The 170,097-nt window shown below is 50.9% G+C and carries 156 protein-coding genes and 2 tRNA genes (1 of these 158 running past the window's edge); 69 read left to right on the forward strand and 89 right to left on the reverse strand.

The features are described from left to right. The 4 genes from BD749_RS06025 to BD749_RS06040 all read left to right on the forward strand — a co-directional run. Nucleotides 1–250, forward strand: partial view of a porin gene (locus BD749_RS06025; RefSeq protein WP_101443425.1) — the end only. Its footprint begins 959 nt before the window's first position; the window shows 250 of its 1,209 coding nt (coding positions 960–1,209); its start codon lies beyond the left edge, outside the window; it ends in the stop codon at nt 248–250. Nucleotides 251–330: 80 nt separating this feature from the next. Continuing rightward, the gene (locus BD749_RS06030; protein WP_101443426.1) at nt 331–552 is read left to right on the forward strand and encodes a VF530 family protein; all 222 of its coding nucleotides are present in this window, start codon (nt 331–333) and stop codon (nt 550–552) included. 21 nt (nt 553–573) lie between these two features. Further along, nucleotides 574–960 carry an SRPBCC domain-containing protein gene (locus BD749_RS06035; protein WP_101443427.1) on the forward strand — a complete coding sequence of 129 codons (387 nt, stop codon included), beginning with the start codon at nt 574–576 and terminating at the stop codon, nt 958–960. Between the two features lie 3 nt (nt 961–963). Further along, nucleotides 964–1,947, forward strand: coding sequence for an ABC transporter ATP-binding protein (locus tag BD749_RS06040; RefSeq protein WP_245868795.1), 984 nt, complete (start codon nt 964–966; stop codon nt 1,945–1,947). Between the two features lie 12 nt (nt 1,948–1,959). On the opposite strand, the gene BD749_RS06045 is transcribed toward BD749_RS06040, so the two are convergent. Next, nucleotides 1,960–2,502 carry a DinB family protein gene (locus tag BD749_RS06045; protein WP_101443428.1) on the reverse strand — a complete coding sequence of 181 codons (543 nt, stop codon included), beginning with the start codon at nt 2,500–2,502 and terminating at the stop codon, nt 1,960–1,962. A 172-nt stretch (nt 2,503–2,674) separates the two neighbouring features. On the opposite strand from BD749_RS06045, the gene BD749_RS06050 reads away from it, so the two are divergent. Continuing rightward, on the forward strand, nt 2,675–2,962 hold the full coding sequence (locus BD749_RS06050; protein ID WP_101443650.1) for a DUF1330 domain-containing protein: 288 nt from the start codon (nt 2,675–2,677) through the stop codon (nt 2,960–2,962). Nucleotides 2,963–3,089: 127 nt separating this feature from the next. Here the strand turns inward: BD749_RS06050 and BD749_RS06055 are convergent, their stop codons facing one another. After that, nucleotides 3,090–3,722 carry a hypothetical protein gene (locus BD749_RS06055; protein ID WP_101443429.1) on the reverse strand — a complete coding sequence of 211 codons (633 nt, stop codon included), beginning with the start codon at nt 3,720–3,722 and terminating at the stop codon, nt 3,090–3,092. Between the two features lie 64 nt (nt 3,723–3,786). Between BD749_RS06055 and BD749_RS06060 the strand changes: the two genes are divergently transcribed. The 4 genes from BD749_RS06060 to BD749_RS06075 all read left to right on the forward strand — a co-directional run bounded on the left by BD749_RS06060 (nt 3,787) and on the right by BD749_RS06075 (nt 5,930). Next, complete coding sequence (locus BD749_RS06060) at nt 3,787–4,209, forward strand: nuclear transport factor 2 family protein (RefSeq protein ID WP_101443430.1); 423 nt, start codon at nt 3,787–3,789, stop codon at nt 4,207–4,209. A 36-nt stretch (nt 4,210–4,245) separates the two neighbouring features. Beyond that, nucleotides 4,246–4,875 (forward strand): HAD family hydrolase, encoded by a 630-nt coding sequence (locus BD749_RS06065; RefSeq protein ID WP_101443431.1) that lies wholly within the window; start codon nt 4,246–4,248, stop codon nt 4,873–4,875. A 10-nt stretch (nt 4,876–4,885) separates the two neighbouring features. After that, nucleotides 4,886–5,377, forward strand: coding sequence for a GNAT family N-acetyltransferase (locus BD749_RS06070; RefSeq protein ID WP_101443432.1), 492 nt, complete (start codon nt 4,886–4,888; stop codon nt 5,375–5,377). Between the two features lie 91 nt (nt 5,378–5,468). Further along, nucleotides 5,469–5,930 carry a hypothetical protein gene (locus tag BD749_RS06075; RefSeq protein WP_101443433.1) on the forward strand — a complete coding sequence of 154 codons (462 nt, stop codon included), beginning with the start codon at nt 5,469–5,471 and terminating at the stop codon, nt 5,928–5,930. Between the two features lie 12 nt (nt 5,931–5,942). Here the strand turns inward: BD749_RS06075 and BD749_RS06080 are convergent, their stop codons facing one another. The 8 genes from BD749_RS06080 to BD749_RS06115 all read right to left on the reverse strand — a co-directional run bounded on the left by BD749_RS06080 (nt 5,943) and on the right by BD749_RS06115 (nt 15,476). Further along, nucleotides 5,943–6,992, reverse strand: coding sequence for a class I SAM-dependent methyltransferase (locus tag BD749_RS06080; RefSeq protein WP_101443434.1), 1,050 nt, complete (start codon nt 6,990–6,992; stop codon nt 5,943–5,945). Nucleotides 6,993–7,082: 90 nt separating this feature from the next. After that, a complete protein-coding gene (locus tag BD749_RS06085) occupies nt 7,083–7,835 on the reverse strand; it encodes a helix-turn-helix domain-containing protein (protein WP_245868797.1) in 753 nt (250 codons plus the stop codon). A 530-nt stretch (nt 7,836–8,365) separates the two neighbouring features. Beyond that, nucleotides 8,366–9,358: a 2-hydroxyacid dehydrogenase gene (locus BD749_RS06090; RefSeq protein ID WP_101443435.1), complete on the reverse strand. Its 993-nt coding sequence runs from the start codon at nt 9,356–9,358 to the stop codon at nt 8,366–8,368. Between the two features lie 54 nt (nt 9,359–9,412). Further along, on the reverse strand, nt 9,413–11,332 hold the full coding sequence (locus BD749_RS06095) for a RecQ family ATP-dependent DNA helicase (RefSeq protein WP_101443436.1): 1,920 nt from the start codon (nt 11,330–11,332) through the stop codon (nt 9,413–9,415). 290 nt (nt 11,333–11,622) lie between these two features. Next, the gene (locus BD749_RS06100) at nt 11,623–12,192 is read right to left on the reverse strand and encodes a hypothetical protein (RefSeq protein WP_101443437.1); all 570 of its coding nucleotides are present in this window, start codon (nt 12,190–12,192) and stop codon (nt 11,623–11,625) included. A 213-nt stretch (nt 12,193–12,405) separates the two neighbouring features. Further along, nucleotides 12,406–13,209, reverse strand: coding sequence for a hypothetical protein (locus BD749_RS06105; RefSeq protein WP_245868800.1), 804 nt, complete (start codon nt 13,207–13,209; stop codon nt 12,406–12,408). A 297-nt stretch (nt 13,210–13,506) separates the two neighbouring features. Continuing rightward, on the reverse strand, nt 13,507–14,172 hold the full coding sequence (locus tag BD749_RS06110) for an ABC transporter ATP-binding protein (protein ID WP_101443438.1): 666 nt from the start codon (nt 14,170–14,172) through the stop codon (nt 13,507–13,509). Nucleotides 14,173–14,390: 218 nt separating this feature from the next. Continuing rightward, a complete protein-coding gene (locus tag BD749_RS06115) occupies nt 14,391–15,476 on the reverse strand; it encodes an AI-2E family transporter (RefSeq protein ID WP_101443439.1) in 1,086 nt (361 codons plus the stop codon). Between the two features lie 226 nt (nt 15,477–15,702). Here BD749_RS06115 and sucC point away from each other — a divergent pair, with 226 nt between their 5' ends. Further along, nucleotides 15,703–16,905 carry an ADP-forming succinate--CoA ligase subunit beta gene (gene sucC, locus BD749_RS06120; RefSeq protein WP_101443440.1) on the forward strand — a complete coding sequence of 401 codons (1,203 nt, stop codon included), beginning with the start codon at nt 15,703–15,705 and terminating at the stop codon, nt 16,903–16,905. A gap of 136 nt (nt 16,906–17,041) precedes the next feature. Here sucC and BD749_RS06125 read toward each other — a convergent pair whose 3' ends face one another. Further along, nucleotides 17,042–17,458, reverse strand: a complete 417-nt coding sequence (locus BD749_RS06125; RefSeq protein ID WP_101443441.1) for an organic hydroperoxide resistance protein — start codon at nt 17,456–17,458, stop codon at nt 17,042–17,044. A gap of 191 nt (nt 17,459–17,649) precedes the next feature. On the opposite strand from BD749_RS06125, the gene BD749_RS06130 reads away from it, so the two are divergent. Continuing rightward, nucleotides 17,650–17,723, forward strand: a tRNA-Arg gene (locus tag BD749_RS06130). 684 nt (nt 17,724–18,407) lie between these two features. Next, nucleotides 18,408–18,481: transfer RNA gene (locus tag BD749_RS06135), tRNA-Pro, on the forward strand. A gap of 61 nt (nt 18,482–18,542) precedes the next feature. Here the strand turns inward: BD749_RS06135 and BD749_RS06140 are convergent. Next, nucleotides 18,543–19,094: a DUF4136 domain-containing protein gene (locus tag BD749_RS06140; RefSeq protein WP_101443653.1), complete on the reverse strand. Its 552-nt coding sequence runs from the start codon at nt 19,092–19,094 to the stop codon at nt 18,543–18,545. Nucleotides 19,095–19,275: 181 nt separating this feature from the next. Between BD749_RS06140 and BD749_RS06145 the strand changes: the two genes are divergently transcribed. The 5 genes from BD749_RS06145 to BD749_RS06165 are packed head-to-tail and all read left to right on the forward strand — an operon-like array spanning nt 19,276 to nt 23,355. Continuing rightward, nucleotides 19,276–20,148 (forward strand): STAS domain-containing protein, encoded by an 873-nt coding sequence (locus tag BD749_RS06145; protein WP_101443442.1) that lies wholly within the window; start codon nt 19,276–19,278, stop codon nt 20,146–20,148. Nucleotides 20,149–20,152: 4 nt separating this feature from the next. Further along, nucleotides 20,153–20,563 carry an STAS domain-containing protein gene (locus tag BD749_RS06150; protein WP_101443443.1) on the forward strand — a complete coding sequence of 137 codons (411 nt, stop codon included), beginning with the start codon at nt 20,153–20,155 and terminating at the stop codon, nt 20,561–20,563. After that, on the forward strand, nt 20,556–20,960 hold the full coding sequence (locus tag BD749_RS06155; RefSeq protein ID WP_101443654.1) for an anti-sigma regulatory factor: 405 nt from the start codon (nt 20,556–20,558) through the stop codon (nt 20,958–20,960). Before BD749_RS06150 ends, BD749_RS06155 begins: the two co-directional genes overlap by 8 nt. After that, entirely contained in the window at nt 20,950–21,978 is a 1,029-nt protein-coding gene (locus BD749_RS06160; protein WP_101443444.1) for a stage II sporulation protein E, read from the forward strand. The genes BD749_RS06155 and BD749_RS06160 overlap by 11 nt, the downstream gene beginning before the upstream one ends. A 6-nt stretch (nt 21,979–21,984) precedes the next feature. Beyond that, nucleotides 21,985–23,355, forward strand: coding sequence for an ATP-binding protein (locus BD749_RS06165; protein WP_101443445.1), 1,371 nt, complete (start codon nt 21,985–21,987; stop codon nt 23,353–23,355). Between the two features lie 57 nt (nt 23,356–23,412). Here BD749_RS06165 and BD749_RS06170 read toward each other — a convergent pair whose 3' ends face one another. From BD749_RS06170 to BD749_RS06180, 3 genes are all read right to left on the reverse strand, one after another. Next, nucleotides 23,413–23,853: a response regulator gene (locus BD749_RS06170; RefSeq protein WP_101443446.1), complete on the reverse strand. Its 441-nt coding sequence runs from the start codon at nt 23,851–23,853 to the stop codon at nt 23,413–23,415. 236 nt (nt 23,854–24,089) lie between these two features. Continuing rightward, nucleotides 24,090–25,223, reverse strand: a complete 1,134-nt coding sequence (locus tag BD749_RS06175; protein ID WP_101443447.1) for a PepSY-associated TM helix domain-containing protein — start codon at nt 25,221–25,223, stop codon at nt 24,090–24,092. Between the two features lie 79 nt (nt 25,224–25,302). Next, on the reverse strand, nt 25,303–27,633 hold the full coding sequence (locus tag BD749_RS06180; protein WP_101443448.1) for a TonB-dependent receptor: 2,331 nt from the start codon (nt 27,631–27,633) through the stop codon (nt 25,303–25,305). A gap of 222 nt (nt 27,634–27,855) precedes the next feature. Between BD749_RS06180 and BD749_RS06185 the strand changes: the two genes are divergently transcribed. Then, nucleotides 27,856–28,152: a sll1863 family stress response protein gene (locus BD749_RS06185; RefSeq protein WP_101443449.1), complete on the forward strand. Its 297-nt coding sequence runs from the start codon at nt 27,856–27,858 to the stop codon at nt 28,150–28,152. 57 nt (nt 28,153–28,209) lie between these two features. Here the strand turns inward: BD749_RS06185 and paaN are convergent, their stop codons facing one another. Continuing rightward, nucleotides 28,210–29,883, reverse strand: a complete 1,674-nt coding sequence (gene paaN / locus BD749_RS06190; RefSeq protein ID WP_101443450.1) for a phenylacetic acid degradation protein PaaN — start codon at nt 29,881–29,883, stop codon at nt 28,210–28,212. Nucleotides 29,884–30,231: 348 nt separating this feature from the next. Here paaN and BD749_RS06195 point away from each other — a divergent pair, with 348 nt between their 5' ends. Then, nucleotides 30,232–33,378 carry a S8 family serine peptidase gene (locus BD749_RS06195; protein ID WP_101443451.1) on the forward strand — a complete coding sequence of 1,049 codons (3,147 nt, stop codon included), beginning with the start codon at nt 30,232–30,234 and terminating at the stop codon, nt 33,376–33,378. 99 nt (nt 33,379–33,477) lie between these two features. Here the strand turns inward: BD749_RS06195 and BD749_RS06200 are convergent, their stop codons facing one another. Continuing rightward, a complete protein-coding gene (locus BD749_RS06200; RefSeq protein WP_101443452.1) occupies nt 33,478–35,757 on the reverse strand; it encodes an aconitate hydratase in 2,280 nt (759 codons plus the stop codon). Between the two features lie 196 nt (nt 35,758–35,953). Here BD749_RS06200 and BD749_RS06205 point away from each other — a divergent pair, with 196 nt between their 5' ends. Continuing rightward, on the forward strand, nt 35,954–37,192 hold the full coding sequence (locus tag BD749_RS06205; protein WP_101443453.1) for a peroxiredoxin family protein: 1,239 nt from the start codon (nt 35,954–35,956) through the stop codon (nt 37,190–37,192). A 78-nt stretch (nt 37,193–37,270) separates the two neighbouring features. Here BD749_RS06205 and BD749_RS06210 read toward each other — a convergent pair whose 3' ends face one another. Continuing rightward, complete coding sequence (locus BD749_RS06210; protein ID WP_101443454.1) at nt 37,271–37,894, reverse strand: class I SAM-dependent methyltransferase; 624 nt, start codon at nt 37,892–37,894, stop codon at nt 37,271–37,273. A gap of 397 nt (nt 37,895–38,291) precedes the next feature. Beyond that, on the reverse strand, nt 38,292–39,272 hold the full coding sequence (locus tag BD749_RS06215; protein WP_101443455.1) for a polyprenyl synthetase family protein: 981 nt from the start codon (nt 39,270–39,272) through the stop codon (nt 38,292–38,294). Nucleotides 39,273–39,451: 179 nt separating this feature from the next. Here BD749_RS06215 and BD749_RS06220 point away from each other — a divergent pair, with 179 nt between their 5' ends. Further along, the gene (locus BD749_RS06220; protein WP_101443456.1) at nt 39,452–40,309 is read left to right on the forward strand and encodes an alpha/beta hydrolase family protein; all 858 of its coding nucleotides are present in this window, start codon (nt 39,452–39,454) and stop codon (nt 40,307–40,309) included. After that, a complete protein-coding gene (gene folK, locus BD749_RS06225; protein WP_101443457.1) occupies nt 40,302–40,796 on the forward strand; it encodes a 2-amino-4-hydroxy-6-hydroxymethyldihydropteridine diphosphokinase in 495 nt (164 codons plus the stop codon). Before BD749_RS06220 ends, folK begins: the two co-directional genes overlap by 8 nt. Nucleotides 40,797–40,926: 130 nt before the next feature. Here the strand turns inward: folK and fabD are convergent, their stop codons facing one another. The 3 genes from fabD to BD749_RS06240 all read right to left on the reverse strand — a co-directional run bounded on the left by fabD (nt 40,927) and on the right by BD749_RS06240 (nt 45,310). Next, nucleotides 40,927–41,808: an ACP S-malonyltransferase gene (gene fabD, locus BD749_RS06230; RefSeq protein ID WP_101443458.1), complete on the reverse strand. Its 882-nt coding sequence runs from the start codon at nt 41,806–41,808 to the stop codon at nt 40,927–40,929. A 323-nt stretch (nt 41,809–42,131) separates the two neighbouring features. Beyond that, nucleotides 42,132–42,560 carry a thiol-disulfide oxidoreductase DCC family protein gene (locus tag BD749_RS06235; RefSeq protein ID WP_101443459.1) on the reverse strand — a complete coding sequence of 143 codons (429 nt, stop codon included), beginning with the start codon at nt 42,558–42,560 and terminating at the stop codon, nt 42,132–42,134. Further along, on the reverse strand, nt 42,560–45,310 hold the full coding sequence (locus BD749_RS06240) for a T9SS type B sorting domain-containing protein (protein ID WP_101443460.1): 2,751 nt from the start codon (nt 45,308–45,310) through the stop codon (nt 42,560–42,562). The genes BD749_RS06235 and BD749_RS06240 overlap by 1 nt, the downstream gene beginning before the upstream one ends. A gap of 258 nt (nt 45,311–45,568) precedes the next feature. Between BD749_RS06240 and BD749_RS06245 the strand changes: the two genes are divergently transcribed. From BD749_RS06245 to BD749_RS06260, 4 genes are all read left to right on the forward strand, one after another. Beyond that, complete coding sequence (locus BD749_RS06245) at nt 45,569–46,249, forward strand: succinate dehydrogenase cytochrome b subunit (protein WP_101443461.1); 681 nt, start codon at nt 45,569–45,571, stop codon at nt 46,247–46,249. 19 nt (nt 46,250–46,268) lie between these two features. Beyond that, nucleotides 46,269–48,203, forward strand: a complete 1,935-nt coding sequence (locus BD749_RS06250; protein ID WP_101443462.1) for a fumarate reductase/succinate dehydrogenase flavoprotein subunit — start codon at nt 46,269–46,271, stop codon at nt 48,201–48,203. A 121-nt stretch (nt 48,204–48,324) separates the two neighbouring features. Further along, nucleotides 48,325–49,077: a succinate dehydrogenase/fumarate reductase iron-sulfur subunit gene (locus BD749_RS06255; protein WP_101443463.1), complete on the forward strand. Its 753-nt coding sequence runs from the start codon at nt 48,325–48,327 to the stop codon at nt 49,075–49,077. A 147-nt stretch (nt 49,078–49,224) separates the two neighbouring features. After that, complete coding sequence (locus BD749_RS06260) at nt 49,225–49,749, forward strand: NADPH-dependent FMN reductase (protein ID WP_101443464.1); 525 nt, start codon at nt 49,225–49,227, stop codon at nt 49,747–49,749. A gap of 382 nt (nt 49,750–50,131) precedes the next feature. Here the strand turns inward: BD749_RS06260 and ftsZ are convergent, their stop codons facing one another. The 13 genes from ftsZ to mraZ all read right to left on the reverse strand — a co-directional run bounded on the left by ftsZ (nt 50,132) and on the right by mraZ (nt 65,589). Continuing rightward, nucleotides 50,132–51,754, reverse strand: a complete 1,623-nt coding sequence (gene ftsZ, locus BD749_RS06265; protein WP_101443465.1) for a cell division protein FtsZ — start codon at nt 51,752–51,754, stop codon at nt 50,132–50,134. A gap of 46 nt (nt 51,755–51,800) precedes the next feature. Beyond that, the gene (gene ftsA / locus BD749_RS06270; RefSeq protein ID WP_101443466.1) at nt 51,801–53,096 is read right to left on the reverse strand and encodes a cell division protein FtsA; all 1,296 of its coding nucleotides are present in this window, start codon (nt 53,094–53,096) and stop codon (nt 51,801–51,803) included. Between the two features lie 12 nt (nt 53,097–53,108). Continuing rightward, nucleotides 53,109–53,870 carry a cell division protein FtsQ/DivIB gene (locus BD749_RS06275; protein WP_101443467.1) on the reverse strand — a complete coding sequence of 254 codons (762 nt, stop codon included), beginning with the start codon at nt 53,868–53,870 and terminating at the stop codon, nt 53,109–53,111. Between the two features lies 1 nt (nt 53,871). Next, nucleotides 53,872–55,266, reverse strand: coding sequence for a UDP-N-acetylmuramate--L-alanine ligase (gene murC / locus BD749_RS06280; protein WP_101443468.1), 1,395 nt, complete (start codon nt 55,264–55,266; stop codon nt 53,872–53,874). Then, a complete protein-coding gene (murG, locus tag BD749_RS06285; protein ID WP_101443469.1) occupies nt 55,263–56,375 on the reverse strand; it encodes an undecaprenyldiphospho-muramoylpentapeptide beta-N-acetylglucosaminyltransferase in 1,113 nt (370 codons plus the stop codon). The genes murC and murG overlap by 4 nt, the downstream gene beginning before the upstream one ends. Further along, on the reverse strand, nt 56,368–57,516 hold the full coding sequence (locus BD749_RS06290; protein ID WP_101443470.1) for an FtsW/RodA/SpoVE family cell cycle protein: 1,149 nt from the start codon (nt 57,514–57,516) through the stop codon (nt 56,368–56,370). The genes murG and BD749_RS06290 overlap by 8 nt, the downstream gene beginning before the upstream one ends. Nucleotides 57,517–57,543: 27 nt before the next feature. Continuing rightward, a complete protein-coding gene (gene murD / locus BD749_RS06295) occupies nt 57,544–58,887 on the reverse strand; it encodes a UDP-N-acetylmuramoyl-L-alanine--D-glutamate ligase (protein WP_101443471.1) in 1,344 nt (447 codons plus the stop codon). Nucleotides 58,888–58,906: 19 nt separating this feature from the next. Continuing rightward, a complete protein-coding gene (gene mraY / locus BD749_RS06300; RefSeq protein WP_007652469.1) occupies nt 58,907–60,127 on the reverse strand; it encodes a phospho-N-acetylmuramoyl-pentapeptide-transferase in 1,221 nt (406 codons plus the stop codon). Nucleotides 60,128–60,168: 41 nt separating this feature from the next. Continuing rightward, complete coding sequence (locus BD749_RS06305) at nt 60,169–61,635, reverse strand: UDP-N-acetylmuramoyl-L-alanyl-D-glutamate--2,6-diaminopimelate ligase (RefSeq protein WP_101443472.1); 1,467 nt, start codon at nt 61,633–61,635, stop codon at nt 60,169–60,171. Continuing rightward, nucleotides 61,635–63,734, reverse strand: coding sequence for a penicillin-binding protein (locus BD749_RS06310; protein ID WP_101443473.1), 2,100 nt, complete (start codon nt 63,732–63,734; stop codon nt 61,635–61,637). The genes BD749_RS06305 and BD749_RS06310 overlap by 1 nt, the downstream gene beginning before the upstream one ends. Further along, nucleotides 63,724–64,146: an FtsL-like putative cell division protein gene (locus tag BD749_RS06315; protein ID WP_317046340.1), complete on the reverse strand. Its 423-nt coding sequence runs from the start codon at nt 64,144–64,146 to the stop codon at nt 63,724–63,726. The genes BD749_RS06310 and BD749_RS06315 overlap by 11 nt, the downstream gene beginning before the upstream one ends. Before the next feature lie 73 nt (nt 64,147–64,219). Beyond that, nucleotides 64,220–65,122, reverse strand: coding sequence for a 16S rRNA (cytosine(1402)-N(4))-methyltransferase RsmH (rsmH, locus tag BD749_RS06320; RefSeq protein ID WP_101443475.1), 903 nt, complete (start codon nt 65,120–65,122; stop codon nt 64,220–64,222). Next, on the reverse strand, nt 65,122–65,589 hold the full coding sequence (gene mraZ, locus BD749_RS06325; RefSeq protein WP_076422535.1) for a division/cell wall cluster transcriptional repressor MraZ: 468 nt from the start codon (nt 65,587–65,589) through the stop codon (nt 65,122–65,124). Before mraZ ends, rsmH begins: the two co-directional genes overlap by 1 nt. A 394-nt stretch (nt 65,590–65,983) precedes the next feature. On the opposite strand from mraZ, the gene BD749_RS06330 reads away from it, so the two are divergent. The 3 genes from BD749_RS06330 (at nt 65,984) to BD749_RS06340 (ending at nt 69,143) form a co-directional block, all read left to right on the forward strand. Further along, nucleotides 65,984–66,403, forward strand: a complete 420-nt coding sequence (locus BD749_RS06330; protein ID WP_245868803.1) for an HYC_CC_PP family protein — start codon at nt 65,984–65,986, stop codon at nt 66,401–66,403. A gap of 76 nt (nt 66,404–66,479) precedes the next feature. Next, a complete protein-coding gene (locus BD749_RS06335) occupies nt 66,480–68,702 on the forward strand; it encodes a TonB-dependent receptor (RefSeq protein ID WP_101443476.1) in 2,223 nt (740 codons plus the stop codon). Between the two features lie 87 nt (nt 68,703–68,789). Continuing rightward, nucleotides 68,790–69,143: a heavy-metal-associated domain-containing protein gene (locus BD749_RS06340; protein ID WP_245868806.1), complete on the forward strand. Its 354-nt coding sequence runs from the start codon at nt 68,790–68,792 to the stop codon at nt 69,141–69,143. Between the two features lie 47 nt (nt 69,144–69,190). On the opposite strand, the gene BD749_RS06345 is transcribed toward BD749_RS06340, so the two are convergent. The 10 genes from BD749_RS06345 to BD749_RS06390 form a co-directional block, all read right to left on the reverse strand. Next, entirely contained in the window at nt 69,191–69,880 is a 690-nt protein-coding gene (locus BD749_RS06345) for a fatty acid desaturase (RefSeq protein ID WP_101443477.1), read from the reverse strand. Nucleotides 69,881–70,061: 181 nt separating this feature from the next. After that, nucleotides 70,062–70,913, reverse strand: a complete 852-nt coding sequence (locus BD749_RS06350; protein ID WP_101443478.1) for a 4-hydroxy-3-methylbut-2-enyl diphosphate reductase — start codon at nt 70,911–70,913, stop codon at nt 70,062–70,064. A gap of 6 nt (nt 70,914–70,919) precedes the next feature. Continuing rightward, the gene (locus BD749_RS06355) at nt 70,920–71,618 is read right to left on the reverse strand and encodes a lycopene cyclase domain-containing protein (protein ID WP_101443479.1); all 699 of its coding nucleotides are present in this window, start codon (nt 71,616–71,618) and stop codon (nt 70,920–70,922) included. Between the two features lie 6 nt (nt 71,619–71,624). Then, nucleotides 71,625–72,056: a hypothetical protein gene (locus BD749_RS06360; protein ID WP_245868810.1), complete on the reverse strand. Its 432-nt coding sequence runs from the start codon at nt 72,054–72,056 to the stop codon at nt 71,625–71,627. A 109-nt stretch (nt 72,057–72,165) separates the two neighbouring features. Continuing rightward, the gene (locus BD749_RS06365; protein WP_101443480.1) at nt 72,166–72,999 is read right to left on the reverse strand and encodes a phytoene/squalene synthase family protein; all 834 of its coding nucleotides are present in this window, start codon (nt 72,997–72,999) and stop codon (nt 72,166–72,168) included. A gap of 18 nt (nt 73,000–73,017) precedes the next feature. After that, nucleotides 73,018–74,523, reverse strand: a complete 1,506-nt coding sequence (locus BD749_RS06370; RefSeq protein WP_180336343.1) for a phytoene desaturase family protein — start codon at nt 74,521–74,523, stop codon at nt 73,018–73,020. A 39-nt stretch (nt 74,524–74,562) separates the two neighbouring features. Beyond that, a complete protein-coding gene (locus tag BD749_RS06375; RefSeq protein ID WP_101443482.1) occupies nt 74,563–75,072 on the reverse strand; it encodes an RNA polymerase sigma factor in 510 nt (169 codons plus the stop codon). Nucleotides 75,073–75,282: 210 nt separating this feature from the next. Then, entirely contained in the window at nt 75,283–76,170 is an 888-nt protein-coding gene (locus BD749_RS06380) for a MerR family transcriptional regulator (protein WP_101443483.1), read from the reverse strand. Continuing rightward, the gene (locus BD749_RS06385; RefSeq protein ID WP_245868811.1) at nt 76,143–76,640 is read right to left on the reverse strand and encodes a sterol desaturase family protein; all 498 of its coding nucleotides are present in this window, start codon (nt 76,638–76,640) and stop codon (nt 76,143–76,145) included. The genes BD749_RS06380 and BD749_RS06385 overlap by 28 nt, the downstream gene beginning before the upstream one ends. A gap of 56 nt (nt 76,641–76,696) precedes the next feature. After that, complete coding sequence (locus tag BD749_RS06390) at nt 76,697–77,506, reverse strand: enoyl-CoA hydratase/isomerase family protein (protein WP_394341660.1); 810 nt, start codon at nt 77,504–77,506, stop codon at nt 76,697–76,699. 312 nt (nt 77,507–77,818) lie between these two features. On the opposite strand from BD749_RS06390, the gene BD749_RS06395 reads away from it, so the two are divergent. The 5 genes from BD749_RS06395 to paaD all read left to right on the forward strand — a co-directional run bounded on the left by BD749_RS06395 (nt 77,819) and on the right by paaD (nt 81,529). Beyond that, nucleotides 77,819–78,391 (forward strand): TetR/AcrR family transcriptional regulator, encoded by a 573-nt coding sequence (locus BD749_RS06395; protein WP_101443486.1) that lies wholly within the window; start codon nt 77,819–77,821, stop codon nt 78,389–78,391. Between the two features lie 81 nt (nt 78,392–78,472). Next, on the forward strand, nt 78,473–79,459 hold the full coding sequence (paaA, locus tag BD749_RS06400) for a 1,2-phenylacetyl-CoA epoxidase subunit PaaA (protein ID WP_101443487.1): 987 nt from the start codon (nt 78,473–78,475) through the stop codon (nt 79,457–79,459). Nucleotides 79,460–79,552: 93 nt separating this feature from the next. After that, entirely contained in the window at nt 79,553–80,185 is a 633-nt protein-coding gene (locus BD749_RS06405) for a phenylacetic acid degradation b (protein WP_101443488.1), read from the forward strand. Beyond that, a complete protein-coding gene (gene paaC / locus BD749_RS06410) occupies nt 80,185–80,940 on the forward strand; it encodes a 1,2-phenylacetyl-CoA epoxidase subunit PaaC (protein ID WP_101443489.1) in 756 nt (251 codons plus the stop codon). Before BD749_RS06405 ends, paaC begins: the two co-directional genes overlap by 1 nt. Nucleotides 80,941–81,043: 103 nt before the next feature. Next, a complete protein-coding gene (gene paaD / locus BD749_RS06415) occupies nt 81,044–81,529 on the forward strand; it encodes a 1,2-phenylacetyl-CoA epoxidase subunit PaaD (RefSeq protein ID WP_101443490.1) in 486 nt (161 codons plus the stop codon). 61 nt (nt 81,530–81,590) lie between these two features. On the opposite strand, the gene BD749_RS06420 is transcribed toward paaD, so the two are convergent. The 3 genes from BD749_RS06420 to BD749_RS06430 form a co-directional block, all read right to left on the reverse strand. Beyond that, nucleotides 81,591–82,613: a copper resistance protein NlpE N-terminal domain-containing protein gene (locus tag BD749_RS06420; RefSeq protein WP_180336331.1), complete on the reverse strand. Its 1,023-nt coding sequence runs from the start codon at nt 82,611–82,613 to the stop codon at nt 81,591–81,593. 231 nt (nt 82,614–82,844) lie between these two features. Beyond that, nucleotides 82,845–84,557, reverse strand: a complete 1,713-nt coding sequence (locus BD749_RS06425) for a M3 family oligoendopeptidase (RefSeq protein WP_245868814.1) — start codon at nt 84,555–84,557, stop codon at nt 82,845–82,847. A 132-nt stretch (nt 84,558–84,689) separates the two neighbouring features. Beyond that, the gene (locus BD749_RS06430) at nt 84,690–85,775 is read right to left on the reverse strand and encodes a ferredoxin--NADP reductase (protein WP_101443493.1); all 1,086 of its coding nucleotides are present in this window, start codon (nt 85,773–85,775) and stop codon (nt 84,690–84,692) included. 257 nt (nt 85,776–86,032) lie between these two features. On the opposite strand from BD749_RS06430, the gene BD749_RS06435 reads away from it, so the two are divergent. The 3 genes from BD749_RS06435 to BD749_RS06445 all read left to right on the forward strand — a co-directional run bounded on the left by BD749_RS06435 (nt 86,033) and on the right by BD749_RS06445 (nt 88,280). Beyond that, on the forward strand, nt 86,033–86,587 hold the full coding sequence (locus tag BD749_RS06435; protein WP_076667363.1) for an HNH endonuclease: 555 nt from the start codon (nt 86,033–86,035) through the stop codon (nt 86,585–86,587). A 46-nt stretch (nt 86,588–86,633) separates the two neighbouring features. Beyond that, entirely contained in the window at nt 86,634–87,335 is a 702-nt protein-coding gene (locus BD749_RS06440) for a peptidoglycan DD-metalloendopeptidase family protein (protein ID WP_101443494.1), read from the forward strand. A 90-nt stretch (nt 87,336–87,425) separates the two neighbouring features. Further along, entirely contained in the window at nt 87,426–88,280 is an 855-nt protein-coding gene (locus tag BD749_RS06445; RefSeq protein WP_101443495.1) for a mechanosensitive ion channel family protein, read from the forward strand. A 57-nt stretch (nt 88,281–88,337) separates the two neighbouring features. On the opposite strand, the gene BD749_RS06450 is transcribed toward BD749_RS06445, so the two are convergent. Continuing rightward, nucleotides 88,338–89,552: an ABC transporter permease gene (locus tag BD749_RS06450; protein WP_101443496.1), complete on the reverse strand. Its 1,215-nt coding sequence runs from the start codon at nt 89,550–89,552 to the stop codon at nt 88,338–88,340. Nucleotides 89,553–89,656: 104 nt separating this feature from the next. On the opposite strand from BD749_RS06450, the gene BD749_RS06455 reads away from it, so the two are divergent. The 3 genes from BD749_RS06455 to BD749_RS06465 all read left to right on the forward strand — a co-directional run bounded on the left by BD749_RS06455 (nt 89,657) and on the right by BD749_RS06465 (nt 92,439). Continuing rightward, on the forward strand, nt 89,657–90,889 hold the full coding sequence (locus BD749_RS06455; protein ID WP_101443497.1) for an exo-beta-N-acetylmuramidase NamZ family protein: 1,233 nt from the start codon (nt 89,657–89,659) through the stop codon (nt 90,887–90,889). A 4-nt stretch (nt 90,890–90,893) separates the two neighbouring features. Beyond that, entirely contained in the window at nt 90,894–91,820 is a 927-nt protein-coding gene (gene fmt / locus BD749_RS06460; protein ID WP_101443498.1) for a methionyl-tRNA formyltransferase, read from the forward strand. A gap of 127 nt (nt 91,821–91,947) precedes the next feature. Beyond that, nucleotides 91,948–92,439, forward strand: coding sequence for a dihydrofolate reductase (locus BD749_RS06465; RefSeq protein WP_101443499.1), 492 nt, complete (start codon nt 91,948–91,950; stop codon nt 92,437–92,439). On the opposite strand, the gene BD749_RS19340 is transcribed toward BD749_RS06465, so the two are convergent. From BD749_RS19340 to BD749_RS06475, 3 genes are all read right to left on the reverse strand, one after another. Further along, on the reverse strand, nt 92,422–92,562 hold the full coding sequence (locus tag BD749_RS19340) for a hypothetical protein (protein WP_180336332.1): 141 nt from the start codon (nt 92,560–92,562) through the stop codon (nt 92,422–92,424). The genes BD749_RS06465 and BD749_RS19340 overlap by 18 nt on opposite strands. Before the next feature lie 70 nt (nt 92,563–92,632). Further along, nucleotides 92,633–97,732 (reverse strand): putative type IX secretion system sortase PorU2, encoded by a 5,100-nt coding sequence (gene porU2 / locus BD749_RS06470; protein WP_245868816.1) that lies wholly within the window; start codon nt 97,730–97,732, stop codon nt 92,633–92,635. Nucleotides 97,733–97,736: 4 nt separating this feature from the next. Next, nucleotides 97,737–98,831: a putative type IX sorting system protein PorV2 gene (locus tag BD749_RS06475; RefSeq protein ID WP_245868818.1), complete on the reverse strand. Its 1,095-nt coding sequence runs from the start codon at nt 98,829–98,831 to the stop codon at nt 97,737–97,739. Nucleotides 98,832–99,114: 283 nt separating this feature from the next. Here BD749_RS06475 and BD749_RS06480 point away from each other — a divergent pair, with 283 nt between their 5' ends. Together BD749_RS06480 and BD749_RS06485 are read left to right on the forward strand one after the other, a co-directional pair. Then, the gene (locus tag BD749_RS06480) at nt 99,115–99,459 is read left to right on the forward strand and encodes a PadR family transcriptional regulator (protein ID WP_101443500.1); all 345 of its coding nucleotides are present in this window, start codon (nt 99,115–99,117) and stop codon (nt 99,457–99,459) included. Further along, a complete protein-coding gene (locus tag BD749_RS06485; protein WP_101443501.1) occupies nt 99,456–101,975 on the forward strand; it encodes a GIN domain-containing protein in 2,520 nt (839 codons plus the stop codon). The genes BD749_RS06480 and BD749_RS06485 overlap by 4 nt, the downstream gene beginning before the upstream one ends. Nucleotides 101,976–102,102: 127 nt before the next feature. On the opposite strand, the gene BD749_RS06490 is transcribed toward BD749_RS06485, so the two are convergent. The 3 genes from BD749_RS06490 to mce form a co-directional block, all read right to left on the reverse strand. Then, a complete protein-coding gene (locus BD749_RS06490; protein WP_101443502.1) occupies nt 102,103–103,530 on the reverse strand; it encodes a CCA tRNA nucleotidyltransferase in 1,428 nt (475 codons plus the stop codon). A gap of 134 nt (nt 103,531–103,664) precedes the next feature. Continuing rightward, the gene (locus tag BD749_RS06495; protein WP_101443503.1) at nt 103,665–104,237 is read right to left on the reverse strand and encodes an L-threonylcarbamoyladenylate synthase; all 573 of its coding nucleotides are present in this window, start codon (nt 104,235–104,237) and stop codon (nt 103,665–103,667) included. Between the two features lie 98 nt (nt 104,238–104,335). After that, on the reverse strand, nt 104,336–104,737 hold the full coding sequence (gene mce, locus BD749_RS06500; protein WP_101443504.1) for a methylmalonyl-CoA epimerase: 402 nt from the start codon (nt 104,735–104,737) through the stop codon (nt 104,336–104,338). A gap of 117 nt (nt 104,738–104,854) precedes the next feature. Here mce and BD749_RS06505 point away from each other — a divergent pair, with 117 nt between their 5' ends. The 4 genes from BD749_RS06505 to BD749_RS06520 all read left to right on the forward strand — a co-directional run bounded on the left by BD749_RS06505 (nt 104,855) and on the right by BD749_RS06520 (nt 107,346). Further along, nucleotides 104,855–106,069: an IscS subfamily cysteine desulfurase gene (locus BD749_RS06505; protein ID WP_101443505.1), complete on the forward strand. Its 1,215-nt coding sequence runs from the start codon at nt 104,855–104,857 to the stop codon at nt 106,067–106,069. Between the two features lie 101 nt (nt 106,070–106,170). Beyond that, nucleotides 106,171–106,584, forward strand: a complete 414-nt coding sequence (gene iscU, locus BD749_RS06510) for a Fe-S cluster assembly scaffold IscU (RefSeq protein WP_007656687.1) — start codon at nt 106,171–106,173, stop codon at nt 106,582–106,584. 15 nt (nt 106,585–106,599) lie between these two features. Beyond that, the gene (locus BD749_RS06515; RefSeq protein WP_101443506.1) at nt 106,600–107,007 is read left to right on the forward strand and encodes a hypothetical protein; all 408 of its coding nucleotides are present in this window, start codon (nt 106,600–106,602) and stop codon (nt 107,005–107,007) included. A 12-nt stretch (nt 107,008–107,019) separates the two neighbouring features. Beyond that, complete coding sequence (locus tag BD749_RS06520; protein ID WP_101443507.1) at nt 107,020–107,346, forward strand: HesB/IscA family protein; 327 nt, start codon at nt 107,020–107,022, stop codon at nt 107,344–107,346. A gap of 92 nt (nt 107,347–107,438) precedes the next feature. On the opposite strand, the gene BD749_RS06525 is transcribed toward BD749_RS06520, so the two are convergent. Together BD749_RS06525 and BD749_RS06530 are read right to left on the reverse strand one after the other, a co-directional pair. Next, nucleotides 107,439–108,380 (reverse strand): T9SS C-terminal target domain-containing protein, encoded by a 942-nt coding sequence (locus tag BD749_RS06525; protein ID WP_245868820.1) that lies wholly within the window; start codon nt 108,378–108,380, stop codon nt 107,439–107,441. Between the two features lie 153 nt (nt 108,381–108,533). Further along, on the reverse strand, nt 108,534–108,731 hold the full coding sequence (locus BD749_RS06530; protein ID WP_101443508.1) for a hypothetical protein: 198 nt from the start codon (nt 108,729–108,731) through the stop codon (nt 108,534–108,536). A 256-nt stretch (nt 108,732–108,987) separates the two neighbouring features. Here BD749_RS06530 and BD749_RS06535 point away from each other — a divergent pair, with 256 nt between their 5' ends. From BD749_RS06535 to BD749_RS06545, 3 genes are read left to right on the forward strand one after another with little or no spacing between them, the layout of a single operon-like run. Continuing rightward, entirely contained in the window at nt 108,988–109,686 is a 699-nt protein-coding gene (locus tag BD749_RS06535) for a glycosyltransferase (RefSeq protein ID WP_101443661.1), read from the forward strand. Nucleotides 109,687–109,731: 45 nt separating this feature from the next. Continuing rightward, nucleotides 109,732–110,751 (forward strand): STELLO glycosyltransferase family protein, encoded by a 1,020-nt coding sequence (locus BD749_RS06540; RefSeq protein ID WP_101443509.1) that lies wholly within the window; start codon nt 109,732–109,734, stop codon nt 110,749–110,751. Then, complete coding sequence (locus BD749_RS06545) at nt 110,748–112,040, forward strand: hypothetical protein (RefSeq protein WP_101443510.1); 1,293 nt, start codon at nt 110,748–110,750, stop codon at nt 112,038–112,040. Before BD749_RS06540 ends, BD749_RS06545 begins: the two co-directional genes overlap by 4 nt. A gap of 38 nt (nt 112,041–112,078) precedes the next feature. Here the strand turns inward: BD749_RS06545 and nuoK are convergent, their stop codons facing one another. The 6 genes from nuoK to BD749_RS06575 all read right to left on the reverse strand — a co-directional run bounded on the left by nuoK (nt 112,079) and on the right by BD749_RS06575 (nt 116,907). Continuing rightward, nucleotides 112,079–112,393, reverse strand: a complete 315-nt coding sequence (nuoK, locus tag BD749_RS06550; RefSeq protein ID WP_101443511.1) for an NADH-quinone oxidoreductase subunit NuoK — start codon at nt 112,391–112,393, stop codon at nt 112,079–112,081. 1 nt (nt 112,394) lies between these two features. Then, a complete protein-coding gene (locus tag BD749_RS06555) occupies nt 112,395–112,907 on the reverse strand; it encodes an NADH-quinone oxidoreductase subunit J family protein (RefSeq protein WP_101443512.1) in 513 nt (170 codons plus the stop codon). Between the two features lie 117 nt (nt 112,908–113,024). Next, a complete protein-coding gene (locus BD749_RS19740; RefSeq protein ID WP_394341663.1) occupies nt 113,025–113,384 on the reverse strand; it encodes a 4Fe-4S binding protein in 360 nt (119 codons plus the stop codon). Between the two features lie 366 nt (nt 113,385–113,750). Further along, nucleotides 113,751–114,854 carry a complex I subunit 1/NuoH family protein gene (locus BD749_RS06565; protein ID WP_101443513.1) on the reverse strand — a complete coding sequence of 368 codons (1,104 nt, stop codon included), beginning with the start codon at nt 114,852–114,854 and terminating at the stop codon, nt 113,751–113,753. Nucleotides 114,855–114,923: 69 nt separating this feature from the next. Next, complete coding sequence (map, locus tag BD749_RS06570; RefSeq protein ID WP_101443514.1) at nt 114,924–115,682, reverse strand: type I methionyl aminopeptidase; 759 nt, start codon at nt 115,680–115,682, stop codon at nt 114,924–114,926. A 37-nt stretch (nt 115,683–115,719) separates the two neighbouring features. Next, a complete protein-coding gene (locus BD749_RS06575; protein WP_101443515.1) occupies nt 115,720–116,907 on the reverse strand; it encodes a glutathionylspermidine synthase family protein in 1,188 nt (395 codons plus the stop codon). Nucleotides 116,908–116,935: 28 nt separating this feature from the next. On the opposite strand from BD749_RS06575, the gene BD749_RS19345 reads away from it, so the two are divergent. Continuing rightward, nucleotides 116,936–117,082, forward strand: coding sequence for a hypothetical protein (locus tag BD749_RS19345; protein ID WP_180336334.1), 147 nt, complete (start codon nt 116,936–116,938; stop codon nt 117,080–117,082). Here BD749_RS19345 and BD749_RS06580 read toward each other — a convergent pair. Beyond that, nucleotides 117,079–117,630, reverse strand: a complete 552-nt coding sequence (locus BD749_RS06580) for a hypothetical protein (protein WP_101443516.1) — start codon at nt 117,628–117,630, stop codon at nt 117,079–117,081. The two genes, BD749_RS19345 and BD749_RS06580, sit on opposite strands and share 4 nt — an antisense overlap. A gap of 237 nt (nt 117,631–117,867) precedes the next feature. Beyond that, nucleotides 117,868–118,683: a glutamate racemase gene (gene murI, locus BD749_RS06585; protein WP_101443517.1), complete on the reverse strand. Its 816-nt coding sequence runs from the start codon at nt 118,681–118,683 to the stop codon at nt 117,868–117,870. A 313-nt stretch (nt 118,684–118,996) separates the two neighbouring features. Between murI and BD749_RS06590 the strand changes: the two genes are divergently transcribed. From BD749_RS06590 to BD749_RS06600, 3 genes are all read left to right on the forward strand, one after another. Then, complete coding sequence (locus BD749_RS06590; protein WP_101443518.1) at nt 118,997–119,527, forward strand: RDD family protein; 531 nt, start codon at nt 118,997–118,999, stop codon at nt 119,525–119,527. Nucleotides 119,528–119,647: 120 nt separating this feature from the next. Further along, nucleotides 119,648–120,004, forward strand: coding sequence for an SPW repeat domain-containing protein (locus tag BD749_RS06595; RefSeq protein WP_245868821.1), 357 nt, complete (start codon nt 119,648–119,650; stop codon nt 120,002–120,004). A gap of 97 nt (nt 120,005–120,101) precedes the next feature. Further along, nucleotides 120,102–121,973: an ABC-F family ATP-binding cassette domain-containing protein gene (locus BD749_RS06600; protein WP_101443520.1), complete on the forward strand. Its 1,872-nt coding sequence runs from the start codon at nt 120,102–120,104 to the stop codon at nt 121,971–121,973. A gap of 53 nt (nt 121,974–122,026) precedes the next feature. Here the strand turns inward: BD749_RS06600 and BD749_RS06605 are convergent, their stop codons facing one another. Both BD749_RS06605 and BD749_RS06610 read right to left on the reverse strand, forming a co-directional pair. Then, on the reverse strand, nt 122,027–123,166 hold the full coding sequence (locus tag BD749_RS06605; protein WP_245868822.1) for a hypothetical protein: 1,140 nt from the start codon (nt 123,164–123,166) through the stop codon (nt 122,027–122,029). Nucleotides 123,167–123,247: 81 nt separating this feature from the next. Beyond that, nucleotides 123,248–124,267, reverse strand: a complete 1,020-nt coding sequence (locus tag BD749_RS06610) for an alkaline phosphatase family protein (RefSeq protein ID WP_245868825.1) — start codon at nt 124,265–124,267, stop codon at nt 123,248–123,250. 439 nt (nt 124,268–124,706) lie between these two features. On the opposite strand from BD749_RS06610, the gene BD749_RS06615 reads away from it, so the two are divergent. After that, on the forward strand, nt 124,707–125,468 hold the full coding sequence (locus tag BD749_RS06615; RefSeq protein ID WP_101443521.1) for a phenylalanine 4-monooxygenase: 762 nt from the start codon (nt 124,707–124,709) through the stop codon (nt 125,466–125,468). A 77-nt stretch (nt 125,469–125,545) separates the two neighbouring features. Here BD749_RS06615 and BD749_RS06620 read toward each other — a convergent pair whose 3' ends face one another. Both BD749_RS06620 and BD749_RS06625 read right to left on the reverse strand, forming a co-directional pair. Then, entirely contained in the window at nt 125,546–126,217 is a 672-nt protein-coding gene (locus tag BD749_RS06620; protein ID WP_101443522.1) for a hypothetical protein, read from the reverse strand. A 115-nt stretch (nt 126,218–126,332) separates the two neighbouring features. Next, entirely contained in the window at nt 126,333–127,460 is a 1,128-nt protein-coding gene (locus BD749_RS06625; RefSeq protein ID WP_245868827.1) for a CaiB/BaiF CoA transferase family protein, read from the reverse strand. Between the two features lie 733 nt (nt 127,461–128,193). Here BD749_RS06625 and BD749_RS06630 point away from each other — a divergent pair. The 3 genes from BD749_RS06630 (at nt 128,194) to pncA (ending at nt 133,207) form a co-directional block, all read left to right on the forward strand. Beyond that, nucleotides 128,194–129,639 carry a DEAD/DEAH box helicase gene (locus BD749_RS06630; RefSeq protein ID WP_101443523.1) on the forward strand — a complete coding sequence of 482 codons (1,446 nt, stop codon included), beginning with the start codon at nt 128,194–128,196 and terminating at the stop codon, nt 129,637–129,639. Between the two features lie 290 nt (nt 129,640–129,929). After that, the gene (locus BD749_RS06635; RefSeq protein WP_101443524.1) at nt 129,930–132,374 is read left to right on the forward strand and encodes a TonB-dependent receptor domain-containing protein; all 2,445 of its coding nucleotides are present in this window, start codon (nt 129,930–129,932) and stop codon (nt 132,372–132,374) included. A 224-nt stretch (nt 132,375–132,598) separates the two neighbouring features. Next, nucleotides 132,599–133,207: a bifunctional nicotinamidase/pyrazinamidase gene (pncA, locus tag BD749_RS06640; protein WP_101443525.1), complete on the forward strand. Its 609-nt coding sequence runs from the start codon at nt 132,599–132,601 to the stop codon at nt 133,205–133,207. A gap of 6 nt (nt 133,208–133,213) precedes the next feature. Here the strand turns inward: pncA and BD749_RS06645 are convergent, their stop codons facing one another. From BD749_RS06645 to rocF, 4 genes are all read right to left on the reverse strand, one after another. Continuing rightward, a complete protein-coding gene (locus tag BD749_RS06645) occupies nt 133,214–134,149 on the reverse strand; it encodes a 1,4-dihydroxy-2-naphthoate polyprenyltransferase (RefSeq protein WP_101443526.1) in 936 nt (311 codons plus the stop codon). A 49-nt stretch (nt 134,150–134,198) separates the two neighbouring features. Continuing rightward, complete coding sequence (locus tag BD749_RS06650) at nt 134,199–134,696, reverse strand: glutathione peroxidase (protein ID WP_245868829.1); 498 nt, start codon at nt 134,694–134,696, stop codon at nt 134,199–134,201. 163 nt (nt 134,697–134,859) lie between these two features. Beyond that, nucleotides 134,860–136,650 (reverse strand): arginine--tRNA ligase, encoded by a 1,791-nt coding sequence (gene argS, locus BD749_RS06655; RefSeq protein ID WP_101443528.1) that lies wholly within the window; start codon nt 136,648–136,650, stop codon nt 134,860–134,862. Between the two features lie 8 nt (nt 136,651–136,658). Then, a complete protein-coding gene (gene rocF, locus BD749_RS06660; RefSeq protein WP_101443529.1) occupies nt 136,659–137,630 on the reverse strand; it encodes an arginase in 972 nt (323 codons plus the stop codon). Between the two features lie 208 nt (nt 137,631–137,838). On the opposite strand from rocF, the gene BD749_RS06665 reads away from it, so the two are divergent. The 5 genes from BD749_RS06665 (at nt 137,839) to BD749_RS06680 (ending at nt 141,664) form a co-directional block, all read left to right on the forward strand. Further along, a complete protein-coding gene (locus tag BD749_RS06665) occupies nt 137,839–139,233 on the forward strand; it encodes a type III PLP-dependent enzyme domain-containing protein (RefSeq protein WP_101443530.1) in 1,395 nt (464 codons plus the stop codon). A 90-nt stretch (nt 139,234–139,323) separates the two neighbouring features. Continuing rightward, nucleotides 139,324–139,482 carry a hypothetical protein gene (locus BD749_RS19350; RefSeq protein ID WP_180336335.1) on the forward strand — a complete coding sequence of 53 codons (159 nt, stop codon included), beginning with the start codon at nt 139,324–139,326 and terminating at the stop codon, nt 139,480–139,482. A 252-nt stretch (nt 139,483–139,734) separates the two neighbouring features. After that, complete coding sequence (locus BD749_RS06670) at nt 139,735–140,580, forward strand: alpha/beta hydrolase (protein ID WP_101443531.1); 846 nt, start codon at nt 139,735–139,737, stop codon at nt 140,578–140,580. A 3-nt stretch (nt 140,581–140,583) separates the two neighbouring features. Next, complete coding sequence (locus BD749_RS06675) at nt 140,584–141,075, forward strand: RNA polymerase sigma factor (protein ID WP_101443532.1); 492 nt, start codon at nt 140,584–140,586, stop codon at nt 141,073–141,075. Then, a complete protein-coding gene (locus BD749_RS06680; RefSeq protein ID WP_101443533.1) occupies nt 141,062–141,664 on the forward strand; it encodes a hypothetical protein in 603 nt (200 codons plus the stop codon). Before BD749_RS06675 ends, BD749_RS06680 begins: the two co-directional genes overlap by 14 nt. A gap of 178 nt (nt 141,665–141,842) precedes the next feature. Here the strand turns inward: BD749_RS06680 and BD749_RS06685 are convergent, their stop codons facing one another. The 4 genes from BD749_RS06685 to BD749_RS06700 all read right to left on the reverse strand — a co-directional run bounded on the left by BD749_RS06685 (nt 141,843) and on the right by BD749_RS06700 (nt 144,205). Beyond that, the gene (locus BD749_RS06685; RefSeq protein ID WP_101443534.1) at nt 141,843–142,388 is read right to left on the reverse strand and encodes a GNAT family N-acetyltransferase; all 546 of its coding nucleotides are present in this window, start codon (nt 142,386–142,388) and stop codon (nt 141,843–141,845) included. Nucleotides 142,389–142,423: 35 nt separating this feature from the next. Beyond that, entirely contained in the window at nt 142,424–142,783 is a 360-nt protein-coding gene (locus BD749_RS06690; protein ID WP_101443535.1) for a DUF4180 domain-containing protein, read from the reverse strand. A 38-nt stretch (nt 142,784–142,821) separates the two neighbouring features. Continuing rightward, the gene (locus BD749_RS06695; RefSeq protein WP_101443536.1) at nt 142,822–143,559 is read right to left on the reverse strand and encodes a hypothetical protein; all 738 of its coding nucleotides are present in this window, start codon (nt 143,557–143,559) and stop codon (nt 142,822–142,824) included. A gap of 124 nt (nt 143,560–143,683) precedes the next feature. Further along, nucleotides 143,684–144,205, reverse strand: coding sequence for a D-glycero-alpha-D-manno-heptose-1,7-bisphosphate 7-phosphatase (locus BD749_RS06700; protein ID WP_101443537.1), 522 nt, complete (start codon nt 144,203–144,205; stop codon nt 143,684–143,686). Between the two features lie 116 nt (nt 144,206–144,321). Here BD749_RS06700 and hemG point away from each other — a divergent pair, with 116 nt between their 5' ends. The 6 genes from hemG to BD749_RS06730 all read left to right on the forward strand — a co-directional run bounded on the left by hemG (nt 144,322) and on the right by BD749_RS06730 (nt 150,564). Next, a complete protein-coding gene (gene hemG / locus BD749_RS06705) occupies nt 144,322–145,671 on the forward strand; it encodes a protoporphyrinogen oxidase (protein ID WP_101443538.1) in 1,350 nt (449 codons plus the stop codon). 13 nt (nt 145,672–145,684) lie between these two features. Continuing rightward, entirely contained in the window at nt 145,685–146,419 is a 735-nt protein-coding gene (locus BD749_RS06710; protein ID WP_101443539.1) for a polyprenol monophosphomannose synthase, read from the forward strand. A 150-nt stretch (nt 146,420–146,569) separates the two neighbouring features. Then, nucleotides 146,570–147,520, forward strand: coding sequence for a TerC family protein (locus BD749_RS06715; protein WP_101443540.1), 951 nt, complete (start codon nt 146,570–146,572; stop codon nt 147,518–147,520). A gap of 263 nt (nt 147,521–147,783) precedes the next feature. Continuing rightward, nucleotides 147,784–148,896 (forward strand): chorismate mutase, encoded by a 1,113-nt coding sequence (locus BD749_RS06720; protein WP_245868831.1) that lies wholly within the window; start codon nt 147,784–147,786, stop codon nt 148,894–148,896. A gap of 324 nt (nt 148,897–149,220) precedes the next feature. Beyond that, complete coding sequence (locus BD749_RS06725) at nt 149,221–150,066, forward strand: hypothetical protein (protein ID WP_101443541.1); 846 nt, start codon at nt 149,221–149,223, stop codon at nt 150,064–150,066. Nucleotides 150,067–150,240: 174 nt separating this feature from the next. After that, a complete protein-coding gene (locus tag BD749_RS06730) occupies nt 150,241–150,564 on the forward strand; it encodes a DUF3817 domain-containing protein (RefSeq protein WP_101443542.1) in 324 nt (107 codons plus the stop codon). A 70-nt stretch (nt 150,565–150,634) separates the two neighbouring features. Here BD749_RS06730 and BD749_RS06735 read toward each other — a convergent pair whose 3' ends face one another. Continuing rightward, a complete protein-coding gene (locus BD749_RS06735; protein ID WP_101443667.1) occupies nt 150,635–151,642 on the reverse strand; it encodes a bile acid:sodium symporter family protein in 1,008 nt (335 codons plus the stop codon). A 176-nt stretch (nt 151,643–151,818) separates the two neighbouring features. Next, complete coding sequence (locus BD749_RS06740; protein WP_101443543.1) at nt 151,819–153,792, reverse strand: biosynthetic peptidoglycan transglycosylase; 1,974 nt, start codon at nt 153,790–153,792, stop codon at nt 151,819–151,821. Nucleotides 153,793–154,169: 377 nt separating this feature from the next. Here BD749_RS06740 and purB point away from each other — a divergent pair, with 377 nt between their 5' ends. After that, nucleotides 154,170–155,522: an adenylosuccinate lyase gene (gene purB, locus BD749_RS06745; RefSeq protein ID WP_101443544.1), complete on the forward strand. Its 1,353-nt coding sequence runs from the start codon at nt 154,170–154,172 to the stop codon at nt 155,520–155,522. Between the two features lie 75 nt (nt 155,523–155,597). Here purB and BD749_RS06750 read toward each other — a convergent pair whose 3' ends face one another. The 10 genes from BD749_RS06750 to BD749_RS06795 form a co-directional block, all read right to left on the reverse strand. After that, the gene (locus BD749_RS06750) at nt 155,598–158,024 is read right to left on the reverse strand and encodes a hypothetical protein (protein ID WP_143741236.1); all 2,427 of its coding nucleotides are present in this window, start codon (nt 158,022–158,024) and stop codon (nt 155,598–155,600) included. Nucleotides 158,025–158,053: 29 nt separating this feature from the next. After that, entirely contained in the window at nt 158,054–159,202 is a 1,149-nt protein-coding gene (locus tag BD749_RS06755) for a DUF4249 domain-containing protein (protein WP_101443546.1), read from the reverse strand. Between the two features lie 6 nt (nt 159,203–159,208). Continuing rightward, complete coding sequence (locus tag BD749_RS06760; RefSeq protein ID WP_180336336.1) at nt 159,209–161,989, reverse strand: TonB-dependent receptor; 2,781 nt, start codon at nt 161,987–161,989, stop codon at nt 159,209–159,211. Between the two features lie 52 nt (nt 161,990–162,041). Then, entirely contained in the window at nt 162,042–162,776 is a 735-nt protein-coding gene (locus tag BD749_RS06765; RefSeq protein WP_101443547.1) for a hypothetical protein, read from the reverse strand. A gap of 364 nt (nt 162,777–163,140) precedes the next feature. Continuing rightward, nucleotides 163,141–164,292 carry a glycosyltransferase gene (locus tag BD749_RS06770; protein ID WP_101443548.1) on the reverse strand — a complete coding sequence of 384 codons (1,152 nt, stop codon included), beginning with the start codon at nt 164,290–164,292 and terminating at the stop codon, nt 163,141–163,143. Beyond that, complete coding sequence (locus tag BD749_RS06775) at nt 164,292–165,266, reverse strand: glycosyltransferase family 2 protein (protein WP_101443549.1); 975 nt, start codon at nt 165,264–165,266, stop codon at nt 164,292–164,294. Before BD749_RS06775 ends, BD749_RS06770 begins: the two co-directional genes overlap by 1 nt. 5 nt (nt 165,267–165,271) lie before the next feature. After that, nucleotides 165,272–165,811 (reverse strand): DUF4199 domain-containing protein, encoded by a 540-nt coding sequence (locus BD749_RS06780; RefSeq protein WP_101443550.1) that lies wholly within the window; start codon nt 165,809–165,811, stop codon nt 165,272–165,274. Between the two features lie 27 nt (nt 165,812–165,838). Further along, nucleotides 165,839–166,348 (reverse strand): DUF4199 domain-containing protein, encoded by a 510-nt coding sequence (locus tag BD749_RS06785; RefSeq protein WP_101443551.1) that lies wholly within the window; start codon nt 166,346–166,348, stop codon nt 165,839–165,841. Nucleotides 166,349–166,406: 58 nt separating this feature from the next. After that, on the reverse strand, nt 166,407–167,678 hold the full coding sequence (locus BD749_RS06790; protein WP_101443552.1) for a dihydroorotase: 1,272 nt from the start codon (nt 167,676–167,678) through the stop codon (nt 166,407–166,409). A 1-nt stretch (nt 167,679) separates the two neighbouring features. Next, nucleotides 167,680–169,689: a BatA domain-containing protein gene (locus BD749_RS06795; RefSeq protein WP_180336337.1), complete on the reverse strand. Its 2,010-nt coding sequence runs from the start codon at nt 169,687–169,689 to the stop codon at nt 167,680–167,682. Nucleotides 169,690–170,097: the final 408 nt, after the last annotated feature.

Raw genomic sequence — 170,097 nt, forward strand, 5'->3', positions numbered from 1 at the left:
CTACCAGCTGAGCTACATTTTCCCAAGCAACGTGGAATTGGCCGGTCGTTACTCGCGCGTTACCCCTAATCAGGAAGTGCGAGCCTTCGAAAACACGGAAGAGGCTTACCTGGTGGGCGTAACCAAATACCTGCGTGCTCACCGCCTGAAACTGCAGGGCAATGTGGGCTATCATTCCCAGAACCCGTTCCTGCCTGTGAACAACGACTACCATTGGTCGGCCGGTTTACAGATAGAGCTGGGCATCTAACCACCCGAACAGGTATAGCAACGCGTTATAAAATTGCGTATTCAGGATAATGTCCGGAACTTGCGGACTGAAAAAGACAAATGGAAGAGCAGAAAAATAACCCCTTGCACGGCAAAACGCTGGAGCGCATCCTGGTGCAGCTTGTCGATTACTATGGTTGGGATGAGCTGGGGTATAAGATCAACATCAACAGCTTTAATAACAACCCGAGCATTAATTCGAGCCTAAAGTTTTTGCGGAAAACCCCCTGGGCACGAGAGAAAGTGGAAGAACTCTACATCAGAACATTTTACAACCAATAGCTGCCTCCCAACAGACCGAACATGAAAGACTACAAAAAATATTTTATCATTCCGGCTGCCCCTGAGGAGGTATACGTGGCGCTGACCAACCCCAGCACCATCCAGCTTTGGTCAGGCGACCCGTCCGAGATGTCGACGGAGCCGGGTTCTGAGTTCTCGCTTTTCGAGGGCAACATTGTGGGCAAAAACCTGGAGTTCGAGGAAGGCAAAATGCTGATGCAGGAATGGTATTTCGGGGACCAGGCCGACCGATCGATCGTTACCATCAAACTGCACCCGCACAAGCATGGCACCTCCGCCGAACTGCGCCACCTCAACATACCCGACGAAGCTTACGACGACATTGTGGAGGGTTGGAACGAGGCGTACTTCGGCGCCCTGATCGAGTTTTACGAAGACGAGCTTTAACCCTTGGATTTTCTGGAAGTAACCGGCCTGCAGATGCAGGAAGATGGCCATACCGTGCTGCACGGCATCAGCTTTCGGCAGGGTGAGTATGAGAAACTTGCCATTGCAGGCGAAACGGGCTCCGGTAAAAGCACGCTGCTGCAGGCCATTGCCGGGCTGGTGCAGCCCAGCGCCGGGCAGATCACCTTTGAGGGCAAGCGCGTCATCGGTCCGCACGACAAGCTGGTGCCGGGCCACGAAGGCATCGCCTACCTTTCGCAACACTACGACCTGCCCCAGTTTTTGCGCGTGGAGCAAGTATTGCGCTATGCCAACATACTGCAGGGCGATGAGGCCGAAACCCTGTACGAGGTATGCCGCATCAGTCATCTGAAGCAGCGCAAAACCCACCAGCTTTCAGGGGGTGAGCGACAGCGCATCGCCCTGGCCCGCCTGCTCAGCACCTGGCCCAGCCTGCTGCTGCTCGACGAGCCTTACTCCAACCTCGACAAAGGTCACAAAGAGCTGCTAAAAGAGGTTATCCACGACATCACCGAGCGGCTCGCCATCACCTGCATACTCATTTCCCACGACCCGCACGACACTCTCTCCTGGGCGGACCGCATCCTGATCATCAAAGGGGGACGCATGGTACAGCAGGGCACGCCTGAGCAGGTATACCGCCACCCGGTTGATGCCTATACCGCCGGTTTGTTCGGCAATTACAACCTTATACCTGCGCACGTAGCCTTGCCATTTGCAGAAAAGCTAGGTATAGCCGTTACTGCGCGCGACCTGCTGGTGCGCCCGGAGCATTTCAGGTTTGTAGCTAAAGAAGCCGGATCCTTAAACGGTACCGTCCAGAAAGTAACTTTCTTCGGTGGCTATTACGACGTGCAGGTACAGGTAACGGGCTTTAGCGTTACAGTCCGGACACAGGCTATACCTGCCACTGTAGGCGATCAGGTATACCTGGCGGTGAAGCAGGAAGACATCCGCTTTGTCTGATCAGGTATAGCTTCAGTCCACCATATTGCCATTCGTAGTTTCCCGCTCGCGCAGCACGCGCGCCGTTACCAGCAACTGCCCTACATGGCGCATGCTGTGTTCTGCGGCATGAAATAGCAGCCCCATCACCGTAGACTCTACCTGCGCACGCCCCACCCTCCTGCTCTCGGTCAGACTGCTTTCATCTGTCTGCTGTAGTTGCGCCATGGCCTTGTCTACCTGCTCGTTAAATTTCTGCACCAGCGTTTCAGATTGCTTGTCCTGCCCCACTGGCTTGCCTTCCGCATACAGATAGGCCAGTTGCTGCTCGCTCAGTTGCTCGCCGCGGGCGTAGGCAAACAGGCGCTCCAGTATACCGGTGAGGTGCTGCAGGTGATAGCCCACCGAGGCCACGCCGGCAGGTCGCTCCCAGAGCAGCTCGTCCGGAAAATCCAGCATGAAATTGCCGACTTCTTCACGGGCCTGCAGTAGCGCATGAGCAACCGGCTGCAGCAAAGCGGGTACGTCTGGCAGCGGTCCGCGCAGCCACACTTCGAGGTTTTTAGTTTGTGTCATAAGATGAAAGGATTGTGTATGAGCGATGTACGCAAACAAGAAGTAAAAAGCCCAGCTATTTTGAATTTTTCAGATCTGGAGGAATCAGCGTGCCTGTTCAATTTTCGGTTTGCTCCATCCACAGATTATACCTAATATGCAGTCATCCTATTTACAACCAAACAACAGTATTATGCCAGCTTACATTATTTTAGACATAGACGTAACAGACGCCGCTACCTACGAAGACTACAAAAAACTGACACCAGGCTCGCTGCAGCCTTACGATGGCAAATTTATTGTACGGGGCGGCGCTGTGACACCACTGGAAGGAGACTGGAACCCGACCCGCATCGTGGTGCTCGAGTTCCCGACCATGCACAAAGCCAAAGCCTGGTGGACTTCTGATGAATATGCGCCAGCCAAGACCCTGCGCCAAAGCGCTTCCCGCACGCAAATGATCGCAGTAGAGGGAGTTTAGAAGTTTGAGAGTTTGGGAGTTTTGAAGGTAGAAAGGTAGAAAGTTTGGAAGTTTAGAAAATAAGATGTCAGTGAAGCTTTAGACCTGCTATACTCACCAATTCCCTAATTCCCAACCTCACAAACTCCTAAACTTCTAAACTTCCCCTATCTCTCCTGTTCAGGTAGCCGAGCGCCTCGTGCACCGAGATAAGGTCGTTCTGCTCGTGGTAGCAGCGGATGCGTTCCATCTCCCCGGCAATGAGTCCGGCGCGGGTATCTTCGAGCTTGCCTTGGGAATGCGTTACCTCCTCCTGCCAGGACATCGTCTTGCTGGGCAGGCTGTATAGGTATAGCGCAGGGTAGTCGCGCAGGGCAGCGGTAATGGCCGTCATAAAAGCACGGGGCTGCTGGAAAGGGGCCGCTGTAACGGCCAGTCTTTTATAGCCCCGCTCCTTTGCATAGCGCACAGCCGAGGTTGCCTCGATCAGGGTATGCAGCAGGTCGGTATCGGCGGGAACGGGCGGCACAGGTATAAGCTGCCCAGCTGCTATACCTAGCTTTTTCATTTCCTTTTGCCATACCTCAAATCCGGGGTAGCCGCTCATGGCGCTGGTGCCCAGGCACATCACTTTATCGGCGCGGCCGCTTTGCAGGAAAGTCCGGGCCGTTTCGAAGGCTGCCTGCTGGTTGTCTTCGGTCTGTCCAAACAGGAACAGGGCGTCCACTGGCTCGTCAGGTATGGTATCGCACAGAGCGCGAATGATGAGTTCTTCTATCATAGCTACGCTTATACGCAACAGAAATGCGCAAGGTATATCCCCACAAAAATGCCTAATTTTGCGCATGATCCACTATTTCCTATCCCTTAGCCTCTTATTACTGGGCACGACCAACGCCATGAGCCAAAGCAAACCCGAAACGCCCGCCGTTGTAAAGCCGGTGGAACTGCAGTTGAAAGGCTATAACAGCCGTGACATCGACCTGTTTGCCAGCGCCTTCAGCGACACGGTGAAGGTATACCGCCAGCCCGGTGTCCTCACCTACCAGGGCCGCGACGAATTGCACAAGCGCTACGGTGCTATGTTTGCCAGCACCCCTGACCTGCATTGCGAAATCGTGAACAGAATCGTGGCAGGCGATGTGGTGATCGATCAGGAGAAGGTGCAGCGCAAGAAAGGAGAACCACGCACTGACGCCATTGCTGTGTACCGCGTAAAGGATGGGCTAATCGTGGAGGTAACCTTTATACCACCTCACAACCAGTAGCCTATACCTGCTACCGTTTATATTTTATACTTCGACATGACAAACAAAATAGACAGCATTATATTCGACCTGGACGGGACCCTCTGGGATGCGGCCGAGACCGTGGCCAAAGCCTGGAAAGCCGCCCGGGAGAAAGTCGACTTCCAGATACAGGAGATCACCCCCGACAAGATCCGCTCCATAGCCGGTACTCAGCACAACCTTATTTTCCCGATGCTTTTCCCAGACCTGCGCCCGGAGCAGCAACAGGAACTGATGGAGGTCAGCGCCAAAGAGGAAATGGCCAAAATACGCGAGCACGGCGGCGAGCTGTACGAGGGGCTGGAAGAAACACTGGCATACCTGCACAGCAAGTACAGGCTTTTTATCGTGAGCAATTGCCAGGACGGCTACATCGAGGCTTTTATGGAACGGCACGACCTGGGCAAATACTTCGGCGACTTCGAGTGCTCCGGCCGCACCGGCGACTCGAAGGACATCAACCTAAAGGCCATTGTGGAGCGCAACAACCTGCAGGCTCCTGTATACGTGGGCGACACCCCCGGCGACCTGGAGGCCAGCAAGAAAGCGGGCGTTCCGTTTATCCACGCCGGCTATGGCTACCGCGATGTGGAGGAATTTGAGCATCGCCTGGAGCGCATCAGCGACCTGACCACGCTTTTCTAACATTTCTGCCATGATCTTCGAAGCACAGCCTGACGACATTGACGAGCTTTACGAACTCTGGCGCCTGCTCCTGGACATGCAGCAGACTTACCATGTGGTGTTCAGGTATAGGCCAGGCAGCGAACAGGCTTTGAAGGCTGAGTTGCTCCAACGCCTCAAAGACAAGAGCACCCGCGTGTTTGTTTATCAGGAGGGCGATACTTGGGTAGGTATGCTGTTGGCCAGTCTGCGCCCAGGCTCGGCGGGGTTCAGACTTTCCAGCAAAGGCTACATTGGCGAAACGGTGGTGCGGGAGGAATTCAGGGGAAAAGGCATTGGCAAAGAGCTGTTTGAGGCCGCCCGGAAATGGCTGAGCGACCAGGGTGCCGACCACCTGGAACTACAGGTATCGGTGCACAACCCACAGGGCATTCACTTCTGGGAATCGCTGGGTTTTACGCCTTCTACGCAACACATGGTGCTGCCCCTGCAGGCGCCGGGAAATTCGAAAAAAACAAAGTAAAAAGCGTAAACGGAAGCGACGGGGTTGCGTAACCCTCTATAGGCAACACCGCGTGTTGCCTTCCCGCTTTAGCTTCTAATTTACGAATAGTATGGCTTTACCTCTACGCACCCTTGCGCCCCTGCTGGCGCTTTTGTTGCTGCTTACCAGTGGCTGCGACAAAGAAAATGACGACACGTTGCCACTCCCCGATCCGCCTGTTTATAACAAGGAGATCATGTTCAATATATTCACCGAAACCGATTACAGTGAGGAACGCTGGAAGGACTCTAAGGTGAAGCTGAGCCTGAAACTGCGGCGCATCAGCACCAACCTGCCCAAAGACGCGATCGCGCTGGACACTACCTTCGGTTGGATGCCCTTTCAGAAGCTGCCGCTGAAAACAGCCCCCCTGCAGCTGGAAAAACAACTGCAAGGGGTGCACAAAGAGCAGGACCAGTTGGTGCTGGACGTGACCAAGGTGGTTTCCATTAACGGTTACGAAACGGTGTTCCGCTACGAACAGGCCCTCGACCATGGCAAGCGGCAGGAGACGGTAGAAGTGAAACTATAGCGGGCCCGAAACTCAAGGGCGCATTTCGTATACCTTGTCGTACCAGGTTTCGACTACTTTGCGGAAAACCGAGAAGCCGGCTGCCGTGGCTGCTTTCTGCAGTTCGTACTCGTGCCTGTCGATGCCCCGCTCTACCCGGTAAACGTGCTCTTCCGCCACAGGTGTGACCCTGGTAGAGCGCAGGCGCTGGTATTGTTCTTCACTCACGATGCTACTCTCTTTGGCTTCGGCCACGACCAGCACTCCATCTGATTTAAGCACCTGGCGGCACTCGCTCAGCAGGTCCTGCAGGCTTTCGCCCATCTGGTGCGCGCTTTCGATCAAAGTAATCAGGTCGTACTGGTAGGCGTATACGTTTTCGTCGGTGGCCCACTCAAAATGGGCGTTGGCGATGTGCTTTTCCTTGGCCAGCAGATTAGCCCGCTCCACCGAAGATACATACCTGTCGAAACCCAGAAATGAGGACTTGGGAAAGACGCGCGCCATCACCAGTGTTGAAGCGCCGTGCCGGCCGCTGCCCAGGTCTGCTACCACAATGCCGCTTTCCAGTTTCTCCGACAGTCCCTCTACGCCCGGTATCCAGCTATGCAGCAGACTGGCCAGGTACTCCTCGTTAAAAAACCGGGCCGATGCATCGGCTGCCAGCAGGCTTCTCACTTTGAAGTGGTTCCCTGCCATATCCGTAGGCCTTGCCTGGTGGTTTCCATTCTCTTTCAGGAAGCGGTTGCCGACATAGTAAGGGCTGGTTGGGTCTGTCAGGGCGGTGGCGTGCGCTTCAGGAAGGCAAAAGGTATCGGCTTCGGGCTCATGGTACAGGTAACCGTCAGCGGCCAGGCTGTCTGCCCAGTGCTTCACAAGTCTGACGCTGGCTCCGGCGCTTCGCGCAATCTGACCCACCGTCATGGGGCCCGCTCCGGCCATTGCTTTGTAGAGCCCCAGTTGGCTGCCCAGGAATGACATCCGCACCCGCTCGGCAGCACTCAGATCGTCCAGCACGTGGTGAGCAAAATCCTCCACGCGCTCCGGGCGACTTCTTTTCCGTTGAATTGTGTTCTCTTTCATGGTAGTAGTGTTTAGGATAACGATAACACCCTAAAATTAAATCACTTACCACAATAAGTATTGTATATATTTCGGAATAATTTGTACAGATTAGAAGCTTTTCCGGATTTCCAATGGCGTGTGTCCGGTTTTACGCTTCACAAAGTGACTAAAGTGGGACTGATCATCGAAATGCAGCGTGTAGGCGATCTCGGCAATGCTCATTTCTGTGTTGCCAAGCAGCGTACGGGCCTCTTGCAGCAAGCGGTTGTGAATCATTTCGTGAGGAGGCTTGCCGGTGGTGCTTTTCACCACATCGGAGAGGTGCTTGGGGGTTATGTTGAGCAGGCTGGCATACTGTTGTACCTCGTGCATGTCACGAAAGTGCTCATCCACCAGGTGCTTGTAGGCGCTTGTCAGCTGCACGGCGCGGGTCGCTTTTTCTTTGATGTAAACGGTATACCTGGCCTTGTAGCAGTCGCGGATGAGCAGCAACAAGATATGCACATAATCGCGGAGAAGCTGGGTTTTCTCCCTTGAGTGGCCGTTGTATACCTCTATGATGTTCTCGAAAGAGCGTTGCACCAGGTTGCTCTCGTTGGCGTTGAGACTGATGACGTGCTCGGCATCCAGGTCGAAGAAAGGAAACTGCTCGGCTAGGGCTCCCTGTAAAAGCGACTCCAGAAATTCCGTCTTAAACTCGAGGCAGAAGCCCTTGCAGCCTTTTATGTTCGTGGAGGCGTACAGCACATTGGCAGGCACGATTACCAGGTCGTGGGGCATCAGCCAGCGGAGTTGGTCATCTAACCGGATATCGTGCAGGCCGTCGAGCAGGAGGTAGATCAGATTAAAGTTCCTTCGCAAGGCTGGAATACCCAGCTTTGGGTCAACATGTTGGTGCCTTTCCTCCATGCGTCCAGGCAATATTTGAAGGCCCGGATCATAAGGCCGAGTATCGTGGTTTATTTTTCTTTCAAAGGCAGCAATTGTTTCAAAGGTCAATATTTCGTTTCTGGGCACAAAAAACCATTTAAACTTCCCTAAATACCCTTCCACTTTAAGTTCGCCCGTAATGCGAAGGATGCTTTCCCCGCAAGAAATCTTCAGTTTTCACTTGAGTTGGTTGCGTTCAAAACTTGCAGGGTGTTTCTATAATTTACTAACACAATATCACTCAAAAAAGTAACACTTTTTCAGAAGTAAATTAAACTACTAAGCAGATTTTGGGTGAACTTAACCGCTGTGCTGATGTAGGGGCTGTCAGCGTAAGCTAACAACTCATGTACCAAAAAGCGCACGATATGAATTGCATGGGAAAATAGTAAATCCGGATAGCAGCATGTAAAATAGAGACCCCATCGGTTCGCCTGAGGTGGTGCAAAATCAGGTATAGCTCAGGCCTTCACTTCGTTTTCAAGCGGCTTGCCTTGTTCAAAAGTCGTAATGTTCTGCAGCGTAATGGCAGCGATGCTCTCCAGGGCATTGCTCGTAAAAAAGGCCTGGTGTCCCGTTATCAGCACGTTGTTGAAAGACAGCAGCCGCATGAACACGTCATCTTGGATCACCCGGTCCGACAGGTCTTCGAAAAAAAGATCGGCTTCCTCTTCGTACACGTCAATGCCCAAATACCTGATATGCCCACTCTTAAGCCCGGCTATGACCGCTTTTGTATCGACCAGCGCCCCACGGCTTGTGTTGATGAGCATAACACCCTGCTTCATCTGCGCGATGGTAGACCGATTGATGAGGTGAGAGGTTTGCGGGGTGAGCGGGCAGTGCAGCGAAATGATGTCGGAATTGGCGTAAAGGGCGGCCAGGTCTGTGAACTCAATGCCGATCTCGTCAAATTCTTTTTTCTTCTCCACGTCATAGCCCAGCACCCGGCAGCCGAATCCCTTCAGAATTCTGGCCGTCACCAACCCGATCTTACCCAGCCCAATCAGTCCCACTGTTTTGCCGTGCAGGTCGAAGCCCATCAATCCATTGAGGGCAAAGTTGCCTTCCTTTACCCGGTTGTAGGCGCGGTGGGTTTTTCGGTTGAGGGTAAGGATGAGTGCGAGTGTATGCTCTGCCACAGAATAAGGTGAGTAAGCCGGCACCCGCACCACTTTTATGCCGAGGGCAGCGGCTGCTTCCAGGTCCACGTTGTTGAAACCGGCGCAGCGCAAGGCAATTAGTTTTATCCCCCCCTCTGCCAACAGCCGCAGCACTTCCGCGTTAGCCGTGTCATTCACGAAAATGCAGATCGCTTCGTGCTCCTTTGCCAGCAGAGCGGTCTTTTTGTTGAGTGGTGCTTCGAGGTAACTGAGCTGGTGTGAGTAGGCTTGGTTGGCTGCGTTAAAGAAAGTGCTGTCGTATACCTTCGAACTGAAAAATAGGACATTCATAACGGGGCAGTATTGGTGATCAGGTATAAACCTATACGCAAAAGCCTCAGTGGGTTATACCTCTTCCTGCGCCAGGTATAGCTTGCCGCTCTCGGCATACCTGAGAATGCCTGTGTCCACCAGCTCGCGCAGTAAGTCAGTTACCGCTTCGCTGTGTCGGGCCTCGAACTGCTGCACCAGCTCTTTTGGCAACAGTTTTTTCTCCTGCACCACTTCCAACAGCTTTTGTCGCAGGGCCTGTTGCTCCTGCCCTTCCCGCTCTTTTTTGCGCTGCGCCAGGCAAATGTCGCAAATGCGGCAGCTTTTGTCGCTGATCTCATTGAAATACTCAAGCAGCAGTTGGGTACGGCAGCGGTCCGTGGTCTCGACATAGTGGGCCATTTCTTTGGCCTGCTCCATGGCGCGATCGCGCAGTTGCTCCAGCTTTTTGTGGTTGAGCGGAAGATTGGCGGCATCCAGGCGTGGCGCCGTGAAGACCACTTGGGGCGCGTCGTGCTGCGGTTCGTATACCAGCACCTGCAGCTTGTGCAGGTACTCGAGCTTGCGGCGCACCTCCTGCTCCGGCTTTTTGAGCTGCTCAGCCAGTTTGCGCTCCGAAATCTTTACAAAGCCTGTAAAGGCCTCGCCGCCGTACATCCGCAGGACCAGGCGCAGCAGGGCGTCGTGCTCGGCATTGGCCACCTGAAACTCGTAGAGCGCCATGTTGTCGAGCAGCAGGTATAGCCGCGAGGGACTGTAGTAAGCTTCGTTAAGCTGCACGTAGCCTTCTCCTTCCAGTCGCTTGATGGCGTGGTGGGTTTCGAGCGCAGACAGTTTATAGTTCTTGGAAAAGGCTGCCAGGTCGAAATCGAAACTGCTCATAAAGCCGCTCCCCACCGCGATCTGGAAGTAATTGGCCAAACACTGGTATACCCGTCGGATCAACTCCAAAGGCGGGTGCGCTTCTTTCACTTTCTGAAGCAGGTCTTTGGTGTCGCTGGGCCCATAGAGCAGCGTGGCGTAGGCGTACTTTTCGTCACGACCGGCGCGGCCAGCTTCCTGGTAGTAGGCCTCGAGGCTCTCCGGCAGATCGAGGTGCACGACCAGCCGCACATCTGGTTTGTCGATGCCCATCCCGAAGGCATTGGTTGCTACCATAACCCGCACTTTGTCTTCGATCCAGGCCTGCTGCGTCTTGTTGCGCTCCTCAAACTTAAGTCCCGCATGATAAGCGGCGGCAGGTATACGCCGGCTCTGCAGGAACCGGGCGATCTCGACGGTCTGCCGTCGGCTGCGCACATACACAATGGACTGCCCCGGCATGCGGTTCAGGATCTCGAGCAGGCGGCCCACTTTGTCTTCGGTATAGAGGCAGGAGTACGACAGGTTGGCCCGGGCGAAGCTCTTGACAAAGACGTTCTGCTTTTTGAAAGCCAACTTCTCCTGTATGTCGGTGCGCACCTGCTCTGTAGCGGTAGCTGTAAGGGCCAGCACAGGTATAGCAGGCAGTGTTTCGCGCAGAGCGGCCAGCTCCAGGTAGGGCGGACGGAAGTCATAACCCCATTGCGAGATACAGTGTGCCTCATCTACGGCCAGCAAGCTCACTTTCATGCGTTTCACCCGCTCCTGAAACAGCTCAGTCTGTAAACGCTCCGGCGACAGGTATAGGAACTTGACATTGCCATACACACAGTTGTCCAGGGCAATGTCGATCTCGCGGCGGTTCATGCCCGAGAAGATGGCCACGGCAGGTATACCGCGTCTTTTGAGCTGCTCCACCTGGTCCTTCATCAGCGCAATCAGCGGCGTGATCACCAGGCAAATCCCCTCCATAGCCATGGCCGGCACCTGAAAGCAGATCGATTTACCCCCACCTGTTGGCAACAGCGCCAGCGTGTCCTGCCCTGCCAGCACCGAACGGATAATATCCTCTTGCAAAGGCCGGAACTGATCGTAGCCCCAATAGGTGCGCAATATGTGGTGGATGTCTGGCAAGGGAATGTAGGTATGGGACAGCGAAGATAAAGTATAGAAGACAGAAGTCAGAATTTTTCGTTCCGGCCACTGTCATTTCTATGGCGAGTGAGAAATCCTGATCTGGTGTTTACGCAAAATTCGAAAGCGCTAAACTAAAGTCCTATACCTAACTGAAAGAACGAAAATGATGATCGTGCACCCGAGCAACTCGCAGCGTAGCAATGGCAGCAGAATAATGTGAAAGCTAAAAGACATAAAAAAGCCTTCCGGAGCTAGCTCCGGAAGGCTTTTCTGCTATGCCAAATCAATTACAGGTTGATCGAAACACCCAGTGTACCAAAGCCGAATGCGCCGCGTCCACCTTCAAAGTAGACACCTACTCGCTCGTTGAACTTATACTTTACGCCCAGCACCGGTCCGATGAAAAAGTTGGTCCCGTTCGCATAAGATCCCGGAAAGTCCTCGTCTCCGGAAAAAGTTCTGAATTCGAGCCCTACGAGCAGCGCACCGTACAGGTCCAGTTTCTCTTCGCTGATGCTGGCTCCCAGGGCTTCGTTCAAGAGGGGAACAGCATGGAAAGTACCTCTGGCACCTACCGAGGTGAAGTTCCATTTGTAGTTATAGCCGTAGTGGCTGTACTTCCAGCTGGCGTAGCCAATGTAAGGACCTACACTTATACTTTCATGAATTCCCTTCTCGATGGAGGCTGTCACCGGGATAAATGCGCCCGATCGGTTACCTGTAAAACCATAGCCATAGTAGCCCAGCGATGTTCCTGCGTGAATAAACAGATCGCCCTGTTCGTAGGCCTTCTTCTGAGCAAATAAACACTGCACCATCAGGCAGCAGGCAAAAGTTAAGAGTAATTTTGCTTTCATAATATTTCGAAATTTAAACGAATAATACTGGCTAATATATATGAAAATCTATATATTAAAAAATGATTCTCTACCTCTTGAAGAAACCTCCTGTATTCGTTTAATTGAATCGTATAAGGACATTCAAAACCCGATACTGGAGATTAGCTGTACAAAAAAAAAGCGGCCTGTCTCTAAGAGACAGGCCGCTAAACGTTATTATACTTATGCTTCTTAGGCTGCGGCAGACTGACCATCTTCACGGTCCTCGATCACTTTCTTCAGCTTCTCGATCGCCTGTGCAGCACGCTCTTCATCAAACCGGTTGATGTTGAGCAGCATCTTGGTCTTTTCCTGGCGCGTGATCACCGGATTGTTCAGCAGACGGATGATCTCTTCTTTCTGCTTGGCCGAAGCATAACGCACGCCTGCTATCTGCTCTTCTGCCACAGGCGCATTATCAGCGACTGGCGTAGCAGCGGCAGCTTTCATGGTTGCTTTCTTCTCGGTTGGCACAGCAGGCTTGGCCGATGGCTCGTTACCAGCATAATCCATCTCCTCAGACGGAGTAGGCTCGTAGCCGGCAGCGCGAATTACCCAAGCCAGGATGTTACGGTACGCCTTGCCAATAGCACGGGTCTGTGCCATGGAGGCAATCGCGAACTCCTGGTAGTACTTTTTGCCCTGCTCTTTGTTGGAGCAGATCGCAAAGCCGGCACCCACCACCTGCTGACTGCGCAGGTCGAGTAAGTTCACCTTTGCCTGGTACTTAATCTCGTCGTCGGTGCTGATGTTGACCACATGCTCCACCACTGGCAAGATACCCAGTCGAGAGCCAGCATATTGCCAGCCTTCAACGTTCACGTACTCTTTACCTTGTATATTTTGATATAACCTATTCTCTTTTATAAACTTAGCCAGGTCAACAGCTAAGTGAAGCGTCTCATCAGATTTAGCTATGTCATAGCTTTCTACCTTCGGCTTCCTCTCCACTTTTGTCTCTTTATTCACTTGACTCATACCTTCGTTAGTTTTCATGTTTTAGTACATATATCAAACATAGTTACTCCTGAAATGGTGCAAAAAAACACAAAAAATATACATTATAAATAACTGATTATCAATTACTTATAAATTATTTTCAGGAATACACTTCCCCTCTCCCATCCACCGGCTTAATTAGCACAGAAATGCAAAGGGGGGATATATTGTACGTGAAAATTACAATTGAGATAGGCGTAGGTTTTTCTTTAGACCAGGTTTAAAAAAGGGACATGCGAGAACGACCAGCCATCAGGTGGCCAGGTATAGCAAAGCAACAAGAACAGGTATAGCTTAGGCCTTGACTTCCTGCACGATCAGCCCGTCCTTCATAACAAGTTTGCGGTCGGCCATGGTGGCCAGCTGCTCGTTGTGCGTTACGATCACGAAGGTCTGGTTGAACTCGTCGCGCAGCTTAAAGAAGATTTCATGCAACTCCTGGGCGTTTTTGGAGTCGAGGTTACCGCTAGGCTCGTCAGCGAAGATAATGCGGGGTGAATTGATCAGGGCGCGCGCCACGGCTGTGCGCTGCTGCTCACCACCCGACATTTCGGAGGGCTTGTGGTGCATGCGGTGGCCAAGGTTGAGCATGCTCAGTAGTTCGGCGGCCCGCTCGGTTACCTCCATCTCCGGGCGACCGGCCAGGAAACCAGGCAGACAGGCGTTTTCGATGGCTGTAAACTCAGGCAGCAGGTTGTGAAACTGGAAGATAAAGCCAATGTGGCGGTTGCGGAAGCGCGCCAGTTCCGATGCGTTGAGGCGGGAAATGTTCTTATCGTCGAAGAGCACATCGCCGGTATCGGCCGAGTCGAGCGTACCCAGAATGTGCAGCAGCGTGCTTTTGCCAGCGCCCGAAGCGCCTACAATAGAAACTACTTCGCCGGCATGGATGGTCAGGTCTATCCCTTTGAGCACTTCCAGTGAACCGTATTTCTTGTGAACGTTAACGACTTGCAGCACGATCTGGCAATAATGTGTTTGACGATGGATTATCTGTCAAAGCTACAAAACAAAAGGTATAAGTGAGGTACCTGCCGTCAAAATTTAGCAGTAACCTCCGTTCCCGGGCCGGACAATCAAGGGCAGAGATGGCTTATGTTATCATAAAATTGCGATGCTGCGGTCCAGAAACGGATACTCAGGGAAGAGTGGCTGCTACAGTGGTGCAGGTCCCAAAATCAATTCTCCGACCCCTCTCTCCTGTCTTCAGGCATCTTATTGCCTTCGTCTCTGCTCTCACTCTCCAGCACGTCCTTCACATACAGTTCGTTAATGACTACGGTAAGCACAGCCAGCAGCGGGGCCGCCATTAGCAAGCCCAGTCCGCCTTGCATGATGCCGAGCAGCACCTGGAAAAAGAGCAGCAAGGCAGGAGGCAAGTCCACGGTTTTCTGAAAGATAATTGGGGTGATGATGTAAGATTCTACCATTTGGATGGCCCCATACACGACAATGACAAGCAGCGCCATGTCGGGACTTACGGTTAGCCCTACCAGCACGGCAGGTATACCTGCCAGCCAGGGCCCGATGTTTGGTATAAAAGCCAGAAAGAAGGAAATCAGACCTAGCGCAAAAGCCAGCGGCAGGCCCATGATCGTGTAAGCAATGGCCGTGCTAACACCTATGATCGCCATGGCAGACAACATACCCAGCAGCCACATTTTCAAGGTATGGTAGCAGATATGGAGTACCTCCAGCATGCGGGTGCGCCGATGCTCAGGAAAGAGTTTTACAAAACCGTGGGTATAGAGCGTAGGGTTGGCTGCAAAGAACAGCGCTGTGATCACTACTATAAAAAAATCGGCCAGAATGCTGAGTGTAGAGGAAAAGGCGCCCGTCAGGCGTTTCAGTATCTCCTTTTGCTCCGGCATCATCCGGTTGTAGTCATCGGGTAGGCTCTCTACCAGGCGCCGGCCCCAATTGTACTGGCCCAGCCACTCCTGCAAGCTACTGAAGGCCTGTGGTATGGTCTCGCGCATCTGGTCTGCCTGTTCATAAATAGTGGGCGCAACAACCCAAAAGGCACCGATCAGAACGCCGAACACCAGCATCGTCACCAGCAGCAAACTCAGGCCGCGCTTCAGGCCAAGGTGCTTTACCACCCAGTCTGTGAGTCCGCTAAACAGTACGGCCAGCAGAATGCCGGCAAACACCAGCAGGAAGAAATAGGCCGCCTTGGCGAGCAGATAAAATCCGGCGACTATGAGCATCACAATGAAAGCGGCCAGCGCCACACGTTTGGCAAATAAATGTTTCGAAGGCATGATTCGCTTTATCTAAGATTAAGTGCGATGCAGCAGTTGCGTATACTTACTCAAAACTATCTTATACAGTTACTTTTCCTGCGCACAGGCGACGGGGCACCCTGTCTGGCGCGTTGCTGCAATAGCGACACGCGCCGGGCGCCTGTATCATCAATATTTTAAAAACCTATTTCTTGAATTTAAGCCGATAAAGGCTTACTTTCGTGCGTCCAATAAAACTGAGAGCATGAACATACACGAATATCAGGCTAAAGAGATTCTGAAAAGCTACGGCGTTCGCATACAGGAAGGCATCGTGGCAGAAACGCCAGACCAGGCTGTAAAAGCGGCTATGAAACTGACCGAAGAAACCGGTACAGGCTGGCACGTGATCAAAGCGCAAATTCATGCGGGTGGCCGTGGTAAAGGCGGCGGGGTGAAACTTGCCAAAAACCTGGATCAGGTAAAGCAGATCGCCAACGACATCCTGGGCATGACACTGGTAACGCACCAAACTGGTCCTGAGGGCAAACTGGTACAGAAAGTACTCGTAGCACAGGACGTATACTACCCTGGCGAATCTGATCCGAAGGAGTTCTACCTGAGCATCCTGCTGGACCGCGCCAAAGGCCGCAACGTGATCATGGCATCTACTGAAGGTGGTATGGACATCGAGGAAGTGGCGGAGAAAACTCCCGAAAAGATCATCAAAGAGTGGATCGATCCGGCTGTAGGGCTGCGTCCGTTCCAGGCGAACAAAATTGCGTTTGCATTTGGTCTGCAGGGCGAAGCTTTCAAAGAGATGGTGAAATTCATCACCAACCTTTACAGAGCTTACGTGGAGACAGACTCTTCTATGTTCGAGATCAACCCTGTGTTGAAGACATCTGACAATAAAATTCTGGCCGTGGATGCCAAAGTGGATCTGGACGATAACGCCCTGTTCCGTCACAAGGATCTGGCCGCGTTGCGCGACATCACCGAAGAAGATCCGTTGGAGGTAGAGGCAAGCGCTTCGAACCTGAACTACGTGAAGCTTGACGGTAACGTAGGCTGTATGGTAAACGGCGCTGGTCTTGCGATGGCGACTATGGATATCATCAAGCTATCTGGCGGTGAGCCTGCTAACTTCCTCGACGTAGGGGGTGGGGCAAACGCACAGACGGTGGAGGCTGGTTTCCGCATCATCCTGAAAGACCCGAACGTGAAAGCTATCCTGATCAATATCTTTGGTGGTATCGTTCGTTGCGACCGTGTTGCCAATGGTGTGGTAGAGGCTTACAAAAACATCGGCGACATCAAGGTGCCGATCATCGTTCGTCTGCAGGGAACGAACGCCGAAGAAGGCGCCCGCATCATCGACGAGTCTGGCCTGAAGGTATACTCTGCCGTAGCCCTGAAAGAGGCTGCTGAAAAAGTAAAGCAAGTATTGGCTGAAGTAGGAGCTTAATCAGCTTTAAATCAACAAAACAGAAAGGGGCTACCAGTAATGGCAGCCCTTTTCTGTTTTATATGTGCCGGAAGTTTAAGAGTTTGGGAGTGCTGAGAAATACTTCCTAAACTCCCAAACTATTTAACTCCTAAACTTAAACCACTTCCAGTTCTACATTTATATTGCCACGCGTGCCGATGGAGTAAGGGCATACCTCGTGTGCTTCATTCACCAGTTGCTCTGCTTTCTCTTTGTCCAGTCCCTGCAAATGCACTTCTAACTTCACCCCCAGCCCATACTTTCCGTCCTCAGACTTGAGCAGGTCTACGTGCGCCTTTACAGTAGACTCCGGATTGATCCGGATATGCTGCTTGCCGGCCACCAATAGCAGCGCGCTCTGGAAGCAGGCCGCATAACCTGCCGCAAACAGCTGTTCCGGGTTAGACTTTCCTTTCTCTCCTCCCAGCCCCTCCGGCAATGAGAGTGGCATATCAAGCACACCGTCTGACGAGACAACATGGCCTCTACGACCTCCTGTAGCAGTAACTTCTGCCGTATATACTGTTTCCATAGCTTCTTGCTTCTTTTCTCTTGATTTAAAATATTATTTATTAACTCCCAGATTCTCCTTATTGTTTTAGGTATGAAGCAATTAAGATAATACTCGCCCCTTTTACCTACATGCCACACCTTTTTGGATTATAATAATTGATCCTAAAATTTCCTTTTTAGCGCATTGTTTCTATTTTTGCAACACATAAAGCACCCGTAGTTCAACTGGATAGAATATCGGATTTCGGCTCCGAGGGTTAGGGGTTCGAATCCTCTCGGGTGCACAAGTACAACTTCAAGCGCCAGCTACTGCAGAAGTAGCTGGCGCTTTTTTTATGTGCTATTGGTAACCCGCTACAGAAATAAGCTATTGATGGATGAGATGGCCAATGCAATGACATAGATCAGGAGCAGCCACCTGAAGAGCTGCTTTCTGTTGATTAACCTTCGTAGAAACGGGTAAAACAGAAAGTAGGCTATACCTATGATGATCAAGAGGTAAAGAAGTGCTTTTAACAATTTGAATGTAACTTTATTGCATCGCGGTGGAAAAGATCGAGATCCGCCTTACTCAACAAAGGTATAAAATTGGCTCGCCAATCCCTACCGCTGGCTTATCTTCCCGAGCTTTAGCTGTTGATCGAAATACCTTAGCTTTAGCACCATGAAAGAAAACGCCCTGCACTAACAACATGAACTTATTCGTGCACTTATACTAAAAGACGCGGTAGGTTTTGGGCTGCACTAGCCCTGATCGGCTGCCTGGCCATGTCCGTGTCGTTGCCTCTTTCAGTGATATTTTCAGGTATAGGCCTGCTTGTGCTTGGCTTTGTGCTCCGATTCTTTCTTCACCAGGAATACGACAGGTAGTTGGCGCCAGCATATCTTTTCCCAATGTCATTATTTTCGACTTAAACGCATACCGTATTGCAGCAATTGGTGCTTTTTAGTATGTTGCAGAAAAATTACGGGGTGTAGCGTAGCCTGGTATCGCGCCAGCATGGGGTGCTGGAGGTCGTGGGTTCGAATCCCGCCACTCCGACTGAAACAAAAAGTCCTTGTAACAAAATGCAAGGACTTTTTTTATTAAATATTAAACCTACTCACGACGGGATCTCCTCTACCAGCTGGGCTATACCTTTTTCTATCTGTTCGCGCAGCTTTTCAGGTCTGTCGGAAATGATTCGCTCTGCCGTGCCTTGCCACACCAGCTCGTTCTGCACCGGGTCTACCAGGTGCACCGACACCGTGCCCACATTATAGCGCCCTACTTCTACTTCTTTGCTCTGCCAGGTATAGCGCCGCTGCCCAATGTAGCGGGGCGGGTCTGTAATAATATTTGTCTCTCTTGTCTGCACCTGCTTGTCCACCACAATGCCCAGGTTGATCAGCAGATCCGCTTCGTCCGCAGCCTCCACCTGTCTCAGTCCGCGTTGCTCCAACTGCTGGGCGATCTCCTGTTTCAGAAAGTGTATGTGCCCCTGATAATTGGGCCCCGCGTCCTCTACCTCAGAGCTTACTTCCATAAAGGCAAATTGGCGGTAGGTGCTCAGCGCAAAGCCGGGTGCAGGCTCCGATTGAATGTTGGTGGCAGGGCTACAGGCCATAAACAACAGGCATAACAGGAAGGCAGTACTACTTACTAGGTTTCTCATTTCCACAAATCCTTAAGTGTTCGCATGAAAATAATTGTATATACGCATACGGTAATTCGGAACGTATGCTTTGATTGCAATTTTTATACCTAACTTAGCACCTGCCCTACTACAGCGTTTCGCGATGTAAAACGGTAACATTGCTTAAACCATATGTCCATAAGCTACGTTTTGCCCTACCATGAACACAACAGCACAAGTACTAGAGAAAAACAAAGAGCGCATCCTCGAGCAATGGATGCAGAATCAGATGGCCGACGCCTCATTGCGCGAAGACCTGATGACGAACGATGAACTGCAGCGTCAGTCAAAAGAGATGCTGGATGGTCTGCTGCGTGCCATCTCAAAAGGCAACTACGACAATATTTATGAAACGGAGTTTGAGCAGGTAACTGACACGCTCCGCGACATTTCCATTACCAGAGCAAGACAGGGATTTAGCCCGCGCGAAACCGGCACCTTTGTACTCAGCCTGAAGCAGGCACTCATTGAGGTACTGGTTGAGCAACGGCAAGGTGATACCAGCACGCTCTATCAGGAAATCATGCAGCTGAACACCCTGCTCGATAACCTGAGCATCGTTACCTTCGAAACCTTCATTAAAGGACGCGAAGAGGTGATCCTGCGTCAGACAGATGAGATCAGCGAAATATCCACGCCGGTAATCCGGGTATGGGACGGCATACTTGCCCTGCCGATCATCGGAACCCTGGACAGCGCCCGCACCCAGATTGTGATGGAAAACCTGCTACAGGAGATCGTAAATACCGGTAGCACTATCGCTATACTCGATATTTCCGGCGTGCCGGCCGTAGACTCGTTGGTGGCACAGCACCTGATCAAAACCGTGAGTGCTACCCGCCTGATGGGTGCCGAGTGTATCATAAGCGGTATCCGGGCCGAGATTGCGCAAACCATCGTGCACCTGGGCATTGACCTCTCTAACATCAAAACCAAGGCTACCTTGGCTAGCGCCCTGCAGCTTGCCTTCAACATGACAGACCTGGAAGTGCGCCGGTCAGACCGAAACAAATCCAATAAACTACTGCGCTAGAAATATGGAAAGGATACCGATTTTAAAAATGGGCCCTTTCCTGCTGGTAACCATTCAGATCGACCTCTACGACAGGCTGGCCCTGACCCTGGAGAACGACCTGATCAACATGGTGAGCCAGACCGGGGCACGGGGCGTTTTGATAGACATTTCGGCAGTGAGCATTGTGGACTCATTTATGGGCCGCATTTTGGGCAACATCGCCTCTATGTCGCGCATCATGGATGCTGAAACCGTAGTAGTAGGGATGCAGCCCGCCGTGGCGATTACGCTAGTAGAACTCGGCCTGACGCTACAAGGTGTGCACACCGCCTTGAATGTGGAGAAGGGCATGGAATTACTTAACACTAAACTAGGCGATAACCTGGGACCAGACGACGAAGAGGAGGAAGACCAGGATGATCGTAATGACTAAAGACACGATGGACATCGCGCGCGAACAGGATGTGGTTCCCTTCCGCAACCGCGTGCGCGAATTCAGCACCCGCATCGGTATGAGCCTCGTAAACCAGACCAAACTGATCACGGCGGCAAGCGAACTGGTGCGAAACATGCTCAAATACGCCAGCGGCGGTAAAGTAATACTCGAAATCATCAGCCAAAACGCCAAAACCGGCGTAAGACTAACCTTCAAAGACGAGGGCCCGGGTATAGCCGACATAGCCTTAGCCATGCGCGATGGCTACTCTACCGGCAGAAGCCTTGGCCTCGGACTGCCCGGCGCTAAACGGTTGGTCAACGAGTTTGACCTCAAAAGCACCCCGGGAGAAGGCACAACCGTTACTGTCATCCACTGGAAACATGGACGTTAATCAACATTACCGCTTCGCTGTACCCGACCGGAGTTACGCCAGTCTCACAAAAAAAGACATTACCCGCCTTGCCGAAAGCTTTGCCCTCTCTGAAGGAGCCGTGGGCAGGGTCAACATCATCGTGTCGGAGATGCTCACCAACCTGGAGAAGCATACCACACAGGGTGGCGAGCTGCTCGTGAAAGCCATCGGCAAGCCCATCAAAGGAATCGAGATCATCAGCCTGGATAACGGTCCCGGCATGAACGATCCTGATCGGATGCTGCAGGACGGTGTATCCACTTTCGGGTCTGCTGGCGAAGGCCTGGGCGCCATCAAGCGGCAGTCCGACATTTTCGACATGTACTCCCAACCCCAGGTAGGCACAGTCATCGTGGCGCAGGTATACAAATCGGCCAAGTCTATACCTGCGGCGCGGCGCTACGACATCGGCAACATTATGGTGCCCAAACCGAAAGAGGTGGACTGTGGCGACGGATATGCCGTTATTCACCACGAGCGGGGGGTATACCTACTGGCCCTCGACGGGCTGGGCCATGGAACGCATGCCCAGGAGGCAGCAGCCTCCGCCGTTAAGATTTACTGCGAAGACCCTCTCCCTGATCCGGCCCTGGCACTGAAAGTGATCCACAATGGCATTCGCCGAACCCGGGGCGCAGTGGGCCTGGCTGCCAGCATCGACATCGCCCAGAACAAAATCAACTACTGTGGCATTGGCAACATAGCCGGCAAGCTGTTCACGATCGAAAATTCGATCGGAACGATGCCCTATAAAAACGTGATTTCTTACAATGGCATCCTGGGGCACAATGTACCAGGCACGTTCAATACGCAAAGTTTGGACTGGAACCGCAATAAGGTGCTCATCGTGCACAGCGACGGGCTTAAAGCGCGCTGGGACCTGAGCCGCTACCCAAACCTGCACCGCCACCTGCCCACCACCATCGCGGCTGTCCTTTACAAAGACCACAGTCGCCAGACAGACGATACGCTCGTATTGGTATGTAAAGCTAAATAGTAGCCCATGGCAAATAGTCTTCTCAAAATAAACATCACTAACGAACTGGATGTGGTGCTGGCCTACAGACGGGCCATGCAGTTGTCTGAAAAAACAGGTATGGCGCAGGCCAACCAGACCAAATTTGCCACGGCCGTATCGGAGATCTGCCGCAACGTGGTAGAGCATGTGGGCAATGGCACCATTCAGTTTAGTATTGTAGAAGAGAATGGGCACAATTATCTGGAAGCCAAGATATCGGACCGCGGGCGTGGTATCGGCAACCTGGATCAGATCTATGACCGGGGCAGGTATGGCAGCAACCCCCTGGGGCGCGGCATGGGCATTGTCAACTCACGCAAGCTTGTTGATTTTTTCGAGATTAAAACCGAGCACGAGCAGGGCACTGCCGTTACCCTCCGCAAGCGTATACCTACCCAGTCCCCGATTGTCACCAAAAGCCTGAAAGAGATCTGGCTACAGGAGTTTAACGACGAAGAAGGCATATCGCCCTACGAGGAGATCAAGAAGCAGAACATGCAGCAGCTCGAACTGCTCGAAAAGCTGCGACTGCGCAACCTCGAAGCCGAGCAGCAGCTTCAGGAAATCAGGAGGCTGAACCTGCAACTGCAGCAGTCCAACCTGGAGATTCAGACCCTCTCGGAGGAGCGCGAGCGCCGGAACAAGGAGCTGCAGAAAGCCAACGAAGACCTGGACGCCTTTGCCCATACCGTTTCGCACGACCTGCGGTCTCCTTTGCAAAACATCGGGGGCATCCTTAACTTTCTTGAAAACAGCCTGCACAACGGCAACACCGAAGATGCGGCCTCGCTCCTGCCCATGCTGCGCGAACAGACAAGCAAGATGGACAAGCTGATAACAGGTATACTGGCTTACTCGCTTGCCGGTCACCACAGCCTGCACCGCCAGATCGTGCCTGTGCACGATGTGCTGCACAAAGTGCTGGATTCCCTCTACATACCGCAATCGTTCAAAGTAACCTTGCCCGATGACCTGCCTACGCTCTATACCCAGGAGATATACCTGTACCAGATTTTCAGCAACCTGCTGGGCAACGCCATCAAGTATCACGACCGGCCGGATGAGGCCCTGATTGAAGTAACATGCAGCCGCCAGGCAGACGTCGTTCTTTTTGCTGTGCAAGACAACGGCCCAGGTATAGCCACGGAAGACCAGGATCAGATTTTTGGCAAGTACGAGGCGCTCGGCCACAACCTAACGCGCCCAGACAGTTCGGGACTGGGCCTTGCCATTGTGAAGCGCATACTCGAAGAAAAGCATGGCGACGTTTGGGTAGAGTCGACGGGGCGCGGCACCCGTTTTGTGTTCTCGTGGCCCGCCAGCGAGGTAGTGACGGAACCGGAAGAGGCTGAATAAACAAGAACGCCTGTATACGTTGCGGTATACAGGCGTTCTTGTTTAGGGCATGCCAAGTTATTTTTTACGGTTCTGGAAAAACTCTGCCAGTATTTCCTTCACATCGTGGTTGGTCAGGGCCTTTGAGTAGTGTTTCTTTACTTTCTTAAAGCTCTTGATGCGCTCCAAGTCATAAAAACTTGCCGAAGAAGTCAGCATCAGGATGATCACGTGATCGCCGGCATCGAGGCCTTTGCGTTGGTACTCTTCCAGAAACTCAAAGCCATCCATAGTTGGCATCTTGATGTCCAGAAAGATCAGGTCCGGGCATTTGAAGGTGCCCTCCGGCTGCTCGCTACATGCTTTGCTCAGGTAGTCAATCGCTTCTCTTCCGTTCTTGAGCACCATTATTTCTTTTGCCACCTTCATATCGGTGAGCAGGCGCTTGTTCAGGTAATTTGTGGTATCGTCGTCGTCTACCAACAGCACTAGGTCAAGCATTTCAGATGCTTCCTTCATAGTCAGTTCTTTTCTCTTAAATCAACGGTAAGGTATAAATATTTACCTTGTATGCTCTGATACCCGGTAGAGCCACTAACATATTGTATACAATTAATGTTCAATATTGCGCCTCTTTAAATGCTTTGTTGCCAATAACAGCCCAAGTAAAGGACTATGCTACATTGCGTCACTGCAAAAATACAGTTTTGGGTGTAAAATTTAAAGTTTGTTCACCAGTTATCTTCTCTAAATTTTCAGGCCTTCGCACTGCTGCGCACTTGCACATAGCCCCTTTTCTTTTTTTTGTTTTTGCCACGCCATATCACTATACCTGTTACCCACAGCGTGGCGGGCATCAGGCCCAGAAAGAACCACAGAATCCGGGTTAGCCAGCCACCTATCTCGCCAAAGTGTATCGGTACAAACCAGTTGCGCGTAAGCTGCCGCCCGAGAGGAGCAGTATGCGGATTATAATCGTACACGACAGCTCCGGAGTATTGGTCCAGGTATACCATCGGCCTGTCCTGTGGGCCAGCCTCCAGACCGGATGAAGCCAGGTAAGTCAGGTTGAGTGTCCCGGCACTGTCTGGAGCCATCACAAGAGTACGCTTGACATAGTGCGGGTATAAATCATCCATGCGGTCGAGGGCCTGGTAAACGGTGAGCGGGGCTATACCCTGTGTTGGCCGGGAGGACTGAAGCGCTTTAACATAAGGTGTCGGCTCTTTGGCCAGCGTCAGTTTATCCACCACAGCCTGGGTCTCTTCCTGAAAGCCGAAATACACGCCGGTGATGGCGGCCAGGAAAAGCGGCAGGCTGAAGTAGAAGCCAAACACGTTGTGCAGATCGTAATTGCGCCTTTTAAAAGAGGCATTGGCCTTGAGGCGCAGGCCGTCCTTTAAGTTTCTCCGTTTGCGTGGCATCCACAGGTATAGGCCTGTCGTCAACAGCGCAAAGGCCAGCAACAGCGCACTTATACCTGTTATCAGGGCGCCCGTGTCGCCGATGGTCAGTTGGCGGTGCATTTCCAATACGGTATCCATCACGCCGCGCCGCTTCTCGAGTTGGCCAACATACTGGCCGGTTGCCGCATCAAAAAACAGAAACTGCTTGTTGCCTTTTACTTTGATGATGTAATTCTCCAGTTCCCTTACCGGAAAAAAGATATTGGTCACAGGGGCGCCAAATTCCTCTTCGGCGTTGCTCACCACCTTCCGCACATCAACTGGAGCCGCTTCCGGGTTGGAGTTCTTGTAGTACGCAGGGTATAGCGCAACCGTCAGTTCGGGCTGAAAAACGTAGAGCGACCCTGTCAGGCCCATGAAGGCCACTACGGCACCTGCTGTCAGGCCGATCCAGAGGTGTAGCTGAAGGAGAAATTTGCGCATATACCTGAACTTGAAATCGGCGGCACCGCCCCTTGCAGGGCAATACCGCCGATGTACTGGTTGTGTATGTTTCTATGTGTTAAAACCTCACGCCCACTGTGCCCTGCACGGTTGTAGGCGCTCCTGGCATGATCACGGTAACTGACTGTGAGCCCTCGTAGTATTTCACATTCGTCAGGTTCTTCACGTTCAGGGCTGCATGGAAGCGTTTGCTGTTGTAGAACATGGTCGCGTCGTAGCGGGTATAGCCAGGCAGCATAAAGCTGTTGGCGTCATCCACCGGACGGTCTTCCACATAGGTAAAGCCACCGCCAATGCCCAGGCCTTTCAGCAGACCATCCTGCAACTCGTAAGTTGTCCAGAGGCTGCTGTTGTTATACCCTACTCCTCTGAAGCGACGGCCTACGGTACGCTTCGGGTCGTCTGTGCTCAAGGCATCTTTCGTTACGCGGGCATCGGTATAGGTATAGGTGGCGATCACGTTCAGGCCCGGCAGCACCTCTCCTGTTATGTCGGTTTCTACACCTTTGCTCTGCACTTCGCCTAACTGCACGCTGGCGCCGCTTTGCGTCGGGTGTGGCACCACCACATTCTGGCGGGTGATGTCGAAGTAAGCCGCCGTCAGGTTCACACGGTCGTTCAGCAACCCGATCTTAGAACCGGCCTCGTACTGCACCGATGTGATCGGCTTGAAGGCCTCGCCCTCCAGCGTTTGTCCTATACCTGGCTGGAAGCCCTTGGAGTAGTTCGCATACACAGAAACCGGGCCGTATACTTCGTACAGCACGCCCAGCCTCGGGTTAAAGGCCTTGTTACTTTGCTTCGTGGTTTCATCTTTCATGCGGTTCTCTTTCTCCTGTTCCCAGAAGTCGTAGCGGCCGCCCAGCAATACTTTCAGGCGCTGGTTGATGGTGATGAAATCCTGCAGGTAAAAGCCCAGCACATCCACACGGTCCTGGTAGTCTTGCGAGTAAGTCAGCAGCGAATAGTCCTTTGGCTTAGGGTTGTACTGCGGATTCAGAATATCAAATACATCATAAGGAGCACGCTTCACCCAGATGTCGAATATCGAGCGCGAGATCTCTATACCTCCCACCGCCTTGTGCTCCACCAGTGCGCCTGTGTTGAAGTTGGCGTACAGTTCGTTTTGCGTCGCGATGTTGCGGTCGTAGGTGTCCTGGTCCTGGTGCTGGCGGTTGATGCGGAACGAGCCGTCTTTGAGCACAGTGGTCTGCTCCACTACATCGCGTGTTTCGGTGGCGTAGTTGTAATTGAAGGCATGACGGAAGCTCAATGCCTCGGAGAACTTGTGCTGCAGGTTGTACTGCGCCATGCGGTTGGTAAACTCACCGGTGTTACTTGGCTCTATCAAAACGCGGCTTCTCGAAACCGGGGCGATCTGCCCGTTCACAGAGAAGATGCCGCGGTCCGACGGTTGGTCGTGGTTCAGGAATTCAGTCTCAACTGTAAAGGAAGTCTTGTCAGAGAAGTCGTAGGTAATGGCCGGGGCCACGAAAATGCGCTTGGTCTTCACAAAATCGCGGTAGCTGTCGGCACGCTCGTATACGGCGTTCAGTCTGTACTTGAAGGTCTTGCTCTCGTTAAAAGCACCGCCCAGGTCAATGGCCGGTCTCACCAGTCCAAAGTTGTTGGATGTGATCTGGATGTCCTGGAAGGTATGGGCGGTCGGTTTTTTGGTGGAGATGTTCACCATACCGCCCGGGTCGCTCACGCCGTATAGCACTGAGGCTGGTCCTTTCATCACCTCAATCTGCTGGATGTTGGCGCTTTCGCGGTAAGTGCGCACGGTGTTGCGGAAGCCGTTTTTGAACACGCTCTGCATATCGGTACGGAAGCCACGGATCTGGAAAATATCAGAACGGCCGCCAAAGCCTGTCTCCATGCTCACACCGCTCACGTTGCGCATGGCATCCTCGAGGCGCAGCACCTGCAGCTGGTCCAGGGCGCGGCGCGACACCACCTGCACCGACTGCGGCACCGATTTGATGGGCGCCTCCATTTTAGTGGCGGTGGTGGCCGTGCGCTGCAGGTACTCACCGCTGCGGTGGGCCGTTACCTGCACCTCGCCCAGCGAGTGTGAGGAAGCTGCCAGGTCAATGTTCACAAAGGCGGCCTTACTGCCCGATACCTCCAACAGCTGCTTTTGCAAGGTATAGCCAATGCCGGAAGCGACCAGGGTATAGTTACCAGCCGGGATGTTTTTGATCAGGAATTTGCCTTCGTCATCGGTGGTGGAGCCATAAGAGGTACCTTCCAGTCCTACGCTGATACCGGCTATACCTTCGCCTCTTTCTGACTGGATGCGGCCTTCTATACGGCCTGTTGTTTGAGCAAATGCCTGTTGTACCAGAAGCACAAGGGCAAACATAAGGGTGAGTGTGCGTTGCATTTATTCTTATTTAGATTTATTCTAAGAATTTCTGCAAAAGTAAATACCATATACATAGCAGCAAAGAGTTATTTAGATATTTTCTAAATAAGTGACAAAAATCATCTGAGACTCTTCATCACACGCCTGCATACATCCTTTTAAGCACTTTTAGAGTATTTAGAGTTGTTACCCGACAGCAGTCGACAGGTATGCTAAAACTTGAACCTGAAACAAAGACCTATGGATACTTACAACCTGAAACCCGAACACATGCGTGCGCCCAACAACCTGTCGCGCGAGGAGATAGCGAAAAGCCTGGATGAGTTGGACAGCAAGATCAAGACCCTGAAGGCCCGTGTAAATGCCACCACCGCCGACTCGAACCATACTTACCACGAGCACATAGCAGCCCTGGAAGCCAAGCGTGAACTGATTGCCAACAAACTTGGCGACCAGGAAGACAGCCAAAGCAAATGGCAGGGCCTGAAAGACGGCCTCGACAATCTTAAAAAAGACATGGACAACTTATTCAAATAAAAAAGCCCCGGCGCTAGGTATAGCGCCGGGGCTTTTTACTTCTATCTAAAGCGCTGATTAGCCGGCTACCGGCTCCCGGAAACCTACCCAGGTAAAGCGCTTGATCACAAACTCGGGGTTGGTGAACGAGGCGTTGCCAGCCGGGTTGCCGCCCGTTACGTGGAAGTCGGAGAAAGCCGCGTTCTGGTTCACATAGATACCACCCGTCAGGTTGAAACTTACCGGAGTACCCGCCAGACTCATCTCATCCATGATCTTCTCTTTGGTAGCCTCGTCTGTGGTATAGGCACCGCAGGAAATCGCTCCGTAGTTCATCGCCATTTCCTTGGCCAGCTCAATTGACTGATCCGTGTCTTTTGTTTTGATCACCAGCGCAATCGGGCCGAACAGTTCGCGGCTGAAGCTTTCCTTCTCGGATGCGTCTACTTCGTAAATCACCGGCGTGCAGGTACGGGCGTTTTCGAACATTGGGTTGCTAAAGTCGCAGGTGCTCAGTACTTCCTTGCCTTTCACGCTGGCGGCCTCTTTCACTCGCTCGGCTGTGGCTGGGTTTTGGATAGCGCCCAGGATGTGCGGACCCGCTTTCGGATTGTTCACCAGACCTGTCACGGCATCGGCCAGTTTCTTCACTACCTCTTCGTAAGGCATCATCTCCTCTCCTACCTTCACGCCAGATGCCGGCACAAAGAAGTTCTGTGGAGCCGTACACATTTGTCCGGAGTAGAGGCTAAGCGAGAAAGCCAGGTTCTGGGCTACTTTGTCGATATCCTGCACTGAATCCAGGATGATGGAGTTCACGCCTGTTTTTTCGGTAAAGGTGATTTTGCCTGGCAGGCTCTCTACATAGTTACCAAACTCGGTACCGCCAGTGTAGTCGATCAGCTTCACTTTCGGGTTTTCGGCCAGCTCTTTCGTGATCAGGCGGTCGTCGGCATCCACGCCCAGTTGGCAGATGTAAGGGCTCAGGCCATTCTCCACCAGCACCTTTTGCACCTCAGCCACTACAATCGCGATCGGCAACACCGCTTTCGGGTGTGGCTTCACGATAACCGGGTTGCCGGTAACAAGGCTTGCATACATGCCCGGCACCGTATTCCAGGTTGGGAAGGTAGAGCAGCCAATCACCAGGCCAATTCCTTTCGGCACGGCACGCCAGCTCTTGTTCAGTTTCAGATTGTATTTGCCCATTGGCTTTTCCCACTCGGTTTGCTCCGGGAAACGGGTCTGCTCCTGGTAGCCAGCCGCAATGGCTTCCAGGGCACGGTCGGCGGCATGCGGACCCGATGCCTGGAACGACATCATGTAGGCCTGCCCGGTGGTGTGCATCGTAGCATAGGCGATTTCAAAGAAACGGGCTTTCATACGTTCCAATGATTCCACCAGAATGGCGGCACGGTCGGCAGGTTTTACTTTGCGCCACTGATGGAACGCCTCGTCGGCCCTGGCCACCAAGGTTTCTGCACTGAAGTAAGGGTACTTTATACCTAAAGCCTGCTGCTCGTAAGGGGATTCCTCCTGACCAGCCCAATTTTCAGCGCCATCGTGCACCAATTCTGTAAATTTGGTGTTAAGGTGCTGCTTATACTTCTCACGACCTTCTTTATCAGCGGTTTCGCCATATATATCGGGCATCGGATTTTCGGGATACTGGGCAAAAAAACGACGCTCATGCAGGGCTTTCACGGCGTTTTCTATGATGGGAAGATGTTTATTTTTTAAATCCGGGGTCATAGTATTTATTTTATATAATTAAACACATATATTAGAATCAATTGTTGGAAAGTTACGTATTTTTTTAATAAGCGCGGGATGCATCTTTAAATTTCGCCGCGCTGTATGCACTTTACCTTCTACCTCTGTCCGCTGAGCGGAGGTTGTATTCACCTAATAGTTTAATATGATTTAATGTTTACCCCTGGGCCAGTGGTTTACCGCTGCATTTTATCTTTACTGTGTATAGTTCTGGGGGCTTCCCTGCTGAGGGCGCAGCATCTGCCCGCTCCAACAGGTATAGGCACCGCGACTAAACCGCATACCGTTGTCTACAAGCTGAAGCCCCAGTCTGTCAACCAGCTTCGCATGGCCGGAGGCAACCCCATGCAAAAAGCCCTGCAAAAAGTAGGAGCCAAAACCGTGGAACAGAAGTTTCCGGGCAAAGCACCTGCTCCCTTTGCCCGGAAAGCACGCGTAGACCTCTCCCTTATCTACGAGCTGGCCTACGACCCGGCGCACAACCTGGAAGCCGTGCAGCAGGCTTTGCTGGCAACCGGCATGGTCGAGTATGTAGAGCCCCTGTACGAACGCGTTCCGCTTTATCAGCCAAACGACCCCTCTGCCGATTCTACCAAAACTACCCAGGCCTACCTGAAAAACATCAGCGCCTATGGCGGCTGGGCCGTGCAGAAAGGCGATACCAACATCGTGATTGGGGTGCTGGACTCAGGTTTCCGCTTCAGCCACGAAGACATCCGCAACAAGATCAAGTATAACTACGACGACCCCATAGACGGCATCGACAACGACGGCGACGGCCTGATCGACAATTTTTACGGCTGGGACTTTGGGGACCGGGACAACACGCTCAACGATGACTCTCCTTACAAAGGGCACGGCACAAAGGTGGCCGGCGTGGCCATAGCTGAGGCCGATAACCGTGCAGGTATAGCAGGCGTGGGTTTCAACACGAAATTCATGCCCATCAAAGTGTTCCCATCGACTTCCTACGGCAGCTTCGGCGGCTACGAGGCCATTGTGTATGCAGCAGACAAGGGCTGCAGTATCCTCAACCTCTCCTGGGGCGGAACAGGCTTCTCGAGATACGAGCAGGATATTATCAATTATGCGGTACTGGAGAAGGATGTGGTGATTGTAGCCGCAGCCGGCAACACCAATGCTTTTGTCAACATTTACCCGGCAGCTTACGATAACGTGCTGGCCGTGGGCGGTACGCACAACGATGTGAAAACGAACGGCCATACCTGGAACTACAAAGTCGGCCTGACTGCTCCCAGCCAGAGCGTTTACAGCACCACTTACAGCCGCGATAACTCCTATGGCAGCGACACGGGCACCTCGTTGGCCTCACCGCTTGTGGCCGGTGCCGCTGCGCTGCTGCGCTCACACATGCCGCATCTTAATGCATTGCAGGTTATTCAGCGCCTTCGGGCCACTTCCGACGACTTTTACCACCTGCCAGGCAACGCCGCTTACCACGAGATGCTTGGCAAAGGCCGACTGAACGTGAAAAGAGCGCTGCGGGATGCCCGGGCGAAATCGGTGCGCTGTACCTCCTTCGGCATCGTCGACAACAAGGTAGCCCAGATCGGCGACACACTGCTGGTTAACCTGAGCGTGATGAACTACCTGGACCCGACCACTGCCCTGAAACTTACGCTCACCTCCACCTCACCCTTCATAAAAGTGCTGCCTGATAACGAGCTCAGCATTGGGGCCATGGGTACCCTGACAACACGCGACAACCATGCAAAGCCCTTCCGTTTTGTTGTACTGCCTGATGCACCCAACAATGCCATGGCTACTTTCAGAGTAGGATTTGTAGATGGCGCTTACCAGGACTTCCAGTACTTTCAGGTACCCGTTAACCCCGATTACCTCACTCTCACGGCCAACAACCTCCACATAACCCTGAACAGCAAAGGCAACCTCGGCTACAACGGGTATAATTTCGGGCAGGGAGTCGGCATTACCTACAAGGGCAGCACCTCACTCCTTTTTGAAGGCGGACTGCTGGTGGCCGCTGCCCCGGACCGTGTATCGGACAATGTGCGCAATGCCAGCTGGCAAACCGACAACGATTTTGTAGCGGTGAGCGCTGCCCGCCTCCGCCATAACACGAGCGAGGCAGACCAGGAGATCAGCGGTGTGATGCGCGATAAGTTTCCTGCTCCGGCCCAGGCAGGCGTGCAGGTGAGCTACAAAGGAATGGCCTGGAGCGATGATCCGGATGCTGGTTATATCATCTTGGAGTACCGCATCCGTAACATCACCTCCGACACGATCAAAACCCTGCATGCCGGCCTGTTTGCCGACTGGAACATTACAGACGCTTATATGAACGTGGCCGAATGGGACGAAACGCTGAACCTGGGGTATGTCTACAACATGGGCCAGGCTTCGCCTTACGCGGGTATTAGCCTGCTCTCGGTTACCCCGCCCTCATACTATGCGATCGATAACCTGTCTGGGGGTACTTCTACCTTTGCAATTGCCGACGGTTTCAGTGCTCAGGAGAAGTACAGGGCATTGTCCGGTGGCGTAGCCCGCAAAAAGGCATGGGGCAGTGGCTACGGCAATGATGTAGCACATGTTGTCGGCACAACGGCCAGCAACTTAGCCCCCGGACAAAGCCAGCTGGTTTCGTTTGCCATCGTAGCCGGCGACGATCTGGAAGCGCTTCGACTAAATGCCAAGGCCGCTCTCGTAAAATATCAGGTGATGAAAGCAGGGCCGGCTCCGCTGGCGGTCAGCGATACAGTATGTGCTGGCGCTTCGCTAAGCCTGGAACCTGCCGGCGGCAAACGTTTCAAGTTTTTTGCGGACGAAGCCAAAACCACCCTACTGGGTGCAGGCAACAAGTTAGAGCTTACCGCCCTCGACAAAAGCACGACGCTGTTCGTGTGCAATGCCGACTCCCTATTCGACAGTCCGGTGGTACCTTTCGAGATCGTAGTCGCCAGTTTGCCGGTGGCTGGTTTCAGCATAGCGCAACAGCAGGAAATACTGGAGCCCGGTCAGCGCATCGACTTCCGCAACGAAAGCGAGCACAGTACCAGCTGGCGCTGGAATTTCGGAAATGGCATCACTTCCACAGAACAGCACCCCAGCTATACCTACGAACTGCCCGGTACCTACGACGTCACGCTGGTGGTAGGCAGCGCGTATGAGTGCTCCGAAGACACTGTTATAAGACGCATAGAGATCAAGCAGAGTGGCACAGTGATCCCACCGCAGGAGGCACCAAAGCAATTTCAGGTATACCCCAACCCGGCTGTGCACGAACTGCATGTGACGATGCCTAAGGCTGATGCTGCTCTCAGTGTGCTGATGACTGACAGCATGGGGCGACGGGTTAGTCCGAAGTTAAGGAGCCGTATGACGCACGAGGCCATTTACGACCTGAGCGGTTTGGCCGAAGGACTTTACATTGTGCAGCTCACTTACGAACAGACCACTACCACAAAGCGCCTGCTGATCATCCGTCCTTAGACCACAATAGGTATAGGTGTGACTTAACGCTATACCTGCCCTAAAACAAAACGCCCCGCTCTTTCGAGCGGGGCGTTTCTATTAAAATCCAGCTGTTGCTTACGCGCTGGCGTTTTGCTTCTGCTGCAAACGGATCAGGTTAAGCGCTGAACCAGCCTTGAACCACTCGATCTGTCCTTCGTTGTAGGTATGGTTTACCATAAAGGCATCCTGAGAACCGTCTTTGTGCGTCAGAACCACTTTCAGTGGAACGCCAGGCGTGAAGTTCTCCAGACCCAGGATATCGATTGTGTCGTTCTCCTCGATCAAGTCGTAATCCGCTTTGTTGGCGAACGTAAGACCTAACATACCTTGCTTCTTCAGGTTGGTTTCGTGGATACGTGCAAAAGATTTCACGATAACCGCACGAACACCCAGGTGGCGTGGCTCCATGGCCGCGTGCTCACGAGATGAACCCTCACCGTAGTTCTCGTCGCCTACTACTACTGTACCGATGCCGGCAGCTTTGTAGGTACGGGCAGTTGCAGGTACTGTGTCGTATCCGCGGGTCATGTCGTTGTATACCTTGTTGGCCTCACCGTTAAACGCGTTGATCGCACCGATCAGCATGTTGTTGGAGATGTTGTCCAGGTGACCACGGTACTTCAACCACGGACCAGCCATAGAAATGTGGTCAGTCGTACACTTGCCTTGTGCTTTGATGAGCAGCTTCAGACCTTTCAGGTCAGTGCCTTCCCATGGCTTAAAGCCTTCCAGCAATTGCAGGCGGTCAGACTTCGGATCCACTACTACCTCCACGCTGCTACCGTCTTCTGCTGGGGCTACATAGCCTGCATCTTCTACGGCAAAGCCCTGCGGAGGCAATTCAACACCTACTGGCTCGTCCAGCATCACCTCTTCCCCATCCGCGTTGATCAGCTTATCAACCAGTGGGTTAAAGGTCAGGTCACCGGCAATGGCGAAAGCCGTTACGATCTCAGGAGAGGCCACGAACGCGTGCGTGTTCGGGTTGCCGTCGTTACGCTTGGCGAAGTTACGGTTAAACGATGTAATGATCGAGTTCTTGCGGGTTGGGTCGTCGGTGTGACGGGCCCACTGTCCGATGCATGGACCGCAGGCGTTTGCCAGCACCACACCGCCCATCTGCGCGAATGTATCCAACAGACCATCGCGGGCTGTAGTATAGCGTACCAGTTCAGAACCCGGCGTGATGGTGAATTCAGCCTGAGCTACCAGTTTCTTAGATACCGCCTGCTCAGCAATAGAAGCTGAACGGGTCAGGTCCTCGTAAGAAGAGTTGGTGCATGAACCGATCAAGCCTACCTCAAGTTTAGCTGGCCAGTTGTGCTCTTTTACTACAGCGGCGAACTGCGAGATTGGCCAGGCTGCGTCTGGTGTAAACGGACCGTTTACGTGTGGCTCCAGTGTACTCAGGTCGATCTCGATCAATTGGTCGTAGAACGAAGCTGGGTCCGCGTATACCTCGTCGTCAGCACGCAGGTACTGAGCTACTTCGTCGGCCATACCTACCACTTCTTCGCGGTTGGTGGCACGCAGGTAAGCACGCATGCTGTCGTCGTAGGCAAATACCGAAGTAGTCGCACCAATCTCAGCACCCATGTTACAGATTGTACCTTTACCAGTACAAGACATGGACTCAGCGCCTTCGCCGAAATACTCCACGATCGCGCCTGTACCACCTTTTACAGTCAGGATACCAGCTACTTTCAGGATCACATCTTTCGGGGAAGTCCAGCCGTTCATTTTGCCGGTCAGTTTCACACCAATCACTTTCGGGAACTTCAGCTCCCAGGCCATACCGGCCATTACGTCCACGGCGTCAGCACCACCTACACCGATCGCTACCATACCCAAGCCGCCCGCGTTTGGCGTGTGCGAGTCGGTACCGATCATCATACCGCCCGGGAAGGCGTAGTTTTCGAGCACTACCTGGTGAATGATACCTGCACCCGGCTTCCAGAAACCGATGCCGTATTTGTTTGAAACAGAAGCCAGGAAATCGTATACTTCTTTGTTTTCGCTGTAAGCGTCCTGCAAGTCCTGGTCAGCACCTACGCGGGCCTGGATCAGGTGGTCGCAGTGCACGGTAGATGGTACGGCCACCTGCGGTTTGCCCGCCTGCATAAACTGAAGCAAGGCCATTTGTGCCGTTGCGTCCTGCATCGCCACCCTGTCTGGAGCGAAGTCCACATAGGACTTGCCGCGCTCGAAAGACTGCGTCGCGTTACCATCGTAGAGGTGCGCGTATAAGATTTTCTCTGTCAGGGTAAGCGGTCTGCCTACTGCGTTACGGGCAGCATTCACGCGCTCGGCCATCCCGGCATACACTGCCTTGATCATTCCTAAATCAAATGCCATAGTTTTGCTATTGTTATTATGTTTAATGCTTCGTTGTGAAGTTTACAAATGTACGAAATATGCCTGTTTAAGCACAACATTAGCCGCGATGAATATAACATTTCCGCATCCGGGCAAGCTAATTGTTGCATATTTCGCTTTTCACGAATTCATCTGTTAATTTTGCCGTATGAAACTTACTTGTTTTAATACCCCAATGAGGCTGATTTTGTTGTTAACACTGTCCGCTACGCAGCTTTTAACTTCCTGTGGCTCTTCCACATCTACCGATAACACCTTACAACCCGGTCCGTGGCGCGTGGCGCTGCAGGCACAGGGTCAGGAAATCCCGTTCATCATGGAAGCCGAGGAGCAGAACGGCAAAACGGTGCTATACCTGATCAACGCCGACGAACGCATTCTGGTAGACGAATTTCACCAGGAGGGCGACTCACTTCGTATCCGGCTGCACATCTTCGACGCTGACCTGATTGCGAAGGTAGACGACGACAAGATGGCGGGCCGCTTTACCAGAAATGACCTGGCCTATCGCTATTCGGTTCCGTTTGTAGCGGAGCACGGCAATGCCAACCGTTTTAAGGCTAACCCCGACCCTGCCAGCTATACCTACACCGGCAAGTGGGAGGTGGTTTTCACCGAGCCGGATGGCAAGCAGTACAACGCGATCGGTATATTTGAGCAGAAAGACAACCACGTAACCGGCACTTTCCTGACCGAGACAGGCGACTACCGCTACCTCGAAGGACAAGTGGAAGGCAATGGGCTGAAGGTGTCGACGTTTGACGGCAACCACGCCTACCTGTTCACGGCCACGCCAACAGATAACGACAACCTGAGCGGCCATTTTTACTCCGGCCCTTCGCACCACGAAACCTGGGTAGCCAAGCGCAACGAAAATGCTGAACTGGCCAATGCCAACGAACTGACTTTCCTGAAGCCTGGCCACGAGTCGCTGGAATTCACCTTCCCTGACCTGGAGGGCAAGCAAGTATCGTTGTCGGATGAGAAGTACAAAGGCAAAGTGGTGCTGGTGCAGCTGCTCGGCTCCTGGTGCCCGAACTGTATGGACGAGACCCAGTTTCTGGCACCATACTATGCCAAGAATAAAGACCGCGGTCTGGAGATAATCGGCCTGGGCTTTGAGCGCGCCAAGGGCTACGAGCAAGCGGTACCGCGCCTGAATAAAATGAAGGACCGCTTCAACATTGAATACGACTTGCTCTACGCAGGTACATCCGATAAAGAGGCAGCTGCACAGGCGCTTCCGGCGCTCAACCACGTCCTCTCCTTCCCAACCACTATCTACATCGACCGCCAGGGCAAGGTGCGCAAGATCCACACAGGCTTCTCGGGCCCCGGCACAGGCAAATACTACGAAGAGTGGGTAACGGATTTTAACAAGACGATGGACGAGTTACTGGCCGAGGAAATTTAATTGTTGATTGTTAATTGTTGATTGTTTGATCGGCAGGTATGGCAAAGGCCGCTACTGGTGCAGTAGCGGCCTTTGTAGTTATAATGGCTTACGAAGCCGCACGATCCGAAAGGTGCCTCCAAAAGCAGCTGGCTCGTTTAATTCCATCTGCAGCGAGGTATGGCTGACGATGTTGCCAATGCTGCGATTCACATCAGAGAACAATGTGCTGGCAACTTGATTGAAAAGGCGGCGCAGCAGCGAGGGCTTCTGTCCGTCTGGCAGGAACTTGTCGAAGACCACGACCGTGCCGCTCGGTTTTAGTACCCGCTCCACTTCACGTATGCAGGCTACCGGGTCAGGTATAACCGCGATGATCAGGTGCAGCACTACGGCATCAAAACTGTTGTCGGGGTAGCTGAGCTTTTGGCCGTCCATCACGTGTGCCTCCACAGGTATAGCCAGTTGCTCGGCACGGGCTTTCAGTTTGGTGATCATGCCAGGCGTGATGTCGTTGGCGGTGATGCGGGTATAGCCTTTCAGGTATGGGAGATCCAGCCCTGTGCCTGCTCCAACAATTAGGATGGCGTCGTCAGGATGAACCTGCAGCAGTTCGATAGAGCGCTTACGGTGCTTGCGGAAAATACGGTCAGCGATGAGATCGTAAATCGGCAGGTAGAAGGTATAGCGCAGCCGGTTCCAGGTGTTGGTGTTGACACTCATTTTTCATAGGGTATTTTGTACACGCAAAATTACCTACGCCCCTGTTTCTCAAGCTTACAAATTTCAGAGTAGTTTTTACAGATATTACTTTTTAGCTAGGTATAGGTTTAGCCGGTAGAAATAGTGACTTTTTACCTGTCATCTCGACAGCATGGAGGGATCTGGATTATTTTGGAGTGTAGGCACTATTTCAGATTTCTCACTAGCGTTCGAAATGACAAAGAAATTGTGAGCGACACATAAGTTATGAAGCAGGTCCACCTCTACTTGTCAGGTATAGGTATGGCTCATATCTTAGACTCTCGCGGGAACCCCCGAAATGCTTCGGGGCAGGTGCGCACACTGCGAGGTCATAACCGAACGTTCAAAACAATTTAACCATCAACAATTTAACAATTTATTTTTCCCTTTCGATGGTATAAGCGATGAGTTGCTCCAGCGAGTGGCGCGACGGGGAAGCCGGGAAGGTATGGAGAATGGCGAGTGCCTCGGCATGGTAGCGGTTCATCACCTCGATGGTGTATTGAATACCGCCGGAGGCTTTCACGTAATCGATCACCTGCTGCACGCGTTTATTATCACCGTTGTTGTTCTTTACGTTGTAAATCACGCGGCGGCGGGTCATCCAGTCGGCTTCGCGCAGGGCATGGATCAAGGGCAGGGTCATCTTCTTTTCCTTGATGTCGATGCCCACTGGTTTACCGATCTCAGCGGTACCGTAGTCGAACAGGTCGTCTTTGATCTGGAAGGCGATGCCCACTTTCTCACCGAACAAACGTGCTTTCTCGATATCTTCTTTCGAAGCGCCGGCCGAAGCAGCGCCTACGGCACAGCAGGAAGCAATAAGTGAGGCGGTTTTCTGGCGGATGATATCGAAATACACACTCTCGTCAATATCCAGACGACGGGCTTTCTCAATCTGCAGCAACTCTCCTTCACTCATCTCCCGCACGGCATTCGACACGATCTTGAGCAGCTCGAAATCGTCGTTTTGCAGCGATAGCAAGAGGCCTTTGGAGAGCAGGTAGTCACCTACCAGCACAGCAATCTTATTTTTCCAGAGGGCGTTAACGGAGAAGAAACCGCGGCGGTAATTGGCCTCGTCCACCACGTCGTCATGCACGAGGGTGGCCGTGTGCAGCAGCTCAATAAGGGCAGCCCCGCGGTAGGTGGCATCGCCAATGGCATCGCCGCGGAAGAGCTTGGCCATGAAGAACACAAACATGGGCCGCATCTGCTTGCCTTTGCGCTTTACGATGTAGCTCATGATCTTATCGAGCAGCAGTACCTTAGACTTCATCGAAGTCCTGAACTTCTTCTCGAACAGCTCCATCTCCTGGGCAATGGGCGCTTGTATTTCCTTTAGGCTAATGCTCATGCGATATTCCGCAATATTACTAGGTGCGGGGGTCGTTTCCAAACAAGTATAGCAAATCAGCGTTTAAATAATCGTAAGTTGAGCATAGCGGTGTCGTTTACCAACAGCATGGCCCCATGCTGGTTCGCCGCTAACTTAAAATAACTAACTTGCCTTCTGATAACCCAGCGCATCTTGCCATGGCAGACACACTCAAAGTAGACTTCGTGGTATACCCGGAGCACGAGCGTCCGTTTACCGCTGACGCCACCTTTACCCAGGACGGCAACAAAAAGCCCGTCGTGCTCTATACCCACGGCTTTAAAGGATTTAAGGACTGGGGGCACTTCAACCTGCTGGCAGATTACTTTGCCCGGCAAGGCTTTGTGTTCATCAAGTTCAACTTCTCGCACAACGGCACCAGCATCGATAACGATTCGGACCTGCACGACATGGAGGCTTTCGGACGCAACAACTTCAGCATCGAACTCGATGACCTGAAGGCGATCATCGACCTGGTGCACGACGAAGAAGGGCCGCTGCCGCAAAACGAGATGAACCTGGACCGCATCTACCTCATCGGTCATAGCCGCGGGGGTGGGTCTGTTATTCTCAAAGCTGCCGAAGACGAGCGGGTGCGGGCGCTGGCCACCTGGGCGGCTGTAAACAATTTCGACCAGCGCTGGGACGAGCTGGAAAAAGACTCCTGGAAAGAAGAGGGTGTGCAGTGGGTGACCAATGCCCGCACAGGTATACGCATGCCGCTTTATTACCAGATCGTGGAGGATTACCTGGCCAATGTGGAGCGTCTGGAGATTCCGACAGTGATCCAGAAAATGCAGCAACCCCTGCTCATTCTCCATGGCGAGGAAGACGAAACCCTGCCCGTGAAAATGGCTCACGACCTGCATACCTGGAAGCCGGACGCCGAGCTGCACCTGCTGCCTGGTGCCGACCACTCTTTTGGCGGACAACACCCTTACGAGCAACACGAACTGCCCACGGCAGCCAAAGCCGCAGCCGACCTGAGTATCGCCTTTTTCAACAAACATGCCTAAGCTATACCTGCTGCTGGGCGGCAACCTCGGTGACCGCCCGCTATACCTGTCCCATGCCCGCGAACGCATTGCCGCTCAAATCGGCTCCATTGCACAGAGCTCTGCCCTGTACGAAACTGCCGCCTGGGGAAAGACGGACCAACCCGCTTTTCTGAACCAGGTGCTGGAGGTACAAACTGACTTGAGCCCCGAACAGGTGCTGCAAGGTATACACGGGATCGAGCAGGAACTGGGCCGCATCCGGCACGAGCACTGGGGGGCACGCGTGATTGATATTGACATCCTGTTCTACGACCAACTGGTGTTGCAATCGCAGCGTCTGACCATTCCGCACCCACAACTACACCTCCGCCGGTTCACCCTGTTGCCGTTGAGCGAGATCGCCCCGCATTTGCTGCACCCAGCCCTGAACACAACTGTTACACAGCTTCTGCAAGACTGTCCGGATGAACTGCCTGTCCAGGTATACGATCCGGCAGCTGACTAATTACTGGTCTCAAATCCCGAAAAACTTTCGCCTTCAGCTATACCTGGCTCTGCGTCATACACAGGGACCATAAAAAAAGACCATTGCAGCAAACACTGCAATGGTCTTTATGATTAGCTCTAAATTAGCGCTATACCGCTGAGCTAACCTCAGCCGTGCGCTCTATCTTTTTCACGAGTCCCTGCAGCACTTTGCCTGGGCCGCACTCTATAAAATGTGTTGCACCGTCTGCTACCATCTGCTGTACCGATTGCGTCCAGCGTACGGGAGCTGTCAGCTGGCTGATAAGGTTTTGCTTGATCTCCTCTGGATCGGTGTGCGGCATGGCGTCTACGTTCTGGTAGATCGGGCAGATGCCCTGGCTGAAGGTGGTTTCGTTGATGGCTTTGGCCAGTTCCACTTCGGCTGGCTTCATCAGCGGAGAGTGGAAAGCACCACCCACCGGCAATGGCAGCGCACGCTTGGCGCCGGCTTCCTTCATCTTCTCACAGGCAATCTCTATCCCTTTGTTAGAACCGGAGATCACCAACTGGCCCGGGCAGTTGTAGTTGGCTGCTACCACCACTTCGCCTTCCACAGAGGCGCACACCTCTTCAACCTTCGCGTCGTCCAACCCAAGGATGGCCGCCATCGTGGATGGGTTGGCCTCGCAGGCTGCCTGCATCGCCATCGCTCTTTTGTACACGAGTCTCAGGCCATCCTCAAAGCTCAGCACCTTGCTGGCCACCAGCGCCGAGAACTCACCCAGCGAGTGACCGGCTACCATATCCGGGTTGAAATCCTGGGCAACGGCCGCCTGCGCCACGGAGTGCAGAAAGATAGCTGGCTGTGTTACTCTCGTCTGCTTCAGTTCCTCTTCCGTTCCACTGAACATGATCTCTGTGATGTTAAAACCCAGGATCTCATTTGCTTTGTCGAACAACTGTCGAGCCGTTTCGTGCTGCTCATACAAGTCCTTGCCCATGCCCACGAACTGCGACCCCTGTCCCGGGAAGATGTATGCCTTTTTCATGCTGATACTTATTGTTGATTGCTGATTGTTGATTGCTGATTGTTGATTGCTAATTGTTGATGGTTAAATTGTTAAATGGTTGAATTGTTAGATGGTTAAGAATTTAGGTGTGCTTACATATATGCCAAACCTATACCTGAGCTTAGGCTATACCTCTATTATACCTGCTCTTATGTTTGAGCTTACAGGTATAAGTACATTTCCTATCGGCTCTACCTCTCCGCATAGCAAGGTATAAAAGGGGGCAATAAAGCCAGTAGCCGTTCGGACAAAGAAAGACCCAACAACCATTTAACCATCAACATTTTAACAATTGATCCAATTTAATACGCCACAAACCGGGCCCGTTCTTCGGGGCTGGGCAGCATGCAGGCTTCGTTGCGTCCTGCTATGCGGTAGCGGTGTTTCGCGATGAAGCGGTACACAAAATTGCGGAAAGATAAGGGAATAAACCTGAAATAGTAAAGCGCCGACCACGGAAAATTGAGATGCCGGGCAATGCGCAGGGCGGCTTCGGACTCGGTGTAGAGCTGGCCGTTTTCAAAAAACAGAATGGAATCGGGCAGTGGATCAGGTACAAGCTGCTGCGGCACGAGCTGCTCCACCAATCCGGACTGCAAGGCGGCAAAATGCAGGTTTTGCCGCTCATTATACTTTAAGGCAATTTGAATGCTGGCCTGGCAAAAGCCACAGGTGCCATCGTAAAACACGATGGGCAAACCCTGCAGCCGGTCCAGTTCCTCTTTTGTCATTAGCGTACTATTTCAACCCAGCCTTTGTATTTACTGCGGCTGCGTTCAGGGTCAATGGATATAAACTCAACCTCGGCCTCGTAGTAATAAACTCCATCTGTGAGGCGCTTACCATCGTTATCGGTGCCTGGCCAGTTGATATACGGATCTGAGTTGCTTTCGTATACCTTCACGCCCCAACGGTTAAATACCTTGAAGGTAGTAGAGCGAATAAAGGCCGCCCTCGGATCCGGCCTGAACACATCGTTCTTTCCGTCATCGTTTGGCGTGATGATATTCGGGAGCTGGAAGAAGAAGCAGTTGTCCTTGCATTCTTCGTTGCTCGGCTCGCTTTCCTCTCCTGCCAGGCTCGTAGCCGTTACATAGTAGCAGGCGGCAAAAGACTCCAGCCCGGTATGGGTATAGGTGGTTTCTTTTGTCGTTGCGATGGCGCGGTATTCTGTTTCGCCCGGCCCTCTGAAGTATACGGTATAGAAATCGATCTCATCCGTGCATCCATTGCCGATCTGTGGTTCCCAGTTCAGCACGTTCTGGTATGGTGGCCTGGTCGGGTTAGCGAAGAAGGCCTCGCAATCCAATACATCCAGCGTGAGCTTTGGCGGACAGATCAGGAGCGGGGTTTCCACACAAACCTGCTGGCTGAAGTTTTGGAGAGGCTCCGGCAAACCATCGATCTGGTAAGTACCCTGCGTGCGCACAACATAGCAGTAAGTTTGACCACGCTCCAGCGGGGCGGCGGTAGTGCCTCTGTCTACAAAGGTACCTCCCGTGGCCGATGCCGACACACTGCCTACCTGCACCAATTCGTTTCCTACAACCCGGAAAATCTGATGCTCGAGCACCTCGTTTTTCCAAGGCACAATGTAGTTCCAGTTGAGCGACACCGCAAGGTCGTTGCCTGTGCTTTGTACTTCGGCCGCCAATCGCACACTGGAAGCGGAAGTGGAATCGCGCAGCATGTTCGGTGTGGCGCCGCCCGCAGTACGGGTGCTGTAAAACTCCAGCTTATACCTGTAGCCATTCGCCTCAGTGTTCAGTCCGCTGTTCACAAAAACCGTGTCGCTCAGTCTGCGTGAAGAGAAGACCTGTTGGTAGACCCCTCCCGGCTCCTGCCCTGTCTTGCGATACAGCCTATATTCGAAAGGCGGGTTCAGGCGCTCTATACCTGGGCCGGGCTGTGTCCAGCGCACCGTAATCTGTCCGTTGGTAGTGGCCGTGCGGTCAATTGTCACGTTGGTAATATACGGTATGTCCCGCTCCAGCACCACACAGGCTTCGAGCGAGGCGATACTCTGCCCACCGGCAGGTCTTGGAAACTCAGCATAAATCACATAGCAATACTCGGCCCCGGCAACAAGCCCTTGTCCGTTGTTATTGTCTAAAAACTCTGTCTTGTCCTTGCCCACTTCGCCTATCAGTGTATAACCCGCACTGGCCGGCACGCCGGTCTCACAAGGCCCTGGTCGCCAGCCCGATGGTCCCTCCCGCCTGTAAATGCGGATAGTAGAAGCGTTCTGGCAAATGTATTTGTCCCAGGTCAGGAGCACAGACCGATCCTCGCCGGTAGCAAGCAGATTCTGAGGCGCCGGCCCAATCACCGTAATGCGGTAAGGCTGCAAGTCGGCCAGCTGCCTGCCCGGAGGAGGCGGATTATCTTCTGCCCTGAAAATAAGCTGGTAAGGATTGGCACGCACATCACTGCAGGAAGTATTCCAAACCAATTGTCCGGCGGCCCGGCCCGGCTCGTTTACAGTCGATCTAAAAGTAGCAGGAGGCAGTATGCCGCCGGTACCAGGTACGGTAAGGGTGATTCGTTGGCCAATACCATTAGCGTCTCTGTCCGGGTCAGTGGCGGTGATGGTGGTACGCAGTGTCTCGCCGGCCACAATACAGGTATCGCGCGGTACGAGCACCGGCGGCCGGTTTCGGGCATCCACTACTAGGATCTGCATGTCGCGCACCACAGTGCTGATCAGCACAGGGGCGGCACCCGTTACCCGCCACTCCTCTACTACAAAGGCCACGTTGTATTCGCCCAGGCGGCAGGGGGCATCCCAGGTGATCTGGCCGGTAATCGGGTCGAGGTTAAAGGTCGAAGGTCCGGTGTTAGTAGAGTTGCGGCAATTATCAACGGTGTGCGGATCGCGGTAACCGGGCACATTGGTGATCAGGCCTGTCTGCGGATTACGGTACTGTGGCTGAATCAGGCGGAAGGCCAGGCTGTCGCCATCCGCATCGATCGCGCCCGGGTTGTGCACCCAGCGCTCGCCGACAGTTGCTTCATCAATTGGAGCTACTTGTAGTATAGGCGTGCTATTGAGGCCACGCAGTGGGTTAATTGAAACAGTGGTCGAAATAGAAAAGGTGAGCTGATCAGTTGGAGCAGCCATGTTCAGGATGCCGCCGTTCCGGTTTTCGCCTACCCACGTTACAGTATAGGTGCCATTAGCCGGAAAGGTATACTCCCACTTAAATTCTTCGCGGTCTACGTCCGGTTTAATGTTCGTAACAGACAGGCGTTCTACTGTAACGGTCTCCCCTGTTCCCATGGAGATGAACACGCGCGGGTCGTCGGCTGTGGAGGATGTTTTGGTGTACATCACCATCGTAAAAAAGAACTTTCGGGGGTTGGGGTTGGGTCCGGTGTCCCGGACGGCGGTGATGTCCCCGGCACGGATGTGCGTCGCCTGCGCCTCATATGCATATCCCAACAGCAACATCAATACCAACAGCACTATGCGGCCAGGCAAGCAACAGCTCAAGCGTAAACTATTTGGCATAAGCGTAGAGTTAGATTTGGCGCTGAACAAAGGTAAAATGAAAACTGAATTTTTACCTTTTTATTATCAACAAAAGCGAGAAAAGTAGGTTTATAATATATGGTTTTCAGTCCTACGCATTGCAATTTAGATTGATTCAAAATATGCTATTTAATTGTTTTATACGGGCTCCACTTGTACCTTTGGGCATTAAAAAGCATTCATTACTTAACCTTCTAACAAATACAGATGAATTGGTTTACTAAAACGTTTTCCAGTACAATCGGACGTAAGATCATCATGTCGGTAACGGGCCTTTTCCTGTGCTCCTTCCTGGTGGTGCACCTTGTAGGTAACCTTACACTGTTTTACAGAGATGGCGGCGAGGCATTTAACATCTACTCCCATTTTATGGCTAATAACCCTGTTATCCGTACGATGGAAATAGTGCTGGTACTCGGATTCCTGTTCCACATTTACGATGCCATTGTATTGACGCGCCGCAACAAGGCTGCCCGCCCTGTTGGATACGCAGAGAATCACCCACAGGAAAACTCCACCTGGTCTTCCCGTAACATGGGTCTGCTGGGTACGATCATCCTGGTGTTCCTGCTGGTGCACTTATGGAACTTCTTTGTACCGGCTCGCTTCGGAGAGCTGGAGGGTGTTCCAAACGCCGAGTACACGAACCTGTACGCTGAAGTAGTAAAAGCATTCAAAAACCCGATCTACGTAGGCCTTTATGTGATCTCGATGATCGCCCTGGCCTATCACCTGATCCACGGTTTCCAGAGCGCGTTCCAGTCGCTGGGCCTGACGCACAAAAAGTACACGCCGTTTATCAAAACATTTGGCGTGGCGTTCTCTGTGCTGATCAGCCTGGGCTTTGCGCTTATCCCGCTCTACTTCTTTTTCTTCGTTAATTTGTAATTAAGCTAATATACTTGCTATGATATTAGATTCTAAAATCCCGGAAGGCGCCTTAGCTGAAAAGTGGGATAAGCATAAATTCAATGTGAAGCTGGTAAACCCAGCCAACAAGCGTAAATACGATATTATTGTAGTAGGTACCGGTCTTGCCGGTGCATCTGCCGCCGCCACACTTGGCGAACTGGGCTATAACGTAAAAGCGTTCTGCTTCCAGGACTCTCCACGCCGTGCGCACTCGATTGCGGCGCAGGGTGGTATCAACGCTGCCAAAAACTACCAGAACGACGGTGACTCCATCTTCCGCCTGTTCTACGATACTATCAAAGGGGGCGACTACCGTGCCCGCGAGGCCAACGTTTATCGCCTGGCCCAGGTATCGGTTAACATCATTGACCAGTGCGTGGCGCAGGGTGTTCCTTTTGCCCGTGAGTACGGCGGTCTGCTGGCCAACCGTTCATTCGGTGGTGCACAGGTATCGCGTACGTTCTACGCTCGTGGCCAAACCGGACAGCAGCTGTTATTAGGTGCCTACTCTGCCCTGAACCGTCAGATCGCTTATGGTAAAGTGAAGATGTACCCACGCACCGAAATGCTGGACCTGGTGATGGTGGATGGCAAAGCTCGCGGTATAGTGGTGCGTAACCTGATCACGGGTAAAATAGAGTCGCACAGCGCGCATGCGGTGGTGTTGGCAACAGGTGGTTACGGCAACGTGTTCTTCCTCTCTACCAACGCAATGGGCTCGAACGCCACTGCAGCCTGGAGAGCGCACAAAAAAGGGGCTTTGTTCGCCAACCCTTGCTTCACCCAGATTCACCCAACCTGTATACCTGTATCCGGCGACTACCAGTCCAAACTGACGCTGATGTCGGAGTCACTGCGTAACGACGGTCGTGTATGGGTTCCTAAGACAGTAGAGCTTGCCCAGCGCCTGCGCAAGGGTGAGATCAAAATAAACGATATCAAAGAAGAAGATCGCGATTACTACCTGGAACGCAAATACCCTGCTTTCGGTAACCTCGTGCCGCGCGACGTGGCTTCACGCAACGCCAAACTGGTATGCGACGAAGGCCGTGGCGTAGGTGCCTCTGGTCTGGCCGTGTTCCTCGACTTTGCTGACGCCATCAAGCGCGAAGGCCAGCCGGCGATTGCTGCCAAGTATGGTAACCTCTTCGAGATGTATGCCAAGATCACGGACGAGAACCCATACGAAAGTCCGATGCGCATTTACCCTGCGGTGCACTACACCATGGGTGGCCTTTGGGTAGACTACAACCTGATGACCAACATCCCGGGTCTGTACGCAACCGGCGAGTGTAACTTCTCTGACCACGGTGCAAACCGCCTTGGTGCTTCGGCCCTGATGCAGGGTCTGGCCGACGGTTACTTCGTGATTCCTTACACAATCGGTGATTACCTGGCACAGACGCCTTACGCGAAAGTAAGCACAGAGCACCCTGCCTTTAAGGAAGCCGAGCAAAACGTGAAAGCGATTACAGACCGTCTGTTGTCTATTAAAGGTAACCGCACGGTAGATGACTTCCACAAGGCCCTTGGCCAGATCATGTGGGATTACTGCGGTATGGCCCGAAACGCCGAAGGTCTTCAGTTCGCAAAACAGGAGATCCGTAAGCTGCGCGACGAGTTCTGGCAGAACGTGAAAGTTACTGGTGTGAACGAAGAGCTGAATCAGACACTGGAGAAAGCACACCGCGTAGCCGACTTCCTGGAACTGGGCGAACTGATGGTAGACGACGCCCTGAACAGAAATGAATCGTGCGGTGGTCACTTCCGTGAAGAGTACCAGACACCAGAGAACGAGGCCCTGCGTGACGACGAGAACTATGCCTATGTAGCCGCCTGGGAGTATACTGGCCCTGGCAACCAGGCCATCCTGCACAAGGAAGATCTGAAGTTCGAGAACGTGAAGCTAACGCAGCGTAGCTATAAATAATGAATAATTAATAATTAGGAATAATAATTAGTCCGCAAACGGGCAGTTGAAATTCTTAATTCGTAATTTTTAATTCGAAATTAAAAAAGAAATGGCTGGAAGTAATCCAAATGCTAAACCAATGGATCTCACATTGAAGATTTGGCGCCAAAAAGATAAAAACTCTGCAGGTCAGCTGGTAACCTACCCTTTGAACGGCATTTCCCCGGATATGTCTTTCCTGGAGATGCTGGACGTGCTCAACGAAGAACTCCTGGTAAAGGGCGAAGAGCCTGTAGCTTTTGACCATGACTGCCGCGAAGGTATTTGCGGTATGTGCAGCTTGTTCATCAACGGCCGTGCACACGGACCGGAGCGCGGCACTACTACTTGCCAGCTGCACATGCGCCACTTCAAACACGGCGATACGATCACGATCGAGCCTTGGAGAGCTGCTGCCTTCCCAGTGCACAAAGACCTGATCGTAGACCGTTCCGCCTTCGACCGCATCCAGCAGGCGGGTGGTTATGTGTCGGTGAATACAGGTGGCGTCCCTGACGCAAACGAAATTCCGATTCCAAAAACTATCGCTGACAAAGCGTTTGACGCCGCTACCTGTATTGGTTGCGGTGCCTGCGTGGCGGCCTGTAAGAACGCCTCTGCCATGCTGTTTGTGAGTGCTAAGGTATCGCAGTTGGCTATGTTGCCACAGGGCAAGGTGGAAGCCAAAACCCGTGTGGAGAACATGGTGGCTCAGATGGACGTGGAAGGCTTTGGTGCGTGCTCTAACACTGGCGCCTGCGCTGCTGAGTGCCCGGTAGGTATATCACTGGATAACATCGCGATGATGAACCGTGAGTATCTGGGAGCAAAAGCCAGCTCAGAGAACGTATAGTTTTCCTGATCCTAATAAGCTTAAAAGGCGAGACAGGCAACTGTTCTCGCCTTTTGCTTTTATATTCGCACTAATATTCTGAAAACTATACCATCCTGTGAACTGGATCGCACAGCAACTGTTTACAAAAGGACATAACAAGCTACTATGATCACGATTATAACCGGCACCAACAGAAGCTCCTCTAACTCCAGGGCAGTAGCCAATTTATACGCCAAACTGCTGAACGAGCGGCAGGTGGCTAGCCAGATACTGGACCTGGCCGATCTTCCCGCCGATTTTACATCCTCCGCACTTTACGACAACCTTGGCAAAAACCAGGCTTTTAACGAGTTAAGCGCACTCATCGGTGCGTCAGAGAAGTTCGTATTCATCGTGCCGGAGTACAATGGTTCGTTCCCGGGGGTTCTCAAAGCTTTCATAGATGGCCTGTCCTACCCCAATACTTTCCGTAACAAGAAAGCAGCATTGGTGGGGCTCTCTTCTGGTGTGCAGGGCAGCGGCCTGGCCATGAGTCACCTGACGGATATCTTCAACTACCTGGGCATGCATGTGCTCGCCCTGAAGCCCCGACTGGCCCAGATAGAAAAGAACTTTGATGGGACAGCTATCACCAATGAGCTATACCTGGAGTTACTAAAACAGCAGATCGACCAATTCATCCATTTCTAATCCAAACAGGTTCTAATAAACTTTCTCAACTCCAAGTATAGGCGTATCCATACTTCGCTGGCCGTTGTATTTAATTGGTTTGCAATAGCGCTGCTTGTCAATAAAGTTTGGTCAGGAAAAGAGAAAGTACCCCTCCTGCTGCTATTACTCTACCCACTGCTCTTACTACTCAACCTGGTAGTTTGGCTTTCACTAATAGCAATGCGGTGCCAGCAGGCGAAGGTATACAAAGCTACTTCGCTAATGCTACTGCTTATACCTGTTCTTCTTACCGCTACCTTCTTTTAAGCAAATAGCTCACGCAGGTATAGGTATAGGTATAAAATAAAAGAGCCCGCAGTAAATGCGGGCTCTTTACATTATTAGAAAACAGGATAAATGATTAGTCTACATTGTCATGCAGGAAGCGGTTATCGCCTAATATCTCGTTATCGTCGTTCAGGTTGAAACGGGATATGTTGCGCTCAGAAGAGTGTGCTACCGAGTCGAGTGCCACATTGCGACGCAGGTAAGCTGGCACGTCCATCTTCTCCTTCATCGCTTCGCTTGTCGTCATGTCGGCGCTAAGCATTTTCAGGCGCTCGCGGCGCTCAATAGCCTTCTGACGCATTAGCTCACGCTCTGCCTCTAGGCGTTTCGCCTCACGTGTGGCATAGTCTTCTTGCTGCTGCGGTGCTCCGAACCCGTTGCTGTACTCTTGTGTGGTAGAGCCTTCCAGGTTAAACACACGGCGTTGCGGCTGCTGCTGTACCGGTTGCTGTGGCTGTGGAGCCTGCGGCTGCTGATACTGCTGTGGCTGCGGCGCTTGCGGCTGAACAGGTTGCTGTTGCGGCTGTTCTACCACCGGGCGGCGAATCTCGAACTGCTGCTGCACAGGCTGTGGCGGCTGCGGTGTAGCCACAGGTGCCACTACTGGCTCCGGCACAAAGTTTACCATTTTAGGCTGCTCTGGCTTGGCTGGCTCTGCTACTTCAATTTTTTTTTGGCTCTCCAGATCAAAAACCGTTTTTTTTGGCTCGATGATCGCCTCAGCTGTGCTCGCGAAACCAGTAGCAATTACCGTTACACGGATGCTCTGACCCAAAGATGAGTCGATGCCGTGGCCGAAGATCACCTCTGCCTCCTGACCAGCTTTGTCCTGGATGTATTCCGTAATCTCGGTCAGTTCATCCATCTCCAGTTCCGCCTGATCACCAGACATAATGGAAAGAAGGATTTTCTGAGCACCGTGGATGTCGGTGTTGTTCAGCAATGGAGAAGAAAGCGCCTCTTCAGCGGCACGGAGGGCACGGCCTTCACCTTCTGTCGTTGCAGAACCCATCACTGCAGCGCCAGAGTCTTTCATAACCGTCTTCACGTCTTCGAAGTCAACGTTGATTTCGGCTGTTACGGTAATGATTTCAGCAATAGATTTAGCAGCTGTGGTGAGCACGTTGTCAGCCTTCGCAAAAGCCTCACGGATGGCCAGGTTACCGAACATCTCGCGCAGCTTGTCGTTGAGGATCACCAGGATCGTGTCGCAGTTCTCGCTCAGTTCCTTGATACCATTCTCAGCAGCCAACTTCTTCTTTCTGCCTTCGAAGGCGAAAGGAGCCGTTACGATACCTACGGTCAGGATACCCAGTTCTTTGGCGACTTTAGCAATGACAGGTGCAGCACCTGTACCTGTACCACCGCCCATACCGGCAGTGATAAACACCATTTTGGTATCGTTGCTGAGCAACTCGCGAATCTCCTCTTTGCTTTCAAGGGCAGCGTGCTTTCCTTTTTCGGGGTTAGCGCCGGCACCCAGACCTTCGGTCAGGTTTAAACCGATCTGAAGTTTGTTGGGTACGCTGCTGCTTTTCAAGGCTTGCATATCCGTGTTGCAGATCACGAACTCTACATCCTTGATGCCCTGGCCATACATGAAGTTTACCGCGTTGCTGCCTCCACCTCCGACGCCAATCACCTTAATGATGGACTTGCCGCTTGCCGGCAGGTCAAAACTGTACATTGATGTCATGCTAAAATCTCCTGCTATTATGGGTTTCTAATAATTTTGCTTCTAACTAATCGATATCATCCGACAGAAGACCTTTGATTCTGTCGAGGAATCCTTTACTGCCGCTGTTTTCTTTGCTGGCTGTTTTGGTTACTACTTTGTTGAATACTTCCTGCTGCTGCACTTCCACATGCTTCTCTGCGCGCTGATCAAGCGACTGGTAGCCGGCCAACACCAAGCCAACACCCGTTGCGTGCATCGGGCTCTTCACGGCATCAATCTTGGATTTGCCCAGGTGCTCGTTCGGGTAGCCAATGCGGGTATCCATGCCCGTGATGTATTCTACCAACTGCACCAGGTTCTGCAATTGGGCGCCACCGCCCGTAATTACAATACCGGCAGCCAGGCTGTTGCTATATCCTGATCTTACGATCTCGGAATAGATCAACTCTACGATCTCCTCCATTCTGGCCTCTATTATATAAGCCAGGTTTTTCAGGGAAATTTCTTTCGGTGTACGGTCGCGCAGGCCAGGTATAGAAACGATCTCGTTTTCAGAAGCCTCGTCGGCAATCGCCTTTCCGAACTTCACTTTCAGCTGCTCGGCCTGGTTCTGCATCACCATGCATCCTTGCTTAATGTCGGATGTGATGATATTGCCCCCGAAAGGAAGAACTGCTGTATGACGGATAATATTGTCTTTGAAGATGGCAAGGTCCGTTGTGCCACCGCCAATGTCGACCAGTGCCACGCCTGCTTCCTTCTCCTCATCGCTCAGCACCGACATGCTCGAAGCAAGCGGCTCCAGGATCAGGTTGTCAATCTCCAGACCGGCACGGGCGATGCATTTGTTAATGTTGCTGATCGCGTTGGACTGCGCGGTGATGATGTGGAAGTTACCCTCCAGGCGCACACCCGACATGCCCACCGGATCGATAATTCCTTCTTCGTAGTCTACTTTGTATTCTTGCGGCATCACGTGGATGATCTCACTGCCCGGAGGAGTTACCAACCGGTACATATCGTTCGTCAGACGATTCACATCATCTACCGTAATCTCATCGTCGGTCATCTGACGCGTGATACTGCCATTGTGCTGCAAACTTTTAATGTGCTGGCCGGCAATGCCCACGTTCACCACCTTGATGTTGATGCTCGCCTGATCTTCGGCCTGCTGAACGGCTTTTCTGATCGCTTCCACGGTTTTGTCGATATTGCTCACAATACCGCGTACTACCCCTTCCGAAATGGCTTTACCCATCCCCAGGATCTCCAGCTTCCCATACTCATTCTTCCGACCAACAAGTGCGCAAACTTTGGTTGTGCCGATGTCCAAGCCTACTACTATTTTGTCGTTCTGCATATGCTGTATATGTTATTCACAAATAATCTGATCTTCGTATTCCACATTGACTCTCTTATATTTATCCCAGCCCATCACGGGTAGTACTTCTTTATAAAAGACCATCAACTTTTTAAATTTCTGCTCCGCTTCGTCCGGTTTTCCAAACTCAATGGTGTGCTCCCCTACCTGTGGCAGGAAAGATACTCGGCCCTTCTCATCGATATGCATCTGGGCTAACTGGGCTTTCCAAAACTGATCGGTTTCAATGAAACGCAGCAAGGAAAGATAGGCTTGGCCAGTAGAGTCCTGGAAGAAATCCCTCCCAAACGGTCTGCTGGACTGGGTCTTCGTAATGGGTATTACACGAGCGGTATATCGGTCGGAAAGAGGCAGCATATTGCCCTCTGCGTCGATGTAGACATCCTGATCTGGTCGTATAATTCTAGCTATAGGCCTGTTTTGTTTTATGCTTACTTGTATGTTTCCGTCCAACGCCTTAAACACCTCCGCTTCTTTCACGAAGCTATGCGCTTCGATGCGCTTTTCAAGGTTTTTCAGATCTATTTGCTGGTTCGGTAAACCCTCTAATTTTCGTTCGCCCTCACGGGTGAGAAGATCTCTTACTTCTTCTTCCCCAATAAAGTAATTGTTGTACTCATTATCAATAATTATTGAAACTTTCTCACACTTTTTTTCATTTTGGCGAGAGGAAGCAAAACCTGCAAGCGCAGCAATTGTGAGCACGCTACAACATGCAAAAATTAAAGATTTTATTTTACTATTCAAGCCCATTTCAGTTATTTTCTAAAATATTTTTTATAGGCTTCACTAATGTGTCAATATCACCGGCACCAACAGTTGTCAGCACCTCAAAATCAGCGTTTTCTGCAAAATACGTCACCACATCTTCTTTATGCAAGAGACATTTTTTTGGACCGTTTACAAGCTCCAAAATCATTTCTGAAGTTACGCCTTCAATTGGCTTTTCCCGTGCTGGGTATATGTCCAACAGAATCAGTTCATCAGCTGCGCTCAGACTTTGTGCAAATTCAACCGCGAAGTCGCGGGTGCGGCTGTACAAATGCGGTTGAAAGACCACCGTCAGCTTTTTATCTGGGTAAATGGCACGCAAAGATGTCAGGAACGCATCAATCTCTTTCGGGTGGTGCGCATAGTCGTCGATGTATACCTTGCCCTGCCCTTCATACACCACTTCGAAGCGGCGCTTCACGCCTCTGTAACTCGCCAGCGCATCCCGCAATTTGTCTTCTGACACGCCCATAATCTGGCCTGCGATCAACGCGGCCAGCGCATTCTCCACATTGTGGTACCCGGGCAAAGCCAGCATCAGACGGGCTATGTTACCGAAGGGTGTTTCAGCGTCAAAACAAAAGCTGTATCCCTGTATGTCAAGCTGTTGCACATGACCTTCGCCTTCATTCAAACCGTATCGAATCACCTGCACGCCAGCCTGTACTTTCTCAAGCAAGCGCGGGTCAACGGCGCTATGCAAAATCAGGTAACCGCCTGACTTTACCTGACTGATGAACTTCTGAAACGTACGAATCAGTTCCTCTTTGTCGCCATAAATATCCAGGTGATCGGGATCAGCCGAAGTCACGATGGCGATGTCTGGGTATAGCGTCAGGAAAGAACGGTCGTACTCATCGGCCTCTACCACAATGGTCTCCTTCTCTGCCGTACCTTTGCCTATTAGAAGGTTCGAGTTCAGGTTGGTGGCAATCCCTCCAAGGAAAGCCGAACAATCTACGCCGCCTTCGTGCAGCAAATGCGTCACGATGGAGGAAGTCGTCGTTTTGCCATGCGTTCCGGCCACGGCCACGGTATAAGCCGAACCCGTGATAATGCCTAATACCTCGGAGCGCTTCTTGATGGTATAGCCTTGCGCTTTCAGGTAGGCCCACTCCGTGTGCTCGGCAGGTATAGCCGGCGTGAGCACCACTAAAGTGGTCTCCTTATTCTCCAGTATTTCTCGCGGCAACTGGTTTACATTATCTTCATAATGTACCCGAATGCCCTCCTGCTCCAGCGCTTCGGTGAGTGGGGTGCGCGTTTTATCGTAGCCCCATACCGGAAGCTTCCGGGCATTGAACCAGCGGGCGATGGCGCTCATGCCGATGCCGCCGATACCCAGGAAATAGATATAGCTATAATCTTCCAGTCTCACTTGATCAACTTTAACAGTTCGTTTACAATATCGACAGCGGCATTTGGCCGCGCCAATTTCAGTATGTTCTGCGACAGACGATGCCGCTCTGCTTCATTTCCGGCCAGCTCCAAAGCGGCAGGTATAAGTTTCTGCTGTGCTTCGGCGTCACGTACCAGCAGGGCGGCCTGCTCCTGCACCAGCGACATGGCGTTTTTGGTCTGGTGGTCTTCGGCCACATTCGGAGAAGGCACCAAAATGCTTGGCTTTCCGGCCAGACACAGCTCCGAAATCGAAAGTGCACCGGCTCTGGAGACCACCACATCGGCGGCTGCATAAGCCAGATCCATCTGCCGGATGAAATCGAAGGCCCGTATACCTGCATCAGCAAAAGGCTTCTCCAGTTCCTGCGCCTGCGGATAAAACGCTCTGCCCGTCTGCCAGATCAGTTGATAACCTGCATCTGCGATTTGTTGCAGCCCTGCAGCTATACTTTGATTTATGGTTCTGGCACCAAGGCTTCCGCCTATTACCAATATGGTTTTCTTCTCAGAAGTCAGTCCGAAGTGCAGCAAGGCCTCGCGGCGCTTGCCTTCGAGCTCCATGATGTCTTTTCGAACGGGGTTGCCTGTCAGCGCCAGCTTTTCAGCCGGGAAGAAGGCGTCCATGTTGTTGTAGGCAACGCAAATCTTTTGCACCCGCTTAGCCAACAGCTTGTTGGTGATGCCGGCATAAGAATTCTGTTCCTGTACAAGTGCCGGTATCTTTTTAGCGGTTGCCGCATACAGCAACGGACCGCTCGCATAACCGCCTACTCCTACCACGGCATCCGGCTTAAAATCACGGATGATTTTGTTAGACATCCGGATACTGGAGATCACTTTCCAGGGGAAAGAGAGGTTTTCCAGTGTGAGACGACGCTGCAATCCGCTGATCCAGAGGCCCACGATCTTGTAACCCGCTTCCGGCACGCGTGTCATTTCCATACGCCCAATCGCTCCCACAAACAGGATCTCCGCATCAGGGTGCAACACCTTGATCTGGTTGGCAATGGCAATGGCCGGGTAAATGTGCCCGCCGGTGCCACCACCGCTGATGATGAAGCGATATGGACGCTGCGAGTTAGGCATTGGCCGTCACTTTAGCGGTTGTACCCAGTGTTTCCTCCGCTTTCACGGTGCGGCTCACGCTCAGGATGATCCCGATCGATATACCTGTGAAGATCAGCGAGGTACCACCCATACTCAGGAGCGGCAATGGCAGACCCGTGATCGGACCAAGCCCAACGGCCACGCCCATGTTGATCATCCCTTGCAGCACTAAACTGAAACTCAGGCCGGCTGCCAGCAAACCGCCAAAGGCCCCGTTACTTTTCGTGACCGTGACCAGTCCACGGTAGAGCAGGGCAAGGTATAGGAAGAGCACTAACACACCTCCCATCAATCCATATTCTTCCAGTATGATCGCATAGATAAAGTCAGAGTAAGGGTGCGGCAGGATATCGCGCTGGTCGCTGTTGCCGGGGCCTTTGCCCACCACGCCGCCTGTTGCAATGGCGATGTAGGACTGCTCCAACTGGAAAGCTGTTTCGGACTCATCAAAGAATGCCTCTACCCTGCTGATGGCCGTGCCCAGACGCTGACCGGCTGCCAAACCCACGCCTCCTAACATGGCACCAGCCACTACAAAAGCAGCCAGCGATTTCATTGGCACGCGACCGATGAACATCAACAAGAGGCTGGTCATGAACAGCAAAACAGCTGTTGAAGTGTTCGTCAAAGCGATCAGGGCACAAATGAAGCCCGTCCAGGCGAAAATCGGCAGTAAGTTGCGCTTCCAGTCGTCTAGGTTGTTCTGCTTCTTCGAAAGCATACTGGCCAGATAGGAAATCAGGGCCAGTTTCGCCAAATCCGAAGGCTGGAAGGTCTGGTTGATCACCGGAATGGTAATCCAGCGGGACGCTTCGTTGATGTTCGAACCGAAAAAGAAGGTATAGAGCAATAGCGGCACCGACAGGATAAGCGCCACCAACGACAATCGGGAATAGTAGCGGTAATCGATCTTGTGGGCCAGCCACATGAAGGCCAGACCGATGAAAATCAGCGAAGAGTGCTTGAAGAGGAAGTACTCCGTGTTACCGTCTTTTTGCTTGTACGCCAAGGTACCGGTAGCCGAATACACGACTGCCATGCTGATAAGCGAGAACATCAGCACGATGCCCCAAAGCACCGCGTCCCCTTTCAGGTTCCGCTGTAACCACTGCTTGATCATATTACCTTTGGCTAAAAATTAAAAATCTTACTTTTTCAAAACTATCTTCTCCACGGCCTCCCTGAAGCGCTGCCCCCGGTGCTCGTAATTGTTGAACAAATCAAAACTCGCGCAGGCCGGCGACAACAGTACCACATCACCCGGTGTGGAAAGTAATTTGCCCATGCGCACGGCGTACTCGATGGAAGTGGTCTCCACCACAACCGGCACAATGCGGCCGAATGCTTCCTTCAGCTTGTCATTGTCCTTTCCCAGACAAACCAGCACTTTCACTTTCTCTTTGGCCAGCTCGGTCAGTACACTGTAGTCGTTACCTTTGTCTACACCACCCGCGATCCAGATGATCGGCTGCCTTATACCCTCCAGAGCATAGTACACGGCTTCCACGTTGGTCGCTTTCGAGTCGTTGATGTAAGTGACTTCTCTTGAGACCGTGATCACCTGCAAGCGGTGCTCGGCATTTTCAAAAGTTTCCAGCCCTTTTTCAATCTGGCTGTCCTCTACACCCATCAGCTTGGCGACCGCCACAGCGGCCATGGTGTTGTACTGGTTGTGCTTGCCGATCAGGGCAGAGCGCGAAGCGTCAATGTCGCCTTCAAAGAATTTGACGTTGACCTTTACATGCGTCCCTTCACATAGTACTTTCGTACCTGCCGCTCCTTGGAGCGAGAATGGGATTGTGGTTCCGCCAAAAGACGCAGAATCGAACGCATTACGGATAATATCATCATCGTTGTTGTAGATAAAGTAGTCCGCGCCGCTCATGTTCTGCGCAATGCGCAACTTCGAGGCGGCGTACTTGTTTAAGTCATAGCCATACCTGTCTAAGTGGTCTGGCGTAATATTTAACAGTACTCCAATATGTGCTTTAAACTGGTACATGTTGTCGAGCTGAAAACTGCTCAGCTCCACCACGTAGTACTCGTGTTTATTGTCAATAACTTTCTCAGCCAGACTCTCGCCGATGTTACCGGCCAGTCCTACGTTGATACCAGCGCTCTTCAGCAAGTGGTAAGTCAGCAAAGTGGTCGTGGTCTTACCGTTAGTACCCGTAATGCAAATAAACTTCGCGTCGGTATAGCGGCCGGCAAACTCTATTTCGGAGATCACCGGAATTCCCTTTTGAGTCGCTTCCTGAATGATGGCTGCCTTATCTGGTATACCCGGGCTTTTCACGATCTCGTTGGCGGCCAGTATGCGCTCAAAGGTATGCGTGCCCTCTTCGTAAGGTATAGCCGCTGTTGCCAACTTGGCCTTGTATGCCTCCTTGATCTGCCCCATGTCCGAAACAAACACGTCAAGCCCCTTTGCCTTTGCCAGCAATGCCGCTCCTACGCCACTTTCTCCCGCTCCGAGTATCGCTAGTTTCATCGTTTGTTTTCGTTAGGTTTTAGCGCAGTTTCAGGGTTGCCAATGTCAAAATCGCCAGCATGATGCCCACAATCCAGAAGCGCGAAACGATCTTGGACTCGTGGTAGCCGTTTTTTTGGTAGTGGTGGTGCAGTGGCGACATCTTAAAGATGCGTCGGCCCTCCCCGTATTTCTTTTTGGTATACTTAAAGTAGCTCACCTGCAGCATTACCGACAGGTTCTCGATCAGGAAAATGCCGCACAGGATCGGAATCAGCAATTCTTTGCGCACGATCAGGGCCATCACCGCGATGATACCGCCAATGGCCAGACTGCCCGTGTCACCCATGAACACCTGCGCCGGATAAGAGTTATACCATAGGAAACCCACACAGGCTCCCACAAAGGCCAGCGCAAAAATGGTCAGCTCACCCGAGTTCGGGATGAACATGATGTCGAGGTAGTCCGCGAAAATGGTGTTACCGGATACCCATGCAAAGATCGCCAGCGTGAGGCCAATGATGGCTGAAGTGCCAGCCGCCAGACCGTCGATACCATCGGTGATGTTAGCACCGTTGGACACGGCCGTGATCACCAGAATCACGAACGGGATGTACAGGTAGCACGACCAGTCTGCGAAAAGCGGACCCGCGAAAGAGAACAGATTGCAGTAATCGAGCTCGTTATTTTTGCGGAAAGGAATGGTCGTAATCATGGATTTGATGTCTACCCACTTGCTCGTGGCGTTCACAGCGGAGGTAGAGCCATCAGTGAAAATGTACTGTCTTACGACAACATCGTCACTAAAGTATAGGGTCAAACCCACAATAATTCCTAAGCCAATCTGACCCAGCACCTTAAATTTTCCGGCTAGTCCCTCTTTGTTCTTTTTGAACACTTTGATGTAGTCATCCAGAAAGCCGATTAGCCCCAACCAGATAGTTGAAACGATCATCAACAGCACGTAAATATTGTCCAGACGGGCGAACAGAAGCGTCGGTACGAGGATGGCCAACAGGATGATCAGACCACCCATAGTTGGGGTGCCTTTCTTCTCCATCTGGCCCTCTAGCCCGAGGTCGCGGATACTTTCGCCTACTTGCTTGCGCTGCAAAATCTTAATCAGTCGTCCGCCAAACATCATCGCAATCAGCAAGGATGTTAGCGTTGCCATACCCGCCCTGAACGAGATGTACTGGAATACACCCGCCCCTAATAGGTCGTACTCACGGTCAAGGTATGTAAAGAGGTGGTAAAGCATTTAATCAGTAATCGTTTCCTTTGGTCTTTCTTAAGTTTGTCTTATTTGCCAAGCTGTTGCAGGGCTTCCTGCAGCACTTGTTTATCGTCAAATGGGTATTTCACGCCTTTGATCTCCTGATAGGTTTCGTGGCCCTTGCCCGCTACCAGAATGATGTCACCTTTGCCGGCCAGCATACAGGCCGTGCGAATGGCTTCTCTCCTGTCGAGCACGCTCAGTGTCTTCTTGAAGTCGAGTGGCTTCACCCCTTTCTGCATGTCTTCAAGGATGGCCTGCGGCTCTTCGAAGCGCGGATTGTCGGAGGTCAGGATCACCTTGTCGCTCAGGCGGCAGGCGATGTCAGCCATCACCGGGCGCTTTCCTGCGTCGCGGTTGCCGCCACAGCCAACTACTGTTATCACCGTCTGCAGCGGCGTACGGATTTGCTGGATCGTATTCAACACATTCTCCAGCGCGTCCGGCGTATGGGCATAGTCCACTATACCTGTTATCTGCTCTGTCTCCGACACGATGTAGTCGAAACGACCTGCCGCTGTATCCAGACTCGAGAGAATGGTGAGCGTTTCCATCGGATCTTCCTCCAGCAACACGGCCACGCCGTAGGCACCCAGCAAGTTGTAGGCGTTGAAAGCGCCGATCAGCTTCGCCCAGATCTCGTGACCGTCTATCTCCAGGTGCAGGCCCTGCAGTGTGTTGTCGATCAGGCGGGCTTTGAAGTCAGTTACCTTACGCAGCGAGAAATAGCGTACCTCTGCTTTGGTGTTCTGCACCATTACCGGACCACGCTTGTCGTCGGCATTGATCAGGGCAAAAGCACTGGCCGGTAGCATATCAAAGAAAGATTTCTTCGCTTTGATGTACTCGTCGAAGGTGCCGTGGTAGTCAAGGTGGTCGTGCGTGATGTTGGTGAACACACCGCCGGCGAAGGTGATACCTGCCACCCGTTGCTGCACCATCGCATGCGAACTCACTTCCATGAAAGCGTATGCACAGCCCGCTTTCACCATCTTGTCCAGCAAAGCGTTCAGCGACACGGCGTCCGGTGTGGTATGCGTCGACGGGATCACCTCCTCGTCGATCTGGTTCTGCACCGTGGAGATCATGCCCACATGGTAGCCCAGTTCGCGGAAGAGCTTGTGCAGCAAAGTCACCGAAGTGGTTTTGCCGTTCGTACCCGTCACGCCCACCAGTTTCAGTTTGCGGGACGGATGGCCGTAAAACGCAGAAGCCATCAAACCAAGGGCCTGACCGCTGTTTTTTACTTTGATATAGGTAACCCCACTTGCCAGTTCTGCCGGCAACTCCTCACACACAATGGCAACGGCCTTCGCCCCCGCGGCTTTCGCCATGAAGTCGTGTCCGTCTACCTGCACACCGCGCATGGCCACGAACAGCACCCCTGGCTGTACCTGGCGCGAGTCGAAGGTTATCGACTCAACCTGCACATCCAGCGGGCCGTGGCTTTCCAGCACGGTAACGTCTTTCAATATGTCCTGCAGTAACTGCATTAGCTCAATACAATCGTAATCTTTGTTTCCTTGTTAATTTCAGTGCCCGGCTGCACCGACTGGCGCATTACCCGTTTACCAACACCCTCCACACTCACTTTCAGATGTTGATTGCCCAAAATGTATAGGGCGTCGCGCAGCGTCATCCCGGTCACATCCGGCACCTGACCGCCCCTTACCGGGTTTGGTTCAAACTTTAGTGAGCGCATTTGCGGCGTTACGCGCACCCACTCGTCATCGCTTGTGGCGGTGGAGTGGTTGCTCACGCCGATCTTGTTCAGGATCAGTCCCAGATCATCCAGGCTGCCGGCTTTCACCTGTGGCAGACTGTCCTTGTTCGGCACCACTCTAGCACGCAGCGGCTGGTGCATGGCCAGATCGCGGGCATAGGCTTTGTCAGCCACTTCCTTAAACACCGGTGCGGCCACATCGCCACCGTAAACGTTTACCCCTCTCGGGCTATCGATGATCACTATGCAGCTGTACTTCGGGTTGTCGGCCGGAAAATAGCCTGCAAACGAGGTTGAATATAGCCTCACATACTTGCCGTCCTTCACCTTTCGGGCAGTTCCTGTCTTGCCGGCCACTTTATAGTCGGCGCTGCGCAGATTTTTCGCTGTACCGTTCTGAATCACACCCTCGAGCATTGTGCGCACTTTCTTGATCGACTCCTCAGAGGCAATCCGCTCGTTCAGTACTCGCGTCTGAAAGGTCTGAATCACCTGATCAGCACGGCGAATCTCCTTCACAATGATTGGCTGCACTTTCACGCCGTTGTTGGCGATGGCATTATAAAAGGCCAGCGTCTGCAGCGGGGCCAGCTTCATCTCGTAGCCTATCGACATGGAGGTAAGCGAAGTGCCGTACCAGGTTCTGTCGCTGGTGTTCTTGATATAGGGCCTTGCCTCGCCATCCATCTGGAAACCCAGCGTGCTGCTCAGGCCGAACTTGTGCAGGTAGTCTACAAAAGCCTGCTGGTTGTCACCGAAGTTTTCCTGTATCAGCTTCGCTATACCTATGTTCGAAGATTTCTCAAACACCTCCTGTGTCGTGAGTTTGCCGTAACCACCGATTTTCACGTCGGTCATGGTCGTGTTTTTAATGCGGTAGCGGCCGTCGCCTGTGTCCACGGTATCGGTCAGTTGCACGTCGGAGTGCTCGAACAAAGCCAGCATCGAGGCCAGCTTAAAGGTAGAACCCGGCTCCGTACGTCCCTGGTTACCAACCGCATAGTTATAGTCTTCTATGTAACCACCCTTGGTTTTGCCGAGGTTGGCGATTGCCTTGATCTCCCCTGTCTTCACCTCCATCAGAATCACGCAACCGTAGTCGGCGTTCTTCTCCACCAGCGCCTTATAAAGGGCGTTCTCCGCCACGTCCTGCAGGTTGATGTCGATGGTGGTCTTGATGTCGTACCCGTTTAGCGGGGCCACTTCCGTGCCATCGTAAATCGGTTTGCTGCCGCCCGCTATACGCTCAAAAAGGGCCTCCCCGTCGGTGCCCGCCAAGTCGCCGTTGAAGCTATACTCCAGTCCGGCGCCATTTTTATCCTCGTTAATAAACCCGATTGTTCGCTCGGCCAGCATGCCGAAGGGCTTAAATCGTTTCTCCACTTTCTCGAAGATGACACCGCCTTTGTTTTTGCCCTCTCGGAAGATCGGCCAGCCCGCCATCAGCTTTTTCTCCTGGTAGTTTATCTGGCGACTGTTCAGTCGGATGTACCTGCGGCCAGCATGTCGTGCGTTCTTGATCTTGCGGCGGTAATGCTCTGCCGACTGGTCTTTGTAAAAGCGCGATAGCAGCAAAGCCAGCGAGTCTATACCCCTATTGAACGTCTCTGTCTGGGCAATGGCTGGGTCAAAGGCCACACGGTAAAACGGCAATGACGTGGCCAATATGCTCTCGTTGTCGGAGTAGATATTGCCACGGGTAGCCGGCACAGGCTGATAGCGAATACGGCGCTCTTTCGAAATCTCTTTCCACTTCGTGCCATCGAGCACCTGTATCTGTACAATTTTGTACACGATAGCACATGCAAAAAGGCAGACCAGTAAAAACACGATCCGCACCCGCAACACTATGGATTTCTTAATATTCATCTGCCGCTACTTCTACTTGATAAGGTGGAGATGAACTTTCAACAAGGCCGATGGGGGCTACGCTGCGCGCTACCTCCGACTGCTTGCTGGCACTCATATAATCCGACTTCAGGGTGGTGTAATCCGCCCGAAGGTCTTCCGTCTCAATTTTGATCTTGGCTATTTTACGAATCGTCTTCTCGGCGTAGTGGGTGTTACCAATGTAGAAGAGCACGATCCCTGTCAGGAAGAGCACGTGCGGCAGATACCTGGTAGGCACGCCCTCCTGGAACAGAAAATCAACGTTCGTATACCTGTCCAGCAGCTGAAACAGGCTGAAACCTTTCTTCTTTGCCTTTACCTCCGGCTTTACCTCTTCCGCTGGTTGCACGCGTGGCGTGTTCCCCTTGGGTGCGGCAGCTGTCTTAGTCATCAGGTTAGGAGCCATAGTGGAATGTTGGTATGCTACGCTGTTGATTGATTCTGTTTTTCTATTTTTTCATTCGCTATCTCTTCTCTGCGATTCTGAGTTTGGCACTGCGGGAGCGGCTGTTTTCGAGCAACTCCTGTTCTGAGGCCGTTATCGGCTTGCGGTTAACGGCGTCGAGCGGCTTCTTTTCGTTTCCGAAGAGGTCTTTCTCCACTTCCCCGAAGAACTTGCCTTTGGCTATAAAATTCTTCACCAGCCGGTCTTCAAGGGAGTGGTAAGACATCACCACCAATCGTCCGCCAGGCTTCAGCACCTCGGCCGCTTGCTCCAGCATTTCCTCGAGCGCCTTCAGCTCATCGTTTACTTCTATGCGCAGTGCCTGAAACACTTGCGCCAGGTATTTGTTCTCCTTCCCTCGCGGGGTGCAGGAGCTGATGGCTTGTTTAAACTCCCCGATCGTCTCGATCGGCTTGCGGGCCCGTTGAGAAACAATTACCCCGGCCAGCGTCTTGGCGTTTTTCACCTCGCCGTAAATGCCGAAGATCTTGTGCAGCTGCTCCTGGCTGTAGGTATTCACCACCTCGCTTGCCGGTATACCTGACTCCGGGTCCATGCGCATGTCCAGCGGACCGTCGAAGCGGGTCGAAAAACCACGCTCGGCTTCGTCGAACTGGTGTGACGATACGCCCAGATCAGCCAGAATGCCGTCTACTTCTTTCACGCGGTACAGGCGCAGGTACTTTTTCAGGTCGCGGAAGTTGGCACGCACAAATGTAAACGCAGGGCTATCAATCTTTTTCGACTGCTCCTCGGCGTCGCGGTCCTGGTCAAACGAGTAAAGCTGGCCCGTTGTCAGCTTGCTGGCGATTACCTTGGAGTGACCGCCGCCTCCAAACGTCACATCCACATACACGCCGTCTGGTTTAATTTCCAGTGCGTCTATGCATTCCTGCAGCATAACCGGTCTGTGGTACTCCATTAAATCAAAGGCGCTTCCGCCGGTTTATCTCCTAAAAACTTCTCGGCCAGTTGCGAGAAACTCTGCTGGTCCTTGATCAGGAAGTCTTCATACCTGTCCGGGTTCCAGATCTCCACGCGATTTCCCAGTCCCACCACAATGGCTTCTTTCTCCAGATCGGCGAAGCGGGCCATGGTGCGGGGCACGATGAAACGGCCGGTGCCGTCCAGCTCGATCTCCGTGTTGCCACGGAAGAAGTTGCGCTGAAACTGGCGGTACTCCTCGTTAAACTCATTCAGACCTGCCACCTTGTCGTAAATCGTCTTCCACTCCGATTTCGGGTAGAGCACCAGGCAAGGTTCGAAACCCCTCGTCAGCACGACATGATTGCCAGACGCCTCCGGCAGGTTGGCTTTTATCTTTGCAGGTAAAACCAACCTTCCCTTTGGATCAATCTTGCATTCGTATTCGCCAGACAGGAAGTTCATGTATATGACAGTTTGGTCCGTGTAGTTTTTCGGAGTATACAAATGTAACGATTCAACAAAATACAGCAACCACAATCTCCCACTTTTTACCACTTTGTGGATAAATTATGGTTATCCACCCCACTTATCCACATTATCCACATTTCGGTGTCGCATTTTGCGGATAAGTTTATTTGCATAAAATATGCCCGTTTGCTAATATACGAGAGGTTGTATATTTTAAACAATTGAAAACTAGCTAGTTAACCCTAAACCCAAGCATAACCAGTGCTTCCCCTGACGCGTTTTCGGCAAAAGTGGGACAAAGTGGAGAATGTGGGACGAAGTGGGGCGCTATCCCAGGAGTGGATAAAGTTTGTGGTAAAAGTGGGGGAAATACCCTTATATTTGTGCTGTGAATCAGACTATCCGCCATACGGTTACGCTACTCCTGACCCTGAGCATTTTGCTGGGCTCTTTTGGCGTGGCCCTGAGCGAACAACTCTGCCTGATGACTGGCCTGAGAATGTCGGCCACGCAGGAGCAAACGGATGGTTGCTGCGCAAAACCTGACGCGCAGGCGCATGACGAACAAGAAAGCGACGAAGACGATTGCTGCACGACAGAGCTCTCTTTCGAAAAGCTGGAGCCGGTCTCCTCTATTAAAAGCCTTTCGCTTGAGATCCCGGTATTCGTTGCCGTAGCGTTCACACCACTTTTTACCACTTGGTCACCAGCCATCGCCACCGACCAGCGCATTCTCACCTATTCCGACAGCTCTCCCCCGCTCTTTGGTATTGAGCTGCTCCATCGGCTCCATATTCTTATCGTCTAGACGTAGCTGCACCCCAGGGCGCTGGTGCTATACCTGTGCCTATACCTGCATGTTTTAGTTTAAACGATTAAGAAATATGTATTTCAACATTCCTTCGCGAGTTCTATACCGTGTTTTCGGCACGCTCGCACTCTTTACAAGTATCCTATACCCTGTCGCTGCCCAGCAACTGACGGGCACAGTGGTAGACAAAACCACCAATTCACCGCTTATCGGCGCCAACGCCGTCTGGAAAGGTACTACCAAAGGCACATCCACTGACACAAGCGGCAGCTTCTCTCTGCAACTCAGCGACGCCATTACGCCAGAGATTATTGTCTCTTATTTAGGCTACAAGCCGGATACCATCGACGTCAGCGGCAAAACTGCCATCACGATTGCCCTCAGCCCGACGGGTTCGCTCAAAGAGGTCGTCGTGGAGGGACAGCAAACCCGCTACTCGGCCCTCACGCCGACCAACTCGCAGATTATCACGACGCGCGACCTGGAGAAATCGGCTTGCTGCAACCTGGCTGAGAGCTTTGAGACGAATGCCTCCGTGGAAGTCAGTACCACCGACGCGGTCTCGGGGGCCAAACAAATCCAGATGCTGGGGCTCGACGGCTCCTATACCTTGCTCACCACCGACAACGTGCCCGCCCTGCGCGGCCTCTCCACCCCCTATCGCCTCAACTATTTGTCCGGCACCTACATCGAGTCGATTGACATCATTAAAGGTATGGGATCGGTACTGAACGGCTACGAGTCAATTTCGGGACAGGTGAACGTGAAGCTGAAGGATCCGGAGAAAAGTGAGCGGCTATACCTGAACCTGTATGGTAACAGCCTCGCCAAGTTCGACGCCAACCTGAACGTGTCTGCACAGGTGAGCCCGAAATGGAGTACGATCCTGATGTTGCACTCGGACCACCTGGGCAACCGCGTGGACCGCAACAAGGACGGCTTTATGGACCTGGCGCTGGGCACGCACCACAATGTATATAATAAGTGGAAATACAAGAACGGCGATACCTGGGTGTCGGAGTTCGGTATAAATGCCCTGCGCGAGACAAAACTGGGCGGACAGATGGAGTATGTGAAAGGCGAGCCGATTAGCCCGACACAGCGCTATGGCACCGAATCGGAGACGGACCGTTTGTCTTTCTACAACAAGACCTCCTATACCTTTCCGGGCAGGCCGTACCAGAGTCTGGGGTTCATTTCCTCGGGTGTACACCACAAGTTTAATTCGCTCTATGGCCGTCGGACTTATAACGGCGAGCAAAACACCGGCGACCTGCGCTTCATCTTCCAGTCCATTATCGGGCACACAGGCCACACCTATAAAGTAGGCGCCAGCTTCCTCTACGACGACTATACCGAGCGCCTGGAGCAAACCCGACTGGCCCGCACCGAACAAGTACCGGGCATTTTCGCGGAGTACATCTTCAACAATGCCGAGAACCTGACCATCGTGGCCGGCGCCCGCACCGATTTCCACAACCTGTACGGTACGGTGTTTACGCCTCGCCTGAACGTGAAGTATGACCTTACCCAAAACACGATTTTCAGGGTGGCGGCAGGCAAAGGCTTCCGGGTGGCCAACTCGGTTGCAGAGAACACCGCGGCTTTGGTGAGTAACCGCGCCTTTACGTTCCGGGAAACGCTGGAACCGGAAAAGGCCTGGAACCTGGGCGGGTCTTTCACGCAGTATTTTGAGCTGGGCGGTCGTCCGGGCGCTTTCATCACCGACTACTATTATACCACATTCCAGAACCAGGTGGTGGCCGACGTGTTTAGTAGCGCCAACCAGGTGGAGTTTTACAACCTGCAGGGTCGCTCTTTCTCACGCAGTTTCCAGGCGGAGCTGCAGTACGAGGTGCTGAAAGGCTTTGACGTGAAGACGGCCTATAAGTATTACGACGTGCAGACCACCTACAACGGCGCGCTGCAACAGCGACCGATGATTCCTCAGCACCGCTTCTTTGTGAACCTCGGCTTTGCCACGCCATTCGATAAGTGGCGCGCCGACCTGACCACGCAGTACTTCGGTCAGATGCCACTGGCCTACATAGAAGGCCATAGCGGTGCCGCCAACGTGCGCCAGTCCGACACTTTCTATACCTTGAACGGACAGGTATCGCGAGCCTTCAAACGCTGGGAGCTATACCTGGGTGGTGAGAACCTCTTGAACTTCCGCCAGCCAGAGGCGATTAGAGGAGCCAACAATCCCTTCGGTGCCAATTTCGACGCCAGCATGGTATGGGGACCGATTACCGGCCGGGTTATTTATGCAGGTATGCGCTTTAAGATCGAGTAGCGACACATCGTTTGCATAGCTCCACCGGCTAGATTTGACATTATCTTTTACACTTAAACCTATAGTAACCTTTAAACCAATTCTTTTATGAAAATCTTCAGAAACCTCGGATTAGCACTTGTTATGTTTTTCGCCACCTTGAGCGCACAGGCTCAAACCGGCAACGAGAAAACGGTTCAGATCAAAACCTCGGCCGTGTGCGGCATGTGCAAGAAAAGCATAGAAAAAGCAATGGCCTATGAAAAAGGCGTGAAAGCTTCAACACTAGATGTAGATTCTAAAATGCTGACCGTAACCTACGACAGCAAGAAGACCAATGAAGACAAAATCCGCAAGGCGGTGAATGAAACCGGCTACGACGCTGACGACAAGCCAGCCACACCGCGTGCCTACAACAAGCTCGATGATTGCTGCCGCAAGGATTCTAAAATGCAGCACTAAGTCGCCTATACCTTAAAATCAAAAAGGGTAGCTGATTTCAGAATCGGCTACCCTTTTGCTTTATACAGCTGCCACCACGGCAGATACGGCTTGTCGTGGTGCTCGTAGTGGTAGCCGAAAAAGTAGCAACTTACAAAAGCCCACAGGTGATTCTTGTCCTGCGTGCCGGACTTATGCTTGTTCTCGGGCGCATGCTCGCCGCGGTGCGGCAAGTAGGTACCGAAGTAGAACAGCTGGAACGTAGCCAGTATAGCCGGCACCATCCAGAACATGATGACATTCTCGAGCGGGAAAAACAGCTGCAACACGTTGTAGGTAATCGCCATCAGCACAATTTGCCACCAGGTGATGTAGTTTTTGAGAAAGCTGTAATACCAGGGCCAGAATGAACCGTGGTGATAGTCCGGGTCCTCCTCCGTCGCTACATGCTTGTGGTGCTGGTGGTGCTTGGGCAGGAGGCGCGGGTACCAGTTGTAGGCAAATAGAAAAGCGGTGACGGTTCCGATCAAGCGATTCAGCTTCGGGCGGCCGGGAGCCACCACGCCGTGCATGGCGTCGTGCGCCGTAATAAAAAGCCCCGTATACATGTGCGTTTGCAAGAGCATGAATAGGTATGGCAGCGGCGAAGTGAAATCAACCGGAAAACGCAACAGGTATACGAGCAAGCCAAACCAGCACGCCACGATGATAGCGGCAATTGCTATCCCTCTGTTATCTCTGTTGATTGTCTTTGCCATGTGAATTTTGAAACAGCTATACCTTGCCTTTCTTATACCCGAACCATTCTTGTACCTGAAAGTTCAGTTTAGGCTATATCTGACTACGGTGTTAGTCATGGACTCCAGTCTATATTACCTATGCCTATACTTATACCTGTGCACGATTGGACAGGTCGCGACCTGTCCCTACAGGCTATACCTACACCGCTTCCCGCAGCAATAAATCCCGCACTTCCTCCATTAGCCACATCGGAGTGGAAGTTGCGCCGCAAATGCCCACTTTGTCGCCGTCGGCAAACCACTCGGGTTGTATCTCCTCTACTTTCGACACAAAGTAGGTAGCCGGGTTGGTGTCTTTGCACACTTGGTAGAGCACTTTACCGTTGCTGGATTTAGTACCTGACACGAAGATAATCTTATCGAACTGGGCGGCAAACTTTCGCAGGTCTTTGTCGCGGTTCGATACCTGCCGGCAAATGGTGTCGTTGGCGTCCACTTCGTAGCCTTTTTGCTCGAGCGTGTCTTTTATGTTGTAGAAGCTGTTCGTGCTTTTGGTTGTCTGGCTGTAGAGCGTGATCTTGGACGGCAGCTCGTGCTGCATCAACTCGTCCAGATTCTCAAATACCACCGCCTTGTTGCTCGTCTGCCCCAAGAGGCCCATCACTTCGGCGTGCCCGTGCTTGCCGTAAATGAAAATGCGCTCATCTTTGTCATAGGAGGTCTTGATCCGGTTCTGCAGCTTAAGCACCACCGGACAGGAAGCGTCGATCAGGGTCAGGTTGTTCTGCAGGGCCACGTGATAGGTTGCAGGCGGCTCACCGTGGGCGCGAATCAACACGGCCTCGTCGCGCAGTTCACGCAGCTGGGCGTGGTCGATGATGCGCAGACCCCGCTTTTGCAGGCGCTCCACCTCCACGTCGTTGTGCACGATGTCGCCCAGACAATAAAGGTAGCCTTGCTCGTCGAGTAGGTCCTCGGCCATCTGGATGGCATAGACCACGCCGAAGCAAAAGCCTGAGTTAGAATCGATCGTGACTTGAAGGTTCCGCATATACCTTTATACAGCCAAAGGTTGATATTGTTTAAGAGCGAAGCGCTGTTTTAAGCCCTCGTAAATCGAAATCGTAAGCAACAGCATGAGCATGGAGTACATCGTGTCCTCCACAGGTATGGACACAATGCGCAGACTCAGGTTGTGGCTGTTGTTATACCACACGATCGGCAAATAGGTCAGCACCCCATTCACCAGCAAAAACGGCACCAGGTGCACAAGGTACGCCAGATAGAACCGCCCCAACCGCTGGGTGTTGAAATAGTAGTAGTGCACCCCCAGCATGATTGCCAGCAAAGTGAAGGTGATAGAGGTATAGAGTTTTTCGAGGTTGAAGACCGCCAACAGCAAGAGCACAGGTATAAGCGCAAAGGTTATCGCTTTGGCATAGGGCTGCAAGAGATCTTTTGTGATGTAGGCATTGAGGCACTCGTAGATGAAGACGCAGGCGTAGGGCACTGTGATGAAAAAGAGCACCTCCTCGAGCGGCAGGTTAAACAGGTATATCCCTATTAGATACTCCGGGTTGAAACCCCATATACCTGCCTGTGTGAAGAGTTCGTCCCAGATGATGAACAGGACCGCGTTGATGATGATGGCCGGCCACAGGTAGGGCCAGTTTTTATAAAAAGTCACTTTCCTGTCGAACGAGAGCAACAGGGGGAACAGGATGGTGAATATGTTCAGGTACAGGTATAGCGGCATCGGGGTTTAAATCGGTATGCGTTTGAGTCGTTGTTTCTCTTGCTCTGTGCAATGGTCCTTAGAGAGCATAAAAGTGCGTATATCGCGGGCCATGTCGGTTGACAAGCCAGACTTTGGGTGGCGCTCCAGCCCAGCAATTATCGCTGCTTTGTCGCTTTCCAGGTTTTTGCTCATGTTGAGGTAGCGCGGCACATAGTGCTCTACCGTGAAGCGCAGAAACCGAATTTCAGGGCTTGCAGCGTCAAGCTGCACGGCTGTTTCAAATATTTCGGATGACCTCTGCAAATGCTTCATTTTCATGTAAGGGTTCCAGACGTGTTTGGCCATAATCGCCTCCGAAACCGCCTTGTAAGCCAACACCACGGGGTTATTAGCTTCGTAGTTGTTCATCAGCTTGTGAAAATCGCGCCCGGCCTTGCTGTCTTTACTAGCCTCCAAAAACTGTACACGCAGCACGGACAATTTGTAATCTTTGGAATTATCAGCTAGGGCTGTGAAACTTAAAAACAGGAAAACGAAAAGTATTTGTAAGCTATTCTTCACGATGTTAGATGGCGTTAAGTTGATACCTGACATAGGAGCCTAAAAGTAAGGCAAACTTTGTATTATCAGGTACTCTTACGCGCTCATTCAAAATATGGGTTGCTGGCAGCCCTTTGATTTTCCGGAAAAGCTTTTGGTAATAGACATAGGCCAGGTATACGCCCATGCGCGCCGATCGGGGCAGCGCCAGTATACCCACATAGGCATCCTTAAAGTCCTGGGCAATATCCGTTTCTATTTCTTCTTTGCTTGCATTGTTAAAGGTTCGGATGTCCACAGCTGGGAAATATACCCTGCCACGGTCTTTGAAATCGCTCTGCATGTCGCGCAGGAAGTTCACTTTCTGGAAGGCTGCCCCCAGGCTGCAGGCCGGTTTCTTCAGCCGCTCAAACTGCTCTTCGTCGCCCTGGCAAAACACCTTTAAGCACATCAGGCCTACCACCTCCGCAGAGCCATAGATATACTCTTTATATAGCGCCGGATCATACACGTGGTCATCCAAATCCATGGCCATGCTCTTCAAAAAGGCCTCAATATAAGCCCGGTCAATCTTATACTCGTTTACCACGCACTGAAACGCATGCAATACCGGGTTTAGGCTGATACCTTGCTCTATAGCCTCGTAAGTCTGGCGGCTGAACTCGTCGAGCAATTTGCGTTTGTCGTGCTCATGAAAGGTGTCCACGATCTCGTCGGCACAGCGCACAAAGCCATAGATGGCATAAATTGGCGCATGAAACTTGCGGTGCAGCGTTTTGATGCCGAGTGTAAACGATGTGCTGTACGCCTCGGTAATGAGCTTACTGCACTTGAGGCAGGTGTCTTTAAATAGATCCATAGTTTTACAGGGGCGTTATTAATTACTCACTGGTAATCGCTGGCCCGCAGCCAGCGCAAAATCCTTCGCCACTTCCTTCGCCACCACTTGCCCCGATATAAGGGAGGGCGGCACACCCGGACCGGGCACTGTCAACTGACCAGTGTAATAGAGGTTTTTCACTTTCTTGCTCTTGAGGCTCGGCTTCAGCAGCGCGGTTTGCATGAGCGTATTAGCCAGACCATAGGCATTGCCCTTAAAGGCGTTGTAATCAGTTATGAAATCGCGGTGTGCGTAGCTGCGCTTATATACCACAGCGTTTCGCACCTCCTGTTTGGTCAGGTGCTCCAGCCGGTCCATGATCACATTGTAGTAGCGTTCCCGCAGTTCTTCCGTGTCTTCCAGGCCCGGCGCCACCGGCATCAGCACAAATAAATTCTCGCAGCCTTCCGGCGCTACGCTGCTGTCTGTCACAGAGGGAGCCGATACATAGAACAGGGGCTTGGCAGGCCATTTCGGATCTGTGTAGATTTCGTGTGCGTGCGGCCCGAAATCCTCGTCAAAAAACAGATTGTGGTGGCGCAGGTTTTGAAGTCGCTTGCCTATACCTAAGTAGAAGATCAGGCAGGAAGGCGCCATCACGCGTTTGTCCCAATAGTCTTCCGTATAACTACGTAAACCCGGAGCGAGCAGCTGACGTTCTACATGATGATAGTCGGCACTTGCCACCACCACATCGGCCTCAAACATGCCTGAAGCGGTGCGCACACGGCGCGCTATACCTTGCTCCACCTCTATCTGCTGCACATCCTGGTTGTAGAGAAAAGACACGCCCATCTCTTCTGCCAACTGCACCATCCCTTCAATAATCTTATACATACCGCCCATCGGATACCAGGTACCCAGACTGATGTCGGCATAGTTCATCAGGCTATAGAGTGCCGGGGTATTCTGTGGCAGCGCTCCCAAAAACAACACCGGAAACTCCATCAGCTTGATGATCTTCTCGTGCGAAAAAAAGCGGCGGATGTGCGTGTGTATGGACTGAAACACATCCATTCGAAGCACATCCAGCAGCAGGCGCAGGCTCATGAACTCTTTTACTGAGCGGCCGGGCTTGTACACCAGTTGGTTTATACCTACCTCATACTTATAAGAGGCCTGTTCCAGAAACTTGTGGAGTCGGGCGGCACTTCCCGGTTCCCACTTCTCGAACAGGGCCTTCAACTCATCTAGCGAAGCGGGCAGGTCCACGAAGTCATCTTCGCCAAAGACAACAGTGTAAGACGGGTCAAGACGAACAAGATGGTAGTAATCGGAAACGGTTTTGTTGAATCTGTTAAAATAAGACTCAAACACATCTGGCATCCAGTACCAGCTTGGGCCCATGTCAAAGGTATAGCCTTCGGCCTCGAAGCTGCGGGCGCGTCCGCCGGGCGTGGCATTCTTCTCCAGCACCGTCACTTCATACCCCTGATCAGCCAGGCTGGTGGCAGCTGAGAGACCCGAGAAGCCAGCACCGATCACGATTACTTTTTTCGACATCATCTAGAAATTTACTAAAAAATCTGGTTTAAGTTGTAGCTAGTCGCCGTAAACCTGCAGCATCGCTTTCAATTCCTTGCGCGCAATGTGGATGCGGTTTTTCACAGTGCCGATCGGAATATTCAGTTTCTCAGCAATTTCTAAGTATTTATACCCAATGTAGTACATCAGAAAAGGCCGGCGATGCTCCTCATTTAATTTTGCAATGGCCGCCTTAATATCGCTCATCACGAAAGCCGCAGTTCCCTTGTTCACGGTCACGAAGCTATCATCTGTATTGAGGTATTGCAGGTATTCTGTGCTGTCGATGTGGCTGCTTCGCTTGGTTATCTTGTTGTAGTTGTTGATAAACGTGTTCCGCATGATCGTGTAGAGCCATGCTTTCAGGTTTGTACCGGCGTTAAACTTCTCTCGGTTTGAGAGTGCTTTGAGCAGCGTTTCCTGCACCAGGTCTTTGGCATCATCCGCATTGCGGGTTAGGTTCATGGCTACCGGCTTCAACGAACCAGCTGCCAGCTGAATATGATTTGAAAATTCTAATGCCGTCATACTGTTTAACATTTTAAGTAAATAACTAAACAATTATACGGCATTAATAAATTTATGTCAAGTTTTGTTTATTATTTTTTTCAATAAATTAAACAAAATAACATTTCTTCAGAATCTATTTCTAGCACTATTACTAACAAAAAAGGCCAAACCCTACCGGATTTGACCTTTTTTGTTGAACTATACCTGGCCAGGTATACTGTTTAACTTTTAATTTATCTTCTTCAACACGGCATCAAAATCTGCTATGCAACTGAGTCGCTGTGTGTTTTTTGGAAAATCGAGGAAGCTGTGCTGAGCCTGGTAGCCGTAGAAATAAATCTGCGCATTGGGGAAGGTTGTCGCCACCCTGTCTATGTATTCCTGCACAAATTCCCGCTCGGGCACAATCGTCAGCACCGTGCAGATTATGGCTGGCCTGAGCTGCTTATAGGTTCGTTTTAGGTCTTCGAAGGGAAGGTTTTGCCCCAGGTAGATCACCTGGTAATGCTGTGCCCGGATCAGGTAGTTCATGAAAAGCAGCGCGATCTCGTGCAGTTCCCCTTCCGGCAGGTATAGCAGAAAAGCAGGGCTGCCCTCAGAGCGCTTTACCACCTGCCCGTCAATGGCTACGATTAACTTCTGCCGCACCAGGTTGCTCACGAAGTGCTCATGCGCCGGAGTTATGTTATTGGTTTGCCACAGAATACCGATTTTGTGCAGAAAAGGGTACAGCACCTGCAACATGGCATCCTGAAAGCCGAGCTGTAGCGTAACAGTTGAAAAAGACTTGTCGAAGCGTTCCTCATCCATGTCGATCATGGCCGTGACCATGTTGTTGATGTGATGCGAAAGCGTTGTATTTTCCTGCTCGGCCAGTTGTTGCACCGTGAGCATCAGCTGCTCAGGACTCATCTTGGCGATCTTGGATATCTTATAGCCCTGTTCGTTCAGGAGCGAGATGTTGAGCAGTGTCTTCAGGTCTGCGTCGCTGTAGTAGCGGATGTTGGTGTCGGTTCGCTGAGGACATAGCACATGATAGCGCTGCTCCCAGATGCGGATCGTGTGAGCTTTTATACCTGACAGGTGTTCTAGCTCTTTGATGGTGTATTGCGCCACGTCTGTTCCCCTTGTTGTCGTTTTTGTAAAAGTGAGTATGCGGACCTGAAATACTTCGGTGCCACCCACAGCATACCATAAGACTCAGAGCCGTCGCGCTCCGTGTGCTTGTGGTGCACTTTATGCGCCATGTTTAAGGCTTTAAGGTAAACATTAGACGTACTACCGAAAAGCCTGATGCGCCTGTGGATGAACACGTCGTGTATCAGGAAATAAGCCACCCCGTACAGTGTAATGCCTGCGCCTATCCAGAACCGATAGTCGATGGGTTCGCTGCCAAATACAAAGAAAAGCATAGCCAGCGTTCCATAATAGGCAAAAAACAGGTCATTCCACTCAAAGGCGTGCTTGTGATGCGTGTGATGAGACTTGTGCAGGAACCACAAAAAACCGTGCAGCACATATTTGTGCATGACCCACGCCACGCCCTCCATTGCCACAAAAGTAATCACCATGATTCCTAGTCCCATCAGCATACTCATCAAACAACAAGTTTAACAAATGGTTTTGAAAGTTTAACAGAAATCTACCAGGTCAGCGCCTGTTTGTTCAGAAAGGCGTCTATACCACGCTGGCAGTCCTCGCTGCCACGCGCCACGGCATTCATCTCGGCCGCATACTGCAAGCCCTCCTCCAGACTCATCTCCTGCACGCGGGCAATCATTTCCTTTGTCACTTCCATGCTCTGCCGTGAGTTCTCGCGGCAAAGTTTCTGGGCAAAGTCGAACACCTTCCCTTCCAGCTCTTCCGCCGGTACCACATAGTTCACGAGTCCATAGGTTTGGGCTTCCTCAGCCGAAATCAGGTCGCCAGTGAGCAGCAGTTGCTTGGCGCGGGCCTCTCCTATTTTACGGAGCAGGAACACTTTTACAATAGCAGGTATAAAGCCGATCTTCACTTCGGTATAGCCGAATTTAGCCTCGGGCACGGTGAAAGTAAAGTCACATATCGCCGCAAGTCCGCAACCGCCCGCAATGGCGTGGCCGTGTACCTGGGCTATGACAACTTTCTTTAAGGTATAGATCTGCCGGAAGAGCTCCATCAGGTGAGTGGAGTCGGCCAGATTGTCGTGGTAGTCGTACTGCTGCAGGCGCTGCAGGTACTCGAGGTCGGCGCCGGCGCAAAATACTTTACCCTCAGCACGCAGTACAATTACTTTGCAGGCTTCGTCTTCTTCGGCGGTGGCGAAGGCGCGCTTCAGTTCAGTCACCATCTCTGCATTCAGGGCATTTCGCTTCTCCGATCTTGTCAGGGTGATGTATCCTACACGCTCTTTCACTTCGTAGCGGACGAAGTCCATCGTCTGCGTGATAGCGGGTTGTGTTGTATCAGTCATGGTAGTGTCTCCTAAAGTTAGTTTTTTACACAGGTAAGCCGGTAACAGGTATACGCGGACAAATTGCTAATGCTCCAAAAAGATAAACAAAATAGATGAATGTCCGCATAAGCAAACACTAAATCTTTCCTACAGATCAATGCACTTGCATTCGACTCACTCTACCTACTCCGACCTAATCAATACAAGACATCCGGCCAGGCAAAATGTTTAGGTACTTGCACCAACCCGCCGCCTTGATCTTCGTAAAATTAATTTGCTAACGAACGTTAGGTTGTTTACATTTGTTGTTATCTATATAAGAAGTATACATTGAGCAGGAAAGAACAGATAGAGCAAACGGCAACAGCCTTATTCAGGACCAGAGGATTTTCGGCTACGTCCATGCGTGACCTGGCCAACGCCTTAGGTATAGAGGCGGCCAGCATTTACTCGCATATCCGTTCAAAAGAAGAGATTCTGCAGCGGGTATGCTTCCGGATGGCAGACGAGTTTTTTGGGGCCATAGAGGCGGTGAAAGACAATGACGCCAATGCGACTGAGCAGCTGAAGCGGGCTATCTCAGCGCATGTACAGGTGCTTACGCGTAACACAGAGGCTTCGGCAGTTTTTCTGCAGGAGTGGCGCCACCTAAGTGAGCCTTATCATACAGAGTTCCTTGCCCTGCGCGACCGGTACGAGAATTATTTCCGCGAGATTATCCGCCAAGGTATAGCCAGCGGTGAGTTTCAGGTGCCGGACGAGAAGTTTGCCGTGCTGACCATTCTTTCCGGGCTGAACTGGATCCATACCTGGTATAAGCCAGATGGGAAGATGAAGCCGGCTGAAATTGCCGAGAACCTGTCAGCCATGCTGCTGAACGGACTAAAAACGAACCTTAACTAGTTTATCTATACCTAACCCTAGCCGGACTGTCTCACCTTAACAGTCCGGCGCCTTTTACTGAACCTTAAAACTGAGAATATTATGTACGGAGGAGGAAACGTTTTTGAAGCTACCAAATTCGACGACCTGCAGACCGAAGATCCGGTAAAGCTGGCCGAATTTGAGGCACGCATCGCCCGAGGCGAGAAAATTGAGCCAAACGATTGGATGCCGCAATTATACCGCAAGCAGCTGATCCGCATGATCGAGCAGCACGCGCACTCTGAGATTATTGGTGCTTTGCCGGAAGGTACCTGGATTACCCGTGCGCCGGGCTTTCGTCGCAAAATGGCCCAGATGGCCAAGGTACAGGATGAGGTAGGACACGCACAGCTACTGTATAGCGCCGCTGAAACGCTGGGCAAAACACGTGAGCAGATGCTGACCGACCTGATCAACGGCAAGAGCAAGTATTCCAACGTATTCAATTACCCGGCCTTTACCTGGGCTGATTCCAACATCATTTCCTGGCTGATCGATGCGGGTGCGATCGTGAACCAGATGGCCAACGCCAAAGGTTCGTACGGCCCTTATTCCCGTGCGCTGGAGCGTATTTGCGCTGAGGAAGCTTTCCACCTAAAGTATGGCCACGACGCCGTGGTGCACATGGCGACAGGTACACCGAAGCAGCGCGAAATGATCCAAGCCGCCCTGAACCGTTGGTGGCCGCCGATCATGACGTTCTTCGGCCCGTCTGACAAGATGAGTACGCACACCGAGACGCTGATGCGCTGGAAAGTGAAGATGGCCTCGAATGACGAGTGTCGTCAGCAGTTCCTCGACATGTACGTGCCGAAAATTTGGGAGCTTGGCCTGACCGTGCCGGATCCAAAACTGAAGAAGAACATGGAAACCGGCCAGTGGGAATACACCGAGCCGGACTGGGATGAGTTTAAGCGCGTGATCAATGGCGATGGTCCGTGCAACGCTGAGCGTCTTGCCGTACGCCGTACTGCCGAAGAGCGCGGTGCCTGGGTACGCAGAGCCCTCCTCAACCCGAAAGCAAAATACGTCCGTCCATTGGCATAGCTAATGGTAGTTAAAAGTTGAGAGTTAAAAGTTTGGAGTGGATTTCTATTTCAACTTTTAACTCTCAACTCATAACTCTAAACTAACAAAACTATGTCTTTGACATCACTAGACCCAAGAGTAACCCGACTGAACCTGCCAGAAGAAATGCCTACCATAGAGCCGAAGCCGGAGCTGGATCAGTTTGAAACATATGAAGCCTTCCATCAGAAGAAAGAAGGGGCTGCCCATACCTATGTAGGCCCTGTGCACGCCCCAAACGAAGACGTGGCCTTTCTGTTTGCCAAAGAACAGTACAGCCGCCGCTTCCCTTGCGTGGGCCTCTGGATTGTGCGTACCGAAAACGTTATGGTAACGCCTTATTCCGGCGACGGAGAAAACGTGTACGACATGATGCGTGTGGAGGAGCCAGCTGAGCGCAGCGCTCAGGCAGAGGCTTATGAGATCTTTCACCTGAAGAAGCGCGGTAAGGCCCATACCCATGCTGGTCGTGTAATGGCAACTTCTTATCAGGAGGCGCTACAGGAGGCCCGCACTCAATTTGGCGATAAGGGCCCGATTGTGAATGTATGGGTAGTTAAATCGAAGCATGTACTGCAGTCAGCGGAAGAGGACAAGGACATGTGGACCACTATACCTGAGAAGAAGTACCGCGAAGCCATTGCATACAAGGTGATGGATAAGATCACGAAGTATAAAGAAGAACACAAAACGACTGCCCCATAATGAACGAGCTAGCGATAAAAGACCTGTTATACAAACTGGCTGATGACCAACTGATATTGGGCCACCGCAACTCCGAGTGGACCGGCTTTGGCCCGATACTGGAAGAGGACATTGCTTTCTCGTCGATGGCGCAGGATAAGATCGGCCACAGTCTGGCCTTCTATACCTTGCTGCAGGAGCTAGGCGAAGCTGATCCGGATACAGTTGCCTTTACCCGCAACGCCAATCAGTTTCACAACAGCCAGTTGGTAGAGCTGCCAAATGGCGAGTACGATTTCAGCCTGATCCGTCATTTTCTGTACGACAACGCCGAGATTATTCGCTTCGAAATGCTGAGCCAGTCGGGCTACGAACCAATTGCCAAGGTAGCTACCAAGCTGAAAGGCGAAGTGAAGTATCACGTGCTGCACGCTAACACGTGGATCAAGAACTTGGGCACTTCCACCGAAGAGGCGATTCTGCGTTTGCAGACTTCTTTAAATGAAGCGATACCTTACGCTTTAGGCATGTTTGAACTATCGCAATACGAGCAGCAACTGATCGATGCTGGCGTATACGCTGGCGAAGATGCCGTGAAAGCTGAGTGGTTTAAGCGCATCCAGGCAGTGATTGAAAAGACAGACCTGAAATTGCCAGACCTGAATACAATCGAACCAAAGCTGGGAGGCCGTTACGGCGAGCACACCGAGCACCTGCAGCCGTTGCTGGACGAGATGGCCGAGGTGTTTAAGATCGACCCGACTGCGGAGTGGTAGTTTTGTTTTGGACAAAAGACTATTTGACAAAGGACAAAAGAGGCAATGTAACTCGATTTAGTCCTTAGTCTTTTGTCAAAAAATTCTTTGTCAAGAAGTAAGCATGGACCTGACGAAAGAGAACATATTGACCCTGTTGGAGGAGGTGAAAGACCCTGAGATACCGGTATTGTCGCTGGTGGACCTGGGGGTGATCACGGGTGTGGAGATTTCAGAAGAAGGCCACGTAACCGTGAACATGACCCCGACCTTCGCCGGCTGCCCCGCCATGGATTACATGAAAAAGGACGTGGAGCGCACGCTGGAAAAACACGGCATTCCTTACCATACCGTCATTATGTCTTTTGATCAGCCCTGGGACAGTAATAAGCTTTCTGAGAAAGGCCGTCAGCACCTGAAAGAGTTTGGGCTGGCACCACCTCCCAAGTACGACCTGATTCTGGACCTGGACATTCTGGAACACGTAAAGTGCCCCTACTGCGACAGCGAGAACACCGACCTGCGCACCCCTTTCGGTCCCACCCTCTGCCGCTCCATGCACTACTGCAATGACTGCCGGCAAATGTTTGAGCAGTTTAAGCCGCTATAAAAACTTTTACAAAGTAATAAAAAACGCCTGTTGGAATGACAGGCGATTTTTCATTCCCTACCTACTCAACTCTTGTGAAAACGGCAACTGTTTTTCCTGCCAACATTAATTCCAATCGCTCCTCACTCACCCTATACCTCAATTCCTCATTGCTCACCACCTTCAAAAACTGATTCTCCACTTCCATATTCGGACAAGCCATTCTTGTGGCGGCCATGGGACCGAAATTAATCTTATCACCAATCGGCTCGAGCGTACCTGTTAATCTGTTGCAGCCGGCGCTGCCTGATACCCTGCCTTCGGCAAGTGATATAACCAACGAAGGATGATTTTGCTCGAAATTTTTTGGGTTGATGGTTTTGCCCTGCAATTCCACCAGGTTCCAGGTGCCGTCGAGGCGGGAGTCGCGGAGGTACATGCCACAGCCTTTGTATTCCATGTCATCTTTCAGCACTGTTACGGTATAGGGAAACTCGCGGCCCGACATGGTATTGACACAAGTCTCCTTCATCAGCCGGATCTCCAGATTACCCGATACCGTCTGTACTTTATAGATTATCCCCTCCCCTGTCTCAGGCTTTTCGGCGACGGGCACTGGGGTAAGCACGCTGCCATTTTCCTCATCCAGGGCTCTGAATTCGATCATCTTTTCCAGATCAATCTCTAGCGACCAGAACGGTTCATTTCCAACTGCGGCAAAGTCTATCCCACGCTCATACTTCTCACGCCATAGCTTTGGGTTGTCTTCCGGTTCTTCCGGGTTCTGTCGGCGCAGTCGGTAGGCCTCCGCATGTGTCGATTCAATCCGGCTCCCTTCACTATCGAGCATCACTAGCGCTTCGCCGTCTATGGCAAACTGGTTATTGCCGGTGCCTTGCTTAGTTAGCCTCACCCTGCCATTGCCCACACCCCACTTGCCTGACTGCACAAAAGGTGTTGCGCTTCGACCTTGGTATACCATGCGTTCGCGGTAGGTGCTGTCGGGGTTCAGCTCCAGACTATAGTCTATACCCGGGCAGTCGGCGCAGGGAATGCTACCTACCCAAGTACCCATAGCTGCCCGCGCCACCTCAGCATTGGACATATCAGCATTGGATTGTGAAACGGAGCCTGGTTTAGTTGAGCAGGCTGCAGTTATGCACAGCAAGAGCACTGCAATGGGAATAAAAAATTTGAGCGGGCGCATTTTTCTTCTTGATCAGGTATACAAATCTCTACGACAAACAAAAGGGAACAGGTAGCGGCAATCCAAGAAAAAACCCCGCCGTTACCTGATGTGGTAACGACGGGGTTTCCTTCCAGGTATAGCTATACCTTATATTTTGGCCATCTCGCCTTTCACAAAGTCTACCAGACTCTTGATGTAGTCGGTGCTGAAATCGAACTTGATACCAGCGGCTTCATACACTTCGCCAATGGATACGGTATAGCCCAGGCTCAGTGCTCGTTTGTAAGCGGCCAGTCCTTCAGAAGGGTTTTCTTTGTAGTTCTTCCAAACCGCGATCGCTCCAAGTTGGGCCATGGCATACTCTACATAATAGAACGGCACTTCGTAAATGTGCAACTGCTTCTGCCAGATGAACGGTTTGTACTTCTCCAGTCCACTCCAGTTTACCTCCTGGTGGTTGAAGCGCCCGAAAATGTTGAGCCACTCCTGATGGCGTTGCTCCTGCGTATGCTCAGCATTTTCGTACAGCCAGTGCTGAAACTTATCCACAGTAGCCACCCACGGGAAGGTCTCGAGCACGCTCTCCAGGTGCGTGCGCTTGGCGCGGCGCAACTCGTCTTCGTCGCTGAAGAAGGTATCCCAATAATCCATCGAGATCAGCTCCATCGACATAGAGGCCAACTCAGCTACTTCTGAAGGCGGATGTTTGAATGCACCCAATGTCAGGTCGCGGGTTAGGAAGGAGTGCACGGCATGGCCACCTTCGTGGAGCATCGTGATTACGTCACGGAGGCTGGAAGTGGCATTCATGAAGATGAACGGTACGCCGATCTCATCCAGTGGATAGTTATACCCGCCCGGTGCCTTGCCTTTTCTTGACTCCAGATCCAGGTGTCCCATTTCGCGCATGGTAGCCAGGCAATCGCCCAGGTAGGTGTCAAGGTTATAGAATACCTGAATGGTTTTCTCTAGCAATTCTTCGCCTGACGTGAAGGGCTCCAGGGGCGCTTTTCCGCTCGGGTCCACGTCCAGGTCCCAGGGGCGCAGGTCAGCTATACCTAGCATCTCTTTGCGCTCACGGTCTATACCTGTCAGCACAGGCACAATGGTTTCTTCTATGGACTGGTGGAAATCAAAGCAATCCTGCGGCGTGTAGTCGAAGCGGCCCATGGCGGCGAACATGTAGTCGCGGTAATTGTCAAAATCGGCGTTTTTGGCCAGCTGTGTGCGCAATTTCAGCAATTCATCGAACAGATCGTCGAGTTTCTGGCGGTCCTGGATGCGGCGCTCCTGTATGGCACGCCAGGCCTCCTCACGCACTTCGCGCTCGTTGCGCTTCAGGCGGTCGGCGGCGCGTTGCAAGGTCATTTCCTCGCCGTCCAGCGTAACGGTCATAGCCCCTGTTATGGCGGCGTATTGTTGTTGTTTGGTGCTGATCTCGGTGTTGAGTGGAATGTTCTCTTCCCGAAAAATTTCCAGGGCTCGCTCTACTCCGCGCAGGTAAATGCGGTACTTGTCTTTGTCGAGGCCGCTCACATAAGGCGAATGCATGAGCTTTAGGTTGAGCTCGTGGTCGAATGGGGCGATCTGGGGTTCTATCTCTGATACGAAATACTGGAAAGCCTTCGTTATATCTTCGTTCTGGGTATCGCAGGTCATGCGGATGTAGCGCCAACCAAGGTCTTCGGAGAGCACGCTCTCGAGCTCGCTGCGATCCTTCATCCACTTTTCCAGTTCATCCACCGAATGGATAGGGCGGCTTTTCAGTTCTTCAAAATATGGCTGTATGGTTTCCCAATTATCTATTTTAAAGTCTTCGGACAGGTAAACCCGTTTCTTTCGTTCGGGTACTTGTATCATAGCTTCTGTTTTACTCATAGGAGGTTGTGTAAAGAAAAGGTAATATAGGCACTTCTTCTGAAAGTACAAAAAAAAGCTGCACTATATATCTAAAATATAGTGCAGCAAAACTGAAGTTACAACAGATATCTCCTATCCTATTTCGATGACTACGTTGGATGTTAAAGGATGACCCACGCAATTGAGCACGTAGCCTTCGTCCAGCTCAGCATCAGAAAGTCCTTCGCGCTCATCCAGGTGCACTTTCCCGCTCAGGCACTTACCGCGGCAGGCAGTACAAAGGCCAGCCTGACAAGAGTATGGCAGATCCACGTCTTGGTCGAGCGCTGCTTCCAGTATAGTCTGGTCCGGCTCTACCACCACACTGTACTCGGCACCTTCGTAAATTATGGTAACGGTCTGGGTCGTAATCTCACCATCGTCATCAGATGATGAGACATCGCCGTGATGCTCCTGTTCCTGCTGCTCTACCAGTTTGTTGCTTACAAAGCTCTCGCGGAAGATACGATCGGCAGGCACATGCAGTACGTTCAGGGCCTTGCGCACCTCCTCCATCATCCCCTCCGGACCGCACATGTAGTAGAGGGCCTCGCCCGGCTTGGCCAGTTGGCGGCGCTCCAATATCTTCAAAACCATGCTCTGGTTCATGCGTCCGCGGTAGTCGCAGGCTTGCTTGGGCTGGCTGTAGATGTACTCTACGTGCAGGCGCTCGGGGTTGGCAGACTGCAGTTCCTGCAGTTGTTGCTTAAAGATTACAGAGTCTTCGTCGCGATTGCCGTAGAGCAAAGTCACTTTTGTGTTGGGCTCTTCCCGTAGCACTGCCCGGAGCATAGACATGAGCGGTGTAATGCCGCTGCCTGCCCCAAAAAGGATGATGTGGCGGCTCTTATCGGCCTCCGGCACGAGGTTGAAGTTACCAATTGGCTCCATTACTTCTATTTCCTGCCCAACCTGCAGATTATCAAGCAAATAATTAGAAACCAGACCGCCTTCTACACGTTTAACAGTTACTGACAGACGACTGCCCTCGTTCGGAGCGCAGCAGAGTGAGTAAGAGCGGCGGACTTTCTTTCCCTCGATCGGGAGGATAAGTGTCAGGAATTGACCTGCCTTGAATGGAATCGGTTTTTTATCGGGATGTTCTAAGTGTATCGTAATCGCATCTGAGGTTTCGCGGGTTATCTCCACTACCTTCAGCATGAAATAGGGGTTACTCATATCGTATTATTACTAGTCTTTTAGGGGGAAACATGGTTTCGAACTGAAAGTTACGACAATCTGGGGTGTTGAGTGAAAATTTCGGGGAAATTTTAAAACCGATTTCACCAATCACGTATTATAACCAAATCATTAACAGAAGGAACGCGGAATGAAAAAAAAACTGCACATTTGTAACATAGTACATACAAGTGCTGTAGTCGGGTAATAACCAACCCCACGTTCCGTTCTTTACCATACAATTACTGAAAACACCAATGCTCTACAAACTAACTCTCAAAAACTGTGAAAAAACCGTAATGGTGGACGACCGCACCTACGAGTATATTCAAAACAACGCCTATTTGCAGCAAATTGATTTTCTGAAGCACCTGCGCATCCACTCCAACGGGTATGCTTTCTTTCAGAAAAACTGGCCGCTTAAAAATGGCAAGTACCGCAACGAAACCATCTACCTGCATAAAATGATCGGCGAGCAGCTGATCGAGAAGCCCGAAAGCAACATCAAGCTTTACGTGCATTTCAAGAACGGCAACAAGCTCGACTGCCGCCTCGAAAACCTGGAATGGGCTCCGCTCTGCAAGATTGTGCGCAACACATCCAAAACAGAAAACAAGTTGGGCGTACGCGGCGTGCACAAAGAAGCACAGAAGTACCGTGCTATCATTCACCATAACAAGCAACGCATCAACCTCGGCACCTTCGACACGCTGCAGGAAGCTGCGCAGGCGTACAGCAAGAAGTCCGAAGAGCTTTTTGGCAAGACCAAGAGCCTGAAGACGCTCTCCAAGTATGTAGAAGAACTCGCATAATTCTTCTTATACTTGCGTGGCGGCACATTCCCCGCCTTACCTATACATGCTGAACACCGAAAAGAAACTTAGCGAAATTCTAGGACGGCACACTGTTGCCTTCGGGCCCGTACTTGATGCGGACCTGAATGGCGAGCACGTGTGCCGTCTTGATTTTACGGCAGCCAACGAGCTGCTGCAGCAAACTGACCTGCGCAACACCGACACCTTCAACGACGCCGTGAACCAGATGCTGCAGGAACGGAACGCCACCATCGGCGTGGGCGGCTACATGGAGAACCGCTTCATCTACCGTCGCAGCCAGCACTTCGACGTGGCCGAGGAGAGCCGCGACCTGCACCTGGGTATAGACGTGTGGCTACCTGCGGGCACGGCCGTGCTCGCCCCGCTCGACGGCCGGGTGCACAGCTTTGCCGATAATGCCAACTTTGGCGACTATGGCCCTACGATCATCCTGGAACACGAACTCGAGGGAGTAACGTTCTATACCTTGTACGGGCATCTGAACAGAGGCTGTCTCGATGGGCTGTCGGTCGGCAAAGAGGTCCGCAAAGGCGACAAGATTGCCGAAGTGGGTCCTTACCCTGAGAACGGCGACTGGCCGCCACACCTGCACTTTCAGGTGATGTGCGCGATGGACGGAAAAGTGGGTGACTACCCAGGCGTAGCGCGGCTCTCGGAACAAGCTGTGTACGAAGCACTCTGCCCGGATCCCAACCTGATCCTGAACTGCCGCCACTTGGCTTAGTTTTGCCTTTGCTATAGAAATTGATCAAATTTGAACTCTGGTACCTCTGCATAAGTACCAGAGTTTTTGTTTTCACCCTCAACGAGAAATATGCTAAACCTCTTTGATTTTGACACTTACAGCGCCAACATCACCAATTTTGTGATGGTCTACGGCATGCGCCTGGTAGCTGCCATTATTACACTTTTGGTCGGACTTTGGGTTATCAACTGGCTCAACCGCGTTATTTTTAACCTGATGGTGAAGAAGGATGTGGACATTTCGCTGCGACCTTTCCTGAAAAGCGTATTTGCTGTTGTGCTGCGCATCCTGTTGATCATCATTGTTATCGCGCAGCTGGGCGTTGAGATGACCTCGTTCATTGCCATACTGGGTTCAGCGGGTCTGGCCATCGGTCTGGCTTTGCAGGGTAGTCTCTCCAACTTTGCGGGCGGGGTGCTCATCCTCACTATCAAGCCTTTCCGTGTGGGCGACTTCATCGAAGCGCAGGGACAGTCCGGCACCGTGGACATGATCAACATCTTCAACACGGTGCTGAAAACACCGGATAACAAAACGATCTTTATACCAAACGGCCCTTTAGCCAACAGCGTGGTGGTGAACTTTACGATCGAGAAAACCCGCCGCGTGGAGCTGAAATTTGCCGTATCCGTGAACAACGACATTGGCAAAGTGCGCCAGATTTTGCAGGACCTGATGCATGCCGACGAGCGTGTGCTACCCGATCCGGCGCCTGTCATTGTGGTGACAGACTTTGCCGAGCACTCCCTGACCCTGAGCGTGCGGGTATGGGTGAACAAAGAGAACTACTGGGCCTTCTTCTGGGACATGAACGAGCGCGCTAAATCAGCCTTTGAAGAACAAGGTATACAAATGCCTGTGCCACGCAGAGAAATGGTAGGTGGTGCCAGTGGGCCGGCTCCGAAAGCAGCGGCTCAGGTATAGCTTAGAGATTATTAATGAAAATGGAAACGGCAGCCCATACCTGAGCTGCCGTTTTTGTTAATCAAACTTAATCGCCCTTACCGGCTTAATGCGGGCGACCATGGCGGCTGGTATCAGAATAGCAAGCATGGTCATCACAAGGGTAATCACGTTGAGGGCGATGATGATGCCGAAGTTCCAACTGATGGGCACGGTGTCCATGTAGTAGTTTTCAGGGTCGAGCGGGATGACCTGGAAGTAGTACTGGATGGCGCAGAAGCCCAGACCGATGACGTTGCCCCACAGCATCCCTTTCAGCGTCAGGCTGAGGCCACGGAAGTAGAAGATTTTCCGGATTTGGGCGTCGGTGGCGCCGATGGCTTTAAGCACGCCGATCATGCTGATGCGTTCGATAATCATGATGAACACTGTGGACACCATGTTGAAAGTCGCCACGAAAATGATCAGCACCAGAAAGATGACCACGTTCTTGCGCAACAGCTGCAGCCAGTCAAAGAGCTGGGCGTGGCGATCGGTTATTTTCTCGAGCTGCAGGTCGTAGTTCATCTGATCGAACACTTGGTCGGCTACCTGGTCAATCTGGTTGAAGTCCTTGAGCAAAATCTCTACGCCGCCCACCAGGGTATCGGGCCAGTTGTTGAGCTCCCGAACAAGTTGCAAATCGCCGATCACAAACACCTCGTCAAACTCCTCGAGGCCTGTGTTAAACACCCCCACCACCTTCAGCTTTCGGGCGCGCGGTGGGTTTTGGATGAAGTAGAAAATAGCCTCGTCGCCCACCTTCAGCCGCAGCTTATTGGCGATTTTACGGCTAAGCATCACGTCTTTGGATGAAGCCGTGTCCGAAAAAGTCACCACGCTGCCCTCGTCCAGGTTCTGTTTCATGGCGCTCAGGTCGTAGTCTTTGTCCACTCCTTTCATCACCACACCCAGCACCTCGTCGTCGGTCTTGATAATGGCTGTTTTGCGGGCGAAGGACTGAATGTGCTGTATACCTGCTATTTCTTCGGTGCTGTTTATACCTGTGGCCGTGCTGATGGGAGCGCCTTCGAAGGAATTGTTGGTGTCGTACTTGCTGATTTGCAGGTGTGCCCCGAAGCTGAAAATCTTGTTTCGTATCTCGTCACGGAAGCCTTCCAGAATCGCAAACGACACAATCATGATGGCAATGCCTGCAGCTATGCTTATAATTGCTATTTTTGTCACAGACGTGGTGAAAGAACCAGCCTGTACTTCGGAAATCTTATCAGATATGAATTTGGATACGTTCACTCGCTTGCGTCTAAACTGCCTTAAATATAGGTATGAATTTTGACTTCGTACCGCTTAAATTCGTTTTTGCCACCTAAACACACACATACACTTACCCAACACGCATGATACAACCCATCTTAATCCTCGGTGCCTTGGTGCTTGGCCTCAACAGCTGTTCGCCGAAGCAAAACCCTGCCACTACCTCGGAGCAGAACACACCCGTAACTGAAACCGCCACTGCTCCAGAAACGCCTGCGGCTAAACCACTCGTGCTGGGCGCTGAGCAAATGGACCGTTACCTGAAGCAACTGGAAGGCAAGCGGGTCGGCATGGTCGTGAACCAGACCTCCGTAATTGGCAAGACGCACCTGGTAGACACCCTGATCAGCCGTGGCGTGCAAGTGACGACTATTTTTGCCCCTGAGCACGGTTTCCGTGGCGAAGCCGACGCTGGTGCGCACATCAAAGACGCGAAAGACACCAAGACGGGCTTACCGATTATCTCGCTCTACGGTAGCAACAAGAAACCATCGAAGGATCAGATGAAGAACCTCGACGTGCTGGTATTCGATATCCAGGATGTGGGCACGCGCTTCTATACCTACATCAGCACCATGCACTATGCCATGGAGGCCTGCGCCGAGAACGGCAAGAAGATGCTTGTACTGGACCGCCCGAACCCGAACGGCCACTATGTTGACGGCCCTGTGCTGGACATGGCGCACAAGTCCTTTGTGGGCATGCACCCGATTCCGATCGTGCACGGCCTCACAGTAGGCGAACTGGCCGAGATGATCAACGGCGAGAAATGGCTGGAAGGCGAGAGAAGCTGCGACCTGACCGTGATTAAAATGGACAACTACGACCACACGATGGCCTATGAACTGCCAGTGCGTCCTTCCCCGAACCTGCCGAACACGCAGTCTATCGCGCTATATCCTTCGATCTGCTTCTTTGAAGGCACGAACGTGAGCGTAGGCCGCGGCACACCGACTCCGTTTCAGGTAATCGGCTCACCGTTCTACCAGAAGAAAGATTATTCGTTTACTCCTGTGAGCATGCCAGGTGCCACTGACCCACCCCACAAAGGTGTGAAATGCTATGGTATGGATCTGACTGACGCATCGCATGCGCAGCCGTTCACGCTCAAGTACCTGCTGGAGATGTACAACAACTCGTCGAACAAAGAGAAATTCTTCAACAATTTCTTCGAGAAACTAGCAGGCACTTCTGAGTTGCGCAAGCAAGTGATAGCAGGCAAAACAGAAGCTGAGATTAAAGCCAGCTGGGAGCCAGAGCTGTCGGATTATAAAGTGCTCCGCAAGAACTACTTGCTATACCCTGATTTTGAATAGAACTATGCCCGAACTGCGAATCGTGTTTATGGGTACGCCCGACTTTGCCGTGCCTACCCTACAAGCACTCGTTGAAAATAAGTATAATGTGGTAGCTGTGATCACCGCTCCTGACAAACCAGCGGGTCGTGGTCAGAAGGTACAGCAGTCGCCGGTGAAGGAATACGCCGTGTCGCAAGGTATACCTGTGCTGCAACCAACCAACCTGAAGTCCGAGGCTTTTCTGGAAGAGCTGCGCAGCTACCAGGCCAACCTGCAGATTATCGTAGCCTTCCGTATGCTGCCGGAGGTGGTGTGGGCCATGCCGGAGTTGGGCTCTTTCAACATACACGCTTCCTTGTTGCCGCAATACCGGGGCGCCGCTCCTATCAATTGGGCCATCATCAATGGTGAGCAAGAGACTGGCGTTACCTCTTTCTTCCTGAAACACGAAATCGACACAGGCGACCTGATTTTCCAGGACCGTGTGCCGATTCTGGACGAAGACGATTTTGGCAGTATGTATGAGAAGTTGAAACACAAAGGCGCCGAACTTGCCGTGCGCACCGTGCAGGCCATCGAACGAGGTGAAGTGCAGCCACAGCCACAGCAAACATCTGCCGAGACGAAGCATGCTCCGAAGATCTTCAAAGAAACCTGCGAGATCAACTGGAACCTGCCCGCTCGTCAGGTACGCGATTTTATAAGAGGTCTCTCCCCCTACCCCGCAGCCTGGACGCGATTTGATGGCAAGACATTTAAAATCTTCAAGACGGAAGTGCTGGAGAACACTGCATATACGGTAGCACCAGGTAAGCTCAAAACCGACAACAAAACCTACCTGCACGTACAGACTGCCGAGGGAGCTCTGGCTATTTTGGACTTGCAGATGGAGGGCAAAAAGCGCATGCCGGTGCAGGACTTGCTCAGAGGGTATAAGTTTGAGGTATAGCGAAGGGAAATTCAGGTATAGCAGGTATAATGATACAGGTAAGGTGAACGTGTCTGACTTTATGCTTACCGAAAGGCACATTCGCCAGCGAGTACATTAGCACATTCAAAAATTAGCACATTAACCTATGATCGCCATCGTCGTCGCCATTGCTGAGAATAACGTTATCGGGAAGGACAACCAGCTGATCTGGCACCTACCCGCCGACCTGCGCCACTTCAAGCAAAAGACCATGGGGCATCCCATGATCATGGGCCGCAAGACGTTTGAATCCATTGGCAAGCCTCTCCCCGGCCGCACTACCATCATCGTGACGCGACAGGAAGATTATAAGGCAGAGGGCTGCATTGTAGTGAACTCGGTAGAGGAGGCAATTGCAAAAGGCAAAGAGTTGGACAGTGAACAAGTAAGTATTGTAGGCGGTGCTGAGATTTACAAGCAGGCCTTACCTATGGTAGATATGCTATACCTGACTGAAGTCCATCATGCCTTTAATGGAGATACTTTCTTCCCGGAGTTGAAGGAAGAGGAATGGCAGGAGTTGAGCGCAGAAAGCCACGAGCCTGATGAGAAGAACAAGTACCCCTATACCTTTAAGGAGCTACGCCGCAAGGTATAGCCGCAAGGTATAGCCGCAAGGTATAGCCGCAAGGTATAGCCGCAAGGTATAGCCGCAAGGTATAGCCGCAAGGTATAGCCGCAAGGTATAGCCGCAAGGTATAGCCGCAAGGTATAGCCGCAAGGTATAGCCGCAAAAAAAGGAGCGCCGTTGGGCGCTCCTTTTTTAATTAGGTGGAATTCAGGTGTTCTACTTATCGCAGGATGTAGACCTTACCATAACCATTCACAAAGCCTTTGTCGCCTTTCTTCCAGATGTGCTTCATTTCCTCAGCATCTTTTGGCATCACGACACGGTACAGGTATACACCATTAGCCAGCTTGTCGCCATACATATCGGTGCCGTCCCAGGCATACTCCGTTTTATTGTTACCAATACGAATCGGACCGATCTCCTCCCGCATGATTTCTTTAACAATCTTTCCCGTCACAGTCATGATCTGGATCTTGAAATCGCTCGGAATCACACCTCCTGTTAAGGTAAAAATAAATTGTGTTTTCGTAGAGAATGGGTTCGGGTACGGGTAGAAATTTGTGATTTTCGATTCGTTGTCGACCTCAAAATTAATTTTGTAGTCACTACCTGCACTCTTTCCTGAAGCATCTCGCCCCCGAACAGTTAGAGTGTAGGTTCCCGTCTCTAATCTCTCAGGTTTATACTCGAAACGGAAATCGTTCTTCTCGTCGGCTGGGCTCACCCGAAGTTCACTCGCTTTAGCCTCTTTCTTCACATCATATTGCCCTTGGATATTTGTACCCTCAAGGTAAACTTCCATCGCATCAGCATTCTCCAGAAAAACATGCTTGTTCTCATCCTTCATTGTGATGCTAATGAGTGGGCTCGGCGAAACCAATTCACCATCCATAATATGCACCCCATCAAAAGCAACATCCATGATCGGGTGCAGCTTCGATTTCACCCCAAAATTCACTTCATAAATATTGTTCTGGTACTGCTGCTCAGGCTGCAGCTGTGGGTTCACATACATGAGCAATCTGTAATTACCATCTAAGTCTGCCGTCGACATTGTATAATTAAAGGTTGCTGTTTTGTTACCTCCCAGCGCCTCAATCTTAAACCGTGACACACGGGGTTCTATCCCTTCCCCCGTTAAAGTCACTTCGACTGTAATAGAATCCTTAAAGGCGTAAGGCGTCACATTTTGGAAAGCCATTGGCATGGTTACCCTCCCACGGTTGGCTTGTTGCTCAATAATCTCATCGTTGACCTCTACTAAGTCTGGCCTTATTACGCCTTCTGGCGTGGCCTGGTAATACACCATCCATTGCCTTAGCTGTGGTGCCGATCGGTCTTCCGTATCAGATAACTCCGCTTGCAGTTGCAGATGCGGGTATTTAGCCGCATCTACCTGACTCAGGTCAAAAGCTTTTGCAGGAATGTTGTCGTTGAGCAACTCTCTAGCACCATCAGCACCAATACCGAATAATTTCAACTTGTAACTATCGTTTCCTGCCTTGTAGCGCTCAATGTTGTGGTGTAAGCTGCCCCAGCTTAAGGCCGGACCTATGAGGGTGGAGGTAATAGAGCCTTGGGTGTTATATGTTTGCAACTTAGTTACTAACATCACTTCTTGCGAGGTAGGGGCTATATTACTACCGAGATCTGCAGACACTTCATTAGCTGTTCCAGTGGCTGCCCCTTTTTGACTAACCATTGCAAAAGGATATCCTGTACTTATATTGTCTATCAATTCGGAACCGAGACTCCTAAATGCGGCCTTTAATTCAGGTGAGAATTGATCAAATGGAACTCTATTTATACCCATTACGACGACGTGTTGTCCAGTTGGTATAGCCTCCATAAACCGCTGCATCGTTGCTCTAACTGTAGCATTGTCTAAGTTTCCAAAGTCGTAGGTATTATTACTCATCCATCTACAAGGAGCGAATCCAGGAACTGTAGTGAGTTCTAAAGTTTTATTATCAAGTACATAAAAATACATTCTTGGCGCACTTGAGCCTTTAAAATTTCCACAGGAATTATCAACCTCAGATATACCATCTATATAAATACCATAAGGCGTAGTATCGAATCTTCGATCACCGCCTACAGCTCTTATTTCTATATTTCTAGAGATAACTCCAAAATTTAGCTTCCCCCGATCATCCACCTCAATTTTATCCAAATCAGATTTTATAATCTGGTCTGGATGACTTTGAGACCAACCACCTGCATTATCCTTCACATATCTAAATGAACTCATTACCCACACGGTGTCTTCCTCTGCCTCAAAACTGTCAAACCTTGCCCGCCAAAAGAATACGGTGCTATCATTATCCAAATTTTGAATGGGCAGATCAACTTTCCATGTAGGCACAACACCTGCCTGAGTTGAATATGTTTTCTTTATAGCTGATGTAAAAGTAGAGATAGTATCTAGCTCAAAGTATACTCCTTTAGGTTCCGCTCTAAGTTGAGTTGATTGAACAAAAAGATCTACTGATTGACTGTTCACTATGGAAAATTCCATAGGAGCTAGTAAAGATATCCCAGAGCTGGGTAAGAAATGGCGTATAATTAAAGAATTGTTATCCTCATTTAGTTCATCGAATTGACTTGTCGCGTCCAAAATAATTTCGAATTTATTAATTCCTATACCTGTAGAGTCAGTATTTGGAAGAACTATTTCGATTTGCTCTCTATTATAAATGGGCTTTACTTTTTGTAAAACAGGTGTTAGCTCCTTCCCACTAGGTAGTATTCTCTTTATACTAACACTTAAAGAGTCACTAATTGCTTTACCAAGGTTAATTACATTGACACGGAGAACATAATTCTTAGATACAGCAGTTGGTGCAGCACCTGAAAGTTCTTTCAATGAGTAATTATTATTGTAGTAAGCATAATCAGGTTTGCTAGGTGCATAAAGCTTGACAGCTGGATCACCCTGCAACACCATCTGAGTCATTGTCGTTATGTACTCTTCGTTATTGAAGCTGGTTATACTGTTACTGTATCTCCTTATTGTTTCTTTATGTATATCCCCTATAGTATGTCCATAGTAGTTATTATCTGTGAATGCTAAATGATAAAATTCCTTAGAGAATCTATTTAAAGGTTCATCACCACCGATGTACGACTGTGCCATGAAAGAAATAGCCCCTCTATCAGGTGTGATTAGCCAATCTTCGCCAAAAGAAACACTTCTATAAAAGAAGGCATCTCCACTGTAGCAACCATTCATTAGTATTGCGGGATATTTACCCTTATTCCTATACCCATTCAAATTTGCAGACGCAAACCCAATTTCAATATCGGAAACATCCACGGAGCTATGCCCATAAAAGGTAATCAAGGAAAGACCAGCATTAACCTCCTCTGATACATTAACATAAGCTGTAGGCTGACTAGAGTCAAACCTATATTTCTCTATTACATTTCCTCCAAACAAGGGGCCCTCTGCAACAACTTTATGCTCGTTAAGCCATCGTTTAAATTGGTTTATCTGAGTACTACCAGATCCTCCCCCTAATTGTAGAATATTTTTACGCCAAGCTAAGCCCTCGGGCAATGCTTCATGTTCTTTAACTTTATTTAAGTATGCAATGATATTTTCGGCTGAGGTAGCTGGTAAGCGCCCTGTTGGCACTTTAGGCTCAAAGCGGTTGTTTCTAAAATCTGAAGTAAAAAAGACATCGGATGCTGGTAACATACCAGTTGGAACCAAATCCATTTCATGTACTTTTGGATGTCTTCCGTCAATGTGGTAGAAGCTATATCTGTTATGTGCGCCTGTCCAATGGGCATCTTGAATCGAACGATAGTCTGCATGAGCATACTTCATCCCCTTTCCTATAATGAATAAGTATTTTGAACGATCAGATGTTTGCAAATAGGTCATAAACTTCCGGATAGCATTAGATGAGAACTCACCATAATGAAATTGGTCTACGACTTGGTCCATATATACTAATAGAGTATCATAACCACCACCCACTGAGGAGGCACGATATGATGCATACTCAAGAGGAGCAGGCCGTTGAGTACCTGCGGCTACCTTCATGAGGCGCTTGTTTGTCAAAATAATGTAATTATGACTACTGGGAACTATACGGCGAAAGCGTATATGTTCAGTTTTACCGGTAGGCTTTAATGCTTTAGCTGAATTGGCAACCAACACTTTACTTGATGCACCAGATCTTGTCGGAATTACAAACCCTTTACCATTTCCACTTACCCTTCCTTCTATACGTACAGGACTATATGAGTCTGACACATCATAAGCAAATGTTGCTACAGGAGCCAAACCTACTTCATAATATGGATTAGCTGCACGAGTTGAATCCGTGTAAAATAGTACAGAGTTAGTGGTCAGTTCAGTCTTCTGAGGAAAGGTTAATTCTATATTTGACATACTAACATTACTCTTCTGTACAGCATTAGGAACAACTCGAAAAGTAACTCTTCCGTCAGCTAGAATATCAGAAAATTCAATATGACTTTTTACATGCTGATGCCCAAATGCTCCAAACATAAAAGATGATACTTCTCTTGCTCCCCCCACAGCTGGCATAACATTTATCAAACCCGTTTGAGTCGCAGCACTTACACCAATTAAATTAAACTTAACAAGTGGTTTGGGTCCTGTAGGGACTACGCCAGTTACAGAAGCTAGATTATAGTTCTTCGCACTCGCACTACCAGTAGCTGTAAAACCCTCTCCAGTATCTATCCAAGAGAGCTGTGATTTAGTCGTCCCATAGATCTTTCCATCATAATACCGATCCACAAAATATTGCGTCACCTTCCGCAGCACATATGGTTCCGGCGTCTTCCCTGCTGGCGAGGGATTTACCTCCTGCATCCGCTTTCCTCCGGCAGGATTCACCGTCAGGAAGTAAGCGGCAGTATCTGTGTATAAACTGTAAAGCTGATGCGGCTGATGTGCCGGGTTCTTATATAGGTCCTGGTCCAGTCGACCGTCGTTGCGCTCGCCGTAGAACTCGATGAAGTCTTCCCTGTCCAGGCGACCGTCGGCTTCGCCGGCTACGTGAATGGCAACCTCTTTGCCTCTTCTGAAAAGCTGAAAGTGCTGCGGGTTGGTTCCGGCAAGGCCGAGGCTATCCAGGAAGCCGTGGCTGAGGCGATGGAGGCCTGTGTTTACTACCTTGAGCTTATAGTAGGTTTTATTATAGTCAATCCACTCATTTCCGTAGGGCGTCGGCGATTGGGCTTGCACCGATGCCTGCAGGCCGAGTGTCAACACGCTTATAAGTAAAAACTGAAGAAAGAGTCTGTTTATTTTCATCGGCTGTAAAACTTGAAACCGCATGTCTTTAATTAAAAGAATAACCTAAGGAGATGATAATGGAGTAAAGCCCCGCCGCATTGGCAGTGTTACCGTCGCGACCGTTGATGCGTGACATGGCCAGGTCGATGTTCAGCCCGTTGTTCTGGAAGCCAACACCAAAGTTGGGCTGTACCTTGGAGGACATGCCTCCGTCAAAATTCTGGAATTGCTGGTAGTTGTTAAGACCTCCGCGCACAAACACGGTCTGGGCATAAGCCAGCTCCATACCTATGTGCGGGTCCACAGAGGCGAAGTCGGACTTGAGAAGCACATTGCGTCTGCCATCGAACGTAAAATCTACATCAGCGGCCAGTATACCTGTTATTTTATCGGAGAACGTGAAATTCTTGGCTGTGCCCAGCACCAGACGGGGCAGTGTCAGTTCGGCAGTGCTTTCGGGCAGGTCGTTTCCTGTTTGCTGGTAAGTTTCTTCGAGCGCCTCCACATTATGCGTCCAAGCGGTGAAGGTGGTGGTCACGTCTTTGGCCATCACTCCAAACTGCCAGGTGCCGCGTCGTAATTGGGCGCCTGCATCAAACCCAAATCCCCAGGCATTGGCAAATTCCCCCACATTGCGGTATATAATCTTGGCGTTCACACCGAGCGTCAAGCCCTGAATCAAATTGCTTTTACGGGCATAGGAAAGGAGCATGGCGTAGTCGGCCACGGAAAAGAAACGGATACTGTCGTACTGAATGTAGCCGTACTCGTTCTGCAGTCGGCGGGTGTCCACGATGTCGTCCACGCCGAGGCGGATGACGGAGACGGCCAGCGCACTGCTCGAGTCGATGGGCATGGCAAAGCTGCCGAAGTCATTCTTGGCAATACCCGCGAAAAGCTCTGAGTGCATCAGGGCGATGTTATACTTGTTCTGCAGCTGCACCAGGCCTGCCGGATTCCAGAAACCAGCCGTAGCATCGTCGGCAATGGCTACCTGCACATTGCCCATGCCAAGCGCCCGGGCTCCCACACCGATGTTCAAGAACTCGTTGCTGTACTTGGGGGTGGACACCTGCGCCTGCACAGCCCCACTCACAAAACACAGCACGGCAATTAATATAGAAAGGGTAAATCTGTTCATAGGCACAGGTATACTGTCACTTCAGAGGTGCTTTTAAAAAAAATATCCGCTCGGCTAAAAAAAATTTACCGCTTTCCGGTTGTGTCAATTTGCCTCCTAACACTTCAAAAACCGAATTAGTTGACTTCTTGAGACATTTTTTTGCATCCAAAAATAATCATTTTTATCCACAAATAGCTGCCCCATAAACCCTTTGAAAAAAGTTTCGTAATTATTTTTAAACAGTACCTTGTTTTACATAGTACCTTTTAATAACTTTGCTTCAACATTAAACGGAATCATCATGAAAGTAGAAAACACACAAGTGCAGATGCGGAAGGGAATTCTGGAATTCTGCATCCTGGAGATTATCGCTCGTGGTGAGGTATATGCATCCGATATGTTGGAGGAGCTGACAGCTGCCAAGATGATAGTAGTGGAGGGTACACTCTACCCACTGCTTACTCGCCTCAAGAACGCGGGGCTTCTCGACTATAGTTGGGTCGAATCTACCTCAGGGCCACCCCGCAAGTATTACACGCTTACCGAGACCGGGCGCACATTTCTGGACCAACTCCGGGAAACATGGGGCGAACTGGTAGCTTCCACCGAATTCATCATCCAAAACAAGAAAGCGCAGCAATTATGAAAAAGAACATAAACGTCAACCTGCAAGGCATCATCTTCCACATTGAGGAGGATGGGTATGAGCAACTTAGCCGCTATCTTTCCTCTATCCGCCACTATTTCTCGAGCTACGAAGGGCACGAGGAGATCGTGGCAGACATTGAGGCCCGTATCGCGGAGATCTTTTCAACGCGCCTTTCCCCAAGCAAGCAAGTTATAACGCAAGAAGATGTGCAGGCACTTATCGCACAGATGGGCAACGTGACCGACTTCGAGATTTTGGAGCCAATGGATGAGGAGATGCCGCATGGCAGGCAAGCCTACACCGCCGGTGCTACAGAGCCAGGGTATGCCGAGGCAGGAACTGCCGCAGCAGCCGCTACTGCAGCCCGCCCAAGGCGCCTCTACCGCGACGTGAGCCGCAAAGTGGTAAGCGGTGTTTCGGCAGGTATAGCCAACTACCTCAATGTGGACCCAGTCTGGATTCGACTGATCTTCGTGTTCCTGGTGATCGGCACGCCGATAACAGAAGGTATTTCTGGTTCCTTCGGCCTGATCCTCTACATCATCCTCTGGATTGCGTTGCCAGTGAACTATACCTTGCCTGAGATCACAGTGAAGAAACTCTTCCGCGACCCGGACGACAAAAAACTGGCTGGCGTGGCAAGTGGTATCGCCAAGTATTTCGGAGTGGATGTGGCCGTTATCCGTATCCTGTTCCTAGCCCTGATCTTTGCGGGCGGCTTTGGTATACTGGCTTACATCATCCTCTGGGTAGCGGTCCCGGAGGCGGCCAGCCTAACCGAGCGTATGCAAATGCAGGGCAACCCCGTTACGCTGGCCAGTATTGAGCACTCGCTCAAGGAAAACCTAAACATGAAGGACCAGAACGGTGAAGAAAGCACGGCTGCCAAAGTACTGCTGCTGCCTTTTCGCATCATCTCGCAGGTGATCAACTGGCTTGGCCGTGGTTTAGGCCCCATACTTGCCGTCCTGATCACACTCATAAGAGTAGCTGCAGGTATAATTCTGCTGGTTATCTCACTTAGCCTGACAGTGGCACTTTTCACCTCCCTGTTTGTGACGCTAGGTATAGTGGATGCTGACTCGACGTTCATGATGGGTGAATTTCCGGCCTCCGTGCTCCTGGAGGGCTTTCCCCGGCTCGGACTGGTGGCAGGTTTTTTTGTAGGCCTCATCCCGATTCTGTTCCTGATCCTGCTGGCCATTGGCCTCTTGGCAAAGCGCTTCTTTATGCGCCCGTTGGTAGGCTGGTCTTTGTTCGGTATCTGGCTGATCAGCTTGTTCACCATGATCGCCTTTATCGCGGCGCACGCCGAAAACTTCCGTCGCTCCGGCGAGGTCGTAACCTCCCAGTCATTCCCGGTAGGTCCGTACCCGACCATTACGCTGGATGGGTATAACACGAACTCGGCTTATGAAAACCGTATCTATTTTGATTTGCAAAGCCACAGCGGCTCGAATGTAGAAGTACAGCAGCGCCTGCAGGCCAAGGGTAAGACGGAGGCCGAAGCGCAGCAAAATGCCCGCATGGTAACCTACCGTGTGGTGCAGACCGACTCAACGCTCCGTTTCGACGACAGCTTTGAATTTGCTCAAGGAGCCGCCTACCGCAGTCAGCGCATCGACGTAACACTGATGATACCGCAGGACAAGCAACTGCGCCTGACCAATAACTTCCTGCGCATGGTGCCAAGCAGCGCTTTCGAAGAAGAGTATAGCCGTGAGAAAACCCTGCGCAACCTGTGGCAGGTAAAAGGCAACCTGCTCAGCTGCATCACCTGCGCCTCCGACACGCTCGATGTAGCCGACAGTGATTTCACTTACAATGCCGCTGCAACGATGGGGGCCGGTGGAAGTGTGCTGATGAACGAAGCAGAGTATAGCTCGAACAAGCAGACTTACGACTTCAGTGACTTCGACGCCGTTACGGTGAACGGGGCCTACCATGTGCAGATCACGCAGGGCAGCAAATACAGCATCACAGCCAGCGGCGACGCCGACGACCTGAAAAAACTGGAAATCCGCAAGAGAGGCGACGAACTGGTAATTGAGCACGAGGACCGCACCATCAAATTGTTCGACAGACAGAAGACTGTACTGATTCAGATTGTGGTACCCGAGCTGCGTAGCCTTGACCTGAACGGGGCGATCAAAGCGGACATCGGACACATCAAAACCAACAGCCTCAACCTTGCCCTAATGGGTGCCACGCAGGCCTTTGTAGATGTGAATGTGAATAGACTGAAAGCCGATATAGCGGGTGCCTCCAAAAGCACTTTCACTGGTCGTGCCGATGATGTGGACATGGACATTGCAGGTGCCAGCAAGTTGGACGCCTCCAGACTGATTGCCAACACGGTGGAAATTGAAGCTGCAGGCGCATGCTCTGCCGATGTACACGCCACCAACACCCTACGGGCCGACGCTGCAGGTGCCAGCAAAGTGCGCTACAAGGGCAATCCGAGCAACGTGATCACGGATGTTGGGGGAGCCAGCAAAGTGTCGCGCATGTAGAAGCTTTACAACAAAAAGGGATAGGCCATTTGGCTTATCCCTTTTCTATACCTTTTATACCTGCCTCTTAGTACAAAATAAAACTATATACCCCATTGCAGGTGCTATACCTGAGCGATCTGTTTGTTTAGTTGTTTGGTGAGTTTATCTGGCGAAGCCCCAGTTCTTCCCCTTTTTTTAGGAGGAAGGCGAAGGCTTCGTCAAACTCGTTTTTAACGGTTCCTTCCAAGATGGCCTCTGTCAGGGCCTCTTTCAGTACTCCCACTGTTTTAGATGGCTTCAGGTCGAAGGTTGCCATGATGATCTCACCTGTAATCACCGGCTGGAAGTTGCGCAGTTTGTCGCTCTCCTCTACCTCAATCAGTCGCTTCTCCACCTTATCGAAATTCTGCAGATAGCGCTTTACCTTATTGTCGTTTTTGGAAGTGATGTCGGCGCGGCACAGTTTCATCAACGCGTCTATGTCATCCCCCGTCTCAAACAGGAGTCTGCGGATGGCGGAGTCGGTCACGGTGTCTTTAACCAGCGCAATCGGCCTCAGGTGCAGGCGCACAAGCTTCTGCACGAACTTCATGTGCTCGTTCAGCGGCAGTTTCAGGTCTTTGAACAGCTTGGGCACCATACGGGCGCCGCGCTCTTCGTGTCCGTGAAAGGTCCAGCCTACTTTTTCGTGGTAGCGCTTTGTATCGGGCTTGGCAATGTCGTGCATGATGGCAGACCAGCGCAACCACAGGTCATCCGACACTTCCGCCACATTGTCGAGTACCTGCAGGGTATGGTAGAAGTTGTCCTTGTGCGAATTGCCTTTGATGGTCTCCACCCCCTGCAGTTCCGCCATTTTGGGGAAGATGAGCTGCAACAGCCCGGAGGCAAATAACAACTTAAAGCCATAGGAAGGCACCGGCGACAGCACGATCTTGTTCAGTTCGTCGGTGATCCGCTCCTGCGACACAATCTTGATGCGCTCCTTGTTGTCGATGATGGCATCAAAGGTCTCCGGGTCTATGTCGAAATTGAGTTGGGAGGCGAATCGGATGGCGCGCATCATGCGCAGCGGGTCATCTGAGAACGTGATGCCTGGCTCGAGCGGCGTGCGGATGAGCTTGCGCTTCATGTCCTTCAGGCCATCGAAGCGGTCGATCAGTTGTCCGTAAGTGCCCTCGTTCAGGCTTATACCAAGGGCATTGATAGTAAAGTCGCGGCGTTTGAGGTCATCTTCCAGCGTACCGGTCTCCACTTCAGGTTTGCGGGAATGCTCCTGGTAAGACTCTTTGCGGGCGCCTACAAACTCTACTTCCCACTCGCCGGAGCGGAGCATGGCCGTACCGAAATGTTTGAAAACCGACACCTTTGGTTTGTGCGGCAACTTCTGCGATACCCGCTCAGCCAGCTCAATGCCATTGCCCACGCACACTACATCTATATCTTTGGAGGGCCTTTTCAGCACCAAATCACGTACAAAGCCCCCAATCACGTAGGCGTCTACACCTACCTCAGCGGCAGCAGCGGCCACAGTATCGAATATGGGGTGCTCTGGTAATCTTATTGTATCCATTCAGAAAAATCAAAACCTCGGGGAGTGCTCATGCGCATACCCGAGGCACAAAAGTAAAGAGATAAATTCAGAGCATTGGCAAAATTTAGACACCAGGCTCCAAACATCAGGAATAGCGGATGCTATACCTGGCCTTATTCCCGGATTATCGTCTGCTTGCCCTTTTCATCAATCCTGATAATGCAGGACGGCCGCGATTCCACCTCTTCTTCCTGCCGCCACTGCACCACGTAATCCACACGCTCTTTTATAGTGTCAGATATTTCCGCGAAGGTACGTGGGGAAGGTTCGCCGCTCACGTTAGCCGAGGTAGATACCAGTGGGCGACCAATCTGTTGCATCAGGCGATGGCAGAATTCGTCATTGGCAATGCGTATACCGATGCTGCCATCTTCGGCAATCAGTTCCTTGGGCAAGTTTTGCGCACCCGACAGCACAAAGGTCGTTGGGCGCTCCTGCGATTCGACCAGCTTCTCGAAATCTTCCGGAACAGACTCGATATAGCGGCGAAGCATTTCCACATTGCTCATCAATACGATCATCGACTTCGACTCCTCCCGCTCCTTGATCTTGTAGATCTTCTTCACGGCCTCCGCATTCTCAGCATCGCAGCCGATGCCCCATACCGTATCGGTCGGGTATAGAATCACGTTGCCAACCAGCAATTCCTCTTCCGCCGCCTGTACCTGTTTCACCAATTGGTTCATATCTTCATTGTTAATTGTTAATTGTCAATTGTTGATTCTCTCCTTACGATTGCTCCACAATATTTGGGGAAAACAACCAGCAATAAACAATCAACAATTTACTTCATCTCCTGCGTCAGTTCTACCAGCACGCCGTTGGCACTTTTTGGGTGCACGAAGCACACTAGCTTATTGTCGGCGCCTTTCTTGGGCGTTTCGTTGAGAAGCGTAAAGCCTTCGCTTTTGAGTCGCTCCATTTCGGCCAGAATATCTTCTACCTCGAAGGCAATGTGGTGTATCCCCTCTCCGCGCTTCTCGATAAACTTACTGATGGCGCTGTCAGGGGTTGTGCCTTCCAGAAGCTCTATCTTAGTACCTCCTACCTTAAAGAAAGAGGTGTTTACTGCCTCTGACTCCACAAACTCGGTTTTGTAAGGCTCCACGCCCAGCAGCTTAAAATAAAGGGCATTCGCCTCACCAAAATTTTTAACTGCTATACCTATATGTTCTACGTTTACCATTTTGTATTTGTAATTAGTCTAAGTAACCTTTTTTTGTTAATTTTGCAGGGAATTCAAAACTAATAATTTCTCACAACTGTTAATCAGACAGGATAAAAAGAGATAAAAAATAGTGATATGCTAACATTTCCGATATACTTAGACAACAACGCCACTACACCGCTGGACCCGCGTGTGCTGGAGGCCATGATGCCATACTTCACTGGTAAGTTTGGTAACGCCGCTTCCCGTAACCACGCTTTTGGCTGGCATGCTGAGGAGGCTGTTGACTATGCACGTGAGCAAATCGCCTCACTTATCAACTGTTCACCAAAAGAAATCATCTTCACATCGGGTGCCACGGAGTCTGACAACCTGGCCATCAAAGGTGTGTTTGAGATGTACGCCTCTAAAGGTAACCACATCATTACGGCTACCACCGAGCACAAAGCAGTACTGGATACTTGCAAGCACATCGAGAAAATCGGTGGCAAGGTAACGTACCTGCCAGTGAACGCGGAAGGTCTGATCGACCTGAAGCAACTGGAAGAAGCCATTACCGACAAGACCATCCTGATCTCGATTATGTATGGTAACAACGAAGTGGGTGTGATTCAGCCGATCCGCGAAATTTCTAAAATCGCTAAAAAGCACGGCGTGCTGTTCTTTACAGATGCTACGCAGGCAGTTGGTAAAATTCCTGTGGATGTAGAAGCTGATGGCATCGACCTAATGGCGTTCTCTGGTCACAAAATGTACGGCCCGAAAGGTGTCGGTGCACTTTACGTACGCCGCAAAAACCCGCGTGTGAAAGTTACGGCCCAGATGGACGGTGGCGGACATGAGCGCGGCATGCGTTCCGGCACGCTGAACGTGCCAGGTATCGTTGGCCTTGGTAAGGCTTGCGAAATTGCCAAACAGGACATGGAAAAAGACACTGCCCGTCTTTCAGCGATGCGTGACCGTCTGGAGCGTGAGTTGCTGACAATCGAGGAGTCTTACGTGAATGGTTCGCGTGAGCACCGTTTGCCGCACGTTACTAACATCTCCTTTAAGTATGTAGAAGGTGAAGGCCTGATGATGGGCGTGAAAGATATCGCCGTTTCTTCTGGTTCTGCCTGTACATCAGCCTCTTTAGAACCATCTTACGTACTAAAAGCGTTAGGATTAAGTGACGACCTGGCACACTCTTCGCTGCGTTTCGGCCTGAGCCGCTTCACTACAGACGAAGAAGTTGACTACGCCATCTCGCACGTGAAAGAGGCTGTTGCCAAACTGCGTGAGATGTCGCCACTGTGGGAGATGTTCAAAGAAGGCATCGATCTGAACTCAATTGAGTGGGCAGAACATTAATCAATTAAGAATTAGGAATGAGGAATTAAGAACGACTTAAATCTTCACTCCTAATTCAATTCATAATTCTTAATTCGTAATTCTTAATTAATCATAAAGCCATGGCTTATTCAGATAAAGTAATTGACCATTATAACAACCCACGCAACGTTGGTACGCTTGATAAAGCGAAGAACAACGTGGGTACTGGCCTTGTAGGTGCGCCTGAGTGCGGTGACGTAATGCGCCTCCAGATTGAAGTAGACGAAAACCAGATCATCACCGATGCGAAGTTCAAGACCTTCGGCTGTGGTTCTGCTATCGCTTCTTCTTCTTTGGCTACTGAGTGGCTGAAAGGCAAGTCTGTTGACGAGGCCCTTGCCATAGACAACATGGACATTGTGGAAGAACTGGCATTGCCGCCTGTGAAAATCCACTGCTCTGTACTGGCGGAAGACGCGATTAAGTCTGCCATCAACGACTACAGAGTAAAGAACGGCCTTCCAGCACTGGAAATGCCTAAGTCTCACCACTAAGAAACAGACTCGCGCATGGAGTCAACGACTGAGGTGCACGTAGAAAGTGCCCGCATTCAAAAGCAGATTGAGAACCACTTAGGCTTAAGCGGTGACAGTCTGCTTTTCGAATTCAGACCGATGGATAACAAAGTGCGTCTGGACCTGATTACGGTAAATCCACGTCACTTGCAGTCGTTCCTGTTTCACACAGAAATAGGGTATGACAAAGTGGACGCGCTCCGTAAAATGTGGGACTATGTGCAGAGTTACAAGGAAAAGGAGAGCCCTTACACGGTACAGTGGATGGCTCGCGGAGACAAGGAGTTGAACACTTCTTACTTCCGTGCCCGTAACATGTACGAGGCGCTCGACAAGCTATACTTTGGTCGAGACATGAACACGATTACTGTATTCAGTGTGGTGCTGAATCCGGTGTCTTAAAAAAGAATTGTTATGATAACAGTATCAGATAAAGCAAAAGAGAAAGTATTGAAGCTGAAGCAAGACGCGCAGCTCGACGATACGTTTCGCCTGCGCGCATCTGTAGCCGGGGGCGGTTGCTCTGGTCTCTCCTACAACCTCGACTTTGACGATGAGGTGAAGCCGATGGACCAAGAGTTTGAAGACAAAGGCGTGAAAGTGGTAGTAGATATGAAGAGCTTCCTATACCTAGCCGGTACCGAACTCGACTTTTCGGACGGCTTAAACGGAAAGGGCTTCTTCTTCAATAACCCGAACGCCTCCCGCACCTGCGGTTGCGGCGACAGTTTCTCCGTTTAACAAAGACAGCAGCTTATACAGAGCAGAAGAGCCAGTTAGAAATAACTGGCTCTTCTGCATTTAGACCTATTATAGGTTCTTGTAATTAAAGCTTATCTCTTCAGGAATCGTAACGTCTGCTTCTCCCCTACCCCGTCAGATAGGACCAAGGTATAGTTTCCATGACCTAGTAGACTTACATCTAAAGCATGCGTGTATCCTTTCAGGCTTTGGCGCAGCACCACTCGCCCCATTTTGTCATACACAGCGGCATCGTAGGTTAAGTGAGCAAGTGGTAATTCTACTCTTAGCTCCTGTTGAGCCAGGGTCGGGTATGCCATGGCAGACTTGGCTTGCTGGTTCGTAACAGCCACTATTTGATAATAGGTATAGGACAGATCTTCGTCCACTTGCTTCAATCGATAATACGACGTGCCGATCAGCGGTTCGCGGTCTTGAAAGGTATAATTGGTTGTCAGACTCGTAGTGCCACGCGCGTTTACAACTCCGATTTTGGTAAAGCTCTTTGCGTCGGCACTGCGCTCAATTTCAAAATGCTTGCTTTCATGCTCAGAGGCTGTTGTCCAGTTCAACTCAACAGCTTTGGCTACCGGACGGACCGTAAATTTAGTCAGTTCCACTGGCAGCGGCACAAAATCGGGTTCAATATGCCAAGCGACCTTCACATCGTCAATGGCAAGTCCGTGGTCTTGTTCAAGTTCATCGGGGTCGTACCAGCGAAGCATTACATAGTACCCATTAGGTATAGCTTTGGGCAAGGTATAAGTGAACTCTTTGCGATTTTCAGCAGCATTGCCGTCAACATGGCCTGCTTTTCTTTTGATGACTGGACTATTAAATTGAAGGGATGGGACTGTGGTCCAGCCTGGGGTGCTGAGTTTTACTGTCAGATTGAAAGAGGATGGGTATTCAGCAATGGCATAAGTGAATAGCAGACGCTGCACATCTGTATTTATACTCCCAGCTCGCCACTGCTCGGCAGCGAAGGCAATGTCAAGCGCTGTGATTGTTTTGCCAGAAGTATTGTGCAGCAACAGGTTATATGTAAACTCACCTGGTGTATCTGCAGTTATACCACCTAATGCTCTATCTGGCGAATTTGTGTGTCCATAACTGTAAAGTCCACCCGTATTGGATGAGCCGTTATTGATATTGATAGTGTTCCCAGCTTTTGACCGATGAACCACTCAACCGTCAGGTATAAACGCATCCTTACCTAACTCAGCAGTTGTTCCTGTTGCCGGCAAGGTGTTGAAATCCTGGGTATAGGTCGTAACAAGCCGCCCCATCTCCACAGATTGTGCATGCGAGGTAAAAATCCATGTGCACATCACCAACAAAAGATACAATTTTGTATCTCTTGTCTTGGCTAAAAACTTTTTCATTTTGGCTAAAAGTAATTTTTTGAAATACTGAAGTAATGCTTTTTGTAACAGATTTTTTTGATAAACCAGGAGTTAAGATCAAAAAGTTCAAGTACTTAGCGGTATTTATAATATTTTTAAGACTTACAGTTAAAAGACTTTCTTATCAAATGCATCTGCAAGCATATATTGCCATAACTTCGCAATGCAAATATGGTGCACATACTATCTACCACAGTTGGCAGCAATGAAACATGATTTCGCAGTCATAACCCCAATGGCAAACGAGGAAAAGGACTTCAGTCCCTTCGTAAACGCATTAACAGTAGTATTAAATGAGATGCAATCTGGCAGGGTATATCTTATAGTGGATAATGCATCTAAAGATCGAACTTTGCATTTATGCCAAGATCTTGCAATGCAAGACAATAGGTTTGTAGCAGTCTGGGCACCGGAATCAAAAAATGTCGTTGATGCCTATTTAATTGGCTATAGAAATGCTGCTACTGCTAAACATGAGTATATAATTGAAATGGATGCAGGTCTATCTCATGATCCGAAGTCTTTACGACATCTACTGAATCCACTAGTTCAGGGCTATGATTGTACATTCGGAAGCCGATTTACTAAAGGGGGAGCTATCCTAGATACTAATTTGAAAAGGACGGTATTATCTAAAGGCGGTACGCTCCTCACAAATTTGTTACTAGGCACAAAACTTAAGGATATGACTTCGGGATACCAAGGCTTCAGACTTGAGGTTGTGGAAAGATTTTTAACTTACAAATTATTATCAAAAGCACATTTTTACCAAACTGAGCTTCGCTACCTACTACGTAAGACAAGATATATTGAAGTACCTATTCATTATAGGTCACCATCGCCAAGGGTATCAAAAAAGGCCGTTAAGAATGCTTTGCATGTATTACTATACTATTTTCGCAAGAGGATTCTTTTTAAATCAATTTCATTGTAATAAAGCACTTATCTTAGCATTAACACTGGAGGTTTAAAAATCCGCATGCGTAAAACCTTTATTGTCATCACATCAATTGCTGATGAACACCATTCTATTTTAAAAAAGATAGCGGCAAGAGCTGTAAGTCATCAGGTACCTGTTATACTAATTGGTGATTCAGCTAGCCCTGCCTCCTTTAAGTTAGAGGGCTGTGAGTTTTACTCATTAAAAGAGCAGGCAATATTACCATTTGCCCTAGCTCAAAATCTACCTACAGGACACTATTCACGAAAAAATTTAGGGTATCTACTGGCTATATCTAGAGGAGCTGAGATTATAGTTGAGACCGATGATGATAATATCCCTCTTGCTACATTTTGGGATGAGCGGACCGATGAGACAGAAGCTTACTTGTTGGAAAATACTGGCTGGACAAATGTATACAGGTATTTTACCGAGATTAACATTTGGCCACGAGGCTTTGCTTTGGAGCATCTTCATAAAACTCTTCCTTCTTTAAGGAATTTTAAACTCGTAAAAAGTCCCATACAGCAAGGATTGGCTGATGAAAACCCTGATGTTGATGCTATCTACAGGCTCACCATGCCACTGCCAGTCTATTTTAATTTATCGCCTAGTGTAGCATTGGGCAACAATTCATTCTGTCCTTTTAATAGCCAGAATACAACTTGGTTCAAGGAAGCATTTCCTTTGCTTTACTTGCCTTCACACTGTAGCTTCAGGATGACAGATATCTGGCGCTCATTTATAGCACAAAGAATCGCTTGGACATGCGGATGGCCTATTTTGTTTCATAACTGTACTGTAAGGCAAGAGCGAAATACTCATAATTTGATGACTGATTTTAAAGATGAAATCAGTGGATATATCAGCAATGACGCCATTCTAAATAGATTAAAAAATTTACATCTTAAGGACGGAGCTGTCAATATTCCTGATAATATGAGGATCTGTTACGCCGCGCTAATTGAACTTGGTGTATTTAATGCTTTAGAAGAAAATTTGTTAGAAGCGTGGTTAGAAGATATCAACTTAATTAGCCAACAATTTTTCGATCAATGAAAAAAACACGACTTCTCACTGCATTATATTTCCTCTTTGTAATAATTTTAGTGTATAGATTGGTAGAGGGCATCTGGAATGGATACGAAAAAGAAAGCTGGCACATCACAGAACTTTTAATCAATTATCAAGGTGGATTTGTAAGAAGAGGGTTATTAGGAGAGGTACTGTATCGTATAACACCTTTCATCAAACTCAGTCCTTATTATATTATAATTTCGATATGTCTTATTTCATACCTTGCATTAATCTATTTTTATATAAGTGGCTTTATTAAACGAGAATACACTTTATTCCTCCTGCCTTTCGTTTTCTTTCTCGGAAATCCCATTATAAATGACTTTTGGGTAAGGAAAGATATCATTGAAATTCTATTTTTTATTCTTATCCTGTACTTAGCCACAAAAAAAGGAAAGCGTTTCGTTATATTTTTAAATATTGCCCTCATTATTGGCATTTTAATACATGAATCGATTGCCTTTTTCGCCCTACCATTTTTGGCATTATTATTATATAGTAAGAGTAACTTAGATAAATCCCGTTACATTTTCAGAAACATCTTAATCACATTTATACAATTATTGCCAGCTATATCTACGTTCTTACTTGTGATTTATTTCAAGGGAACACCTAGTATAGCAAACAACATTTGGGAGTCATGGCGTACTATTAACTTTCCAATTCAAGAAGCTTCTGCATCGACACCAGCAGCAATAGATGGAATATCCTGGAGCTTAGAAAAAGGGCTCAGTTATTTCTTTGTTACATTAAAGAATTTCGAGTTTCAAATTTATGCACCATTTGCCTGGGTATTAATTATCATCTCGATTTACTTTATCTTTATAAAGATCAATCATTTTAATTTCAAAGTATATAGATATATACCTAAAGGAAATATAAATATTAGGCACTTATCAAGTGTGCTTTTTTTACAGCTTACTGCCGTAACTCCATTATTTATTCTTGGATGGGATTATGGACGATGGATATTCTTATGGACTTCATCCACGTTTGCTATCTTGTTGATAATACCAGAGAACATATTATCGAAAACTTTGCCAAGCCAACTTGTAGCTGTAACAACCTATATTAACATACAATTAGATAACTACTTAAGCAATTCTAAGGCGTTTCTTGTACTTATTTGTCTGATTATTGGTGTTCCATCTTATAGCTGGAGCATCTTAGAATATGTTGACACACTTCCCCCTTTGCTCGTCCTCCAATTTATTTCTGAGTTATTTTACAATGGAGTTGTTTTAATAAAAGAATTAATAGGGCTAAACTAAAATTAAATGCCAACAGTGATGCATAAAATTTGCTATTACTACCCCTCCTTACTCGCTACCTGATTCAGATTAGCTGTTTTGAAGTGCTGGTATACCCGAAGCACTATGGCGAGGGCCACGGCTGCCTCGGCAGCGGCAACCAGGATAACGAAGAGCGAGAACAGCTGCCCTTGCATCAATTGCGGATCGTGGCGGCTAAAGGCGACAAGATTGAGGTTGGCGGCATTGAAAATCAGCTCTATACCCATCAGTACCATTACGGCATGACGCTTGGAAATAACCGCCAGCACGCCGATGGCGAACAGCGCAGCGCTTAGTAGCAGTATGTGTTCCAGAGGAATTTGTGTGATCATATTATACCTTCTGTTTAGCAGTAGCGATGTAGGCGGCTCCCATGAGCGCAATAAGTAGCAGCAGCGACGCCACCTCGAAAGGCAGTACAAAGTCGGTCATCAGTTTGATACCTATTAGTTGCACGGTGCTTTTTTGTCCAGACAGCACATCGGTACCGGCCTGCTGAATCCAAGGCAGTGAACTGAAGCCTGCCCGCCAGATAGTATAACTCAAGCCAATGAGGGTGAGCAGCGAAATGGTAATGCCCCAACCTACATTCGTATTTTCTGACATCACGGACTTATCGTGCACGCGACTGCTGAGCATGATGCCAAACAAAATGAGCACCAACACACCCCCTACATAAACCATCAGCTGCGTAACGGCTACAAAATCAGCGAAGAGCAGCACATAAATGGCGGCCACACTAAGCAGGGTGAGCAGCAGCGAAAAACCTGCGTACAGTAGGTTGCGGGTCAACACCATGTAGGCTCCCGAAAGTATAGCTATAGCTGCGAAGATATAAAAAAGCATTTCCTGATCAGTCGCTTGTTTGTTTAGGCTAATTAGGCCAAATGTGAAGTGGCAACAAAGGCCTGTTTAGCGGCTACCTTTTTAGCCATGTATCAATTCAACAATATAACAATTTATTTACTGTTGCTTTCTTGCAGCCAGGGCAGCTGCTTTGGCGGCTGCCATTTCCTCCTGCTGCTTGGCAAGTAACTGCTTCTTTTCCTCTGCCTGCTCCGGTGTAAGGTCCGTGAAGTGGTAAATCATATTCTTAATATCCACTTCAGCAAAATCGTATACGGGAGTCATGGTGAGGCAGTCGGTGGGACATACAGTGGTGCAAAGGCCGCAAAAGCAGCACTTGGCCATGTCGATGTCAAATATGGGGGCGTACAGACGCTTCTTGGTACCATCCGAGGTCATCCCGATCTCCTCGGTTGCTTTCACCGACTCAATGGTAATGCAATTCACCGGGCAGATCTTGGCACAGAGGTCACACACAATGCAATCGTCGATTTCGTTGTGCAGGCGGTAGCGGCCGTTCTCCGGAACAGGTATAGCCTCATATGGGTACGTTAGCGTTACCAGTCCTTCGGGCTGCTTAAAGTAGTCTGCGTCCATAACCGGCACAGGCGCACGGCGTTTGTCCGCATTCCGGAAATGCCGCCAGGTCAGTCGCAAGCCGCTCAGCAGCGACTTGGTTACTTCCCAAAAACCGGTTTTATGTGTTACTGACGATCTTTCCATGTTAACTATGCAAGAATAAGCCGGAAGCCCATTTGATTTGCCCTATGGGGCATTAGCGTCCCAATTTTAAAACTCTATTCTTCCTTACTCTTAAACTCCTAAACTCTCCAACTCCTGAACTTATACCATCAACAACCGCCAGATTCCTGCCAGCAGTACAATGCCCAATGCAATAGGTGTAAGCACTTTCCAGCACAGATGCATGAGTTGGTCTACACGTAGGCGGGGGTAGGTCCAGCGGATCTGCAGCTGCAGAAAAAGCAACACAAAGGTTTTGCTCAGCAGCCAGAAACCACCCCACAGTATACCTGACAGCTCCCCTACCGTGCCGGTCGTCCAGTTGGCGAATTTGAGCGCGGTCAGGTTCGGCAGTGGCGTATTCCAGCTTCCCAAAAAGAGGATAACGGCCACCAGGCTTACCAGCACCATCATGCTATACTCAGCCAGAAACAAAATGGCAAACCGGAAACCTGAGTACTCCACATGAAAACCCGCCACCAGCTCCGACTCCGCTTCAGGTATATCAAACGGCGCACGGTTGCTCTCGGCCAGCGATGCAATGAAGTAGATGACAAAGGCTACCAGCAAAATCGGCGCCCGGAAAATATTCCAGGTCGTGATGCCGCCTATGTTCGTTGTGTTTATACCCAGGGCCTCGATGCCAAAGAGCCAGTTCGTTTCAAACTCAAGACCCGGAAAACGATTGAGCAGGATACCTTGCTGGTAGCTGATCTCCTGAAAATCAAGCGACTGGCAGACCATAACAACTGAGAGAATAGCCAGACCTGCCGGTATTTCATAGGAAACGATCTGGGCAACCGAGCGCATGGCGCCGAGCATGGCATATTTGTTATTGGAGCCCCAGCCCGCCATCAGCAAGCCCACCACATCCAGTGAAATAATAGCCAGCAGGTAAAAAACACCAATGCCTATACCTGCCGGTATCAGATCCGGGGTGAAGGGTATCACGGCAAAGCCGGCGAAAACAGCCGCAAAGATCAGGATGGGCGCCAACTTAAATAGCTTCTTGTCGGCGGCGGCCGGCACAATGTCCTCTTTCTGCAACAGCTTCACCACATCCAGCACCGATTGCAGCGAACCATAGGGCCCGGCCTCGGTTGGCCCCATGCGGTCCTGCATAAAGGCCGCCACCTTGCGCTCTGCATAGGCAAGCACAATCACGATGCCCAGCAAGAGTAAAAGTGTCAGCGCAAAAGCCAGCATAGCGAATTGGGGTTTATGAACGGGCAAAGGTAGTTTTTAATGTGCTACTGTAGCAAGTATACCGCCTGTTTAAATACCATTGGCGGACGTCAGGATGATCGGCTCGCCGTCGGTTATCAGGATGGTGTGCTCGTGCTGTGCTACGTAAGCACCTGCATCGGCCAATAGCGTCCAGCCGTCGCCTTTCTCGTGCACGTAGCTGCCTTTAGTTGAAATGAAGGTTTCGACAGCCACCACAGTATTTTTCCGGAAGCGGCGGGTTTCATGCTTGTCATAGAAACAGGGAATCTCGTGCGGTTCTTCGTGCAAACTGCGCCCCACGCCGTGGCCAACAAGATTCTTGATCACCTTAAAGCCATTCTTTTTCGCTTCTGTCTCAATAATGCGGCCGATTTCTGCGATCTTCCTCCCGCCTTTTATTTCCTTTAGCGCTTTGTGCAGCGCCACGGCAGAGGTATCCACAAGCTTGCTCAGGCCATGGATGTCTTCTCCCAGAATAAAGGACCCGCCGTTATCGGCGTAGTAACCATCAAGTTCTGCAGACACGTCAATGTTCACCAGGTCGCCGTCTTGCAGCAGGGTTTTGTCTGAGGGTATGCCGTGAGCGGCCTCATTGTTGATACTGATACAGGTATAGCCAGGAAAATCGTACGTGATCTTGGGAGCCGATTGCGCACCGAAAGACTGCAGGATGTTACTGCCGAATTCGTCCAGTTCTTTTGTTGTCATACCTGCCCGGGCATGCTCGCGCATTTGTTTTAGCGTCAGCGCAACGGCCTCACTCACCTTCTTTATACCTTCCAGATCTTTTTCTGAGTCTATTGACATGGCTATACCTGTTTTAAATCCTTATTAATAGCTATCACTACCCTTCTACCAGATGCGGCACAAACTGCGACAGGTTGGTGATGATGCCTTTTTCGCGGCGGAAACCGATGGCGGCGCCTTCGCCTGACCAGAATACACCGGCCTGGTACTGGTAGCCCCTGCTGTCTTCGGGTAGTTCGCACCAACGTTGGTATACCTGTTGCTGCTGGTCATACTCCCCCTGCACTTTCGTTACGCGCCCACGGTCTACTACCTCCACGCTCTGCCCTTCGCGGCCAAAGTACGGTTTTTTGATATACTTACCAGAGAGCGGCTCCAGGTCTGTTTCCAGCAAAAGCGGGTGGTAAGGGAAAGCTTTCCAAAGCCAGGCCAGCATGCCTTTGCTCTGAAACAGCAAGGTATAGGCGGGGTTTGCAATCGTGATGGTGCGGGAACGGGAAAGCAGTGTCAGGGTCTGGAGCAGCTCGGGCTCTTCCCAGGCAATTTGTTCCCAGGGCAACAGTTTGAAAAGGAATGGGAAGTGTCGCCACTGATCTGGCTCTACCTGTGCCCATACGCCCTTCTCCTCGCCTTCTGAGGTAAAACTCACTTCCTCGATCGGGCAAAGGTGCGACTCAAATCCGGCTTCGTTGGCGGCTTGCGCTATTACGGAGCAATTGGCTTCGTCCTCGGCGCTCGCCCCGATGTAGGTCACCAGCAAGGCCGGTGCCAGGTCCTCGTTGCGCTCGCGCCATACCTTGAGCTGCTCTACCAAAGCTTCGTACAGACCGGAATATTGCAGCGCGTTGTTTTTGCCGGCCGCGGCCAGACTTGCCCACTGCACTACGGCCGTTTCAGGTATAGAAGTGGCTGTATCGGCGTTAAACTCCAACATCTTGGGACCATCCGGTGTCATGGCCAGGTCGAAACGTCCGTACAAATGCAACTGGCGGTCGTCGTTCCAGGACAGGCGCACGAGTTGCCAAAGGTTCTCAGGTATACCCAGCACTTTCAGGAATGCATCCGGCAGATCAGCGGGTATGGACTGCACCATCATATCATACAGCGAGCTGGCGGCATCAAGCAATTCCTCGGCTTCGTCTTCGGTAATGACCACAGCCTCGCCAGGCACGTAGTTAGCGCAGCCATCCTCTACGCACCACTCCCAGCCCAGCCCGCGCACAGCCTTTTCCACATCACCGGTATGGGGTTTTATCTGAATGCTCGTCTTCTGATTCTCTAACATGAAATGTTTTGACCTAATAGATTGAAACGTGAAAGAAGGTACCGGCACAAGCGTAACAGCTTCTCCCGATACCTTCGAAAACAGGTATGCTGCAGGCTATACCCGAAAGATGCCGTATACCTGGATGCCTATGCCTGCAGGATACAATGATCGCGCCCGTCTTGAGTCGGTTTAGGCTCCCGCACCGCTGCTGCGCCCACGGAAGTAACCGCTCCGGCCGGTGCGTGGCGCCGTTGACTGCTGGCGATAGGTCTGCACGTTCTGGCGCCAGGCAGCGGTGTTGTTCATCACGCCCGGGTTGGCATAGTAAGCAGGCCGCGGAGACATCATGCGCCCAGCCATGTAGCCCATGGCGCTCCACCACAACACGTTACCCAAGCCGAAGCCACCCTGGTTGTACTGCTGCTGGTTATTGGCGAGGTCGCGCATCTGGTTCTCCAGCGCCAGGCCCTGCAGCGTGTCCACGCGGCCGTCGTTATACTTCAGGATAGCCATGCTCTGTCCCGGCGCCGTGGTGCGCTCGTCTGTTATTTTCCATTGGTCAGGAGCCTCCTCTGTCAGCTCCGTCACAACACCGTCGGGCACGGGCACTTCGGTGCCGGCGTTCCATTCGTCGTTTTTCTGTGTGTTGGAGTCGCAGCTGGTCAATCCCATCGTAGCGGCAGCCGCCACAATAAAGGCGTTGCGCTTAAAGTCACCAATGGTTAAATATCGCTTTTTCATAAGACTTTCTCGGTTGCTGTATAAAAGTACTCTTTTTACGGGATTTTCGGAAGTGTGGAGCTTAGGATTGCTGGCTGAGTGACTGTTTGGTTCAAAATCCCCTGCCGTTTCCACTCGGATTGAGAAGTCAGAAAGAGCGCTTCGATATGCCGCTCTTCACAGCCCGGAAATGATATTACGGTTTAACTCAACTTTCTACCTTCCAAAATTTCTGCCTTTCTAGCTTCCTAAACTTGCTTACTCCCACAACGGATAATGCTCCAGGTGCACCTTGCGTTTAAAGAAAATACGGGTGCTCTCCTCGAAAGAGCGGGTAAAGTCAGAAACGTAAAAAGCATGGTCGCGGAGCAGTTGATCCGATACCAGGCCGTTTGCTTCCAAAAAACCCCGGACATGTTTTGCCACAAGCTGGCTGGTGTCGAGCACATCCACTTTGCCCTGGTAGTAGTTCTCGATCTGTTTCTTGATAAGCGGGTAATGCGTACACCCCAGGATCAGGGCCTCTATACCTTGCAGTTCGGGGGCAGACAGGTAAGCGTGGATCACATTCTCAGAAATAGAATCGTTGAAAAAACCCTCTTCGATCATGGCGGCGAGCAGTGGCGTGGCATGCGACTTCAGGGTGATGTCCAGGCCCAGCGCATCCACTTTTTTGAGGTATACATTCGAGTTGACTGTTTGCTTGGTGCCAATCAGTCCGATTGTTTTGCCCGCATAGGTTTTGCCGATGTGCTCTACCACTGGGTCTATCACATTGAGCACGCGGGCCTTGCTGCCCACATACTCCTTAACCAGTTCGTAAGCAGCCGCCGACGCCGAATTACAGGCAATCAAAATGACCTTGCAATGCTGCCGGAGTAGCAAATCGCAAATTTTAACGGCATAGGCCTGAATAGCAGCCGTAGACTTGTCGCCGTAGGGCAGGTGGGCCGTGTCGCCAAAGTATACCAACCGTTCCTGCGGTAGCTCCCTCACAATTGCCTGGGCTACCGTCAATCCGCCTATGCCACTGTCGAAAACCCCGATCGGGTATGTATTTCTCTTGTCTTCCATACGCTGCGAAGTTAGGCTAAAACCAGCAGAATCGGATGTTCACCCACTTTTTAAGATCATTCACTTATTAAGCGGCCTCCGTTGGATTTTTCAATCTTATTATTGAGTTATGAATCAAATCGAAGTACTGATAAGCATCTTTTAAAAATATTATTTTTACAATATATTTTGTCAATAAAATTTAATTGATTACATTTAAGTACCTTACACAAAGGCGATTGCCAGGTATACCTGCATTAGCCGTGAACCACTCCTCGTTGGCTTTATCAACAGAGCAGATAAAGCAGTTTATCCACCCCTAAGCCTAACCCTTATGCCTACCGCTATCTCAGACTCTGCATTCATCATGTCGACCGCTTCACCCATTGTGAAACGCGCCCCCCTGTATGGTAGTTTTATCAGTCGCTTCGTGGCCTTCCTCATCGATACGACCATACTTGTGTTCTGGTATTCGATCATCATCTACTCTATGGCTGATTATTCGCTCCAGTTCAACACTTGGAAGCAGGTAGTGTTTGTGGAGGGTGGCATCAGTTTACTAGAGTTCGAGGCAGTGTTGCAACTCTTCTTCTACAGCCTCTATTTCCCGGTGCTGCACTGGCTTTATTTTACCTTGCTTGAGTCCTCTCCTAAGCAGGCCACGGTGGGCAAGTCTACCCTGGGCTTAAAAGTGACCGACCTGCGTGGCAAGCGCATATCGTTCCTGCGGGCAAACGCGCGCTACTTTGCCCGCCTCATTTCAGCGGTCCCGCTCCTGCTTGGTTTTTTGCTCATTTTGTCCACACGCCGCAAGCAGGCCTTGCACGACTATGTGGCCCGCACATTGGTCATGACAGACCAATAAATTGCACTTTTTTTCTACTATATATTTAACCCCCCCTTTCGCGGAGCGTATACTATACCTTGTGAAACAATAAGAAAGGAGGTAGTGATGCGTTTTATCCCAACCCGATTCCACGGTATATTGGATTACTTATATGGTATTTTATTGATTGCATCGCCTTGGCTGTTTGACTTCGCCGCTGGCGGGGCCGAAACATGGGTACCGGTCGTTATCGGCGCCATAGTGCTGCTGCAAACGGTTTTCACCGACTTTGAAATGGGACTGGTGCGAAAGATCCCGATGCAGACACACCTGCTGCTCGACTTCGGCATTGGCGTTATTTTGGCGCTATCGCCCTGGCTGTTTGGTTTTGCTGATCGTGTGTTCACACCGCACCTGATATTCGGTGTTTTCTCGATGCTGGCAGCGCTCACCACGCACCGCACACCGAGCAGAGCCTACAAAACCAACGTAGCACACGAAGAAACCATGCGCTAAGCCTCACACACCATGCTTTAGGCAACAGGCTGACTTGAATAAGTCAGCCTGTTTTATTTTGCCTGCTCCATAGCGTAGAAATGCCTAAATTTGCTTTATGAATTACCTATCCGCAGAAAATATTTCGAAGAGCTTCGGCGATCGCTGGCTTTTCAAAAACCTGAACTTCGGCATCAGTCAGGGGCAGCGCGTGGCCCTTGTCGGTGTGAATGGCTCCGGCAAAACAACTTTGCTTAATGTGCTGGCTGGCAAACTGCCGCCCGACGGTGGCAGCGTGAGTGTGCGAAAAGAAGTCAGCATCGGATTTCTGGGTCAGAACCCGGAGTTTGATGAAGAGCTCACCGTGCAGCAGACTATTTTTGGCGGACAGGGCGAAGTGCTCGACGTGATCCGTGAGTACGAGGTGGCTATCTCCCACCCGGATACCAGTGCCGATAAAATGCAGCACCTGATGGAGCGCATGGACGAGCTGCAGGCCTGGGATTTTGAGATCAAAGTGAAGCAGATCCTCTCCAAGTTAGGTATACACAACCTGGAACAGCAGATAAAGCACCTCTCCGGCGGGCAGCGCAAGCGGGTGGCCATGGCGCGTGTGCTTATCGAAGAGCCCAGCATGCTCATCCTCGACGAGCCTACCAACCACCTCGACCTGGATACTATTGAGTGGCTCGAAGGCATCCTCTCGACTCAGAACACGACCATCCTGATGGTGACGCACGACCGATACTTCCTGGATAAGGTAGCCAACGAGATAGCCGAACTCGACAACGGCGAACTCTATACCTACAAGGGCAACTACAGCTACTTTGTGGAGAAAAAAGCCTCGCGCGAGGAAATGGCAGCCGCCGAAACCGAAAAGGCCCGCAACCTGATGCGCAAGGAGCTCGACTGGATCAGGCGTCAGCCAAAGGCCCGTGGCACCAAAGCCAAGTATAGAGTAGATGCATTTGAGGAGCTGAAAGAGAAAGCCGCTAAGAAAACGGCAGGTCCTCAGCTGGAGCTATCTGTTAAAACGACACGCCAGGGCGGTAAGATTATTGAAGTGGATCATATCTCAAAGTCTTTTGGGAGCAAAAAGATTGTCGACGACTTCTCTTATGTGTTTAAGAAGAAAGACCGCATCGGCATTGTAGGCCCTAACGGCGCGGGCAAGTCTACTTTCCTGAACATGCTCACCGGCAAGCTACAGCCCGACAGCGGCACCATCGACCCCGGCCAGACCACTGTGTTCGGTTATTACACCCAGGACGAACTGGAGTACAAGGAAGACCAGCGCGTGATCGATATAGTAAAAGAGATTGCCGAAGTAGTGGAGATGGCGAACGGCGAAGTGATCACGGCCAGCCAGTTTTTGCAGCACTTTCAGTTTGCGCCGCCGCAGCAGTATACCTTTGTGAGCAAACTGAGCGGTGGCGAAAAGCGCCGTCTACAGCTGCTGCGCGTGCTCATCAAGAACCCCAACTTCCTCATTCTCGACGAGCCCACTAACGACCTGGACATCATCACGCTGAACATCCTCGAGGACTTTTTGCTCAACTTCGGGGGTTGCCTGCTCATGGTGTCGCACGACCGCTATTTTATGGACCGCCTGGTAGAGCACCTGTTTGTGTTTGAGGGTGAAGGCAAGATCCGCAACTTCCCGGGCAACTACACCGACTACCGCGAGTGGCTGAAAGAGCAGGAAAAAACTGTTCAGGAGACCAAACCAGCCGCTCCTGTAGTGGAGAAGAAACAGGAAAAGGCGGAAGGCAAGCGCAAACCAACCTATCAGGAGAAAAAGGAATTTGAGGAACTGGAGAAGCAGATGCCAAAGCTGGAGGCCCGCAAGTCTGAACTGATAGACACCATGAACGCCGGCACCACCACCGACCACCAACAACTCAATGCCTGGGCCAAAGAACTGGAGCAGCTGAACGAGCAACTGGAGGAGATGGAAATGCGTTGGCTCGAGCTTTCGGAGATCATGTAATTAATATTTGCTATACCTTAAAAACGCCGGAGCAGCTTGCTGTTTCGGCGTTTTTATTTCAGCCCCCTTACCGTGACGTACGCCTTCTCGTTGCGCTCGCCTACCTTTACAATCTCCCGCTCAAACTTACGCGGGTGGTTAATGATGTCGTAAAAACCGTCCAGGTAGCTCAGCGATTGCCGTAGGCCCGATTTACTCAAGGGCTCGCATTGCCTGTACACTGCATAAATCGGGGTGCGGAAGGAGTTGAATATGTTAACGGTTTCCCTGTGTACGTTTTCCGGAAAGCTGTAGGCCCGGTACAGGCGCTGCTTCACCGACGCCAAACCCAGTTCAGGAGGCGGAACCGCGTATGGTGTGCCCACTATACCTGCGTAGTCGAAGTCGAAGGGAACAGGAATGGGTGCAGAGAGAGAGTCAGGGGCCAATAGATCGATGTTGTGGCGGTAGGGCACCGACCAGTCGGTGTTGCCGATCATGTACTGAAAGAGCGCCAGCCGTGCCATGGCTTTCTGATCCAGGTAGTCCATCGCAATGCGTCTTTCTTCAGGTATAAGTTTCATGTTGGTGCGTTTGGCCATGCTCTTGTCATCCTCTATCAGAAAAGCGAAGCGCACCTCCTCCTTCCGCCGACCAACGCTGTCTGCATACGTTACCTGGCACAAACGCACCCGAAAACTCTCCTCGGCCAGCAGGTTGTATACCTTGTACACGAGGTACTCCCGCAGCACATAATCATCGTCGATGCAGTGCGTCACCAGTTTCAGCTTGTTCTGCCCTTCAAAAACGGTGCCCTTGGGCATCTCCTTCCGGATGAGGTTGAGCATGAGCGGAGGAAAGCGACAGACCGTTACGTCGCGCCGGCGATTGCCCCGCACCATCACCCGAAGCGGCACTTGCACGGCCGTGCCTGCGCTGTCCACATACGAGAGCGTGGCTGTGTGGTAATTCCTTTCTTCGCCCCGGTCTTTGAGCAGCCGCTGGTAATTCACGACAAGCGTAAACTTGAGCAGCGAGTCTTCTGAAAACAGGTCTTGGGGTTTAGCTGCCGGGTTATGAAGCTGTGCGGAGGTCGCCGAACGTAGAGTGGCGTATACCTGCGCCATACCTTGCTGCGGCAGGTATAGCAAAGCAGCCAACACTACCAGGTATAGCCCATACCGCCAGTCATTAGATTTTCGGGGAGCTGCCATAGAATGGAAATTAAACGATGCCGCCCGTAGCATATCAAATCAAACGGAACCTATACCTGCCCGTTTGCTCAGGTATAAGCCCTAAGGAACAGGCACAGTGCCTGTGGGTAATCTGCGCAAACTGCGGCGCGTGAACAGCTCTTTCATCAGCACGCCCTCCGACTGCAGAAAAGAAATCCCCATCATCGGGGCTACTGTAGCCGAAATATCCACTAGCGTATACTTGGTCTCTAAAAAGCCGCCCCTCTTAAAATCAGGTCCGAGCGCCAGCAGGCTGATGCGCCGGCAGCCCTCGCAGTCATCTCCGTGGTCTACCCAGCCGCCGTCCACCGTGTCCAGGTGGCGACCGTGGTCCGTGGTGATCAGTAAAGTCGTTTTTTTACGGTAGTGGCTGTTTTTCTGCAGGAAGTCCCAGAGTTGCCGGGCGTAGCGGTCGCCACGGGCGATGCCGCGCAGGTAGTTTTCCCAATTGCCGGCATGGGCGTACCCATCTGGCTCCATCAGGTTGATCAGCATGAGGTTAGGCCGGTGGGTCTGGAGCACTTTGAGCACTTCCACCAGAGTCAGCGAATCGGCTCGGTAACCGCTGCCTGGCCCGCTGACGCCACAGTTGAGCGAGGGCAGCGCCTGTCCTTGCCAGTCAGGGTGCAGCGTGTTGCCCAGTATATCCAACTTGTCTTTGCTCGACACGATCCAGGCGGCGGTGGCAGGCTTGCCCGTCTGCCTGAGCCATACCTGAAAAAAGGAAGGATTGGCCGGGAGCTCCGTTCCGTAGTTGTCGATGGGCTGGTTGATACCTGTCGTGATGGCGGTGTGGCCGGAGTTGGTATAGGTATAGCCCTCGTTCCGGAAGTTGTTGCAGAAGGTGCCCTGCGGCAACAGGTTTTGCGACATATTGGGGATAAGGCCCGGCACAGCGCCCCAGGTTTCGGAGTAGCGCACCCCGTCTATCACCAGGATGATCACGTTTTCGGAGCGCAGGCCGCCCGCACCGCCACCCGCTCCCGTTGCGGCACAGGAATTGAGCAGGGCCGCGACAGCCAGGGCCAGCATTGCCTGCTGCCAACCTTTCATCCACCGCTTCAGATACGCTTTGCCCATACCTAACACAAATAAAAACACCTAAAGTGCTACTATTAGATATACGAATTCTGTCATGATTCAGGCAAAAGGCAGGCGGCTGTCTTGCAAATCAGAAAAACCTGGCAGATTAATTTGCGTTTACTCCTGATAATTGCTTCATTGCGCACATCAAAATAAAAATGCACAGACCAGCAGCCATAGCGACCCTCGCATTGCCTTTGCCACTTGGCACTGAGCTGCTGCATGCCGTTTCCGCTGATTGCTATCGCGCCGCCTATTATTGCTACGGTTATTATTACCGCTGCTCTACCGCGCTCTCTCAGGCAATCAGGCGACTCGTATACCGCACTTAAACAGGAAAAGCCCAACCGGCATACCTTAACTGATACAACTGAAGCAGAGCGAAAGCTCTGCTTTTTTCATTTTACACCTATTCCAAAAATTAAAATCAAACCATATGACAGCCATGAACCTGACACAAAACTACAGCAACTATACTCCCGAGAACCACCAGGTATGGACCCTCCTCTTCGACCGCCAGTTGCACAACCTACCTGGCAAAGCCATACCTGAGTTTTTGGGAGGCCTGGAGAAAGTAGGCTTCAGCCGCGACCGCATACCTGATTTCCGGGAGGTTAACCAAAAATTGAAGCCCCTGACCGGGTTTGAGGTGGTGGCCGCCCCCGGCATCGTGGACGATGCGCTGTTCTTTCAACTCATCGCCAGCAAACGTTTTCCGGCAACCGTGTGGGTGCGCCGCATGGACCAACTCGACTACCTCGAGGAACCCGACATGTTTCATGACGTGTTTGGCCATGTACCGCTGCTCACCATACCTGTGTACTGCGAGTTCCTGGCCAACCTCTCCGAAATGGCCCTCTCGCACCTCAACCGGCCCGACATCATCGACCGCCTCACGCGCATCTACTGGTATACTATTGAGTTCGGTCTTTTTCGCAAGCCAGGCCAGAAGGCGCAGATCTACGGAGCCGGCATTCTTTCGTCTGTGGGCGAGAGCAACCTGTCTGTTTCCGACGAAAGCCTGAAGTTTGACTTTGACGTGAGCCATATTCTCGATACACCTTACATCAAGGAGACATTCCAGAGCCAATACTTCTGCATCCAAAGTTTTGAGCAACTGCTCCAGAGTCTGCCAGCCATAGAGGTCGCGCTTCAGAAGCTGCGCACACAGGGCGCCCTGGCTGCTGCCATTGCTTAGCCCTAAACAACATCCGGCCTGCGGCAGGTACAGATTACCTGCCGCAGGCCGGATGCGCTTGTGCTATACCTGAAAGGCTAGTGCGTAAGTTCGTGGCTGATCATAAAGCCCAGTTTGCGCGGCCTAGACAGCTGAGAGTTTTCGAGCTTCTGCTTGTAAGTAATGCGCTCAATATCGGATACATCCTGCCCCATCAGGTCGTTGTTTACCGCCGCGATCATGGCACTTTCCACGATCAGGCGCAGCATGTCGTCGCTGATCACGTTGCGGGCGATGCGGTCGTAAGGCAGGTCCATCTGCTTCACACCCTCTATCACAAAGTGGTTGTCGATGTTGATGAGCATACGGCCCACAAGGTAACCCGGGTCGTCAAGGCGGTTATACTTAATGGTGTCGGCCATGAAGTTGTAGGCCATGATGTGCCCAAAGAAGCGCCGGCGAAAGTCCTCCTCCACGTAATCGTTGCGCATGATCTCGTAGTCGTCCGGAAAGGTAATGATGTTGGAGTGCATCACGAAAACAAGCAGATCGCCTGAGAACTTGATCTGAAACTCCAGATCGCTGATGGCCTTGTACTCAATGATCACGTCGGCGTTGTGCGTCGTAATGCGGGTGGTCAGCTCGTCTACAATTTCCTGCGAAATTTCCTTCATGCGGGTGAAGGTCTGGTAGGTATTGCGGTAAATAGCTTGCTTGGTGGCCGACTTTTGCTGCAGGCCTTGTATAATATCGTCGAGTCTATCTTTCATATCGCGTTTCGTTCGGGTGCTGTGTTTTTTACTCTAATCCTTTATAAATAGTTATTGAGACGGCTTTTTTGGCCAATCCCACAGAGCCGTTTTTGTTACTCAACATCAGTGCGGTTTAAGCCTCTGGCTTTGTAAGCAGGTCCCATACCTGTGCCTGGTGCTGATCAAAGGCCGGTGGAGGCGTAACGGCATCGGTAGCCATGCCCTCCCCTACAAAAGCCACCTGCCGGATGCCGCTCGGCCCACCGGGCTGTGGCAACAGCATGCGTCTGGCCTGGGCTTGCTCAAAAACCTCCGGCACCGTGTTAACGGCTCCTGCCGGCACATGCAGTTGGTGTAGCTGCTGCAGCAATTCAGGGCGGTTGTGTTGGCTTATCAGCTGCTTCAGCTGCTCGTTTACCGCACTCCGGTGCTGCACTCGCGCGCTGTTGGTGGCATAATCTGGGTTTGCGGCCAGCCCCGCGCTCCCCAGCACCTGGCAGAGGCGCCTGAATTGCCGGTCGTCGCCGATGGCGAGCACCAGCTGCAAACCGTCTTTACAGGTATAAACACTGCCATAGGGCACAATGTTGGGATGCTCGGAGCCCATGCGCTGCGGGCTGTGCCCCGCCACCAGGTAGTTGGTACCCTGGTTAGCCAGCGCCGACACGGCGGCGTCGAACAATGAAACCTGCACCAGGCTTCCTTTTCCGGTTCGTTCGCGCTGCAGCAGTGCCGTCAGGATACCTTCCTTTAATTGGTGCGCTGCCAGTATATCCATCAAAGCAACGGGCATTTTGGTGGCAGGGCCGTCAGGAGAGCCGTTCATATACATAAAACCGCTCTCGGCCTGTATCACGGCATCGTAGCCAGCCCGTTCGTCGTGCGGGCCGTAGCCGGTAATGTGCCCGTAAATCAGTCTGCTGTTTAGTTTGGATAAGGTATGGTAATCGACCAGCAGTTTCTCAGAGTCGCCTGGTTTGTAGCTCGCTATCACAACATCGGCCTGCGCAGCTATTTTGTACACGCGCTCCAGGGCATCTGCCTCCCTCAGGTCAAGCCCAACGGAAAGCTTTCCCCAATTGGCCGCCGAAAAGTAAGCCGATACACCCTCGCTCCCTTTCTCTGCTGCCAGTTTCCAACTGCGGGTCACGTCCCCCCCTGTCGCCTTGTTCTCGAGCTTTATTACGGTGGCACCCAGCTCAGCGAAGAACTGCCCTACGCTTGGCCCAGCCAGCACACTGGCCAGTTCAAGTACCAGCATATTTTTAAAAACAGGATCTGTCATGGTCATCAGGTATCGAGCAGCGCGCAGCATCCGGTTGCAGCGCTTGAAACAAAGCTATCAAAAAGGGTATAAAAAAAGCAGCCCTTCCGAAGAAGAGCTGCCAGTATGTTTTCGCTATGTATAAAATTAGGTCCCGATCAGGAGGGCTGCTAAATCAAAATAAAGATCGCATTGATGATGTTAACGCCCAGTAGAAGATAGAAGTTCGGTGATTCTTGTATAGCTTTTTTCATTTTAATTTTAAATAAATCGGTCTTTTATATGTTTTAAGATGATTGATTATATCACTTTGGGCTTATTTACGCCTCCCTTACTCAAATGTTTCGGCGTTAATATAAAAAAATCTATGTAATTAAAATTTAATATTACTTAAGTACTATATGCAAAGAAAATTTTGTGTGATTCAATTCTATTTTAAAGCATTTAATCTATATAGCGATTTTTTAATGCTTTGAACTTTTTGAATGTCGTTTCAACTTTTTAAATGTATCGTTATATTTTCTGCTGATCGACGATGCAATATTAATATAATTTTCAATATAAATAACATCAACTTTTAAATTTTTCTCAAATAAGGTATAAAAATCGTATCTTTACCACAATAAATGCGGTTTAGAGGCCGCTAGGCCATAAAAATAATTTTAAAGAGATAACTTTGGATTTTCGTTCTTTTAACCTTCACGAAGATGTAATCACCGGAATTGAGTCGATGGGTTACAACACCCCGACCCCGGTACAGCAGCAGGCTATTCCGCTTATATTAGAGCAGAAAGACATTATTGCCTGCGCCCAGACAGGTACAGGTAAGACAGCTGCCTACCTGCTGCCGCTGATCGATCGTATTTCGCATGCTAACTACGACTTTACCAGCACCCTTATTCTGGTTCCGACCCGTGAGCTGGCCAAGCAAATAGATGAACAAGTGGAAGGACTGGGTTATTTTGCCCCGGTTAGCTCTATTGCCATCTATGGCGGCAGCAAAGGCGATGAGTGGGAGCAGCAGAAACGTGCCCTCACCAGCGGAGCCGATATCATCATCGCCACTCCAGGCCGACTGATGTCGCATATGGCGCTGGGCTACGTAAAGCTGGACCAGTTGCAGTACCTGGTGCTCGACGAGGCTGACAAGATGCTCGACATGGGCTTTATGGATGACATCCTGAAGATTGTGCGCGCACTACCAGCCAAGCGCCAAACATTGCTCTTCTCAGCCACCATGCCAAAGAAGATCCGTGATCTGGCTCAGCAGATTCTGCAGCAGCCCGCTGAGATCAACCTGGCCATCTCCAAGCCAGCCGAAGGTATAGACCAGCGCCTGTACCTGACCTACGACAACCAGAAGCTACCCTTGCTGGAGCACCTGATCCGTGAACTGGAGGTGCAGAACATGATCATCTTCACGTCACGCAAATCGAACGTGAACCAGATCGTGCGCTCGTTGCGCAAGATGGGCTTCGAGGCCGAGGGCATCATGTCAGACCTGACGCAGGAAGAACGTGAAAAGGCGCTACAAGGCTTTAAAAACAGGAAATACCAGATATTGGTTGCTACCGACATCCTCTCCCGAGGGATAGACATCGATAGCTTGAGCCATGTGGTGAATTTTGACATGCCGCAGGATGCCGAGGACTACGTGCACCGTGTGGGCCGCACGGCCCGTGCCGCCTCCACAGGTATGGCCATCACGTTTGTGAACGAGAACGACATGTACCGCGTGCATAAAGTGGAGCGCCTGATCGAGCGCGAGCTGCCCAAGTTGCCGTTGCCGGAAGGCTTTGGTGCCGGACCTGTTTTCGACCCGACCCGCCGCGATTTTGGCCGTGGTGGCAAAGGCGGTGGCCGCTCAGGCGGTGCTCGCCCCGGAGGCAGACCAGAAAGCAACGGCCGCAAGGGCGAAAGAGGCGGCAGAGACCGCAACCGTCGTAGAGGTCCGAAACCGGAGGGCACAGCCCAGCACGTTGACGGTAATAACAGACCCATAAAGGCAGCCAATCCGCAACCAAGAGGCGAGCAGGGCACTCCGAAAGCTGAAGGGCAGGAAGGTGGCGCAACGCCGAGCCGTAACAGGAACCGCAACCGAAACCGTAATCGGAAAAAGCCGGGTAACACAAGCCAGCAAAATAGCAACCCACCCGTTCCACAAGACAATCAGTAAACAGAAAGGCCACTCCAGCGGAGTGGCCTTTCTGTTTAACAGGAGTTATACCCACTCCGCCTGCTACTGTACTGCCTGCTCATGCTCAATAGCTATGACCGCTGCTATACCCATTTTGTCTATAGAAAACATGGCTTTGTATAATATTTATAGTTTACTATATATTATTTTATACCTTACTGATCGTTATTGAGTTTTCGCCTCCACATACTTATAACAAACAAAGGTAAAGTACAGGGGCAAGGCAAAATAGCTGTTTTAATTTGGCACACATACCATTCTACTATTATATGAAGCAAACTTTACTGCTGGCACTGCTCTGGTGCCTGATGGGCTCAGCTTTTGCCCAGACGCAGGCGCCTACGGGCACCATCAAAGGCATTGTGGCTGACTCTGCCACGCAGGCTACCCTGGGTTACGTGACAGTAGTGGTGCAGGAGGCTGGGAAGAACCAGGCGATCAAGAGCACGTTCACAAAAGACAACGGCTCATTTGAGCTAACGGGGCTTGAGCTGAAACCCTATCAACTGGTGCTCTCATATGTAGGTTACAAGACCCAGGTGCTGCCACTCCCGGTCTTCACGGGCACTACCCTGGACCTGGGCAAACTACCGCTTGTATCATCGGCAAGGCAATTGAAGGAAGTACAGGTCGTGACAGAGAAATTGCTGGTAGAACAGGACGTTGACAAGCTGACCTACAACGTAGACGCCGACCCCGAAAGCCAGACCATGACGGCCCTGGACATGCTGCGCAAGGTACCGCTGCTGAGCCTGGATGCGGAAGACAACATCAAACTGAACGGCAACAGCAACTACCGCGTGCTCGTGAATGGTAAAACCTCATCACTGTTCGTGCGCAGCCCCAAAGATGTGTTCAGAAGCATGCCGGCCAATACTATCAAGAGCATTGAGGTGATCACCAACCCACCGTCGAAGTACGAAGCAGAAGGCGTGGGCGGCATCATCAACATCATCACACACAAAAAGAACATTGGTGGGTATAACGGCTCGGTAAACGCGCAGGTCTCCAGCCCGAAGGGAAGCAACGTTGGGGGATACCTGACAGCCAAAGCCGGCAAAGCAGGCTTTTCGGGTTACTTTGGCACCGGCTCTTACTACAGCCCTACCAACAGCAACAACCTGTTCAGGGAAGATAAGATCCGCCAAACGACCCTGGAGCAAGTGGGCGAAAGCCGCAACGACAATACCTACCAGTATGCAAGCGGGGAGTTCAGCTATGAAATGGACACACTTAACCTCTTCACAGCGAACTTTAGCATGAACATGAACAATGGCAACAACAGGCTAATCCAGCAGGTCGATCTGTATGATGCCAACCGCAACCTGACGCAGGCCTATACCCGCCTGAACAACGGCGACTTTACCTGGAACAGCTATGACCTGGGGGCAGACTACCAGCGCACTTTCAAGAAAAATAAAGATCAGCTGTTCACGCTCTCCTACCGGCTCAGTAACGCGAAAAACGGAAGCGGCTCAGACTTTATTCTGGACCCACTGCTCAACTTTAACGGCCAGGTAAGCCAGACAGACAACCAAGGCACCTCCAAAGAGCACACCATGCAGGCCGACTATGTGCAGCCCATCAAAAAGCACACGCTTGAGTTCGGTGTGAAAACGATCTTCCGCCTCAACAGCAGCGATTACTTCTACAGCAATCAGAACCGCGAAACGGGCAATTTTGTGATCGACGAGAACCTGAGCAATAACTTCGACTACCGCCAGGATATTTATGCGGCTTATACCTCGCTTAGCCTCAAGAAAGGCAACTGGGGTCTGAAAACGGGAGCCCGACTGGAACAGACCATACTCGATGCAAACTTTAAGTCGTCCGGCACGGTGGCCACCCCAGACTATTTTAACCTGATCCCGAACATCTCACTATCGCGCAAGTTGAAGGGTGCCAGCACGGTGCGCCTGTCTTATACCCAGCGCATCGAACGTCCGAGCCTTTATTACCTCAACCCCTACATAAACCAGATCGACCCGCGCAATATCAGCTTCGGTAACCCAAAGCTGGACGCGGCCACCAACAACGTGTTTAACCTGGCCTACAACACCTTCGTGAAAGGGACCTCCCTAAACGCGAGCATTTTCCACAACTTCACGAACAACTCTATCCAAAGCTATACCACGCTTGGGGCAGATACGGTAGCGCGTACCACCTATGGCAACATTGGCCGAAACCAGACTTATGGCCTGTCCTTGAGCGGCAACACTACCTTATTTAAGAGGCTGAGCATTAACCTGAACTCTACGGCCAACTATATTAAGCTGACCAGCATGATTGAAGGTGAGCCTCAGAACAACGATGGCTTTACGTACAATGTGTTCGGCTACTCGAGCTACCGATTTGATAAAGGCTGGCGTGCCAGCGGCAATATTGGCTATTACTCGTCTCGTGTATTGCTGCAGGGGCGTTCTGCAGGGTATATCTGGAACAGTCTTTCAGTAAGCAAGCAGTTCCTGAAAGACAACAAGGCGACTCTTAGCTTCTCTGTGAACAGCCCGTTCCAGAAGAACCGCCGCTTCCTGAACGAGATCAACGACCCACGCTTTGAACAGCGCCAGGAGAATTTCAATGTGATGCGCCGCTATAGTGTCGGCTTCAACTACCGCTTCGGTAAGCTGAAAGGCGACATTGTGCGAAAGAAACGTGGCATCAAGAACGACGACATGAAAGCCGGCGAACAGCAGGGCGGAACCGGAAACTAAGATTGAGAACAGCAAGGGCCACCTAATATACCTGTTTACCCTTACCAGGAGAGGCGCGCCACCAGAGTGCGACACGAATTGGACCTGCGTGTGTAGGAAATGGGCGAAAAGCATTCATGCCAGCAACTAAACGTATAGCGACTGCATAAAACTGATTATGCTTTGCAAGTCTATCGCCCATTGTCTAAATTTCCTCTGTCAACCTAAATACCTATACCTGAACCATGAGAGCATTATTGCTGATCGACATACAAAACGATTTCCTGCCCGGCGGCGCACTGGCTGTAGCTGAGGGAGATCAGATCATCCCGATCGTAAATACGTTGCAGGAGCAGTTTGAACTGGTGGTGGCTACACAGGACTGGCATCCGTCAGATCACAAAAGCTTTGCCTCCAAACATGAGGGCAAGGAGCCATTTGAGATGACGGAGTTGCTCGGACTTCCGCAAGTGTTGTGGCCCGACCACTGCCTGCAGGGAACAACTGGAGCTGACTTTGACCCAACTCTGGAAACCAAAAAGATAGAGGCGATTTTCAGGAAAGGCACCAACCCGGAGATCGACAGCTACAGTGGCTTTTATGACAACGGCCGCCTGAAGTCTACCGGCCTGGCAGATTACCTGCGCGGTAAGGGCGTCAGGCAGCTGTACCTGGCCGGACTGGCCGCCGACTACTGTGTGTACTACTCCGCCAAAGACGCCCTGGACGAAGGCTTTGAAACGTTTGTGTTGGAGGACGCCATCCGCGCCATCAGCCAGGAGGGTTATGCAACTGCCCGAAGAGATATTCTGGAAAGAGGCGGCAAGATCATCCACAGCAGCGAATTACTGTAGCAAAGCCTAGCCCACGACCTGACCTATACCGAAGAGCAGCACAAACAGCATGGTTGTGATGGCCATTTGCTTCAGGTATGGATCAAGTTCGGCGGAAGTCTGCTTCTGCCATACCTTCAGTCCGTTTACGATCACCAACGGCACTGCCAGCACAAAAAGGAATTGCCAGCCACTGTAGAAGTTGAGAAGCACATAAGTCACAGCGCTTGCCACACCCGCCGTCAGGAGAAAAAGGTGGTAGAGACGGGCACGCTTTGGCCCTAGTCGCACAGGTATGGAACGCTTGCCCGCCAGCACATCGGAGTTGATGTCGCGGATGTTGTTCACATTGAGCACCGCCATCGAGAAGAAGCCGCAGACCATGGCCGGCAGCATAACCAAGGGCTCCAGTGTTTGCGCCTGCAGAAAGAAGGTACCCAGCACACCCACCAAGCCAAAGAACACGAATACGAAAATATCGCCCAACCCGGCATAACCATATGGGTTGGAGCCGGCGGTATAGTTAATGGCCGCCCAAATAGAGGCCAGCCCCAGCGCCAGGAAGATCAGGAACAGGTATATTCCCTCCGCTCCAAAGGCCACCCACAGCAGCAGCAAACCCGACACCAGCGACAGCAGGCTGAACACGGCCATCCCCTTTTTCATGTGCTCGGCTTTGATAATACCAGCCTGCACCGCCCGCTTCGGGCCCTCGCGGTGCTCGCTGTCGGCACCATGTATGGAGTCGCCGTAGTCGTTGGCCAGGTTGGAGAGTATCTGCAGAAACAGTGTCGTGAGTACGCAGAGGATAACGATCGTAGCATCAAAGGCTCTGTAGGCTGCGGCCATAAAACCGCCCATACCAATGCAGGAAAAGGCCAGCGGTAGGGTGCGCGGCCTAAAAGCGGAAATCCAGGCCTTCACCAGGCCTGGATTCTGCGGGATGTGTTGTGTCGTGTTCAAGGTATAACTTATAAAAGCAGGTATAGCCAGGCAGCGTATACCTGTCGCATTACTTTTGAATCGCCGTCAGGATCTCCTCTCCCATCGGCTTCACTTTAGAGGGATAGAAAGCGATCACCTTGCCGTTTTCGTCAATCAGGTACTTGCTGAAGTTCCAGGTCGGCTCCTCATGGTTCGGGCTGTTCTTTTTCAGCCACTGGAACAGCGCATGCTGATCGTCGCCTTTCACCGATACCTTCTCCATCATCTGGAACGTTACGCCGTAGTTCTTCTGGCAAAACTCAGCAATTTGCTCCTTAGAGCCTGGCTCCTGTCCGCCAAAGTTGTTGGCCGGGAAGCCCAGCACCACTACCTTATCGCCGTGCGTTTCGTGCAGTTTCTGCAGGTCGGCGTACTGTGGGGTATAGCCACATTCCGAAGCCGTGTTCACCACCAGCACCTTCTTGCCTTTAAACTTCGAGAAGTCGATCTCTTTACCCTCCAGACTTTCGATTTTGAAAGCATGGAAACCATTGGCCTGTGCCGCCTGGGTTTGTTCTGTTGCCATAGGGTGCGATGTGTCAGTTGTCGGATTGTTTGTGTTAGAACCGCCTGTGCAGGCTGTCGATACACCTAGTACTAAGGCTAGTGTCAAAAGTTGTGTGAAGCGCTTCATGATGGATGTTATAAGGTATAGGTTCTGGCTGATAACCTGTGATTGCTATTATTGTTTACATTCGCTCCGGCACTTCTATACCTAGCAAACTCATGCTCTCGCGCACGAATCGGGCTACCATAGCCGATAGGGCAATACGGAAGTTGCGGGCCTGCTCGTCGGTTTCGTTGAAGATCGAGATCTCCTGGTAGAAACGGTTATAGGCCTTGGCCAACTCGTAGGCATAGTTCGCGATCACTGACGGCGCATACAGCTTGCCTGCCTCCTGCACCACTTCCGGATAGCTTACCAACAGCGTGATCACCTCCTGCTCGGCCTCGTGCAGGTTGTTGAAGTCACCAAACGAAGCGGCATCTACGGCTATTCCCATCTCAGCGGCTTTGCGCAAAATAGCCGAGATGCGGGCGTGCGTGTACTGCACAAACGGACCGGTATTGCCACGGAAGTCAATCGACTCCTGGGGATTGAAGAGCATGCGCTTCTTCGGATCCACTTTCAACAGGAAGTATTTCAAGGCACCCATTGCCAGGGTATGGTACAGCTTCTGCGCCTCTTCCGGCGTAAAGCCCTCGATCTTACCTAGCTCTTCTGTTTGCTGGCGGGCCGTGTCGATCATCTCCTGTACCAGCTCGTCCGCATCTACCACAGTACCCTCTCTCGATTTCATTTTGCCCGATGGCAGGTCTACCATGCCGTAAGACAGGTGATAAATGCCCTCGGCGTATACCTTGCCCAGCTTCTTAAGCACCGCCTTCAGTACCTGGAAATGATAGTTCTGCTCGTCGGCCACCACATAGATGGACTGGTCGTACGGGAAGTCGTTGTACTTCAGTTCGGCCGTACCCATGTCCTGGGTGATGTATACCGATGTGCCGTCGGAGCGGAGCAGCAGTTTCTCATCCAGCCCCTCGTCGGTCAGGTCAACCCATACTGAGCCGTCTGGCTTCTTGAAGAACACGCCTTTCTGCAAGCCCTCTTCCACACGCTCCTTGCCCAAGGTATAGGTCTCGGACTCATAATAGAATTTATCGAAATCAACGCCGATGTTGCGGTAGGTGGCATCGAAGCCTTCGTATACCCAACCGTTCATGGTTTTCCAGAGTGACACTACTTCTTCGTCGCCCTGCTCCCATTTCTGCAGCATGGTCTGTGCCTCCAGAATCAAAGGAGCTTTCTTCTTGGCTTCCTCTTTGTCCATACCTCCTGCAACCAGCTCGTCGATCTGCTCTTTGTAGGCCTTGTCGAACAGCACGTAGTACTTGCCGGCCAGGTGGTCGCCTTTGATGCCGCTGCTCTGTGGTGTTTCGCCGTTGCCCATTTTCTGGTAGGCCAGCATCGACTTACAGATGTGGATACCGCGGTCGTTCACCAGATTGGCCTTCATCACGTTATGGCCGTTGGCTTTCATGATCTCCGACACCGAGTAGCCCAGAAAGTTATTGCGCAGGTGGCCCAGGTGCAACGGCTTGTTCGTGTTCGGCGAGGAGTACTCCACCATCACGTTCTTGCCGGAGTCAGCTGCCTGCCCGTGCGTAGGGTTCGTCATCAGTTCACGGAACAGGCGCACCCATACCTCCTCCTCTATCTCCAGGTTCAGGAAGCCTTTCACCACGTTATAGTTCTTCACCTCGGTAGCATGTTCTTTCAGGTAGGCTCCCAGCGCCTCTCCTATTTGCTCCGGGCCTTTGCCGGCCTGCTTGGTGTAGGGGAAGGTTACGAAGGTGAAGCTGCCGGCAAACTCCTTGCGGGTAGGCTGCAGGCTGATAGTAGATGGGGCAACGGTAAGGCCGAACAAAGCCTCTAATGCTTGGCTGATGCTCTGGCTGATGGCGTTTTGAAGTTGCATTAAGTAGATTAATGTATAGCTGTTTTATTGAATTCTCGGTGTAAAATGGCGTCGGTGGCGGTTTCGAGTATATCGAAGGCATTCTCGGCCATGGTGTTTTCAGTGTCGAGCGTCGGGTTAATCTCGGTCATCTCGTAGCACACAATGCGCGGGTCCTGCAGCAGGTGGTAGTTCAGCACTTTGGCTTCCTCCACGGTCAGGCCTACTTCTACTGGTGTGCCCGTTCCTTTAGAGAACTTCGAATCGAGGCTGTCTACGTCAAAAGACACATAGATGATGTCGCAGTCGCGCAGACGGTCCAGGGCCTCAGCGGCTACCTGCTCAGGGCCTTTCTGGCTCAGCTCGGCATAGGTAAAGTTTTTGATGCCGTGCTTCTCGATCAGGTAATCCTCGGGCTCTTCGGTGTCGCGCACTACAATGTAGACCAAATGCTCGGGCTTCATCTTCGGTCCCGGATAAGCCAGTTTTTTGAGTGAGTTCCAGAAGAAGATCGTCTCCGGCTCGGGGTCGTTGATCTGGCGCTCCAGGTTATCGATGTTCAGGGCCATAGCCAGTGGCATTCCGTGCACATTACCCGAGGGAGAGGTATAGGGTGAATGGATGTCGGCGTGCGCGTCTACCCAAATCACTCCCAAGGTCTTGTCGGGGTAAGCTGCTTTTATACCCGCTATAGTACCGTGCGCGTTAGAATGGTCGCCGGAAAGCACCAGCGGGAACATATCCAGCTCCAGGGTCTGCTCTACGGCATTGGCAATGTTTTTCTGAACTGTCAGGATGCTGTCGATGCGGTGGGCATTCGGAAAAACATCCTTGTCGAACAAGGTATAGTTGAGGTCAGGTACGCTGATAGAGTTGAAGCGCTTGAAATAGTCGCAGCCTTTGTCCCAGCAGGCTACCCGCAACGCATCTATGCCCATACTCGCACCGCGAGTACCGGCTCCCAACTCCGAGCGCACTTCTATCAGTTTTATCTTTTTCATAGGTAAATGGTAGTAAAGCGATGTTCAGTCCGGTTTCCGCTTTTTTATTTCAAAGCCGGCCTTCTCTGCCCCTCAAAATTATTTTCCTGCTCAAAAGAGCGTGATTGAAATAAATAACTGAACGTTTCTTATAAACTAAACAAAGTTTTTGCAAAGATGGTAAATAACGAACAATATTGCATGTTTTCTTAAGCCCACAAGCACCAGAATGGATAAATACACCGACCTGATTCACCAAACTTTTGATTTTCCCACAGATGAGTTCACCGTGGAGAACAACGAGTTGTTTTTCAATGGCATCCCGCTGATGGAGCTGATCAAACAGTACGGCACCCCTTTAAAATTAACATACCTGCCCAAGATTAGTTCGCAGATTCAGAAAGCAAAAGGCTTGTTCAACAACGCCATCCAGAAGCTCGACTACCAGGGTACCTATACCTACTGCTACTGCACCAAGGCCTCTCATTTCTCTTTTGTGTTGGAGGAAGCCCTCAAAAACGACATCCATATCGAGACCTCTTCGGGTTATGATATGCAGATCGTGAAGGCGCTCTATAAAAAAGGCAAGATCAGCAAAGACACTTACATCGTTTGCAACGGCTTCAAGCGCCAGCGCTACCGCCAGTGGATCACCGAGTTCATCAACGATGGCTTCGTAAACTGCATGCCGATACTCGACCACATCGGTGAAATAGACTACTACAAGGAGCACGTGAAGGTGAAAACCAAAGTTGGTATGCGCCTGGCCTCGGACGAAGAGCCGAAGTTCCAGTTCTATACCTCGCGCCTGGGTGTACGCTACAACGACGTGATCGACCTGTACGAGCAGCAGATAAAGCCCGACGACCGTTTTGAGCTCAAAATGCTGCACTACTTCATCAACACCGGTATAAAGGACACCTCGTATTACTGGTCGGAGCTAAGCCGCTTTGTGCACAAGTACTGCGAGCTTAAAAAGGTATGCCCTGAGCTGGACACCATTGACATTGGTGGCGGTTTCCCGATTAAGACCTCGATTCAGGCCGACTACAACTACCAATACATGACCGAGGAGATCCTGCGCACGATCAAGCGCATCTGCCAGGAGGAAGGCGTGCCGGAGCCGAACATCTTCACGGAGTTTGGTATTTTTACGGTAGGCGAAAGTGCAGCCAACATTTACTCCATTCTGGACGAGAAACTCCAGAACGACAAGGAACTTTGGTACATGATCGATGGTTCGTTCATCACCAACCTGCCGGACGCCTGGGCCCTTAACCAGCGCTGGCCGCTACTGGCCGTGAACCACTGGGACAAGGAGTACCGCAAAATACAGCTCGGCGGCATGACCTGCGATAGCCAGGATTACTATAACTCGGAGATGCACTCGTTCCAGGTGTTCCTGCCGAAAATACCCAAGGAGGAGCCTTTGTACATCGGTTTCTTCCACACGGGCGCTTATCAGGAGCAGCTGAGCGGATACGGCGGCATCAAGCACTGCCTCATCCCATCGCCGCAGCACATTCTGGTGGACCGCGACGAGGATGGAAAGCTCAGGAGCTGGCAATTTGCGCCGGAACAGACCTACGAGTCGATGCTGAACATACTGGGATACGAAATTTAGAGCCGCACGCGTTAAATTTCCGTATACTGTTTTGCATTTATAGTAAAAATTGTATTTTTGGATTACCATCGTTTATTTAAATATTTTACCATGAAGAAATTAGCAGCATTCGGCGCATTCATCCTGGCTCTGGGAATGACTTCCTGCAAGACTTACTGCCCAGCCTACAACTTTGCCAGTGTGGAGGCGGCTGAGCAGAGTGCCCCGGCAACTAACCTTGTGCAGGAAACTGAAGTGATCAAAGGCTAATCTGAGCGATTGCCTCTGGATATAAAAAAACCGGCTAAGAGGCCGGTTTTTTTGTTTCTGCTATACCTTGTAACTCAGCGACGCACTGTTCTTCGGGCACTGCACCGCTGCCCCCTACACTATCCGGTTTCCATCTGTGCTGATGGGCTATGCCTATACCTGCTCAAAAAAAATATATCAGCGCTGTAATAATCCGGCAGACTGTGTATCAAATGGATGTAAGAAAACAGAAACCCAAAAATCACATCCAGCATGAAAAAGGCATTCATTTTAGCATTGCTATGGTGCAGCGTCGTAACAGCGTTCGCGCAGCAAAAGGCATTTACCGTGAAAGTGGTCGGGAAAGGACAACCCATTCTATTGATACCCGGCTACAGCTGCAGCGGCGAGGTATGGAACGAAACCGTTGAGCACCTCAAAGACAGGTATGAGTGCCACGTACTCACGCTGGCTGGCTATGCCGGAGCCCCTGCCATTGATTCACCTATTCTGGAATCTGTGAAAGGGGAGATCATCAGCTACGTGAAGCAAAACAAATTGAAGAAACCCATCTTACTGGGGCACAGCCTGGGCTCCTTTATGAGCCTTTGGGTAAGCAGCGAGGCACCGGACCTGTTTGGCAAAGTGGTTTGTGTAGACGGTGTACCTTTCATCTCTGCCATGTCCGATCCTGGTATAACGGAGGAGTCCGTGAAAAACAACCCCTACATGAACCCGGAACAAATCGTGAAAAACTTCGAAGCCATACCCAGCCAAGGCTTTGTGAACCAGGTGGCCGCCGCCATGCGGTCGCAGGTAGCAGACAGCCTGCGGGCCCGCCAGATTGCTACCTGGCAGTTCAACAGCGACAGAAGAACCCTGGGCCTCACCCTGTACGAGATATCTACCACCGACCTGCGCCAGCAGATTGCCCGCATCAAACAACCTGTGCTGGTATTGGGCAGCCTCTACAACACCAAAGCGAACAGCCTGCGCATACTGGGTGAGCAGTACAGCCAGTTAGCCAACAAGACCATCCGGGTAGCCGACAGCAAACACTTTATCATGTACGACCAGCCCCAATGGTTTTATGCCGAGCTGGATGCTTTTCTAAAATAGAGGATGACGCAGCAAGAAACATTCACCTGCCTCTACAGGCAGTATGCGCCCGGCATACGGAAACTGTGCCGCGGCTACACCGGCTCGGCAACGCAGGCGGAGGACCTGCTGCAGGAGTCGTTTCTGGCGGTGTGGAACAACATGCACCTGTACAGAGGCGATGCCAGTTGGGGCACCTGGATTTACCGGATAGCGGTAAACACCTGCCTGCTCTATCTGCGCAAAGAGAAAACCCGGCCAGAGAAAATAGCCGACGATGTGCTGTTAAACCTGGCAGAGGAAGAGCATAACCAGGACAGCGAGGTACAACTGCTCTATACCTGCATCAGCAGGCTACCCGAAACCGACCGACTCATCATTTCGATGGTGCTGGAAGAGCTGCCTTACGAAGACATTGCCTCTATTGCTGGCATCACCGAGAACAACCTGCGGGTAAAAATACACCGGATAAAAAAACAACTAACCGACATGTTCAATAGCTATGCAAGAGTTTGAGGAACTGAAACACATTTGGCAGCAAAGCACACCAGCACCGCAGCCTGGCCCCTTGCCCGACCTGAGCAAAGCATCGGCACAAACCAAAACAAAGCTACAGCGTGCCCAACGCAATGGGGCCATCAGCCTGGTCATCACCGCGCTTTTCATTGCAGGGCTGGCTCTTTGGGGAGACTTCCATTTTAAACAGTGGTATACCTACGCAGCCATGGTACTGGTTAGTCTCATCTGCCTGGCGCAGGCGGGCATTATGTTTTATATCTACCGCAGCATAAAGCAAATCGACGAGACAGCGCCATCTACAGCGCACCTCCGCCAATGGGAGGCTTACTATACCTTCCGGCAGCGGCTTATCCGATGGAACGGCCCTGCGTATTTCCTGCTACTGAATCTGGCTATGGGGCTATACCTGCTGGAAGTACTGGAACGGGCATCGGCACAGTTCCATCTGATTTTCTTTAGTATTTATCTCGGCTGGATGCTATTTGCCTATTTTTACCTGGGCAAAAAAGTGCTCAAAAAAGAAAAGCAGCGCATTACGGGTATGATAGAAGACTTGAGGCAATTGGAAATGCAACTAAAGGAATAGCTCGCCCTATCCGGCAGCACGCAATAGTTGACCAGAACAACTTTTGAAAGCGAAATGACCTGCCAGTCTGAACATAAGTCCTTATAACGTCACAAGATTGGTCCTGTGGCGTTAGGGCCTCCCGTGCAGGTATACAGCTGCTTTTCCGTGTATTGGGAAAGTGTCGTGCTCGTGAAGGCTATTGGTTTGCGTGAACCGCCGGATCATCTAAATTGAACTCGAAGAGCATCAGTTCCTCTGCATCGTCAGACAACTGTACCATTTTGCTGTAGCGCAGGCCTAACTTTTGGAGCAGCTTCTGCGAGGGCACGTTGTCTTTCGTGGTAATTGCCTTCATCTGAGAAATGCCGAACTCCTCTATACCTGCGCGCTTAATCTCCTGGGCGGCCTCAAAACCATAGCCTTGCTTTTCGTATTCCGGCAGAAAGGCAAAGCCAATGTCAATACCTTCCAGCCCTTCCCGGTCATATAGTCCGCAAACGCCCAGCTTCTCTCCATCCGATTTCCGGATGACGGTATAGTTGGCGTACCCTAACCGCTGCAGTTGGGCAGTCACCTTGTCGCGGATATAGGCGACTGCTTCTTCTACGGTATGCACATTCCTGTCTCCTATATACCTGATCCAGGAGGGCGTGTTGAGTAACTTAAGCATGAAAGCTGCATCCTCTTCCGAAGTTGGTTTTAGCAGCAGGCGCTCGGTTTCAAAAGATCTGTACTGAGCCATAAAGTATCTCTTTGCTGGTTATTTCACTTATCCCTTTAGTTGGAGAGTACGTTCAACCCATCTGCAACAATACTCACATAATTGACTTGTTTGCCTTTGTTGCTTTCGAAAATGAAGTCTTGCATGCTTTTGCTGGTATACTTCTTAAAAGTTCCCACAATGGCCAAGCGCACACGGTAGTTGGAAAATTTGTGAAGTATTTCGCCCGCCATGCCTTTCTTCAGGTCAAAAAAATCAGGCGTAATGTTCTTTTCGTGCAGGATGATTTTGTCAAAGTCCTGGTAGTAAAGATTACCCAACTGATCCAGTCCGTCTTCGATACTGTTGATCTCGATGGCATCCGAAATGACCTCTGCAGTTTTTGAATCGTTCACATGGTGGGTTTCTAACTTCATTTTTCGACGATTTGCTGGAGGCTGTAGATGAACTGCGGCTAAGCAACTTTGGAATATACCCCGGCTGGCATAAAGTCCTTGTTAGGCCCAGCTTTTCTATTATTTATGGAAAAGCTGATTAATCCGGCAGCAAACAGTACTGCACCGCCGACAAATGGAAAACCCGCTCCAACTAAATCTTCAAGAACAGGAGAGAATAAGAAAGGCAAACAGTACAGCATACCCACTACACCTAAAATCATGGAGAGACAAGAAGCAATTAAACTTAGTTTTTTCATCTTTACTTGCATTACGACTTGTATATCTTCTGTCCCGATTACTCTTTTTCTGAGATCTGCCGTGCAGTACTTTGCATATTGGTCAATCTGCCAATGTTTTATCGGTTGAGAGGCTAACCCGCTTTTAAAGTCTTTATAGAATGTCCGCCATTTATTAGGAAGAAGTAGGAATCCGTACAAAAAGATGGCAAGACTTAGAATTGACACATTACCGTTGCCAATCATGAAAGCTTGCATCCTTATTTCATCAACAGGATTCATTTTGTAGTCCAGAAGCACGTGTTTAAGGTCATGAGATTCATAGCCAGGGACAAGTCTTAGTTTATTTTTTGATAAGCACTCAGCGATGTCCTTGCCTAGTGTTCCTTTTTCTAATTCCTGAAGCTTATCTACTTTCTTCTGATATCTTTCAATATTACTGAAGTGCTCAATCAACCAGACAGCCAAGTGAAAAGAGAGGGTGATGATCAGTTGAGGAATTTTAGATATTTTCTTCATTTCTATTGCTTTAAATTAGGCCTAACTCTTAAAAGTGCGACACTACGTAGTTCCTTCACATCTACGTCAACTAAACGTACTTCCTCTTATGTTAAATATAGGAAATTAAATATAAGCTCCAGTCCTATTTTCTCTTTTCCTGCAGAATGATCTGAACAGCTTCCCACAGGTCATCTGCCTGCCAGGTATAGCTGCCGTATTTGTACTTATCGCCTACTATGATACTGCGCACGCCCACTTTTTCGGCGGCTTCCAGGTCGCGGTGGGAGTCGCCTACCATCCAGCTTTGAGAGGGATCTAGGCTATACCTGGCCATGGCACGCTCCAGCATCAGGCTGTCGGGTTTGCGGGACAGGGACTCGGAGTAGTCTGGGTGCGATGGGGCGTAGTAAATGGCATCGATCAGGTGGCCGCAGCTCTCCTGCAGTTTCTGGTGGCAGGCCATTACATCGGCCTTGGTATACAGGCCTTTGGCAATACCGCCCTGGTTTGTAACCACAATCAGCAAATAGCCGTTTTGCTTCAAAAGCGCCAATGCCTCCGGCACGCCCGGCAGCACTTCAAAATCTTCCAAGGTATAGGTATAGTCTCCTCGCTCGCGGTTAAGCACGCCGTCACGGTCCAGGAATACGCATTTTTGCTGCATTGTCAGTCTATAGGTTCAGGCGCTAAAATTAGAATTATTACGTTGGATATGCATGCCATGGTAGCAATACTGCCGCATAACAGTACAAATAAATATCAGCATACAGGCAGCAGATTATGAGAGTAGCGATTATCGGAGCGGGAATTTCAGGCCTGTCTTTGGCCTATTACCTACAGCGGCAGGGCGTAGCATACGACCTTTTTGAGGCGGGAAGCGAGGTGGGCGGCAACATGCGTACCCTGCGCAAAAACGGCTATACCTTCGAGCTCGGCCCCAACACCCTGCAAATGAACGAAGAGCTCCTGCAGCTCATCACAGAGCTCAAACTGGAGACCGAACTGCTCCCCCTCACCCCGCGCAATAACAAAAGGTATGTGCTGCACAAGGGTAAACTGCATCCGGTACCCTCCAGCCCGAAATGCTTTCTGGCAAACGACATATTCTCAAAAGAAGACAAGTACAGGATTCTGCAGGAAAGAAAGCAACCGCCAGCAGAAGTAGAGAATGAAACCATCTCCGATTTTTTTGAGCGTCGCTTCGGCGTGAAACAGATGGACTACCTGGCTGCCCCGATGATCAGCGGTCTTTATGGAGGCGATCCCAGGCAGCTGCTGGTTAACAAGGCTCATCCGGAGCTTAAAGAACTCGAAACAGCGTATGGATCGGTGCTGGAGGGAATGGTGCAGCGAAAGAAACGTGGCGTGTTCCAGCGGGCTTTCTCGTTCCGCAATGGCATGTCCACGTTGCCAGAGGCCATTGCCGACAAGCTCATTTCGCTGCACCTGGATCACAAGGTCGAGTTCATTACCCGCATCAAAGGCAAGTACATCATCAGCTGCGCCTCCAACGGCGACCACGACAACGAGGAATATGACAAACTGGTGCTTGCCTTGCCCGCTCACCAGGCGGCCGAACTGATCGAGTTTACCTACCCAGGTATGGCGGCGGCGCTGCAAAACATCAACTACCCGCCTATGGCTGTAGTGCACACCGTGTATAACCGCGCCGAAGTGGGCCATCCTTTGCAAGGCTTCGGGGCGCTGCACCCCTGGGAGGAGCAATCGTTCACGTCAGGCTCTATCTGGACGAGCTCATTGTTTGAAGGGCGCTGTCGTCCGCACGAGGTCATGCTCACTTCTTTTGTAGGTGGCACCCGCTTTGCCGAGCATGCCCTGCTAAATGAGCGCAGCCTGCTTGAGCAGGTGCACCGTGAACTCTGCGAAACCTATCAGATCAAGGCACTGGCGCCTGTGTACCAGCACGTGCACCTATGGCCGCACGCCATGCCGCAGTTCGACTTATACATAAAAGACGCCCACCACATGGCCGAGGTGCTCGAGCAGGACGGCCTCTTTATCTCAGCCAACTGGTATGCCGGCGTCTCGGTGCCGGGCTGTGTACGCGAAGCCAAAGCCATTGCCACCAAAATTAATCCCCGCGCCGTTTCCCGCTCAATAGCTGAATAACTATATTTGCGGTATGAATGACTCGCTGGTGATCATACCCACCTACAACGAAAAGGAGAATATTGAGGCTATTGTCAGGAAGGTGATGTCACTCCCCCACCCTTTCGACCTGCTGATTGTAGACGACAGCTCCCCGGACGGCACCGCCGACATCGTGCGAACTTTGCAGCAGGAGTTTCCGGAGCGCCTGCACCTTGAGTCACGCACCGGTAAGCTGGGTTTGGGTACAGCCTATATTCACGGCTTTAAATATGCGCTGCGCCAGGGTTACGAATACATTTTTGAGATGGACGCCGACTTTTCGCACAACCCCGATGACCTGGTGCGCCTCTACCAGGCCTGTGCCGAAGACGGATATGACATGTCGATCGGCAGCCGCTATGTGCAGGGTGTAAACGTGGTGAACTGGCCCATGAGCCGGGTACTGATGTCGTGGTTTGCCAGCCTGTACGTGCGCCTGATCACCGGCATGCCCATTGCCGACACCACTGCCGGCTTTGTTTGTTATCGCCGCAGGGTGCTCAAAACCATCCAGCTCAATAAGATCCGCTTCGTAGGCTACGCTTTCCAGATCGAGATGAAGTTCCTCACGTTCAAGTATGGCTTCAAGATTAAAGAAGTGCCCATCATTTTCACGGACCGCACCAAGGGGCAATCCAAAATGTCGAAGGGCATCTTCCAGGAGGCCGTGCTCGGTGTGATCCGGATGAAAGTGAACAGCTTTTTCCGCCATTTCGACCGTTACTAGGCACGGGCTATACCTGCCGGCGCCTGTTTCCCCGAAATATATTGTTGTGGCCAGAGAGGCATAGGACGCACTGAATCAATTATCTTTGCAGATTAGGTATAGCTACGCCTACAATGCTTGTGGGCTCTCATGCGTCAACCACTATCACTTATGAACGATATCCTTTTCTGGGTCATATTCAACGCGTTTATCCTGCTGCTGCTAGCGCTGGACCTGTTCGTGTTTCATCGGAAAGAGCACGTGGTAAAAATAAAGGAGGCCCTGCTTTGGAGCGCTTTCTGGATTGCCCTTGCACTGCTCTTCAATGTGGGAATTTACTACTGGAAAGGGTCTGCTCCCGCCATGGAGTTCCTCACGGCCTACTTGATCGAGAAGTCGCTGAGCGTTGACAATCTCTTCGTCTTCATCCTAATCTTCAACTTCTTTAAAGTGCCGCAGCAATACCAGCACAAGATCCTTTTTTGGGGTATTATCGGTGCTTTGGTGCTGCGGGGTATTTTCATCATCGTTGGTGTAGCGCTTATCTCCAAGTTCCATTTCATCATTTACATACTGGGTGCTTTCCTGGTCTACACAGGCATCAAAATGGCCTTTACCAAAAGTGACGATGAACTGCACCCCGAGCAGAACCCTTTAATTGTGTGGGCCAGCCAAAAGCTGCGCTTCACCAAAACGGCGGTCGGCGGCAAATTCTTTACCAAGATCGACGGCAAGCTGTATGCTACCCCGCTCTTTCTGGTCCTGATTATGGTGGAGAGTACAGATGTGGTGTTTGCTGCCGATTCTATACCTGCCATCCTGGCCATTTCGAAGGATCCGTTTATTGTCTATACCTCCAATGTGTTCGCCCTGTTGGGGCTGCGGGCGCTTTACTTTGCCCTGGCCGGCATCATGCAGCTGTTCCATTACCTGCACTATGGTTTGTCGCTGATCCTTGTTTTTATTGGCGCCAAACTGCTGCTGAGCGACATCTACCACATGGACATGCGCTATGCCCTGTTGGTAGTGGGCTCCATACTGGCAGTATCTATTGTGGTTTCGCTTCTTTTCCCTAAAAAAGACGACAAGCTGCCTCCTCCACCCGATATCAGTATACCTTAACTAAGGTTATTTCAGATTTTTCCCTAAAATATACTTGCTATATTTGCTTTTCTGAGTTAAAATACGTTCAATTGCAACATAATTGAGAAGAAATGATTTTCGCTAACGCCTCCATTTTTACAAATTCTAAGCTGGTGCCTCTTGCGGGGCTCCCTGGTAGAACTTTGTGCGTTAGGTAAACATCAACATACACAGGTACCACAGGAGCCCCGCCAACAGCGGGGCTTTTTTGTTTTAAGGCATATTATAAATTACATAAACACATGAGTACAGCAGCACACAGCAGCATGAAGTTAGCAGGACAGCAAAGCCAATTGGTAAGCCATAAGCGCCCGATGGTGATTGCGGGTCCGTGCAGCGCTGAGAGTGAAGCGCAAATGTTGCAAACCGCCCTTGGCCTGAAAAAGGTGAAAGGCGTGTCGGTGTTCAGAGCGGGTATCTGGAAGCCGCGCACCCGCCCGGGAAGCTTCAATGGAGTAGGCACAATCGGGCTGGAGTGGTTGCGCACCGTAAAAGTCGAAACCGGACTGCGTACTGCCTGCGAAGTAGCCAACGCCACACAAACCGAGCAAGCCCTGCAGCACGGCGTGGACATCCTGTTGATTGGCGCCCACACCACTGTAAACCCTTTTCTGGTGCAGGAGATCGCCGACGCGCTGAAAGGCGTGCAGGTGGCTGTACTCGTTAAGAACCCGGTAAACCCCGACCTGGCTTTGTGGCTGGGTGCTCTGGAGCGCATGCATAATAGTGGCATCACAGAGCTTGGCGCAATGCACCGCGGCTTCTCTACCCTGGACAGTGCCCCCTACCGCAACCACCCAAAGTGGGAACATGCCCTGGAGTTGCGCCAGCAAGTGCCTGGCCTGGCCATGTACTGCGACGCCAGCCACATAGCGGGTCGCCGCAGTTTGCTACGCCCGGTAAGCCAACGTGCCCTTGACCTGGGTTATGATGGCCTGATGGTGGAATCGCATCACAACCCGGCAGCGGCGTTGAGCGATGCCCAACAGCAAATCATGCCGCAGGAGCTGCACATGCTGTTACAAGCTTTGAAACAGCAGCATACACCAGCCGAAAAGCTGAAGCAAAACGCCCAGATAGAGAAGCTCCGCAAAGAGATCGAGAACCTGGATGACGAGTTGATGACTTTGTTATCGCGACGTACCAAAGTTACGGCCCAGCTCGGCGATTACAACAAGCCAGTTGAGCAGCAAACCGAAACGCCGGATCCGGTTCGTTGGGACCTGGTATTGGAAAACCTGTTGCACCAGGCCAGCAGCGCAGGCATAGACCAAACTGTGGTTAAGACTATCTTCCAGGAAGTGCGTTCGCAGTATGCCCGCACCCACCTGTATAACTATGGGTTAAGTTCCTAGTTAGGCCTGTCCACTCTAAAAAGCCCTGCTCCGGAATAGCATAAATAGCTTCGGAGCAGGGCTTTTTTTGTGCAATCACAATCTGTAAAGACATCGCGATTATCTCGTACAAAGGGCTTTCTTCTCATATTTCTATTTGAAACCTAGCTGTTTTGATCCAAAACTTGGATACAATTCCATAACTATACCCTTATTATTTAAAAATATTTTTATAAAAATATTTGAATATTAAAATTTAATGCAACAATTTTACCATAACATAAGTTAAAGACTAAAAATTAGTATATATCTATACACAACTACTAACCCTTTATAAAAATCAAAATGAAGAAACTGTACATTTTCACCACAGCGCTACTCATGTTAGCCGGTACTTTCACAAGCTGTACAAAAGAGCTTGATGATGTGGGCCTGAATGCCTCGTCTATTGATGCGGCGAAGAAAGAAGTTGGTGCTACTAATGGAAACAATACGCCAAGAGTAGATGCTGATATCAACCTAGGCTTCTCTCCTGCTACACAAATGATTGGCAATACTGTGACAATTACCCTTAGTTTTGGCACTAATGCACCTAGTAATGGTAAAATACATCTAGAGCAGGCAACAGGTGTTGATGGCGAAGGTAATACTATATGGTCATTAGTAGAGGCTTATGAAGTAATTGCTGGTGGTGCCTATACACACGAATTTACCTCTAATGTAGCCGGAACATTTGATTTCAGAGCCCACTACATTGCACAAGGCAATAACGGTTTCAGCAACACGTTCAAGTACGGTTCTGTAATTTATACAGAAGACTGTGTTCAGAATATGACAGCTACAGTTGTTGAGAAAGAACTTATCGGTACTAACATGTACAGATTAAAAGTTGCATTCACATTGAATACTTGTAAGGATTATTCAGATGTACACATCCAGGGCGGCTTGACTGCTAAAGTATCTAATGTGAGCGTGAGCGAAAACGGCACTATTAGAAAGAAGACCGAAAATGATAACTATACTATTTATTGGGATGAGGCTTCTCTCGCAAAAGGCACAAAGACTTACTATGTTACTTTTGACAAGGAAATCAAAGGTGCAGGCATGGTAACTGGTGACTGGTCAGCTAAAACTCCAGACGGATCTGTAGTAGCCTCTACAGAGGGTGCTTATTTCAATCCTGCAGAGTAATCAGGAAAGTTTTTTATAAAATAAAAAGGCTGCCTTAGAGCAGCCTTTTTATTTTTGTGCACACCGAATCATTTCCGAACCTGCTGTCTGTCGTAATTATTTGCATTCCAATGGCACGATTAGGGTTACTCAGCTGTTAAGTGCTAAATTGCAGCAGAACAAAAGCATTACAATATGAGAACCCCTATTTCAAGACTTCGCACCATTGGTATTTACGAAGGTATCTCTTACCTGCTCCTGCTAGGCATTGCCATGCCGATCAAGTACATGGCTGGTATACCTGAGGTAGTGAAGTATACAGGCTGGGCACACGGTGTACTGTTTGTGCTGTACATGATGTCGGTGCTGGAAGTGACCCTCACGCACAACTGGTCCATCAAAAAGGTAGCGGCTGCGGTAATTGCCTCACTTCTGCCATTCGGACCATTCATCTTAGATAAGAAGTTACTGAAAGACGAGGAAACTAAGAAAGAAGAGCCTGCCAGGCAGGTTGCATAATAACAACCCTCAACTATTTAGCCCAAAATATCAGAAAAGGCTGTCCACTTAGGGCAGCCTTTTTTACGTTCTACTCGCCTTTTACAGACAAGCCATACCTGCGGGCAATGGACTGTGCGATTACACTGGATGCCAGTAGCTGCAGCGCATGGTAAATCATGATCGGCAGCAGCATGATGCCTACCATGTTAGCATCAGGAAAAAGCACTTTGGCCATCACCGTGCCGTGCACCAGCGACTTTTTGGAGCCACAGAAAATGGCCGTAATGCGATCAGCAGGACTAAAGCCCATCAGTTGGCTGATTATATGCACAATGCCATACACCAAAATGAACAAGCCGATCATGGCCAGGCCGAGTAATAGCAGGTTGCCGATGCTATAACCGCTGAACATGTCGCGGGCAAAAGACTCACAGAACGAGGTATAGACGATCAGCAGAATAATAACCTGATCGGATAGGCGGAGCTGTTTGCGGTTGCGCTCTGCAAAAGCCCCCCAGTAGCGGTGCAGCACAATGCCCAAAGTAACCGGCAGTAGCACTTGCAACACCAGTTTGCCCATTACCTGCCCAATGTCGAAGTCACCGGAGCCGGCCGTCAGGTATAGCCCCATCCAGAGTGGCGTGACAAACACACCCACCAAACTCGAAATGCTGGCATTGAAAATAGCCGCCGGTATGTTACCTCCCGCTATCGATACCATCACTACCGAAGAGGACACCGTGGAGGGCAAAGCCGCCAGGTAAAAGGTTCCAAGCCAGAGCAGTTCATAGGATGTTCCTTCAAAAAAACCATGCAGCGGCATGATCAGGAGCGGGAAAAGCAGAAAGGTGGAAGCCTGCACCACCAGGTGAAGCCGCCAACTGCCAAGGCCCGCCCGGAGCTTTTCAGGACTAAGCCGCAGTCCGTAAAAGAAGAAGATCAGGGAAACGCCTATACCTGCCACATCTCCCAGCGAAAAAGGCTCGCGGTCTATACCACCCTCCGGCCAGAGCCAGGCCAGCACGATCATCCCGATCAGGGCCAGCAGAAACCAGTCGAAGCCGGCACGGGCGAGAAGTTCCTGTACGCTCCGCACCCCAAATCGAGGCTTGCTCACTTGGTGGTTCGGATCTTCGGGCAGGGGTGTCAGCGGTGTAGTCACAGGTTTACGTTAGTAAGGTGAAGGCGCAGGCCAGGTATAGACAGCCCCAAAACAAAACAACGGCCGACGCATTTGCAAGCTCCGGCCGTTGTTTCAAATATAGATTAGGTTTAAAAACCCAGCATGTCAATCGTTTCCAGTTCAAACTCAGTGGTGTCCTCGTAGTTGGCGTCCGGTGCCGTTACGATCAGGTCGCGGGCACGGCCATAAAGGCGCACATTCGGCTGCAGGTTTTCGTAATCGGCTTGCGAAATAAGCCCACGCCTTGCCATAATGCCACCAATCAAACGGTAGTAGCCGGACTTCCAGCTGCGCAGGTTGCCATAGCTGTCGAACGAAGACCGGTAGCGCTTCGGACTCGGGATGATGCTGGTCAGGAAAATGGACTCCGCCAGATTAAGCTCCGAGGGCTGCTTGCCGAAGTAAAAGCGAGAGGCATCCTTGGCGCCGTACACGTCTGGTCCCCACTCAATAATGTTCAGGTATATCTCGAACATCCGGTTTTTCGAAATGATCTTCTCGTTCTCGATCAGCCACACAATAATGGCCTCCTCCACTTTGCGCGATACCGTTTTTTTGCGGGTCAGGAACACGTTCTTGACCAGCTGCATCGAAATGGTACTTCCGCCGCGCACAAACTCGCGGCTTTTGATGTTGGTGGCGATTGCCTGCCGGAAAGCCTCTTCATGGAAACCCTTGTGACTGTAGAAACCAGCGTCTTCGGCTGTAAGCACGGCATTGCGCAGGTAGGGCGAAATTTGGTTGAGCGGTGCGTAGAATGGGTTAGCCGGACCTACCATGAACGTGCGGATAGGCTTGCCATACTCATACATGGTGTGCATAAACGGCCCTTTCAGCTTGTCGAGGTTCGCTTTGCCCCATTTTACTACCTTAAAATCGTCCGAGGCATCCAGGTCAGAATCGAACACCACACGCTCTACGCTGTCGAGGTCGACATGGAATTTCATTTTATACTGTAGCTTTCCCTCGGCCTGTATACCTTCCAGTGTCTCGAACAGTCCGGTTGGCAGCGATTCGAAAAAGTCGTTGGCGGGCAGTTCCTCGGTGCGTACTTTCAGGTCAATGATCTTGGAGTTGGCATTGTTGTAAGAGGCATACACGTTCGCACGGGCTCTGTTTACGCGCACCTCCGTCAGGCTATCCACCACAAACAGGTTCTTCCCAAGCGACACCACATAGTTTACGGCACCCTCACGCAGGAAAATATCCTCGTCAGCCAGTTTCTCGTGGTTCACCGTCAGGTTATTTACCATGGCACTCCCCTTCACAGTGAGCTTATCACGGCGATAGCGCTTTTCCGTCATGCCCAGATGCAAGGTGTCGAAGGCCACCTTTCCGCTGAATTTCTCCTGAACATAGGGTAGCCGGATACCCAGCGTATCGGAAGTGTAAAAGCTGGCCTTGATGTTGTAGTCACGCGGGTCGATAGTGCCTTTCACAAACATATTGTTGGTAAGGGAGTCGGTGCGAATGGCTACCTCAGATGCTATATTACCATCCTCTATCGTCAGGAAAGGCATTTTGACATCTATCACACGGCTGGGCGAGGTATAGGAAACGTTCAGGTTATTAAAATGTACCTGATCCGGCACATTGTCGAAAGCCGTTTCGAGCACTCTGTTGAGCAGTTCGCCGTAATTGCGACCACCCTTGGCGGTTGTGTCAACGGGCTGCGTACTGTCTTTCCTGAAAAGGAAGGAAAAATTGTTCTGGTCTCCGTTTTTAACTGCCGTGAGGTAGCCATTGGCCACATTGAGTTCGCGCAGTACAATGCGCCCTTTGATAAGGGAGCGAAAGCTCACGGTGGCGTGCACGCTATCGGTTTTAAAAAGCTGCGGCTGACCGTGTGGGACCAAGGTTATGTTGCTCAGCACCACTGAGGTAAGTCCGTTAAAGGCGGCATTGCCGATGTTAAAATCCACGGGGTAGCGGCCTTCCACTTTTTCTACCACACGGTTTACGGTATAGCTAAGCAGGCTACTCCTAAAAGCGAACAGGGCAATTATGAGGATCAGGAAAAGGCCCAGCACTGCGCCAACTCCAATCAGTATTCTTTTTTTCAATCGCTGGTTCAAAATATCAAGGTGCGAATTACGCCAATTAGATTGAGTATCAAAATATAGTGCCCATATAATATAGCACTTCTTCACGCATACGTAATTCCGTATGGTTCGTGTTATCTAACCCGCATACGACCGCAGCCGGATTTGGATGTACAGATAAACACTTCGCTGTGCTTCCCTCTGCAAAAACAAGACCAATCATTTCATTTACAACACCTTACAATACACAAACAGCAGGAATAGCGCATACGTTCTTTTAACACTTCGTCGCGCATCTTAGGCCCAGAGCAGCGCTTAATAGTTGTGAAATAGCTACTTGCTTATTTGGCTCACGATGGCTTTACACTTATCTTTGACCAACGAAACATTCTTTTTGCATGAATCTGACATCACTTACGGCCATATCTCCGGTGGATGGCCGCTACCGCCGCAACACAACAGAGTTAGCAGCCTATTTTTCTGAATTCGGACTGATCCGCTACCGTGTGCTGGTGGAAGTGGAGTATTTTATAGCCCTTTGTGAGCTCCCGCTGCCACAATTGGCCGCAGTGCCGCCTTATCAGTTTCAGGAACTGCGGGCCATTTATGAGCAATTCTCTGAGGCGGACGCGCTGCGCATCAAGGAAACGGAAAAGACCACGAACCATGATGTAAAGGCTGTGGAATATTTCATCAAAGAGAAGTTCGACACACTCGGCCTCAGCCAGTACAAAGAGTTTATCCATTTTGGCCTCACCTCGCAGGATGTGAACAACACCGCTATTCCGCTCTCGTTGCGCGAGGCCGATGATCGTGTGCTGATGCCGTTGTACCAGCAGCTGCACCAAACGCTGGTAGAACTAGCGCATACCTGGAAAGACATTCCCATGCTGGCCCACACCCACGGGCAACCGGCTTCCCCTACCCGCTTGGGCAAAGAGATCATGGTGTTTGCCGAGCGCCTCGAAGCACAGATGGACCAGGTGCGTCAGGTGCCTTTTTCAGCCAAGTTTGGCGGTGCGACGGGCAACTTCAACGCCCACCACGTGGCTTACCCGGATGTGAACTGGCCTGAGTTCGGCAACCGCTTTGTGCAGGAGGCCCTGGGTCTGCGCCGCAGCCAATACACCACCCAAATCGAGCATTACGACAACATGGCTGCTTATTTCGACGGCATCAAGCGCCTTAACACCATCCTGATCGACTTTTCGCGCGATGTATGGCAGTATGTGTCGATGGGGTATTTCAAGCAGAAGATCAAAGCCGGCGAAGTTGGCTCTTCGGCCATGCCGCATAAAGTAAACCCCATCGATTTTGAGAACGCCGAAGGCAACCTAGGTATAGCCAACGCCGTGTTGGAGCACTTGTCTGCCAAGCTCCCAATCTCCCGCCTGCAGCGCGACCTCACCGACTCTACCGTCCTGCGCAACATTGGTGTGCCACTGGCGCATGTGGTAATCGCCCTGAAGTCGCTGGAGCGCGGCATTGGCAAACTGGAGCTGAACGAGGCTGCGCTGCGCCATCACCTGGAAGAAAACTGGGCTGTCGTGGCAGAAGGCATTCAAACCGTGCTGCGCCGCGAAGGCTACCCACAGCCCTACGAAGCGCTGAAGGACCTGACCCGTAAAAACGAAAAGATCACCGAGCAGACTATCTCCAGCTTTATTGACACGCTGCAGGTAAGCGACGCCATCAAGGCTGAGCTTAAAAAGATAAGCCCTTATACCTATACCGGTGTGCAGCTGCTCTAAGGTATAGCCGACCCCATAAAGAAAAGCCCCTGCCGGTAGTATCCGGCAGGGGCTTTTCTTTATGGGGTCGGTTTATCACTGTTTTTGAGCTACCGGACCGTTCACTTTTATTTGCTGTAGCTGATAGCCCGTTTCTCCTGAAGCCGTAATACCCTGCACCACCACCAGGTAGGTACCTGGTTGATCGGAGGTATAGAAACTGACCTGCTCTGCTTTGCCTGGCTCTATTTGAATGTTGGGTGCCCAGTGTAGCAGGTTTCTGAAATCGGCTAGTCGGCTGCTTTTCTGCTCCGGCGTGTCGTAGGCCGGGGCATAGAACTCCCGCTGCTGCTGCAATCCTTCATAGGCCTGCATCAAGGCGCGGGCATCCAGGTTAAAACCTGCCAGGTCGCCTGAGTAGGTTTGGTAACTCACCAGGCCTTCGTAGGTCAGCGGGCCATGGAAGAAACGGCTCGCCACCACATCCAGCTGCTTTACTTTAAGGGGGTCGAAGGCCATGATCTTATCGATGTTGAACACGGGCACGCCATCCAGCAGCACCATCGGGTTTTGGCGGAAAATTGATTTGTAAGGGCGGTTCATCACCATAAAATGGAAGCTGCGCCCGCGTGTTCGCACCTGCACGCCTTGCACATATTCCCGCATCACCTCCTCCATTACTTTAAAGCGCTTGTAGTCATCGAGCTGGTAACTCTCCAGTGGCTGCCCGTAAAAGGCCGAGCTGTCTATACCTGGCGTATGAAACCTGTTGCGGTAAGCACCATAATAGGCGTGCTCCAGCTGCACCTGCAAGTGGCGCTCGGTTATATCGCCCACCCTCGACTCGGGGAGCTGGAGCGGTGCGTGAGCAGCCGTAAAGCGCGTCGAAAAAGGGCTGAGCAGCTCAAAATGGTAAGTGCTGTCTTTGGTAAAGTCAGTTTGCAGCACCAGGTCCTTGTTGCCATAAAAGTCTTTCAGCTCGAACAATAGTCGGCCGGCTGCATCACTCTGGGCGTTGTAAAAACGGATGGGCTTGCCAGGTGACGCCAGGTAGGTCATAATGCCCGGAGCGGGTTGGCCTGAAGCTTTGTGTGTAAGTTTTCCGAAGAGCAGATGTCCGTGGTTTTCTGGCAAATAGGAAGGTGTTGCAGGCTCTTTCCCCAGCACGTCATCCCACGTAAAGCGGCTCCACCCATGCGTCAGCATCAGGTTATCCAGAGCCTGTAGGTCGGTTTTGCCTGCGTTAGAAAAATAATAAGCGGGGTTCTCAATTGCTCCTTTCAGATCAGACTCGAGCCACAGGTAGCTGGCAATGTGGGCTTGTGGCGCCATTTGCAGCGAATCCAATTTGTACACAGCCATTGATGCGTTGGCCAGCGCTTCGGAAGCAGACTGTAAATCGACCTGCACACGCTCGCGCAGGTTGTACTGTTGCTGTGGCACCGCAACCTTCAAAGCCAACTCTCTTGTCGGGTGCTTGAAGTACAGGCGCTCGCTCACTGGCTGGCCCGCTGTGTTAAACACCGTAAAGTGCGTAATGCCGTCTGCCAGATCTGCTTTGCTTACTCTGAACACACACTTTCCATTTTGCAGCAGTGCTTTCTCAGAGCTTACCACCTGCTGGCGCGTATGCCCCATCAGGTATACCTGTTCATCCGCCTTGCCTGCCGACTGTACCGCAATGTGCACGTAGTCGGCCGTAGTATCTGTTAATTGCAAGGTATAGCCGCGTTCGTGTATCTGCGGCAGGGCCTGTTCCAGAGTGCCACCATCCGGCAACTGGAGTTTTACGGTATAGCGTTTACCTATCTCTGGCGTAAACGCAAAGCGGCCTATCCCAAATCTGTGCGGCGCAAAATCAACAACCTTGTTACCATCCTGATCAAGCACCTCTCCCGCCAGCATGGCTCCTTTGCCGCTCTTCCCATCGGTTATTTTAAAAGCAACGTTACCCTTTATACCTGCCAGTAAATTTCCTCCTTCCGGAAAGAACTGCAAGGTATAGGCTTTTGCTTTCAGGGCCTCCTGCTTCGGCAGTTGCTCAAAGGTGTTGATAATGGATACCTGCTGCTGAAAGTAAAACGCCGGATCAAAGTTCTTCATCCAACTGGTATATGCCCGCACAGTATAGTTACCGGTTTGGAGTGTAGTCGGTAACTGAAAGTAACCGTTCCCTACGCCATCTTTCATGGCAACTTTGGCTTGCAAGGCGGGCTTTTGGTCAGCGTCCAGCAACTCTACATACGTTACCTTGCTCATGTCGAGCGGGCGGTGCAGGCTGCCGTCTACGTTGTATACCTTAAACCATAGCTCATCGCCGCAGGCATACACCGGTCTGTCGATGTGCAGGTATAGCTTCTCCTGCAGCGCTGCTTGCCGGTGCTTCTGCAGGTTGCTGAGTGCCTCATGCTGTTGGCCAGACTGTGCGTTTACAGTTGCTATACCTAGCGCCAGGAAAAGCAGGGTACAGAGCGTATACCTTCTTCTGCCGGATCGGGATAGATTATGTTGAGAGGAATTCATCGTTCTAGTTGGTCGGTTCAGGTATGGCATTACTCCCAATAAGCTGGTTTAACATTAGAGCCCTGTACTGTACAGTCCACGCACGCACGTGTGCCGTAGGTATAGCCGATCGGACCGGGGCCAGTGCCATAGATTTCATCCACAGGCAACAGGTAACCTCCTGTAAAGCGCTCATGCACTTCACCCGAAGCGATCATCACAGTATCAATCTCACAAGTGGGAAAATAGAGTCGCCAATCGCGAGGGAGGTCGCGGCTGTCTATAAAGATTCTTTTCGTTTCCATGGTCGTAGCCGACAGATACCCGATAACTGTTTCACTGGGGTTTGAAAGGCTGCGGATATTACTGGTCAGCTGCGATGGAAGCGGGTCGAAAAGGGTGCCGATGTTCTCCGTGTTCTTTTTGAGCATCTCCTGGTATTCGTACGCGTCACGCGTCAGTGCGTACTGCTTCACCAGTATGCTGTACTTCATGCTGACCTTCTCTGAATTATAAGGTATGGAGAGTAGCCTGTAGTCACTGATCCTGTCTTCGCTCAGTTTCACAGATGATCCTATTTCAACCCGGGTAGAGTTCTCTGATTTCCAGCAAACGGAAATAGGGGCATCACTCGGTTCGCGAAAACGCACCTCGCCTTTATCGTAGATCAGGACGGAGTGAAAAGCGGGCCGGAACTGCCAGGTTTGCTCGTATTCCCATTTGTAGTACTGTGTTTTATTATTCGGATCGTGAGAGTTCACAAAGATTTTCACCTCCCCGTCCTCTGCCTTCCATCGAACATCCCCGATCGTAGGGCTTGACTTCACTTCCACGTAGTCTGAAGCGTATTCGCTACCTGACCTGGTACGGATATAGAGCTTATACTTTGTGTCTTGCCTTAGCTGCAGATTAGGGTGCATGTAAGTACCGCCCCCTGTCTCATGCAAGCCGAACCGCTCCCCGTTCTCTGACTCTACTATCACGGTAGCGTTTGTCTCAGCGGGGGGAGTTCCTGTATCGTTTAAGTTTTGGGTACGGAGCAATTGTATGGTCGTGGGGGCATTGGCATTCAGGAAGCCGTTTACTACCAGAAAGCTACTGGTTGTTTCCTTCACCTCAGGAAAGTAAGGTTCTACGCAGCCACTGAAAACAAGCATTATAAGCCAGACGATTGGGTTTTTCCAGTTCCGGATATTCATATCGATTTAAAACTTAAAGTTATAGGTGATGGTCGGGATCGGGTGCCCGAAAATGGACATCTTATAACCCTTGATTTGCCCTTTCTGAGACTTAAAGTATACAGAGTACGGGTTCTTGCGGCCAGTCAGGTTGTAGACGGCCAGCGTCCAGGAACTGTGCGCTAGCTTTGCTATCTTATGATTACCCTCAATGTTCAGAGCCAGATCTACGCGGTAGTAGTCCGGAATGCGGTACTCGTTGCGGTCAGAGTACAGAATACGGTGGGAGCCGCCATCGTAATACTTGGCAAGCGGCAGCGTAATAGGCCGCCCGGTGCTGTAGGTAAAGTTGAGTGAGGTACTGAAACGCTGACTGAAGCGGTAGTTGCTGATCATGGTCAGGTCATGGGGCTTGTCGAAATTGCTGGCGTACCATTCACCTCTGTTTATCACTTCCGACACTGTAGGGTCGTTGAGGCGTACCAGAGTACGCGAATAGGTATAGCTGACCCAGCCGTTTAGTTTACCCGTTGCTTTCTTGAGCATCAGTTCCACCCCATAGGCTTTGCCTTCGGCATTGGCTACATCTGTCTCGATGTGGTGGTTCATGATAATATTGGCTCCACTCCTGTAGTCCAGGAAATCCTGCATCCATTTGTAGTAAGCTTCTGCCGAGAACTCGATGGTATTGGCACGCAGGTTACGATAATAGCCAATTGCCACCTGGTCGCCTACTTGTGGCTTGATGTTGCTGTCGCTTAGCTTCCAGGTATCGGTTGGGGCCATGGTGGCGGTATTGGAGAGCATGTGCACATATTGGCGCAGCCTGTTGAAGCTCACTTTAACAGATGAGTTGTCAGACAGCACGTAGCGGGCCGAAAGCCTGAACTCCGGGCCGTGATAGGTGGCAATGGATTTGCCGCTGCCATAGGAAACAGTGTCCACGATCGTACTCAGCGACTTGGGCAAACCCGGTGCATATTGCAGCACGTCACGCTGACCAAGCGCCGTAAAGAAAGAGTAGCGCAAGCCGGCCGAGATGGAAAGCCGCTGGCTCACGTCATAGCGGTCAGACAGGTACAGCGCACTCTCAATGGCCTTCTCCTGCTGCAGTTTATCTGCTTTAATTAGCGATTCGCTGTGGTTCGGCACCAAGCTGCCCGGGTTTACTTCGTAGCGTATGGCACTGGCACCAAAATCAAGGGTATGCTTAGAGTCAGGGAAGTAATTAAAATCCACCTGCATCCCTGTCTGGCTGATTCCGAACTCCATCACAGCTGCGTTCGCCGCGTTTTCGTCATTCGAAATATCATAGCCGTAGTGGCTGTAGGTACCTGTTACCACACTGTATAGTTTGTTGTGAAAATTGTGCTTCCACTTCAGGCTGGCATTCTGGTTCTGAAAACGATAGAGCGTGTCGGCTGCTAGTTTAAAACGGTCTTTGCTCAGGTAGCCGGTCAGGTAGAGGCTGTTCTTCTCGTTAATTTCGTGGCTGATGTGCGTGTTAACATCATAGAATGAAGCCTCGCTGTTACTGAACGACTTATTGGGAATCTTCTTGAGCAGCCAGTCGGAGTAGGTGGAGCGACCGCCCACCAGAATAGAGGTTTTATCTTTTATGATTGGCCCTTCCAGTGTCAAACGGCTCGTCAGCAGGCCGATGCCACCCGCACCACTGAACTGCTTTTTATTGCCCTCTCTGGAGGTCACTTCCAGCACCGACGACAGACGACCGCCATAGCGGGCAGGTACGGCACTCTTGTAAAGCTCCACCGATTTGATCACATCCGGGTTGAAGGCGGAGAAGAAACCAAACAAGTGCGAGGGGTTGTAAATAGTAGCATCGTTCAGCAGGATCAGGTTCTGGTCAGTGGAACCGCCCCGCACGTTCATACCGGTACTTCCCTCCCCCACTGATTTCACGCCGGGCAGCGTCAACACGACTCTAAGAATATCTGTTTCGCCAAATGCCGTTGGCACCTGCTTGATCGTGCGGATGTCCAGGCGTTCCATACCCATCTGCAGGCCGGTCACATTGCGGTCTTTCTCAGCTTCCACGAGCACTTCTTTCAGCGAGCGAATGTCCTCCTCCACTTCAATATCCAGTTTGCCGTCGCTGTGCAGTATCACCTGGCGCTTTGTATTCTTAAGCCCCACCGCCCGGATGTTCAACTCGTGCCGCCCTACCGGGAGCGATAGCGAGTAATAGCCATACTGGTCAGAAGCCGTGCCAATAGAAGGGGACTCAATATAGATGTGGGCACCTATGATTGGTTCTCCTGTATTGGCATCGCGCAAGGTGCCCGCTAAATTCGCCCGACCACTCTTACTGGCATTAGGCGTACCTATTTCATACAGCTTTACCTCCGATTGAATCCTCTTCCGGTTGTTCTGCTGCGGCAGGTATGCGGGCGCAGCAAGTTGGCTGCTTCTGCTGGCCTCTTGCTCATCTTTAAAAAAGTTGGAAGGCAGGCTGGTAATGATCGGGTTTTGCCGTGTGATAAAGATCTGGCGCTGCTCCGTGATGGCAAATTTGTAGTCAGTACCATTCAGGATCTGCGCAAGCACCAGATTCAGAGGTTCTCCATTCACCTCCAGATCCACTACAATGCTATCGGCTACGGCCTGTTCATAGTAGAACTTGTAAGGCAACCGGGTCTCCAGTCGCTGCACGAAATCCTGGAAAGTCAGGTTGCGGAATGAACCGGTAATGAGCGGAGCCTCGTTCCGCTGCTGGGCCTGCAATGTTGCCGTTGTGCAAAGGAAGCAACACAGCACCAGCAAAATTGCTCTGTAAAAATGGGTCATAAGAAAGGAAGAGAGCTTGAACAGATTTTGGATTGATCGGAAACTTGCCTGATTATTGACGGAGCGTGTCGTAGTGCTCCGCAGTTTTCCTGATTGCATATTCCCGCTCTTTTTTGAAGCGGAGTCTATTGGCCTTGGCAAATTTATTCAGGGGCTTTTTCTGATCACGCAGCACCCGCATAACAGAACGCTTGTTGCTTACAGGATGGTAAATGCCGTCTTTCACAAGGTAAAATTTACTGGCATCCCGATACTCTCCCTCCATGCCTTCGGTGCTTGCACGCTCAAATAGTGTTTTCTCACGTTTCATTAACACCTGTGTTTCTCCGCTGTAGAGCAGGTCATAAAAGCCCGATTGTATGGAAAGTCCAGTTGTGCTGTCTGGCTCGATTCTGACAAAGGTATGCCCATGAAGCTTGAAGGACTCAATGCGGTTCTTTACCAGCCGTTGCGGCTGCCCGCTCCCATGGTTCACAATGATGAGTTCATCCTGCATCAGGTCGTAAAGCATCGGTACCTCTTTAAACCAGGCTCCGTCGTACTTTACTGTCCCGTTCTGGTATACCTTATCCTGATAGAATTGATGCCCCTTAACGTAAGACTTTACTGGCACAAAATACTCCGTGCCGTTATACAGGTGAGCGTGTACCCCGATTGCAGTTTTATACTGTTTCAACGCATCATCAACAGCACTACCTACAAAACTGGTATCAGTCTGAGCGAAAATCGTGAATGGAAGAAGGTTAAATAGAAAAACAAGCTTCAGGTAAGCAAAACTTTTGCGCATAATAATTAGGTGGCTTCACAGCGAATACAAACATTAAATATAGCGTTTGTTTGATGTTATGACAAACGACTGAATAAATTATTTCAATAAATATTATATCATATCTAACCAAAGTTTGCTGATACGCTCACCAGAAATATAACATAACTTACATTCCTTTTGTAGCTCTATTAGCCACACAGTACATACCTTATCATATATCCTATTTCATTTCGGCTTTAATGACCATTTGCCGCAACATATACTTTGGCTTTTTTTATGAAGCTGAGAGGCTCAAATTTCAGCGTGAATATGACGGGATTGCATTAAACTACATCTATTAGAGCAGGAAACTAAACTGGTATCGGGGTAAGTAAAGTAATGACTAAGGCTTTACCTTCGCCGCTAACTCGTATACTGCGGCTACAAACCTGCTCCAACTGAAGCGTTGCTTGTACCGGGCTATGTTCTGGGCGTAAATCTCGTTCCTGCCATTATTATAAAAATCGAGTATAGCTGCGGCGATTTCCTGTGGTTGCGGCGCCACTACATAGCCTACTTCTCCGTGCGGCACCAGTTCTGCAAGGCCACCTACATGGGTCACTACCATGGGCTTGTTAAAATGGTAGGCAACCTGTGTTACACCGCTTTGGGTTGCGTGTTTGTAGGGCTGCACCACCAAGTCAGCCGCGCAGAAATAGTGTCGCACCTCGGCATTCGGTATAAAATCTGTGCGGAGCACCAGTTTATCCTGCAGCCCGTGTTTTTCGATCAGGTCGTGGTATGGTTTAGCTTCTTCGTAAAACTCGCCGGCGATCAGGAGTTTCAAGTCAGGTATAGCCTGCAACGCAGGTATAGCCATGGCCTCGAGCAGCAGGTCGAGCCCTTTGTATGCCCGGATGAAGCCAAAAAAGAGCAGGTATTTAAAATTCAGATCGAGGCCAAGAGCAGTGCAGGCTTCGGCTTTACTTTCGGCGAGGCCAAAGTTGTCGTAGAGCGGATGCGGCAGGTATAGACTGGGTTTATTTGGCTCAAAGAGCTTCAGATCCTGCTGCACAGCACGCGACATGGTCAGGAAGCCATGGCAGGCACTCAAAAAGTACTTGGTGAAAGGTACATCGCCGGGTCGCTTCTCGTGCGGCACCACATTATCGGTAATGGCCAGGATGCGGCTATACCTGTTGCGGCCGATCAAGCGGGCAATAGTGCCCAAAGCAGGCCCCATGAAAGGGAGCCAATACCTGAAAATAACCAGATCCGGTTTCCGATGCCGAATGTAGTTCCCGGTTCGCACCCAACTGATAGGGTTAACTGAATTGATCAGCGGTTTAATGTTGATGCCTTCGGGAGCGGGCTCGTTGGTAAACTGACTTTTGCCGGGAAAAAGAAAGGAAGGATACTGCAGGCTGAACGAAACGATCTCTACCTCATCACCGGCTTCCTGAAAGGCCCCGGCCAGGCGCTCGTTGAAAGTGGACATGCCCCCGCCCCGCAGCGGATGCGCAGGCCCCACGATGACAATACGCCTCCCTGCCATTATTTTTTGATCAAACCTGCCCGGTCCCGGATCAGGTACTCATTCTTCTTGCTTGAGGTCATGGACATCATCTCGGCCAGAAAACCCGCCAAAAAGAGCTGCACACCCAAAATAACCGCTACCAGCGACAGATAGAACAAGGGCTGGTCTACCACATCGCGCACCCGACCCTCCGGGTATAGCGTGAACACCTTCTGTATGATAAGCCATAAGGTTATGCCCAAGCCGACTACAAACGATAAGGTGCCCAGCGTACCGAAAAAGTGCATGGGGCGCTTTTTGAAACGGCTGACAAAGGTAATGGAAAGCAGATCCAGGAAACCGTATACAAAGCGCTCTAAACCGAACTTGGTGGTGCCATACTTACGCTCCTGGTGCTGCACCACTTTTTCGCCGATGCGCGTAAAGCCGTGCCATTTGGCAATAACCGGTATATAGCGGTGCATCTCGCCGTGCACTTCGATGCTTTTCACCAGCAACTGACGGTAGGCTTTGAGCCCGCAGTTAAAGTCGTGCAGCTTTATACCTGACAGACGTCGGGTCGCGGCGTTAAAAAATTTTGTTGGGATGGTTTTGCTGAGGGGGTCAAATCGCTTCTGTTTCCATCCCGACACCAGATCGAAGCGCTGGTGCTTGATCATGTCATACAGGGCTGGTATTTCCTCCGGGCTATCCTGCAGGTCGGCATCCATGGTGATGACCACTTCGCCAGTGCAGCGCTTGAAACCTTCGTTAAGCGCGGCGGATTTGCCGTAGTTACGGTTAAAGCTAATGCCTTTTACCGTATTATCCTCGGCAGACAATTCTGTGATCACATCCCAGGAGCGGTCTGTACTGCCATCGTCTACCAGGATGATCTCATACGTAAAACTATGTGCGTGCATCACACGCTTGATCCAACGGACCAGTTCAGGCAGCGATTCCTCTTCGTTTAAAAGAGGAACCACCACTGATATATCATAAGGGTATTGCATGTTTTTTATTCAAACTCCGGACGCTTGTGCTTCATCACGGCGGCAATTATAAGCGATAGGATAAGCCCCGAAAAGAAGGCATTGGTAACGGCACTCGTCAACTGCTTTACAGGTGTGAACGAGGCCATCACTTCTTCGCGCTGGCTGTCAAGCACAGACTCATCAACACCAAAGGAAGCCATCTGCTCCATTGTGGCTTCAACCAGCTTCTCAGGCACACCCGGATCAATAAACTGGATGTAAAGCATACTGAACAGGCCGGAGATGATCCCCGCAATGATAGACACCATGATGCCGAGCCCAAGACCCTGCCCATAGGTCATATAGCCAGCATTTTGTTTTTTAAACTCTTTGAGGGCTAGAACGATACCTAAAACCGAAATGACGATCGAAACCAGCAGGGCTACAAAAAAATTGCCGTAGCTTTCAGTTATGTAATTGATAGCAGCAAATACAATGTACAGCAGGCCAGTCAGCAAGCCATACTTTACAGCAACCGCATAAATCGAAGGTTTGGATTCGAATTGAGAAGAGGAGTCCATCATAGGGTTTAAGGTTTATGTGAAGATGAATTATTTCCTGAAAAACACAGCGGCTACCACCGAAAACATCGCCCCCACTACCATCCTGCCCAAAAAGTCATGCGTGGCCAGCATACTCGGCGATAGATTATCAAGCTCCTGATAGGCCTTTTCAAAGTTCTCTTCGCCCAGCAACTTGACCTGTGCTTCCCGGCTCTGGTCCAGCAATGCTCTCAGTTCGACTACATGCTGCTGAATGATCTCTGGTCCTACCAGGTATAGCATCAGGTATAGGAGCATAGCCGCGCTCAGTGCCGTATAAAAAGTAACCGAAAGGCTTACGCGTACTCCCTTCCAGAACCCGATTTCGGCATCGTGGAACCGCTTGAAATAGCGTAGCCCCATAAAGATGAAAACAGGCAGAGGAAGATAGCTCCAACGCCCTGCATCTCCCAGCGCGTTGTACCCCATCAGGTATAAGGCCAGTAAGATCACAAAAGAAGCCAAGCCGCACAGTACGCCATAGCGCACCCCCACCCTCACAATAGTTTGATTCAGCATTTGATACACGCTTATTTAAGCCAGCCAGGTCGCTGTCAGAAATATAGCTCTAAATATATTAAAAAGAATGATTAAGTACTAGTTGTCCCTTGTTGACTATCCCAATTACCTTACCTGTCAACTCTTGGCCCATGAAGGGAGAATTTTTGGATTTAGACCGGATACTTTCAATTGTCGGCTTCCACTTCAGGTCTGGGTTAAAAAGAGTGAGACAAGCAGCTTCCCCTTCGGCAATACTACAAGCTGGCAGGCGCAGAATCTGACGCGGCATAGCAGTCAATTTTTCGATTAAGATTTCCAGAGCCAGCGTGTTGCGAGTGGTACTATTCGCCACGGCAAAGGCTGTTTCCAGGTTAATGATCCCAAATTCGGCCAGATCAAACTCCAGTTTCTTGCTTTCAGTATCCTGTGGCTGGTGCCCGGACACGACGGCATCGATGGTGCCGTCAGCGAGTCCCTGCAAAATCGCCTCTCTGTCTGCTTCGCTTCTGAAGGGGGGAGACACTTTAAAATTGGTGTCAAATGGCGCGATGGTGGCGTCAGTGAAAGCCAACTGATAACTCGCTACATCGCAGGTCACCTGTAAGCCCTTGGCCTTGGCCTGCCGAATAGCATTTACAGCAGCTGCCGTTGAGATAAGCGAGAAGTGTAGGCGCCCGCCTGTATACTCGAGCAGCTGCAGGTCGCGTGTTACCATGACTTCTTCTGCTAGAGCAGGTATACCTTTCATACCAAGCTGCGTGCTCACAATTCCTTCGTGCATCTGCCCGTATTCCGCCAGGCGTGTATGTTCCGGACGGTTCATCAGTATACCATCAAAAGGCTGCAGGTATTGCAAGGCTTTTACGATCACTTCAGCTCCCTGCACCGGCTTTGCTCCGTCACTAAAAGCAGCGGCTCCTGCGCGTTGCAGATCGATCATCTCGGTTAGTTCCTTGCCCTGTGTGTCTACTGTAACGGCACCGACTGGCAACAAATTAACAGATAGGCTCGCCGCTTTGGCTTTTAGAAAATGGATAGCACCCTTTGTCTGAACAATTGGCTGCACATTAGGCATGCACAGCACATCTGTAAAACCACCCGCTGCAGCAGCAGCAGCCAGCGATTCAATGTCCTCCTTATGCTCGAGCCCTGGCTCCCCTACCTGCGCGTACAGGTCGACCCAACCCGGCGAAACACAAAGTCCCTCCAACTCTATTGTCTGATCTGCCTGCTGCTGGTCGCCCCCTATCGAGGTGATCATACCATTCTCAATGAGTATGTTTTGTTGCTGAAGATGGAAAACGGATGAAGGATCGTAAATGCGGACTGCTTTAAGAAGAAGTTTCATGTTAGAGGAATCTGATTAGGGCTATTTCTGCCATCAAGAAAATCAGACACAATAATAGGCAATATTTCCAAAGCGTGACGCCAAAAAATCTTTTTTCGAACTCACTCTTTACCGTAAAAGTATCGCTGTAGTCATAAACATGTACCTGCTGCTGGCCTTTGGGCAGAAAACTTCTCAACTCAGCCGGACTATACTGGTCCAGCAATGATTCCTGTTTATCAAAATTAAAGGCGAAGCTACCCACAGTTTTTCCCTGGAGCTGTAACTCATAAAAACCCGCTTCCTCCAGGTCTGGTGGGACGTTGAACACAAGGCGTCCTCCTCTGATCTGTTGTTCAGGTATAAATACTGTACTGTCTTTAACCAATTTATAGATACTCTCACTTCCTGGCTGGCTTTGTGCAGGTATAGTAATGGACATGTTTTGCAACCGGTAAGCAATTTGCTGTTCCTGCTTGTAACTGCTTATAGCAAGTCGGTACATAACCGGAACGAACAGCGCATGATTGACCAGCTCGTTCTCCCTCGGATCCAGGGACGCAGCAAGCAAGAATACCTGTCCCTGTCCCCTATCGAAGCGCGACAAATAAGGCGTACCACCTCTGAATTTTAGGATATCTTCAGTAGAGCGGGACCACATCAACTTACGAACAGAGGCAGGCATTTGCATATTCGGGTCATAGTCCGCGAAAATAGTTTTGAAAAAAGGGTTGTCTCGATTGGGAATGGCAAGGGATGTCTTGCTATTGCCTCCTGCATTTAAACTAGCTGGTATACCTAACGTCTGCATCAAAGTAGTATAAGAAGCGCTCCTTTCAGTTGCCGACGGAATAACAGCTAACGTGCCACCAGACTTTACATAGGTTTCAAGAGTCGAAACTAGTGCAGCCGGAATCTCATCTATACCTTGTAGGACAATAAAATCCGAATTATCAAGCTGAGCATAATCAATGTTGCTAGGTGAAAAACGCTGTGTATGAAATAACGGTTCGTTTCGATACAAACGCTGCAGGGGACTAGAATCATCTAAGCTAATCTCAGTAATAGAAAGTTGCCTGGAAGGCTGCAGCACGAAATAATAAAAGTTATCAAATTCAACCGGGTAATCTTCCACTTCTACCCAAGCATGTTTGTTGCCCTTCCCCCTTATAGTAAAGCTAATAGGCATTTCAGTAACCTGTTTCGGAGGCAAGTCGATGCTCAAAGCGGCGATCTGCACATTATCGATCACTAACTTTACAGGGCAAGCAGGTATAGCTTTGTCTCCAGCATTGTATAGCCTTACATAAAGTATCCCTTCCGTATCAGAACGAACAAATTCATCAGCCAGGTATACCGTATCCACAAATACATTTGAAATATTATCTGCTTGTAAGGGCACAAGGTGATAAATGCGATTGCTATCAATCTTATTTAGGAAAGAAGGTTCAAAAAAAGACTTCTGGAAATCTGAAAATAGAAAAACATGCTCAGCAGCATCGTGATCAGCACCCATAACCTGATGACTAACAAAAGGCCGGGTGGAATGTGACATTTGGTCTAAAATATTAGTGGCATCGACTGTGCCAACTGTAGTCGCCCTACTGTAATTGGAATTGGTATTAACACTAATAGCGGTTGTAGATGGGAAAATATCCAATACACGCTTTGCCTGATCTGTCGCCACCGTTAACAGTGAAAAATCCTCATCGGCATGCATATTCTGCATACTTAAAGAATTATCCAGCGCAATGGTTACCTGAGTGAAATCAATAGGCTTTGAAGTATCGGATGCTGGCAAAAAGGGCTGTGCAAAAGCCAGAACAAGAAAAGAGACGAATAGAATACGGGAAATTAGGATAAGTAATTCCTTTAAGTTTCGCTGACTCGCCGTCAGATCTTTTGAAACCTGTATAAATTTAACATTACTAAATTCTATACGCTTAGCCCGACGTAGTTGAATCAGATGCAACAAGATCGGAATTAGAATAGCAGCTAGCGCCCACAAAAAGGAAGGGTATAGAAAAGCCATGTTAACAAGATAAAGTAGACGTCCTAAATATACAACGTTAACGATGAACGTTTGCATACGTTCTTCTTGATTGGAAAGAATAGATGCTCTAACTGTAAAGGCTCTAACAACTTATAATAAGATCCCAATTGCAGAATAAAGTGCAGCTTGCATCCTGGTTTCGACGGCGTGGCAGTCCCTCGGGGCGGTGGCAGCTGTTGTGGGGGCATGTCACGTGCTTGCCGGGGCGTGTCACGTGCTTGCCGGGGCGTGTCACGTGCTTGCCGGGGCGTGTCACGTGCTTGCCGGGGCGTGTCACGTGCTTGCCGGGGCGTGGCGGTGGGTGGTGGGTGTAAACGCAGGCAGCCCCTGACGCTTGGGGGCATCAGGGGCTGCTGTGGTGGGGTTGGCGGCCACCTACTCTCCCGG

The sequence above is a fragment of the Pontibacter ramchanderi genome, from assembly GCF_002846395.1.
GTDB classification, from domain to species: Bacteria; Bacteroidota; Bacteroidia; order Cytophagales; family Hymenobacteraceae; genus Pontibacter; species Pontibacter ramchanderi.

Coding starts and splice junctions, on each gene's coding strand:
- ftsA (WP_101443466.1), bottom strand. CDS start 53,096: ATGCAGAACGACAAAATAGTAGTAGGCTTGGACATCGGCACAACCAAA.
- rocF (WP_101443529.1), bottom strand. CDS start 137,630: ATGAAAAAGATAAAACTGATAGAAGTGCGCTCGGAGTTGGGAGCCGGT.
- BD749_RS06725 (WP_101443541.1), top strand. CDS start 149,221: ATGAAGAAACTGTACATTTTCACCACAGCGCTACTCATGTTAGCCGGT.
- BD749_RS06390 (WP_394341660.1), bottom strand. CDS start 77,506: ATGACTGATACAACACAACCCGCTATCACGCAGACGATGGACTTCGTC.
- BD749_RS06220 (WP_101443456.1), top strand. CDS start 39,452: ATGGCAGACACACTCAAAGTAGACTTCGTGGTATACCCGGAGCACGAG.
- BD749_RS06620 (WP_101443522.1), bottom strand. CDS start 126,217: ATGAAAGATAGACTCGACGATATTATACAAGGCCTGCAGCAAAAGTCG.
- paaC (WP_101443489.1), top strand. CDS start 80,185: ATGAACGAGCTAGCGATAAAAGACCTGTTATACAAACTGGCTGATGAC.
- BD749_RS06245 (WP_101443461.1), top strand. CDS start 45,569: ATGAATTGGTTTACTAAAACGTTTTCCAGTACAATCGGACGTAAGATC.
- BD749_RS06440 (WP_101443494.1), top strand. CDS start 86,634: ATGCTGAACACCGAAAAGAAACTTAGCGAAATTCTAGGACGGCACACT.
- paaA (WP_101443487.1), top strand. CDS start 78,473: ATGTACGGAGGAGGAAACGTTTTTGAAGCTACCAAATTCGACGACCTG.
- BD749_RS06365 (WP_101443480.1), bottom strand. CDS start 72,999: ATGGATCTATTTAAAGACACCTGCCTCAAGTGCAGTAAGCTCATTACC.
- BD749_RS06495 (WP_101443503.1), bottom strand. CDS start 104,237: ATGAACCAATTGGTGAAACAGGTACAGGCGGCGGAAGAGGAATTGCTG.
- BD749_RS06355 (WP_101443479.1), bottom strand. CDS start 71,618: ATGCCGCTATACCTGTACCTGAACATATTCACCATCCTGTTCCCCCTG.
- BD749_RS06785 (WP_101443551.1), bottom strand. CDS start 166,348: ATGCTGAATCAAACTATTGTGAGGGTGGGGGTGCGCTATGGCGTACTG.
- BD749_RS06160 (WP_101443444.1), top strand. CDS start 20,950: ATGGACGTTAATCAACATTACCGCTTCGCTGTACCCGACCGGAGTTAC.
- BD749_RS06465 (WP_101443499.1), top strand. CDS start 91,948: ATGATCGCCATCGTCGTCGCCATTGCTGAGAATAACGTTATCGGGAAG.
- BD749_RS06200 (WP_101443452.1), bottom strand. CDS start 35,757: ATGGCATTTGATTTAGGAATGATCAAGGCAGTGTATGCCGGGATGGCC.
- BD749_RS06435 (WP_076667363.1), top strand. CDS start 86,033: ATGCTCTACAAACTAACTCTCAAAAACTGTGAAAAAACCGTAATGGTG.
- BD749_RS06540 (WP_101443509.1), top strand. CDS start 109,732: ATGCGTAAAACCTTTATTGTCATCACATCAATTGCTGATGAACACCAT.
- BD749_RS06310 (WP_101443473.1), bottom strand. CDS start 63,734: ATGAATATTAAGAAATCCATAGTGTTGCGGGTGCGGATCGTGTTTTTA.
- murI (WP_101443517.1), bottom strand. CDS start 118,683: ATGGAAGACAAGAGAAATACATACCCGATCGGGGTTTTCGACAGTGGC.
- BD749_RS06275 (WP_101443467.1), bottom strand. CDS start 53,870: ATGGGCTTGAATAGTAAAATAAAATCTTTAATTTTTGCATGTTGTAGC.
- BD749_RS19350 (WP_180336335.1), top strand. CDS start 139,324: ATGAAGAAATTAGCAGCATTCGGCGCATTCATCCTGGCTCTGGGAATG.
- BD749_RS06625 (WP_245868827.1), bottom strand. CDS start 127,460: ATGCTGGTACTTGAACTGGCCAGTGTGCTGGCTGGGCCAAGCGTAGGG.
- hemG (WP_101443538.1), top strand. CDS start 144,322: ATGAGAGTAGCGATTATCGGAGCGGGAATTTCAGGCCTGTCTTTGGCC.
- BD749_RS06670 (WP_101443531.1), top strand. CDS start 139,735: ATGAAAAAGGCATTCATTTTAGCATTGCTATGGTGCAGCGTCGTAACA.
- BD749_RS06590 (WP_101443518.1), top strand. CDS start 118,997: ATGCCTACCGCTATCTCAGACTCTGCATTCATCATGTCGACCGCTTCA.
- BD749_RS06335 (WP_101443476.1), top strand. CDS start 66,480: ATGTATTTCAACATTCCTTCGCGAGTTCTATACCGTGTTTTCGGCACG.
- BD749_RS06150 (WP_101443443.1), top strand. CDS start 20,153: ATGGAAAGGATACCGATTTTAAAAATGGGCCCTTTCCTGCTGGTAACC.
- BD749_RS06060 (WP_101443430.1), top strand. CDS start 3,787: ATGATCCACTATTTCCTATCCCTTAGCCTCTTATTACTGGGCACGACC.
- BD749_RS06375 (WP_101443482.1), bottom strand. CDS start 75,072: ATGACGGCATTAGAATTTTCAAATCATATTCAGCTGGCAGCTGGTTCG.
- BD749_RS06385 (WP_245868811.1), bottom strand. CDS start 76,640: ATGGGACTAGGAATCATGGTGATTACTTTTGTGGCAATGGAGGGCGTG.
- BD749_RS06765 (WP_101443547.1), bottom strand. CDS start 162,776: ATGCGCAAAAGTTTTGCTTACCTGAAGCTTGTTTTTCTATTTAACCTT.
- BD749_RS06565 (WP_101443513.1), bottom strand. CDS start 114,854: ATGCTGGCTTTTGCGCTGACACTTTTACTCTTGCTGGGCATCGTGATT.
- ftsZ (WP_101443465.1), bottom strand. CDS start 51,754: ATGACATCAATGTACAGTTTTGACCTGCCGGCAAGCGGCAAGTCCATC.
- pncA (WP_101443525.1), top strand. CDS start 132,599: ATGAGAGCATTATTGCTGATCGACATACAAAACGATTTCCTGCCCGGC.
- map (WP_101443514.1), bottom strand. CDS start 115,682: ATGTCAATAGACTCAGAAAAAGATCTGGAAGGTATAAAGAAGGTGAGT.
- BD749_RS06480 (WP_101443500.1), top strand. CDS start 99,115: ATGAAAGTAGAAAACACACAAGTGCAGATGCGGAAGGGAATTCTGGAA.
- BD749_RS06180 (WP_101443448.1), bottom strand. CDS start 27,633: ATGCAACGCACACTCACCCTTATGTTTGCCCTTGTGCTTCTGGTACAA.
- BD749_RS06780 (WP_101443550.1), bottom strand. CDS start 165,811: ATGATGGACTCCTCTTCTCAATTCGAATCCAAACCTTCGATTTATGCG.
- BD749_RS06035 (WP_101443427.1), top strand. CDS start 574: ATGAAAGACTACAAAAAATATTTTATCATTCCGGCTGCCCCTGAGGAG.
- BD749_RS06610 (WP_245868825.1), bottom strand. CDS start 124,267: ATGGGCAAAGCGTATCTGAAGCGGTGGATGAAAGGTTGGCAGCAGGCA.
- BD749_RS06630 (WP_101443523.1), top strand. CDS start 128,194: ATGGGTTACAACACCCCGACCCCGGTACAGCAGCAGGCTATTCCGCTT.
- BD749_RS06420 (WP_180336331.1), bottom strand. CDS start 82,613: ATGTCCAATGCTGAGGTGGCGCGGGCAGCTATGGGTACTTGGGTAGGT.
- BD749_RS06205 (WP_101443453.1), top strand. CDS start 35,954: ATGAGGCTGATTTTGTTGTTAACACTGTCCGCTACGCAGCTTTTAACT.
- BD749_RS06345 (WP_101443477.1), bottom strand. CDS start 69,880: ATGGCAAAGACAATCAACAGAGATAACAGAGGGATAGCAATTGCCGCT.
- BD749_RS06250 (WP_101443462.1), top strand. CDS start 46,269: ATGATATTAGATTCTAAAATCCCGGAAGGCGCCTTAGCTGAAAAGTGG.
- BD749_RS06125 (WP_101443441.1), bottom strand. CDS start 17,458: ATGGAAACAGTATATACGGCAGAAGTTACTGCTACAGGAGGTCGTAGA.
- BD749_RS06170 (WP_101443446.1), bottom strand. CDS start 23,853: ATGAAGGAAGCATCTGAAATGCTTGACCTAGTGCTGTTGGTAGACGAC.
- BD749_RS06350 (WP_101443478.1), bottom strand. CDS start 70,913: ATGCGGAACCTTCAAGTCACGATCGATTCTAACTCAGGCTTTTGCTTC.
- BD749_RS06235 (WP_101443459.1), bottom strand. CDS start 42,560: ATGACAAAAGAGGAACTGGACCGGCTGCAGGGTTTGCCCATCGTGTTT.
- BD749_RS06530 (WP_101443508.1), bottom strand. CDS start 108,731: ATGAAAAAGTTTTTAGCCAAGACAAGAGATACAAAATTGTATCTTTTG.
- BD749_RS06720 (WP_245868831.1), top strand. CDS start 147,784: ATGAGTACAGCAGCACACAGCAGCATGAAGTTAGCAGGACAGCAAAGC.
- argS (WP_101443528.1), bottom strand. CDS start 136,650: ATGCAACTTCAAAACGCCATCAGCCAGAGCATCAGCCAAGCATTAGAG.
- BD749_RS06290 (WP_101443470.1), bottom strand. CDS start 57,516: ATGATCAAGCAGTGGTTACAGCGGAACCTGAAAGGGGACGCGGTGCTT.
- BD749_RS06520 (WP_101443507.1), top strand. CDS start 107,020: ATGATAACAGTATCAGATAAAGCAAAAGAGAAAGTATTGAAGCTGAAG.
- BD749_RS06775 (WP_101443549.1), bottom strand. CDS start 165,266: ATGCAATACCCTTATGATATATCAGTGGTGGTTCCTCTTTTAAACGAA.
- fabD (WP_101443458.1), bottom strand. CDS start 41,808: ATGAAAAAGGCATACATCTTCCCGGGACAGGGGTCGCAGTTCGTGGGC.
- purB (WP_101443544.1), top strand. CDS start 154,170: ATGAATCTGACATCACTTACGGCCATATCTCCGGTGGATGGCCGCTAC.
- BD749_RS06090 (WP_101443435.1), bottom strand. CDS start 9,358: ATGAATGTCCTATTTTTCAGTTCGAAGGTATACGACAGCACTTTCTTT.
- BD749_RS06615 (WP_101443521.1), top strand. CDS start 124,707: ATGACAGCCATGAACCTGACACAAAACTACAGCAACTATACTCCCGAG.
- BD749_RS06475 (WP_245868818.1), bottom strand. CDS start 98,831: ATGAACAGATTTACCCTTTCTATATTAATTGCCGTGCTGTGTTTTGTG.
- paaD (WP_101443490.1), top strand. CDS start 81,044: ATGGACCTGACGAAAGAGAACATATTGACCCTGTTGGAGGAGGTGAAA.
- BD749_RS06545 (WP_101443510.1), top strand. CDS start 110,748: ATGAAAAAAACACGACTTCTCACTGCATTATATTTCCTCTTTGTAATA.
- fmt (WP_101443498.1), top strand. CDS start 90,894: ATGCCCGAACTGCGAATCGTGTTTATGGGTACGCCCGACTTTGCCGTG.
- BD749_RS06455 (WP_101443497.1), top strand. CDS start 89,657: ATGATACAACCCATCTTAATCCTCGGTGCCTTGGTGCTTGGCCTCAAC.
- mraY (WP_007652469.1), bottom strand. CDS start 60,127: ATGCTTTACCACCTCTTTACATACCTTGACCGTGAGTACGACCTATTA.
- BD749_RS06490 (WP_101443502.1), bottom strand. CDS start 103,530: ATGGATACAATAAGATTACCAGAGCACCCCATATTCGATACTGTGGCC.
- BD749_RS06185 (WP_101443449.1), top strand. CDS start 27,856: ATGGATACTTACAACCTGAAACCCGAACACATGCGTGCGCCCAACAAC.
- murD (WP_101443471.1), bottom strand. CDS start 58,887: ATGAAACTAGCGATACTCGGAGCGGGAGAAAGTGGCGTAGGAGCGGCA.
- nuoK (WP_101443511.1), bottom strand. CDS start 112,393: ATGATCACACAAATTCCTCTGGAACACATACTGCTACTAAGCGCTGCG.
- BD749_RS06580 (WP_101443516.1), bottom strand. CDS start 117,630: ATGAAAAAGCGATATTTAACCATTGGTGACTTTAAGCGCAACGCCTTT.
- BD749_RS06370 (WP_180336343.1), bottom strand. CDS start 74,523: ATGTCGAAAAAAGTAATCGTGATCGGTGCTGGCTTCTCGGGTCTCTCA.
- BD749_RS06045 (WP_101443428.1), bottom strand. CDS start 2,502: ATGACACAAACTAAAAACCTCGAAGTGTGGCTGCGCGGACCGCTGCCA.
- BD749_RS06515 (WP_101443506.1), top strand. CDS start 106,600: ATGGAGTCAACGACTGAGGTGCACGTAGAAAGTGCCCGCATTCAAAAG.
- BD749_RS06215 (WP_101443455.1), bottom strand. CDS start 39,272: ATGAGCATTAGCCTAAAGGAAATACAAGCGCCCATTGCCCAGGAGATG.
- BD749_RS06675 (WP_101443532.1), top strand. CDS start 140,584: ATGACGCAGCAAGAAACATTCACCTGCCTCTACAGGCAGTATGCGCCC.
- BD749_RS06695 (WP_101443536.1), bottom strand. CDS start 143,559: ATGAAGAAAATATCTAAAATTCCTCAACTGATCATCACCCTCTCTTTT.
- BD749_RS06050 (WP_101443650.1), top strand. CDS start 2,675: ATGCCAGCTTACATTATTTTAGACATAGACGTAACAGACGCCGCTACC.
- BD749_RS06680 (WP_101443533.1), top strand. CDS start 141,062: ATGCAAGAGTTTGAGGAACTGAAACACATTTGGCAGCAAAGCACACCA.
- BD749_RS06605 (WP_245868822.1), bottom strand. CDS start 123,166: ATGGCAGCTCCCCGAAAATCTAATGACTGGCGGTATGGGCTATACCTG.
- BD749_RS06505 (WP_101443505.1), top strand. CDS start 104,855: ATGCTAACATTTCCGATATACTTAGACAACAACGCCACTACACCGCTG.
- mraZ (WP_076422535.1), bottom strand. CDS start 65,589: ATGAACTTCCTGTCTGGCGAATACGAATGCAAGATTGATCCAAAGGGA.
- sucC (WP_101443440.1), top strand. CDS start 15,703: ATGAACATACACGAATATCAGGCTAAAGAGATTCTGAAAAGCTACGGC.
- BD749_RS06425 (WP_245868814.1), bottom strand. CDS start 84,557: ATGATACAAGTACCCGAACGAAAGAAACGGGTTTACCTGTCCGAAGAC.
- BD749_RS06305 (WP_101443472.1), bottom strand. CDS start 61,635: ATGCAGTTACTGCAGGACATATTGAAAGACGTTACCGTGCTGGAAAGC.
- BD749_RS06065 (WP_101443431.1), top strand. CDS start 4,246: ATGACAAACAAAATAGACAGCATTATATTCGACCTGGACGGGACCCTC.
- BD749_RS06430 (WP_101443493.1), bottom strand. CDS start 85,775: ATGAGTAACCCCTATTTCATGCTGAAGGTAGTGGAGATAACCCGCGAA.
- paaN (WP_101443450.1), bottom strand. CDS start 29,883: ATGACCCCGGATTTAAAAAATAAACATCTTCCCATCATAGAAAACGCC.
- porU2 (WP_245868816.1), bottom strand. CDS start 97,732: ATGCGGTTTCAAGTTTTACAGCCGATGAAAATAAACAGACTCTTTCTT.
- BD749_RS06700 (WP_101443537.1), bottom strand. CDS start 144,205: ATGCAGCAAAAATGCGTATTCCTGGACCGTGACGGCGTGCTTAACCGC.
- BD749_RS06575 (WP_101443515.1), bottom strand. CDS start 116,907: ATGTTAGAGAATCAGAAGACGAGCATTCAGATAAAACCCCATACCGGT.
- BD749_RS06145 (WP_101443442.1), top strand. CDS start 19,276: ATGAACACAACAGCACAAGTACTAGAGAAAAACAAAGAGCGCATCCTC.
- BD749_RS06650 (WP_245868829.1), bottom strand. CDS start 134,696: ATGGCAACAGAACAAACCCAGGCGGCACAGGCCAATGGTTTCCATGCT.
- BD749_RS06165 (WP_101443445.1), top strand. CDS start 21,985: ATGGCAAATAGTCTTCTCAAAATAAACATCACTAACGAACTGGATGTG.
- BD749_RS06485 (WP_101443501.1), top strand. CDS start 99,456: ATGAAAAAGAACATAAACGTCAACCTGCAAGGCATCATCTTCCACATT.
- BD749_RS06105 (WP_245868800.1), bottom strand. CDS start 13,209: ATGAAAACTAACGAAGGTATGAGTCAAGTGAATAAAGAGACAAAAGTG.
- murG (WP_101443469.1), bottom strand. CDS start 56,375: ATGCCTAACTCGCAGCGTCCATATCGCTTCATCATCAGCGGTGGTGGC.
- BD749_RS06315 (WP_317046340.1), bottom strand. CDS start 64,146: ATGACTAAGACAGCTGCCGCACCCAAGGGGAACACGCCACGCGTGCAA.
- BD749_RS06340 (WP_245868806.1), top strand. CDS start 68,790: ATGAAAATCTTCAGAAACCTCGGATTAGCACTTGTTATGTTTTTCGCC.
- BD749_RS06080 (WP_101443434.1), bottom strand. CDS start 6,992: ATGAAAGAGAACACAATTCAACGGAAAAGAAGTCGCCCGGAGCGCGTG.
- BD749_RS06710 (WP_101443539.1), top strand. CDS start 145,685: ATGAATGACTCGCTGGTGATCATACCCACCTACAACGAAAAGGAGAAT.
- BD749_RS06155 (WP_101443654.1), top strand. CDS start 20,556: ATGACTAAAGACACGATGGACATCGCGCGCGAACAGGATGTGGTTCCC.
- rsmH (WP_101443475.1), bottom strand. CDS start 65,122: ATGGAGTACCACAGACCGGTTATGCTGCAGGAATGCATAGACGCACTG.
- BD749_RS06445 (WP_101443495.1), top strand. CDS start 87,426: ATGCTAAACCTCTTTGATTTTGACACTTACAGCGCCAACATCACCAAT.
- BD749_RS06255 (WP_101443463.1), top strand. CDS start 48,325: ATGGATCTCACATTGAAGATTTGGCGCCAAAAAGATAAAAACTCTGCA.
- mce (WP_101443504.1), bottom strand. CDS start 104,737: ATGGTAAACGTAGAACATATAGGTATAGCAGTTAAAAATTTTGGTGAG.
- BD749_RS06115 (WP_101443439.1), bottom strand. CDS start 15,476: ATGCCTTCGAAACATTTATTTGCCAAACGTGTGGCGCTGGCCGCTTTC.
- BD749_RS06100 (WP_101443437.1), bottom strand. CDS start 12,192: ATGAAAGCAAAATTACTCTTAACTTTTGCCTGCTGCCTGATGGTGCAG.
- BD749_RS06690 (WP_101443535.1), bottom strand. CDS start 142,783: ATGAAGTTAGAAACCCACCATGTGAACGATTCAAAAACTGCAGAGGTC.
- BD749_RS06210 (WP_101443454.1), bottom strand. CDS start 37,894: ATGAGTGTCAACACCAACACCTGGAACCGGCTGCGCTATACCTTCTAC.
- BD749_RS06715 (WP_101443540.1), top strand. CDS start 146,570: ATGAACGATATCCTTTTCTGGGTCATATTCAACGCGTTTATCCTGCTG.
- BD749_RS06750 (WP_143741236.1), bottom strand. CDS start 158,024: ATGAATTCCTCTCAACATAATCTATCCCGATCCGGCAGAAGAAGGTAT.
- BD749_RS06405 (WP_101443488.1), top strand. CDS start 79,553: ATGTCTTTGACATCACTAGACCCAAGAGTAACCCGACTGAACCTGCCA.
- BD749_RS06070 (WP_101443432.1), top strand. CDS start 4,886: ATGATCTTCGAAGCACAGCCTGACGACATTGACGAGCTTTACGAACTC.
- BD749_RS06665 (WP_101443530.1), top strand. CDS start 137,839: ATGGATAAATACACCGACCTGATTCACCAAACTTTTGATTTTCCCACA.
- BD749_RS06535 (WP_101443661.1), top strand. CDS start 108,988: ATGGCAAACGAGGAAAAGGACTTCAGTCCCTTCGTAAACGCATTAACA.
- BD749_RS06635 (WP_101443524.1), top strand. CDS start 129,930: ATGAAGCAAACTTTACTGCTGGCACTGCTCTGGTGCCTGATGGGCTCA.
- BD749_RS06195 (WP_101443451.1), top strand. CDS start 30,232: ATGGCCGGAGGCAACCCCATGCAAAAAGCCCTGCAAAAAGTAGGAGCC.
- BD749_RS06140 (WP_101443653.1), bottom strand. CDS start 19,094: ATGAGAAACCTAGTAAGTAGTACTGCCTTCCTGTTATGCCTGTTGTTT.
- BD749_RS06075 (WP_101443433.1), top strand. CDS start 5,469: ATGGCTTTACCTCTACGCACCCTTGCGCCCCTGCTGGCGCTTTTGTTG.
- BD749_RS06795 (WP_180336337.1), bottom strand. CDS start 169,689: ATGGCTTTTCTATACCCTTCCTTTTTGTGGGCGCTAGCTGCTATTCTA.
- BD749_RS06600 (WP_101443520.1), top strand. CDS start 120,102: ATGAATTACCTATCCGCAGAAAATATTTCGAAGAGCTTCGGCGATCGC.
- folK (WP_101443457.1), top strand. CDS start 40,302: ATGCCTAAGCTATACCTGCTGCTGGGCGGCAACCTCGGTGACCGCCCG.
- BD749_RS06260 (WP_101443464.1), top strand. CDS start 49,225: ATGATCACGATTATAACCGGCACCAACAGAAGCTCCTCTAACTCCAGG.
- BD749_RS06755 (WP_101443546.1), bottom strand. CDS start 159,202: ATGAATATCCGGAACTGGAAAAACCCAATCGTCTGGCTTATAATGCTT.
- BD749_RS06030 (WP_101443426.1), top strand. CDS start 331: ATGGAAGAGCAGAAAAATAACCCCTTGCACGGCAAAACGCTGGAGCGC.
- BD749_RS06770 (WP_101443548.1), bottom strand. CDS start 164,292: ATGGCAGGGAGGCGTATTGTCATCGTGGGGCCTGCGCATCCGCTGCGG.
- BD749_RS06730 (WP_101443542.1), top strand. CDS start 150,241: ATGAGAACCCCTATTTCAAGACTTCGCACCATTGGTATTTACGAAGGT.
- BD749_RS06790 (WP_101443552.1), bottom strand. CDS start 167,678: ATGAAACTTCTTCTTAAAGCAGTCCGCATTTACGATCCTTCATCCGTT.
- BD749_RS06685 (WP_101443534.1), bottom strand. CDS start 142,388: ATGGCTCAGTACAGATCTTTTGAAACCGAGCGCCTGCTGCTAAAACCA.
- iscU (WP_007656687.1), top strand. CDS start 106,171: ATGGCTTATTCAGATAAAGTAATTGACCATTATAACAACCCACGCAAC.
- BD749_RS06555 (WP_101443512.1), bottom strand. CDS start 112,907: ATGCTTTTTTATATCTTCGCAGCTATAGCTATACTTTCGGGAGCCTAC.
- BD749_RS06760 (WP_180336336.1), bottom strand. CDS start 161,989: ATGACCCATTTTTACAGAGCAATTTTGCTGGTGCTGTGTTGCTTCCTT.
- BD749_RS06175 (WP_101443447.1), bottom strand. CDS start 25,223: ATGCGCAAATTTCTCCTTCAGCTACACCTCTGGATCGGCCTGACAGCA.
- BD749_RS06055 (WP_101443429.1), bottom strand. CDS start 3,722: ATGATAGAAGAACTCATCATTCGCGCTCTGTGCGATACCATACCTGAC.